The 230,686-nt window shown below is 51.6% G+C and carries 211 protein-coding genes and 4 tRNA genes (2 of these 215 running past the window's edge); 92 read left to right on the forward strand and 123 right to left on the reverse strand.

Annotated elements, in window-relative coordinates; all coding sequences use genetic code 11:
* The 3 genes from BLP53_RS10070 to BLP53_RS10080 form a co-directional block, all read right to left on the reverse strand.
* A protein-coding gene (locus BLP53_RS10070; protein ID WP_176755264.1) for a YeeE/YedE family protein crosses the window boundary here: on the reverse strand, nt 1-5 show its 5' portion. It extends 421 nt beyond the left edge of the window; only the first 5 of its 426 coding nucleotides appear in the window; the start codon lies at nt 3-5; its stop codon lies beyond the left edge, outside the window.
* 55 nt (nt 6-60) lie between these two features.
* A complete protein-coding gene (locus BLP53_RS10075) occupies nt 61-282 on the reverse strand; it encodes a hypothetical protein (protein WP_091472048.1) in 222 nt (73 codons plus the stop codon).
* A gap of 260 nt (nt 283-542) precedes the next feature.
* On the reverse strand, nt 543-2,126 hold the full coding sequence (locus tag BLP53_RS10080) for a Na+/H+ antiporter (RefSeq protein ID WP_091472049.1): 1,584 nt from the start codon (nt 2,124-2,126) through the stop codon (nt 543-545).
* A gap of 189 nt (nt 2,127-2,315) precedes the next feature.
* On the opposite strand from BLP53_RS10080, the gene BLP53_RS10085 reads away from it, so the two are divergent.
* Together BLP53_RS10085 and BLP53_RS10090 are read left to right on the forward strand one after the other, a co-directional pair.
* Entirely contained in the window at nt 2,316-2,555 is a 240-nt protein-coding gene (locus BLP53_RS10085; RefSeq protein ID WP_091472050.1) for a YbdD/YjiX family protein, read from the forward strand.
* Nucleotides 2,556-2,572: 17 nt separating this feature from the next.
* On the forward strand, nt 2,573-2,842 hold the full coding sequence (locus BLP53_RS10090; RefSeq protein ID WP_091472051.1) for a KTSC domain-containing protein: 270 nt from the start codon (nt 2,573-2,575) through the stop codon (nt 2,840-2,842).
* A gap of 70 nt (nt 2,843-2,912) precedes the next feature.
* Here BLP53_RS10090 and BLP53_RS10095 read toward each other — a convergent pair whose 3' ends face one another.
* A complete protein-coding gene (locus BLP53_RS10095) occupies nt 2,913-4,379 on the reverse strand; it encodes an iron-containing redox enzyme family protein (protein ID WP_245652790.1) in 1,467 nt (488 codons plus the stop codon).
* A gap of 187 nt (nt 4,380-4,566) precedes the next feature.
* On the opposite strand from BLP53_RS10095, the gene BLP53_RS10100 reads away from it, so the two are divergent.
* A complete protein-coding gene (locus BLP53_RS10100) occupies nt 4,567-5,544 on the forward strand; it encodes a N5-glutamine methyltransferase family protein (protein ID WP_091472052.1) in 978 nt (325 codons plus the stop codon).
* A 35-nt stretch (nt 5,545-5,579) separates the two neighbouring features.
* Here BLP53_RS10100 and BLP53_RS10105 read toward each other — a convergent pair whose 3' ends face one another.
* Both BLP53_RS10105 and BLP53_RS10110 read right to left on the reverse strand, forming a co-directional pair.
* Nucleotides 5,580-6,104: a M48 family metallopeptidase gene (locus tag BLP53_RS10105; protein WP_091472053.1), complete on the reverse strand. Its 525-nt coding sequence runs from the start codon at nt 6,102-6,104 to the stop codon at nt 5,580-5,582.
* A 9-nt stretch (nt 6,105-6,113) separates the two neighbouring features.
* On the reverse strand, nt 6,114-8,030 hold the full coding sequence (locus BLP53_RS10110) for a putative bifunctional diguanylate cyclase/phosphodiesterase (RefSeq protein ID WP_091472054.1): 1,917 nt from the start codon (nt 8,028-8,030) through the stop codon (nt 6,114-6,116).
* 337 nt (nt 8,031-8,367) lie between these two features.
* Between BLP53_RS10110 and BLP53_RS10115 the strand changes: the two genes are divergently transcribed.
* On the forward strand, nt 8,368-8,547 hold the full coding sequence (locus tag BLP53_RS10115; protein WP_091472055.1) for a hypothetical protein: 180 nt from the start codon (nt 8,368-8,370) through the stop codon (nt 8,545-8,547).
* Nucleotides 8,548-8,617: 70 nt separating this feature from the next.
* Here BLP53_RS10115 and BLP53_RS10120 read toward each other — a convergent pair whose 3' ends face one another.
* Both BLP53_RS10120 and BLP53_RS10125 read right to left on the reverse strand, forming a co-directional pair.
* Nucleotides 8,618-8,809, reverse strand: a complete 192-nt coding sequence (locus BLP53_RS10120) for a hypothetical protein (RefSeq protein ID WP_143001367.1) — start codon at nt 8,807-8,809, stop codon at nt 8,618-8,620.
* Nucleotides 8,810-8,856: 47 nt separating this feature from the next.
* Nucleotides 8,857-9,225, reverse strand: a complete 369-nt coding sequence (locus BLP53_RS10125) for a hypothetical protein (RefSeq protein ID WP_091472057.1) — start codon at nt 9,223-9,225, stop codon at nt 8,857-8,859.
* Between the two features lie 325 nt (nt 9,226-9,550).
* Between BLP53_RS10125 and BLP53_RS10130 the strand changes: the two genes are divergently transcribed.
* The 11 genes from BLP53_RS10130 to BLP53_RS10180 all read left to right on the forward strand — a co-directional run bounded on the left by BLP53_RS10130 (nt 9,551) and on the right by BLP53_RS10180 (nt 22,224).
* Nucleotides 9,551-10,321 (forward strand): GntR family transcriptional regulator, encoded by a 771-nt coding sequence (locus BLP53_RS10130; RefSeq protein WP_091472058.1) that lies wholly within the window; start codon nt 9,551-9,553, stop codon nt 10,319-10,321.
* A 58-nt stretch (nt 10,322-10,379) separates the two neighbouring features.
* Nucleotides 10,380-12,137 carry a fumarate reductase/succinate dehydrogenase flavoprotein subunit gene (locus tag BLP53_RS10135; RefSeq protein WP_091472059.1) on the forward strand — a complete coding sequence of 586 codons (1,758 nt, stop codon included), beginning with the start codon at nt 10,380-10,382 and terminating at the stop codon, nt 12,135-12,137.
* A 28-nt stretch (nt 12,138-12,165) separates the two neighbouring features.
* The gene (locus BLP53_RS10140) at nt 12,166-12,381 is read left to right on the forward strand and encodes a 4Fe-4S dicluster domain-containing protein (protein ID WP_245652791.1); all 216 of its coding nucleotides are present in this window, start codon (nt 12,166-12,168) and stop codon (nt 12,379-12,381) included.
* 96 nt (nt 12,382-12,477) lie between these two features.
* Nucleotides 12,478-13,872, forward strand: a complete 1,395-nt coding sequence (locus BLP53_RS10145) for an ABC transporter substrate-binding protein (protein ID WP_091472061.1) — start codon at nt 12,478-12,480, stop codon at nt 13,870-13,872.
* Between the two features lie 38 nt (nt 13,873-13,910).
* Nucleotides 13,911-14,762 (forward strand): ABC transporter permease, encoded by an 852-nt coding sequence (locus tag BLP53_RS10150; protein WP_091472062.1) that lies wholly within the window; start codon nt 13,911-13,913, stop codon nt 14,760-14,762.
* A complete protein-coding gene (locus tag BLP53_RS10155; RefSeq protein ID WP_091472063.1) occupies nt 14,759-15,613 on the forward strand; it encodes an ABC transporter ATP-binding protein in 855 nt (284 codons plus the stop codon). Before BLP53_RS10150 ends, BLP53_RS10155 begins: the two co-directional genes overlap by 4 nt.
* Nucleotides 15,614-15,626: 13 nt before the next feature.
* On the forward strand, nt 15,627-16,595 hold the full coding sequence (locus BLP53_RS10160) for a HEAT repeat domain-containing protein (protein WP_091472064.1): 969 nt from the start codon (nt 15,627-15,629) through the stop codon (nt 16,593-16,595).
* Nucleotides 16,592-16,891: a DUF971 domain-containing protein gene (locus BLP53_RS10165; protein WP_091472065.1), complete on the forward strand. Its 300-nt coding sequence runs from the start codon at nt 16,592-16,594 to the stop codon at nt 16,889-16,891. The genes BLP53_RS10160 and BLP53_RS10165 overlap by 4 nt, the downstream gene beginning before the upstream one ends.
* Nucleotides 16,892-16,903: 12 nt before the next feature.
* Entirely contained in the window at nt 16,904-18,166 is a 1,263-nt protein-coding gene (locus BLP53_RS10170) for an OprD family outer membrane porin (RefSeq protein ID WP_091472066.1), read from the forward strand.
* 243 nt (nt 18,167-18,409) lie between these two features.
* Nucleotides 18,410-18,646 (forward strand): DUF2789 domain-containing protein, encoded by a 237-nt coding sequence (locus BLP53_RS10175; RefSeq protein ID WP_091472067.1) that lies wholly within the window; start codon nt 18,410-18,412, stop codon nt 18,644-18,646.
* A gap of 227 nt (nt 18,647-18,873) precedes the next feature.
* Nucleotides 18,874-22,224: a bifunctional diguanylate cyclase/phosphodiesterase gene (locus tag BLP53_RS10180; RefSeq protein ID WP_218119038.1), complete on the forward strand. Its 3,351-nt coding sequence runs from the start codon at nt 18,874-18,876 to the stop codon at nt 22,222-22,224.
* A gap of 74 nt (nt 22,225-22,298) precedes the next feature.
* Here the strand turns inward: BLP53_RS10180 and BLP53_RS10185 are convergent, their stop codons facing one another.
* From BLP53_RS10185 to BLP53_RS10195, 4 genes are all read right to left on the reverse strand, one after another.
* Nucleotides 22,299-22,502 (reverse strand): hypothetical protein, encoded by a 204-nt coding sequence (locus BLP53_RS10185; RefSeq protein WP_091472068.1) that lies wholly within the window; start codon nt 22,500-22,502, stop codon nt 22,299-22,301.
* 29 nt (nt 22,503-22,531) lie between these two features.
* On the reverse strand, nt 22,532-22,690 hold the full coding sequence (locus BLP53_RS13670; RefSeq protein WP_176755265.1) for a hypothetical protein: 159 nt from the start codon (nt 22,688-22,690) through the stop codon (nt 22,532-22,534).
* 293 nt (nt 22,691-22,983) lie between these two features.
* Nucleotides 22,984-23,514, reverse strand: a complete 531-nt coding sequence (locus BLP53_RS10190; RefSeq protein WP_091472069.1) for a cytochrome b — start codon at nt 23,512-23,514, stop codon at nt 22,984-22,986.
* Between the two features lie 47 nt (nt 23,515-23,561).
* The gene (locus tag BLP53_RS10195; RefSeq protein ID WP_091472070.1) at nt 23,562-23,972 is read right to left on the reverse strand and encodes a hypothetical protein; all 411 of its coding nucleotides are present in this window, start codon (nt 23,970-23,972) and stop codon (nt 23,562-23,564) included.
* 435 nt (nt 23,973-24,407) lie between these two features.
* Between BLP53_RS10195 and BLP53_RS10200 the strand changes: the two genes are divergently transcribed.
* Nucleotides 24,408-24,881 (forward strand): DUF4142 domain-containing protein, encoded by a 474-nt coding sequence (locus BLP53_RS10200; protein WP_245652793.1) that lies wholly within the window; start codon nt 24,408-24,410, stop codon nt 24,879-24,881.
* Nucleotides 24,882-25,005: 124 nt separating this feature from the next.
* Here BLP53_RS10200 and BLP53_RS10205 read toward each other — a convergent pair whose 3' ends face one another.
* Nucleotides 25,006-26,253 carry an NRAMP family divalent metal transporter gene (locus BLP53_RS10205; RefSeq protein ID WP_091472072.1) on the reverse strand — a complete coding sequence of 416 codons (1,248 nt, stop codon included), beginning with the start codon at nt 26,251-26,253 and terminating at the stop codon, nt 25,006-25,008.
* Between the two features lie 395 nt (nt 26,254-26,648).
* Here BLP53_RS10205 and BLP53_RS10210 point away from each other — a divergent pair, with 395 nt between their 5' ends.
* The gene (locus BLP53_RS10210; RefSeq protein WP_091472073.1) at nt 26,649-26,804 is read left to right on the forward strand and encodes a DUF3309 domain-containing protein; all 156 of its coding nucleotides are present in this window, start codon (nt 26,649-26,651) and stop codon (nt 26,802-26,804) included.
* Nucleotides 26,805-26,867: 63 nt separating this feature from the next.
* Here the strand turns inward: BLP53_RS10210 and BLP53_RS13675 are convergent, their stop codons facing one another.
* Nucleotides 26,868-27,032, reverse strand: a complete 165-nt coding sequence (locus BLP53_RS13675; protein ID WP_176755266.1) for a hypothetical protein — start codon at nt 27,030-27,032, stop codon at nt 26,868-26,870.
* A 187-nt stretch (nt 27,033-27,219) separates the two neighbouring features.
* Between BLP53_RS13675 and BLP53_RS10215 the strand changes: the two genes are divergently transcribed.
* The 4 genes from BLP53_RS10215 to BLP53_RS10230 all read left to right on the forward strand — a co-directional run bounded on the left by BLP53_RS10215 (nt 27,220) and on the right by BLP53_RS10230 (nt 30,145).
* On the forward strand, nt 27,220-27,426 hold the full coding sequence (locus tag BLP53_RS10215; RefSeq protein WP_245652795.1) for a hypothetical protein: 207 nt from the start codon (nt 27,220-27,222) through the stop codon (nt 27,424-27,426).
* Nucleotides 27,427-27,719: 293 nt separating this feature from the next.
* Complete coding sequence (locus BLP53_RS10220) at nt 27,720-28,436, forward strand: SDR family oxidoreductase (protein WP_091472074.1); 717 nt, start codon at nt 27,720-27,722, stop codon at nt 28,434-28,436.
* Between the two features lie 57 nt (nt 28,437-28,493).
* Nucleotides 28,494-29,654: a YbfB/YjiJ family MFS transporter gene (locus tag BLP53_RS10225; protein ID WP_091472075.1), complete on the forward strand. Its 1,161-nt coding sequence runs from the start codon at nt 28,494-28,496 to the stop codon at nt 29,652-29,654.
* A gap of 44 nt (nt 29,655-29,698) precedes the next feature.
* Entirely contained in the window at nt 29,699-30,145 is a 447-nt protein-coding gene (locus BLP53_RS10230; protein ID WP_091472076.1) for a winged helix-turn-helix transcriptional regulator, read from the forward strand.
* 7 nt (nt 30,146-30,152) lie between these two features.
* Here BLP53_RS10230 and BLP53_RS10235 read toward each other — a convergent pair whose 3' ends face one another.
* Nucleotides 30,153-30,743, reverse strand: a complete 591-nt coding sequence (locus tag BLP53_RS10235) for an LOG family protein (RefSeq protein ID WP_091472359.1) — start codon at nt 30,741-30,743, stop codon at nt 30,153-30,155.
* Nucleotides 30,744-30,938: 195 nt separating this feature from the next.
* Here BLP53_RS10235 and pdxR (BLP53_RS10240) point away from each other — a divergent pair, with 195 nt between their 5' ends.
* From pdxR (BLP53_RS10240) to BLP53_RS10255, 4 genes are all read left to right on the forward strand, one after another.
* The gene (gene pdxR, locus BLP53_RS10240; protein WP_091472077.1) at nt 30,939-32,363 is read left to right on the forward strand and encodes a MocR-like pyridoxine biosynthesis transcription factor PdxR; all 1,425 of its coding nucleotides are present in this window, start codon (nt 30,939-30,941) and stop codon (nt 32,361-32,363) included.
* Nucleotides 32,364-32,504: 141 nt separating this feature from the next.
* Nucleotides 32,505-32,966, forward strand: a complete 462-nt coding sequence (locus tag BLP53_RS10245) for a carboxymuconolactone decarboxylase family protein (protein ID WP_091472078.1) — start codon at nt 32,505-32,507, stop codon at nt 32,964-32,966.
* Nucleotides 32,967-32,991: 25 nt separating this feature from the next.
* A complete protein-coding gene (locus BLP53_RS10250) occupies nt 32,992-33,303 on the forward strand; it encodes a DMT family transporter (protein ID WP_091472079.1) in 312 nt (103 codons plus the stop codon).
* A gap of 27 nt (nt 33,304-33,330) precedes the next feature.
* Nucleotides 33,331-33,729, forward strand: a complete 399-nt coding sequence (locus BLP53_RS10255) for a cupin domain-containing protein (RefSeq protein ID WP_176755267.1) — start codon at nt 33,331-33,333, stop codon at nt 33,727-33,729.
* A 132-nt stretch (nt 33,730-33,861) separates the two neighbouring features.
* Here BLP53_RS10255 and BLP53_RS10260 read toward each other — a convergent pair whose 3' ends face one another.
* On the reverse strand, nt 33,862-34,209 hold the full coding sequence (locus BLP53_RS10260; RefSeq protein WP_091472081.1) for a hypothetical protein: 348 nt from the start codon (nt 34,207-34,209) through the stop codon (nt 33,862-33,864).
* 314 nt (nt 34,210-34,523) lie between these two features.
* Between BLP53_RS10260 and BLP53_RS10265 the strand changes: the two genes are divergently transcribed.
* Together BLP53_RS10265 and BLP53_RS10270 are read left to right on the forward strand one after the other, a co-directional pair.
* Nucleotides 34,524-35,258 carry a tetratricopeptide repeat protein gene (locus BLP53_RS10265; protein WP_091472082.1) on the forward strand — a complete coding sequence of 245 codons (735 nt, stop codon included), beginning with the start codon at nt 34,524-34,526 and terminating at the stop codon, nt 35,256-35,258.
* Nucleotides 35,259-35,282: 24 nt separating this feature from the next.
* A complete protein-coding gene (locus BLP53_RS10270) occupies nt 35,283-37,505 on the forward strand; it encodes a RelA/SpoT family protein (RefSeq protein WP_091472083.1) in 2,223 nt (740 codons plus the stop codon).
* Between the two features lie 86 nt (nt 37,506-37,591).
* Here BLP53_RS10270 and ada read toward each other — a convergent pair whose 3' ends face one another.
* Nucleotides 37,592-38,671 (reverse strand): bifunctional DNA-binding transcriptional regulator/O6-methylguanine-DNA methyltransferase Ada, encoded by a 1,080-nt coding sequence (gene ada, locus BLP53_RS10275; RefSeq protein ID WP_091472084.1) that lies wholly within the window; start codon nt 38,669-38,671, stop codon nt 37,592-37,594.
* A 278-nt stretch (nt 38,672-38,949) separates the two neighbouring features.
* Here ada and BLP53_RS10280 point away from each other — a divergent pair, with 278 nt between their 5' ends.
* From BLP53_RS10280 to BLP53_RS10295, 4 genes are read left to right on the forward strand one after another with little or no spacing between them, the layout of a single operon-like run.
* Nucleotides 38,950-40,296: a site-specific DNA-methyltransferase gene (locus tag BLP53_RS10280; protein ID WP_091472085.1), complete on the forward strand. Its 1,347-nt coding sequence runs from the start codon at nt 38,950-38,952 to the stop codon at nt 40,294-40,296.
* Between the two features lie 32 nt (nt 40,297-40,328).
* The gene (locus BLP53_RS10285; protein WP_091472086.1) at nt 40,329-42,305 is read left to right on the forward strand and encodes an AAA family ATPase; all 1,977 of its coding nucleotides are present in this window, start codon (nt 40,329-40,331) and stop codon (nt 42,303-42,305) included.
* Nucleotides 42,305-42,907 (forward strand): hypothetical protein, encoded by a 603-nt coding sequence (locus BLP53_RS10290; RefSeq protein ID WP_091472087.1) that lies wholly within the window; start codon nt 42,305-42,307, stop codon nt 42,905-42,907. Before BLP53_RS10285 ends, BLP53_RS10290 begins: the two co-directional genes overlap by 1 nt.
* Nucleotides 42,908-42,918: 11 nt before the next feature.
* Nucleotides 42,919-43,974, forward strand: coding sequence for a hypothetical protein (locus BLP53_RS10295; protein ID WP_091472088.1), 1,056 nt, complete (start codon nt 42,919-42,921; stop codon nt 43,972-43,974).
* On the opposite strand, the gene BLP53_RS13930 is transcribed toward BLP53_RS10295, so the two are convergent.
* The 3 genes from BLP53_RS13930 to BLP53_RS10310 form a co-directional block, all read right to left on the reverse strand.
* Nucleotides 43,938-44,339 (reverse strand): HNH endonuclease signature motif containing protein, encoded by a 402-nt coding sequence (locus BLP53_RS13930; protein ID WP_091472089.1) that lies wholly within the window; start codon nt 44,337-44,339, stop codon nt 43,938-43,940. The genes BLP53_RS10295 and BLP53_RS13930 overlap by 37 nt on opposite strands.
* Nucleotides 44,340-44,384: 45 nt before the next feature.
* Nucleotides 44,385-45,074 (reverse strand): TSCPD domain-containing protein, encoded by a 690-nt coding sequence (locus BLP53_RS10305; protein WP_091472090.1) that lies wholly within the window; start codon nt 45,072-45,074, stop codon nt 44,385-44,387.
* Nucleotides 45,075-45,267: 193 nt separating this feature from the next.
* Nucleotides 45,268-47,433, reverse strand: a complete 2,166-nt coding sequence (locus BLP53_RS10310; protein WP_091472091.1) for an adenosylcobalamin-dependent ribonucleoside-diphosphate reductase — start codon at nt 47,431-47,433, stop codon at nt 45,268-45,270.
* Nucleotides 47,434-47,808: 375 nt separating this feature from the next.
* Here BLP53_RS10310 and waaA point away from each other — a divergent pair, with 375 nt between their 5' ends.
* Nucleotides 47,809-49,083: a lipid IV(A) 3-deoxy-D-manno-octulosonic acid transferase gene (gene waaA / locus BLP53_RS10315; RefSeq protein ID WP_091472092.1), complete on the forward strand. Its 1,275-nt coding sequence runs from the start codon at nt 47,809-47,811 to the stop codon at nt 49,081-49,083.
* 753 nt (nt 49,084-49,836) lie between these two features.
* Here the strand turns inward: waaA and metH are convergent.
* A complete protein-coding gene (metH, locus tag BLP53_RS10320) occupies nt 49,837-53,625 on the reverse strand; it encodes a methionine synthase (protein ID WP_091472093.1) in 3,789 nt (1,262 codons plus the stop codon).
* Nucleotides 53,626-53,787: 162 nt separating this feature from the next.
* Here metH and BLP53_RS10325 point away from each other — a divergent pair, with 162 nt between their 5' ends.
* The 6 genes from BLP53_RS10325 to BLP53_RS10350 all read left to right on the forward strand — a co-directional run bounded on the left by BLP53_RS10325 (nt 53,788) and on the right by BLP53_RS10350 (nt 61,500).
* Complete coding sequence (locus BLP53_RS10325; RefSeq protein ID WP_091472094.1) at nt 53,788-54,174, forward strand: CidA/LrgA family protein; 387 nt, start codon at nt 53,788-53,790, stop codon at nt 54,172-54,174.
* Nucleotides 54,167-54,907, forward strand: a complete 741-nt coding sequence (locus BLP53_RS10330) for an LrgB family protein (RefSeq protein ID WP_091472095.1) — start codon at nt 54,167-54,169, stop codon at nt 54,905-54,907. Before BLP53_RS10325 ends, BLP53_RS10330 begins: the two co-directional genes overlap by 8 nt.
* Nucleotides 54,908-55,125: 218 nt before the next feature.
* Nucleotides 55,126-55,461 (forward strand): hypothetical protein, encoded by a 336-nt coding sequence (locus BLP53_RS10335; protein ID WP_245652796.1) that lies wholly within the window; start codon nt 55,126-55,128, stop codon nt 55,459-55,461.
* A gap of 250 nt (nt 55,462-55,711) precedes the next feature.
* A complete protein-coding gene (locus BLP53_RS10340) occupies nt 55,712-56,812 on the forward strand; it encodes an efflux RND transporter periplasmic adaptor subunit (RefSeq protein WP_091472097.1) in 1,101 nt (366 codons plus the stop codon).
* 19 nt (nt 56,813-56,831) lie between these two features.
* The gene (locus BLP53_RS10345) at nt 56,832-60,020 is read left to right on the forward strand and encodes an efflux RND transporter permease subunit (RefSeq protein ID WP_091472098.1); all 3,189 of its coding nucleotides are present in this window, start codon (nt 56,832-56,834) and stop codon (nt 60,018-60,020) included.
* Nucleotides 60,010-61,500, forward strand: a complete 1,491-nt coding sequence (locus tag BLP53_RS10350) for a TolC family protein (RefSeq protein ID WP_091472099.1) — start codon at nt 60,010-60,012, stop codon at nt 61,498-61,500. The genes BLP53_RS10345 and BLP53_RS10350 overlap by 11 nt, the downstream gene beginning before the upstream one ends.
* Before the next feature lie 63 nt (nt 61,501-61,563).
* On the opposite strand, the gene BLP53_RS10355 is transcribed toward BLP53_RS10350, so the two are convergent.
* Nucleotides 61,564-61,920, reverse strand: coding sequence for a DUF4186 domain-containing protein (locus BLP53_RS10355; protein ID WP_091472100.1), 357 nt, complete (start codon nt 61,918-61,920; stop codon nt 61,564-61,566).
* Nucleotides 61,921-61,935: 15 nt separating this feature from the next.
* Nucleotides 61,936-63,168: an MFS transporter gene (locus tag BLP53_RS10360; protein WP_091472360.1), complete on the reverse strand. Its 1,233-nt coding sequence runs from the start codon at nt 63,166-63,168 to the stop codon at nt 61,936-61,938.
* Nucleotides 63,169-63,483: 315 nt separating this feature from the next.
* On the opposite strand from BLP53_RS10360, the gene alkB reads away from it, so the two are divergent.
* The 10 genes from alkB (at nt 63,484) to tmpT (ending at nt 72,398) form a co-directional block, all read left to right on the forward strand.
* Complete coding sequence (gene alkB, locus BLP53_RS10365; RefSeq protein ID WP_091472101.1) at nt 63,484-64,122, forward strand: DNA oxidative demethylase AlkB; 639 nt, start codon at nt 63,484-63,486, stop codon at nt 64,120-64,122.
* A 194-nt stretch (nt 64,123-64,316) separates the two neighbouring features.
* On the forward strand, nt 64,317-64,643 hold the full coding sequence (gene hpf, locus BLP53_RS10370) for a ribosome hibernation-promoting factor, HPF/YfiA family (RefSeq protein ID WP_091472361.1): 327 nt from the start codon (nt 64,317-64,319) through the stop codon (nt 64,641-64,643).
* A gap of 141 nt (nt 64,644-64,784) precedes the next feature.
* Nucleotides 64,785-65,735 (forward strand): HPr(Ser) kinase/phosphatase, encoded by a 951-nt coding sequence (gene hprK / locus BLP53_RS10375; protein ID WP_091472102.1) that lies wholly within the window; start codon nt 64,785-64,787, stop codon nt 65,733-65,735.
* Nucleotides 65,735-66,610, forward strand: a complete 876-nt coding sequence (gene rapZ / locus BLP53_RS10380) for an RNase adapter RapZ (RefSeq protein ID WP_091472103.1) — start codon at nt 65,735-65,737, stop codon at nt 66,608-66,610. The genes hprK and rapZ overlap by 1 nt, the downstream gene beginning before the upstream one ends.
* Before the next feature lie 39 nt (nt 66,611-66,649).
* On the forward strand, nt 66,650-67,060 hold the full coding sequence (locus BLP53_RS10385; protein ID WP_091472104.1) for a PTS sugar transporter subunit IIA: 411 nt from the start codon (nt 66,650-66,652) through the stop codon (nt 67,058-67,060).
* A gap of 10 nt (nt 67,061-67,070) precedes the next feature.
* Entirely contained in the window at nt 67,071-67,340 is a 270-nt protein-coding gene (locus BLP53_RS10390; RefSeq protein WP_091472105.1) for an HPr family phosphocarrier protein, read from the forward strand.
* On the forward strand, nt 67,341-69,092 hold the full coding sequence (gene ptsP, locus BLP53_RS10395; RefSeq protein ID WP_091472106.1) for a phosphoenolpyruvate--protein phosphotransferase: 1,752 nt from the start codon (nt 67,341-67,343) through the stop codon (nt 69,090-69,092).
* A 138-nt stretch (nt 69,093-69,230) separates the two neighbouring features.
* Nucleotides 69,231-71,279, forward strand: a complete 2,049-nt coding sequence (locus tag BLP53_RS10400) for a M3 family metallopeptidase (RefSeq protein ID WP_091472107.1) — start codon at nt 69,231-69,233, stop codon at nt 71,277-71,279.
* 88 nt (nt 71,280-71,367) lie between these two features.
* The gene (locus BLP53_RS10405; RefSeq protein WP_091472108.1) at nt 71,368-71,670 is read left to right on the forward strand and encodes a hypothetical protein; all 303 of its coding nucleotides are present in this window, start codon (nt 71,368-71,370) and stop codon (nt 71,668-71,670) included.
* 86 nt (nt 71,671-71,756) lie between these two features.
* Nucleotides 71,757-72,398: a thiopurine S-methyltransferase gene (gene tmpT, locus BLP53_RS10410; protein ID WP_091472109.1), complete on the forward strand. Its 642-nt coding sequence runs from the start codon at nt 71,757-71,759 to the stop codon at nt 72,396-72,398.
* Here the strand turns inward: tmpT and BLP53_RS10415 are convergent.
* The 3 genes from BLP53_RS10415 to BLP53_RS10425 all read right to left on the reverse strand — a co-directional run bounded on the left by BLP53_RS10415 (nt 72,382) and on the right by BLP53_RS10425 (nt 74,521).
* Nucleotides 72,382-73,050: an HAD family hydrolase gene (locus tag BLP53_RS10415; RefSeq protein ID WP_091472110.1), complete on the reverse strand. Its 669-nt coding sequence runs from the start codon at nt 73,048-73,050 to the stop codon at nt 72,382-72,384. The genes tmpT and BLP53_RS10415 overlap by 17 nt on opposite strands.
* A gap of 148 nt (nt 73,051-73,198) precedes the next feature.
* Entirely contained in the window at nt 73,199-74,041 is an 843-nt protein-coding gene (locus tag BLP53_RS10420; RefSeq protein ID WP_091472111.1) for an SPFH domain-containing protein, read from the reverse strand.
* A 42-nt stretch (nt 74,042-74,083) separates the two neighbouring features.
* A complete protein-coding gene (locus BLP53_RS10425; RefSeq protein WP_091472112.1) occupies nt 74,084-74,521 on the reverse strand; it encodes an NfeD family protein in 438 nt (145 codons plus the stop codon).
* Nucleotides 74,522-74,694: 173 nt separating this feature from the next.
* Here BLP53_RS10425 and BLP53_RS10430 point away from each other — a divergent pair, with 173 nt between their 5' ends.
* On the forward strand, nt 74,695-77,592 hold the full coding sequence (locus BLP53_RS10430) for a valine--tRNA ligase (RefSeq protein ID WP_091472113.1): 2,898 nt from the start codon (nt 74,695-74,697) through the stop codon (nt 77,590-77,592).
* A gap of 27 nt (nt 77,593-77,619) precedes the next feature.
* Here BLP53_RS10430 and BLP53_RS10435 read toward each other — a convergent pair whose 3' ends face one another.
* Nucleotides 77,620-78,654 carry a zinc ribbon domain-containing protein gene (locus BLP53_RS10435; RefSeq protein ID WP_091472114.1) on the reverse strand — a complete coding sequence of 345 codons (1,035 nt, stop codon included), beginning with the start codon at nt 78,652-78,654 and terminating at the stop codon, nt 77,620-77,622.
* 132 nt (nt 78,655-78,786) lie between these two features.
* Here BLP53_RS10435 and BLP53_RS10440 point away from each other — a divergent pair, with 132 nt between their 5' ends.
* Nucleotides 78,787-79,002, forward strand: a complete 216-nt coding sequence (locus BLP53_RS10440; protein WP_091472115.1) for a (2Fe-2S)-binding protein — start codon at nt 78,787-78,789, stop codon at nt 79,000-79,002.
* Here the strand turns inward: BLP53_RS10440 and BLP53_RS10445 are convergent.
* From BLP53_RS10445 to BLP53_RS10505, 13 genes are all read right to left on the reverse strand, one after another.
* A complete protein-coding gene (locus BLP53_RS10445; protein WP_091472116.1) occupies nt 78,999-79,745 on the reverse strand; it encodes a HesA/MoeB/ThiF family protein in 747 nt (248 codons plus the stop codon). The two genes, BLP53_RS10440 and BLP53_RS10445, sit on opposite strands and share 4 nt — an antisense overlap.
* Before the next feature lie 15 nt (nt 79,746-79,760).
* Nucleotides 79,761-80,495: a type II secretion system protein gene (locus BLP53_RS10450; protein WP_245652798.1), complete on the reverse strand. Its 735-nt coding sequence runs from the start codon at nt 80,493-80,495 to the stop codon at nt 79,761-79,763.
* The gene (locus tag BLP53_RS10455) at nt 80,492-81,685 is read right to left on the reverse strand and encodes a hypothetical protein (protein ID WP_091472117.1); all 1,194 of its coding nucleotides are present in this window, start codon (nt 81,683-81,685) and stop codon (nt 80,492-80,494) included. The genes BLP53_RS10450 and BLP53_RS10455 overlap by 4 nt, the downstream gene beginning before the upstream one ends.
* Entirely contained in the window at nt 81,682-82,293 is a 612-nt protein-coding gene (locus BLP53_RS10460; RefSeq protein WP_143001368.1) for a hypothetical protein, read from the reverse strand. The genes BLP53_RS10455 and BLP53_RS10460 overlap by 4 nt, the downstream gene beginning before the upstream one ends.
* Entirely contained in the window at nt 82,290-83,771 is a 1,482-nt protein-coding gene (locus tag BLP53_RS10465) for a hypothetical protein (protein ID WP_091472119.1), read from the reverse strand. Before BLP53_RS10465 ends, BLP53_RS10460 begins: the two co-directional genes overlap by 4 nt.
* Before the next feature lie 3 nt (nt 83,772-83,774).
* Entirely contained in the window at nt 83,775-84,974 is a 1,200-nt protein-coding gene (locus BLP53_RS10470) for a type II secretion system F family protein (protein ID WP_091472120.1), read from the reverse strand.
* Nucleotides 84,971-86,686, reverse strand: a complete 1,716-nt coding sequence (locus BLP53_RS10475) for a GspE/PulE family protein (protein WP_245652800.1) — start codon at nt 86,684-86,686, stop codon at nt 84,971-84,973. The genes BLP53_RS10470 and BLP53_RS10475 overlap by 4 nt, the downstream gene beginning before the upstream one ends.
* A gap of 8 nt (nt 86,687-86,694) precedes the next feature.
* Nucleotides 86,695-87,393 (reverse strand): tetratricopeptide repeat protein, encoded by a 699-nt coding sequence (locus BLP53_RS10480; RefSeq protein ID WP_091472122.1) that lies wholly within the window; start codon nt 87,391-87,393, stop codon nt 86,695-86,697.
* Complete coding sequence (locus BLP53_RS10485) at nt 87,390-89,309, reverse strand: type II secretion system protein GspD (protein WP_091472123.1); 1,920 nt, start codon at nt 89,307-89,309, stop codon at nt 87,390-87,392. The genes BLP53_RS10480 and BLP53_RS10485 overlap by 4 nt, the downstream gene beginning before the upstream one ends.
* A gap of 129 nt (nt 89,310-89,438) precedes the next feature.
* A complete protein-coding gene (locus tag BLP53_RS10490; RefSeq protein ID WP_245652802.1) occupies nt 89,439-90,491 on the reverse strand; it encodes a GGDEF domain-containing protein in 1,053 nt (350 codons plus the stop codon).
* Nucleotides 90,492-90,562: 71 nt separating this feature from the next.
* A tRNA-His gene (locus BLP53_RS10495) sits at nt 90,563-90,638 on the reverse strand.
* Between the two features lie 15 nt (nt 90,639-90,653).
* Nucleotides 90,654-90,730, reverse strand: a tRNA-Arg gene (locus BLP53_RS10500).
* Between the two features lie 39 nt (nt 90,731-90,769).
* Nucleotides 90,770-90,846, reverse strand: a tRNA-Pro gene (locus tag BLP53_RS10505).
* Nucleotides 90,847-90,930: 84 nt separating this feature from the next.
* Between BLP53_RS10505 and folD the strand changes: the two genes are divergently transcribed.
* Entirely contained in the window at nt 90,931-91,788 is an 858-nt protein-coding gene (folD, locus tag BLP53_RS10510) for a bifunctional methylenetetrahydrofolate dehydrogenase/methenyltetrahydrofolate cyclohydrolase FolD (RefSeq protein ID WP_091472124.1), read from the forward strand.
* Between the two features lie 138 nt (nt 91,789-91,926).
* Nucleotides 91,927-92,349 carry an RNA polymerase-binding protein DksA gene (dksA, locus tag BLP53_RS10515; RefSeq protein ID WP_091472125.1) on the forward strand — a complete coding sequence of 141 codons (423 nt, stop codon included), beginning with the start codon at nt 91,927-91,929 and terminating at the stop codon, nt 92,347-92,349.
* 123 nt (nt 92,350-92,472) lie between these two features.
* Here dksA and BLP53_RS10520 read toward each other — a convergent pair whose 3' ends face one another.
* Nucleotides 92,473-93,450 (reverse strand): Eco57I restriction-modification methylase domain-containing protein, encoded by a 978-nt coding sequence (locus BLP53_RS10520; RefSeq protein ID WP_091472126.1) that lies wholly within the window; start codon nt 93,448-93,450, stop codon nt 92,473-92,475.
* 66 nt (nt 93,451-93,516) lie between these two features.
* On the reverse strand, nt 93,517-94,170 hold the full coding sequence (locus BLP53_RS10525; RefSeq protein WP_091472127.1) for a DNA methyltransferase: 654 nt from the start codon (nt 94,168-94,170) through the stop codon (nt 93,517-93,519).
* Nucleotides 94,171-94,268: 98 nt separating this feature from the next.
* Between BLP53_RS10525 and BLP53_RS10530 the strand changes: the two genes are divergently transcribed.
* Nucleotides 94,269-94,661 (forward strand): DNA-binding protein, encoded by a 393-nt coding sequence (locus BLP53_RS10530; RefSeq protein ID WP_091472364.1) that lies wholly within the window; start codon nt 94,269-94,271, stop codon nt 94,659-94,661.
* Between the two features lie 11 nt (nt 94,662-94,672).
* Here the strand turns inward: BLP53_RS10530 and BLP53_RS10535 are convergent, their stop codons facing one another.
* From BLP53_RS10535 to BLP53_RS10570, 8 genes are all read right to left on the reverse strand, one after another.
* A complete protein-coding gene (locus BLP53_RS10535) occupies nt 94,673-95,797 on the reverse strand; it encodes a deoxyguanosinetriphosphate triphosphohydrolase (protein WP_091472128.1) in 1,125 nt (374 codons plus the stop codon).
* A gap of 11 nt (nt 95,798-95,808) precedes the next feature.
* Nucleotides 95,809-96,888 carry a 3-dehydroquinate synthase gene (gene aroB / locus BLP53_RS10540; RefSeq protein ID WP_091472129.1) on the reverse strand — a complete coding sequence of 360 codons (1,080 nt, stop codon included), beginning with the start codon at nt 96,886-96,888 and terminating at the stop codon, nt 95,809-95,811.
* Nucleotides 96,876-97,418, reverse strand: coding sequence for a shikimate kinase (locus BLP53_RS10545; protein WP_091472365.1), 543 nt, complete (start codon nt 97,416-97,418; stop codon nt 96,876-96,878). The genes aroB and BLP53_RS10545 overlap by 13 nt, the downstream gene beginning before the upstream one ends.
* A gap of 73 nt (nt 97,419-97,491) precedes the next feature.
* Entirely contained in the window at nt 97,492-99,729 is a 2,238-nt protein-coding gene (locus tag BLP53_RS10550; RefSeq protein ID WP_091472130.1) for a type IV pilus secretin PilQ, read from the reverse strand.
* On the reverse strand, nt 99,726-100,256 hold the full coding sequence (locus BLP53_RS10555; protein ID WP_091472131.1) for a pilus assembly protein PilP: 531 nt from the start codon (nt 100,254-100,256) through the stop codon (nt 99,726-99,728). The genes BLP53_RS10550 and BLP53_RS10555 overlap by 4 nt, the downstream gene beginning before the upstream one ends.
* Nucleotides 100,253-100,903, reverse strand: a complete 651-nt coding sequence (locus tag BLP53_RS10560; protein ID WP_091472132.1) for a type IV pilus inner membrane component PilO — start codon at nt 100,901-100,903, stop codon at nt 100,253-100,255. The genes BLP53_RS10555 and BLP53_RS10560 overlap by 4 nt, the downstream gene beginning before the upstream one ends.
* A gap of 8 nt (nt 100,904-100,911) precedes the next feature.
* Nucleotides 100,912-101,511: a PilN domain-containing protein gene (locus BLP53_RS10565; RefSeq protein WP_091472133.1), complete on the reverse strand. Its 600-nt coding sequence runs from the start codon at nt 101,509-101,511 to the stop codon at nt 100,912-100,914.
* Nucleotides 101,508-102,581, reverse strand: coding sequence for a pilus assembly protein PilM (locus BLP53_RS10570; RefSeq protein ID WP_091472134.1), 1,074 nt, complete (start codon nt 102,579-102,581; stop codon nt 101,508-101,510). Before BLP53_RS10570 ends, BLP53_RS10565 begins: the two co-directional genes overlap by 4 nt.
* A gap of 209 nt (nt 102,582-102,790) precedes the next feature.
* Here BLP53_RS10570 and BLP53_RS10575 point away from each other — a divergent pair, with 209 nt between their 5' ends.
* On the forward strand, nt 102,791-105,217 hold the full coding sequence (locus BLP53_RS10575; RefSeq protein WP_091472135.1) for a penicillin-binding protein 1A: 2,427 nt from the start codon (nt 102,791-102,793) through the stop codon (nt 105,215-105,217).
* 18 nt (nt 105,218-105,235) lie between these two features.
* Nucleotides 105,236-105,880: a hypothetical protein gene (locus tag BLP53_RS10580; RefSeq protein ID WP_091472136.1), complete on the forward strand. Its 645-nt coding sequence runs from the start codon at nt 105,236-105,238 to the stop codon at nt 105,878-105,880.
* 160 nt (nt 105,881-106,040) lie between these two features.
* On the opposite strand, the gene BLP53_RS10585 is transcribed toward BLP53_RS10580, so the two are convergent.
* From BLP53_RS10585 to BLP53_RS10595, 3 genes are read right to left on the reverse strand one after another with little or no spacing between them, the layout of a single operon-like run.
* Entirely contained in the window at nt 106,041-107,432 is a 1,392-nt protein-coding gene (locus BLP53_RS10585; RefSeq protein ID WP_091472137.1) for an ammonium transporter, read from the reverse strand.
* Between the two features lie 15 nt (nt 107,433-107,447).
* Complete coding sequence (gene glnK / locus BLP53_RS10590) at nt 107,448-107,786, reverse strand: P-II family nitrogen regulator (RefSeq protein ID WP_091472138.1); 339 nt, start codon at nt 107,784-107,786, stop codon at nt 107,448-107,450.
* Between the two features lie 55 nt (nt 107,787-107,841).
* Entirely contained in the window at nt 107,842-108,768 is a 927-nt protein-coding gene (locus BLP53_RS10595; protein WP_091472139.1) for a TorF family putative porin, read from the reverse strand.
* Between the two features lie 257 nt (nt 108,769-109,025).
* Between BLP53_RS10595 and BLP53_RS10600 the strand changes: the two genes are divergently transcribed.
* The 3 genes from BLP53_RS10600 to BLP53_RS10610 are packed head-to-tail and all read left to right on the forward strand — an operon-like array spanning nt 109,026 to nt 111,331.
* On the forward strand, nt 109,026-109,280 hold the full coding sequence (locus BLP53_RS10600; protein WP_091472140.1) for an accessory factor UbiK family protein: 255 nt from the start codon (nt 109,026-109,028) through the stop codon (nt 109,278-109,280).
* A gap of 35 nt (nt 109,281-109,315) precedes the next feature.
* Nucleotides 109,316-110,815: a YifB family Mg chelatase-like AAA ATPase gene (locus BLP53_RS10605; protein ID WP_091472141.1), complete on the forward strand. Its 1,500-nt coding sequence runs from the start codon at nt 109,316-109,318 to the stop codon at nt 110,813-110,815.
* Nucleotides 110,816-110,827: 12 nt separating this feature from the next.
* Nucleotides 110,828-111,331, forward strand: coding sequence for a DUF1993 domain-containing protein (locus tag BLP53_RS10610; protein WP_091472142.1), 504 nt, complete (start codon nt 110,828-110,830; stop codon nt 111,329-111,331).
* On the opposite strand, the gene BLP53_RS10615 is transcribed toward BLP53_RS10610, so the two are convergent.
* Nucleotides 111,332-111,739 carry a hypothetical protein gene (locus BLP53_RS10615; protein ID WP_091472143.1) on the reverse strand — a complete coding sequence of 136 codons (408 nt, stop codon included), beginning with the start codon at nt 111,737-111,739 and terminating at the stop codon, nt 111,332-111,334.
* 223 nt (nt 111,740-111,962) lie between these two features.
* Here BLP53_RS10615 and BLP53_RS13680 point away from each other — a divergent pair, with 223 nt between their 5' ends.
* Entirely contained in the window at nt 111,963-112,118 is a 156-nt protein-coding gene (locus tag BLP53_RS13680; protein WP_176755268.1) for a hypothetical protein, read from the forward strand.
* A gap of 317 nt (nt 112,119-112,435) precedes the next feature.
* Here BLP53_RS13680 and BLP53_RS10620 read toward each other — a convergent pair whose 3' ends face one another.
* The 6 genes from BLP53_RS10620 to BLP53_RS10645 are packed head-to-tail and all read right to left on the reverse strand — an operon-like array spanning nt 112,436 to nt 119,659.
* Nucleotides 112,436-116,485 carry a pilus assembly protein gene (locus BLP53_RS10620; protein WP_091472144.1) on the reverse strand — a complete coding sequence of 1,350 codons (4,050 nt, stop codon included), beginning with the start codon at nt 116,483-116,485 and terminating at the stop codon, nt 112,436-112,438.
* Nucleotides 116,486-116,496: 11 nt separating this feature from the next.
* Nucleotides 116,497-117,165, reverse strand: a complete 669-nt coding sequence (locus tag BLP53_RS10625) for a hypothetical protein (RefSeq protein ID WP_245652804.1) — start codon at nt 117,163-117,165, stop codon at nt 116,497-116,499.
* A 13-nt stretch (nt 117,166-117,178) separates the two neighbouring features.
* Complete coding sequence (locus BLP53_RS10630; protein ID WP_091472146.1) at nt 117,179-118,333, reverse strand: PilW family protein; 1,155 nt, start codon at nt 118,331-118,333, stop codon at nt 117,179-117,181.
* On the reverse strand, nt 118,330-118,740 hold the full coding sequence (locus BLP53_RS10635) for a type IV pilus modification PilV family protein (RefSeq protein WP_091472147.1): 411 nt from the start codon (nt 118,738-118,740) through the stop codon (nt 118,330-118,332). Before BLP53_RS10635 ends, BLP53_RS10630 begins: the two co-directional genes overlap by 4 nt.
* Nucleotides 118,734-119,282, reverse strand: a complete 549-nt coding sequence (locus BLP53_RS10640) for a GspH/FimT family pseudopilin (protein ID WP_245652806.1) — start codon at nt 119,280-119,282, stop codon at nt 118,734-118,736. Before BLP53_RS10640 ends, BLP53_RS10635 begins: the two co-directional genes overlap by 7 nt.
* A complete protein-coding gene (locus tag BLP53_RS10645) occupies nt 119,249-119,659 on the reverse strand; it encodes a type IV pilin protein (RefSeq protein ID WP_091472148.1) in 411 nt (136 codons plus the stop codon). Before BLP53_RS10645 ends, BLP53_RS10640 begins: the two co-directional genes overlap by 34 nt.
* A gap of 29 nt (nt 119,660-119,688) precedes the next feature.
* Here BLP53_RS10645 and lptM point away from each other — a divergent pair, with 29 nt between their 5' ends.
* Both lptM and lysA read left to right on the forward strand, forming a co-directional pair.
* Nucleotides 119,689-119,964 (forward strand): LPS translocon maturation chaperone LptM, encoded by a 276-nt coding sequence (gene lptM, locus BLP53_RS10650; protein WP_143001369.1) that lies wholly within the window; start codon nt 119,689-119,691, stop codon nt 119,962-119,964.
* Nucleotides 119,961-121,205, forward strand: coding sequence for a diaminopimelate decarboxylase (lysA, locus tag BLP53_RS10655; RefSeq protein WP_176755269.1), 1,245 nt, complete (start codon nt 119,961-119,963; stop codon nt 121,203-121,205). The genes lptM and lysA overlap by 4 nt, the downstream gene beginning before the upstream one ends.
* Nucleotides 121,206-121,397: 192 nt before the next feature.
* On the opposite strand, the gene purU is transcribed toward lysA, so the two are convergent.
* On the reverse strand, nt 121,398-122,252 hold the full coding sequence (gene purU / locus BLP53_RS10660) for a formyltetrahydrofolate deformylase (protein WP_091472367.1): 855 nt from the start codon (nt 122,250-122,252) through the stop codon (nt 121,398-121,400).
* Between the two features lie 131 nt (nt 122,253-122,383).
* Between purU and ispH the strand changes: the two genes are divergently transcribed.
* The gene (gene ispH, locus BLP53_RS10665) at nt 122,384-123,355 is read left to right on the forward strand and encodes a 4-hydroxy-3-methylbut-2-enyl diphosphate reductase (protein WP_091472151.1); all 972 of its coding nucleotides are present in this window, start codon (nt 122,384-122,386) and stop codon (nt 123,353-123,355) included.
* A gap of 359 nt (nt 123,356-123,714) precedes the next feature.
* Here the strand turns inward: ispH and BLP53_RS10670 are convergent, their stop codons facing one another.
* The 3 genes from BLP53_RS10670 to BLP53_RS10680 are packed head-to-tail and all read right to left on the reverse strand — an operon-like array spanning nt 123,715 to nt 129,262.
* Complete coding sequence (locus BLP53_RS10670) at nt 123,715-126,798, reverse strand: efflux RND transporter permease subunit (protein ID WP_091472152.1); 3,084 nt, start codon at nt 126,796-126,798, stop codon at nt 123,715-123,717.
* 32 nt (nt 126,799-126,830) lie between these two features.
* Nucleotides 126,831-127,970 carry an efflux RND transporter periplasmic adaptor subunit gene (locus tag BLP53_RS10675; RefSeq protein ID WP_176755270.1) on the reverse strand — a complete coding sequence of 380 codons (1,140 nt, stop codon included), beginning with the start codon at nt 127,968-127,970 and terminating at the stop codon, nt 126,831-126,833.
* An 8-nt stretch (nt 127,971-127,978) separates the two neighbouring features.
* On the reverse strand, nt 127,979-129,262 hold the full coding sequence (locus BLP53_RS10680) for a TolC family protein (protein WP_245652808.1): 1,284 nt from the start codon (nt 129,260-129,262) through the stop codon (nt 127,979-127,981).
* 184 nt (nt 129,263-129,446) lie between these two features.
* Here BLP53_RS10680 and nudB point away from each other — a divergent pair, with 184 nt between their 5' ends.
* The 3 genes from nudB to BLP53_RS10695 all read left to right on the forward strand — a co-directional run bounded on the left by nudB (nt 129,447) and on the right by BLP53_RS10695 (nt 131,505).
* Complete coding sequence (gene nudB, locus BLP53_RS10685) at nt 129,447-129,902, forward strand: dihydroneopterin triphosphate diphosphatase (RefSeq protein WP_091472369.1); 456 nt, start codon at nt 129,447-129,449, stop codon at nt 129,900-129,902.
* A 77-nt stretch (nt 129,903-129,979) separates the two neighbouring features.
* Nucleotides 129,980-131,077, forward strand: a complete 1,098-nt coding sequence (nadA, locus tag BLP53_RS10690) for a quinolinate synthase NadA (RefSeq protein WP_091472154.1) — start codon at nt 129,980-129,982, stop codon at nt 131,075-131,077.
* Entirely contained in the window at nt 131,077-131,505 is a 429-nt protein-coding gene (locus tag BLP53_RS10695; protein ID WP_091472155.1) for an HIT family protein, read from the forward strand. Before nadA ends, BLP53_RS10695 begins: the two co-directional genes overlap by 1 nt.
* 69 nt (nt 131,506-131,574) lie before the next feature.
* Here BLP53_RS10695 and BLP53_RS10700 read toward each other — a convergent pair whose 3' ends face one another.
* The 3 genes from BLP53_RS10700 to BLP53_RS10710 all read right to left on the reverse strand — a co-directional run bounded on the left by BLP53_RS10700 (nt 131,575) and on the right by BLP53_RS10710 (nt 135,124).
* Nucleotides 131,575-132,819, reverse strand: coding sequence for an AmpG family muropeptide MFS transporter (locus BLP53_RS10700; RefSeq protein WP_091472156.1), 1,245 nt, complete (start codon nt 132,817-132,819; stop codon nt 131,575-131,577).
* A 102-nt stretch (nt 132,820-132,921) separates the two neighbouring features.
* Nucleotides 132,922-133,242, reverse strand: a complete 321-nt coding sequence (locus BLP53_RS10705; RefSeq protein ID WP_091472157.1) for a c-type cytochrome — start codon at nt 133,240-133,242, stop codon at nt 132,922-132,924.
* Between the two features lie 13 nt (nt 133,243-133,255).
* The gene (locus BLP53_RS10710) at nt 133,256-135,124 is read right to left on the reverse strand and encodes a methanol/ethanol family PQQ-dependent dehydrogenase (RefSeq protein ID WP_091472158.1); all 1,869 of its coding nucleotides are present in this window, start codon (nt 135,122-135,124) and stop codon (nt 133,256-133,258) included.
* 268 nt (nt 135,125-135,392) lie between these two features.
* On the opposite strand from BLP53_RS10710, the gene BLP53_RS10715 reads away from it, so the two are divergent.
* Nucleotides 135,393-137,300: a sigma-54-dependent Fis family transcriptional regulator gene (locus BLP53_RS10715; protein ID WP_245652810.1), complete on the forward strand. Its 1,908-nt coding sequence runs from the start codon at nt 135,393-135,395 to the stop codon at nt 137,298-137,300.
* Here the strand turns inward: BLP53_RS10715 and metW are convergent.
* The 6 genes from metW to BLP53_RS10750 all read right to left on the reverse strand — a co-directional run bounded on the left by metW (nt 137,297) and on the right by BLP53_RS10750 (nt 142,947).
* Nucleotides 137,297-137,902, reverse strand: coding sequence for a methionine biosynthesis protein MetW (metW, locus tag BLP53_RS10720; protein WP_091472371.1), 606 nt, complete (start codon nt 137,900-137,902; stop codon nt 137,297-137,299). The two genes, BLP53_RS10715 and metW, sit on opposite strands and share 4 nt — an antisense overlap.
* Nucleotides 137,902-139,026, reverse strand: coding sequence for a homoserine O-succinyltransferase MetX (metX, locus tag BLP53_RS10725; protein ID WP_091472159.1), 1,125 nt, complete (start codon nt 139,024-139,026; stop codon nt 137,902-137,904). Before metX ends, metW begins: the two co-directional genes overlap by 1 nt.
* Before the next feature lie 64 nt (nt 139,027-139,090).
* A complete protein-coding gene (locus tag BLP53_RS10730; protein WP_091472160.1) occupies nt 139,091-139,879 on the reverse strand; it encodes a TIGR01458 family HAD-type hydrolase in 789 nt (262 codons plus the stop codon).
* 45 nt (nt 139,880-139,924) lie between these two features.
* On the reverse strand, nt 139,925-140,782 hold the full coding sequence (gene prmC, locus BLP53_RS10735; RefSeq protein ID WP_091472161.1) for a peptide chain release factor N(5)-glutamine methyltransferase: 858 nt from the start codon (nt 140,780-140,782) through the stop codon (nt 139,925-139,927).
* A gap of 2 nt (nt 140,783-140,784) precedes the next feature.
* A complete protein-coding gene (locus BLP53_RS10740; RefSeq protein WP_091472162.1) occupies nt 140,785-141,633 on the reverse strand; it encodes a DNA alkylation repair protein in 849 nt (282 codons plus the stop codon).
* 540 nt (nt 141,634-142,173) lie between these two features.
* Nucleotides 142,174-142,947: an exodeoxyribonuclease III gene (locus BLP53_RS10750; protein ID WP_091472163.1), complete on the reverse strand. Its 774-nt coding sequence runs from the start codon at nt 142,945-142,947 to the stop codon at nt 142,174-142,176.
* 26 nt (nt 142,948-142,973) lie between these two features.
* Between BLP53_RS10750 and pyrE the strand changes: the two genes are divergently transcribed.
* Entirely contained in the window at nt 142,974-143,621 is a 648-nt protein-coding gene (gene pyrE / locus BLP53_RS10755) for an orotate phosphoribosyltransferase (RefSeq protein WP_176755271.1), read from the forward strand.
* 43 nt (nt 143,622-143,664) lie between these two features.
* On the opposite strand, the gene BLP53_RS10760 is transcribed toward pyrE, so the two are convergent.
* The 13 genes from BLP53_RS10760 to BLP53_RS10820 all read right to left on the reverse strand — a co-directional run bounded on the left by BLP53_RS10760 (nt 143,665) and on the right by BLP53_RS10820 (nt 165,883).
* Nucleotides 143,665-144,054: a YidB family protein gene (locus BLP53_RS10760; RefSeq protein ID WP_091472165.1), complete on the reverse strand. Its 390-nt coding sequence runs from the start codon at nt 144,052-144,054 to the stop codon at nt 143,665-143,667.
* Between the two features lie 567 nt (nt 144,055-144,621).
* Complete coding sequence (locus BLP53_RS10765; RefSeq protein ID WP_091472166.1) at nt 144,622-145,767, reverse strand: pseudouridine synthase; 1,146 nt, start codon at nt 145,765-145,767, stop codon at nt 144,622-144,624.
* Between the two features lie 45 nt (nt 145,768-145,812).
* On the reverse strand, nt 145,813-147,066 hold the full coding sequence (locus BLP53_RS10770) for a transglycosylase domain-containing protein (RefSeq protein WP_091472167.1): 1,254 nt from the start codon (nt 147,064-147,066) through the stop codon (nt 145,813-145,815).
* A 12-nt stretch (nt 147,067-147,078) separates the two neighbouring features.
* Nucleotides 147,079-147,393 (reverse strand): (2Fe-2S) ferredoxin domain-containing protein, encoded by a 315-nt coding sequence (locus BLP53_RS10775; protein WP_091472168.1) that lies wholly within the window; start codon nt 147,391-147,393, stop codon nt 147,079-147,081.
* A gap of 40 nt (nt 147,394-147,433) precedes the next feature.
* Nucleotides 147,434-148,375, reverse strand: coding sequence for an energy transducer TonB (locus BLP53_RS10780; RefSeq protein WP_091472169.1), 942 nt, complete (start codon nt 148,373-148,375; stop codon nt 147,434-147,436).
* Between the two features lie 15 nt (nt 148,376-148,390).
* Nucleotides 148,391-149,761, reverse strand: coding sequence for a UDP-N-acetylmuramate:L-alanyl-gamma-D-glutamyl-meso-diaminopimelate ligase (mpl, locus tag BLP53_RS10785; RefSeq protein ID WP_091472170.1), 1,371 nt, complete (start codon nt 149,759-149,761; stop codon nt 148,391-148,393).
* A gap of 71 nt (nt 149,762-149,832) precedes the next feature.
* Nucleotides 149,833-150,459 carry a thiamine phosphate synthase gene (gene thiE / locus BLP53_RS10790; RefSeq protein WP_091472171.1) on the reverse strand — a complete coding sequence of 209 codons (627 nt, stop codon included), beginning with the start codon at nt 150,457-150,459 and terminating at the stop codon, nt 149,833-149,835.
* The gene (gene thiD / locus BLP53_RS10795) at nt 150,443-151,306 is read right to left on the reverse strand and encodes a bifunctional hydroxymethylpyrimidine kinase/phosphomethylpyrimidine kinase (protein WP_091472172.1); all 864 of its coding nucleotides are present in this window, start codon (nt 151,304-151,306) and stop codon (nt 150,443-150,445) included. The genes thiE and thiD overlap by 17 nt, the downstream gene beginning before the upstream one ends.
* 11 nt (nt 151,307-151,317) lie before the next feature.
* Nucleotides 151,318-151,391, reverse strand: a tRNA-Gly gene (locus BLP53_RS10800).
* Nucleotides 151,392-151,581: 190 nt separating this feature from the next.
* A complete protein-coding gene (locus tag BLP53_RS10805; RefSeq protein WP_091472173.1) occupies nt 151,582-152,409 on the reverse strand; it encodes a mechanosensitive ion channel family protein in 828 nt (275 codons plus the stop codon).
* A 364-nt stretch (nt 152,410-152,773) separates the two neighbouring features.
* On the reverse strand, nt 152,774-161,509 hold the full coding sequence (locus tag BLP53_RS13685; RefSeq protein ID WP_176755273.1) for an ESPR-type extended signal peptide-containing protein: 8,736 nt from the start codon (nt 161,507-161,509) through the stop codon (nt 152,774-152,776).
* Between the two features lie 165 nt (nt 161,510-161,674).
* Entirely contained in the window at nt 161,675-163,327 is a 1,653-nt protein-coding gene (locus BLP53_RS10815) for a ShlB/FhaC/HecB family hemolysin secretion/activation protein (protein ID WP_218119039.1), read from the reverse strand.
* Between the two features lie 282 nt (nt 163,328-163,609).
* Complete coding sequence (locus BLP53_RS10820) at nt 163,610-165,883, reverse strand: primosomal protein N' (RefSeq protein WP_091472176.1); 2,274 nt, start codon at nt 165,881-165,883, stop codon at nt 163,610-163,612.
* A 59-nt stretch (nt 165,884-165,942) separates the two neighbouring features.
* Here BLP53_RS10820 and argS point away from each other — a divergent pair, with 59 nt between their 5' ends.
* The 3 genes from argS (at nt 165,943) to BLP53_RS10835 (ending at nt 169,006) form a co-directional block, all read left to right on the forward strand.
* On the forward strand, nt 165,943-167,601 hold the full coding sequence (argS, locus tag BLP53_RS10825; RefSeq protein ID WP_091472177.1) for an arginine--tRNA ligase: 1,659 nt from the start codon (nt 165,943-165,945) through the stop codon (nt 167,599-167,601).
* Between the two features lie 33 nt (nt 167,602-167,634).
* Entirely contained in the window at nt 167,635-168,225 is a 591-nt protein-coding gene (locus BLP53_RS10830; protein ID WP_091472178.1) for an SPOR domain-containing protein, read from the forward strand.
* 136 nt (nt 168,226-168,361) lie between these two features.
* Complete coding sequence (locus BLP53_RS10835; protein ID WP_091472179.1) at nt 168,362-169,006, forward strand: thiol:disulfide interchange protein DsbA/DsbL; 645 nt, start codon at nt 168,362-168,364, stop codon at nt 169,004-169,006.
* Nucleotides 169,007-169,055: 49 nt separating this feature from the next.
* Here BLP53_RS10835 and BLP53_RS10840 read toward each other — a convergent pair whose 3' ends face one another.
* Both BLP53_RS10840 and BLP53_RS10845 read right to left on the reverse strand, forming a co-directional pair.
* A complete protein-coding gene (locus BLP53_RS10840) occupies nt 169,056-170,747 on the reverse strand; it encodes a potassium channel family protein (protein ID WP_091472180.1) in 1,692 nt (563 codons plus the stop codon).
* Between the two features lie 28 nt (nt 170,748-170,775).
* Nucleotides 170,776-171,150, reverse strand: coding sequence for a DUF6394 family protein (locus BLP53_RS10845; protein ID WP_091472181.1), 375 nt, complete (start codon nt 171,148-171,150; stop codon nt 170,776-170,778).
* A gap of 61 nt (nt 171,151-171,211) precedes the next feature.
* On the opposite strand from BLP53_RS10845, the gene BLP53_RS10850 reads away from it, so the two are divergent.
* Entirely contained in the window at nt 171,212-172,015 is an 804-nt protein-coding gene (locus BLP53_RS10850; protein WP_091472182.1) for an SDR family oxidoreductase, read from the forward strand.
* 19 nt (nt 172,016-172,034) lie between these two features.
* Here the strand turns inward: BLP53_RS10850 and BLP53_RS10855 are convergent, their stop codons facing one another.
* Nucleotides 172,035-172,370, reverse strand: coding sequence for a YegP family protein (locus BLP53_RS10855; RefSeq protein ID WP_091472183.1), 336 nt, complete (start codon nt 172,368-172,370; stop codon nt 172,035-172,037).
* A gap of 361 nt (nt 172,371-172,731) precedes the next feature.
* On the opposite strand from BLP53_RS10855, the gene BLP53_RS10860 reads away from it, so the two are divergent.
* From BLP53_RS10860 to BLP53_RS10870, 3 genes are read left to right on the forward strand one after another with little or no spacing between them, the layout of a single operon-like run.
* A complete protein-coding gene (locus BLP53_RS10860) occupies nt 172,732-174,846 on the forward strand; it encodes an AAA family ATPase (RefSeq protein ID WP_091472184.1) in 2,115 nt (704 codons plus the stop codon).
* A 4-nt stretch (nt 174,847-174,850) separates the two neighbouring features.
* Entirely contained in the window at nt 174,851-175,708 is an 858-nt protein-coding gene (locus BLP53_RS10865) for a hypothetical protein (RefSeq protein WP_091472185.1), read from the forward strand.
* On the forward strand, nt 175,705-176,754 hold the full coding sequence (locus BLP53_RS10870; protein WP_091472186.1) for a hypothetical protein: 1,050 nt from the start codon (nt 175,705-175,707) through the stop codon (nt 176,752-176,754). Before BLP53_RS10865 ends, BLP53_RS10870 begins: the two co-directional genes overlap by 4 nt.
* On the opposite strand, the gene BLP53_RS10875 is transcribed toward BLP53_RS10870, so the two are convergent.
* The 5 genes from BLP53_RS10875 to BLP53_RS10895 form a co-directional block, all read right to left on the reverse strand.
* Complete coding sequence (locus BLP53_RS10875) at nt 176,751-178,043, reverse strand: hypothetical protein (RefSeq protein WP_091472187.1); 1,293 nt, start codon at nt 178,041-178,043, stop codon at nt 176,751-176,753. The two genes, BLP53_RS10870 and BLP53_RS10875, sit on opposite strands and share 4 nt — an antisense overlap.
* A 16-nt stretch (nt 178,044-178,059) precedes the next feature.
* Nucleotides 178,060-178,278 (reverse strand): DUF6471 domain-containing protein, encoded by a 219-nt coding sequence (locus tag BLP53_RS13935; protein ID WP_091472188.1) that lies wholly within the window; start codon nt 178,276-178,278, stop codon nt 178,060-178,062.
* Between the two features lie 270 nt (nt 178,279-178,548).
* Nucleotides 178,549-180,213: an energy-dependent translational throttle protein EttA gene (gene ettA / locus BLP53_RS10885; protein WP_091472189.1), complete on the reverse strand. Its 1,665-nt coding sequence runs from the start codon at nt 180,211-180,213 to the stop codon at nt 178,549-178,551.
* 135 nt (nt 180,214-180,348) lie between these two features.
* On the reverse strand, nt 180,349-180,828 hold the full coding sequence (locus tag BLP53_RS10890) for an Hsp20 family protein (protein WP_091472190.1): 480 nt from the start codon (nt 180,826-180,828) through the stop codon (nt 180,349-180,351).
* A gap of 122 nt (nt 180,829-180,950) precedes the next feature.
* Complete coding sequence (locus BLP53_RS10895; protein WP_091472191.1) at nt 180,951-182,171, reverse strand: EAL and HDOD domain-containing protein; 1,221 nt, start codon at nt 182,169-182,171, stop codon at nt 180,951-180,953.
* A 219-nt stretch (nt 182,172-182,390) separates the two neighbouring features.
* On the opposite strand from BLP53_RS10895, the gene BLP53_RS10900 reads away from it, so the two are divergent.
* On the forward strand, nt 182,391-183,584 hold the full coding sequence (locus tag BLP53_RS10900; RefSeq protein ID WP_176755275.1) for an MFS transporter: 1,194 nt from the start codon (nt 182,391-182,393) through the stop codon (nt 183,582-183,584).
* Between the two features lie 48 nt (nt 183,585-183,632).
* Here BLP53_RS10900 and BLP53_RS10905 read toward each other — a convergent pair whose 3' ends face one another.
* The gene (locus tag BLP53_RS10905) at nt 183,633-184,274 is read right to left on the reverse strand and encodes an HD domain-containing protein (RefSeq protein WP_091472193.1); all 642 of its coding nucleotides are present in this window, start codon (nt 184,272-184,274) and stop codon (nt 183,633-183,635) included.
* Between the two features lie 121 nt (nt 184,275-184,395).
* On the opposite strand from BLP53_RS10905, the gene BLP53_RS10910 reads away from it, so the two are divergent.
* Complete coding sequence (locus tag BLP53_RS10910; protein ID WP_091472194.1) at nt 184,396-185,361, forward strand: GlxA family transcriptional regulator; 966 nt, start codon at nt 184,396-184,398, stop codon at nt 185,359-185,361.
* 7 nt (nt 185,362-185,368) lie between these two features.
* On the opposite strand, the gene BLP53_RS10915 is transcribed toward BLP53_RS10910, so the two are convergent.
* The 16 genes from BLP53_RS10915 to mnmG all read right to left on the reverse strand — a co-directional run bounded on the left by BLP53_RS10915 (nt 185,369) and on the right by mnmG (nt 200,734).
* Nucleotides 185,369-185,692 (reverse strand): FlxA-like family protein, encoded by a 324-nt coding sequence (locus BLP53_RS10915; RefSeq protein WP_091472195.1) that lies wholly within the window; start codon nt 185,690-185,692, stop codon nt 185,369-185,371.
* A 256-nt stretch (nt 185,693-185,948) separates the two neighbouring features.
* Nucleotides 185,949-187,784 carry a glutamine--fructose-6-phosphate transaminase (isomerizing) gene (glmS, locus tag BLP53_RS10920; RefSeq protein ID WP_091472196.1) on the reverse strand — a complete coding sequence of 612 codons (1,836 nt, stop codon included), beginning with the start codon at nt 187,782-187,784 and terminating at the stop codon, nt 185,949-185,951.
* A 4-nt stretch (nt 187,785-187,788) separates the two neighbouring features.
* The gene (gene glmU, locus BLP53_RS10925; protein ID WP_091472197.1) at nt 187,789-189,159 is read right to left on the reverse strand and encodes a bifunctional UDP-N-acetylglucosamine diphosphorylase/glucosamine-1-phosphate N-acetyltransferase GlmU; all 1,371 of its coding nucleotides are present in this window, start codon (nt 189,157-189,159) and stop codon (nt 187,789-187,791) included.
* A gap of 97 nt (nt 189,160-189,256) precedes the next feature.
* Complete coding sequence (locus tag BLP53_RS10930; RefSeq protein WP_091472198.1) at nt 189,257-189,682, reverse strand: F0F1 ATP synthase subunit epsilon; 426 nt, start codon at nt 189,680-189,682, stop codon at nt 189,257-189,259.
* A gap of 67 nt (nt 189,683-189,749) precedes the next feature.
* Nucleotides 189,750-191,186: a F0F1 ATP synthase subunit beta gene (gene atpD / locus BLP53_RS10935; protein WP_091472199.1), complete on the reverse strand. Its 1,437-nt coding sequence runs from the start codon at nt 191,184-191,186 to the stop codon at nt 189,750-189,752.
* A gap of 64 nt (nt 191,187-191,250) precedes the next feature.
* On the reverse strand, nt 191,251-192,120 hold the full coding sequence (gene atpG / locus BLP53_RS10940; RefSeq protein ID WP_091472200.1) for a F0F1 ATP synthase subunit gamma: 870 nt from the start codon (nt 192,118-192,120) through the stop codon (nt 191,251-191,253).
* Between the two features lie 29 nt (nt 192,121-192,149).
* Nucleotides 192,150-193,691, reverse strand: coding sequence for a F0F1 ATP synthase subunit alpha (gene atpA, locus BLP53_RS10945; RefSeq protein ID WP_091472201.1), 1,542 nt, complete (start codon nt 193,689-193,691; stop codon nt 192,150-192,152).
* 16 nt (nt 193,692-193,707) lie between these two features.
* Nucleotides 193,708-194,244 carry a F0F1 ATP synthase subunit delta gene (locus BLP53_RS10950; RefSeq protein ID WP_091472202.1) on the reverse strand — a complete coding sequence of 179 codons (537 nt, stop codon included), beginning with the start codon at nt 194,242-194,244 and terminating at the stop codon, nt 193,708-193,710.
* Between the two features lie 9 nt (nt 194,245-194,253).
* Complete coding sequence (locus BLP53_RS10955) at nt 194,254-194,724, reverse strand: F0F1 ATP synthase subunit B (protein WP_091472203.1); 471 nt, start codon at nt 194,722-194,724, stop codon at nt 194,254-194,256.
* A gap of 65 nt (nt 194,725-194,789) precedes the next feature.
* Nucleotides 194,790-195,056 (reverse strand): F0F1 ATP synthase subunit C, encoded by a 267-nt coding sequence (gene atpE, locus BLP53_RS10960; protein ID WP_091472204.1) that lies wholly within the window; start codon nt 195,054-195,056, stop codon nt 194,790-194,792.
* Between the two features lie 55 nt (nt 195,057-195,111).
* Nucleotides 195,112-195,936, reverse strand: coding sequence for a F0F1 ATP synthase subunit A (gene atpB / locus BLP53_RS10965; RefSeq protein WP_091472205.1), 825 nt, complete (start codon nt 195,934-195,936; stop codon nt 195,112-195,114).
* A 29-nt stretch (nt 195,937-195,965) separates the two neighbouring features.
* The gene (locus tag BLP53_RS10970) at nt 195,966-196,382 is read right to left on the reverse strand and encodes an ATP synthase subunit I (RefSeq protein ID WP_342670215.1); all 417 of its coding nucleotides are present in this window, start codon (nt 196,380-196,382) and stop codon (nt 195,966-195,968) included.
* A gap of 136 nt (nt 196,383-196,518) precedes the next feature.
* Nucleotides 196,519-197,367, reverse strand: a complete 849-nt coding sequence (locus tag BLP53_RS10975) for a ParB/RepB/Spo0J family partition protein (protein WP_091472206.1) — start codon at nt 197,365-197,367, stop codon at nt 196,519-196,521.
* A 48-nt stretch (nt 197,368-197,415) separates the two neighbouring features.
* Nucleotides 197,416-198,174 (reverse strand): ParA family protein, encoded by a 759-nt coding sequence (locus tag BLP53_RS10980; protein WP_091472207.1) that lies wholly within the window; start codon nt 198,172-198,174, stop codon nt 197,416-197,418.
* Nucleotides 198,174-198,800: a 16S rRNA (guanine(527)-N(7))-methyltransferase RsmG gene (gene rsmG, locus BLP53_RS10985; protein ID WP_091472208.1), complete on the reverse strand. Its 627-nt coding sequence runs from the start codon at nt 198,798-198,800 to the stop codon at nt 198,174-198,176. The genes BLP53_RS10980 and rsmG overlap by 1 nt, the downstream gene beginning before the upstream one ends.
* Nucleotides 198,797-200,734, reverse strand: coding sequence for a tRNA uridine-5-carboxymethylaminomethyl(34) synthesis enzyme MnmG (mnmG, locus tag BLP53_RS10990; protein WP_176755290.1), 1,938 nt, complete (start codon nt 200,732-200,734; stop codon nt 198,797-198,799). The genes rsmG and mnmG overlap by 4 nt, the downstream gene beginning before the upstream one ends.
* A 209-nt stretch (nt 200,735-200,943) precedes the next feature.
* On the opposite strand from mnmG, the gene cycA reads away from it, so the two are divergent.
* On the forward strand, nt 200,944-201,378 hold the full coding sequence (gene cycA, locus BLP53_RS10995; protein ID WP_091472210.1) for a cytochrome c'': 435 nt from the start codon (nt 200,944-200,946) through the stop codon (nt 201,376-201,378).
* A gap of 3 nt (nt 201,379-201,381) precedes the next feature.
* Entirely contained in the window at nt 201,382-201,969 is a 588-nt protein-coding gene (locus tag BLP53_RS11000) for a cytochrome b/b6 domain-containing protein (RefSeq protein ID WP_091472211.1), read from the forward strand.
* A 9-nt stretch (nt 201,970-201,978) separates the two neighbouring features.
* Here BLP53_RS11000 and mnmE read toward each other — a convergent pair whose 3' ends face one another.
* From mnmE to rpmH, 5 genes are read right to left on the reverse strand one after another with little or no spacing between them, the layout of a single operon-like run.
* Complete coding sequence (mnmE, locus tag BLP53_RS11005; RefSeq protein WP_091472212.1) at nt 201,979-203,367, reverse strand: tRNA uridine-5-carboxymethylaminomethyl(34) synthesis GTPase MnmE; 1,389 nt, start codon at nt 203,365-203,367, stop codon at nt 201,979-201,981.
* Nucleotides 203,330-204,934, reverse strand: a complete 1,605-nt coding sequence (gene yidC / locus BLP53_RS11010; RefSeq protein WP_091472213.1) for a membrane protein insertase YidC — start codon at nt 204,932-204,934, stop codon at nt 203,330-203,332. The genes mnmE and yidC overlap by 38 nt, the downstream gene beginning before the upstream one ends.
* A gap of 19 nt (nt 204,935-204,953) precedes the next feature.
* The gene (gene yidD / locus BLP53_RS11015) at nt 204,954-205,163 is read right to left on the reverse strand and encodes a membrane protein insertion efficiency factor YidD (protein ID WP_091472214.1); all 210 of its coding nucleotides are present in this window, start codon (nt 205,161-205,163) and stop codon (nt 204,954-204,956) included.
* Between the two features lie 7 nt (nt 205,164-205,170).
* Nucleotides 205,171-205,515 (reverse strand): ribonuclease P protein component, encoded by a 345-nt coding sequence (gene rnpA, locus BLP53_RS11020; RefSeq protein ID WP_091472215.1) that lies wholly within the window; start codon nt 205,513-205,515, stop codon nt 205,171-205,173.
* 30 nt (nt 205,516-205,545) lie between these two features.
* Complete coding sequence (gene rpmH, locus BLP53_RS11025) at nt 205,546-205,680, reverse strand: 50S ribosomal protein L34 (RefSeq protein ID WP_018987191.1); 135 nt, start codon at nt 205,678-205,680, stop codon at nt 205,546-205,548.
* Nucleotides 205,681-206,019: 339 nt separating this feature from the next.
* Between rpmH and dnaA the strand changes: the two genes are divergently transcribed.
* The 5 genes from dnaA to BLP53_RS13940 all read left to right on the forward strand — a co-directional run bounded on the left by dnaA (nt 206,020) and on the right by BLP53_RS13940 (nt 211,754).
* Nucleotides 206,020-207,438, forward strand: coding sequence for a chromosomal replication initiator protein DnaA (gene dnaA / locus BLP53_RS11030; protein ID WP_091472216.1), 1,419 nt, complete (start codon nt 206,020-206,022; stop codon nt 207,436-207,438).
* Nucleotides 207,439-207,691: 253 nt separating this feature from the next.
* Complete coding sequence (gene dnaN / locus BLP53_RS11035; protein WP_091472217.1) at nt 207,692-208,795, forward strand: DNA polymerase III subunit beta; 1,104 nt, start codon at nt 207,692-207,694, stop codon at nt 208,793-208,795.
* Nucleotides 208,796-208,866: 71 nt separating this feature from the next.
* Nucleotides 208,867-211,272, forward strand: coding sequence for a DNA topoisomerase (ATP-hydrolyzing) subunit B (gyrB, locus tag BLP53_RS11040; RefSeq protein ID WP_091472218.1), 2,406 nt, complete (start codon nt 208,867-208,869; stop codon nt 211,270-211,272).
* A gap of 74 nt (nt 211,273-211,346) precedes the next feature.
* Nucleotides 211,347-211,556 (forward strand): hypothetical protein, encoded by a 210-nt coding sequence (locus tag BLP53_RS11045; RefSeq protein ID WP_091472219.1) that lies wholly within the window; start codon nt 211,347-211,349, stop codon nt 211,554-211,556.
* A gap of 63 nt (nt 211,557-211,619) precedes the next feature.
* A complete protein-coding gene (locus BLP53_RS13940) occupies nt 211,620-211,754 on the forward strand; it encodes a hypothetical protein (RefSeq protein WP_483819047.1) in 135 nt (44 codons plus the stop codon).
* A 1-nt stretch (nt 211,755) separates the two neighbouring features.
* On the opposite strand, the gene BLP53_RS11055 is transcribed toward BLP53_RS13940, so the two are convergent.
* From BLP53_RS11055 to BLP53_RS11065, 3 genes are read right to left on the reverse strand one after another with little or no spacing between them, the layout of a single operon-like run.
* Nucleotides 211,756-212,523, reverse strand: a complete 768-nt coding sequence (locus BLP53_RS11055) for an alpha/beta hydrolase (protein ID WP_091472221.1) — start codon at nt 212,521-212,523, stop codon at nt 211,756-211,758.
* A 3-nt stretch (nt 212,524-212,526) separates the two neighbouring features.
* Entirely contained in the window at nt 212,527-213,162 is a 636-nt protein-coding gene (locus BLP53_RS11060; RefSeq protein WP_091472222.1) for a glutathione binding-like protein, read from the reverse strand.
* A 17-nt stretch (nt 213,163-213,179) separates the two neighbouring features.
* A complete protein-coding gene (locus BLP53_RS11065; RefSeq protein WP_091472223.1) occupies nt 213,180-213,929 on the reverse strand; it encodes a glucose 1-dehydrogenase in 750 nt (249 codons plus the stop codon).
* A 137-nt stretch (nt 213,930-214,066) separates the two neighbouring features.
* Between BLP53_RS11065 and BLP53_RS11070 the strand changes: the two genes are divergently transcribed.
* Nucleotides 214,067-214,981: a LysR family transcriptional regulator gene (locus BLP53_RS11070; protein WP_091472224.1), complete on the forward strand. Its 915-nt coding sequence runs from the start codon at nt 214,067-214,069 to the stop codon at nt 214,979-214,981.
* 29 nt (nt 214,982-215,010) lie between these two features.
* On the forward strand, nt 215,011-215,457 hold the full coding sequence (locus BLP53_RS11075) for a YiiD C-terminal domain-containing protein (RefSeq protein ID WP_091472225.1): 447 nt from the start codon (nt 215,011-215,013) through the stop codon (nt 215,455-215,457).
* A 9-nt stretch (nt 215,458-215,466) separates the two neighbouring features.
* Here the strand turns inward: BLP53_RS11075 and fabF are convergent, their stop codons facing one another.
* Entirely contained in the window at nt 215,467-216,735 is a 1,269-nt protein-coding gene (fabF, locus tag BLP53_RS11080) for a beta-ketoacyl-ACP synthase II (protein WP_091472226.1), read from the reverse strand.
* Nucleotides 216,736-216,842: 107 nt separating this feature from the next.
* On the opposite strand from fabF, the gene BLP53_RS11085 reads away from it, so the two are divergent.
* The 7 genes from BLP53_RS11085 to BLP53_RS11115 all read left to right on the forward strand — a co-directional run bounded on the left by BLP53_RS11085 (nt 216,843) and on the right by BLP53_RS11115 (nt 226,329).
* Nucleotides 216,843-217,292 (forward strand): winged helix-turn-helix transcriptional regulator, encoded by a 450-nt coding sequence (locus tag BLP53_RS11085; RefSeq protein WP_091472227.1) that lies wholly within the window; start codon nt 216,843-216,845, stop codon nt 217,290-217,292.
* Between the two features lie 176 nt (nt 217,293-217,468).
* Nucleotides 217,469-219,022 (forward strand): type I restriction-modification system subunit M, encoded by a 1,554-nt coding sequence (locus BLP53_RS11090; RefSeq protein ID WP_091472228.1) that lies wholly within the window; start codon nt 217,469-217,471, stop codon nt 219,020-219,022.
* A 111-nt stretch (nt 219,023-219,133) separates the two neighbouring features.
* On the forward strand, nt 219,134-219,757 hold the full coding sequence (gene rhuM / locus BLP53_RS11095; protein ID WP_218119040.1) for a RhuM family protein: 624 nt from the start codon (nt 219,134-219,136) through the stop codon (nt 219,755-219,757).
* A gap of 48 nt (nt 219,758-219,805) precedes the next feature.
* Nucleotides 219,806-221,008 (forward strand): restriction endonuclease subunit S, encoded by a 1,203-nt coding sequence (locus BLP53_RS11100; protein WP_091472229.1) that lies wholly within the window; start codon nt 219,806-219,808, stop codon nt 221,006-221,008.
* Entirely contained in the window at nt 221,005-222,663 is a 1,659-nt protein-coding gene (locus tag BLP53_RS11105; protein ID WP_091472230.1) for an RNA-binding domain-containing protein, read from the forward strand. The genes BLP53_RS11100 and BLP53_RS11105 overlap by 4 nt, the downstream gene beginning before the upstream one ends.
* 204 nt (nt 222,664-222,867) lie before the next feature.
* On the forward strand, nt 222,868-226,002 hold the full coding sequence (locus BLP53_RS11110) for a type I restriction endonuclease subunit R (RefSeq protein WP_091472231.1): 3,135 nt from the start codon (nt 222,868-222,870) through the stop codon (nt 226,000-226,002).
* A 15-nt stretch (nt 226,003-226,017) separates the two neighbouring features.
* Nucleotides 226,018-226,329, forward strand: coding sequence for a thioredoxin family protein (locus BLP53_RS11115; RefSeq protein ID WP_091472232.1), 312 nt, complete (start codon nt 226,018-226,020; stop codon nt 226,327-226,329).
* Between the two features lie 83 nt (nt 226,330-226,412).
* Here BLP53_RS11115 and BLP53_RS11120 read toward each other — a convergent pair whose 3' ends face one another.
* The 3 genes from BLP53_RS11120 to pdxR (BLP53_RS11130) form a co-directional block, all read right to left on the reverse strand.
* Entirely contained in the window at nt 226,413-226,775 is a 363-nt protein-coding gene (locus tag BLP53_RS11120; RefSeq protein WP_143001370.1) for a hypothetical protein, read from the reverse strand.
* A 149-nt stretch (nt 226,776-226,924) separates the two neighbouring features.
* On the reverse strand, nt 226,925-229,012 hold the full coding sequence (locus BLP53_RS11125) for a sensor domain-containing protein (protein WP_091472234.1): 2,088 nt from the start codon (nt 229,010-229,012) through the stop codon (nt 226,925-226,927).
* Between the two features lie 222 nt (nt 229,013-229,234).
* Nucleotides 229,235-230,686: the 3' portion of a MocR-like pyridoxine biosynthesis transcription factor PdxR gene (gene pdxR / locus BLP53_RS11130; protein WP_091472235.1), read on the reverse strand. Its footprint extends 12 nt past the window's final position; 1,452 of the gene's 1,464 nt are visible here — the last part of the coding sequence; its start codon lies off the right edge, out of view; it ends in the stop codon at nt 229,235-229,237.

The raw sequence follows: 230,686 nt of genomic DNA on the forward strand, positions 1-230,686 counted from the left end.
GTCATGCGTACTCAACAAGCATTAAAAGTGAAAGTTTAGCAATCCAGGGCCAGGCCAGTATCAATCCACCTCATCAGCGGTATCCTCATGCGGGATGGGCGAGTGGCGGTTGCATTCAAAACCTGCTTTTTCCAACGCCACGCGATAATCACACGTAGGCAAATGCCCTTCCAGGCGGCCATTGATTGTAGTCGTTTCCAGTTTGCAAAATGCGCAACGGTAGCGATGCGCCTGCCCTTCAATATGCTCTTGCGGATAATCAATATAGAAAAGTCTTCTCATAATCGCTCCTAACCTGGCCTACGGTAAATCTATGCTACGCCGGTGAACGTGTACAGGCAAGATGGGCACTTCGGATTGTTTTGCGCCGGAAGCAGAAATGGAACCGGGGCTACACATGGGTAACGAGAACAACCCGCATGGGCCGCACGCATTTTAATCAGCTGGGAATTGGTGATATTAATCAAGCAATTAACGCATTCACCCACAGACCATCAGGAACGTTATCCACAAAAAATGTGGACATCTTGGCATGTGGGTCACTAAGCGCGGTTATGCAGGGCTGCAATTTCCTGGAAATCCAGGTCACGCTCCATGATGCGCAGCAGGTCGTCATGAATCTGGCCGGACCGGTGCAGCCTGAGCAATTCCTGCCGCCCGGCAGCCACCGCCGCCAGCACCACGTTAAAATGGGCTTGGCGCGAATTCGCAGGCAAACTGCCGGCGTCTTTCATAGTGTCAGACAAATTGGCGCGGTAGCCATACTGTTCCAGCAGGCGCGGATGGATGACATTACCGCGCTCATCATGCGCCAGCCGGTTGACCACTGCATATTGCGCCGCTTCCAGCCTGGCCCAGGTCTGCGCCTCATTCAGGTAAGCATGCTCGTGCGCCGTCGGTTTTAATTTCATCACGCGGATAATCCAGCCTATGGTAGTGCCCTGGAATAACACAGTCACCAGGATCACGGCGAACGCGCACAACAGCATGAGGTCACGCCCCGGCACCTGGGCCGGCACGGCCAGTGCTGCCGCCAGCGTCACCACGCCACGCATGCCGGCCCAGCTTTTCACAAAGGACTCCCGCCAACTGGTTGGCTGCCGACGTATATGCGTTTTGCTTTTAGAAGCCTGCGCGATCGCATCCACCGCAAACACCCAGGCAAAGCGGGAGGCGATCACCACGGCCAGGACCAGCAATACTTCGATGCTGTAATCGGCCAGCGACTTGTCGGCGTGGGCAATCCGTTCCCATACCCCGCGCAGCGACAAGCCGATCAGGATAAATACCAGCGACTCAAACATGAAGATCATGATGTCCCAGAACGCACTGCCACGCCTGCGCGCCGTGGCAGTCATGATTTCATGCTGGTACCAGCCCAGCATCATGCCGTAAGTCACCGTCGCAATCACACCCGAGACACCCAGGTGCTCGCCAACTACATAACAAATCCATCCCGGCAAGGCCGATGCCAGGATCATGAGTGAAGTATCGTGCAGGTAGCGCAAGGTTTTAAACACCAGGTAGCCGAATGCCGCACCCAGCAATATCCCACCCAGGCTGAGGAAGACAAAGTCACCCAGGGCGGATTGCAGCGAGAACGCGCCCGTCAGTATCACCGCAATCGAAAACTTGTATAACACCAGGCCGGTCGCATCATTGAGCAGGCTTTCGCCTTCAAGCAACACCATCAGCTTGCGCGGCAAGGCAACGCGCTGCAATACCGCCTTGGCCGCAATGGCGTCCGGGGGCGACACAATCGCCCCCAGTGCAAAACAGGCCGCCCAGGGCAAGGCCGGGCTTAAGGTATGCAAGGCCACACCCACCACCAGCGTGGTAAACAGGACCGCACCTATCGCCAGCAGCAGGATGCCGGTCAGGTGGCGCCTGAACTCATGCCACACGGTGAAATAGGCCCCGTGCATCAGCAAAGGAGGCAGAAACACCACCAGCACCAGTGCAGGGTCAATTTCAAAGGCCGGTAATCCCGGCATAAACGCAATCACCGCACCGCCCATCAGCTGCGCTACCGCTGGCGGCAAACGGAGCTTTTTCGCCGCCAGTTCCAGGGCGATAATCGCGACCAGGAAGAAGAGAATCAGGTTGAAATAGAATTCGTTTGTCATAAAAACCTACCAGGCTGAACAGACAGCTTACCGGACATAGTATATGCCAGCTCCGCCGCCTGTCACATAAAGACAGGCAGCAGGCGGATCCGGCCTGACACGCATTGCCTGCCGCCTGGTAAAAATGCCCTGTCAAAGAACCATTCCATCCCCTACAATATCAAACTCTGCGTAAACAAAGGAGCGCTCATGTTTAAACTGAAAAAATGGTGGTGGACACAATGGCAGAAATTGCTGGGCGCTGACCGTGCCTATGCCAGGTACCTGGCCCATTTCGAGCGCTACCAGACAGAGGTGGTGGATCCCGAGTTGCAGCAGTCATTGCAGTTGAAACCCATGAGCAAAGAGGAGTTTGTGCAGGCCTGGCAGAAAAAAACGCTCAAGCCTACTGGCAAATCCTGTGGCTGCAAGTCTGGCGGTTGCTGTTAATACATCGCGAACGCATCATGGACATGCTCAAAACCAGCTCTGGCAAATTACGCGCCATTGGTTATGATGCCAGGTCCCGCACATTACGGGTGGAACTGGACGATGGCACTGTGCTGGAATACGCCAATATAAGCGAAAGCATATGGCGCAACCTTAAAAGCTCAGGCGTCCAGTGGAGCTATTACCGCGACAATATCGAAGAAGAGTTTACGGCCAGGCGCGTATCGGCCCAATCTTCATCCGGCAGTCTCCCAGACAAGAACCCGCTGGATGATTTATTTGGTTGATCTCCCCCAAAAGCTGCCTTCCCATAAAAAGTCGCCTTACCATGCGGCATTTTCAATGTCATCCGCACGGCTAAAAGGGTGAATCGAGATAAGATTTGAAATAGCGGGTGGCACATAAGCCCAGCGGTGTGTGGTGTTTGCCAGGCGATAACCAGCCAGCCAGAAACTCCATCAGCGCCTGGCCGTCGTCCATGCTGTGTACATGGCACTCAAATGATACCTGGTCCTGGTTAAAGTCATGACTGACTGGCAACCGAGCGATGCGGCCGCCTGTACGCAAGTCATAGACATTGTCATGCGGGTTATTTTTCCCAGCCTCCCTGGCCAGCCCCTGCTTTTCCACCATGCGCCATGGCCGGCCCAAGCGGCCAAGCATAGGCATGTTTTCCAGTGCGTCACCGGCAATCCAGTCGTACAGAACCTGCTGTTCATAAGCCGTAAACACGCCGAACATGGGGGCTTTCTCCCCGGCAAATGTTTTCCAGAACGGGCTTTCTTCGGGGGCATGATGCCGCTTGATCCAGCCGGTTTTCTCCATTGCATGTAAAAAGGGAACCATCTGGTCGCTATCCGCCAGCCACGCATTAATGGATTTACCCGCGATCTCGCAACGATTGGCGTGCATGAAACGGCCTATGGTCGCCTTGGCCTGCAGAATGCGCACCACCTCTTGCTGTAAATCAAACTGCCGGATAATCTCCAGCGTGCTCAACCCCGCATCGTTCAATTTCACGCCAGCCAGGACGCGCGCCATATACTGCCGGCTATCCCCGAACAAGGGCATCGCCTCTGCCACGGCCTCGACAGCGGCATGCGCATGCCCGGTTTGTGCATTATCTATGGTGGTGTGCAAAGTGAAATAATAAGGGTCGATATTGAGCTCTTTCAACTCATAAGCCGTGATGAGCAGGTGCAGCGGCAACTGCTCGTAACCAAGATTAAAGCCAATGACCTCCGGCAAATGCGTCTCGGTATTGGCCGCCAGCGCGAGTTGAACCGCACCCTGGGTAAAAAATTGATCGTCCAGGGTTTTCCAGTCATCACAGCCATTCACCCGGAGCAACTTGCGGTATAGCGCCACATGATTCATGGCCTCCGCGCCGTCGCCCAATTCTTCGAGGTAAATCCGGATCAGGGAAGCCAGCCTGGTATCCTGCCAGTGGCGCGTGACCCCGTACAGCCAGGCCCCATCCACCATTTTGGTCGGAGCGACGGCTCTTAGAAAATACAAGGCATGTGCTTTGCTGTGGAAATACCGGCGTGGGCCACCCGCCTGCCTGGACGCCAGGTATTGCTGGTATTGGCGGCCCACGGTTTCATTATGGGCTGCGAGCCAGCTGTTCAACTGTCCCGCCTGCGTCGGCATGGAGGTGGAATGGCCACGGGTGGCTTGCAGTTGTGCAGCAAGGAAGCCGGCACAAGGGCCTCCGGCGCGCTTGATATGCGCAGCTTCCAGCAGGGAAAAATACATCGCTTTTGAGGAACCATGCGGTGTCGTTTCCCGCGACTTCCTGAGTGCTTTATACAGGCCTGCCATCGTCTTGCATCTCCAGTTTATCCATGTCATAAGGTACGCAGATACGGGCAAACTCCCTATCGGACAATCAAGGAGCTGCATGTAGGAATACGCTTATAAAAGGATGCTGGCAGTTCTGTTAAGCTATCAGGATACCCGGCTCCAACCAGGCGAGCCCATCAACCCCTCATGACCAAAGGATGAAATTGTGGAAAAACACCTCCCTGCGTCATTAGAAAAATTACTGCGGGCTTTGCGTGACCGTGAGTATCGCTTTGTCACGACCACCCCCGCCACTCACCAGTTGGTTAACCAGCGGGCGGGCAATGCCTGGGCCAGGCATCTGCGGGATGTATTTGGCTGGAACCGGCCGTTTATGCCGGAAACCGTCGATGCAGCATTGTTCGCGCTGATGCAGGAAGCTGGTATTCTGCGCCCGCTAGCCCAGGGCTGGCAGTCACTGGTCAGGGTATCCAGCCTGCAGGATAAACTGTTCCTGCATTCGGGCTTTCCGACCGATACCGCTGACGCCGTGTTTTTCGGGCCGGATACCTACCGCTTTATCAACGCACTGTATAGTAGCCTGTCATCGTTGCCGGGCAAAGTACAGCGCTGCGTGGATATCGGCACCGGTACCGGTGCCGGGGCGATTTTCCTGGCAGAAGCCCTGCCTTATGCAGAAAGCATAGGCGTAGACATCAATCCGCAGGCCTTGTCTTTTGCCGCCATCAACGCACAAGCCAACGACCTGCCCACTGCCCGCTTTCAGTACAGCGACCTACTGCATGACCTGCCAGGCGAGTTTGACCTGATTGTTGCCAATCCGCCTTACCTGGTCGATCCTTCAGCACGCGCCTACCGCCATGGCAAAGGCCCGCTCGGTGCCCAGCTATCCCTGGATATTGTGGAATCTGCACTTACACGCCTGGCACCGGGTGGCAGCCTGATGCTCTACACCGGCGTGGCAATCATGGAGGGTCACGACCCTTTTTTAGAAGCGGTCAAACACAAAACCGCCCCCGCCGGATGTACCTATCAGTACACCGAACTGGAGCCGGACATTTTCGGGGAGGAACTGATAACGCCAGCCTACGCCAATGCAGACAGGATCGCCGCAGTCTGGCTAGTGGTGAACCGCCCCACCGTGGCAGGTGATACTTTGCTGCAGTTAATCAGCAAGCCATGATGCATGTAAGCAATGGCTCACTGACAATCACGGAATTACGTGAGTAATCCCACCTGCGTTTTATTCAAAATGAGCGATAGCAAATACAAACGGCAATCAAATTCATATTGCATATAGTCAGGTTCCATATGCAGGCATAGCTGGTAAAACGCTTTGTCGTGATCACGTTCTTTGAGGTGTGCCAGTTCATGTACCACAATCATGGTGAGAAACTCGGCCGGGGTGGTTTTAAAAAAGGAGGAAATGCGGATTTCTTTTTTTGCTTTGAGCTTGCCGCCCTGCACGCGCGAGATGGCCGTATTCAGGCCCAGCGTCTGCCGCTCTATGGTCAGCTGGCTGTCAAAATATACTTTATCCAGCAACGGCGCATTTTTCAAATAACGTTGCCTCAACCCATTGCAGAAATCATACAGTGCTTTATCGCTCTGGATGGTATTGGGCTGCGGATAGCGCTGCCTGAAATACTGGCCTAACTGGCCCTGGGCATGCAGTTGCGCCACTTGCGCCTGCACATGGGCCGGATAGCCAGGCAGGTATTGTTGAATCAGTGGTAATGACATGCCGTTATTCTAACCGAGCGTATCCGGCGTTAAGGTACGCGCCGCCAGATAGCTTTCAATATGCTCCTGCGCCATCGGCCTGGAATAGAAATAGCCCTGGATCAGCTGGCAACCCAGCGCTTGCAGGAACCGGACCTGGCTTTCGGTTTCTGCTCCTTCGGCCACACATTCAATCTGCATGCCCTGGCACAGGGCCAGGATAGACCGCACAATGGTCTGGCTGATGGTATTGGTTTCAATGTCCCTGATAAAGCTGCGGTCTATCTTCAGTTTATCCAGCGGCAGATTCTGCACATGGCTCAGGCTGGAATACCCGGTACCAAAATCATCCAGTGCGACTCTGGCACCGGCCTGGCGCAGCAAGCTGATATTATCCCTGGCGGTGGCAAAGTCCTGCAACAATGCGGTTTCGGTAATTTCAAAAATAAAGCGTGCCGGCTGGAGGCCGCTTGCTGCCATCATGCCTATCAACTCTTCAATCACCCCTTTATTGGTCACATCGTAGGCAGACAAATTGAACGATAACCGGATATGCGCCGGCCAGTCGGCCATCGTCACCATCGCCCTTTTAAACATCAGCCGCGTGATCTCCGACACCATGCCCAGGCTTTCTGCGGCACTGATAAACACATCCGGTGCGACAATGCCCAGGCTTGGGCTGTTCCAGCGGGCCAGGCTCTCAAATGAACTGGTCTCACCGTTATGCACATACACAATCGGCTGGAACACGGGGAACAGTTCGGCCTCAAGATCCGCCGCGCGTAACGCCTGGTCGATCTTGCTTAAATGCAGCCGTGCCTGTTCCAGTTGCTGCGAGTAAATTTCCATGCTGCCGCGCCCGGTGCGTTTAGCGTGATACAGCGCAAAATCGGCATGCTCATATAAATCCTGCGCCGTTTCCCCGCTGTTCGAATACTCGCAAGCGCCAATTGAGGCTTTGATGGTCATCGGGATGCCATCCACCTGCATGGGCTGGGCGATGACGTGCACGACCTCTTTGCCAAGCTGCGTCAACATGGCCTGTTGCATATCGGCGGTGAGCTGAAAGGCAAACTCATCGCCCCCCAGGCGGTAAAACTGCACATCAGCCACGCGGAGGCGGGACAGGCGCAGGCCGATCTCCACCAGGACCAGATCCCCCACATGATGACCATAAGCATCATTCACCGGTTTGAAGTTATCCAGGTCGACAATGCCCACCGCCACCCGTTCAGTTGCCTGGGCAGCATGGGCCAGGCGCTGCTCCACATGCGTGAAAAACTGGCGGCGGTTAGGCAGGCACGTCAAGGTATCCTGGTGTGCCAGCCGCTGGTTTTCTGCCGACAAGGCGTGCGTGGCATAGGTCGCATGGACCCATTGGTCAAACACATGATTGCTCGTCCGTATTGCCAGCAACACGCCGATTTCAAACACCAGTATCAACGCGGTCAGCACATACGGATGTTCAAGGGGCTCGAGAAAAATGCAACTGATGGTGGCCGCAAGTAACAAAAAATTGTAAATGTACGTCGCAATGCCGAGCTTGCTTAAAATAAAGACAAAACATAGCCCATACAGCAGGGTGTCAATGATCAGGAAATAATGGCCAAAGGTGCCGGTATGGTGAAATAGATACAGGGTTCTCAGCAGCGTCACGATACCGGCAAGCACCAGTAACACGGAGGATGCCCTCAGCCGCCAGCGTATTTGAGCCATACTGGGCTGGTCATGGCGACGGCGGAACCAGTAAAGGAAAATCAATGCCCCCAGCAGTATGCGGATGGCAGGCAGCCCCACCGATGCCGTCCAGTCCACTTCCCCCATTAGCGCAATCACTTGCATCGCCGTGGCACTCAGTGCAGTGAAAATCAAGATGGGTATTTCACCTGACAGACTGCGATATCTTGCCCGCAAGATCTCCGGGCTGGTGGTATTGAGAACTGGCATGTGTTAGGTCAATGAGGGTTTGCCAAATATTAAGCAGCGCTAATTTAATTTAATCTTCGGGAAATAGATAGATTTTTTGCTTAATTCTCCCTTTACTTTGTTTAAAAAAGCAAGCGTTACACCCATTGTGAATCAGGTAGCCGGTATTTCCGGGCCAGAGCCAACCTTTGCTACACGCCACTAAACAGGCCTTGGCTGCGTTTTTCCTGCCAATTGAAGAGGAGGGCTACTGCAAACTTTACCGGGGATCAGGGTTCCAATAGCAAAAGCCTTGATATAGGCTAAACACAGGCGCCAGATGCCTGTTAAAGTTAAACATACCCAAGGAGGAAAAATCATGGCCCAAGCATTAAAAGATGCCAAACTGGAAGCGCACCTGGAGGCGGTTGAAAAACACAAGGCGTTGCTGGAAAAACTGCATTTGAACGGTAATGCCCACCTCGACGAAGTGAACAATTCACTGGAGCAGCTCGCCATGACCCTGGAGGAATACCTAAAAATTATTGGTATTCCCTAAGGCTGGCAATAACTGACGCTGGCTTTCCGGCGTTAGCCGGCCTCATCGCTCGCAGACAAGGCTGCCGGCTTCAAACATCATTACGGCTGTTCAACTCATCTGCCGCTAGCTGGCCATGCTGTATTTCCGGGCCAAGTTCTGCCTCTTCAGTCTGGGGAGAGGGCTTTTTCCTGCGCGCAGCACCCCCTGGTTTTAATGACTGTTTATCCTGCTCAGGCTTGGCAGGCAGTACGTTTGCGTCGCGATTGGCTTTTTCTGGCATCGTCATCTCCTTCAAGATCAAGGCATGCCCCACTACGTGATGAAACATTACGCGAATGAGAGCTCATGCCAGATGGTTTGGTCGCCGCCACGTGACGGCTCATCAAACCCATTCTGGTAAGACTTTACCACGTCATCGCCCTCCACCAGTATCACCTCAAACCGGCTGATAGCAGGCAGCGCATTGAACGGGCCGGAAGGAGCAAAAGACCGGTAATGCAGGCACAGCGAGAGATTGGGGGCGATTGTCAGGTCAAACCGTTGTGCATATGAAAATGACGTGGACACATCGGTCTGCGTAAACCCGAACGCCAGCGTATCCCGGCTGACGTTGGACCAGTCCAGTTCCCTGCATGCCTGGTCTATCGAAAAACTCAATACTTCAAAAATCTGTTCTGCAAACGCATTTGGTGCCATCTGTACTCAACCTGTTCATTACACATTCCGCCTGGGCCACTATCTCGTGTGGTGACTCAGAAACTGGCGCCCAGTTTAGGTCGACTGCGCCCGATTCCATACTGGGGAAAATCCGATTTTGTTGTCAGATAAATCTGGCAACCCGGTTTAAATAAAAACCCCCAGTGCCTTTCAGTGAGCGTATGGCGCCTGGCCTTATGCGCACAAACTGTCGCCATCCATATAACAAATAAGAATATTGATATAGAAATATATTCTTTAATTTTTTCAGGTGTTGTCATTATGATTCCCGGCATAACCTGTTATGACAGGTCAACGGAGCCTTATGGATACAGTATTCAAACCAGTAGAGTTGCCTTTGCCGCTCTATGCGCAGATCAAGGAAACACTGCGCGAACGCATTCTGAATGGCAGCTACAAAGTGCATGCACAACTGCCCTCTGAAAGCGAGATCAGCACCCAGTTCAAGGTGAGCCGCATTACGGTGCGGCAAGCCCTGAACGATCTGCAGAAAGAAGGGCTGATTTTTAAAATCCCCGGCAAGGGAACGTTTGTTGCCAAACCCAAGGCCTTCCAGCAATTGACACAACTGGAAGGCTTTGCCGAGGCCATGCTGCCCATGGGCTACGAAATTTACAACAAGGTGATCAGCCACAAGTTCATTCCGGCCAGTCCGACGGTGGCAGAAAAACTGGGGTTGGCCGTGGGCCAGACGGTTACCGAAATCAAACGGGTACGCTTCCTGAACCGGGAGCCGGTATCAGTGGAAATCACTTACCTGCCGGAAGCCATTGGCGAAAAATTACGCAAGGCAGACTTGGCCTCGCGCGATATTTTCCTGGTCATGGAGAACGATTACGGCATTGCGCTGGGGCATGCCGACTTGCAGATTGATGCCATGCTGGCTGACCCGCAACTGGCCCTGCACCTGGCTATACCGGAAGGCACCGCGCTGTTGCGGCTGGAACGCCTGACCCATACCGCGGATGGCCAGCCGCTGGATTTCGAATATCTGTATTTCCGCGGTGATGCTTTCCAGTACCGCTTGCGGATTGCCAGACATCCCGGCGAACCAGCCGGGCATCTGGAAAATTAATACGCTGAGAATTAACACGCTGACACTACTTTCAAGCATCAGCAAACACAGGATAACTATGCAAACACAGACACAAACGGTTGATGTACTGGTGATTGGCGGTGGCACCGCCGGCCCCATGGCAGCGGTCAAGGCCAAAGAAGCCAATCCCGCACTGAAAGTTTTATTGCTGGAGAAAGCAAACGTCAAGCGCAGTGGCGCTATCTCCATGGGCATGGATGGCCTGAATAATGCCATCGTGCCCGGCCATGCCACACCCGAGCAATACGTGAAAGAAATCACTATTGCCAATGATGGCATCGTCAACCAGAAAACAGTGATGGCCTATGCGGAGAACAGCTTTGCCATGATTGAAGAGCTGGACCGCTGGGGCGTCAAGTTCGAGAAAGATGAGACCGGTGATTACGCCATGCGCAAAGTGCACCACATGGGCACCTATGTATTACCCATGCCGGAAGGCCACGACATCAAGAAGGTGCTGTACCGCCGCCTGAAACGCGCCCGCATTGAGATCACCAACCGCCTAGTGGCCACCCGCCTGCTGCTGGCAGAGGACGGCAGCATCGCTGGCGCCATGGCATTTGATTGCCGTAGCGGTGATTTCCATATCATCCGCGCCAAGGCGGTGATCCTGGCAACCGGTGCCGCCGGCCGCCTGGGCTTGCCCTCTTCCGGTTATCTGTTCGGCACCTACGAAAACCCGACCAATGCCGGTGACGGTTACAGTATGGCCTATCATGCCGGTGCAGAACTGAGCGGTATCGAATGCTTCCAGATCAACCCCTTGATCAAGGATTATAACGGCCCGGCCTGCGCCTACGTGACCGGCCCGCTGGGTGGTTACACCGCCAACAACAAAGGCGAACGCTTCATTGAGTGCGACTACTGGAGCGGCCAGATGATGATGGAGTTCTACCGCGAACTGGAAGGTGGCAACGGCCCGGTGTTCCTCAAGCTGGATCACCTGGCAGAAGAGACCATCCAGAATATCGAAACCATCCTGCACTCGAATGAGCGGCCCAGCCGTGGCCGCTTCCATGAGGGCCGTGGTACCGATTACCGCGAACAGATGGTGGAAATGCATATTTCCGAAATCGGCCTGTGCAGCGGTCATTCTGCTTCCGGCGTCTGGGTCAACGAATTTGCTGAAACCACGGTAAAAGGCCTGTATGCCGCCGGTGACCTGGCCTGCGTGCCGCATAACTACATGCTGGGTGCGTTTGTCTACGGAAAAATTGCCGGTGAAAGTGCCGCCGCTTATTGTGCGCAGGCACCATTGGCAGAGGTGGATGAAATACAAATAGCCACCGAACGTGAACGCGTATGGGCGCCGCTCTCGCGCCCGGATGGCTTACCGCCATTGCAGGTCGAGTACAAATTGCGCCGCATGGTCAATGACTACCTGCAACCGCCGAAAGTGACCCGCAAAATGGAGATCGGCCTGCAGCGCTTCGAGGAAATCAGGCACGACCTGGACCGCTTATCCGCCAGCAACCCGCATGAGCTCATGCGCGCACTCGAAGTACATGCCATCCGCGATTGTGCGGAAATGGCAGCCCGTGCCTCCCTCTACCGCACGGAAAGCCGCTGGGGCCTGTATCACAACCGGGTGGATTACCCCGCCCGCAATGACGAAGACTGGTTCGTGCATGTACAGCTGAAAAAGCTCAATGGCGAAATGCATTGCTTCAAGCGCCCCATTGAGCCATACATCATCGAGCTGGATGAACAGGAAAAAACCGCATATCAGAAACTCCGCATCAGCAAGGATGCGCTTAGTAACGCCAGGGAACAAGACACCCTGACCTCAGTTTGAAAGGTAAACCATGCCCCAGGCTTCCACCATGACCAGCGTTCCCGTCCGGGTCAATGAAGATTTATGCATTGCCGAGAAAGGCTGCACCGTCTGCGTCGATGTCTGCCCGCTGGACGTGCTGGCGATTGATATCGTCAAAGGCAAGGCATTCATGAAATTTGACGAGTGCTGGTACTGCATGCCTTGCGAGAAAGATTGCCCGACCGGTGCGGTCACCGTCGATATCCCTTATTTACTCAGGTAGCAAACGACCAAATTTTATTAACTTGACTGATTCCCCGGCAATGACCATACGAATGGAGTGTGCTAATGCGAATTGAATAACCTTCTGGAGATTGCAATGAACATGCAGAAAACACTGGCAGGAATGCTGGTTTCCCTTTTACTCACGCCGGTGGCATTTGCCGAAACCATCAGGGTCGCCATCGGCACCCAGGATACCACCATCAATTGCGCCACGGGCGGCGCCCTGATCCGCGAACTCAAGCTGCTGGAAAAGTACCTGCCGCATGACGGCAAATACAAAAACGTGCGCTACGATATCCAGTGGAAGAACTTCACCTCCGGCGCCCCGCTGACCAATGAAATGGTTGCCGGCAAGCTGGACTTTGGTGCCATGGCAGATTTCCCGGGGTCATTTAATGGCGCGGCCTTCCAGAAAGCCGGCAAGCAAAGCCTGTTTATCAGCGTGCTTTCCGGCAGCATCCAGGGTAGCGGCAATGGCATTGTCGTACCGACACAATCCCGCATCACCTCCATCTCTGAGCTCAAAGGCAAAACCATTTCAGTGCCTTTTGCCTCCACTTCGCATGGCATGCTGCTACGCGCCATCAAGCAACAGGGCTGGGATCCGGAAAAAGACGTCAATATCATCACCCAGGCACCGGAAATTGCCGGTTCTGCACTGAAAGCCAACAAGATTGAAGCGCATGCGGATTTTGTACCGTTTGCCGAGCTGTTCCCTTTCAGGGGCATTGCCAGGAAAATCTATGATGGCTCACAGGCCAATGCACCTACCATGCACGGCAGCTTGGTCGATGCTGCCTATGCCCGCAAATACCCTGAAATCGTCAAGGCCTTCCTGAAGGCCTCGCTGGAAGCTGACAGGCTGATTGCCGCCGAGCCGGAAAAATACAGCGAGTTAATCGCCAAGGTCACTGGCATCAATGCCGAAGTGATTTACCTGTTCCATGGGCCGCTGGGGTTGCAGACACGTGACTTCTCCTGGAAACCGGAATACCGGCAGGCAGTGAAGACATCCATCGAAACACTGAAATATATCAAGCACGAACAAATTGACCTGGATGTTGAGCATTTCGTCGATGACCAGTATATCCGCGCCGCATTTAAAGAGTCAGGACGTGACTATGAGGCGCAACTCAAGAACTATGCCCAGCTACCGCTGGTTGCTAAAGACACATTAACCGGCAAACCAGTCACCGATGCGAAACAGGTGGCACAAATATGGGTGGCAGGCGAAGCGCATGTCCGGCATTACGCCTCCCCCGTTTCCGCACTGACAGACCTGAAAGCCCTGGAAAAAGCCGGCAAAACGGTGCGCGTAACCTATGTGCAAGACAGCCAGAGCGGCATCAAGCTGCTGGCGCATGATGCCTGGTTTGTACAGAACAAGACCGGCATTTACAGCTTTCTCCTGAAGCGCTCGGCTGAAGAGTGGGCCCAGACCCACGACGGCAAGGTACTGGATTTTGCGGCAGCCAGATCCGCCATCTAAGCGCATACATCCGTCACCTCAACCTTAGGAACATCCGCATGGATAACAGTCTCTCTTCCACGTCCATTCACGCCGGGCATACGCCGGCAACGGGCCTCATACTCCCCTGGAAAACGTTCGCCCGCGTGCTGACCAGGGCAGCCTCGCTGGCAGTGTGCCTGGTCGCCTGGCATTACCTGGCCACTGCGCACGTAGACCTTGGCGTGGTGACCTTCCAGAACGTGCCATCCCCGGCGCAAGTACTCACTGCCGCCTGGGAGCTGCTGCAATCAGGCAAACTGGTTTCCCACCTGGCGGCCAGCCTCCTGCGCGTACTCGGCGGTTTTGCCGCAGCCGCCGTGGTGGGCGTGGCACTGGGGCTGCTGCTGGGGCGCTCCAGGTTTGCAGAAGATGTATTACTGCCACCGCTGGAAGTGCTGCGCCCCATTCCCGCCGTGGCCTGGATTCCGCTGGCCATCCTGATGTTCGCGTCATCGGAAGTGTCCATGGTATTTATTACCTTCACCGGGGCCCTGTTTCCCATCCTGCTGAATACCATCCATGGCGTCGAAGCCGTGGATCCGCGCCTGGTGGCCTCGGCCCGCAGCCTGGGCAGCAAAAGAATATCGCTGTTCACCGAAGTGATCCTGCCAGCAGCGGCACCCAGTATTTTCACCGGGCTGGCCATTGGCATGGGCACCGCCTGGTTTTGCCTGGTGACGGCTGAAATGATTGCCGGCCAATATGGCATCGGCTATTACACCTGGGCGTCTTACACCGTGCAGAACTACCCGGACATCGTGGTCGGCATGCTATTGATCGGCCTGCTCGGCATGTCCAGCAGTGTATTGATCCGCAAACTGGGCAAGTGGCTGATGCCCTGGGATATCAGTGAAAGAAAATCATCATGACGCACGCATTGAAACACGCGAAGCAGGGCAATATCGATATTCGCAACCTCTCCATCCACCTGCAACAGGGCAAACAGATGTTTGAAGCGCTGCACAACGTGACATTATCCGTGTCACCGGGCGAATTTGTCTGCCTGCTGGGGCCTTCCGGTTGTGGCAAATCCACCCTGCTTGGCACCCTGGCCGGTCATTTGCAGCCGACCAGAGGCAGCATCACCGTGGATGGGCAGACGCTTAACGGCCCGCATCCGGAGCGCGGCCTGGTGTTCCAGCAACACACCCTGTTTCCGTGGAAAAAAGTCATTGATAACGTCGCCTTCGGCCTGAAGATGAAAGGCGTGCCCAAACAGCAAAGGCAAGACAAGGCGCGTGAGTTACTAGCGCTGGTCGGGCTGGCCGGGTTTGAGCAGCACTATCCCGCCCAGTTGTCGGGTGGCATGCAGCAGCGCGTCGAGATCGCGCGCGTGCTGATCAACGATCCGCGCGTCATGCTGATGGATGAGCCATTCGGCGCCCTGGATGCCCAGACCCGCATGATGATGCAGCAATTATTGCTGGATGTCTGGGACAGGGTGAACACTACCATCCTGTTTATTACCCACGACATCGATGAAGCCCTGTTCCTGGCGGACCGCATCATCGTCATGAGCCCGCGCCCAGGCCGCATCATCGAGGAAATCAGGCTGGATTTTGACCGCCCGCGCCAGGCCGACCTGATTACCTCAGACCATTTCATGCAACTGAAGCGGCATTGCCTGGACCTGTTACACCCGCAGGATTCAGCCTTCCCGCTGCGCCGGCTGAGCCCGCTGGGTGCGAGCCCTTTAAAACAATCAGAACTGACTTCTTAGGAAACACACCACCATGACCACCGATTTTTTTGACGATCCGGAACTGGCAGACATCCGGCAGCGATTGCAATCGACAGACAGCACCATCCGCCGCATCGCCATTATCGACCTGGCAGACTTGCCCGGCGATGAGCATGTGCCGCTGATTGCCGCCGCGCTACAGGACCCCGCTGCCGATGTCCGCCTGGAAGCTGCCAGGGCACTGGAAGCCTTTGAAACCACCGAGAGCATTACCGGCCTGGTGCAGGCATTGCAGGATACGGATGCCCAAGTGCGCGAAGCGGCGGCCCATAGCTTGCATGACTTGAAACTGCAGGCCTCCGCCCGCCTGATCCTGCCGCAGCTGGAAACCGCCACACCGTTTACCCGCGTGGCGCTGTTCCGCGCCCTGCGTGAATTGCGGGTGCCGGAGAGTTTCAGCTACGCGCTGGCGGCTTTAAAAGATGCCAGTCCTGCCGTCAGGCGTGAAGCGGTGGCGGTGGTCGGCTACCTGAAGAATGCCACCGCCCTGCCGCTGTTATCCGAACTGGCCCAGCACGACAGTGAACCGGAAGTCCGCCGCGCCGCGATTGGCGCGATTGGTTTCGCCGACAGCAATACCGTGCTGGATGCCTTGCTGGCTGGCCTGCAAGATCCGGAATGGCAAGTGAGGGAAGAGGCGGCCACCACGCTAGGCAAACTGAAACTGGCGGATGCCATCCATCCCCTGATTGAAACCATGCAGGATGATTACTGGCAAGTCCGCATCCGCGCCGCACGCGCCCTGGGCCGGTTGCGTGAGCCCGTGGCATTGCCTGTGCTGGTCGAGGCACTGGCACATGTGATCAGCAACCTGCGCAAAGAAGCCGCGCTTGCACTGGGCGAAATCGCTGTCGTCGAGGCGCTGCCAGCGCTGGAAGCCATACAGAATGATGCGGACCCGGAAGTACGGAAATCCGCCCGCCTGGCCATCTCGCAAATCCAGGCGGCACAAGCGGCATGAATAGCATTGAAACCATGACGCTGACCACCGAAGGTGCGCTCCATATTGTGTGGCACACCCATGACCAGCAGACATTGCCTGCCGCGTTTTTACGCAGCCAGTGCCAGTGCGCCCCGTGCAAGGCACATCGCCTCAAGGGGCTGCCACCGGCACCCGTTTCCCCGGATATCCGCATTACGCATATGCAACCCATCGGCATTTATGGGGTGCAGCTGACTTTTGATGACGGTCACGACCGCGGCATCTATCCGTGGGTTTATCTCTCCGAATTGGGGCAGCAAGCTGCCCTCCAGTAAACAGGAATCCTTATGTTACCCAAAAACACGATTTACAGTACCGGACTGGTTTTGTTGACGATGGCCAGGCTCGCCTACGCTGGCGACGAACTGTCAGGCTTGTTCACCGACGCAAAACTGTCAGGCACATTGCGCGCCTACCAGTTTACCCGGGCATTTGAAAATAATGCCACAAGCGATACACATGCCTTTGCGCTGGGCGGCAAACTCAAGGCCGAAACCGGTGATTTCCACGGTTTCAGTGCCGGCCTGGGCTACTACTTTGCCAATGACCTTAACCTGAGCAATCACGATGACAATAACAGCCACCTCACCACCATCTTGATGGGAGAGGGGCACACGCTCAGCACCGTAGGCGAAGCCTACCTGCAATATAAAAACGACTTGCTGCTGCTGAAAGCAGGCCGCCAGACCATGGACACGCCCTGGATCAACGCCGGCGATGCCACCCTGATTCCCAATCTCTACCAGGGCTACACCGCGGCCATCACGCCTTATGAAGGCCTGAAAATCGAAGCTGACCGCATCCTGGCATTCAAGCACAGGACCACCTCCGGTTTTGACAGGGATACGGTATTGGCCACGCCCAACAGCAAACCTGCCGTCACCGAAGATACCGATGGCGCCATTGCCCTGGGCGTGAGTTACAAAAATGCCAGCGTCAGCGCCAAAGCCTGGTTATACCGGTTTTATGACTATGCCAACCTGGGTTACCTGCAAGCGGGTTATACCTTTCCGGCCCTCCGTTCCGTGCAGCCGTTTGCAGAAGTCCAGTACATGAAGGAAACCGATAGCGGCGCAGCCTTGGCTGGCGCTGTTGATAGCCAGGCTTACGGTGCAAAAATCGGACTCTTATTACCGGACAAGCTGGGCAGTGTCTTTATTGCCTACAACAAAGTCCCTCACAACAACGAGGCCGGCGTCACCAACGGCAACCTGGTCTCGCCCTATACCCAGGGCTATGTGACCGACCCCTTGTACACCTCAGGGCTGAACTATGGCCTGGTCACTGCCCGCGCGGCCGGTGAAGCCTGGCAGCTGGGAATGAAGCTGAGCCTGTGCAACCAGAAACTGGATATTATCCCTGCGTTTACCAGCTTCCATACCGAACCCTATGCGGCCAATATACAAACCTACCTGGTGGATGTGGCCTATCATTTCAGCGACAAACTGAACGGGCTGACGTTAAGAAACCGGTTGGGTGTCAATCACGGTAATCCGCAATGGGGTGACTACACCATCGATAACCGGGTGATGGTCAGCTATGCCTTCTAGCTAGCCGGAGATGGGGGGGTTATAGCGCAAAAGCCGCCATTGGCGGCTTTTGCCACGCTAGCCAGCGCGCTCAATCACCAACCTGCTCACAATACATCATTGAAAACCACATGCCCGGCATCGCAGACTGAGTGGTAACATGCATTTGTCTGTAGCGCCTGCGACCAAGACTCGACCGGGTAGGTGAAGGCGATGAATAAATCGCAGCGCTGCTTTGCAATAACGACATGAGGAGTCAGTATCATGGAAGCTTCAACACACACACTGAACAATTTATTCGCCCAACTCGGCTTACCAGCCAGTGATGAAGAAATCGAAAACTTCATTAAAACCCATAGTCACCTGGCGGGCACTATTTCACTGGCTGACGCGCCGTACTGGACACCAGCGCAAGCCGCATTTTTACGGGAAGAGATTCTGAAAGATGCTGATTGGGCAGAAGTGATAGACCAGCTTAATGCGCGGTTGCATAAAAAATAAATAAAAAGCCCGATCGCTCTACAACCAGGCGCTTTTGTATTACATGCAGATCCCGGCTTACCCTGTTTTTTATCCCGGATCTGACGCTCTTACCAAAAGATAAGCGCATAATGTCACAGCAACACTCCATTCGCAGATTTCATTCCAGCTGTTTAACGAATAACACAATAAATACCTTCAACCTGTCATTTGAGGACAGGCTGGAGGTATAAAAAGGGGCATGCGTGATGAATGCTGATTCTGGCAAGCACAGTTATCGGGATATGTTATTGAAACATTATCGCAGCGTGACGCACGCCAGGCCTGTTGCAGACACGGACCTTTCCCCTTCCTTTACTAGGTCCCTCATCGCGAATGTCGTCGGCCTGGTCGTCATCCTTGGATTTGTATTATTGGTCATCCTCACCTGGCATGGTGTAACGACGACGAATAAGGCCGCCCGGCAAGAGGTCACAAACGCCCTCACGCAAGCCACCGCCAGATTGAATACCTTACTGCTTGCTGCAGAAATGACAGCAAGCTCAGCCGAGCGGGTGGCACAATCGTTATCGGTGAATGCCGCGACCTTGCAGCCCATCCTTGAGAACTCATTAGCGGCGTTTGAACAACGCCCGGAGCTAAGTTACCTGGGCCTGGTGCTATCTGCCAGCGGAGAGTACGTCAACATTGAGCGCACAGCCAAAGGCGATATTTTTCTCTGGGCGTTTCCTCCTGCCAATAGCGCTCCGCTCGTGCAAACCTTCAAGCTGGAGCGAAAAGGGTTTAGTCCCCAGCAGTCATTACCCACTCATGGTTACGATCCGCGTACCCGGCCATTCTACAAAGCCGCACTCAGCGCTACCGCTGAAGGCGCATGGATTCCCGCCTACCAATGGGTAGAACATGCAGGCAATGAAAAGCCGTTATGGGGCCTGAGTTACGTCAGGGCGTTGAGAGACGAGGCTGGCCAAGTGATCGGTGTACTTGATGCGGACTTTGACCTGCCCGCCTTAAATCGCTACTTGAAGTCGATTTCTGCAGAAAACAAAACACGCTTATATGTCATCGAAATGGGCGCTACACCACGCATGATAGGTGGCCCTGATATTGAGCGTGCGCCGCATGCGCTCCCGCCAGAATTTTCCGCCCTCACCACCTTTGCCGGGAATGCATATGTCACCAAAATGTCCTTGCATGGAGAAAAGCAATGGGTGGCCGCCCGCCACCTTCAATTAAAAGGCGGCCACTCCTGGATTGTGGTTTCCTCCAAAATCACGCCCGTGATTGAATCCTCATTGCAACGGCAACTGCTGCAAGTGCTGGGCATGGGCGCTGCAATCGCCATCGCACTGGTGCTGGCTTCCCTGAGGCTAGCCTATCGTTTTGGCAGGCCGCTGGAAGAATTAGAGCTCCAATTAATCAATAACGGGCAAACCTCGCAAGAAACAACCTCTTCAACATCGGTGGCATGTAAAGGTTTCCGCGAGACGCAAAAATTAAAACTGGCCCTGGAAAACATGGCCGATGCCATGCACCAGCAGGTATTGGCGCAAGAGCAACAGCTCGCCTCCGCCAAGCTGAAGAGCGCTATTTTCGACTTTACCTCCACCATCCTTTTCAGTCTTGACCAGCATTTGAATGTCATTGAATGGAACAAGGCAGCCGAAAAATTATTTGGCATCAAGCGAGAGGAGGTTTTCGGCAAATGGATAGGCGATATCGTGAAAACGCCTGATGCATTGATGGACTGGCCTGAGGTGATCAGCGCAGCGCGTACCGGTGTGTATCGGTTTATGGGGGTGAAAGGCCTATTTGATGCAGAACTGAGAGTCATGCATTTTCAGCAGGATGGGCAGGAAATTTATACCTTCATTCTTAATGACGTCACCGAAAGCAGGCATCTGGAACAGAAGCTGAGACGGGATCTGGATTATGCGGATGCCGTGCTCAGCAGTTTGCCCGGTGTGTTTTATCACTATGATGAAAGCTTGCACCTGGTGCGATGGAACAACAACTTTGAGCAAACCAGTGGTTACTCTCAAAGCGAACTCGCTGGTGCTGACCCTATGATGTTTTTCGCAGAAGAAGATCAATCCCTGGTGAAGAGCCGTATTGCCGAAGTGATGGAAAAAGGGGTGTCTTCGGTGGAAGTGGATTATCTGCTGAAAGATGGCAGCCGCATCCCCTACTACTTTACCGGCGTGCGTTTTGAACATGCGGGCAACCTGGGATTCGTCGGCGTAGGCACAGACCTTACCGAACGCAAGCAGGCCGAACAGCGCATTCGCTTCCTGGCTTTGAACGACGCACTCACTGGCCTGGCAAACCGTAACCAGATTGAAGAAAACATCCAGCAATTAATTTCCCTGCCGCATCAGGGTGAAAACCATTTCGCACTGCTGTATATCGATTTGGACCGCTTTAAAATTGTGAATGGCGGCTATGGTCATTTATTCGGCAATGCGGTACTCCAGGCTGCGGGCCAGCAACTGGTCAGCCTGGTCCAGGCGACTGATGTCGTTGCACGTCTTGGTGGCGATGAGTTTCTGCTATTGATATACGACATCCACCACCCTTCAGAAGCGGCCGGCGTTGCGGCCAGCATCATCGAAAAATTCAACTCGCCCATCCAGGTACAAGGCCAGGATATTCATTTATCCATCAACATCGGGATCAGTGTTTACCCGATGGACGGTAAAACGGAAAATAGCCTGATTGATAATGCCGAGATCGCCATGTACAAAGCCAAAGAACTCGGCAATAACGCTTTCCAGCTTTTCAGTCCCGATATGGGGCAACAAACCCAACATAGAGTCGATCTCGAAATCAGGCTGCGTAGCGCGATCGCTGAAGAGCAACTGTACCTGGTCTACCAGCCCAAGGTGAATTTAACCAGTGGTGAAATTACGGGTTGCGAAGCGCTGATTCGCTGGAAACATCCGGAATTCGGCATGGTCTCCCCCATGCAATTCATTCCAATCGCAGAAGATTCCGGCCTGATTATCGCTATTGGCGATTGGGTGTTACGCACCGCCTGCCTGCAAGGCCGGGCCTGGATAGACGCAGGCTTGCCGCCCATATGCATCGCGGTGAATATTTCGGTGCGCCAATTTCTGCAACAGGACTTAGTGGCGTGGGTGGCGCGCACACTGCAAGCAACAGGATTGCCGCCAGAATACCTGGAACTGGAACTCACTGAAAGCCTGATCGCCCAGGATATCGAGCGCGTCACGCAAACCACGCTTCAGCTTAAAGAAATCGGTGTAAAACTCTCTATCGATGATTTTGGCACAGGCTACTCCAGCTTGAGCTACCTCAGGAGCTTTCATGTAGATACCTTAAAAATCGATCAATCATTTGTGCGCAACATGCTCACCGAGACAGAAAATGCCACCATTGTGCTGGCAGTCATTGCATTAGCGCACAGCTTGAAATTCAAAGTGATTGCGGAAGGGGTAGAAACCGAACAGCACTGCAAATACCTGCAAATGCATGATTGCGATGAGATTCAAGGGTATTATTTCAGTAAGCCTATCGCAGCCACAGAATTCGCCTCGCTCTTGCAAAGCGGGCAGAAATTAAATATTCCTGGTTCCTAAAGATTAAAAATCTTTGAAGCACTTTTACGTGAAGAGATTGACCCGCCGAAGGTCATTAATAAGTTAACACTCATTTATTTTTGGGTGAACTTCTCATCCTCAAGCATTTTGCCTGGCTCCACATCCGGTTGATTATTCCGGTCAATTTCAGGATTTTTGGCCAACTCCCCCAAGTTGCCTTTAACCGCTTTTTGCTGGGTGGTCTCTTTGTCCACACTCTTTACTACAGTAGATTTTTCTTCGATGCCTTCTGCAGGCACGGCTGAATCCAGTGACATAATCATCTCCAGTTTTTAAGTGATATCCGCTAAAGCTCTTCAGGCGGAATATAGTTTACGGGACCGCCGGTGGGATTTTCTACCGTTTCATCATCAGGCTCTACATCCGGATCAAGTACGGTCTCGTCATCGGGATCCACGCCAATATCCAGGTCAGCAGCGGGAATATGGCCTGGATCGCTAGCCATCTCTATCTCCTTTTTTAACCAGGCAGAAATGATAATTTACAGCTGCCTCAACCTTTATCAGCCAAACGCTGATTATGTTGTGGGAGTTTCAATAAAGGACTGTAAAGACGGTGGCCCATGCAGGCACCACCGCCATGTTGATCATCAAGTACGGAAACCTGTCTCACTTCCAGTCTTGATATCAACGACTACAGGTTAACCGGGAACCAAAAACAGGGTTATCGGATGCCCACTGTATTTGCGGTAGGAATTTTCAGACCGGGAATTAAAAAAGCCGCTATACGCGGCTTTCATTAATGGTCATCCACCAGGCCGAATATCTGATGGTAGATGGCCGCCGTAATATGGACAGCAAATAAGGGATAGATCATCACGGAAATCAGATAGTGAAATCCCTCGACAGCTTTATGGAAGGAGCCAGCTTTCTCAAATAACGGCGGAAATTCAAGCAGATCGAAAAAATGCAACGGTTCGCCACTGCTCAGCAATATCAATACACCCAAAATACATTGCGTAATAAGGATGACGTATATTGAGCGGTGCAGGGAAATCGCCATCAGCTTCTGCCATGTTTTGATACTGTAAGAGCGAACAGGGTTAGGATTCAGGTTCCGCCATGTCAGCCTGGCAAGCATCAATATCAGAAAAATCATGCCCATGGAAGAATGCCGGATGACCAATGCCAGCTTGTCAGGCCCGGGATCTTTATCTGAAAACTGGCTGGCGATCACGATCAGCGTCAGCAGCATGGCCACACTGGTCCAATGCAGTATCCTGGCGATCAAGCCATATTGCGTATTGGAGTTTTTAAGATCAATACTCATCGCTGCCCCCTGAAATGCCATTGCTTTATCGTGGAGATAAATTCCGCTTACTTGAGGGAATATCTGAGTAGTTTTATGGCCGCCATCCCAAAACCAAAAGTGGTTAATGACAATGTGGTGTACAGAAATAACATATAAGGCAGCGAGTGAATTTTAGGTGAAATCGCCAACACTAAAAAAGCCGTCGGATTACCGATTGAACCCAGTGCCATTGGCCAGATGACAAACTTGGGCAGCCTGATTTTTGATGCATAGAAGCCCAACAACAACATGGTCATCATCAGGTAATCCAAATGCCCGGAGAGAAGGTTTTCAGTGCTGGCAAATATATTGAGCATGTAAGGAATTTTCAGGCCCCTGGTCATCACCAGGCACCATGCAAGCACCAAACCCAACAGTAATGTAATACAGGCTGTTCTCAGTAAAATGACATTACCGGCGTGTTTATCTTCATTCATTTTTATTTCCCCTTTTAACCTTTGCTTTAATTAATCGCAGCTTTATTAAACCTGATCTGAAACTACCCGTCATAGGTCTTCCCTCTAGGTAGACAGGTCTGTTCATTTGCAGTTTATTATTATTTTTTGGGTATTGCAATGGAGGAAGGGAAATCTAGCGGATTTTGAAGAGCATCGCTCGCCCCCTGTTTGGATATGCAGCCAAACGCCGCTATGCCTCTGGCGATAGGTGCGCCCGCATGGCGTACAATCCATGCAGGAAATGCATTCGCCTGAAGGAGAAAAATTTTTCATCCGACAGCATAATCAGATAACGCCCGATACTGGATCGCGCGCCCTCTCCCCTACATTGGGTATTTGCCAAGGCAGAGGAGACCAGAAATGAGACGCTTAAACCGTTTGCTTGTAGGGACAGCTATATTGGGGCTTATCTGTATGAATATTCCCGCGCATGCCAGGGATATTTCCATGTCGGACAAGCGTTTCCTGAAAAACGCAGCGGAGGCAGGCAATTTCGAGATTGAGGGCAGCAAGTTGGCACTCGCCAAATCCAAAGATGCCGATATCTTGCGTTTCGCCAGGATGATGACGGATGATCATGCGCAGGCCGCCTTGAAGCTAAAGGATCTGGCAACCAGGCGCGGTGTGGAGTTGCCCACGGAGCCCAGCCTGGTACAACAGGCCAAATTGAAATATCTGGAAATGAGGGAAGGTGTCAAATTTGATAAAAGCTACGCCACCCATATTGGGGTATCCGCACACGAGCAAGCCGTGAAACTATTCGAAGATGCCGCCGAGGATGCCACAGATGCCGATATTAAAAAGTTTGCGGCTGATACCTTGCCGGTATTGAAAAAGCATTTGGAAGAAGCCAAAAGAATAGATATAAGAGTTAACCAAGATGACTAAAGCAGGACAAAAGCCGGCGAAATCAGCTTCCCGGCTTTTGTGTTGCACCTCACGCCTGTTTCAGGATGCGTGACATAGCCTGTTGCTACATGCCGTTCCAAACATGGCGGTTTCCCTCAAGCCATTAAATCAGCGTATATGCCATCATTACCACAGCGGCACTCATGGCGCACGTACATGTCCAGCCGGTGAGATTGAGTACCCTACCTATTTTGAGGTTGCCAACGACTTTTCGATTATTCACCATGAACATCATTAATATCATGATGGGAACCGCTAATACGCCATTGATCACTGCACTCCAGTAAAGCGCTTTAATGGGGTTGATAGGCGTAAAACACAGGCCGGCACCGACGAGGGTCGAAATGCCGACAATGGCATAGAAGCGTTTGGCTTTACCGGGCGCGAGTTCCAGGCTGCAGTCCCAATCAAATGCGCCTGACATGGCGTAAGCAGCAGATCCAGCCAGGACTGGAATCGCGAGCAGGCCGGTCCCGATAATACCCAGGCTGAAGAGCAGGAAGGCAAACTCCCCGGCGATAGGTTTCAGTGCTTTCGCCGCATCTGCAGAAGTTTCTATATTGGTGAGGCCATGCGTATGCAGGGTCACCGCTGCCGTCAACATGATGCAGAACGCGACAAAATTGGAAAATCCCATACCGATGGCGGTATCCAGCCTGATTCTTTCCATATTGCTGGAAATCTGTTGAGGCGCTTTTGTTAATGGCCGGGCGGAAGGGTGCTGCCGTATTTCTTCTACTTCCTGCGAGGCTTGCCAGAAGAAAAGATAAGGGCTGATGGTCGTACCAAAAATAGCGACCAGCGTCGTAATATAAGCGTTGTCCCAATGAATATCAGGGACAAGAATTTGATGCACCATCGCCTGGAAGGGGATTTTCACCAAAAACAGGGTAGCCACATAGGCCAGCAGCACTAGCGTCAGCCACTTGAGCACCCGTACATATTGCTGGTAGGGAATCAATATCTGCAGCGCTAACGATAGCAGGCCGAAAAAAACCGCATATATCAGGCCATTGCCGCCGAATATCAGTTTAAGGGCATCCCCCATCGCGGCCAGGTCTGCGCCAATGTTAATCACGTTGGCGACCAGCAACAGGTAAATCATGCAGTATAAGAGGGCGCGAGGGTAATGCTCCCGCATATTGCCAGCCAGCCCCCTGCCACTTGCCCGTCCAATAATGGCACTGATCATCTGAATAGCGAGCATCAGCGGGTAGGTCAACAGGATAGACCAGAGCATATGCATGCCAAATTGCGCACCGGCCTGTGAATAAGTCGCTATGCCGCTAGGATCATCATCCGCAGCCCCCGTAATTAAACCTGGCCCCAGTTTTTTTAGAAATCTATTCATTATTGACCGGCTGCGCTCCCTATCCTGTAAGCAAATATGAATGCAGTGCCAGTGTAGGATGGGTCTTGCAACCTCCCTAGGCGCAAACCTCTGATTCTACTGTCGGATGAATCCGGCAAGGGGCGGTGTGAATGTTCCGGACTTTGCCATTCCATTCCGCAGTAGATGAATGGGTTTTTCTAGCCCGCAATCAGCCAGTACCTGTCAGGAGACCTACAGCGGGCTCGAGCGTAACTATTGGAGCCTTTTTACGTTCTGTCCGATGATTCCTACGTTAAATTCAGCTGCAACGGGATGGAGCACATAGGAGGAAATCAGCATGATGAAGCCTCGACTTTATTGCACCCTGTGGTGCAATTTCTCACAGTGGCTGGTTGGTTTTTTAGGAGAGTGTCATGCTGCATACGATTCTAATCGTCATCTTGATTTTAGCCCTAATCGGCGCGTTGCCCACCTGGCCTCACAGTGCCAGATGGGGATATTATCCAAGTGGCGGGCTTGGCCTGGTATTACTGATTGTGATCATTTTAATGCTTACCGGTGGGGCATAAGGCTTACTTTCCGCCTTCTGCCCGCTCAAGCCTCATTTTTCAGAGGGAGCATACCCTCCCTCTTCAATTTTGTTTCACCCGCTCATTCTCTTCTTTGGCGGGATTGATGATGTCCGTATCTATTGTATCCGGGTTATTAATAATCTCGGGATTGGTAAGTGTTGATCCAATATGATCCGGATTATTAATGATTTCCGGATTGATGATTGCTTCCGATTGGGTAGACATGGCAAGCTCCTGTTGAGTGGCATCTATGAACGATTGAATGAAGTTCTATACGACTACCCAGGCAAGGATATAGCGAAACCTGTTTCCTCATTATCAGTTAATGACTGAAAGCAGCGTCAGAATTTCTGCTCCATGAATGGTCCCGCCTCGTTGTTGACGGGTGAGGTGAAATATCATGAAGTGGCTTATGGCGACCCGAACAAACCACTTGCCGAACTACCTCAGGGCATTGGCAGAAACCTACGCCAAAGAGCACCACCTATTCCGTGAAAAAGATGCCCGCCTGGACCCCGGCTACCTCTCGTTACACCAGCTTGCCGACCACCTGCCCGCCAGCGCTACTTACCAACAAGCGGTACAAGCTTCGGCGCATGATGCCGCGCAACGGGTTTGACTTAATTAACCAAGAAGAGACCTGGATGAACATAACTAGGTATCTCTCGTGAATAGAGAGCCTGACCCTATCGATTCCGGTAGTGCCACCTTGTATTGATACGCTGGGATTCCATTTTCCAGGAAGTCATATCTGAATAAGGAACCTATCGTTACAAATAGTAACTTGCATTATGAGAGTTAATATGTAACTATCATAATGCAAGTTACTTATGCAGCCTCAAGTATTAAGTATAAATTTTGAATGTGCTTAGAGTAACTCCGCTTATTTATTAATTACGAAAGGTTGTAACCATGGATTTGAAATCAAAAGTTATTTTAGTTACTGGCGCCAATCGTGGCATTGGAGCCGAGTTGGTTCGCTCATTTCTGAAGCACGATGTAGAAAAAGTTTACGCAACCGCTCGTAATATCTCATCACTGCCAAACTTTAATGATTCGAGAGTTGTGCCGCTGAAGCTGGATATAACAAGCAAGGAGGATGTTGCCGCAGCTGTAAATCTAGTCGTTCAACTAGACATACTGGTTAATAACGCTGGCGTGATGACATATAGCAATGTGATTACATCATCCATAGAACAATTAACCGAAGATATGGATGTAAATTATTATGGCACGCTCAGGGTTAGCCAGGCTTTCACCCCCTTGATCGAAAAGAGAGGCGGGGGAGCGATCGTTAATTTGAATAGCATTGTAAGCTATGCCCCGCCTCTAGCCATTACAGGTTACTCCGCTTCTAAAGCGGCCCTCTTCTCAGCAACACAAGCGCAACGCGCGATATTGAAAACTAAAAATATCGAAGTCATCGGTGTTTACCCCGGCCCTATCGACACGGATCTTGCTAAAGACTTGCCACTTGATAAAGCTTCCGTCATTGATACGGCGGAGAATATTGTGAATGGGATTATCGAAGGCAAAGAAGATATTTACCCTGATCCAACCTCCTCACAACTAGCGCAACTCTGGGGATCCAACCCTAAAGCGCTGGAAAATTTTTTCGCAAATATGTAATTAATGATGCATTTGCCACCGGCATGAGCCCGGTGGCTCCATCAGGAATGCAAAACCATGAATACACAAGCTCTCACTAGCAGCCTCTCAAAAACTCAAGTCATCTTTTCAGGAATTGCTGCAGTTATTTTGACAGTTGGGGTCGCGAGATTTTCCTACACCCCCCTTTTACCTTTAATGATCAAAGAAGCCGGGCTTAGCAGCTTCGCTGGCGGGTTATTAGCAACATTGAACTATGTTGGCTATTTACTGGGAGCCATTTTCGTTACCCGAATGAAAAGTAGTGGGTTCAAATTTAATACTTATAGAGTTCTATTGGTGACTGCATTGCTGTCCACATTGGCAATGGCCTGGACACAGAACCTGTTTGTTTGGGGAATCCTGAGGGTCATTGCCGGTATTTCCAGTGTTGCAGGAATGCTTTTGGCGGCAGGACTGGTATTTGATTGGCTACGTAAAAATGGATTCACGCCTGAGCTGGGCCTGCATTTCTCGGGATTGGGGCTTGGCATTGTATTGACGGGGATTGCTACCTTCTTGATGAAAGGTCACTTTACATGGGACGAGCAATGGGAAATATTCACCTTCATCGGTGTGTTATTCTTTATTCCAGCCTGGTGCTGGATGCCCAGTCCATCTGAGTCGATGCTAACTAAGCAGGAGTCTATTTCGCCTTCCCGGAAATGGATGGCGAGCGTTATTTTTGCCTACTTTTGTGCTGGCTTTGGGTATGTCATCAGTGCCACATTCATCGTAGCCATTCTTGAATCAATTCCAGGCTTAACCGGCAAAGGATCAATTATCTGGATACTTATAGGTCTGGCCGGGATTCCTGCAACTTTTGTTTGGGATAAAATCTCACGAACTATTGGTGACACAAAAGCACTCATATTCAGCTACGGATTACAGGTAATCTCGATCTTGATTCCTGCCATAACTGACGCACTGGTCCCAAATATCTTTGCGGCATTAATATTTGGAGTCACTGTTTCAGGCATTGTAAGTATGATGCTTTCAATAGTAGGTCGTCGTTTTCCGGGCAACTCATCGGCAGCGATGGCAAAGCTCACCGTGAGTTATGGTGTTTCCCAGATCATCGCACCTACGATAGCCGGTATGATGGCAATTTCTGGTGGATACAGGAATTCCCTTTGGTTGGCCGGTATCATGATGCTGGTGGGGCTGATAAGTTTGACTCAATTAAGCAAAGCAGATTGATACTGAATGATTCGATTTAAAATTTATTTGTTATTGGAATTCTCATGAAAAATAAGAGCTTGGGAAATATGATTTGTCCCATCGCCAGAAGTCTTGAGTATGTAGGCGAATGGTGGAATATTCTGATATTGCGGGATGCCATGCATGGCATTTCCAAATTTGATGATTTCCAGGATAACTTAGGAATTGCAGCCAGCACCCTCACCAGACGATTGAATGGAATGGTGGATGCCGGTTTATTGGAAAAACGCCAGTATTGTGAAAAGCCTCCCAGATACGAATATGTCATCACTCAAAAGGGATTGGACTTCAGACCAGTATTACTCACTATCATGCAGTGGGGTAATAAATACTATGCGGATGATGCCAGGAAAATTCTTTTGATGGACACTCAAACTGGCAAACCAGTCGACCTCATGTTGTTGGATAGAGTGACACATGAAGAAATCAATCCGGAGAGGCACCAGACCAGCTACAACCACTCGCGTTGAGCCAGTGCTACCTGGCTTCAATCCATTTGGGAACTTCAATTTTCTTGAATTCCCGCAGTTTGATGAGCAATCCGGATGGCGATGTAGCCACTGAAATAGACTGTTTGTGAGCAGAGGGAAGAAAACCTGAATCAATCATGTGATCAATGAAGTCTAGAAAGCTGGAAAAGAAACCATTGACGTTCAGCAAGCCCACAGGCTTATCGATTTCCTCTAGCTGATTCATGCTCCAAACTTCCATCAGCTCCTCGATGGTTCCTATGCCTCCCGGCAATATAATAAAAGCATCTGCCAATCGGATCATCCTCTCTTTCCGCGCTCTCAGATCTGCAGTGATTTCATGTTGGGTTAAAGAGGGGTGCGACTGACCAATCTGGTGTAAATATTCCGTGACGATGCCATGCACTATCCCACCATGCTCTAAAGCTGCATTGGCTACCACACCCATTAATCCTTTAGTGGTGCCTCCATAAACGATGGTGATTTTCTCTTTTGCCAACGTTGAACTCAACATTTTTGCTGCAAGCTCATATTCACCTGAGGCTCCAAAGTTGGATCCGCAAAAAACTGCCACCGATCTAATCACACGTTCTGTCATGATCCAAAATGATTTCCGGAAAATAAATGCAAAAATCTTATACTCAATCAGGTACTCCCAACAGAACCATAACAGGACTCTTGCACTGACCCATGTTATGGAATTCGGCATCTGGCTCACAGGGATTGCACAGTTGCCCGTAGTGAGTGATGATGGGATATCAGCATCTTCAATTTTGACAAATGGAAATAGGCCATGTCAGCAAAAGATAAAGCGCTATTCACTTTAAATAGTGCATCTTCGGCTCCTTATTATCGACAAATTTATGAGCGGATCCGTCATGCGATTACCAATGGAACACTAAAACCAGGAGACCGGATTCCTTCAGAGCGAGCCTTGACCAAGGAGCTGGGATTAGCCAGAGGGACCGTTAAATCAGCCTACTCCCTCCTGGCCGCTGAAGGGTACACACAATCGTTAGGGCAAGGCGGGACTGTGGTCGCGTCAAACCTGAATATCAAAAAGAGCCCGCCCGGCAAAACCAATCGCGCAAATAAAGACCACCCAAACAGTTTCAGGCCGGATTCAATCCTGCCCTTTCAAATGGGGCTGCCGGCACTGGATGCCTTTCCCAGAAAGATATGGGCGCGCCTGACTGCCAAATGTGCACGGTCCATGCAGCTATCTGACATGGCTCACCCGTCAATATATGGTTTACCGGCATTGAGGAACGAGATATCTGCCTACCTTCAAGTCTCGCGCGGAATCCACTGTTCGCCTTCCCAGGTATTTTTAACTACAGGGTATCGAAACTCGGTTGAGCTCATCGCGCATGCATTCCTGAAGCCGCAGGATCAAGTGCTTATCGAAGATCCCGGATATCCACCGACCAAGGAGCTCTTGAACAAGCTCGGCATGAATGTGGTCCCTGTAGCAGTAGATCAGGAAGGGATCAATGTTGAGGTCGGCATTTCCGCTGTACCGCATGCCCGGGCAATCGTGGTGACTCCTGGTCATCAAAGCCCCCTGGGTGTGAGCCTGTCTTTAGCCCGCCGGTTGAATTTGATTGACTGGGCGTCCCGGAATAAAACATGGATCATCGAAGACGATTACGATAGTGAATATAGATATATCAGCCGCCCTTTGCCGGCTTTGAAAAACCTGGATCATTCTGAACGGGTGATTTACTCTGGCACTTTCAGCAAAGTACTGTTTCCGGGTTTAAGGCTCGCCTATGTAGTGATTCCAGAACCCGAAGTGGAAAACTTCGAAAAAGTGATGCAAACCTTCGCAGGCGGCTGCCCGCAATTAACTCAGGAGATAGTGGCCGCCTTTATGAAAGAAGGTCATTTTGCCCGCCATATCCAGCGCATGCGAAAGCTCTATGCAGACAGAAGAGCTTTAACTATCGACGGGCTGAACAAATCACTGAGCGAATGGATGAGCATTGACTCGCAGCCTGGCGGCATGCACCTGATTCTTAGATTAAACCATCAGGAGCCCGGTACCGAACTTGTAAAACTTATGCGAGAAAAAGGCTTATTCGCAGAAGCTTTATCTGACTGGACAGTGGATGGCGGCCAACTTTCCACCATCCTGATCAATTTCACTAATATCCACTCGCAGAATCAGGCAGCTGAGTACGGAAAGACCATTCTTGATCTGTTAAAGCTTTATTGAGCCCCAGGTATTCCTAGCCTGGAAAATATCATAGCGCTGCAAAAACTTGGATCACTCCATAAGTCAAAATATGGGCCTTCTTATGTGACCCAAGAAAGTCCAATATGGCATTCTCAATTCAACAATGATTAAGGATCTGTAATGACTTCTCGTCTCGATTATGCCAAAGCTTCTCCAGATGGTTACAAGGCGTTTGGAGGCGTCTATGCCGCTTTACTTAAAAGCAGCCTACCAAAGAGTTTTATCGACCTGATCTACTTACGAATCTCCCAGATCAATGGCTGCGCCTATTGCATAGACATGCACTCCAGAGAGCTGCTTGGCTCCGGCCTGTCGATAGACAAACTGGTACTGGTTCCAGTGTGGCATGACGCAGGCGCCGTATTTACTGAGCGTGAAAAAATTGCTTTGGCGTGGGCAGAAACAGTGACCCTCATCCATGAGGCTGGAGTATCTGATGAACAATATCAGGCCGCCCTTCAGGAGTTTGGTGAGAAAGACCTTAGCGATCTCACCTATGCAATTGGCCTGATGAATGCATTTAATCGTTTAGGCATTACCTTTAAAGTCACCCCGGCTGCCGCCCGGCTGGCTTCTGCTTAATGGTTATTTCCTGGAGGCTTTAAAAATGACCTGGGCATTACTCAGTCTTGCAGGTGTGCTGGAAGTCGCATTTGCTTTATGCATGAAATGGTCCGACGGGTTCACCAAGCCTGTTCCTGCTGTTTTGACAGTAGTGACAGGTTTTTCCAGCCTCGTTCTGTTGTCATTTTCCCTTCGTACCCTGCCAGTTGGAACGGCCTATGCCGTTTGGACTGGCATAGGTGCCGCTGGCACAGCGATCCTCGGTATTGCACTCATGGGTGACTCGGCTACGCCCTTGAGATTGCTGTGCATTTTCCTGATTTTTTCCGGGGTGATAGGTTTGCGTTTTGTTTAAGCTATGCGACATTTTAAAAGGAAAGATATGAATAAACTGGTCAGAATTGCATCATTGATATTAAGCCTGTGCCTGTCTTTCGAAGCGACTGCGCAAGAGCTTACAAAATTATCCAAAGTGGTTTCAGGCATGCCAACTGGCGAGCATCAGGAAATAAGGGTTATCACGGCCACCCTCAAACCAGGCGCAAAAACCAACTACCACACGCACCCGTTTCCAGTGACGTTGTATGTATTAAAAGGCGCGTTTACATTGGAACTGGATGGCCAAAAACCGTTAACCGTGCGTGCCGGTGAAGTCATTGTCGAACCTCCCAATGTCGGGATGACAGGCTATAACTTAAGTCAATCAGAGGACATGAATGTAGTTACTTTTTATGTGAGCGATCCAAAAGCCAATTTTCTTGATCCAGTTCATCATCAATAAGTTTTTCCGGCTTATGTGTGCCTGGTTGAATAACATCAGATTAAAGACTGGGCCAATATTGTTAGTGCCCCTACCAACTGGCCTGACCCGACTGATAGGGCAAGCCCCTTAAAATCCGGGAAGGTAGCTGGCTTATATGCCCGCATCAGGATTGCTGATGCTATTCCGGTCGCGTACACCGGATTCTATTTCTTCGCGAATCACTTCGTCTGGCTCGGGTTCAGCATCAGAATCAGGAATCTCAGGCTCCGGCTCAGATTCGGGAGCCACTTGCCCTTCTCCATCGTCATCTTCAGGGTTCAAACCGGGTGCATTGATCAGTTCAGGATCAATCGTATCAGGGCTGGCCGGATCCGCTTCAAAATCATCTGAGTATTCTTCCGGCTGTGGCTCGGGTGTTTCAACTACATTCGTAGTGGACGGATCCAAACTACTTTTCAGGGAATTATTTGCGCTTTCTATCTCGGGATTTTGGCTCATGTTGAATCTCCAAACTTGCTCTGCCAGGGAAAATGAGTGGGCGTTAATGAGATTCAACTGTAAAACTAAAAGCGGAGACCTATAAGTGAGAAAGGACTGATTTACTTGTAGGTATGTAATGTAGGAGCTGCAGCCTTACCCAGACCAATATCAACTTTAATACAGACCAGTGGGAGCAAAAAAACGGTACGGCAGTCTGAAACCAAGAGATAAATAATCGGGGTCAGAGTAATCTACTGAAAATAATCAGCCAATTTTCTTTGATTCCAGTTAGTCTTGAACCTACCCATTCACCCAACGCGCAAGGAACACCCATGACACAAACAGGCAAAAATATTTTGGCGAGGTTGTTACCTGGAATGGTGCTGTTCGTGCTGTTAACTGCCAGTCTGACGCAGGCACATACCCTGGAAGAAGCCAAACAAAAGCTATCGCAAAAAGACTATGCGGGCGCTCATGCGATTTATTTATCACTCGCCAATCAAAACGATGCCAAAGCCTGCTACAACCTGGGCCTGATGTACCATGATGGAGATGGCGTGACTCAAAACATGGACGAAGCGGTCAAGTGGTACACCAAGTCGGCAGACCTAGGTTACAGAGAGGCGCAGTACATGCTAGGCTCACTGGTGTTTCAGCGCCAGATTCAAAGCATCAGCTACCCGCAAGCGGTGGCCTTTTATGAGCAGGCGGCCAAACAAGGGCATGTGAAATCGCAGCTTAATTTGGGCATGTTGTATTTGAGGGGCGAAGTGATTGAACAAGATATGCCCGCCGCAGTGCAATGGTTAAGCCTGGCCGCCAGCAACAACAATAGCGAAGCCCAAGGCTATATGGCCGAGCTTTACCAACAAGGCGCAGGAGTTGAACAAGATACCGTCAAAGCGGCAATGTGGTTGATGCTGGCGACACAAAACGAAGACAAGCACTTTTTGACTCGACACACCAAAATGCTGAGTTATCTTTCAGCACAAATGACAGATGAGCAAAAAGCCTCTGCAACCCAATTAGCTGCACAGTGTAAAAGTAAACAACTGCAAGGTTGTTGAACAGGATTGATGCAATAATGCCCCATGGTTTCTATTCATAGTCCCAAATCTGCTTTACTCGCCTCAAATGAGGGCGATGTTTCTACATGGCTTGAAGCTGCATCGAAGCGATTCTCGCCTTCCGAAGTTGAGCTAATCAGCCGCGCCTATGAGTTGGCAGTGCCGCTCTATTCTGGGCACTCAGCACTGACTGGCGCACCACTGCTGTTACACGCACTAGGTGCGGCGACTATCCTGATTGACATGAACATGGATGTCGAAACAATCGCTGCCACACTATTGTATGCAGTGCCTGAATATCTCGACGATTGGCGGGCAACGCTGGAAACCCGGTTGGGCGCCAATATTGCGAGCCTGGTGGAAGGCATTTCACGCATGGAACAAATCCAGGAACTCAGCGAGACCGATAGCGTTCATGGCACGGACCGAAAAAACGAATCCCACACGCAACAAATAGAAAGTTTGCGCAAAATGCTACTGGCCATGGCACAGGACATTCGTGTGGTGTTGATAAAACTGGCTGAACGTACGCAAACCCTGCGCCATTTGTCTGGGGCTAGCCCGAGTCTGCAGAAACAGATTGCACAGGAAAGCCAGAACATCTTTGCGCCACTAGCCAACCGCCTTGGCGTGTGGCAAATCAAGTGGGAGCTGGAAGACCTCTCTCTGCGCTATCTGGAACCTCAGGTCTACAAGGAAATCGCAAAAAAGCTGGATGAGCGCCGCGTCGACAGGGAACAATATATTATTGACGTCGTGGCAGAACTCCAGAAAGAGTTGATTAAAGCGGACATCAAAGGCGAGGTCGCTGGGCGTCCCAAGCACATTTACAGCATCATCAAGAAGATGAAAAGCAAGCATCTGGATTTTACCCAGCTCTATGATGTGCGTGCTGTGCGAGTGCTGGTTGACGATATCAAGGACTGCTATGCAGTACTCGGGCTCATCCACAACCTATGGCAGCCTATCCCCGGTGAATTTGACGACTATATCGCACGCCCCAAGAGCAACAATTACCGTTCGCTACATACCGCTGTCAGTGGGCCGCGTGGCTTGGCACTTGAGGTTCAGATCCGCACTTTCGAAATGCATCAGCATTCTGAATTGGGCGTCGCGGCACATTGGCGCTACAAGGAGGGAGGAAAATCCGACGCCAAATTTGACGAAAAGATTGCCTGGCTACGCCAGATCCTGGCATGGAAGGATGATGTCTCCGAGAGTGGCGACCTTATGGAACAATTCAAGAGTGAACTGTTTCGGGATCGCGTATATGTGCTTACGCCGCTTGGTAAAGTCATCGACTTGCCAAAAGGGTCTACCCCGATCGATTTTGCTTATACGCTACACACCGATCTAGGGCACCGTACGCGTGGCGCCAAAATTAATGGCAGCATCGTTCCGCTCAATACCAAACTACAGAATGGCCAGCGCGTAGAAATCCTGACTTCAAAACATGGTTCGCCTAGCCGTGACTGGTTAAATGCTTCACTTGGTTATCTGCAAAACCCGAGCGCCCGCGCCAAGGTGAGGCAATGGTTTAAACTCCAGCATTTTGATGAACATGTTGCCCAGGGTCGGGTGAAGCTGGATCGTGAGCTACATCGGGCCGGCATCGGTGCCATCAATCATGAAAAGATCGCACAGAAACTGCACTTCCAGAAACTTGAAGACTTTCTGGCCGCCATTGGGCGTGGGGATGTCACTGAACATCAAATCTCGCTTGCCATCCAGGAAGATGCTGCGCCCAAGACAGAAGCCGCAGCAATAACACGCCCTCCCAGACGAAACACAGCGATGCAATCCCAGGCGGATATCGTGATTGAGGGTGTTGGCAACTTGCAGACGGGTATTGCCAAATGCTGCAAGCCATTACCGCCGGATGCTATTGTTGGCTACCTGACGCGCGGTCATGGAGTGACTATCCATCGCAGCACATGTGGCTTCATCGGACGTTTACCAGAGGAGCGGCGCGACCGTGTACTGGGTGCGCAGTGGGGAAGCCATGAGAATTTCAGCGCAAATGTTGATATTGAAGTGGAGGCCCATGATCGCCAAGGCTTGCTCCGGGATATTAGTGATCTATTTGCACGGGAAAAGATTAATGCTATCAAGGCGAACACCATCAGCAGGCACAATCTGGCGCTGATGCAGTTTTCGATTGAGGTGACAAACCTTGAGAAACTCAGCCACCTGCTGACGCTGATTCAACAGGTGCCGAGCGTCATTTCGGCACAGAGACGGGACTAGTGACTTCCCACACCATTGTAGACACCGTTATCGTGAATTAAACTGAAGGCCATCAGAGTCAGTTCTAAAATGGCAGCAAACCATCATCAAGTCACTGCCTCTTTTTCCAGCAAGGCTTTCTTGCGTTCTATGCCCCAGCGGTAGCCAGAGAGTGAGCCATCCTGCCGGATCACCCGATGGCAGGGAATCGCCACGGCGATGGTGTTGGCAGCACACGCACTCGCCACCGCACGCACCGCTTTTGGCATGCCGATTTTATTGGCGATATCGGTATAAGTAACTGTCTCACCAGCCGGGATTTCTCGCAGTGCTTGCCACACTCGTTGCTGAAAAGCCGTGCCTTGCACATCAAGCGGCAAATCCAAGCCAAGCTTGGGCGCTTCAATAAAGCCTACGACTTTCGCTACCAAGGCTTCAAACACTGCATCACCGCCAATCAGGTGAGAGCGCGGGAAGCGGTCTTGCAACTCACGCAACAACACTTCCGGGTCGCTGCCTATCGCAATCGCGCACACGCCTTTATCGCTGCTTGCCACCAGAATGCTGCCCAGTGAACATTCCGCCAGCGCAAAATGAATCTCGGTATTCGCGCCGCCTTTCACATACTCCAACGGCTTCATGCCCAGCGTTTTGGTGGAGGACGCATAAAAGCGGCTATTAGAGCCATAACCCGCCTCATAAATCGCATCCGTCACCTTCATTTTGCCATCCAGCTTTTGGCGCAAGGTCTGGTTGCGATGTGCCGATGCATACCCTTTTGGCGTTAAGCCGGTGATCACTTTGAAAATCCGGTGAAAATGAAATGTACTTAATTTTGCATGTTCTGCCAGCTCGGCAAGCGTTGGGATAGTCTCAGACTCTTCAATCAATCGGCAAGCTTTAGCCACCATCGCAGCGTTCGCCTCCAGCAATGAGGCCTGATTAGGTTTGCAACGTTTGCAGGCACGAAACCCGGCAGCTTCTGCGGCTTCAGTGGTCAGGTGAAAGGCTACATTTTCAGGACGTGCCGGGCGAGCACCGCACGATGGTCGGCAATAAACACCTGTGGTTTTAACTGAGTAATAGAACTGACCATCTGCCTGTGCATCTCTCGCTAGCACTTGCTGCCAGCGCGGGTCATTTAGTGTTCTCTCTGCTGCTGTATCTTTCGTTTTTGAACTCAACATATCTTGATCTCCATGTGATAAGTGAAAGATACAAGATCATTTAATTCAAAAAACTCCCACTCTTGCTTTTGAATTCTATTCCATACCACTTCACAATAAAATCGAGCCCAACCCTGTGAATCTAGATATTTTTGCATCAATTACTACCAAAGAAACACACAAAATTAAATTTCATGCCTTACATAGGCTATCAATTTCATTGTCAACTTATCTCGAGATGCTAATATACAAACAATTTTTATTAAAATTAGTGTGTTTACTCAGGGAGTAAAAAAACAATGAGAAACCACCCGGAGGAATATCTTACTGTCTTAAAAAAGCACTTCTCAAAAGTGCCGTCGATGGTATGTCCTGAATCAAAACTTTCTTCTACTTTAGCCTCTATCGAGCAAGAGGATGACTCCTTACGTACAACGAATCAAAATGGCAAATTTACTGCCTTCCAAAGATGGTTTACGTTTAAAGAAGCGTTCGCACCATCCTTTGTCATTGGCGCAATTGAGCGTTTGGGCTATTGGCCTACTCACATAATTGACCCATTTGGTGGCATGGGGACGACAGCAATTACTGCTCAACTGCTTGATATTAATGTTACTACTATAGAAATTAACCCTTTTAGCGCAGACCTGATTTCGGCCAAAGCAACCCCAATCCCTTTAGAAGCACTCAATCAAATATCTACTGACTTTTATGAGAGGCTAGCCAAAACTCCAGAAAATCTGAATTTGTTAGCTCATCTTCCGCCTACCTTTGTGGAGGGCGCACAAAAGGATCGTTGGATTTTTTCTGAAAATGTAGCTAAGCGTATTAGCCAATATTTAGGTGTCATTACCGATTATAAAGATCCGGATATCAAAAGATTACTGAAAGTAATACTCGGATCAACTTTAATTCCTTCTAGTAACGTTTATATCAACGGAAAAGGACGTAGATATCGCAGAAACTGGAAAGAGAACCAACCAACTACCCAAGTCTTAGATGACCTTTTTAAAAAACAACTAGAAATCGTTCTTGAAGATAATCGGATATTTCAGCATAGGCCGAATGGCATTGTGTCCGTCCATAACGACGATTCCAGAGTGGTGCTATCTGGACTTAACGAAACTACGGATTTGATCGTTTTTTCACCGCCCTATCCAAACTCATTCGACTATACAGATATCTACAACGTTGAGTTATGGGTACTGGGATACTTAAAAAATGCTAGCGACAACTCAACTTTGCGAAAACAAACTCTGAGATCTCATGTACAAGCAAAACGTCCTTTTGATCAGCCTAAAAACACTAGTGAAATTTTAAATAAAACATATAGCGATCTGAAAACTGTACGTGTAGATCTTTGGAATAAAAATATACCGGAAATGGTTACTGCATATTTTAAAGACTTAGAAGATATATTACTGCATAGCTATCGCCTTTTAAAACCAAAAGGGAAAGTGATCATGGTCGTAGGGGACTCAAAATATTCAAATGTCCTTATAGATGTAGCAGGGATACTAATCGAGATTGCTAGAGCTTTAGGTTACAAAGAAGTTAGTAAACAAGAAGTGCGAAAAATGAGAACTAGTGCGCAACAGGGCGGTACGCACCAACTTGGTGAGTGGATTATTGAACTCACGAAATAATTTATTAATTAACGGCCAATGAGGGTAATACAGTGACTGCATCTGTTCAAAAATTAAAACTACCACGGCTAGAATTAATTCAACTTAATCGCTTCTCTCTTTACACAGCAAATCCAAACGCAGAACTAACTTGCAAAGACGGTGTACTTTGCTTGGTTGGGGCAAACGGGATTGGAAAATCTACACTTTTGTCAGCAATCAATTTCTGCCTCACTGGTATGGTTTCCGATCCAGCCAGAACATTCAAATCAATGGATGAGTATTACAACTATACACGGACCTTTTCTGGCAATTACTTCAGAGGCCGTATTCTTGGCTCTGATGAAGGTGAGGCTGAAATCACTTTAGTTTTTAATTTAGGTGATTATAGGTATGAAATCTGCCGTGGAATGTTTGAACCTGATGAGCTACGTCGATTGACGATAAAGGAATATCACCGTGATTTAGCCGTTTTAGAAACCGATGGTTTATCCCGTAGCGAGCGTAATAGAGCCTATATTGAATATTTTGTAAGGCACAGTAATGTCTCAACATTCGAGGAATTTGCTTTCCTACAGCACTTTGTTTTTAGTTTCGACGAGCAGCGCAAAACACTATTCTGGAATCAAGCCATTATGGAAAGAGTTTTATACAGAACATTCGGTATTGAACCTGATATGGCGAAACAGGCAGATCTTCTCCGGAGAGAAATTGAAAAAAGAGCCTCGGATGTTAGAAACCGCCAATGGGAAGCTACTCGACTTCGCAGAAGAATTAACGAAATTCAATCTAAAGTGCAGTCCGTACCTGGAGCACAAGAAACATATGACTCTCTAATTACAACTCATGAACTTCTAAGTGAGCAATTTGATGAAGAGACTAAACTATTAAATGAAATAGAGGCATCAGTTAAGGATGCAAATCTCAAGCTTGCTGAACATTCGATGAAAGAAACTGCTTTACGTGATGAATATGCATTATTTTTTGAGCGTAGCTTCAATCACCGACCCTCAATTGCAGAGCATCCATTAATCATACAAACCATACATGATAAAGCATGCGGTCTTTGCGGTAATCAAGAGGCTTATGCGATAGATACAGTTCTACGCAAATCTAAAGAAAAAATCTGCCCAATATGTGATTCAGAGGTAAATCCAGAGCCTCAAACTGCAGAAGATATAAAGCGCTTAGAAGATATTGATAGGAGCTTATCTCAAATCAAGCAAGCAATAAGAGATGTATTGCATTTAATAAAAGGTTTAAATGAAGAAGAGTCTAAGCTGAGACAAAAATGGGTGTCTACAAAAACACAACTTGATGAATTTAATCAAAAAAACAATACAACATTGGATGCTTTAAGAAGAGTACTTAACGAAGGCGGCCTTTCAACTTCGCTAACTATATATGCAGAACAATTAGCATCGCTAGAGAAAGAAAAAAACGATGCGTATTCTCAAAGAGAAGTACTGAGAAATCAACTTCAAACGATTCAAAAAAGTTTAGAAAAAAGCTATGTGGATGTTGAGAAAGATTTCGTTAAAAAGTTTGCAGATCTTGCACATCAGTTTCTTGGAATGCCTTTAACCGTTCAATTAGACGCAAACAATTCTGATGGCCCTAAACTTATTGTATCCGTCAGGGGTTCTACTCGTCGCGAACAACAACAACTTTCAGAAAGTCAGCGATTTTTCTTAGACATCGCGTTACGCATGGCGTTAACCCAGCATATGTCAGATCCAAGCTCATTAGGTGGTATGTTTATCGATACACCAGAAGGATCACTAGATATCGCATATGAAAAGAGAGCCGGAGACATGTTGGCTATGTTTGCCAAGTCAGGCCATCAAATCTTTATGACTGCAAATTTAAATAGCTCACAACTATTACTAGCCCTAGCAAGAAGTTGTGGAAGACAAAATATGCAATTATGCAGAATGACAGACTGGGCAGAACTTACTACCGTTCAGCAAGAGGAGGAAAGTTTATTTAATGAAGCATATGCAGTAATTGAACAAGCCATGGATGCATAATGAAAATTAGAATAAATCCTGTTGCAGCATTTGACACACTCTTTATTGCAAACCAATTACAAAAGAAAAATGGAAGTTTTAGTATTCCGGAATTACATATTTTTGGATATTTAGCATGTTTGCTTTGGCTATATCGTGAACAACCTATAGCAGACTGGGAATATAACTTCGTTGGTACTGAGTTAGGCGCCCCCTTTAGTCAAGACATGGATACTGCTGCGAATGATTTTTTAGAGGTTAGTTTGTTTTATCGTTCACATGAAAGATTACAGATAACAGACTTAGGAATTCAAAAGTTAATAAATTACGAAAAATTTACTTTGAATAAGAAACGTACAGAATATCTATATGCGGCCTGCTCCAGTACATTAGCATTGTCTGTAGGCATGGTATGCACAGCATTGTCAAATGAGCCTGAGCTTAAACGTTCAAATGCAACTCCAGCCAGCCGCTTATTACTTGAGGAGTTAGCCAGATCCCAACTTTATGATCAATTTAGTATATTACATACTGCTTTCTATGGACGCAGTGACGACCTAAGGCTGCCAGCAGTCACTTGGTTGTCCGCGCTGTACAGTTCAAGTATGTCCGAATTAGCTTAGATTGAAATTGAATGAAAAGCCTGCCTGAATTAATTACAGAATTCTGTCAAAATTCTCATGTGCCTATGGCAGAGAGCGAGTTTGGAAATGCGGGGGTAGATGCCATATTTAGAATAATGGAGGTAGCAAAGAACCTTTATAAGCATCTAGAACCAGAGCGTATAAAAGGTGCCGTTATCATTTTCAAAAAAGTCGCATCACAGAACAACTCAACGTTAAACCAAAGTCCCGAACGCCCACTTGATTTAAGTAATTTAGCTAACCAAACAATTACCGATCTTATTTTAGAGATAGGAGCTGATGAGCAACTATACAGGCGACTACACAATACTCATACATTACAAGATATGGCATCTGACGCTGTTGTATATCACAACAGAAATGGCACAGAAGAATTTTTAGCTGGTAAGCAATCCAAACAAGTTTCTCGGTTAGATCTGGCATCAAAAAGCCAGTTTGCTGTCCCCACATTTTCTAGCTTGCGAGAAGCACTTCAAAAATACGAAACTGAAAATATTCGTGAGTCCACTTGTTACATTTTTAGAGAGTCTTGGCACGACAATGAACGTATTTTCTTTAAAGCGAAACCCGAATCAAAAATGAGAAATTCTTTAACGCAGTTTCTTCGGAACCGCCTTGCTGGAGATTTTGATGTTTGGCCAGAACAAGTTGTAGATGAAAGTCATCCGGTCGACATACGAGTACAACCCAAATTTACGAACAATCGATTAATGTTGATTGAAATAAAATGGTTGGGGATTTCAGTCGCTGAAGATGGTCACATTACTGCCCGCCATTACGAACCTAGAGCTCAAGAGGGCGCCTCTCAGCTAGCAAACTATTTAGACAGCCAAAGACAATCAGCACCAAGTCATATCGTACAAGGTTATTATGTAATCATCGATGGGAGAAGGGCTAATCTTCGTGAAGGAACTACTTCGATATCGAGAGCTGATGGTATGTACTTTGAAACTCAAGAAATCACCTTTAATCCAGCACCACATGAAACTCGATCTGATTACGATATACCCTACCGAATGTTTGCGATACCTGTTTGTTCTGATTGAAATTTTGAGCTTTTACTAAAGTTGCATTGATAGCATAGCGGCTGAATATTTGTAATATTGTTATTACCCCCCGCTACGATAGGAACTATATGATCTTTCGTCCAAGGGTTTTTGTATCGTTTATTGGGTCTCAAGGGTATATTTTCCCAAAGTCTATTACAATTGGGACATGCGAAGTAACTCTTAAGTTTATTAAGCCACTGAGTTCTAGTATGTTCCCCTCCATTTGCAAGTCGCCTAGCCTGATAGATCCTACTTCTATTTTTTTGGCAAGATCTACAATAAAAACTGATCCTATTAGTTGAAGATGAAGTCCAGCTTCCAAACTCATTTGAGCCACATTTTTTACATGTTTTATTATTCATACTAATTTAATTGCAATAAAAAAGCTCGCATCCGCGAGCTTTTCTCTATCCACATTTACTATCACCGCAGTTCAAGCAAGTCATGCATCCATCCATGAGAATGCTTGCTTTGGTATTACACTTTTTGCAAAGCTGTGCACCCTTTGGGAAGCCTTCGTCGTTTGATTCTTCACCTGACTTGGCGTGTTTTTCTAGGTATTCCGCTTTTTTCTCTTCAACCAGTTTTTGCTGGTGTTCGTCTAAACCTGGCTTCTTCAGCATACCGATTTCTTGCAGGTGCTTTTCTACCACTTCACCAATTTCGGCCACCAGGCTAGGCACAAACTTGCCGCCTTTTTTGAAGTAGCCGCCTGAAGGTTCAAACACGCTTTTCAGTTCTTCCACCAGGAAAGTGACATCACCACCTTTGCGGAACACGGCGGACATGACGCGGGTCAGCGCGACTATCCACTGGAAGTGCTCCATGTTTTTGGAGTTGATGAAGATTTCGAATGGACGGCGATGCTCTTGTGGCGTGCCTTCGTACATGATGACGTCGTTGATGGTGATGTAGAGGGCGTGCTCGGTCACCGGCGTTTTGATTTTGTAGGTGTTGCCCACCAGCATATCCGGGCGGCTCAATGGTTCGCCCATTTGGAAAATGTTAGTAGGCGCTGGAGCGGCCTCGGCTGCTTTTTTGTCTTCATCGGTCACCAGTTTGTAGGCGGTGATTTTTTTGTCGATTTTGATTGCCATGTTGTTCTCCCTATTGGAGTGCTCAATTTTTCAATAAATTCAATCTGCTAACTTAACTCAAATTTTAGATGGTTGCCGTTGCGAGCGAAGCCAGTGCCAGGCGAAAAGCGGTTTTAAACCGGAGTGTACAAATAGTACATGAGGATTTAAAACTGCTTTTTAACGCCGCAATGGCGAGCGCAGCAGGCAAACACTAAAATTTTCCGTAATAGCCTTCTTTAAACGCGTCAAAGAGATTGGCCGCCGTATGAATCTCTCCATCGTACTCAATCTCTTCATTACCTTTGGCTTCGATTTCGGTGCCATCTTCCAGCGTAAATTTATACGTGGTGCTTTCCAAGTCTTTCTCGGTCACCAATACGCCCTGGAATGCTTCAGGGTTGAAACGGAAAGTCGTACAACCTTTTAAACCTTTGTCATACGCGTAAAGATAGATGTTTTTGAAATCCTCAAAGTCGTAATCAGTTGGCACATTAATGGTTTTGGAGATGGAGCTATCAATCCATTTTTGCGCCGCGGCCTGGATATCGACGTGCGCTTTGGCCATGATGGTGGATGAATCGAGGAAGTAATCCGGCAATTGCTCTTCCGGTTTGTCGCTGAACGGCATGGCGTTAGCATTCACCAGTTCACGGTAAGCCAGCAGCTCGTAGCTGAATACATCGACTTTCTCTTTGGATTTTTTGCCTTCACGGATCACGTTACGTGCATAGTGGTGGGCAAAGCTGGGCTCAATACCGTTGCTGGCGTTGTTAGCCAGTGACAGAGAAATCGTACCGGTTGGCGCGATGGAACTATGATGGGTAAAGCGCACACCTTTGGTAGCGATCTGGTTACGCAGGCCTTCAGGGAATTGCTGCATGTAGCGGCTGTATTTACCCAGCAATACTTTGCCAGCCAGTTTCTGGCCAACCTTGATACCATCAGCGGCCATTTCCGGGCGCACACGCAGCATATCGGCAGTCACTTCAAATTTCTCGTCCATAATCGGTGCCGGGCCTTTTTCTTCAGCCAGTTGCACACCAACTTCCCAGCCGACTTCAGCCATGATGCGGGTGACTTCTTCCGTGAACTTCACGGAATCTTCTTCACCGTATTTCATTTTTAGCATGGTTAAAGTTGAACCCAGGCCGAGGTAACCCATGCCGTGGCGGCGTTTACGGGCAATTTCCTGACGTTGTTGTTCTAGTGGCAAACCATTAATCTCCACCACGTTATCCAGCATGCGAGTGAACACACCAACCACTTCACGGTATTCGTCCCAGTCGAAATGTGCGTCGTCAGTAAATGGCTGGCGCACGAACTTGGTCAGATTAACGGAACCCAGCAGGCAAGCGCCATAAGGTGGCAATGGTTGTTCGCCACATGGGTTGGTGGCGCGGATATTTTCGCAGAACCAGTTGTTGTTCATTTCGTTGACTCTGTCGATCAGGATAAACCCCGGCTCGGCAAAATCGTAGGTGGAAGACATAATCACGTCCCACAGACGGCGCGCCTTGATGGTTTTGTAGATACGGCAAGCGACCTTGCCGGCTTCCGGGCCATCGACCTTGGTCAGGTATTTGTGCTTGACCGGCCAGTCACGCCATACCACTTGTGACTCGTCGTTGACGTTCAGGCCATCGATAATGGCTTCTTTCTCGGTGACCGGGAAAGCCAGGCGCCATTCGGCATCGGCTTTTACCGCTTCCATAAATTCTTTGGTGATCAGGCAGCTCAGGTTGAACTGGCGCAAACGGCCGTTTTCGCGTTTGGCCTTGATAAAGTCAGTCACGTCGGGATGCGAAATATCAAACGTCGCCATTTGCGCACCACGGCGGCCACCGGCTGAAGACACGGTGAAACACATTTTGTCGTAGATATCCATAAACGACAGTGGGCCGGAAGTGTAGGCACCGGCACCGGCGACAAACGCGCCTTTTGGACGCAGGGTAGAGAACTCGTAACCGATACCGCAACCGGCTTTCAGCGTCAGGCCAGCTTCGTGCACTTTGCCCAGGATGTCATCCATGCTGTCTGAGATAACGCCAGACACGGTACAGTTAATGGTAGAAGTCGCCGGTTTGTGTTCTAGCGCACCGGCGTTGGAGGTAATGCGACCGGCAGGGATGGCACCGCGGCGTAACGCCCACAGGAATTTTTCGTGCCATTCGGCTTTTTTCTCTTCGGTAGTTTCGACATCCGCCAAGGCACGCGCGACTCGGCTATAGGAGTCGTCCATGTCCTGGTCTACATGTTCACCCGTCTTGGTTTTCAGGCGATATTTCTTGTCCCAGATATCCAGTGAGACGGATTGCACAGGGATTTCCATAGCAGCTCCTTCTGACAAGACTTTTTTCTGTTCAACGGCTTTTAGCATTGAGTTCTCCCACACTGGTCATTCTTATTAGTTTGATAACAGGCATGCCGCCAATCAACAGGGCTGGCGGCGGATGTCGCGGCAACGACAGGCTGGTGGGGATGGCAGGATTTACCTGCTGGCATGCACCGCTGTACGGCTTGGGCATCGCCACCGACCAAACACAATATCTTGTGTTATTGACGATAATCTATGCCTATATTTTGTTGACGTCAACCCATTTTTTGCGCTTTTTTTTCGGCCGGAAGCTTGCATTTTTTTCAGTGTATAAACAATGCGGGTTGCGACATAGGTGAGTCATCACTTACCTGTTTTGGCGCGGTTCTCATCACTACGCCGCAGAATTTATACGGGCAAATATGCGAGAATAGCGCCATGCCAACATTCATATATACCCTGCTGATGACACTGGTAGCGCTGTTGCTACCCCTCAAGCTGTTATGGCGCGGCCTCAAGCAACCTGAATACCGCCAGCATGTCGGTGAGCGCTACGGCTTTTACAACCAAAAAACCAGTGCCCCTGTGATCTGGGTGCACTGCGTGTCGGTCGGCGAAACGCGCGCCACGCAACCATTGATCCATGCCCTGCTCCAGCATTATCCGCAACACCAGATACTGATGACACACGGCACCCCCACCGGACGCGAAACCGGTCAGCAACTGTTTCGCCAGGAAATTGCCAGTGGCCGCGTACTGCAAGCGTATCTGCCTGTAGATACGCCAGGGGCAGCCAAACGCTTTCTCGTGCATTTCAAGCCAGTATTAGGTTTGTTAATGGAAACCGAATTATGGTTCCACCTGATTAACCAGGCCAGGCAGAGAAATATCCCGGTGGCTTTGCTCAGTGCGCGCCTGTCGGGAAAATCGGCCCGCGGTTATGCCAGGCTTGGCAGCCTCACCCGCCATGGCCTGCAACAACTGGCGCTGGTCGCCGCACAAACGATTGCGGATGCTGAAAGGTTACAAGCATTAGGTGCTAAACAACCAATGATTTGTGGCAACCTCAAGTTCGACGTCAACCCACCAGCGGACAGTGCTGAAAAAGGCCATCAGCTACGCAAACTGTTAGGTGAAAATCGCACGGTATTCATGGCTGCCAGTACAAGGGAAGGCGAAGAGTTACTGATTCTGGATGCAATGAAAGACAGTGACGTACTTCTGCTATTGGTGCCGCGCCATCCGCAACGGTTTGCCGAAGTGGAAAACCTGCTAAAAGCGCGCGGCTTGCGTTATGTATTGCGTAGCGAACTCACGCAACCCATTCATGAGGATGTCCAAGTGGTGCTCGGCAACAGCATGGGGGAAATGTATACCTATTATGCGGCCAGTGACTTTGCAGTGATGGGCGGCAGCCTGCAACCTCTGGGCGGACAAAACCTGATTGAAGCAGCGACCATGGGTGTACCGACGATATTGGGGCCGAATATGTTTAATTTCGCGCAAGTGACCAAAGAAGCGGTCGCGGCGAATGCGGCAGTGCAAATGGCAGATGTAGCTGAGCTGAAAGACACGATTGCGGCCTTAGCGGCGGATAAGGTGAAGGTTCGCGTGATGTCAGAAGCGGCTAAGGGATTTACGGTGCATCATAGGGGAACTACGGAACGGTTGATGGCAGCGATAGCGCCACTATTAAATAAAGTAATTCTTTAGTGGGGTAGCAGTGGGGCATTTCAATACATGCTCATGGATGTGATAGCGTATTTCGCCATTAGGCGAGTTACTTTTCTTTGCTTGCCCAAAGATAAAGTAACCAAAAGAAAGGTCACCCCAACTTCCGCTTTTATCCTGTGTTGCTCGTCAAAATAAGCGCTCGCAGAACTCATCCTAGCGGCCTGCCCAACCCGCAGGCCACCGCGGAATTCAAACAGCCGCTCGCTTCATCTTATTTTGCCTGCGCTACTCGGCGCGAAAAATGGGGACCCCGGAAACCCAATGAGCGCCACCATTAATGCTCTTAACAAAAGAATTTAGTTTCTGAACCATTCACACTTCATGGATGTGAGTTTGGCGAGAACAATCCCATTCCATCACGCTGAGTAGCGGAAACAAAGTAAGAAATAAGGGAGCGACTGTCTGAGCTCCGCAGCAGCTTGCGACATGCGCAAGCTGCTAGGGCGAGTTTCGTGACCGCTTGCTTTGTTGAGCAACGCAAGGAAGCCGAAGGCCGTGATGGCTGGGTGCCCTCCTCTTTGGTTACTTTCTGTGGGGCAAGCAACAGAAAGTAACTCGCCCAAAGGCGAAACCAATCGTCACAATCACCCGCTACGCAACTATCTAAAGAATTACCTTCTAAGATCAATAAAACAAAAAAGGCGCACCTCTCAGCACGCCCTTTCCACTTTACCTTATTAAGCTGGGGGGAATCACCCCCCCGTCCGCAAAATGCGACTTTGCAATCACCCTTTATCCCAAATTTGGTGCTAACCACCGCTCCAACCAGGCCTTATCCACATTTCTGCGTTTCGCCATGTCCTCCAACTGGTCATTACCGATCTTATCCACACTGAAATACCTGGATTCAGGATGCGCCAGGTAGAAGCCACTTACTGCTGCTGCCGGTAACATGGCATAACTATCGGTCAATTGCATGTCGATTTCTTCCGCCTGCAACAGCCTGAACATATCGGCTTTCACCGTATGATCCGGGCAGGCCGGATAGCCCGGTGCCGGGCGGATGCCTTTATATTGCTCTTTAATTAACGCTTCACTGCTTAACACTTCATCTGCGGCATAACCCCACAAATCCTTGCGCACGCGCTCATGCATGTATTCGGCAAATGCTTCTGCCAGGCGGTCAGCCAGTGACTTGAACATAATGGCGTTGTAGTCATCATGATTTTTGACGTAGTCAGCCAGACGCTTTTCCATGCCCAACCCACCAGTGACAGCGAACAGGCCGATATAATCATCGATACCTTTGGGTGCAATAAAGTCAGCCATACACTGGTTGGGGCGTGCCACACCATCAATCACCGGTTTCTGCGTCTGCTGGCGCATGCCATACCAAGTCATGGCGACCTGGCTGCGGGATTCGTCGGTATAGATTTCAATATCGTCGCCATTGACCTGATTGGCGGGGAATAGCGCAATTACGCCGTTGGCGGTGAGCCAGCGGCCATCAATGATGCGCTTGAGCATGACTTTCGCTTCTTCAAACACTTTGGTCGCGGCCTCGCCCACCACTTCATCGGTGAGGATGGCCGGGTAAAAACCGGCCAGGTCCCAGGTCTGGAAGAACGGGCCCCAGTCTATGTACTGCGCAATCAGCGCCAGGTCGATGTTCTTGAACACGCGGCGGCCGATGAATTTAGGTTTGACCGGCGCCTTGTCACCCGTGAAATCCAGCCTGGCAGCATTGGCACGTGCATCAGCCAGGCTCAGCATGGGCACGCCTTTTTTATTGGCGTGCTGGCGTCTGGCCTTGTCGTAATCGGCCTGGATTTCTGCCAGGTAGGCACCGCGCGTTTCCGGTGTCAGCAGGTTCTGCATCACGCTGACCGAACGCGAGGCATCCGGTACGTAAATCACCGGGCCTTCATAATTAGGTGCGATTTTCACGGCGGTGTGCGCACGCGAAGTCGTTGCGCCACCAATCAGTAACGGCGTCTGGTTTTCGACAAAATGCGGATCACGCTGCATCTCTTTGGCCACATAAGCCATTTCTTCCAGTGACGGCGTGATCAGGCCACTCAGGCCGATGATATCGGCATTTTCGCGCTTGGCCATTTCCAGGATTTCCGCCGCAGGCACCATCACGCCCATATTCACCACTTCAAAGTTGTTGCACTGCAACACTACCGAAACGATATTTTTGCCGATATCGTGCACATCCCCTTTCACGGTCGCAATCACCACCTTGCCCTTGGGTTTGGCGATGATGCCGGTACGGCGCTCTTCGGCTGCTTTCTCTTCTTCGATAAACGGGATCAGGTGCGCCACGGCAGATTTCATCACGCGCGCGGATTTCACCACTTGCGGCAGGAACATCTTGCCCTGGCCGAACAGGTCACCGACCACGTTCATGCCATCCATGAGCGGGCCTTCAATGACATGGATAGGGCGACCGCCGCTGTTCATGACTTCCAGGCGCACTTCTTCCGTGTCAGCCACAATAAAGTCGGTAATGCCATGCACCAGCGCATATTCCAGGCGTTTGGTGGCAGGCACCGGATTCTCCGGGGTACCGCGCCAGGCCAGCGTGGCTTCCTGCTTTTTTCCACCTGCCACCAGCGTGCCGGCGATCTCGATCATACGCTCGGTCGCGGCCAGCGGATTGTCAGGGTCTACCACGCGGTTCAGCACCACATCTTCGACGCGTTCGCGCAACTCGGCCGGGATATCGTCATAGACACCGACCATACCGGCGTTGACGATGCCCATGGTCATGCCAGCCTGGATGGCGTGGTACAGGAAGACGGTATGGATGGCTTCACGCGCCGGCTCATTGCCGCGGAAGCTGAAACTCACGTTAGATACACCGCCGGAAATACGTGCATAAGGCAGGTTCTGCTTGATCCAGCGTGTGGCTTCGATAAAGTCCACCGCGTAGTTGTTGTGCTCTTCGATACCGGTCGCGATGGCGAAAATATTCGGGTCGAAGATAATGTCTTCCGGCGGGAAACCGCTGTCGACCAGCAAGTCGTACGCGCGTTTGCAAATTTGGGTTTTCCGCGCAAAGGTATCGGCCTGGCCGGCTTCATCAAACGCCATCACCACCACGGCTGCGCCATAGCGCTGGCACAACTTGGCCTGGCGCAGGAACTCGGTTTCGCCTTCTTTCATCGAAATCGAGTTGACGATGGCTTTGCCCTGCACGCATTTCAGTCCTGCTTCGATGACTGCCCATTTCGACGAGTCAATCATGACGGGGACGCGCGCAATATCCGGCTCGGATGCGACCAGGTTGAGGAAATGTGTCATGGCCTTGACCGCATCCAGCATGCCTTCATCCATGTTGATGTCGATGACCTGCGCGCCGTTTTCCACCTGCTGGCGCGCCACGCTGAGTGCTTCCTCGTACTGCTCGTTGATAATCATGCGCGCAAATGCTTTGGAGCCCGTGACGTTGGTACGCTCACCGACATTCACATACAGTGAGTGTTCATCAATGATAAACGGCTCCAGGCCTGACAGTTTGGTGGTGACCGGCAAGCTCGGCACCTGACGCGGCGGCAGATCCTTAATCGCGTTGTAAATGGCGTTGATATGATCGGGTGTCGTACCACAGCAACCACCGGCGATATTGATAAAGCCGCTTTCGGCAAATTCTTTTACCAGACTGGAAGTGACATCTGGCGTTTCATCAAAGCCGGTATCCGACATAGGGTTAGGCAGGCCGGCGTTAGGGTAAATACAGACAAAGGTATCTGCCACCTTGCTCAGTTCTTCGGCATACGGGCGCATCAGGGTGGCGCCCAACGCACAGTTCAGGCCTACCGTCAGCGGTTTGACGTGGCGCACCGAATGCCAGAATGCGGTCACGGTCTGGCCGGACAGGATACGGCCTGAGGCATCAGTCACCGTGCCGGAGATCATGATGGGCCAGGTTTTGCCCTGTTCGTCAAAGAAGGTTTCAATCGCAAACAAGGCGGCTTTACAGTTCAGCGTATCGAAAATGGTTTCCACCATCAGGATATCGGCACCCCCTTCCACCAGGCCGCGTACCTGTTCCAGGTAGGCAGCCACCAACTGGTCAAAACTGACGTTACGCGCTGCAGGATCGTTCACATCCGGCGAGATGGAGGCAGTTTTGGGCGTGGGGCCCAAGGCACCGGCAACAAAGCGTGGTTTGTCCGGCGTGCTGTATTTGACGCAGGCGGCTTTGGCTAATTTTGCCGCCTCGACGTTCATTTCATAGACCAGGTGTGCCATGTGGTAATCATCCTGCGCAACACTGGTGGCACCAAAAGTATTGGTTTCGATAATGTCAGCCCCGGCGGCCAGGTATTTTTCGTGGATTTCCTGGATCACCTGCGGTTGCGTCAGCGTCAGCAACTCGTTGTTGCCTTTGACAAACAACTCGCGCTCACCGGGTGGGCCCTGGAAATCCTTGAAGCGCGCACCACGGTAATCTGCCTCGGTCAGCTTGTATTGCTGGATCATGGTCCCCATCGCTCCATCCAGGATCAGGATGCGTTGGGACAAGGCTTCGCGCAGCCATTGTTCAGTAGGGGAGACCGGCAGTTGTGTCATGCGTATAGACTCTAGACCAAAAGCCTTATTTTATCACAACGCCTATCGGGCCCTGCGTTCAGCAACCCCGGAAAACTATCCATGGAAAAACAGGTAGGCGATTCAAAAAAATGCCATTAAGATGGCACGCACAATTGATGACTACGTCACACAGGAACGTGCATGATTTCAGGACTGGTTCAACTCTTTTTATGGCAAGGCCTGGGCGAACTGCTCAGCAAGTTCATCCTGCCCGGCATCCCGGGGCCGGTGCTGGGCCTGTTACTGTTACTAGGATTTCTGGCTTTTAAAGGCCAGGTCGATACAGACCTCGCAGCAGTGGCAGATGGTTTCCGCCAGCACCTGGGGCTGCTGTTCGTACCGGCCTCCGTCGGCGTGCTGTTGTTCCTGCCAGAATTGCAGACGCATGCACTGGCCGTGGGAACAGCCCTGCTGGTCAGCGTGGTGCTGACCATTGCCGTGACCGCGATTGTGTTGAAAGTGTTCTGGTATTTTTCACTCAAGCGCAATAAAGGCACCGCCATGCAGAGAGAGCAGCGTCATGAGTAAGCGCTTACCGATTTCCGACATCTGGGTCTACCTGTCCGGTGACCCGCTGTTCGCCCTGATTATCACACTGGCCACCTACCAGCTGGGTTACCTGTTATATGTGCGCGCCAACCGGCATCCGCTGGTGAACCCGGTTGCCATTTCGGTCATCCTGACCTGTATCACGATTGATGTGCTGGACATGCCTTATGAAAAGTATTTTGAAGGCGCGCAGTTTGTACACTTTTTGCTGGGTACGGCCACGGTGGCGCTGGCAGTGCCCATCTACACCGGGTTTAAGCGCATGCAGGGCAAAATCCTGCATATCTGGGTCGCCCTGACCGCCGGCAGCACGGTGTCTATTGTCAGCGCGGTAGCCATCGCCAAACTGATGGGCGCCTCCGATAACATAGTGGGCAGCATGTATACCAAATCGGTCACCACGCCAATTGCCATGGGCATTGCCGAGCGACTGAATGTGTCCCCCACCCTGACCGCCGTGTTTACCGTCATTACCGGCATGCTGGGCGCGATCCTCGCCCCTTATATCCTGAACACCATCAAGGTACAGCAATGGTGGATACGCGGCACCGCGATTGGCGTGGGTGCACACGGCCTTGGCATTACGCGTGCCTTCAGTGTCAACGAGGAGGCCGGCATTTATGCCAGCATGGCGATGGGCCTCAATGGCGTGATCAGTGCCATCGCCTTGCCCGTAGTGCTGAGTTATTTACGACCACACTTGGGCTTTTAAACGCACTCCCCTGGTGCACCACGACACCCAAGCTGACAACCAGCTTACAAACGGCCATTTTGTAAGATCTACGTCAGATTACGTATTGCCATTTGCTTTGGAACAGGGTTTAATGCAACCCTGACTAAAAAGCCATTTCCGATGAGCCGCCTCCCTGCGAGGGATTGGCCGCTAAGTATTAAAAGAAATCCTGCTGCCTCGACTGAATGTATAACTATTTGAATACTGTCGCACTAAAGCCCAGACTGTGGATCGCCACGGTATTGCTGTTCGTGCTCAGTGTTGCATTTGTTGCACAATTCTTTGACAAGGTCAGTTATTTCGATAATGCCGCGCCGGTCAGGTTCATCAAAGTCAGCGAATCTTCATCCGAGGATGCTGAGTCTCCATCTTCTGCCTCCCCCGAGCCCATTGCGCTCCCTGTCAGTTACGCCATTGTTTGTGCCATTACATTCGCCCTGGTGGTGCTTCCACGCCGCCATCTAACCGCGTTACGCCCGGTACTTATCTACCACCTGCCCTCACGGGCACCCCCTCCCAGCCTGCCGGTGTAAGCCACAGGCATGTCGTTAAGGCGATGCCCGTCGTATCGCCAGCATTCTGCCATTCCAGCCCACACGGCAGTTTTACCCAGTTGTTAACCCCTGCCCGCAAAGCTGACTCAGTCTGCTGACAGGTTTGCATACGCATGTAACCTGTCGTCGCTACCAACAGCCGTCCCTGCTACGTGCATGCGTGTTGTACACCGTCCGGCAACGTTTCATTTTTTCAATCCCGCGATGAGCATACTCTATGAGCACAACTATGGATCACACAACATTCACATTCAAAAAACATTTAATTGCACTGGGCCTGCTTGGCAGCCTGCTCAGTGCCTGCCACCACGAAGAAGCCCCCAAGGAAGCGCCGCCCAAGCTGGAAGTCACTTCGCCCTTGCGCAAGGACACCAGTATTACCAATGAATATGTCTGCCAGATTCACGCCATCCAGCATATTGAACTGCGCGCCCTGGAGCGGGGCTACCTGCAGAATATCTTTGTCGACGAAGGCCAACTGGTGAAGCAGGGACAACCCATGTTCAAGATCATGCCGAATGTCTACCAGGTTGACCTGCTGAAAGCGGAAGCGGAAGCCAAAACCGTGCAGATTGAATTCGAGAACACCCGTTCGCTGGCTGAAAAAAACATCGTGTCGCAGAATGAACTGGCCCTGGCCAAAGCCAAGCTGGACAAGGCCAATGCCGAAGTCAGGCTGGCCCAGACCCATTTGAGCTTTACCGACATCAAGGCGCCGTTCACCGGCATCATGGACCATCTGGCCGTGCGTAAAGGCAGCCTGATGGACGAAGGTGACCTGCTGACCACCCTGTCGGACACCAGCAGGATGTGGGTGTACTTCAATGTGCCGGAAGCCGAGTACCTGGACTTCAAGATGCATCAGAAAAATGAAAAAGGCGTCCCGGTGAAACTGCGCATGGCCAATGGGCAGGTATTTGACCAGGCCGGCATCATAGAAACCATAGAAGGTGACTTTGACAACAAAACCGGCAACATTGAGTTCCGGGCTGGCTTCAACAACCCTGACAAAGTGCTGCGCCATGGCGAAACCGGCAACATCCTGATGAGCGTGCCTTATCCGAATGCCATGCTGATTCCGCAGAAAGCCACGTTTGAAGTGCTGGACAAAACCTATGTCTACGTGGTCACCAAAGCCAACAAGCTGGAACAACGCCTGATTACGGTAGCAGCCGAGCAACCGCACGTCTTTATCGTCAAGTCCGGCCTGAAAGACGATGACCGTATCCTGATCGAAGGCCTGCGCAGGGTGCAGAACGGGCAAACCATTGCGGTGAACTACCAGGCACCGGCACAGGTGTTTTCCCACTTAGACCTGTACGCAGAATAGTCCAGAAAGCGAATCCAACATGTTAAGTATTTTTATTAAACGACCGGTCATGGCGATAGTGCTATCGCTATTGATCGTCTTTCTAGGCTTTCTTTCCATCCGCTCGCTGCCGACTTCGCAGTTTCCGGATATTGCACCACCACGCGTCATTGTGACGCTGGCCTATCCGGGCGCCAGTGCGGACGTGCTGGTGCAATCCTCGCTGATTACCATTGAACGCGCCATCAACGGTGTGCCTGGCATGAAATACATCGTGTCTGATGCCACCAGTGCCGGTGAAGCCACCATCCAGATCATTTTTGCGCTGGGTATAGACCCCAACCAGGCGATGATTAACGTCAAGACCAGGATTGACCAGGTCATGAGCCGCTTGCCGGAATTGGTACAACTGGAAGGCGTGGTGGTCGAGCGTGTGCAGCCCAGCATGCTGATGTACATCAACCTGTTCAGCAAGGATAAGGACGCAGACGAGAAGTTTTTGTACAACTACGCCAACGTCAACGTCATTCCTGAAATCCAGCGCGTCAACGGTATTGCCAGCGCCAAGATCCTGGGTAGCCGCCAGTATGCGATGCGTGTCTGGCTGAATCCGGACCGCATGCGCGCTTACAAGGTGTCGGTTGAAGACGTCATGAAAGCGATCAGCGAGCAGAGCATTATCGGCCGCCCTGGCCGCCTGGGCCAAAGTTCGGGTATTGCCGCGCAATCAAAAGAGTATGTGCTGGTGTACAAGGGCCGTTACAACAAGCCTGAAGAATATGGTGACATCATTATCCGTGCCGATGCCGAAGGCGAAGTGCTGAAACTGAAAGACCTGGCCAAGATTGAACTGGGCAGTGAGTTCTTTGATATTTACTCCAACAAGGACGGCTTCCCGTCTTCCGCGATCGTGCTCAAGCAGAACTACGGCAGTAACGCCAGTGAGGTGATTGAGAACGTTAAAAAGAAAATGGAAGAACTCAAGCCTAACTTCCCTGCCGGCATGGAATACGAAATCGACTATGACGTGTCCAAGTTCCTGGATGCTTCCATCGAAAAAGTATTGCATACGCTGTTTGAAGCGTTTGTGCTGGTTGCACTGGTGGTGTATGTGTTCCTCGGTGACTGGCGCTCTACCCTGATCCCTATCCTGGCGGTGCCGGTCTCGCTGGTCGGTGCGTTTTTCTGCATGCAAATATTTGGCGTCACCATCAACCTGATCACGCTGTTCGCGCTGGTACTGGCGATTGGTATCGTGGTCGATAACGCGATTGTGGTGGTGGAAGCGGTACACGCCAAGTTTGAAGAAGATGAACACATCACCCCCTATCGCGCCACCAGGAAAGTGCTGGGCGAAATTGGCGGGGCGATTGTCGCTATCACGCTGGTGATGACGGCGGTGTTTGTGCCGGTGGCGTTCATGACCGGCCCTGTCGGTGTGTTTTACCGCCAGTTCTCCATCACCATGGCGTCGTCCATTGTGATTTCCGGCGTTGTAGCGCTGTCACTGACACCGGTATTGTGCGCCATCCTGCTGAAAAACCAGCACGGCCAGCCTAAACGCAGAACCCCTATCAGCTGGTTGCTGGATAAATTCAACCGCTGGTTTGACCGCCTGACCGGGTATTACACCAGGTTACTGGGCAAAATTGTTACCGTGCGTACGATTTCAGTCCTAGCGCTGGCCGCTTTTGCCTTCGGCGTATTTGTGGTCAACAAAACCCTGCCGGCCGGCTTTATTCCCGGTGAAGACCAGGGGCAGATTTACGCCATTATCCAGACACCGCCAGGCTCTACGCTGGAAACCACCAACCAGGTGGCCCGCCGGCTGCAAAAAGAAGCCGAAAAAGTGGAAGGCGTTGAATCCGTTTCTGCCCTGGCCGGTTATGAAATCCTGACCGAAGGCCGCGGCTCGAATGCCGGTACCTGCCTGATCAACCTGAAAGACTGGTCCAAGCGTCATCAATCCGTACACCAGATCATCGGAGAGCTGGAAGAAAAAACCAAGGACTTCGGTGCGGTGATCGAGTACTTTGAACCGCCTGCGGTACCGGGTTACGGTGCGGCCTCCGGCCTGGCCCTGCGCCTGCTGGATAAAACCAATGGCACTGACTACCATGCCTTTGACAAAATCAACCAGGAGTTCATGGCAGCCCTGGGCAAACGCAAGGAGCTGACCGGCCTGTTCACCTTCTATGCGGCCAACTACCCGCAATATGAACTGGAGATCGACAACAAGGCCGCCATGCAGAAAGGCGTCTCCATTGGTAAAGCCATGGATAACCTGAATATCCTGATCGGTAGTACTTACGAGCAGGGCTTTATCCGTTTCAACAACTTCTTCAAGGTCTATACGCAGGCCAGCCCTGAATTCAGGCGTTATCCCAGCGATATCCTGAATTACTACGTGAAAAACGAAGAAGGTGAAATGGTGCCTTACTCCGCCTTCATGAAACTGAAGAAAATGCAGGGCCCGAACGAGATTACGCGTTACAACCTGTATAACTCAGCCACCATCCGTGCCATGCCGGCTCCTGGCTACACCAGTGATGATGCCATCAAGGCGGTGAAAGAAGTGGCCAAGACCACCCTGCCACACGGCTATGACATCGGCTGGGAAGGCCTGTCGTTCGACGAAGCGCAACGTGGTAACGAAGCCGTGGTGATTTTCGCCGTGGTGCTGATCTTCGTTTACATGGTGCTCGCGGCGCAATACGAAAGTTTTGTGTTGCCACTGGCGGTGATCCTGTCATTGCCTGCCGGCGTGTTCGGTACGTTCTTCCTGCTGAAATCACTGGGCCTGGCGAATGATATTTACGCCCAGGTCGGCCTGGTCATGCTGGTCGGCCTGCTGGGCAAGAACGCGGTGCTGATTGTGGAGTTTGCGGTGCAGAAACACAATCAGGGTATGTCTATCCGTGATGCGGCGATTGAAGGCGCCAGGGCACGGTTCAGGCCTATCCTGATGACCTCGTTCGCATTCCTGGCCGGTCTGATTCCGCTGGTCATGGCAACCGGCGCCGGCGCCGTCGGTAACCGCACCATTGGTACCTCGGCGTTCGGTGGCATGTTATTCGGTACCGTGTTCGGCGTGTTGCTGATCCCCGGCCTCTACTACCTGTTCGCAAAAATGACAGACGGTAAAGCCCTGATCAGAAACGAGGAACAGGATCCTCTGACTGAAATTTATCACTATAGCAATGGCCTGGAAGATGATGATGACGCATAACTTTAACTTACGTAAAACCACGGCCTGGCTGATGGCCGGCAGTACCGCAATGCTATTGCAATCCTGCGCGATTCCGTTCATCAGCACCAAACAGGCCGACACCACCTTGCCTGCGCATTTCCAGGGTAGCCAGGAAAATACCGAACCTGCCGGCAATAGCGCAGATATCAACTGGAAAGACTTCTTTGCAGACCAGCACCTGACCGCGCTGATTGATATCGCGGTGGCCAATAACAAGGAAGTCAACATGATGGCGCAACGCATCAGCGTAGCCCAGAATGAAATCCAGGCCCGTAAAGGGGAATACATGCCGTTTGTCGGCATCGGTGCCAGCGCCGACAAGGAGAAAGTCGGCGAATACACCCGTAACGGCGCCGTGGAAGAAGCGCTGGATGTCAAGGAAGGCAAATCCTTCCCAAAATTTGTGGGCAACTACCAGTTTGGCCTGGTGGCCTCCTGGGAGCTGGACGTGTGGAAAAAACTGCGCAACGCGACCAAGGTCGCGGTGATGGAGTACATGGCCAGCATTGAAGGCAAGAACTTCCTGGTGACCAACCTGGTGGCGGAAGTGGCCAACTCCTACTATGAACTGGTCGCGCTGGACAATGAGCTGGCAACACTGAATGAAAACATCAATATCCAGCAGAACGCCCTCGGCGTGGTGAAAGAGTTGCAGCAGTATGCCCGCGCCAACTCGCTGGCCGTGAAGCGGTTTGACGCCGAGGTGAAAAAGAACCAGAGCCGCCAGTTCGTGTTGAAACAGCAGATTGTCGAGACGGAAAACCGCATCAATTACCTGCTGGGTAGAACCTCCCAGCCGATTGAGCGTTCATCCGCCCACTTTATGACAATGCAGCCCAAAGCCATGCAGGCCGGCCTGCCTTCCGAGTTACTGGCCAACCGGCCCGATATCCGCCGGGCCGAACTGGAGTTGTCTGCCGCCAAGCTCAATATCGATGTGGCCAAAGCCAACTTCTATCCGTCATTCTCCATTCATGCCGGCCTAGGTTTCCAGGCATTTGATCCCAAATACCTGCTCTCGATGCCGGAATCCATCATGGCCTCGCTGGGTGGCGACCTGGTCGCCCCGCTGGTGAACCGTAATGCGATTGAAGCACAATACAAAAGTGCCAGCGCAACGCAAATCGAAGCGGCGTATGAGTATGAGCAGAAAATCATCAATGCCTATATGGAAGTGGCCAACCAGGTCTCCAATATCGACAACCTGGACAAGAATTACCAGTTGAAGAACACCCAGGTGGAGTCACTGACACAATCGATTGATGTCGCCAACCAGCTGTTCAAGGCGGCGCGTGCCGACTATATGGAAGTGTTGCTGACCCAGCGTGACGCACTGGATGCCAAAATGGAGCTGATTGAAACCAAGCAGCAACAGGTTTCTGCCGTGGTGAATCTCTACCGCGCCCTGGGCGGCGGCTGGAAGACGGCGGACGCGACGGACGTAAGCCAGCAGAAGTAATCCATAGCAGGGGTTCCTCTGGCGGGAGAAGGTCTGGACGACTTCTCCCGTTTTTATTGCCGGTTAATCCTGCACGCGCTGCCTTAGCCAGCGCTCCAGCACCACCACAACATACGCCTGCTCTTCCAGCGTGAGCGCCCTGCCCGCCGGGATACGATGCCATTTAAACAGGCAACCGCGGCAACAGGTCGCTGTGGCATGCTGCGCCACAAACACCGGATGCCCGCGCATGGGGGTCTGCTGGCCATCGTTGGCAATCACGGCCGGCGCCAGACGGCCGGCAATAAATGCTTCCGCATGCTCAAGGATGATTGCCAGGCCTCTCTGCTGCAGGTAAAGACTGTCTTTGTGGTTAAGATGGAAACTGGCGCGGAACCTGGAACGTTGCAGGGCTTGAAACAACTGGTCCAGATCGCGCATGGCAGGAGAGGAGCGCTAATGTAACTGCGACAGATGCAACTCGCGCAGTTTGGGTGCCTTGACAGCCGTCACGCCGACCACGGTCATCGTCATCAGGCCGCCAAAAATCACGGAAGGCACCAGGCCCATCAGCCTGGCAGCCAGGCCGGATTCAAACGCCCCCAGCTCATTGGATGAACCGATGAAAATACCATTAATGGCGGAGACACGTCCGCGCATATTGTCAGGCGTCGCCAGTTGCAGAATGGTTTGCCGCAATATCACCGACACACCGTCCATCATGCCGGAAACCGCCAGGATCGCGATAGCCAGCCAGTACGAACGGCACAGGCCGAAAGCAATCATGCACAGGCCGAAGCCGCCCACTGCCAGCAGCAGCCAGCGGCCGCTATGCTGGTGAATCGGGTGTCTTGCCAGGAAAATGCCGGTCACGATGGCACCGATGGCCGGTGCAGCGCGTAACACGCCCAGGCCTTCCGGCCCCATGTGGTATACGTCATGCACAAACGCCGGCAACAGCGCGACCGCCCCGCCAAACAGCACGGCAAACATATCCAGCAACTGAGCACCCAGCACCACCTGCGTGCGCAATACAAAACGCAGGCCTTCGCCTATGCTGGCAAACACGTGCATGGGCGCATGGCTGCGGTGTTCCTTCACGCGTAGCATCAGTGCCGCGATGGCGGCTCCCAGGGCCAGCACGGCAGAAATTTCATACGCCACATATTTATTGGCAAAACCGACCAGCAAACCACCGATGGCTGGCCCGATAATCAGGCCGGCCTGGAATAGCGAGCTGCCGAAACCGGCCGCCTTGGCTACCGAGGCGCGCGGAATAATCAGGGCAAACAGGGTGTTATAACTGGGTGAGATCAATGCACGGGCAAAACCGGTCAGGGCGACCGTGCCGTAAATCCACATGGCGGTATTGGCAGGCTGGTATTGCGTGATCACAACCATCATGCTGGCATTCAGGGCCAGAAATAGGCCGGCCAATGTTGCAAACCCGCGCCGTGAAAAGTAGTGATCCACCGCATGACCGAGAAACAGGGCACTGCTCATATAAGGAATGACTTCCGCCAGGCCGATCAGGCCGAGCGACAGCGGGTCGTGCGTTAATTCATAAATATGCCAGCCGATGGCCACCATCATCATCTGGTAGGACAGCACCATCTGGATACGGAAAGCGAGCAGTTTTGGAAAGGCATAGCCCTGATGGGCCAACATCTGACGAACGGATAAGGACATGCTGCTATTATACGCCATCGCTTTCTGCCGGCCTTCATTTACAGCGCGCCAGATTGCTCTACAATACAGCAGCGGGTGCAGGGAATCAGGCAGTAGGCAATTATGCTGATGAGCCGTCGTTGACCTCGTGCGACTCTGCCGATATAGATGGGGCGCACCCGCCATGCTGCCTGATCGAACAAGCGGACTTTCTGGCATGTACTATGCCATGCCGGTGCAGAAAAACTTGCGGCGCAAAGCACTGTCCATCCAGAATCAAGGCTTGTAAATAACCCACGCCTCCAAGGAATATTTTCCTGGTAATTTTCTATCGTGATGGACTTATTTTCCGAACAACCACCCGACTATGTGCCTCTCGCAGACGGTGCTTGCTGGCTACCCGGCTTTGCCCTGCCGGTGATGGACGAACTCTGGTCATGTGTAGCACAGCATTTACGCATCTATCCACCACAACAAATGCAGACGCCAATGGGCTATTTAATGTCAGTGACAACCAGCAGCATGGGTGACTGGGGCTGGGTCAGCAGTGCGAATGGGTATGGGTACAGCGCCGTGAACCCGGCGACACAGCAGGCATGGCCACCCATACCGCCGGTCATATTGCACCTGGCGTCAGCCGCAGCATTGAAAGCCGGCTATGCCGGTTTTGTGCCTGACAGTTGCCTGATGAATATTTACCAGGCGGGCAATAAAATGGGATTACACCAGGACAAAGACGAGAAAGACACTTCACAGCCTATCGTGTCGGTTTCCCTAGGCATTCCAGCCACATTCCTGTTTGGCGGCAGCAAACGCAGTGACAAAACACAGAAAATACCACTGCATCATGGGGATGTCGTCGTGTGGGGTGGTCACAGCCGTCGCTTTTATCACGGTGTTGCCCAAGTCAAACCTGCAATCCATCCGCTGACTGGCCAGCAGCGCATCAACCTCACCTTGAGGAAAGCGCGCTAGCCGCCGCATGACTGGCAGAATGCCAATGTTTCCCGGGCTGGGAAAAGCATGCAATTTACTGATCAGGATCAAGAACGCCGTCCACTTCCCGGTTGCATCTGTTTTGCAAAAGAGTAAACTGGACTTGTCCTATCCACCCAATTGATAAGGCAATTGCGTACAGGATGGGACTTTTTCTGAAAAAGGAGTTTGTCATGAATTTACAACTTACAGGACATCATTTAGAAATCACTCCGGCATTGCGCGACTATGTCTTATCCAAGTTTTCGCGCATTAGCAATCACTTCGACCATGTGATTGATGTCAAAGTCACCATGTCTGTTGAAAAGCTGGCCCAAAAGGTTGAAGCCACGCTACATGTTCCAGGGAACGACCTGCACGCGACCTGCACCGACGAAAACATGTATAGCGCCATCGACATGCTTACTGACAAACTTGACCGTCAAATCGTGAAACACAAGGAAAAACAGGGCGACCACCATAAATCCGGCGGCGCAGTAAAACATCAGCTTAGCGCCTGACCTTGGCTTCACATTCTCTACCCGCCCGGGTAGAGAATTCAACCTGATCCCCTTCCCGCTTTTACCTGTTTTCACCCCGCACCCGCTTATTCAGTTGTAGAATAACAGCCGACTCTTTGTTGCAACTGGCTCAGGACCTTCATGGCACAAATTTCAGTGGCCGATTTGTACAAGCAGATTCGCGGAAAACTCAAATTGAAATGGGTGGCAGGCGAATCCGGCGGCAAAAAAATCCTTAATTCCGGCACCGTGACCAAACCTTCCCTGGCATTGGTCGGGCATTTGAATTTTGTGCATCCCAACCGCGTGCAGGTGCTGGGTTGTGCCGAAATGGATTACCTCAGGAGCATGAGCATCCTGGCGCTGCAACAGGCGGTCAGCAGTTTATTTTCCACCGACCTGGCCATGGTCGTGGTGGCAAACGGCGAAAAAGTCCCACCCGCCATGCTGGAAGCCGCCCAGCAAAACGAGACCCCATTGTTCACTACGCCCATGATCAGCCCGCAACTAATGGAGCTGCTGAGCCACTACCTGGCGGTAGCGACCGCAGAAACCACCAGCCTGCACGGCGTGTTTATGGAGGTGCAAGGGTTTGGCGTGCTGATCACCGGCAGCGCCGCCATCGGTAAAAGCGAGCTGGCGCTGGAACTGATTTCACGCGGACACAGGCTGGTCGCCGATGATATCGTCGATTTCTATCGCACCTCCCCCGAACGCATAGAAGGCCGCTGTCCGGAGTTGCTACAGGACTTCCTGGAAGTACGCGGGTTGGGCATACTGAATATTCGCGCACTCTATGGCGATAATGCGGTCAAACCAACCAAGCCGCTGGATATGATGATACAGCTGGAACTGGCCAATGAAATGAAACCGCAGGATCTTGACCGGCTGAGTGCCAACCGTCAGACTGAACGCGTGCTGGACGTGGAAGTCAGCAAAGTGATTATCCCGATCGCCGCCGGCCGCAACATTGCCGTGCTGGTCGAAGCCGCCGTACGCAACCATATGTTATTGCTGCGCGGCGTCAATGCCACCAAGCAGCTGACCAAGCGACAAAAGCAGATCATGCTGAGAGAAAGCAAATTAAGCTAATGCAACTGGTGATTGTGACAGGGTTGTCCGGCTCGGGTAAAACCATCGCACTGCGCGTGTTTGAGGACAGTGGCTACTATTGCATTGATAACCTGCCGGCCACCTTGCTGCCGCACATCCAGAACCATGTGGCGGACCGCGATGCTGCCAAAGTGGCCGTCAGCATAGATAGCCGCAGCATTGCCATTGAATCCCTGCCCGATATCCTACAGACGCTGAAAGCGCAGGGCATCCACGTGCAGTTGCTGTACCTGGATGCCAGCCTGGAAACACTGGTGAAACGCTTTTCGGAAACCCGGCGCAAACACCCGCTCAGCACGCCGCACCAGGCGCTGGCCGAAAGCATCAAGCACGAGCGTGACCTGCTCTCCGGCCTGAGTGACCTGGGCCACCATGTCGATACCAGCAACCTGTCCTCTAACGCGCTGCGCAACCATACCCGTGACTGGATGTGGCAGATTGAACAAAGCTACCAGGAAGTGCGCCCACATAACCTGGTGCTGTCATTTATCTCGTTTGGCTTTAAACACGGCCTGCCGCTGGATGCCGACTTTGTGTTCGATGTGCGCAGCCTGCCCAATCCGCACTACGATCCCATCCTGCGCCCTTATAATGGCAAGCAGGTGGAGATACAGCAATTCCTGCAAAATGAACCCATGGTGCTTGAAATGCAGCGTGACATTCAGCACTATATAGAAAAATGGCTACCCAGCTTTTATCACGATCATCGCAGTTATGTCACAGTCGCCATCGGCTGCACAGGGGGGCAACATCGTTCCGTCTACCTGGTGGAACAATTGGGGGCATATTTTAAACAGCAGCATCAGGTCATGCTGAGGCATCGTGAACTGCAGGATGCTCCTGCCGCGCCCTGAAAACAGCCCCTGAGAATAACGGACTCTGAAAGTAGAATTATGATTGGTGTTTTGATTATTGCGCATGGCAGCCTGGGCCAAAGCCTGATTGACTGTGCGACGCATGTCATGGGCAACCGCCCGGGCCAACTGGATTACCTGGAAATATCCAACAGTGACGATCCTTCACTGATGCTGCCGAAAGCACAGGCGCTGGTAGAACATCTGGATAGCGGGCAAGGCGTGCTGGTGCTGTCGGATATTTACGGTGCCACACCATGCAATATCGTGACCCGCCTGCTAGCCCCGGATGAAATCGAAGGTGTTGCCGGTGTCAACCTGCCCATGCTGGTGCGGGTGCTCAACTACCGCCACGAAGGCCTGCATGCCTGCATTGATAAAGCTTTAAGCGGCGGCCGCGAAGGCGTCGTCCACTTTACCAAAACGACTTGTCACCACGCACAACAATAACTTTATTCCTATGGCCAAAATCTCCCTCGAAATTATCAACAAACTCGGCTTGCACGCGCGTGCCTCTACCAAACTGACCCAGACTGCCAGCCAGTTCAGGAGCGATGTCTGGGTGGAAAAAAACGGGCGCCGCGTCAATGCCAAGAGCATTATGGGCGTCATGATGCTGGCGGCGGCCAAAGGCAGCATCATTGACATCGAAGCCAATGGGGCGGATGAAGACCAGGCCATTGCCGCGTTACAGGCACTGGTGAATAACTATTTCGGCGAGGGCGAGTAATTGGCCAGTTTCAGTGTGCATGGCGTCGGTGTGTCCAGTGGCATTGCCATTGGCCATGCCCACCTGATTTCCCATGCCTTGCTGGAAGTCGTGCATTTTAAAATTGATAGCAAGGCTATCCCGGCAGAAATCGCGCGTTTTGACCGTGCCATCACCCTGGTCAAGCAAGACCTGGCACAACTGAAAGACCAGCTGCCAGCCAATGCCCCGGCGGAACTGAGTGCCTTTATTAACACGCATCTGGCAATGCTCAGTGATAAAACCCTGTCCGAAGCACCCAAGGCCATCATCCAGAACGAGCAATGCAATGCCGAATGGGCACTCAAACAGCAAATGGATGATATTGTTGCCCAGTTTGAAGCGATTGAAGACGCCTATTTGCGGGAGCGCAAGCACGATGTGGTGCAAGTCGTCGAGCGCGTCATCAAGGTATTGCTGGGCCACCACCAACGGGGCCCTGGCGAGAAAAAACAGCAGGTCAGGCAAGAGCGCGCCATGATCCTGGTGGCGCATGATATTTCACCGGCCGATGCCATCCAGTTCAAGCACCACCAGTTTGCCGCGTTTATTACCGATGTCGGCGGCATCACTTCACACACTGCCATCCTGGCGCGTAGCCTGAATGTGCCTTCGATTGTCGCCCTGCAACGCGCGCGCGACCTCATCAATGACGGCGAGCTGATGATTGTCGATGGCACGCAGGGCGTGGTCATCGTAAATCCCGGCCCTGAAGTGCTGTCCGAGTACCAGCTCAAGCAGAACCAGTGGCAACTGGCCCAGCAGAAACTGCAACGCATCAAGACCACCAAGGCGGTCACCGTCGATGGCATCAGCATAGACCTGCTGGCGAATATTGAAGTACCGGAAGACGTGGTCAGCGCCAAGGCGGCCGGTGCAGTAGGTGTGGGCCTGTACCGGACTGAATTCCTGTTTATGAACCGCAAGGAAATGCCGGGCGAGCAGGAACAGTTTGAAGCCTACCGGCATGTGGCCGAAGCCATGAAAGGTTACCCGGTCACCATACGTACCCTGGATATCGGTGCCGACAAACAGCTGAACCCGGATGAAATTGTCACCGCCACCAACCCGGCACTGGGGTTGCGTGCCGTGCGTTATTGCCTGGCCGAACCACATATTTTCCACACCCAGTTCCGCGCCCTGCTGCGCGCCTCGCATTACGGCAACGTCAAGATTCTGATTCCCATGCTGTCGTCATTGTCTGAGCTGCGTCAGTCCAAACTGCTTTTGCAGCGAGCCAAAGACTCATTACGGCTGGAGAATATTCCGTTTGATGACCAGATCATGCTGGGCGGCATGGTTGAAATTCCGGCAGCGGCCATCAACGCCGAAGCATTTGCACAGGAGCTGGACTTCCTGTCGATAGGCACCAATGACCTGATTCAATACACGCTGGCGATTGACCGGGCGGATGATGCGGTCGCACACTTGTACAATCCCTTGCATCCGGCAGTATTGCGGCTGATCCAGCTCACGATACAGGGCGCGGAAAAACATGGCAAACCAGTCTCCGTCTGCGGTGAAATGGCGGGGGATACCAGGCTAACGCGCCTGCTGGTGGGCCTGGGCATGCGCCAGCTCTCCATGCATCCATCCCAGATCCTGAGCGTGAAATCCCAGATCCTGCAATGTGAAGAAAGCCTGCTGGTAAAACAGGCAAAAAAAATCCTGTCGCTGACAGACCTGGAAAAAATCGAACCGCTGGTCAAAAAGTTCAATGGCGAGCTGGCTTAAATCAACGCCTGCTACGGCAGCAGGCCCTTGATTTAACAAAACTCATCACCATCATCAATATATACAATTATCCAGGCGTGACCATTTGGCGAATAATCGCCATCACACCGAATAAGCACCCTATTAAAGGACATTGTCGTGAGCACCAATCCATTATGCAGTTTTACCGGCCTGCCCAGGTTTAATGAAATCAAGCCAGAGCACATCTCACCCGCTGTAGACAGCCTGTTGGCAGAAGGCCGTACGCTGGCCGAACAACTGGCCACCGCCAGTACAGTGCCGAGCTGGCAGAATTTTGTGCAGCCGATGGAAGATTTCTCGGAAAAACTGTCCCGCAGCTGGGGACCGGTTGGCCATATGAACGCGGTAGTGAATACGCCGGAACTGCGTGAAGCCTATAACGACAATCTGGCGAAACTGACCGATTTTTATAGCGACTTGTCACAGGATGAGCGTTTGTACAATAAATACAAGGCCATCCAGGCCAGTTCGGAATACGCTTCCTTAAGCCCGGCACAGAAAAAGATCATAGAAAACGAAGTGCGTGGTTTCAAGCTGGGGGGTGCCGAATTGCCGCCAGCAGAAAAAGCCCGCTTCAAGGAAATTGCCGAGCAGCTATCCAGGCTGGGCAGCAAGTTTGAAGAAAATATCCTGGATAGCACCAATGATTTCAAGCATATGGTGGCAGATGCGGCCGAACTCACCGGCCTGCCGGAAGATGCCTTGCAGGCAGCGGCCGAAGCCGCTAAAGCCGATGGCCAAACCGGCTACCTGTTCACCCTGCATTTCCCGTCTTATATGCCGGTCATGCAGTATTGCGACAACCGCGCCCTGCGTGAAACGATTTACCGCGCCTATGCCACCCGCGCCTCAGAATTCAGCAAGCCCGGTGAAGACGGAAAACCCAAGTGGGACAACACCCAGTTGATTGCCGACCTGCTCAAGCTGAAACAGGAAGAAGCGCAATTACTGGGTTTCAATAACTACGCAGAATTATCACTGGCGACCAAAATGGCCGAGTCGCCCAAGCAGGTGATTGAGTTCCTGGACACCCTGGCCAAACGCGCCAAACCTTACGCCGAGAAGGATATGGCGGAGCTGAAAGCCTATGCAGCCAAACTGGGGTTCAGTGATATGCAAGCCTGGGATGTCGCCTATGTCAGCGAAAAACTGCGCCAGGAAAAATATGCGTTTTCCGACCAGGAAGTGAAACAGTATTTCCCGGAAAACAAGGTGCTGGCTGGCCTGTTCAAAGTGGTGGAAACCATTTTCGGCGTGCAGGTACGCAAAGTGGATGCGCCAACCTGGCACAAGGACGCGAGTTTTTATGAAATCAGCAACAAGCAACAACAGCCGGTTGCCTATTTCTACCTGGACTTGTATGCCCGCAATGGCAAACGCGGCGGTGCCTGGATGGATGAATGCATTACGCGCCGCAAGACTGCGAACGGCATTGAACTGCCGGTGGCCTACCTGACCTGCAATTTCTCCGCCCCGCTTGGCGACAAACCAGCGCTCTTCACGCACGACGAAGTCATCACACTGTTCCATGAGTTTGGTCACGGTTTGCACCATATGCTGACCCAGGTCGAGGAATACAGCGTATCCGGCATCAAGGGCGTGGAGTGGGATGCGGTCGAACTGCCCAGCCAGTTTATGGAAAACTTCTGCTGGGAATGGGACGTATTGCGCCATATGACGGCGCACGTAGACACGGGCGAACAATTGCCACGTGCACTGTTCGATAAAATGGTCGCGGCCAAAAACTTCCAGGCCGGTATGCAGACCGTGCGCCAGATCGAGTTTTCATTGTTCGATATGCGCCTGCATAGCAGTTTTGACCCGGCAGGCAGGCAAACCGCGCTGGATGTGCTGGAGCAGGTGCGCGATGAAGTGGCAGTATTACGTCCACCAGCATGGAACCGCTTCCCCAACAGTTTCAGCCATATCTTTGCCGGGGGCTATGCCGCAGGCTATTACAGCTACAAATGGGCCGAAGTGTTATCGGCTGACGCGTATAGCCTGTTCGAAGAACTGGGTGTCTTGTCCGAAGTGGCTGGCAGCCGCTTCAAGGATGAAGTGCTGGCCCAGGGCGGCGCCCGCCCGGCGATGGAATCTTTTGTCGCTTTCAGGGGGCGTGAACCGAGTATGGACGCACTATTACGACACAACGGCATGGCCAGCTAATTTAAAACCAGCGCCAGGGAATATTGTTTCCTTGGCTTTTTTGTTGCGTTCACTTAATCTGTCGGTACTGGTATTGCAAGGATCAAACATGCCCCGTTTATATGCACTGATATTACTTGGCCTGCTGGTTTCGTCCGCGCATGCCGCCAGGGAAGAGGCCGATGATATTCAAGCCAAAACGCCAGAGGGTGATGAGGTCGTACTGCACGCCAACGGATACTGGGAATTCAAGGACGCCCAAAAAGCGGCGGCGGCCAACATCAAAGTAGAGCAATTTGAACGCAGCAACAGTTGCCCGCTGGGAATGCGCCCCAGCTTCCTGGGCATTGGCCGCTGTATTGCTTATGACGATCCGCTGCTCAAACGCGGCTCGTTAAAACCCCGTTCATAGCGGCAACCGCGTACACACACGCCCAGTCTTTCTTGGTGTTTTTCTTGCACTGCTTCATTATTCTGGCCCACGATTAGCGACCCAGCATGCAACATGACTTCTGGCACAACCGCTGGCAAACCCAGCAGATTGGTTTTCACTTAAGCGAGGTGAATCCACTGCTACTTGATTATTTCGCAACCCTGTCACTTACCGCCGGGCAACGTGTATTCATCCCGCTCTGTGGCAAAACACTGGATATCCATTGGCTGCTTGCACAAAACTTCCAGGTTGTGGGCGCAGAGTTAAGCCAGTTGGCTGTTGATGCCCTGTTTGCAGAGTTAGGCCTGGTGCCTGACATCATTCAGGCCGGGGAGCTGCGGCATTACCAGGCGGCCAATATTGATATCTTTCAAGGGGATTTATTCGCCCTGGACCAGGCGACCTTAGGCAAGGTAGATGCCATTTATGACCGTGCGGCACTGATTGCCCTGCCGCCAGAGATACGCAATCGTTACAGCCGGCATCTGGCCAAAATCACCGCCACCGCTCCGCAATTATTGATCAGCTTTCATTATGACCAATCGCTGGTTCAGGGGCCGCCCTTCAACGTAAATGCCAGCGAATTAACAGCCCTGTACGGCGGGAACTACAGGATTACCCTGCTGGCGGAGAATAATTTGCCCACTGGTTTAAAAAGGCAATACCCGGCGCAGGAAAAAGTCTGGCTGCTCACTCCGCTTGAATAGCACAGCCCGCCAGGGCTTCGTGGTGATCCAGCCAGTGTTGCAAACTCTCCACCACCTGGTGGGCATGACCGCGTACCAGCTCGCTAGGCTGGCGCAAATCCGGTACCACCACCACGCGCAGGCCTGCGGCAATCGCCGCCTGCGCGCCCAACTCACTGTCTTCAAAGGCAATACACTCATCTGCCGGCAATCCCAGCTTCTGCAAGGCCAGCAGGTAAATATCCGGATGCGGTTTACCGCGCGTGACTTCCTGCCCGCTGGTAACATGGCTGAAATAATCCAGCACACCGGTATGCGTCAGCCTGTGGGTGATATGCGGCATTGGCGATGAAGAAGCCACACTGCATATAATGCCTTGCGCCTGGTAAAACTGTAGCAGCGCCTGCGCGCCAGATTTCAGCGGGAAGACATGGTTGCAGGCGTCCAGATAGGCATTCAGCCCCTGCATCACCTGCTGGAAATTTTCTTCACTGCCCAGTTGCTGCGTCATCAGGCGAGTGGAATCCGCCCAGATGCGCCCGACCAGCTCCACATATTCGGCCTGGGTATAGGTAATACCGATACTGGCGGCCGCTTGAATGCAGCCCTGCATAATCACGCGTTCGGAATCGATCAGCAGACCGTCCATATCAAAAATTGCCGCTTTAATCACCTGGGAACATCCAACAGAAAACGTTATTTTATCGCGATTGCCTGGCCAGCATGGCCAGAAAAATCATCGCAGAAACAAAATACAGCGAGGAGAAAAGGGTAGAGAATGACGGGAACAGACCAGTTCCCGCCAGGCATACTACGAATGGTTATTTGCCGCCACCCACCAGGTTTTTGACCGCGCTGACCACATCACCCGGCAGCACCACAATTTTGCTGTTGTTTGAACTGCTCATTTTTTGCAGTGACTGGATATAGCGGTCGCCCAGCAGGAAAGTGGCTGAAGTATTGTTTTCCTTCACTGCTTCGGCAATCATTTTAATCGCTTCTGCCGAGGCCTTTGCCGCCACCATTTGTGCTTCCGCATCTTTACGGGCGGCTTCCAGGCGTGCTTCGGCGTTCAGGATCAGCGACTGTTTCTCGCCTTCGGCCCGCGTAACTACGGCCACACGCTCGCGCTCGGCACTGGCCTGTTGCTCCATCGCATGTTGCATATTGTCCGAAGGTTTGATGTCCTGGATTTCCACACTTTTCACGGTCAGGCCCCAGTCCAGGGCTTCATCGGCAATCGCCTCTTTCAATTCGGCCTTGATGCGATCACGCGAAGTCAGTGCATGATTCAAGTCCATTCCGCCAATAATCGAGCGCAAATTGGTCTGCACCATATTGCGCATCGCCTCCCGGAAGTTTTCGATGCCATACACCGCACGCTCGATATTGGAGACCTTGATAAAGGCCACCGCATTCGCCAAGATCACCGCGTTGTCCCGGGTAATGACTTCCTGCTCGGGAATATCCAGGATAATATCCTTGGTGGTCACCTTATAACTGACCGAGCTCAGCACCGGGTTAATCACATGCAGGCCAGGCACCAGAATACCGGCAAACTTGCCCAGGCGCTCCACCACCCACTCCTCGCCTTGGGGCACGATACGTACGCCTTTGACAATGGCGATAATCGCCAGTATCAATAAAATGATGCTGATTTCCATAACAACTCCTTCTCTACTGTGATCTTTAGCTTTCCAGCCTGTTTAAAGCGGCGCCACGCGCACACTGTTTCCTTCCACGGCGATGATGCGGGCCGCCTGGCCTGCTGCAATCTCGACATCTGCCACTGCGGACCATTCTTTACTGCCCATCACGCCCTGGCTGAACCGGATACGCCCCGGTTGTGCCGGGCTGACGGCTACAATGATTGTCCCCTGGCGGCCGATTTCTTCCCCTTGTGCCTGCCCTACGCGCGGCGCGGGCCTCACTTTTTCACGTTTGCGCCAGAGGGCGACGGCCAATACACAGCAAATAGCATACATGACGATTTGTGCGGCATGACTGAAAGCCGGCAACAACCATGCCAGCAGCGCCATTGCTAACGCCGCCATGCCCGGCCATAGCAGGTACGAAGTGCCGGACACCATTTCCAGGCACAACAAAACCAGGCCGAGGCCACACCAAACCCATATGATATCCATCCGACCTCCCCTGCATTCCATGCATGCAAAATTGATTTCGATTTAATTCATCTTTCCAGCACTGCCTGGCATATTAACACTTCTGCCGGATGCAGATACGAACACTGCATGTCATTGAGATAAAGCCAGTGGCCCCGTCAAAGCACAGACCGGCGTATGGTAAAATCACGCGCATGACTACTTCTACCCCACATTCCCATACAGCGCGTGAACTCGCCAAATCGTTTGACCCGAAAACCATAGAAAACCACTGGTATGCCTTCTGGGAAGGCAAAGGGTTTTATGCCGCCGGCCTGAACCCCGGAGTCAAAGACAACTTCTGTATTTTACTGCCGCCACCCAATGTCACCGGCACCCTGCATATGGGCCACGGTTTCAACCAGACCATTATGGATGCACTGACCCGCTATCACCGCATGCGCGGTGACAATACCTTGTGGCAACCGGGCACCGACCACGCGGGGATTGCCACACAGATTGTGGTGGAGCGCCAGCTGGATGCACAAGGCATCAGCCGTCATGACTTAGGCCGCGAAAAATTCCTGGAAAAAGTGTGGGAGTGGAAAGAATACTCCGGTGGCACCATCACCCAGCAGATGCGCCGCCTGGGCACCTCGCCCGACTGGAGCCGTGAGCGTTTCACCATGGATACCGGCCTGAACAAGGTTGTGACCGAGACTTTTGTCCGCCTGTATAACGAAGGCCTGATTTACCGCGGCAAACGCCTGGTGAACTGGGATGTGAAACTGGGCACCGCCGTGTCTGACCTGGAAGTGGTACAGGAAGAAGAAGACGGTTCCATGTGGCATATCAACTATCCACTCTCGGATGGCTCTGGCCAGCTGACTGTCGCAACGACACGTCCTGAAACGATGCTGGGCGACGTGGCCGTGATGGTGCACCCGGAAGATGAACGTTATGCACACCTGATTGGCAAGCATGTTTCCTTGCCTTTGTGCAACCGCGAAATTCCGGTGATTGCTGACGAATATGTGGACAAGGAATTCGGCACCGGCGTGGTGAAAGTGACGCCTGCACATGACTTTAACGACAATATGGTCGGCCAGCGCCAGAATCTGGACAAGATTGTGATCCTGAACCTGCAGGGTTTTGTACCAGAAACAGCCGAAGTCTATGCGGCTGATGGCAGCACCAAAGCAGCAATTGCATTACCAACAAACTTGGCAGGTTTGGAACGGTTTGCTGCGCGTAAACAAGTGGTTGCAGACCTGGAAGCTGGCGGTTTCCTGATAAAAGTCGAAAAACACAAATTGAAAGTACCGCGTGGTGACCGTACCAATGTGGTGATTGAACCCATGTTGACCGACCAGTGGTTTGTGGCGATGAGCAAACCGGGCGAAAATGGCAAGAGCATCACCGAACAAGCACTGGAAGTCGTGGCTGAAGGCCAGATCAAGTTTTACCCGGAAAACTGGGTCAATACCTATAACCAGTGGCTGAACAATATCCAGGACTGGTGTATTTCACGCCAGTTATGGTGGGGCCACCAGATTCCGGCCTGGTATGGCGAGCAAGGCCAGGTATATGTCGCGCATGACGAGGCAGAAGCGAAAGCAATGGCTGCCAAAGATGGCTATACCGGTGCGCTGACCCGTGACAATGACGTGCTGGATACCTGGTATTCCTCTGCGTTATGGCCGTTCTCCACCTTGGACTGGACGGGCGACGAAGCAATTGATGCACAGAACCAGGCCTTGCAGCAATATTTACCATCTTCTGTGTTGGTGACCGGTTTCGACATCATCTTTTTCTGGGTCGCCCGCATGGTCATGATGACCAAGCACATTACCGGTAAAATCCCGTTCAAGCATGTGTATGTACACGGCCTGATCCGTGATGCCGAAGGCCAGAAAATGTCAAAGTCCAAAGGCAACGTGCTGGACCCGATAGACCTGATTGACGGCATTGACCTGGAATCACTGGTGAAGAAACGTACCACCGGCTTGATGAATCCCAAAGACGCGGAAAAAATCGAGAAACGCACGCGCAAGGAATTCCCGGAAGGTATTGCGGCGTACGGTACCGATGCACTCCGCTTCACCTTTGCCAGCCTGGCTTCACCGGGACGCGATATCAAATTCGACCTGCAACGCTGCGAAGGTTACCGCAACTTCTGCAACAAGCTGTGGAATGCCACGCGCTTTGTACTTATGAATACGGAAGGCCAGGACAACGGCTTTGGCGCGGAGAGCTGCGAGGATGGCGGCCGCAAATTCAGCCAGGCAGACCGCTGGATTGTCAGCCTGCTGCAACGCACCGAGGCCGAAGTGGAACGGGCGTTTAACGACTACCGTTTTGACCTCGCTGCCAAAGCCATTTATGAGTTTGTCTGGGATCAGTATTGCGACTGGTACCTTGAAATCGCCAAAGTGCAATTACAAAATGGTGACGAAGCCGAGCAACGTGCGACCCGCCGTACTTTGCTGCGCGTGCTGGAAACCATTTTGCGCCTGGCGCACCCGATCATTCCGTTTATCACGGAAGAAATCTGGCAAACCATTGCCCCGATGACAGAACTGAAAGACAAGTCACGCGGCACCGAAAGTATTATGCTGCAGGCGTATCCAAAGGCTGACCTGGAGCGTATCGACGCCCAGGCTGAAGCCTGGGTAGCCACATTGAAAACAGCGGTTGAAGCCTGCCGTAGCCTGCGTGGTGAGATGGGCATTTCGCCCGCCGCCAAAGTGCCACTGATTGCCGCAGGCGACGCAGGGCAGCTGACTGCGTTTGCGCCTTACCTCAAGTCGCTGGCCAAGCTGGAAAATGTGGACATCGTTGCCGAATTGCCGGAGGCGGACGCTCCTGTCATGCTGGCTGGCGATTTCAGGCTGATGCTCAAGGTGGAAATTGATGTTGCGGCCGAAAAAGAGCGCCTGGGCAAGGAAATCGCCCGCTTGGAAGGCGAAATTGCAAAGGCTAATGGCAAGCTGGGTAACGAAAGTTTTGTGGCCCGTGCACCGGCTGCGGTGGTCGAGCAGGAAAAAGCCCGCCTGGCTGATTTCAGCGCCAGCCTGGAGAAGTTACAGGCTCAGCTGAACAAGCTTAAATAACGCGATGCCTATCACTGTCGCCTGCTATCAGGCGACAGTGCCACACTTGTGGCAGAACTTGGCAAACGCGTTTTTTCTCGCGTTGCAACCAGCGCAATAATTGTGCAGGCAAATACCGCAATGCATGCAAAAGTCATTTTGCTCGTTTTTGAGATCCACCGGACGCTCACAGCCGGGGCAAATATTTTTGCCTAATCTTTCCAGTGCAGTGTCATATTTAAGCTCTTCCCGACGTTGAAATTCAGGTTGTGATTCTGCCAGTTTCTGCTGCTCAAGATAGTGCTGTAATGCAATGATGGCGTACCTGCCGCCCACAACCGTCAACACGATGCCCACCAGGTAGCGCACATAGCCGCCATAGTCGGGCAGGTAAGGCACCAGCTCGACAAAAAATGCCATCACGGCAAAGATAATAAACCCCCAGACAAACGGCCAGTACTGTGATTTGCGCTTCCTGGCAAACAGCCAGGCGGCCAGCGCCAGTAAAGGCAAGGTCAGTAGCAAGCGGTATAAAAACACCCGCGTCTCTTGTTGCTGGTATGCGGTATCCAGCTGTTTGCGGGCGGCCTCTTCGAGCACAGTCACTTGCTGCCGCAATGCTACTTCACGTTGTGAAGCATCGGTTTGTTTCTGCTGCAGGGTTTCTACCGCTTTTTCAGCTGAGCGCTCCCGTACCTTGAGGGTATCCAGGGTTTGGGTACGACTGACCAGTTCATCATCCTGCGCCACCAGTTTGGTCACATCGCGTGTGGCCACCCAGTTATCGAAGGTATTGCGGGCGGCATGGTAATCCCTTTGCCGTGTCGTCAGTTGCAGGCTGGCTTGCTCCAACTGGTCATCCAGTGCCTGGCGCTGTTTGGCCAGCGCCTTGAGTTCTGTGCGCAAGGGGTCAATGCGGGCATGGTTCACAAAATGTTCTATGGTGTAATCGGTTTCGACCCGCGGCAGGTCACCGATGATGCTTTTACCCAGCCCGGTTAAAAACCAGGCAAAGATAATCGCCACTGCCCACAGGGCACGGTTAAACCACTTTTCGGATAAGCGAACGCCTTTATTACTCATCAGCAGCCCTTTCTCGGAGATGTAGGGATGCTAACGGGCTTTCGCTGTCACAGCAATAGCCGGATGACCGTGCGGCGCTGGCACAAGTCAGTCATCTGCCATTAAAATGCAGTTTTAAAGGATAGCGTACGGATGCCTGGAACTGACGAAGAAAACCCGAATGAAGTCCTGTGCAGTTGCAGCGGCACCACGCGCGGATTGATTATTGACCTGGTCAGGCAGGGCAAGGACCTGGAGGGCATTTCGCGCTATTCAGGCGCACTGAGCGGTTGTGGTGGTTGCGAATGGGATATTGCCGAGCTGGTCAAGGCCTTGCAGGCGGAGCATGCAGGCGAGACCAAGCCTTAATGGCCACACACCGTGCATGAAGGGTCTTTTTTCAGGCGTATCGTGCGCCATTCAGCCGACAAGGCATTCAGTAATAACAGCCGGCCCTGCATGGTCTGGCCGATATTCAGTAACAGCTTGATCGCCTCACCCGCCTGTGCGGTTCCTATCATGCCAACCAGCGGCGCAAACACGCCATTATCGGCACAGCGCAACTCCTGGTCATCCCCCACATCAGGATACAGGCAGTGATAGCATGGGGATCCCGCATGCCGGAAATCGAAAACACTGAGCTGACCTTCAAACCGGATGGCGGCCCCCGACACCAGCGGCGTTTTGTGATCAAAACATAGCTGGTTCAACAGATAGCGGGTGGCAAAATTATCCGAGCAATCAATCACTACATCGGCAGTTGCAACGCGCTCGGCAAGTGCCTCCGCATTGAGGCGGGCGGTTTCAACGTTTACGCTGATCTCAGGGTTCAATCCGGCAATGGTGGCCTGTGCCGACAAGGCCTTGTTCTGCCCAACGGCGGCTGTGGTATGAATAATCTGCCGTTGCAGGTTGGTTAAATCCACCACGTCAAAATCACAAATAGTCAGCGTACCGACCCCTGCCGCGGCCAGGTACATGGCCACCGGTGCTCCCAGGCCACCCGCGCCAATGATCAGCGCATGGCTTTGGGTGAGCTTTTCCTGCCCTGCGTACTCAATCTGCGGCAACATGATGTGCCGGCTGTAACGTAACAATAAATCGTCTTGCATCAGAATTCCGTTCGTTCAAGGCAACCGTTGCGCCTGTACCATTTGCTGTATCAGTACTTTGGATGACAGCATCACCAGCCGGTCATCAAATACGGCGTTGCCTGTTTGCTGCTGTGTCTTGTCCACAAACAACAGGTCACCGTCTGCATTTTCCTGTTCGTCAGGATGGAGCGGGGCAGCCATCGCATGGGTCAGCCCGCCAGAGACGGATTGTATGCCACCCAGCCCGTTTTCGCCATGTGAAAGCACAATCGCCGCCGGGCGGCTGGTGATGCTGGTCGCAGCACCACTCTCGCCAGTCACCTGGATATTACTCGCCCCCTCGGCCGCAGCCACCGAAAACCATTGCGCATGGTGGGTAAACGTCGCGTCTGCACGATAACGGAAATAGCGCCCCCAGGCATCCGTGGCCACCAGCCCCAATTGCGCCCAGGGCAGCACGCCTTCATCACTGGCGCAGCGCTGGCTGGACAATACATTCTCCCAGCCATCCGGCGGGCTGTCTGTATCCGGGCAGGGTAAGTAATGATGTATCAGCGCATGGCCGAGTAAGGCCTGTTGCGCAAGCTGCAATCGCTGCTCTGTCTGCTGATATTTCTGCATGCTGTGCTGCACACGTAGTGGCGTCATTAACCAGCCCATCATCAAACTCAGGATTACGAGTGCAATGGCCAGTTCCAGCAAGCTGAAGCCTTGTGCATGGATATGCGCCATTCGTTTCCCGGCATCAATCACCCGGCCAGGCATCATGGCAGGCCCAGCCGCTCAAGACTGTCATTGCTGGAGATCGTCAGTGCATTGATGTCTGGCACTTGCAATGCTTGCAGCGTGGCGGCTTCCAGGTAAGCGGTCAATGCGCTTTTATGGATAGCCGTTTCCCGCCATTGCCCAGGTAATTTTTCTCCAGCCATCACCAGTAGCACTTGCGTTGGTGATGGCTGGTAGAACACCTGCTCACGCCAGCCGTTCTGCTGGAACCAGTGATGCCTGGCATCTCCATCCAGCATATGCTGTTCCGCTAGCGGCCAATGTGCCGATACATCCAGAGGTAACCGTCCCAAACCGGCAACAGAAGCCGGCAAACACTGGCCGCCGTTCAGGGATTGGGAGCCCAGGCAACTGTCATCGGTCACCGCCGCTGCGGCAGGCAAAGCGGGGCAGGGGCTAGCCGTACAGCGTATCACGCGTTTCAATTCGGCCAGCACCTGTTGCTGCATCTGCCTGTGCATCATGGTGGCCGTCACTGGCCATACCACATCATTAAACTGCCCGGAAGGCGCCGCCATGACGAAGCCGCTGGCCGAGTTTTCCAATGGATTGGCATTGTCACTGAGTCCATCACTATCAAGATAATGTTTGGCTACCGTTACACCTGCATCATTGCGTTGTTGCTGCCAGCCATCTACACGCAGCAACGGTTGCATAGGGGCAATAATCACGGCAACGACACCATTGCCCTGGCTGGCATCCCAGGTCATCCCTTCTGTAGAGGTGACACTCCAGGTTCCGGGCGTATCCATATTGAGTGGCAACAAGCGCGGATTGTTTTTATACCGCTCGGAAACGGCATACCACAAGCGTTCTCCGCTACCATCGCGCAGGTCACCAATACCCAGCGTTTTCCATGGCAGCCGCCCCAGCCGGGATGATGCACTGCAGCTGGATTCCGCCTCCCCGTCGTTATTGCGGTCCGGGCAGGGTAAATCTCCCGGTCGCGGGCAATTCATGTCACATTGTGTGGTTCCCAATGGCTGATTGGCGTAGGCCAGCAGCGCCTGCTGTGCCAGCGCAAGCGAGGCCAGTGTTTTTTGCATGGCTGATTGCCTGGAATAATGCAACGATGCAGAGAACACCAGTCCACCCAGCCCCATCAGCAACAGTAAAATCACCCACACGATGATACCGTGCTGACCACTCGCCAGATATAGATGTTTGCTCATGCCGGCTGATTGGGTATCAAATTGGGAAAGTCAAACCAATACAGCTCGCACGCCGCCATAATGGCCTCTGCCGTATCTGTCACCGACCAGTGACAGTCTCGTACCAGCATCCTGCCGGCATAAGATCGTTGTAGCTGTTGCAGCCAATCCAGGACATCAGCCTCGTTGGTCACCGACCAGCGTAATGTCACGGGGGTTACTGTCATCTCCAGCCCAGCCGGTATATCCCTTGGCCAGAACTGGGCGCATTGCTGGCCTGCACATGTAACGAAAGGCTGAATTTCATATTGCATGTGCGGCAAATGCCATTGCTGCTGCAAGGCATTCCAGGTGCCTATCCATTGCCCGGGATGAGCTGGCTGAACCATGCCTTGATCTTGCCAGCGCAGATGATGGGATTGGTAAACCGCCACGTCCTGCTGGTAATGTGCATACTGTGAAGCTTTTTGTTGCAGCAACACCAGTTGCTGCGCCAGTTGGATGCGCAGGTCATTTATCCCAGCCTGCCTGGAAAAATAAGAACCCAGCACCGCCAGCCCAAGCATACTTACCAGCGCCCATATTGCCAGGTAACCGCGCAAGGCCAGCCAGTAGTCGCGAGGCATCATGTTGCATTCCCGCGCTGGTGCAACCGTATTTCAAGTTGCTGCTGGTCAGCAATTTCCCGCATGGGACGCGTATCTCCACGCAATACCGGCTTGTCAGCGGTGCTTGATGCACTTGTTTCGATCAGTCCGGATATGTCCGGATGCAAACGTAATCTTTCCAGCAATTCTCGCCAGTCCTGGCTGGCACTTACAGGCGCATGGCTCCCCTCTCTGGCAAACGTGAGTGAAACCTGCTCTGACCAATGACGATCTGCCTGCCCGTTCCTGCCGGTAGCCGGTTCATATTGCCAGGCCAGCTTCTGCAATTGCCAACTGTCCAGCTCCGGCATGGTCTGCTGTAATATCTGCAATAACCGGTCAGGCAACCGCACGGATGCCTCAAGTGCCTGGATCGCCAGGACCTGCGCGTGCAACTGCGGCAATGCGGCTTCGCTGACCTCAAGGACAGGCATCGCCGCCTGCCAGCGCAGTACGCTTGCTTGTGCGGCTTGAACATCCAGCTGCGCATGCTGTAACTGTCGATGGGCACTCCAGGCAGCCATGGCAAACAAACAGGTCATCACCGCACAGGCGTTACGGATCATGCGTTTTGCCCGTGCAATACGGTCACGCATTAAAACTTCAACTGGCGCAAAGTTTGGCAACTGGCGGGTATTGAGGATGACTTGCACAGCCGCCCAGTCCATAACGCCAAGAGATTCCGGGATCTCTTCATCAGGGTGCCGAGCCAGATCCTTATAAGCAATACTTGCTGGCTGAATTGCCGGTGGCCAGGGTTGTTGTGCCAAGTCATCCATGGAGTCCTCGCCACTTAAATACAGCAAATGTAATGACTCACTCTCTTGTAACCAATGCTGGCTCATTAAGTAAAAACGTGTCTGGATCACTTCATCCGCAATACGTGCGGCAAGGGAGGCTGCTGCCGGTAGTACCAGCAACCGGCTAAAAAGCAGCCTGGCCTGATACAGATAACAGAGGCGGACCTGCTGTTTATCCACCCAAACACAAAGACAGTGCGTTTTACCTGGTAGCCAGCAAGGTAGGCAAAGCGACTGGGTATAAATACCCTGCACCCGCATTCCTTGCTGCTGCAATCCCTGCAACCAGCGCTGCAAAGTCGGGTAATGCATTGCAGAAAACAGGTAGCGATCTTCCCGGCGTACCCCTTGCACCCTGTCTATGTAATGTACGGTATGCAGCGCCTGTGCCAAGGGCCAGGCAGCCAGCCTGCGCTCAAGCAGCTGCTTTCTGGCTGCCCCGCGAACAGGTGGCAGCACTTCGACATGGTAGTGCTCATCGGTGATATCGGCCAGGAAAGCCACCGTCGCTGCCGGAAACTGTGTTATCCAGTGCAATAACGGTAACTGATTCTCCTCGCTGGCAGTAAATGTTCGCCCTTCCAGGTACTGCGCCCCTGAAAAACGCAGTACCTGCCATTGCGCAACACTGATCAGGACAATCAACCGTTGCTGGGCCATGGCTCAATACCGCAGGGTCGAAAAACTGTCATAGACGGGCAGTATCACGGCGGCCATCAAAAACAATAGCATCAGGCCCAGTACCATGGTCAACACAGGCTCCAGCAAGCGCAGCAGCCATTGCGTTTGCGCCTGCACCTCACGGTCATAGAAAGAGGCCAATTGGGACAATACCTTGTCCAGCGCACCTGTCGCCTCGCCTATACGCACCATGCGCACCATCAGCGGAGGAAAGCGGCCAGTGGCGGTAAAACTGGCAGACAAGCTTTCCCCGGCCTGTACACGCTCATGCACTTGCGCCAATACCTTTGCCATCAACCGGTTATGCAATAATGGCTGGCACCATACCAGCGCCTGTAACAAGGGAATACCGGTTTGGTACATGAGCCCCAGGAAACGGCATAACCTGGCCAACACTAGTTGCCGCAGCAGATGTCCAATCACCGGCATTTGCAGTAACACGCGATCCCAGGTGAAGGCACAGGCAGTCGAGTACTTAATCGCCAACCGTACACCCGCCACCAGCAACATGAGAAAAATGACCAGCAGGCCACCATAAGCCATCGCCCAATCCGATAACCACAGTAATAAGCTGGTTGACCATGGCAATGCCTGGCCCAGGCTGTTGAGAAAACCCACCATTTGTGGCACCAGGAAAGTCAGCATCACCCCTGCAGCCACGCAGACCATGAGGCATAACAACGCAGGATAGGCGAGTCCCCGCCGGGTTTGCGCGACCAGGTCAGCTTGCCATTGCAGTGTCCGTGCGAGGTGCCCGAAGACTTCAGGTAATTGCCCTGTCTGTTCGCCAGCTGCGACCAGATGGCAGATAAGCGGTGGGAAAACCCGGGGCTGGGCCTGCAATGCCTGCGAAAGTAATTGTCCCCCTTGCAGTGCCTGCTGCAATGCCCCCAGCGCGTCTGCCATGCGTGGCTGTCCGCCCTGGGCAGCCAATTCCTCCAGAGTCTGCAGCAATGGCACGCCAGCCTGTAGCAGCTGTTCCATCTGCACGCAGAACAAAATCAGTGTCTGTGCCGTCACGCGTGCTTGCAGTGCGAAAGGAGCCGCTCCTGTTTTGGCAGTCAGCAGCTCAAGCCCCGACTGATGCAAACGGGCTATCAATGCCTGTTCATTCGCGGCATGCAATATGCCACGCTGCTGGCGGCCATAGGGATCAATTGCCGTGTACCGATAGCTGGTCATGACGCCACTCCTGCAGCATAAGCACTGAGATCGACAACCCGGCGCAACTCCTGCAAGCTGGTTTCTCCTGAGCAGACACGTTGTAACCCTTCTTCTGCCAGGGTGGTATAGCCGTATGCCCGTGCCTGCTGCTGCAACGCCAGCGTGGTCGGATTTTGTGCCAGCATCGCATCGAGTTCAGGCTGCATCACCAGGATTTCCATAATCACCAGCCGACCACGATAACCACTCATGCGGCATTGCCTGCACCCACCGGCCTGATAGAGCTGAATGGATCCAGCCGGCCCCGAAACCGGTAGTGATTCCAGGAGTGCCTGTATTTCCATATCCGGCAGTACCGGTACTTTGCAATGCGGGCATAACCGCCGTAACAGGCGCTGTGCAATCACGCCCACCAGGCTGCCTCTCATCACTTGCCGGCTGACACCTAAATCCTCCAGTCGTGCAAATGCAGCAATCGCATTGTTGGTATGCAGCGTGGTCATCACCAGGTGGCCGGTCATGGCCGCGCGCATGGCCATGGCGGCAGTGGGTTCATCACGCACTTCACCCACCAGGATAATGTCAGGGTCCTGCCGCAAGATGGCGCGGATGCCGCTGACAAAATCTACTTTGTTTGCTTCATTGACCGAGGTCTGGCGCATCAGCATATAGGGATATTCCACCGGGTCTTCCAGTGTCATGATGTTCACATGCTGATGATTGAGATGACCAAGCAGGGAGTAAAGCGTGGTTGTTTTGCCACTACCGGTGGGGCCGGTTAATACCAGCAATCCTTCCGGTTTTTCCAGCAGGGTTTGCAGTAATTGCAACTGCGGTTGACGCAGGCCCATGGCATCCAGGGCAATAATCGCTTTATCCCTGTCCAGCACACGCAACACGATGTTTTCACCATGCAGCGTAGGATGGCTGGACACCCTGAAATCAATCTGGCTGCCACATAAAAACAGGTTGACCCGCCCATCCTGGGGGATCCGTTGCTCGGCAATATCCATCCCGGCCAGAATCTTGAGGCGCACGCACATGGCTGGCCAGTAACGATCATGCAGGCAGCGGATCTGCCACAAGACACCGTCAATGCGGTAACGGATGCGGAGAAAGGCCTGCTCTGGTTCAAAATGGATATCAGAAGCACCTTGCTTGACCGCATCAACCAGTATCGCATTCACCAGCCGGATCACCGGCCGTGTATCCTGCCGGGAAGCACTGGCTGCCTGTGGCAACGATGCCTGTTCGATTTCATGCAAAATTTCGTCCAGCGACAAATTGTGGCCGTAGAATTTGTCCAGTGCCTGTTCAATATGTGCTTCGGTGGCCAATACCGGTTTGAGCTGTGTCGAGCTGCCCAATAAATAACGTAACTGGTCGAGCACCGTGACACGGTTCATGTCAGCCATCGCCACCCGCATCACCTGTTTGTCAGGTGATATATCCAGGGGAATTAAACGGTGCTGTTTGGCAAACGCTTCCGGCACCATGGCCAATACTTCGTGATCAGGAATCACCTGCCGCAAGTCAATACTCTCGTGCGCATGATGCTGCGCCAGTATATCCCTCACCATGGCATCCGTGACAAAGTGCAACCGGACCAGTTGCTGCCCAAGAGACAAACCACTTTCGCGCTGTTCAATCATGGCGATATCCAGCTGATCAGCCGTAATCATGCCTTTGGCCAGCATCCACTCTCCCAGTTGAAGATTCTCGGCGCTCATCAACTTTCTTACTCCACTTCACTCAGTAGCAATGTTTCGTCGTGACAGGTGTAATCCGGAATGACCTGCCTGAGCCGCTCCAGATATGCCTGCTCACTATCAATGTCTCCCAGTTTTTTAGAGAGCAGCAGCATGCCTGCCAATGCTTCGACCCGATGGGGATCCTGCCCTAGAATATCCAGGAGCCATTGCCGGGCCAGCTCAAATTTCCCGGTTTGCAAATAGCGGTTTGCGTTAGCGAGTGCATGTAATGCCATCGTTTCAGCCATCGTCGAGGACTGCACTTCCAGCTGCCAGCGCGGTAAAGGCCTGACAGGAAGGTTGTCCGGTGCTGAGGTCCGCACCGGACGTTCACTCACGGCCACAAGCTGCAGGGGCTCAGCCGCTGGTGGGCTGGTCAAAACAAAAAGGCTGTCATTGTGAGCCTGTACTTGCTCCGTCACTGGCAACGGTAGTGGCAAGGAAGGAATCACTGCCAGCCGCTGCGGTGGCTGACTGGAGATAGGGGATGCCGGACTTACCGGCATGATGATTGGCTGCACAGCGACAAACGTCATGCCGGCAATGCCTGCCCACAACAGTACATGTAATCCTCTTTCTGTCTGCCACGCCAAGCGGTGCACCAGTGCGCCCTGGTATGCCGCCCGGTACGTCCGGCGGCGCTGGACGCGATTAGCAAACCTACGCATCACTGGCAAAAAATTCATGATGGTTCACCCACGCCGATATCCACCTCATCCGCCGGCAATGATTCCGGCAACAAAGGCTGGAAAGGCTGCAAATCACCGGACTTGACGTCAGCCAGGCCAATGACGGTTGGCCTTAAAAACACCACCAGTTCTGTTTTCTTCGCTGCCTGGTTCTTGCCGGTGAACGCATACCCGATGACAGGGATGCTTGCCAACCCCGGCACCCTGTCCGTGAAGTCACGCTGGTCTTCCTGCATCAGCCCGCCCAGTATCGCCACATTACCGCTCGCGATATTCAGCACCGACTCCATTTCGCGCACCTGTATTTCCGGGATGCTGCTCACAATACGTGTACTACCACTGCCCAATTGGGGGTTAGGGTCTTCGATATATCTCAATACTTTGGAGACGGTTGGACGGACATTCAGATTGACCCTTTTCTGGCCATTGATTTGTGCGGTCACCGCCATTACCAGCCCTACCGGTACCGTATTGGCAGTGGTTGTCACCGCTTGCAGGTTGGCGCCATTAGTGCTGCTGCTTTGCGATATCTGCGACTGGATAGTGAAATATACCAGGTTATCGACCACCTTCAGAATCGCAGTCTGGTTATTCAGTACCATCAATTTCGGGCTGGAAAGTACCCGCGTCTTGCCAAACTGCTCCAGCAGCGTAACACTGGCACTCAGGTTGCCCAGGTGGCTCAATGGGTTGAAATACCCGAACATCATGGCCACGCTGCCATTATTCTGGCCCAGTGCGTTTTTGCTGTTATTGCTTTCCCAGCGCCCGCTACTGGCGTTGAAGTGGGCGGCCTCATTGCCCAGGGACTGGGCAAATGTCCAGCCGCGCTGCTGGGCGGCATTCGACAAGCGGCTCCAGTCTATGCCCATCTGGAAGCTCTTGCTTAACTCGACTTCCACAATCGTTGCTTCAATCAGCACTTGCCTGGCCGCGACCTGCATGACGGACTCCAGGTAAGCCTTGATCTGCGCATGCTGGCTTTGCGACGCCCGTATGGTTAGAATCCCTGCTTCAGGATTGGCAATCAGACGTGAAGCCCGCCAGCGCATCTGTGCCTGTTGCACTTTTTCCGGCTTCACTATTAAATCCGGGGGAGGCGTGTTTTTAGCTTCGGCACTCTGCAAAGAGGTATCAGGCGCAGTTAGCTGGCCAGATGGCAAGCCGGTGGTGTCTGCAGAGGATGGCAGGCTGTCCATGATTTCGTCACGCGCACGCATGGCTTTATCGGTTTCTTCCAGCAACAGCTGCAGGTTCTGCACCACACTTTCCCACAGATGGTAACGTGATTGCGTAGCAACGGCCGTCCTGGAACTGTTGCTATTGCCTCCAGACATTGCAGGTTGCGCTACGCTGCCAATATGGTTTTGGCCAGCGCCGGCTGCAGCCATGCCGGTACTGTTGATTTCACTGGCAACGCCAATAAAGCCGCTGGTATCGCGGCTCATATTGACGTAGTTCAACCGGTAACTGCGGATGACCGGCATATCCGGCGCAATCAGCCACACACCGTTGCGCCATTCGTAATACATATCCACCTGTTTTGCGAGGCGGGCCAGAATGGCAGGGACAGACTGCTGGATGGCATGCACAGAGACGTTTCCCCTTAATGCCGGATGAATGTCCATATTCAGCTGGCTTTCCCTGGCCAAGGCTTGCAATACCTCTTGCACCGGCGCATCCTGCACCATGAGGTTTACCAATAAAGTAGGCGCAGCAGACTTTAAAGGAGGGCTTAATACGGCGGCGACTTCAACGTCAGAGGTTTCCACTTCCGGATAAGGTGACGCTGGCACCACTGCTGGTTTGAGTACCGGCAGGTGGAGGGCGGAATGGCGGGCTTCATCTTCAACCGCCGGCCTGAAACAGGCGGTCAGCCATACGCATGCGAACAGCATGGCAACGAATCGCATCTATTCCCCCTGATAAAATTGTCTATTATTTACATATATTAAATATAATTAACAGACAATGTCAAACAGGGAAAAGAAAGAAAAGGAAAAAACCCGTTGAAAGACGGCGGTAACAGAACCGCTAACAACCTAAAACAGTTCGATTTCGCCTTCGATCATGCTGTCCTGCAGATGGCCGCCTTCCACCAGCTCTTCATAGCTGCAAATACGGTCTCTGCCATGCTCCTTGGCGTAATACAAGGCTTCATCAGCGCGTTCCAGCACAGTATTAGGCAGCACATTCAGCGCCATGCGCGCGAAACCTACGCTCATGGTAATCCGGCCAACCTGCGGGAAGATATAAGCATTTAAAATGGTTCTGAATCGCTCCAGCAAGTCCACGATGTCACTTTCATCGGCGCATGAAAATACGCCGACAAACTCTTCACCGCCAAAACGGAACAGTAAATCACCATCCCTGAACGTTTCCCGCATGAGATGAGAAAACAGCAGCAATACTTCGTCACCGATTAAATGCCCATAGGTGTCGTTGACCTTTTTGAAGAAGTCGATATCGAAAATCGCCAGGAAATGATGCAGGGGAAATTTGAACTCTGGCCTGTAATCATTGAGCAGGATTTTGCTGACGCACTCATCAAAGGTTTTACGGTTAAGCAAACCGGTCAAGGCATCACGCTCGTTCTCAATAATCAGGTTGGCATAGTGGTGGAACATTTCCAGGCACTGCTCAATCAGGCCTACGGCTTCGCTGGTCAATGCTTCATGCTGGATAAGCAGGATGGCGTGCTTATGCGTAACACTTTGCTGCAAAGGAAAAACATGCAGTTTGCCGCCATCGGTTTCCAGGCACTCGTAATGGCGGGATTCCTTATCCATATAAGGTAGCAGCATCGCATAAATTTCCGGCGCCCAGCCTTCAAGCTCCGGACTTTGGTGGCTTTCTTCAAACGTATTAATTGCCGAGACCAATTGCCGCCGGGATAACACTTGCATTCTGACAGGCTGGTGCTGCGCGGCAAAAATATTCAACCAGTGCTGCAACAGCGATAGCAAGGCCGGATCGAGCGCAAGACTCTCCCTGATCCTGGTCAGATCGGTAAGGCTCTGCATAAACTTGCTCAGATTCAAATGAATGGTCATGTGTTCGGCATCAATGTTATCCGGACACTTTAGCAAAGCCATTGCCAGAACCTATTGGCAAAAAGAGCCAATATCTTCAACTAATTTTGGATTTTAATAACAGGAAAATGGAATGGGGTGGCTAATCGGGCTCGAACCGACGACAACCGGAATCACAATCCGGGGCTCTACCAACTGAGCTATAGCCACCACTGGGGAAAATTTTGGCCTGCCCGACAGGAATCGAACCTGTAACCCCCAGCTTAGAAGGCTGGTGCTCTATCCAGTTGAGCTACGAGCAGATAGGTAGTTACATGCCGATCAGGCAATCCAGGGAAAACTGGTCGGCGTGGAGAGATTCGAACTCCCGACATCCTGCTCCCAAAGCAGGCGCGCTACCAGACTACGCTACACGCCGAAGCCAGAAATATAACCGATTTCACGAATTTGTGTCAATGTCGATGTGATAAAATTATCATTTTTAACGATTACTCTTTTGCTCATGAGCGCACACATTATTGATGGCAAGCAAATTGCCAATCAACTGCTGGATGAAATTCGCATCAACATTGAACAACGCCTGACGACAGGCAAACGCGCCCCGCGCCTGGCGGTAATCTTAGTAGGGGATGACCCCGCTTCAGCGATCTATGTGAGAAACAAACAGATCGCCTGCGAAAAAGTAGGCATCGTTTCCGAAGCCTACAAACTTCCTTCCAGCCTGACGCAAAATGAGTTACTCGACTTAATCAGGAAACTGAACCAAGACCCTGCTACAGACGGGATCCTGGTGCAATCGCCGTTACCGCATCATATTGATGAATCGGCCATCTTGGCCCTGATTGACCCGAACAAAGACGTAGACGGCTTCCATCCTTATAACATTGGCCGCCTGGCAGTACGCCAGCCGCTGTTACGCTCCTGCACCCCTTATGGCGTGATTAAAATGCTGCAAGCCAGCGGTATCAACCTTAAAGGGCTGGATGCCGTGGTCGTCGGCGTTTCCAACCATGTTGGCAGGCCTATGGGCTTAGAGCTGTTGCTGGCCGGTTGCACGGTCACCAGTTGTCACCGCCACACAAAAAGCCTCGCAGAGCACGTGCAGCGCGCTGACCTTGTTGTCGCAGCCGCCGGCAGAGCTGGCCTGGTAAAAGGCGAATGGATTAAGCCAGGTGCGATTGTGGTGGATATTGGCATCAACCGCTTGCCTGATGGCAAACTTGCGGGGGATGTTGAATTTGAAGTAGCGAAACAGCGGGCCGCCTACATTACCCCGGTTCCAGGTGGTGTGGGGCCCATGACAGTCGCGACCTTGATGGAAAACACGCTCAAAGCATTAGCGCTGAGGGAACCGGCATAAACACATCATTCCGTATCGCCAAATTGCTTTGCAAGCCCGGAAAATCGGTGTACACTCGCGCGATTGTTGATTAACGTAATGCAATAAACGCGCCTCTGAGGCAAGTAATATCAAGCAGTTTCGTCTTTTGGAACCATCATGGCAGATACAGTTAACAAATCCTTCACCCCTTACCAGCCAGCGGCTGGCGAGGAGTACATGAACAAAAAACAGCAGGACCATTTCCGCAGTATTCTGAATAACTGGAAAGCAGAGTTGAGTCATGATATCGACCGTACAGTCCATACCATGCAGGATGAAGTCACCAGCTTTGCCGACCCGAATGACCGCGCCAGCCAGGAATCCGACATGGCGCTGGAATTGCGCAACCGTGACCGTGAACGCAAGCTGATTAAAAAAATCGACGAAACCCTGCGTAATATCGACAGTGGCGATTATGGTTACTGCGAAGGTTGTGGCATTGAAATCGGCCTGAAGCGCCTGGAAGCCCGCCCGACCGCCACCTTATGCATAGACTGCAAGACACTGGATGAAATGCGCGAAAAACAGGTTGCCAAATAAACTTCGCTGGCAATGACCAGACAATAAGACAGGCCGTAGTCATCTACGGCCTGTCTTATTTAAGCGGCACTTCAATTCACTCTCCGCCCCTCCTACATATGTTCATACCCAGCTGAACCTAAACTAGGCAGTCGCCAGAATTTTAGAATCTATATAAGCCCATTCATCAGCGGTAAGCGACCACATATCCACGAGTAATTCATCTGTATATATGGTCTGATATTTCCCCAGATCAGGAATAAAACTGAAGTTTCTGCGTGTAATGTTTTGTGAGATGACATGCTGCAACAACAGGAATCTTACTGTTTTTGTGAATAGATAACGCTTGAAATTGATGACCTCCTGTTCGGTATCAAACGCGCAGGCAACCAGCCAGGTTTCCGAACAACACTCGCCCGGCCTGGCAATCCGCGTACTTTCTGTCGAGTAAAACCTGATGGGTTTCGAGAAATCCGTCTGGCCAGCAATGGGTGCAAATGCGATGAGCAGCTTCCACTTGTGCAATAAGCCGTCAGGATCAGAAATATCCTGGGCATTGACATGCAACAACCCCATCCTTTGCGTAAACCAGCACGGAATACCTGTATGCGTAGGAATATAGGTGCTTGCAATGCCAAACGGCTGCCTTCGGGATATACGCTGGCTTAAGGCCAGTAATCCTGTGGAGGCGTTAGCGACTTTATGAATAATAGAGATGGCCCGGGCGTTCCTGACAAAGACAGAAAATTCATCCAGCGCCCGCAATGATATGTGATAGACGCCTTGGCTTGCATTGATGACTTTACATAGTCCGTTGTAATCTTTTTCCCATAGAAAATAGCAAATACCGCCAGCCACATCCACGTCTGGAAACACCTCCGCCGAGTGTTCAAAATCAACCAGTACCTTCATGCGCTTATCAGCCAGCATGTGCGCCCGGAATTGCCCCAGCCCCTTACCACCCGAATACCATCTCGCCGGGATAATCATCAGCAAGCAAGATGGTTGCAATTGCCTGGCCTGGTCGACAAACCGGTGATAAATAGGCGTTGCGCTTGAACCAGCCCCACCTCCGTCACTCAACTGGTAGGGTGGATTGCCAATAATCACATCAAATCTCATGGGCTTTCCAACATGCCCTGGTGAGCATTGCAACGCCGGCGTTTACCGTTTTGTCATGATGCATGCCTATTCCTGCGTCGCCAGTGCAAACAAACAGATGGGCATGTATTCCTTCACGGGTTCACGCAAACATGTTTCTTCACCTGAACCTGAAAATAAAAGTAACGAGTGTGAATCTGCACGATTTATCAAATGCGCAAATTTAAAATCGCGACGCCTGATCAAGCCGTCATTGATGACGGACCACTCGCTGAACACAATCGGCTCCGTCGGTTCTGCCACCGTTGTCAGCGTCAGCGCATCACCTTGCAGGATATTACGCCGCAAAATAAAACGAATGGTCTCCCGGCAGGCCTGCTTGCACCTGGCTTCGTAAAGTTGGGTATATTGCTGGTCAAACAATAAAAACAGGCGTTGCTGACAAGCCAGGACGTTATCCGCCAATAACTCAATGCCATAAACAGAGCCAATAGCAATGGCCGCATACCGCTCATATTCCAGTTGAGTTTTGGCGTATTTCGCTTTCACCACGGCCAGCTTGCGCGCCACAATCTCTACCAGGAAATTACCTGTCCCGCAGGCCGGCTCTAAAAAACGAGACTCAATACGTTCGGTTTCATGCCGAACCAGGTCCAGCATGGCATTCACTTCGCGTGGATGGGTATACACTTCGCCGTGATCGGCAACACGCTGCCTGGAAACAACTTGAGGAATCACCATACTATAGAGTTACAAATTAACGTAACTAATAGTTTAGTTTATAACGTAACTATTTAACAGTTTACGTAACTGAAAGTTCAGTGATTTACCGTAACTGGATGAATAGAAAACTGGAATTCTCAAAACGGTTAAGTACGGCATTGCTGCAAGCTGGCTATAAGGCTGAAGCAGCAGTGCTGGAACGTGAGTTCAACCTGCGTCATTATGGCAAGCCGATGACCTTGCATGGCGTCAACAAATGGCTGAAAGGTGAATCCATCCCGCCCTATGAAAAAATCATTACGCTGGCAGAATGGCTGGGAGTCCCACCCGATGAATTAATGTTCGGGCTGGGGATCAAGCAAAAGGTGGAGCAGGAAAGAAAACGCTGGGATGAAGAAATCGGATATCAGGAGCGCGAGTTATTTGAAGCTTTTCTGGCGCTGCCTGCCGCACAAAAGAAAGTCGTCCGCGAGGTAATCCTGGCGTTTAAAAAAGCGCACAGTCAATAGCCCTGCGGTAATTACCAGCTTTCTTCTACCGCAAACAGGCGCCGATGCTCACGAATCGCGTAGCGGTCGGTCATGCCAGCAATATAGTCTGCCACGGCACGAGCCTGATCCTGCCTGGCCGCTTGCTGGTGCTCGTCCGGCAACAGGCTGGGCGATTGCATAAAGGCAGTAAACAATTCTTCGATAATGCGCCCGGCTTTTGCACTCATGCGGTTCACTTTGTAATGCCGGTATAAATGCTTGAGTAAAAACTGCTTTAACTCAAGGTTTTTGTCGGCAATCGCTTTGCTGAACCCAACCAGGTAAACAGGTGACTTGCGCACATCATCAATGCTGACCGGATTCAGCCTGGCAATCGCCTGCTGGCTTTGCTCGCACAAATCCACCACCAGCACATTAATCATGCGGCGTATGGTTTCATGGATGAGGCGCTTTTCTTCAATTTCGCCGTACAGACGCTTCACTTCGGCCATGTTCTCGGCGAACAGCTGAATGCCGGATAGCTGCTGGATGGTGATCAGGCCGGAACGCAGGCCATCATCCACGTCGTGATTGTTATAGGCAATTTCATCGGCAAAATTGGTGATTTGCGCTTCCAGACTGGGTGATTCCTTGCGCAGGAAGCGCTCACCGACATCACCCAATCGTTCGGCATTCTTGCGGGAACAATGCTTGAGGATGCCTTCCCGTACTTCAAAACTCAGGTTCAGCCCGTCAAAACTGGCGTAACGGTTTTCCAGCACATCGACCACGCGTAGCGACTGCAAATTATGCTCAAAACCGCCATAGTCACGCATGCAGTGGTTGAGCGCATCCTGCCCGGCATGACCAAATGGGGTATGTCCCAGATCATGCGCCAGCGCAATCGCTTCGGCCAGGTCTTCATGCAGCCCCAGGGTACGCGCAATACCACGTGTCAGTTGCGCCACTTCGATACTGTGCGTGAGGCGGGTGCGGAACAGATCCCCCTCATGGTTTACAAACACCTGCGTTTTGTATTCCAGGCGGCGGAACGCGGTTGAGTGGATAATACGGTCGCGGTCGCGCTGGAAAACATTGCGTGTAGGCGACTCCGGTTCCACGACCTTGCGGCCACGCGTTTGTTCGGGGTGGGCAGCAAAGCGGGCTAAGGTCATGGCTGATTCCGTTAGGCCGCCAGTGACAGCGTTTGCTTTAACTTGTCCGCATCATAGTCGGCCGTGATCACCGCTTTGCCTATGGCTTGCTGCAAAATCAGGCGAATACGGCCATCCGCCACTTTTTTATCCAGTTGCATCAGGCGCAGGTATTCCTCTGCGCCCAAATCCGGCGCCTCAATTGGTAATTTGGCCGCCTGCATAATGATTTTGATACGCTGTACCTGCGCCGCATCCAGCCAGCCCATGCGTTGGGATAAATCCGCCGCCATCACCGTGCCTGTCGCCACCGCTTCGCCATGCAGCCAGACGCCATAACCCATGGCGTTTTCGATGGCATGGCCAAAAGTGTGGCCCAGGTTCAGCAAAGCGCGTTCGCCCTGTTCGTGTTCATCCGCCGCGACGACCTCTGCCTTATTCTGGCAGGAGCGGTAAATCGCATAGCTGGTCACCGCGGTATCCAGCGCCATCAGTGCCGGCATATTGGTTTCCAGCCAGTCAAAGAAGTCCGCATCGCGAATCAGGCCATATTTGATGACTTCGGCAACACCCGCCGACAACTCGCGCTGCGGCAAGGTTTTCAGCGTATCAATATCGGCCAGCACCAGTTTGGGCTGGTAGAAGGCGCCTATCATGTTTTTGCCCAGCGGGTGATTGATGCCGGTCTTGCCGCCGACACTGGAATCCACCTGTGACAGCAATGTCGTAGGCACCTGGATAAATGGCACACCACGCAGATAAGTCGCAGCCGCATAGCCGGTCAGATCGCCAATCACGCCGCCGCCGAGCGCGATCAGCGTGGTATTACGCTCACAGCGGTTTTGCAGCAGATGATCGTAAATGGTCTGCAAGGTTGCGTTGTTTTTATAGGCCTCGCCATCCGGCAGGATGATTTCTATCACGCTGACGCCCGCATCACGCAAGGGTTGGGCAAGGGCCTGCATATACAGCGGCGCCACGGTGGTATTGCTGACGATGGCGACTTGTTTGCGCTTGAGGTACGGCAGTATCAGATCAGCCTGGCCAAGCAGGCCATTGCCGATATGGATGGGATAACTACGGTCAGCCAGGCTGACGGTCAGGGTTTGCATGAGGACTCCAGCGCATTCAGTGCGGTTTCGATTTTATGGATAATCACGGCCACCGGCTGGTGGCCGGTATCCACGATTAAATCAGCGGTTTCGGTATAGAGTGGATTGCGGGCATGAAACAATTGTTCCAATCTGGCTTTGATATCCACGTTTTGCAATAAGGGGCGGTTTTTATCGTTACGGGTACGCAAATACAACTCGTTGACATTGGCCCGCAGGTAAATCACATAGCCATGTTTTCTCAGGATCTTGCGATTTTCCGGCGCAATGATGGCGCCACCGCCGGTCGCCAGCACAATGTTATCCTGCTGTGCCAGCTCATCCAGGGTAGAGGTTTCACGCTTGCGAAACCCTTCCTCGCCTTCCAGCTCAAAAATGGTCGGGATTTTCACGCCGGTCCGCTGCTCGATTACATGATCGGTGTCATAGAAAGTTTTCCCCAGGTTTTTGGCAATCAATTTGCCCACTGTGGTTTTCCCGGCACCCATCAAACCGATCAAAAAAATATTCTTTGGTATACGTTCACCCATAAAAATGCCCAACCGATACAGTTGGGCATTTTAAGGCAAAGCCTGCCTGCTGTCAGTAACAGCAGGATGAGTACTAATTCAGCGCCAGGGTTTCATCCATGACTTTAGGCGTGATGAAAATCAGCAGCTCGGTTTTATCTTCCTGCTTGGTATTGCGTTTAAAGGCGTATCCCACCACCGGTAAGTCGCCGAAGAATGGTACTTTATCCGTGCCCTTGCGCGAGACCTGTTCATAAATACCGCCAAGCACCACGGTTTCACCGTTGCCCACCAGCACTTGTGTCTGTACATTCTGTGTATTGATAGCCACGCCGCCAGACGTCTCTTCACCTTTGGTATCTTTACGCACATCCAGGTCCATAATGATCTTCTGGTCAGGCGTAATTTGCGGCGTTACCTCCAGGCTCAACTCGGCTTTTTTGAAACTCACGGCGGTCGCGCCGCTACTGGTCGCGGTCTGGTAGGGAATTTCCACGCCCTGCGCAATACGTGCTTTTTGCTGGTTGGCGGTGGTCACCCGCGGACTGGAAATGACTTTACCGCGTGAATCTGCTTCCAGTGCGGACAGCTCCAGGTTCAGCAGCATGTTCGCAGATAATTTCAGCAAACTCAGCGCAATACCGCCATACGCATTGGTCACTGGCAGGTTAGACATTAAATCCGGCTGGCCATCAGAGCTGGTCAGTGTACTGCCACCCGTGCTGGCAGTCTGGATACTACCGTTATGCGTGCCCTGGGTGGCAACACCGGTGGATGAAATTTCCGTGAACCGGTTACCCAGCGAGCCACTCACGGTCAGGTTGGTATTGCTGCCGGGCGTGCCTGTCTGCGTAATGCCAAACCGTGCGCCCAGCGCTTTGGAGAATGTGTTGGAAGCAATCACCATGCGTGATTCAATCATCACCTGCTTCACCGCCACATCGACTTTGTTGATAATGGTCTGGATTTCTTCCAGTTTGCGCGGCGTATCCTGTACAAAAATGGTATTGGTGCGCGCATCAAATGTGACACTGCCACGTGGTGACAGAATACGGTTCAGGCGACCTGAGGCTGACCCCATGGAGCCGCCCATGGAAGCACCCGACATCGAGGAGCCTCCGGCCGTACTGGTCCCGCCACCCAGCAGCATATTCCTGAAATCCGCCGCTTTCTGGTACTTCAGGGAAAACACTTCCGTGCGCAGGCTTTCCAGTGTTTCGCGCTCGGCCTCTGCCGTCAGTTGCGCTTTTTCCTTGGCCGCAAATTCCTCGGCAGGTGCTACTGAAATAACACTGCCGTTCACGCGCATATCCAGCCCCTTGCTTTGCATAATCACATCCAGCGCCTGATCCCAGGGCACATCTTTCAGGCCTATGGTCACGCTGCCCGCAACTGAATCACTGACCACGATATTTTTACCAGTGAAGTCAGCAATCACTTTCAATACATCCCTGACATCAACACGCTGGAAATTCAGGGAGAGTTTTTCGCCTGCGTAGCCTTGCTTGGAGCCCTGGATCAGTTTATTCGGATCCTTTACCAATGGGCGGATATCGACGACCAGTTTACGGTCGGTCTGGTAAGCCGACTGCTCCCAGTCACCCTGCGGCTCAATCACCAGTTGTGCCTGGTGGTTATGGTTCAGCGCATCCACATACATCACCGGCGTATTGAAGTTGATGACATTCAGGCGGCGTTGCAACGATTCCGGCAGGTCAGTATTCGTAAAATCCACTACCACGGTTTTGCCTGCATTGCGTACATTGACACCCACATGGCTGTCGGACAACTCCACCAGAATACGCCCTTCGCCATTCTTGCCACGCACAAAATCAATGTTGCGGATGCGGTGTGCTGCCTCGACCGCGGGCTCCGAGAAGCGCTTGGCCGCGGCGACAGGGGCTGCCGGTTCGCTACCTTCCTGCGCCAGCGCAATCATCAAGGTTTGTGCCTGTAGCTGCAATTGATGTTGTACGGGTTTGGTCAGGTTCAACACCAGCCGGCTACGGTCACTGGCCTGTGCCACCTGGATGGATTTCAGTGCACCCTGGTTGACGGCAATGACACTCTTGCCCGTTGCATTGCTGGTGCGAGGAATATCGAACACAATGCGTGGCGGGTTAGACAGCGTAAAACTGGCCGGGGCCGCAGGCAACGGTTGTGTCATTTTCAATTGTACATTCAACCGGCCACCCGGCAACGTGGTCACATCCACAGCCTGCAACTGGTTGGTGGCAGCGGGCATTTCTGCCGCGCCTGCCCAGCATTGCACAGCCATCGCCATTGAAAATAATGCTACCCTGGCAGCAAAAAAGGTCAGTTTTTTCATCATTGATGTTCCTGCAATTCCAATGTCGTCATCTGCTCGGACCACTCACCCGTAATCGGGTCCTGAATGGTTTCCTTGATTTTTAATTCATATTTCGCGGTTTGCCGGTTTTCTGCCAGCGCGGTGATCTGTCCCAGCTTTTCGCCCATGTAATTCCCCGGCTTCACCTGGTAGACCAGGCTATCCGGCGTCTGGATGGTGGCAAATACCTTATTCTGTTTACTCATCACCCCGACAAAGCTGAGGCTTTCCAACGGATAGGCTTCCAGTGGCTCTTTGTGGCGGTTGAGGTCTGGCTGGAAAGTGTTTTGCACCGTCGCCTTGCGCGGGACGAACGGGTCGTGCAAGGTGCCATCGGTGTTGTACTGCCTGGGCGAAAACCCTTGCACCTGCGGCAGGGGTTCAATCGGCGGCACGGCAGTCTGGCTGGTCTCGTCCATAAACTGCGTCAAATCATCCTGCTGCGCGCTGCCACAGGCTGCCAGCAACAGCGCCAAACATATCGTGACCGGGTGCTTGAATCGCATCATTTCTTCTTACCTGCCTTGGCATTTTCCTGTGCTTTGCGCGCCGCGACTTCTTCGGCATCCAGGTAGCGATAGGTTTTCGCGACCGCTTCCATCACCAGCAAATCTTTATGCGGCTGCTTCTCTTCTTTGGCCATGGGCTGGATCTGCAAGTTATGCAAGGTCACAATGCGTGACAGTTTGGCCACTTCAGTCACAAAGGCACCCAGTTGGTGGTAATGTCCCAACACCTTGATATTGATGGGTTTTTCGGCGTAAAAATCGGCAAACACTTCCGGTTGCGGCACAAAGCCCTCAAACGACAAACCCTGGCTTAAACCAGCCTGGTTAATATCGGTCAGCAAACCATCCATTTCGGATTTATCCGGCAATTGCTTGAGCAAGGTACCGAAGGTGTGCTGAATCTCGGTCACCTGTTGCTCATAGGCTTTCTTCTTGATCGCCTGGATTTTTTTAACCAGGTATTCATCACGCAAGCCCTGCTCTTTTTCCTTTTCCAGGTGCAGCGCTTTTAAATTGGGATTCAACAGCAGCATATAGCCCACCACCAGCAACACCACCGCCAGCATGCCCAGCAATACCACTTTCACCGGCAGTGGCAAGTTGCCGGCATTTTTTAAATCAATATTGTTAAAATCGGAAAGTTGCATGGCGCGAATTATCCTTTTGGCGAGGCTGGGCTCTGCTTGCCCTTGTCCTGGTTCTCCACCGCAGGCTCCTGCTTGAGCGAAACCTTGAGGACAAACTCGTACTGTTTCTGTTCCTGCTGATTGCTGGTCGCCCGAATTTCAACCAGGTTGGGGCTATGCATGAAAGAGGATTCGCTCAAGTTGTGCACCAGTGTTGCAATCCTGGCGTTGGTGTCAGCCGCGCCTTTGATTTCGATTTCATCGCCCAGCTGCTTGATACTTTTCAGGGTCACACCTTCCGGTAGTTGCCGGGCCAGCTCATCCAGAATCTGCACCGCCTGGTTACGGTCGCTTTGCAGGCCTTCCACAATTTGTTTACGCTCGAGCACATGCTGGATCTGCTCTTTCAGGCTGCCGATCACGGCAATTTCCTCGTCCAGGCGAACCATTTCATCCTGCAGGCGCTGATTGCGCGCTTGCTGCGCTTCGATCTGTGCCTTGATATAGCTCCAGCTCACGAACAATATCGCTGCCACCGCAATGGCGACCAGCGAAGCCATCAGGCCAAATTCGCGCTGGCGCTCGGCACGGCGAAGCTGGCGATGCGGTAACAGGTTGACCTTAATCATGCCTCTACTCCGCGCAATGCCAGGCCACAGGCAATCATCAGTGCCGGCGCATCGGTCTCCAGCTGGGAAGCCTTGATTTTATTCACCAGCGACATGCCCTGGAACGGGTTAGCCACCAGCGTATGGATGCCGGTTTTTTCCGCAATCAGGGCAGCCAGCCCGTCGGTGGCGGCTACCCCGCCAGCCAGTAACACATGATCCACTTTGTTGTATTGGGTGGAGCTGATAAAGAAAGATACGGCACGCGCCGCTTCACTCGCCAGGTTCTGCAGAAATGGCTGCAAGACTTCCTGCTCATACGACTCAGGCAGGCCTCCCTGGCGCTTGGCAATCTCGCTTTCTTCGGGGGAAAGCCCGAACCGGCGCTGGATTTCCTGCGATAACATGGCTCCACCAAAAGCCTGTTCGCGCGCATAAATGGAGTGCGTGCCGACCATCACGTTAATATGGGTGACATAGGCCCCAATATCGAGAATCATGGTGACCGTTTTTTTGCTGTGGTCGGGTAATTGCCGGAGGATCTGGCGGTAAGCCGTTTCCGTGGCATACGCATCCACATCCACAATGCTCACTTTCAAGCCTGCCTCTTCCGCCACCGCGACCCGGTCATCAATTTTTTCTTTTTTGGCCGCGACAATCAGCACTTCGACCTCGTCGTCTGCCTTACCGATGGGCCCCAGCACCTGGAAATCCAGGTTCATTTCATCCAGCGGGAAGGGAATATACTGGTGTGCTTCGGATTCAACTTGCAGTTCCATATCCTCATCGCGCATGCCGGCCGGCATGATAACGCGCTTTGAAATCACGGCTGATGCAGGCAAGGCCAGCACCACCTGCCGTGCGCGTGACCCCAGCAATCGCCAGGTCGAACGCATGGTGTCTGCCACCTGGGCCAGGTCGCTGATGTTGCCATCGCTGATCACCCCTTTGGGCAAAGCGACGCTGGCATAGCCATCCAGCCGGAACTGGTGCTTGCCAATCGCCGAAAGCTCCACCATTTTGATAGCGGTTGCACTGACATCCACCCCGATAAAACTGGTTTTTTTTCGTTGTAAAAAGCCCAGATTCAACTGACTTTCCCTTTAGAGTTATTTAAATTCTCGCAAAGGCATGCATCAACCGTGCCAACCCTTGTATTTTTAACTGCAAAACCCGTCTTCCTGCCTGGTTTGCAGCCAGACAGACGCTGATTATTTGCATGATTCCACAATTAACTGCCGATGAATCAGCAAAAAAAGATTACAATTCAGGGGTAATTCTCACGATGGCAACACGAGTCATGAATTCAAAACACTGGTTACAGTCTCTTCTTTTTGTTTCCCTTATCGGCAGTTTGATCGTTGCAGCACTCCTGGTGCTGGTGATCAGTATCCTGTATCCCTCGCTGCCTTCACTGGAAGCGTTAACGGATTACCGCCCGAAATTACCCTTGCGGATTTATGATGCGGAAAGCAACCTGATTGGCGAGTTCGGTCAGGAGCGCCGTGCTTTCGTGCCGATTGAGCAGATCCCCAAGGTGATGAAAGACGCCATCCTGGCCATTGAGGACCGGCGCTTTTACCAGCACCACGGTATCGATACCACCGGTATCCTGCGTGCCATCCGCAACAACGTGACCGGGCGCGGCCATGAAGGCGCCAGTACCATCACCATGCAGGTGGCCAAGAACTTCTTCAGCGGCCCTAATGCGCCGCGTAATATCTGGACCAAGATCAAAGAGGCCATGCTGGCGATCAAGATCGAGAACGCCATCAGCAAGGATAAAATCCTTGAGCTCTACCTGAACCAGATTTACCTGGGTGAACGTGCGTATGGCTTTGCAGCGGCCTCCAGAACCTATTTTGATAAAGACCTGCGGCAGATCAACCTGGCAGAAGCCGCTATCCTGGCCGGCCTGCCCAAAGCCCCCAGCAAATACGACCCGTACTTGCATCCGGACTACGCAGTCACCCGCCAGCATGAAGTGCTGCGCGACATGCATCGCTACGGCATGATTTCGCAAAGCGAATTCCAGGAAGCCATGCAAACACCCCTGAAATTCCAGTCTTCCAAACGCATGGTACAGGCGCTGGGTGCTGAATATGTGGCTGAAATTGTGCGGACCACCCTCTACAAACGCTATGGCGAACAAGTGTATAGCAGCGGCCTCAAGGTCTATACCACCATACACAAACAGCACCAGGAAGCGGCGAATACGGCCATGATCCAGGGCATTATCAATTTCGAGCTGCGGCATGGGTTCCGCGGGCCGGAAAAAGTGATTTCCTTGCCAGCGGGTCAGGTAACGCCTGACGCCGCGCGTGATTTACTGCGTGATTTTGTCACTTACAACCAGTTTGTGCCCGCTTTGGTCACCAAGGTGGAACCCAATCTGCTCACTTTGGTCACCAGCCGTGGCACGGTGCTCAAATTACAGGACAAGGCGCTGTTACTGGTGAAAAACCATATGCCACCGGCCAAGCGTACATCCACCACGCTGACTCCCGGCGCAGTGATCCGTGTATACCAGCAACATGACCAATGGATGGTGGTCCAGTTACCGCAGGTCGAGAGCGGATTTATCGCACTTAACCCGGAAACCGGCCAGGTCAATGCGTTGATTGGCGGGTTCAGTTTCCTGCGTAACAAATATAACCATGTGACCCAGGGGCATCGCCAGCCAGGCTCAAGCTTCAAGCCATTCATTTATTCTGCTGCACTGGAAAAAGGCTATTCACCAGCCAGTGTGTTTGAAGATGCGCCTCTCAGTTTTTCCTCAAGCGATACCGGCAGTAACAGCAACTGGGCGCCGCGCAACTATGATGAGAAATATGCAGGCCCCATGCGTTTGCGTGAAGCGCTGGCACAATCCAAAAACACCATTTCCATCCGCTTGATGAACGCCATTGGCGCGCGTTATGCCCAGGACTACCTGCGCAAGTTCGGTTTTGATCCCAAGGATCACCCGGCCTACCTCTCCACGGCGCTGGGTGCAGGCTCAACCACTTCCTGGCAGTTGGCGGCGGCCTATGCAAGCTTTGCCAACAGTGGTTACCGCGTCTACCCCTATCTGATTGAGAAAATTGTAGACAGCCGCGGCAAGGTCATCATGGCCGCAGAGCCGGGCAAGCACATCTCCAAGGAGCGCGTGATTGACCAGCGCAACGCCTTTATCATCACCACCATGCTGCAGGATGTGGTGCGTGACGGGACAGCCCGCGCTGCACTGTCACTGCGCCGCCCGGATATCGCCGGTAAAACCGGTACCACCAACGACCAGTTTGACGCCTGGTTTGCCGGCTACTACCCGAAAGAAGTCGCCGTGGCCTGGATGGGCTATGATAATCCGCATAACCTGGGACGCGGGGAAACCGGTGGCCGTGCCGCCTTGCCAATCTGGATCAAATATATGCAGGAAACGCTGAAAGGCGTACCGGTTTATCAGTACAAAGTGCCAGATGGCGTGCTACAACTGAAAGTGGACGCTTACACTGGTGCCCAGATTCAGGAAGATGATGAAGGCATTTACGAGTACTTCTATGAAGAGCATTTGCCGGAGTCCAAACCTGAAAACCTGCCCGGTTTGTTTGACCCGAGCGAACAACCGCCCGAGCAGGATGAGCCTTCCTTCCTGGAGCGTTTGATCGGGGACCATGCAGCCAACGGCAATGAGGACAAGAAACAGCTTCCGGCTAACCCGGCAGCAAAACTATTAAGCCCAAATTAATCGCGTGTGTAAAACGGTATGTTTGACGATTTTTCGAGTGACCTGCGCCAAGAAATAGCGCAATCGGCCGCCCGCCTGATGTTTGAAGAGGGCATTAGTGACTATGCGCGCGCCAAGCGCAAAGCTGTCAAATTACTGGGTATCCAGCAGGATGCGCCCTTGCCCACCAATGCCGAGATTGATATGGCCTTGCGTGAATACCACGCCCTGTATGCCGACGAAACCGATGCCGCACACCTGCTGGACCTGCGCCAGGCAGCCTTGCATACCATGCAGTTATTAAAAAAATTCAACCCGCACCTGACGGGTTCTGTCATGGATGGCACCGCAGGCCCTTATGCCGACACCGAAATACATGTGTTTGCCGAAAGCGCCAAGGAGCTGGAAATATTTTTGCTCAACCAGAATATTCCTTACCATGCGGATGAGCAGCAGTACCGTATGTCAGACCGCCCTGGCAAGCAAAAACATGAACTGGTACGCAAGCGTGTGCCTGTGGTACGGGTGGAAACGCGTTTTGGCACACAGCGCATCAGTATTTTTGAGGCTGATGATATTCGTGCGGCTCCACGCAAAAGCGGGGAAAAGGCTGGCATACACCGCATGGGCCTGCCGCAACTCAGCGAACTGTTAAGCGCGCAACAATCCCCAGGGCAGGAATAGACCCGCTCTTCATTTACTGCATGCTGTCCCCGGTAATGCTTATCACACTCTCCTCGCAGCATTTTTACGAGCTGCCACTGATTCATCATTCGGTCCCATAATCCCGGCGGGCAATAAAAAACGGCTCAGAAGAGCCGTTTTTTATCATGCACTGAAGTGTTTACATGGTATAAGCACGTTCGCCATGCTCTGTCGTATCCAGGCCTTCGCGCTCGTATTCTTCACTCACACGCAGGCCGATCACGGCATCTACAATTTTGTACAGAATCACACTTACGATACCGGTCCAGATCAGTGTCACCACCACAGCGATGATTTGTACGGTCACCTGGTCACCCATGGACACCCCTTCGGCGTATCCAACACCACCCAGGCCGGGCGACATCAGGATACCGGTGCCGACTGCGCCCCAGATACCCGCCAGGCCGTGTACACCAAAGACATCCAGGGAATCATCATAGCCCAGTGCCGCTTTCAGTTTGGTCACACCCCACAGGCTGACCAAGCTGGCAGTGAAGCCAAGGATGATGGAGCCCATCGGGCCGATGAAGCCACAAGCCGGGGTAATTGCCACCAGGCCGGCGACTGCACCAGATGCCGCACCCAGCATACTGGGCTTGCCGCGGAACAACCATTCAGCAAAGATCCAGCCCAGCACAGCTGCCGCAGTGGCCAGTTGTGTGTTAACCAGCACCATGCCAGCGGTAGCATCAGCCGCCAGTTCGCTGCCTACGTTGAAACCGAACCAGCCCACCCACAGCAGGGCAGCACCGACCATCGTCATGACCAGGTTATGCGGAGGCATGGCCTCTTTACCGTAACCGATACGCTTGCCCAGCATGATCGCGCCAATCAGCGCTGCCACACCGGCATTGATATGCACAACGGTACCACCGGCGAAGTCTTTGGCACCCAGTTCTGCCAGGTAGCCGCCACCCCATACCATATGGGCGATTGGGATATAAGCAAACGTGACCCATAGCGCGGTGAACAGCAGCACGGCGGAGAACTTCATACGCTCGGCAAACCCACCGACAATCAGGGCAGGTGTCAGTGCAGCAAAGATCATCTGGAATGTCAGGAAGACATATTCAGGAATGGTGCCAGACAGGCTTTCAGTCGTAATGCCGGAAAGAAATGCCTTGCTCAAGCCACCGATAATCATATTGCCTTCGCTGAATGCCAGGCTGTAGCCATAGGCCGCCCACAATACGGAGATAAGTGAGAACACGACAAACACTTGCATCAATACTGACAGCATGTTTTTCTGACGGACCAGGCCACCGTAGAACAATGCCAGGCCAGGAATCGTCATCAAGATCACCAGCACAGTGGCGATAATCATAAATGCAGTGTTGCCTACATCCAGAGTCGCAGGTGCTTCAGCGGCGGCAGCTTCTGCCGGTGCCGCTTCGGCAGCCGGTGCAGCCTCGGGTGCGGCAGTTTGTTCAATTGTCACAGTTTCCGTCACAGTCTCTTCAGCATACGTGACAGGCGTGGCAGCCAACCCCATCAGGGCAACCAGCGATAATACAGAAAGAATTTTCTTCATGACTGAAGCCCTCTCTTATAATGCATCCGGGCCGGTTTCGCCGGTACGGATACGGTAAACTTGTTCCAGATCGAAGACAAATACTTTGCCATCACCGATTTTGCCCGTTGCAGCCGCTTTCTCAATCGCGTCCACGACCTGATCCAGCATGTCGTCACTGATGGCGACTTCCAGCTTCACTTTAGGCAGGAAATCTACGACGTATTCTGCCCCGCGATATAACTCGGTATGCCCCTTCTGGCGACCAAACCCCTTCACTTCCGTGACCGTGATCCCTTGCACCCCGATGTTGGACAAGGCTTCACGCACCTCATCAAGCTTGAATGGCTTGATTATTGCGGATACAAATTTCATTTGTTTCTCCTGTTATCAAGTCTGGCAGGCCCCATGCCTGCCAGATTATCCCTTGTTAGAAAGTACGTGTCAGTGTAAATACTGCACGACCATCATTCAGGTTCTTAGTCTCCGGGCTACCGTTAAAACTGGTACCGCCATAGCCTTTATCACCCCAGTACCGGCTGTTATTTGCGCCCACCCAGTACAAGCCCGCCGTCCAGCCTTCTGCTGAACCGATCTTGAATGCCTTGCTTAACCCGATCTTGTAATCCGTGTAATCAGGATTGGTTGCGCCGGAAATACTGCTGCTTGGCGCCGCACCGCCGCCAATGGCACTGAAGTCTGCCGCCGGATCCAGCTTGCCGTTCACATTCAGATGACCCACGTGGCCTACCAGCATCAACTCCCACCATGGCAGTGGATAAGCCATGTTCAATTCCACGTAAGTCGTCCCTTTGGTCCCACCATCCCAGCCAGTATCTTTCTCCGCACCGAACCAATCCGTCAATGTATAAGACAGCTTGGCACTGAAGTAGCTATAAGATATACCTATGTTCGCTTCGGTGGTGTTCCATTTGCCGCCTTTCGGGGTTTGGCGCAAGCCTGCAGGATCACCATAGGCATTGTATTTTTTCCATGAACCGCCCGGGTACAGATAGCTAATCAGGCCCGCTGTCCAGCCCAGGCCATCCACTGCGGAAATCGTACCATTGTAACCGCCATATACATCGATTTCCCCCGTCGCATCCGGGAAAGTATTCGGCGTGACGTTGGAGCCCCAGGTGCCAACATAAAAGCCGCTGTCATGAGTAATATCGATACCCCCTTGTACAGCCGGCTTATGCCAGTTTTGGGAGATACCACGTGCATAGTAATCGGAAACCACCCCAACGTTAGCGGTCGCTGCCCATGCAGATTTTGCTTCTTCCTCAGCGGCATAAGAAGCCTGTGCAAAAGACAAAGCACTTAATACGGCTGTAAGTAAAATAGATTGACGCATGAATAAGCCCTCTCTCTTTAAAGTCTTTAATCGAATTGTTGTAAATAAGCCTGTAACAACACTTCTCTCTAAGCAATCCATGTGCCAACCAACATAATTATTTATAATCAATTAGTTATAATTAAAATATAAATAATTGATTAAAATAAATTATTTAACTATTTGATTTTAATAAATTAAAACAGATTTTCAATTTTCAAATAATGCCATTATCGTTGCTATCCATGCTAGAATCCCGCCCAAAGGAGCGTATCAATATGCTATTTTCCAACGAAAAAGTGAATGAATTGTCTTTTAAAATCAAACAACTAATAGAATCCAGCCCTATTTCGGAGCTTGAAACCAATTTGCGTGCACTGATTCAGGGCGCGCTCACCAAAATGGAACTGGTTTCGCGTGAAGAATTCGATATTCAGTCGGCATTACTGGCACGCACCCAGCAACAATTGCGTGCCCTGGAAGAAAAAATCAGCGCGCTGGAACAGGCGCAGGCAACAGAAAGTAAAAAATAATTTACAATTGTTAGCATTCCACACGGGAGTGCAACATGAGTCTGGCAGTTTTGTATAGTCGTGCGCTGAGCGGCATGGAAGCGCCGGAAGTGGTAGTAGAAGTCCACCTGGCAAACGGATTGCCCAGTTTTACCATTGTCGGATTGCCGGAAACCGAGGTCAAAGAAAGCAAGGACAGGGTACGGGCCGCGATACAAACCGCCCAGTTCGAATTCCCGGCACGCCGGATTACGGTTAACCTTGCCCCGGCCGATTTGCCCAAAGAAGGTGGTCGCTATGATTTACCCATTGCGCTCGGCATTCTGGCCGCTTCGGGCCAACTGCCCAAGAAACACCTGGCCGATTATGTGATCGCCGGTGAGCTGGCGCTGACCGGCGCTTTGCGCCCGGTACGTGGTGCACTGGCCATGGCTTACCAGCTGCATCAAGCCCCTCATACCACCCAGGCGACCATCCTGCCCCGGGAAAGCGCCTGTGAAGCCAGCCTGGTGGAAGGTTCGGTCGTCTACGCCGCCGACAGCTTACTGGCGGTATGCGCACATCTATCCGGCAAGCAGGCACTGCCACAGCAAACCACCCTGTGGCATAACGCGCCCGCACCTTTACCGGATTATCAGGAAGTCAAAGGTCAATTACACGCCAAACGCGCCCTGGAATTGGCTGCCGCCGGGCAACACAGCCTGCTGATGAGCGGGCCGCCCGGCACGGGTAAAAGCATGCTGGCACATCGCTTTATCAGCATCCTGCCCGACATGACGACGCAGGAAGCCCTGGAAAGCGCAGCGATATTGTCATTAAACGGCCAGTTTCCCGCCGCCAGCTGGAAACAGCGCCCGCTGCGTGCGCCTCATCATACTTCGTCCGCTGTCGCTTTAGTCGGCGGCGGCAGTGTCCCCAGGCCTGGTGAAATCAGCCTCGCCCATCATGGCGTGTTATTCCTGGATGAACTACCCGAATTTGACCGCAAAGTCCTGGAAGTATTACGGGAGCCGCTGGAGAGCGGCAACATCACCATTTCACGCGCCGCCCGGCAAGCCACGTTTCCGGCACAGTTCCAGTTACTGGCCGCCATGAATCCCTGCCCGTGTGGTTATTACGGCCACTATCAGCAGCGCTGCCGTTGCACACCCGACCAGGTCGCCCGTTATAAAAACAAACTATCCGGCCCCTTGCTGGATCGCATAGACATGAATATTGATGTACCGGCACTCAAACCGGAAGAACTCAGCCAGCGCCAGGCGGGAGAATCCAGTGCCGCGATACGCGAGCGCGTGGTGCAGGCAAGGGAGCGGCAAATGCAGCGGCAGGGCAAACCGAACGCCGCGCTAGGGCCACTGGAAATAGAAATCCATTGCCCGCTGACTGAAAAGAGCAGCCACTTGCTACAGGCGGCCATGCAAAAATTTGCCTTATCGGCACGCAGTTATCACCGCATCCTCAAACTTGCCCGCACGATTGCCGATCTGGCAGGCAGCCCAGCCATCAGTGATGCCCATATCGCGGAAGCGTTACAATATCGCCGTTATGAACACTGAGGTATTTTGACCATGCATTTATATGACATTAGCATTGCCCCGCTTTTGCGCAACCTGGATAACCTGAAGCACATCTTGCAGCAAGGTGAAGCCTATGCGGAGCAAAAGAAAGTGGCCCCGGAAGTCCTGCTGAACAGCCGGCTGGCGGTGGATATGTATCCGCTGTCCAGGCAGGTACAACTGGTCAGCGATATGAGCAAAGGCGTGGGTGCACGGCTGGCAGGGGTGGAGATGCCACAATACGAAGATAATGAAACCAGCTTTGACATGCTGTATGCGCGCATTGATAAAACGGTCGATTTTTTATCACACATCCAGCCGGCACAACTGGAAGGCGCAGAGAGCAAGGAAGTGGTGCTGACCATACGCAAAGTGGACCTGACCTTCACCGGCCTGGATTACCTGCAGAAATGGGCGATGCCAAATGTCTATTTCCACACCACCACCGCCTATAACATCCTGCGTCATTCAGGCGTGCCCTTGGGTAAAACCGATTACCTAGGACAAAAGCGCTGATTACCGGGGTCGCTGCCAGTAACTGATGCCACTGGTTTCGCCTTTCAACATTGCCTGCCTGCGCAAGGCTTCATAAGCTTCCCCTTCTGATATATGCCGTGCCAGCGCAACCTGGCGCGCTTGCGTACTGGCCTGCGCCTTCCAGGCAGGGTTTTCCCGATAGCCCCGGTCTTGCATGCAGCGCTCCAGCACATGAGATTGCCGGGCTATTTTCTCCTGCTGCTGGAAGGGCAAGGACTCCGGTAATGCGGCCGCTGCCTTGCCCGCGATTAAATCACACTGGTTAATGGTTTTGACCAATGTCCCTGGTGCGGCAGGCGCGTCTTCCGATAGGTTCTGCCAGTACAGCATGCCCACGCCTGTGAGCAGCAACACACCCAGCACGCTCCCGATATGGACTAGCCGCATATATTTTCCCTGTTTTTATGGAACACCCATTGTGCACCCGTTCCAGACGTTACCGCAAATTCACTTTCGTCATTCTCTTCATTAAACCGTCATATAAATCCGTTAGCATTCAATGTATTAGGATGAAAGTCTGATAATCCATGCGCTTATTTGCAACAGGGTGCTTCAGAATTAATCCGGCATGACGTTAACTGATTTATAGACCGCAAACAAAGGAAAAATCATGATCGAATGGCAGCAAGAACCCCTGGCATATACTGCCGGCATTCCTGAACTGATGACCGCACAGGATATTATGTACCTGGCCGAAGATATCGCAGCAGATAGCAATATTCTGGCAATCTACAAACCCGCTGAGCTATCTCTCGAAGTCGTTTGAAAATAATCAGTGGTTAACAGCCTGGTTAATCGCTACATTTTGCTGGCATCTCCGGCATAAACCATCTCTATTTCCTGCAAATGGCAGCCTGACCCGCCATGCCCCCAGCGGCATATAGACATGCCCTGCATGATTCCTTAGAATGAACTTTCCTTATCCACCATCACGAAGGAGGCAGGTATGTTTTTAGGAGCGATCGGAATCTATGCGCTGATTGGTGTTGTTGCCGTGATTTGCATCGTTTTGTATGCGTTCGCAAAAAAGGTGAAATAACGGAGTCAATACAAAAAAGCCCCTCGATGGGGCTTTTTTATTGGTTACTGAATCAGTTCATGCCAGCTTTGCTTGGTGCCATAACTGCCATTACTTTTTTGCTTGAAGATCGTCCCGGTCTTGCCTGTACCGGAAAGCCCGAACACCTGGTCATCCAGACTCAACTGCTGCGGGGTCGGATCATTACTGCCGGTCACCACCACATGCGGGATGCCATTGCCGTCATACACAATATTAAAACCCACGGCCGGTGTCAGCATGCGCTCCGAAACGATGCCGCTTGGTAATAGCGAACCGCCTTTTTTATAATCAAAATAATTGAACCAGCCATAACCGGCACCGCTGCAGGCCTGGCTGGTCGGCACCAGTGTTGGCATCAGCAGCACACCGTTCAGCAATAAAGGATCCAGATTCACGCGCTCACCCGCCGGGAAATCCAGAAACCAGCCAAAGCCATTATCAAAATTCACATTGGCAGGAGAGGTGACTTTACGGTCACCAGTCAGGTCTTGCTGCACCAACTGATTACGTCCTATCGCAGTAGACTGGCCATTATCTTTAAAAACATACACTGAGTTTTGCGGGGCATTGGTCAAGTCAGCAAGTTCCAGAAATTTACCGGTCCCTATCATCACTACCTTGTTATTATCCACTTTACCCAATTCAGGCTGGGTGGTAATTTTTTGTGGACTGCCTCCTCCATCAAACGTGGCAATCCTTGTGACCGCACCGGTATTAATATCAAACCGCCAGACATTCCCGTTTAAATCGCCACCATAAACATTCAATGCCATATTACTTTCAAACATCTGATCTGCGTATGCCGCGATTTTCGCTAATCCGCTTGGAGCACCCGGCTCACCTGACCCGGTGGAAAGTGCCGTTCTGACCTGCATGCCAGTATTTGCATCCAGTACATACAAATAACCACCCCCATCCCCTGCCGGACTGTTATTCACATAACTGCCATCATTGAGCTTGCGCGCATAGGTACCATTGTTATAGCCGGAAGTCACCAGGACGACCCAGCGACCATCCTGCATTTTGGTCACCACAGGATTGCCGAAGCTATAGCCAAGATTGCCGTTCAACCCAGCACCAGCATAAAACTCCCACAACAAGGTTGGCGCAGTCGGGTCAGTCACATCAAGCGCAAAATAGCCCCGCCCGCCACCATTCAGGCCAGAAACCAGGATGGTGCGCCAGACGGCACTGCTACCACTACAACCCGAGACGCAGATATCACTGATGACAGGGCTGCCATTGACATAGTTGGTGTGGTAATTCGCACCATATTCCTTATCGGCCAGGTTGGCCAGGTTGGCAATCACAGGTGTCGGAATAAATGCCCACAACTCCTCACCTGTCGTTGCATTAAACGCATGTAACATACCGTCATTGGCGCCTACATATATGGCCGGCAGACGGCTTTCCATCGAGGTTTTGTAAGCTTTGTAATTCGCGTCCAGGTATCCCGCATTTGAGACTTTAAAATAGGCCGGACGCGACTGCGAAATATCCCCCAGCGTGGCCTGCCGCTCGCGGAACAAGCGGTTTTCATTCACCGTATTCAGGCTGGAATCTTCATAGGTTTTCCTGCCACGCAAATAATCCACCAGCTTGCCCACCTTGTTGGCATCAGTGATTTTAGGATCTGTAGCAGGCAAGCCCTGCATCTGGCTCAATGCTGCATAGCCATCGGCAAGCGCATCGCGGTGCCGGGCGGGTAAATTATCTGCAGTAAAAGGCACCAGCGCATTATTCAGGTTAAAGTAAATCTTGCGACCATTGACATTGGCTGCCTGTGTCTGCAGGCGCCCGGTACAACTGTTGGCAATTTCCACATAACACGACGTCGGTTCACTCAATCCTAATGCTTCGCCCAGATTACCTTTGGCGCTGCTGCAATCCTCGTCAGTGGAATTCACGGTCTTGCAGTAAAACTTGCCATCTGCGCTATATTGCGTCGCCGGGGATGAGCAGGCCTCAGCCGCGACATTCTCTATACACCAGACAGCCGTTGCTGAGGTATCCAATGTTTTGACATCTACCGTACGTGCCTCCAGGTTGCCCGTCCACTTCACGGTCTGATAACTAGCCACATATTGGAAGTTATCCCCATTGGTGGGTGCCAGGCTGCTGGCAGCAGCAGCGGCACTCGCGCCTTGCACGGACTTGATTTCGGACAGGCCTTTTGCCAGTGACTCCCGCAACAACTTGGGATTGCTGGCACTGTAATACGTGCCACCAGCGTTTACAGCTGCATGCCATAAGTCATCAATACGGGTACCATCTTCAGCCTTGATGGGGTCTGGCCAGTTTTTCTGCATGGGACTGGAATTGAGGTCCTTATAATCCCCGGCAACCTGGCTCTTATAGTCATCGGTATACACCAGCGTACCGTCTATACCCAGACCCAGCGTCATGGTCACCATATTCTGTTTCGGATAGTCGCTGGCCGTTCCGCAAACGGAAGAGCCCAGGCCACCATTGCAATTTGACAATGCACTATCCCGGATATCGGTGTCATAAAAATATTTAGCCGTATCCGCCAACGTATTGGATTTTTTACTGCTATCCAGTTGAGGAGGGGAGGTATCCGTGCCGTCCATGTCACCAATCGCAGCACCGTTGATACGGGTGGGATTACTGGTATCGTTCCAGTAGCCATCCGTCGTTAACAGTGCAAAGTTGGATTGGCAGGCGTACTGCATCGGATCATCATTACCCAGTGTTTTTTTACCGGCAAAATGCCGCCCCACACTCGATAATGCAGTACGTAGCGGCGTGCCGCCACTGGCAGAGACCGCAAACAGTTTTTTATACCAGGCTTGTTTCTGGTCGTTGTCGAAAGGGGCGATGGTCAGGTAGTTGGAACCCGGGCTGTTAATGGTCACCAACCCGACCCGGTAACGGGAATCCAATGCCTTGAATGCCTGGCTGGCTGCCGTTTTCATGGACTGCATGCGGGTGCGGTAATAAGCCCACCAATTGGCATAATTGGTCATTTCTTCGTTATAGGTACAGATGGTCGAACTGGCACAATCTGTTCTGTCCACGCCTTTCACGATTTTCCCCGGTGCCGTATAAATATCATCGGTACTGACAATTTGCTTGTACACCAGGCTACCGGGAATATCGTTAGTCGTATCCGTTGTCAGTTGCGCGGTGTAAGTTCCACCCGTCATGGTGACCTGAATCGGTGTTGAAGGGTCAACCGGCTCGCCGGCAGGCGTCACGATCGTGAGCACACTGCCACTTTGGCTGACTGTATTACCGCTCAGATTGCAATTACCACGTAAGGAGCCCTGGCAAATGTAAAGGGAACCGCTCAGCAACACGGCTAAACCACTGCTGCTATTCGAAGAAGCAGCTTGTGCCAGAATCTCAATATTATTGATTTTGATACTCTGCACAGAAACATTGCTGAAACTGCTGCCGGTCTTGGTCAGCGTCAATTTGTAGGTCGACATTGGCCGACGCAAATTGGTATACGTATTGCCATCATTCACGGTAGCGCTGGCGTTACGGATTTTCTGGCAACGCATGGAAGCCGTTGTCAGCTGGCGGCGGGTGGCCGCCTGGCTGGTATTACACCAGCGGATGTCAGCGGGATAAGGATAATCGGTTGTCTCTGTTTTTGAAATCACACAACTGGTCAGGCCCGGTGTAGAGCAAAACTCTCCAGGCACAAACGCATAGTAGAACGCCTTGGTCCTGAGGTCTGTCTTGCCATTTTTAATGGCGCCTGACTCATTTACCTCATTTGCCACGGCGTTGAATGTGGTCTGGTTCGCCATACTCACGCCCTGATAAGTGAGTGGCGGACTATATTGCACTTCCGGGTCATAATATTGGGTGTTGTAATCGGCGTTACTGAATAGCCAGTCCGAAGATGAATCCGCCCAGTCAGGCGCATAATCCCAGGCCATACTGCCAGAATTATCCAGTACAAACATCAGGTTAGGCTTCACATCCGAACTACCCGAGGTCTGTAATGGCATGGTTGCCAGATCCAGGAATTCGGCCTGCAACACGCCGGGCAACAATAATCCAAGACAGGTCAACAGGCGCATCCAGTAGGTGTGTGTCATGGTTCCGGCCTTTAGTTGGAAATAAAGGATTGCATAAACGTTAAGGTGTTTTTTGGCCCGGCAATGCGGATCGTGACCCGGTATAACGGGGAGTCCGAGCTGGAAATACAGCGTTTGAATAGTTCAAGATTAGTGACGTTATGCGAGCAGTTTTCGCCATTATTGGGTGAGCTGGCCATCATGCAGCGCGAGGCATCGCTTTTCGCCGTGCCGGCATTAATTTCCGCCTCGCTGTAGTTGCACATGCGTTCAACCACATAGCGGATTTCGTTACCCTGCCTGTCGCTGCCATTGCGGATTTCATCATTGCCATCGGTCTGGCTGGGCGCCAGGCTGCTGTTGCTATCACTCCACGCCATGGTCGTTAAGGTGTTGCCATCGCAGACCAGAGCATCAGGCTGGGTATCAAACCGGCTGCAATTGGCATAATAGCCAACCTGCGGGTTATGTTTAATGCTGTCGGCCAGAGCCACTTTCTTGGCAATATTTTCAGCGATGCCTTCCAGGGCCACATTGGAGGCGGTCCCGGCAGACTGCCTGAATACCATATTGCCGGACAACAAGGCATTGGTATCGACACTGCGGATTAACGCAACGGCCGCAATTGACATCACCGCCAGGGCCAGTAAGGCAAAAAACAATACCAGCCCGCGTTGCAGGCGGGTGGACGTGCCTTTCATAGGTGATATCAGCTTATAGCGCATCGCGGTTCCAGAGGATATTCCTGAGCGGGATTGTGACTTCAAACGTGCGGTAGCGGTAACGCTGCCAGTCAGCAATATGGCTTAAATTGACATTGGCAGGCGTGGCATCCTCTCTCCAGATACATACTTTGCTGACGCCTGTTGCGGTACCTGTGCATGGCTGGCTGACAATATTCTTCTGCAGGTTGCCATCCCTGGCGACCACCGCCACGCGGATGGCCCGGATGCGGTTCCTGTCCTGCAAACTCATGGCCGGCCCAAAGTCTCCGGTGGCATCGGTCCACAGGTCGACGCGATTCAAATACGCGGCGGCAGTGGTTGCAGTAGAAGCTGCATCCAGGGTGGTGGCCACCCCATACTGTGCCTGCAATGCCACGATATCGCTGGCAACCGGTATGGCAGCGCTGTTGGGGAAAGGCGTTGCGCTGGAAATTCCACCTGTCCTGGTGAGTTCAGCAGCGGCATTCACTGTGTATTCATACTGGTTCCATGCACCCAGGCATGAAAAACGCACCCAGTCCGCCCCGTTCAGGTCGGTCACCGGGCTGGCAGTGGGTACCGTATTCAGTTCAGCCAGGGCGTTGATGGTACGGTCAGGGTTGAGTTTTTGCAGCCGCGCCATGCTGCAGTTCGGGCTGGCGGGTGTTTGGTGGAACAGCACGATATCATTTTCCTGACAGCCAATCAGGCGTCCATCCAGCGAAGGCGCAGACATCAGCCCGGTCGCACGCATCGATGCCCCGCCGCCGGCAGGATTACCGTAACGGATGCGCACGATATCCTGGCCGGTGTCGCCATCGACAATCACTACCGGTGACAGGTTGATCAGCACGCCTGCCTGATTAATGGAGGTATCGATGGGACAGAGTAATGGCGAAGGGTCCGCACTGTTATACAGAGGCAAGCCGTACCCCGCATTTTGTGCATCGCGCTGGATGTAATACAAGGCAAGCACACCGCTGGACTGGGCATCTGCGCCGCCGGCAATCATGCGTTTACGCGCTTCAAAACTACTGAATACATTGCTGATCGCCAGCGTTGCCACCAGGCCAATCAGGATGCCGACCAACAACTCGATCAGGCTCATACCGGCCTGGCGATGTTTGCTGCGTCGTGGGGGCATGTAAGGGAATGTATGCATCATGGCATCACATCAAACAGATAACTGGAAGCACTCACCTGGTGCGGGTTACCACCCGGCACCTGCCAGCCGACCGTGACCGTAATCATGCTGTTGGTGATGGCAGAAAAGGTCAAGCTGCCATTCGGCAACTGCGCTTGAATGCGGCTACGATCCACCTGACTGACATAGGTAGCGGCATCGCTGCCAGAGGCCATCATATTGGCCAGCTGCGTCTGCGCAATCAGTTGCGCTTCGGCACGGTAACGATTGTCACTGCTGTTTTTGAGCATCGCCGTCTGTAACCCGATCAGCGCCAGCACGCCCATGCTGAAAATCACGACCGCCACCATGGATTCAATCAATACCGAACCACGCTGTGCTACGGGATGGCGGAGGGTAGCTTGCCTTTTCTGCACTCTGCCTAGCATGTCCTGGCATCCCCCGCGGTGGTGACGGCAGGATCGCATACGCGCGCATAGCCGCCTGCGGCCAGTAAAATGCGCAACTGCCTGCGCTCCTGTTCATTTACCTGGGCATTACTCACATCCACGCGTGAGAGCCCGGCATCCGTCGCCGGGTCACGCGTGCCAAAACCGGTAAATACTGCCGTGTAGTAGTCAGCCGTCACGGCAATATTGCCGGAAGCGCCTTCTGACGCACTTTTCTGGCTGATAAGCGCCGGACAGCTGGTGGTCTCTGTTTCGCAGCCAAATTGCCAGGCACTGCTGGTGGCCAGGGTGAACTTGATTTTGGCATTGCGTTTAATGGCTTCCATGCGTGCCTGCTGCAAGCCATTGTGGATAGATTCCGCCACAGTTCGGATCTGGGCATTGCCAATCGCGGTCTGGAAGGCAGGAACCGCCAGCATGGATACCGCCATTAACACCACGACGGTCACCACCAGCTCAACCAGTGTAAAGCCGCGCTGAGTCACGGTCAGCAACTTCCCGAAGAGGAGGTCAGCCAGCAACTACTGCCCACCGTGCCATCATATTTCGAGGTTTTGGCATTGTCCTGGTTGACGGTAAATTCAAAGTTATCCATATTCTGCGCGGCTCTCCCGCTCGCTTTCAGGGTATAAGTAGTCGCCGTCTGGTTATCGACTGAATAATCGAAAAACCTGGCATCCGCAGGCTGGCAAGTAAAGCCGGCATAGGTGAAATTATCCTGGTAGAACTGTTCTGCCTGCACGCGGCAATTGGCCAGGTTGGCAGGTGCTTCTACCGCGTTGCCGCTTTTGATGTAATCCTGGTAGGCCGGCATGGCAATACTTGCCAGTATGCCCATGATGGCGACCACCACCATCACTTCAATCAGGCTGAACCCTTGTTGCGCTGAGCGTTGCATATTCACACCTCTTTTATGGTGCCTTTATCATGCAAATGGATGCAGGGAATGTCCAGCACCAACCGACCAATGGCGACCCCTGGCCGACGAATGGTCAGGCCACCCGGCATGAAGTGGCTGGCGGTTTAATGCTAAAATGCCGGTCTACTGATATCGGATGGTGGATTATGCTTTCCCTCTGGACACGATTCCTGGCGCTTGGCCTGCTGCTCGCACAATTGACTGCATGTGGCCTGAAGGGGGATTTATATATTCCCGAACGTCAATATCCTCAACAACCTCAACAAAAAACCTCTGCATCGTGACTGCTTTTAATCTACAGAATGGTTTGCTGCATGCCGAAAATGTAGCGCTGCGTACTATCGCACAAACGCACCAGACCCCCACCTACGTGTATTCCAAAGCGGCACTGACGCAGACATTTGCGCGTTTCCAGTCCGGCTTGCTGGGGCACGACCACCTGATATGTTTTGCCGTCAAAGCCAACCCCAGCCTAGCCATCCTCAATCTGTTTGCACGCCTGGGTGCGGGGTTTGATATTGTGTCCGGCGGCGAGCTGGCACGCGTCATTGCCGCTGGTGGTGACCCGAAAAAAGTGGTGTTTTCCGGCGTGGGTAAATCGCATGCCGAAATCCGTGCGGCGCTGGAAGCCGGCATTTTCTGCTTCAATGTCGAGTCCGCCAACGAATTGCAGCGTATCCAGCAAGTCGCCGCAGAGATGGGCAAGACAGCGCCGGTTTCCCTGCGCGTCAACCCGAATGTCGACGCCAAAACACACCCGTATATTTCCACCGGCCTGAAAAACAACAAGTTTGGCGTGGCGTTTGAAGACGCGCTGGATTTATACAAACAGGCCGCCCAAATGCCGAATATTGCCGTGCATGGCATTGACTGCCATATCGGCTCGCAGATTACCGAGCTATCGCCGTTTCAGGATGCGCTGGACAAAGTGCTGGGCCTGGTTGACGCGCTGGCTGCGGAAAACATTCATATCCAGCATATTGATGTGGGTGGCGGCGTGGGCATTACTTATGATGATGAAACGCCCCCTGATTTCGGTACGTATACCGCCGCGATCATGCAAAAACTGTCAGGCCGCGGCGTCAAGGTCTTGTTTGAACCCGGCCGCGCACTGGTAGGCAATGCCGGTGTGTTACTGACTAAAGTGGAATACCTGAAACCAGGTGAAACCAAAAATTTTGCCATTGTCGATGCCGCCATGAATGACTTGATGCGTCCGGCGCTGTATGACGCCTATCACAACATCACCACCATTGCACCATCCACCGCGGCAACACAAACCTATGAAGTGGTCGGGCCAGTGTGTGAAAGTGGCGATTTCCTGGGGCATGACCGTGCCCTGGCGATAGAGGAAGGCGATTACCTGGCAATTCACTCCGCCGGTGCTTATGGCATGAGTATGGCCAGCAACTACAACACGCGCGCACGTGCGGCCGAGGTGCTGGTCGATGGAGATCAGGCACATGTGATTCGTGAGCGTGAGCAGATTACCGACCTGTTTAAACTGGAGCGCACGCTGCCATAAAGCAATATTATCCGCCGATAAACGCAGATGCACGCCGATAAAACGGCTTTTTACGACAGAAACGCGGAGAAATCTCAGACAGTTCAGGAAACGAACCGAGTTATCCGCTCACCTGGAGTCAGACTTGCTTGCCCTGATCGGCGTTTATCGGCGGATAATTAAGAATTTAGTTTTTATTTGCCCACCAACACCCTAATCAAAAATCACCGTCTTGTTCGCATAGAGCAGAATCCGGTGCTCAATATGCCAGCGCACCGCTTTTGACAGCACCACGCGCTCCAGGTCACGCCCCTTCTGGATCAGGTCTTCCACTTGGTCGCGATGCGAAATGCGTGCAATATCCTGCTCGATAATCGGCCCTTCATCCAGCACTTCAGTCACATAATGGCTGGTCGCGCCTATCAGTTTCACGCCGCGTTCAAAGGCGCGGTGATAAGGACGCGCACCGATAAAGGCCGGCAGGAAAGAATGGTGGATATTGATGATTTTCTGTGGGTAACGTGCGACAAAATCGGGGGAAAGAATCTGCATGTAGCGCGCCAGCACAATCAGATCAATCCCATACTGGTCGAACAGTGCAAACTGCTGCGCTTCCACCTGGGCTTTACTGTCCTTGGTCACCGGCAGGTAATGGAAATCGATGCCATAGAATACAGCCAGTTTTTCGGTATCGCGGTGATTGCTGATAATCAGTGGGATATCACAGGCCAGTTCACCGCTATGATGCCTGTGCAACAAATCTACCAGGCAGTGGTCATATTGCGAAACCATCAGTGCCATGCGTGTTTTCTGCTCGGAAAGCCTCAGTTGCCAGGTCATGCCGAAGCGTTGTGCAATCGGGCCGAATGCCTGATCGAAGCCCGCTACAGGCACACTGAAATTGCTGAGGTCCCATTCTACCCGCATTAAAAACAGATTATTTTCCGCATCCTGATGCTGGTCTGCGTGTAAAATATTGGCATTGTGTTCGTACAAAAATTGCGCAATCGCCGCCACAATCCCTTTGGTATCCGGGCAGGTAATCAGCAAGGTAGCAGTGTTTTTCATAACAATCGACGTCATAGCTAGCGACAAAACGCCGATTATACCTGATGCCCGACTGCCCTTGTGATTGACCACAGGTTTAACAGCAGGCACACGCACAGCAAATGCAACAGCTGCCATTACGGAATTGATTTATGCAAACCAGGACTACACCCGAGATCGTACTCGCCAACCCGCGCGGATTCTGCGCCGGGGTTGACCGCGCCATTATCATCGTCGAACAGGCGCTGGAAAAATTCGGCGCCCCTATCTACGTGCGCAACGAAGTCGTGCACAATAAATTCGTGGTCGGGCAGTTACGCGCAAAAGGCGCGATTTTCGTCGACGAACTGGAAAAGATTCCGGCAGGCAATATTGTCATTTTCAGTGCGCATGGCGTCTCCAAAGCAGTACGCGCGGAGGCAGAGGCCCGCGGACTGACCGCCTATGATGCCACTTGCCCACTGGTGACCAAGGTGCATATCGAAGTAGCCAAGATGCGCAAAGATGGCCTGGAAATCATTATGATAGGCCACAAAGGCCATCCTGAAGTGGAAGGCACCATGGGTCAATCAGAAGCGGGCGGCATGTACTTGGTGGAAACGCCGGAAGATGTGGCAGCCCTGCAAGTCGCCGATCCTGACAAACTAGCTTATGTAACCCAGACCACGCTGTCGGTGGACGATGCCACACAAGTCATCAATGCGCTGAGAGCACGCTTCCCAAGCATTAAAGCCCCAAAAAGCGATGATATTTGCTATGCCACGCAAAACCGCCAGGATGCAGTCAAAATCATGGCCAAAGATTGCGACCTGGTGATTATCGTCGGCTCACCCAACAGCTCCAACTCCAACCGTCTGCGTGAAGTAGCCAAAAATCAGGGCGTGGAAGCCTATATGGTGGATAACGCCAGCCTGCTGGACCCGGCATGGCTGGCAAACAAACAGAAAATCGGCATCTCCGCCGGCGCCTCTGCGCCTGAAGTATTGGTACAGGAAGTCATTGCAGCATTAAAAAACATGGGGGCTGCCCAGGTGGAAGAGCTGCAAGGCGTCGTGGAAAACGTGGTATTCCAGTTACCCAAGAACCTGGCGAATGCGGAGAAACGTCCGCAAAACCAACCCTGATCAAGCGCAACGGACATAGCGCCTTGCCCGCGCGCTATCCGTTACCGTATCCACATCCATAGCGACAGCCAAAAAAATCCCAGGCGCCAAGGCCTGGGTGCAAGCAATATTCTCCGGTAAGGAGAATCGGGGAAGATTACCCGTTGTTACCTACCAACAACAATTAGAGATCGCAAGAACCGCCTCATGCATCAAGCAATCAGGGGGTCACCGATTATTTAGCATCAACCGTGCCAACCCTTCGCTTCCTTCAACCCGTTCATTTACAAAGGGTTCTGCCAGCCCTTAGAGGCAAGCGGGTGAAAAATGGCTGTTTTCAACCACCACTGTGGTTTTTAAAAACCAGGCCGAGCGTTAGCTTAAGCACGACGACGGCGCTCGTCGGTAAACCAGGGAAATAAAAGCGGCAATAGCAACAGCGTAAACAGGGTGGCGGTGACCAGCCCGCCCACAATCACCACCGCAAAAGGCCGCTGTGTTTCAGAGCCGATACCATGCGATAAAGCCGCCGGCATCAACCCCAACCCGGCCATCAGGGCTGTCATCAGGATAGGGCGTAGCCTGGCGACTGCACCCTCCACAATGGCTTCACCGAGCTGCTTGCCTTCGCGCAGCAGATGCTTCATTTGCTCGACCATGATCACGCCGTTCTGCACGGAAATCCCGGCCAATGCGATAAACCCGACCGCCGCCGACACAGAAAGGTGCAAGCCCGCCAAGGCCAGCCCGCCAAGGCCGCCCACTAGCGCAAACGGGATCATCAGCAATACCAGCAAGGCATTCTTGACCGATTTGAATGCCCAGAACAGCAGTACAAAAATCAGCAATACCGACAACGGTACAATCACCATCAGGCGCTTCATGGCCCGCTGCTGGTTTTCAAACTGCCCACCCCAGGTCATGGTATAACCAGGCGGCAACTTCACCTGCTGTTTAACCTTTTGCATCGCGTCCTGCACAAAACTGCCCTGGTCCCGGTCCGTGATATTGGCCTTGATGGAGACAATGCGTGCTCCGGCCTCACGGCTGACGCGTGATGCGCCCTGCTTGATGGTGACATCGGCCACTTCGCTGAGTGGAATGCTGCCATTGCCATTTGGCAACGCAATCGGCAGGTCATCAATATCATCCACAGAATCGCGGTACGTTCTTTCCAGGCGCAATGTCACATCAAAATGGCGGTCACCATCGTAAAAAGTGTTGGCCGCATTACCCGCCATCGCGGTTTGCACGGTACTGTTCACATCCTCCACCATCAGGCCATAGCGCGCCAATTGCCTTCGATTCAAGGTGATATCCAGTTCGGAGTTACCGGAAATCCGCACGGCGGCCACGTCAGTCGCGCCTTTCACGGTATTCATGACAGTGACAACCTCGGCTGCCTTCTGCTCAAGAATGGACAAATCCGGGCCGAAAATCTTAATGGCGATTTCACCTTTCACCCCTGAAAGCGCTTCTTCCACACTATCCTGAATCACCTGCGAAAAGTTGGTCGGCACGCCCGGAATTTCATGAATCCGGCGTGACATATCCTTGATCAGGCTTTCCTTGTCCGGAAAGTGCCACGCGTTGTGCGGCTTGAGATCCGCCAGGATTTCCATATGGTAAGGACCTTTGGGGTCTGTGCCGTCATCCGGCCGCCCGACGTGCGAGACGACCAGCCTGACTTCCTGGTAGCTGTTGAGGATTTGCCTGATATGCCGCTCGACTTCCTTGGTTTTTTCCAGGCTGGCCGAAGGCGGTAAATCCACGGTCAGCCAGATATTGCCTTCATCCAGCTTGGGCAGGAATTCAGAGCCGAGCATGGGAGCCGAGATCACGGATACGGCCAGGATCGCCACTGAAACCAGCACCACCAGTTTTCTGGAGTGGTTGCTCCTGAGCAGGATTTTCCTGTAGGCCAGCTGGATACGGTGCATCCATTCGCTATGTTTTTCCGCCATGTCCTCACGTTTCATGGTGTAGGAAAGCAAGGCCGGCACCAGTGTCAGCGTCAGCAGGATAGCGCCAAGCAGGGCAAAACTCAGGGTAAACGCCATCGGTGAAAAGATTTTGCCTTCCACGCGCTGGAAGGTGAAAATCGGCAGAAAAGCGGTAATGATGATGGCCTTGGAAAACAGGATAGGGTGGCCCATGTCAATTGCGGTACTTTTCAGCGTCTGCATACGCCAGGCCAATCCGGATTGGGCGTCAGTTTCCGCCAGCGCCAGCCGCACCATCAACGCTTCCACCAGCACCACCGCACTGTCGATGATGATGCCGAAGTCCACTGCACCGAGCGAGATCAGGTTGGCAGATACGCCACGCACATCCATGATAATAAATGCGAACAGCAGTGATAACGGAATCACTGACGCCACAATCAGGGCCGCGCGCCAGTTACGCAGGAAAACCACCAGGATGGCCACCACCAGCAAGGCACCCACCACCAGGTTTTCCGATACGGTATGCACGGTATGGTCCACCAATCCGGTACGGTCATAGAACGGCACCACTTTCACGCCAGCTGGCAGGGTCTGGTTAACCTGTGCGACCTTTTCCCGCAAGGCTTCAATGACTTTGGCCGCGTTCTGGCCCTTGGTCATGAGGATGATGCCTTCAATAATGTCGTCCTGCTGGTTAAACGACACGATGCCAGAGCGTGGCCGCTCACCGACTTCCACCTGGCCCAGGTCGCCCACCAGAATCGGTTTGCCATCGCGGGTATCCACCACAGACTGGGCGATGTCATCCACACTGCGATACAAACCAATACCACGCACCACCAGCGATTCATCGCCACGATGCATCAACCCGCCGCCAACATTGCCGCTGTTATTACCCACGGCCCGGTTGACCTGATCGATACTGATGGCGAATTTTTTCAGCAAATGCGGATCCAGCCTGACCTGGTACTCCTTCACCGCCCCGCCAAAACTGGTGATATCGGCCACCCCGGGCACCATGCGTAACTGCGGAATGATTTTCCAGTCTTGCAGGGCACGTACTTCACGCTGCGGCATGTCCTTGGGCGCTTCCACCAGGTAGCGGTAAATTTCACCAACCGCCGTGGTCAGCGGTGCCAGTGTCGGTTGCAGGCTGCTTGGCAAACTCACGCCTTGCAGCCGCTCCAGCACTTGCTGCCGCGCGAAATAATCTTCGGTATGCTCGGAAAATGTCAGCGTGACCACCGACAGTCCGGTAATGGACACCGAACGGATTTGCGCCAACCCGGGCACACCGCTCATGCCATGCTCAATCGGCAACGAGACCACCCGCTCCACCTCTTCAGGCGCCATGCCGGGTGACTGCGTCACAATCACCACGTGCACATCTTCCACATCAGGGAAAGATTCTATCGGCAGGTTCTGCACCGCAGCCCAGCCGAATATCATCAATACCACCGCACCAATCAGCAAAAATACGCGCTGCTGCAAAGAAAAAGTGATTAACCCTTTTAACATCTTCGGCTCTCGATTATCTGGGAAATGGCGGGTTATGGATTCACTGACAGTTCCGAGTTGAGCAGGATGGCACCGCCCGTGACGACTCGCTCACCGGCTTTCAGGCCAGCCTGTACCGTGGCGTACTCCCTGCGCTGCACATCCAGCGTGACTTTGCGCTTTTTAAAATGCAGGGGACGTTCTTCAACAAACACATAGCTGAATAAACCCTCCGTAATCAGCGCGCTATTGGGCAGGCGGATCACCTTATGCTGACTGTTATCCAGCGGCGTAATACGTGCGTACATTTCCGGCTTGAGTTTGCCTTTGCTCTCGACCACACAGCGCACCGGGATACGGCGTGTGGCCGGGTCCACCATCACACCTATGGTTTTCACTTCGCCATTAAAAATCTCATCCGGGTACGCATCTACCTGCACCGTCACTTTCTGGCCTTGAGAGATGCGGCTTAACTCACGTTCTGGCAAATCAATACTGGCCCACAGATTGACCGCATCGGTAATGATAAACAGGGGATCAGCCGCATCCGGCCTGACCTCACTGCCCGGATTGATTTTGCGGTCAACCACCACGCCGCTGATAGGTGCGCGCAAGGAATACAAGTCATTGGCGTGGGTGGAGACACCCAGGTTTTTCAACCGTGCTGAAGCCCGGTCAGATTCGGCACGCGCAGATGCCCAGTCGGCCTGCGAAGTTTCTACTTCTTTTTTTGCCAGCACGCCGCCTTCCATCAGCATGCGGTTACGGTCCAGTACCTGCTGCGTGCGCTGCAGATCCACTTGCGCCTTGCGGGCATCGGCCACCGCGCCGCCCACATCCGGGGAATCCATCACCAGCAAGGGTTGGCCTGCCTTGACCTGGTCGCCCACTTGCGCCTTGATTGTCACAGCCCGGCCAGCGACCGGTGAAAACACGCGGGCGGTGCGGTTTTCATCAAAAATGATCTTGCCGTTCAATGGCTCGGTGACCGGCACCGGAATCTCGCTCACCGCTTCGATTTTCAGGCTGGCCATCTGCGGCGAGCTGGCCGTCAGGACAATTTCATCCATTGCTTTTGGCGTTGCCGCAGCCAGCAATGGCGCAGGCAGCCACAGGCTCGCCAGGAGCGCTAGACAAACGGCGCGGGCAGTCACCGGCGCATCAAGGGAAACAGGGAAGTTGTGTGTATGCATTTTTATAATCATGGGATATTAAAGGTCTGGCGGGTGGCAGCCTGCCAGGCAAGCAGGGATTTGGCATAATCGGCCTTGACGCCAGCGGCCTCCAATTGCAGGGCACGCAGAATCCGGGTGGCATCCAGCAAATCCATCACGCTCATGGCGCCATGCTGATAGGCAAAATCGGCCGCATCCGCCGCGGTTTGTGCTTCTGTCAGTATCCCCTGGTCAAAGCGGCGATTCTTATCAATCGCAGCATCCAGGTCAGCTTTGGCCCGCCGCATTTCCGCCAGGGCGGCAGCGCTGACCTGCGCTTTCGCTTCTGTCGCGCTCTGGTAGTCCACTTCAGCCCGGGCGGCTTCGCCTTCATACTGGTAATTGGTAAACAGGGGGATGCTGACCGTCGCACCGACTGTATCGGGCGCAGAGCCAGGCTCCTGCCCGGGGAAATGCTGGTAAGCCAAGGCCCAGGTCACATCCCTGGTTTTTAACGATTCGGCCAGTTTCCTGGCCTGCTGCGCCTGTGTCATGCGCACTTCGGCGGCCTGCACATCAGACCGCTGTGCCAGCCAGTCATCCGCTTCACGGGCAGCAGATTGCGTTCCCGGCGCGGGCCAGGGATCCGCCACATAGAGTTTGGCTGCGTCCTGGTCTTTACCAAGCAAATACGCCAGGGAGGCTTGCGCTTTTTGCAACACGGCCTCTGCCTGGCGCAAATCATTTTTGGCACGCAAGGCATCCACGCGTATCCTGGCCACATCGGCCGAGGCCACATCACCTGCCTTTAGCCGCAACTCGGCAGCCTGCAGGGTTTTCTCATACAACCCGACATTGGCTTGCTGAATCTGCACCGTCTCTTGTGCCAGTTTGAGGTCGTAATAAGCCGTGCCCATTGCCAGCCCCTGCTGGCGATAGGTATCTTTCAAATCAAATTCAGATGCCCTGGCCGCATTTTCAGCCACCGATGCACGCAACTCACGCTTGTTGCCGCGTTCAAATAACTGGCTGACCTGTACCGTATTGTTATAGGTTTTGTCCCAGAAACCGTTTGCCCCACTCTGGTTGGGATTGCCCTGGCCACGGTTAAGGTTGTAACTGGAGAAACTGTAGGAGAACACCGGATTTGGCCGCTGGCCGGCAATAATGGTATCGGCTTCTGCCGCCTGCACCGAGCGTTTGGCCGCCAGCAATTCGCGGCTATACCCGGCAAACAGCTGTTCCGCCTGCTGCAGGGTCAGATGATCAAGCGGGATATTTTGCACCTCGACAGGAACAGCATCTTCTGCCTGCAATGGTCGTATCCACACCGCTATTGCTACACAGCAAACGCACCCCAATTGACGCCACACCATGCAGTAGGATTCCCTTAAAATATGCAAATTTTTTCGCCATGATAATACTCAGCCGTGCTTACAACAATCTTTCACTCAATAAGCTTTTATGACATTTTCATTGATGGACAATAGCGGCCACTTTATAGACAATATCCGCATGACTCAGCCATACAAAACCCCTGTCTCCGCCCTCGTGTTGATTCACACGCCCGATTTGCAGGTGCTGCTGCTGGAACGTGCGGATAAAGCCGGTTACTGGCAATCGGTGACGGGCAGCCTGGAGGCGGGTGAAACCCCGACTGATGCGGCCATCCGCGAAGTGAAAGAAGAAACCGGGCTGGAAGCACTGGCTTATGACTTGCAGGACTGGCACGCCAGCAATACCTATGAAATCTACCCGCACTGGCGCCATCGCTATGCGCCTGGCATCACGGAAAATACCGAGCATTTGTTTGGCCTTTGCCTGCCGGCAGCGCTGCCGGTGACGTTGGCGCCAGATGAACACATCAACTATGAATGGCTAGACTGGCGCGAAGCCGCAAAAAAAGTATTCAGCTGGACCAATGTGGATGCCTTGAAAAAACTGGGGGAACACCACCATCTAATACTATGAGTTTATTGGGATAAATCCTGATAGGCGGTAAAATACCATTTTTGTGAAAGCCGGGCTGGGCCCGATGTCTGGAAAGCATGCAAACTGCCACCATCCAATTCGAGAAATTTCAAGCCGCACAAGACGACGACTGCCAGGCGCGCATTCTGGCTGCCCGTCAAAAACTCGGCAAACGCCTGGTCATCCTGGGTCACCACTACCAGCATGAAAGCGTGTACCGCCATGCGGATTATTCCGGTGACTCCCTAAAACTGTCCAAATACTGTGACAGCCTGGATGCCGAATACATCGTCTTCCTCGGTGTACATTTCATGGCCGAAGTGGCAGATATCCTGAGCCGGCCGGACCAGATCGTGGTACTGCCTGACCTGGCTGCCGGTTGTTCCATGGCTGATATGGCCAACCTGGCCAAAGTCGAACGCAGTTACCGCGAACTGAGCAAAGTGCTGAATTTTGACGAAACCATCACGCCCGTTACCTACATCAACTCCGCGGCCGACCTGAAAGCCTTTTGCGGTGAACATGGCGGCATCGTCTGCACCAGTACCAATGCATCGAAAATCCTCGAATGGGGGTTTAGCCAGCGCGAAAAAATCCTGTTCTTCCCCGACCAGCACCTGGGTCGCTGGAGTGGTTACAAAATGGGCATCCCGCTTGAGCAGATGCCGGTATGGGACCCGGACCTGCCTATGGGCGGCCTGACCGAACAGCAGATCAAAGATGCCAAAATCCTGCTCTGGAAAGGCCATTGCTCGGTGCACCAGATGTTCCGCAAACAGAATATCGACCAGTTCCGCGCCCAGCACCCGGATGGCAAAGTCATTTCGCACCCGGAAACGGCATTTGAAGTCTGCATCAATTCAGATTATGTCGGTTCCACCGAATATATCCTGCGCACCGTGAGTGAGGCGGAACCCGGTACCAAGTGGCTGGTCGGCACCGAGCTGAACCTGGTCACCCGCCTGGCGGAGGAAATGAAACCGCAAAACAAACTGGTGCAGTTTATGAGCCATGTGGTGTGTGAATGTTCTACCATGGCGCGTATCGATCCGCAGCACCTGGCCTGGTGCCTGGAAAACCTGGCCGAAGGCAATGTGGTCAACCAGATCAAAGTGCCCGAACACGAAGCCAAACTGGCCAAACTGACACTGGACAGAATGCTGGCGGTCTCCTGATGGCAGTTTGCGCGCTGTGCGCACCATCTGCGCAAGATATCCTGTGGCAAGATGATTTCTGCCGGGTAGTACTGCTCAACGATGCGGATTACCCGGCCTATTGCCGCGTGGAGTTACTGGCACATATCAAAGAAATGACTGACCTGCCCCCGCAGGATCGTGCGCGTACCATGAAAGTGGTGTTTGCCGTGGAAGCAGCGATGCGTGAAGTGATCCAGCCGGACAAAATCAACCTCGCCAGCCTGGGCAATAAAACGCCGCATATGCACTGGCATATCTTGCCCAGATTCGAGAGTGACAGGCATTTCCCCAATAGTCATTGGGGAGAGGCAGTGCGGGATTCCGGCGCGCAACCCCTCAATACAGAAGTGAGAGAGAGGCTGCAAAAAGTGGTCATTGAGCGCGTGGAATGCGCACTTAAAAACTAAGCCGCCTCACTGGGTGAATCACCTTTTCTGCCCCTGGGCGAAAAAGCGCATGTCGCGAGCAGCCAGCCACTAACGCTCCCGCCACGGCGCTACCCTGAACAGTAACAGCATGCCCGGAATCGCCAGCAGGGCGCATACATAAAAAAACTGTTCCCAGCCCAGGGTTTCTACCATGCCCCCCGTCAATGCATTAAATACCGAGCGTGGCACCGCCGACAGGCTGGTAAACAGGGCCAATTGTGTCGCGGTATAAGCCGGATTAGTTTCGCATGCCATATAGGCAACATAGGCGGCGGTACCCAAGCCGACGCCAAAGGCTTCGAAGCCGATCACGAATGCCAGCATGCTGCGCTCAACAGCGCCAATGCCTGCAAATGGCCCGCTGTGTGCCAGCCAGGCAAAACCCAAAACCGACAGAGCTTGTACCACACCAAATACCCATAATCCGCGATTAATGCCGAGCTTGAGCATCCACAGGCCACCGACAAAGGCCCCAATAATTTGCATGACCAGGCCACTGCCCTTGGCGATGGCGCCGATATCGGTTTTGCTGAAGCCCATGTCGATGTAAAACGGCGTAGCGAGCGCGGTGGCCATGCTGTCACCCAGTTTATAGAGCAGGATAAACAGCAATACCCACAATGCATGTTGCCAGCCACTGCGCTGCATGAACTCTTTGAACGGCTCTACCACTGAAGCAAATAGTGTTTTCGGTACGCTGACAATCACTGGCTCCTGTGACCACAAGGTAAAACCGATGCCCGGCAACATAAACAGGCCGACAACCAGGAACACTTGCGACCAGGGCAGGTGATCGGCCAGGATCAGCGCCAGCGAGCCAGGCACCAGGCCGGCAATGCGGTAGGCGTTGACGTGGATGCTATTGCCCAGGCCCAGCTCTTCATCACTTAAAATCTCGCGCCGGTAAGCATCAATGACAATGTCCTGGCTGGCAGAAAATAGCGCGACCAATGTAGCCAACAGCGCAATCGTGGTGATATCGAACTGCGGCTGGAACATACCCAGGCCAATGATGCTCGCCAGCAGGGCCAGTTGCGTGACAAATATCCAGCTGCGGCGGCGGCCCAGCGTCTGCAGCAGCGTATAGCGGTCCATTAACGGTGCCCATAGAAACTTCCAGGTATAGGGCAATTGCATAAAGGCAAACGCGGCGATGGTTTTGAGGTTAAGGCCTTCGCTGCGTAGCCAGGCGGGCAATAGTTGCAGCAACAGATAAAGAGGTAAGCCGGAGCTGAAGCCTAGCGCCACACACATCAGCATGCGGCGAGTGAACAGGGTTTGTGCAATGGTCATGGCGGCATTGTAAACGCTTTTACCTGATCGCTAGTCCCGGGGCAAAAAAAAGCCAACCCTTGCGGGTTGGCCACACTCGGAGATCAATGGTAAAACAAATAGTTAGAGGCTTAACACCCACTGGACGATGGTCTTGATATCTTCGTCCTTCACTTGCGGGCTGTTAGGCGGCATAGGCATATCGCCCCACACACCACCGCCACCGGTTTTCACTTTCTGCACCAGCCTGGCTTCAGCCGTTTTGTCGCCTTTGTACTTGGCAGCAACTTCCTTGTAGGCCGGGCCGACCACTTTTTTGTCTACGCCGTGGCACAGCAGGCAGCCACTTTTCTGGGCCAATGCCTCGGCGCCATTGCCAGCAATCGCTGAAGCCGTGGCCGCCAGTAATGCGGTGGCCAGCAAGGTTTTATTGAATAATTGCATTGGGTTTCCCTCCCTATAAACTGAATACGTTCATGGCACCGCCACCAGGGGCGGCATTGTATTTGGTCAGCTCTTTGTAGCCTCCTGCTGCGCCCAGGCCATCGGTATCATTGGTCAGGCCCAGGTTCATGGCCACGCCAGCCCAGCCCCCAATGCCGGACAACACGCCTACGTATTGCCTGCCTTTGTGGCCGTAAGTGATCATGTTGCCGACCACGCCGGAACCCACCTGGAACCGCCATAATTCTTTGCCGGTTTTGGCATCCACGGCTTTGGCCCAGCGATCCAGCGTGCCGTAAAACACCAGGTCAGATGCCGTGACCAATGCGCCGCCCCAGGCCGAGAATCTCTCTTTGTTGTACCAGCGGGCTTTGCCTTTGAGGCCATCCCAGGCCATAAAGCCGCCCATCACACCATCCGGGCCGGCGAACATGGTCAGGGTGGCACCTACCCATGGCTGGCCTGCCACGTATTTGGACTCCACGGGCTCATAGGTCATGCAGACGTGGTTCAGCGGGACGTAGAAGGTTTTATTCTTCGGTGAATAAGCCGCTGGTTGCTCGTCTTTCACACCCAGGGCAGACGGGCAAACACCTTTGGCGTTGTAATCCTGGTGGGTGGAGTACTTGGGATCCTTGACCGGGATGCCGGTTTTCAGGTCAATCTTGCTTGCCCAGTTGACGAACGGGTGCATTTTCTCGGCCACCAGTAAGGTGCCATTGGTGCGGTCAAAAGTATAGCCAAAGCCGTTACGGTCAAAATGCGAGGCCAGTTGCTTGCCATTGGCTTCCCACAGGATGATTTCGTTCATGCCGTCGTAATCCCACTCGTCATGCGGCGTCATCTGGTAACCCCAGCGTGCCATGCCGGTGTCGAGGTCGCGCGCAAAAATCGTCATCGACCACTTGTTGTCGCCAGGACGCACGTCCGGGTTCCAGGTACCCGGGTTGCCGGTGCCGTAATACATCAGGTTCAGTGCCGGGTCGTAGGAGTACCAGCCCCAGGTCGGGCCGCCGCCATTCTGCCAGCCATCTTTCTGCTGTTGTGGTTTCAGCCAGGTACGCACCCCCAGGTTAGCTTCAGGGTATTTCAATTGCGATTTATCCAGCGGCTTGAAAGAACCGCCTTCCCGGTTGCCACCATTGACATCCTCATACACGGACAGGGCGCTGTAATGCGGATTTTCCTTGTTGAAATCCTGGCCGATCAGCATTTCGCTATCCGGGCCGGTGCTATAGGCTTTCCACGCCAGGCTGCCATCTTTGATGTTGTAGGCAGAGATGTGGCAACGCACGCCGAACTCACCGCCGGAACAGCCCGTCACCACTTTGTCTTTAAATACATGCGGTACATTGGTATTGGCAGAGCCGGTTCTCGGGTCATTGACTTGCACATCCCACAATCTGGCACCGGTTTTTGCATCCAGGGCAACCAGTACACCATTATTCTGTTGCAGGAAAATCTTGCCGTCACCGTAACCCAGGCCTTTATTCACGTTGTCACAGCACAATACGGATTGCACATCCGGATTCTGTTTGGGGAAATAGGACCACAGGATTTTCTGGTTGTCGTCCAGATCCAGCGCATACACATTGTTCGGGAATGCAGTATGGATATACATGATATTGCCAATCACCAGCGGCGCGCCTTCGTGGCCGCGATTGACACCGGTAGCGAAAGTCCAGGCCAGTTTCAGCTTCTTGACGTTGCTTTTGTTGATTTGTGACAGGCGGCTATAGCCCTGGTTGGCGTAGTCTTTACGTGCCATGGGCCACTGGTTGTCGTCCTTCATCATTGCGTCCAGCTCGGCATTGGCCCATGCGCCGGCACTGAGGCTGCCGAGTAGCATTGTGCTGATCGCAAGCTTGATACGTTGTTGCATAAATAACCTCCAAAATGGTTGCGGTGAAGCTGGAATATGTGGTGTTACAAGCGGTCAGCAAAGACTGCGTTTGTGACGGCCTGCCTAAGATTGCAATGCACGTGCCAATCCGTAACAGTATTTTGGAAGAAATAAAAAATAGATTAGAATCAATCGCTTAATGAAGTATGAAAACGGGCATGACAATCTGCCGGCGGGCGTGAACTGTTCATGGCTGTGTCATACTGGTACAGTTGTTCAATACGATGTGACAGGTGTTCGGTTTTAAATGCCCAATAAATACTCCCCCTCTGCTTCCCAAATAGCGCAGCCTGGCGTGCGTGATGACCAGCGTGCCATTGCCGAGGCGATTGCGCGCTCCTGGCGACGTTGCATGGTCAAAGGGGTGGATGAGCAGGCGCCGGTCGCAGATCAAATCATTACCGCACAAGAACTGGCACAGCGCCTGGAAAAGAACCGCTTGCTGCTGACGCATGCCGAACCGGAGATGACGACACTCAGCGAGCAAATTGCCCATACGCGCAGCCTGGTGATTCTGACCGATAACGAAGGCGTTATTTTGCGCACCATGGGCGAAGGCGTGGATGAAAACGAAATCCGTGCTTCATTACTGCCGGGGGCCTCCTGGAGCGAAGAGCACCGCGGCACCAATGCGATTGGTACGGCCCTGGTGGAGCGTTTGCCCATCAGCGTGCAAGGGGCCGAGCACTTCATGGCTTATCACCATTCGCTGAGCTGCTCCGCCGTGCCTATTTTTGCAGCCAATAACCACCTGGTGGCGACGCTGGATGTGTCCAATGATTTGAATGCCCCGCAGCAACATACGCTGGCACTGGTGAAAATGGCGGCACAAATGGTGGAAAACCGTTTGTTTCATGCCACGGCAGAGGGTGAAATCGGCGTGCATTTCCATGTGCGGCCAGAGTTTATCGGCACCTTGTGGGAGGGCGTGGCCCTGTTTGATGCACAAGGCCGGTTGCAGGCAATTAACCGTAGCGGCCAGTTCCAGTTTGGCCTGCCGCTGGACCAGGATGTGCTCTCTGCCCGACAAGTGCAATTTGAAGATATTTTTGATGAACCCTGGCTGGCGTTCAAGCAGCGCGGCCTGGCCGCAGAAGTGTTGTTTCCCCTGCGCTTGCGCAATGGTGCACGCCTGTTTGCCCGTGCATCCAGCATGCAGGCGCCTGGCCTGGCCAGAAAACCGGTACGGCCTGCGCCGCGTGAGTCCGCCGCCAGCCTGGAGTTGCTGGATAGTGGTGACCCGCAATTGAAATCCGCCATCAGCCAGGTGAAGCAGGTGCTTAACCGTGATATCCCGCTATTGATCCTGGGCGAAACCGGCGCCGGTAAAGAATTATTTTCACGGGCCATCCACGATGCCAGCCTGCGCAGGGACAAGCCATTTATTGCGGTGAATTGTGCCGCGCTGCCCGAAGGATTGATTGAGGCTGAATTGTTTGGCTATGAAGAAGGCGCTTACACCGGCGCCAGGCGCAAAGGCAATATCGGCAAGATCCAGCAGGCCGATGGCGGCACCCTGTTCCTGGACGAAATCGGCGATATGCCGTTGTCATTGCAGGCAAGGTTGCTGCGCGTGTTGCAGGAGCGCAGCGTGACACCATTGGGTTCCAGCAGGTCGATTCCGGTGAATTTCATGCTGCTCAGCGCCACCAACCAGAAGCTCAAGGATAAAGTGGCCGCGGGAGAATTCCGCAGTGACCTCTATTACCGCATCAATGGCCTGGCCGTGCAGCTGCCGGCCTTGCGCCAGCGCCAGGATATGGCCCGCCTGATCCAGATGATTTTGCAGATTGAACAGGCGCCGCAAGCCGCGTTAAGCGAGGAGGTCATGGCCGTGTTTGCGGCGCATCCGTGGCCAGGCAATGTACGCCAGTTGCATAATGTGTTACGCACAGCAATTGCCCTGGCTGATGGCGGCGTGATTGAGCGCCAGCATTTGACGCATGATTTCCTCGACGAACTGGCTTCCGCTGAAACAGAACCACAGGTTTTGCCAGTGTCTTTGCCAGGGGTTTCCAGCCTGAAAGTGCAATCAGAAGCCGCTATCCGCCAGGCCATGCTGCAACATGGCGGTAATATCTCTGCCGTGGCGCGTCAATTAGGTATGAGCCGCAATACGCTATATCGGCGCCTGCAAGCACTCAACCTAAGCTAGTTCGCGCTTTTGAGGCGGTACATGGCCAGGTTACCCATCAGGTTGGGTAGCACGTGCACGTCCTGGCCGCCGGTGATGACCTTGCGTTCAATCACCTGGATGTGATGATCGCGGCAGAACTGGTCAAAGTCATGGATGGTGCACAGGTGCACATTAGGCGTATCAAACCATTGGTAAGGCAGGCTTTTGGATACCGGCATGCTGCCCAGCGTGATTTGCAGGCGGTTGCGCCAGTAGCCAAAGTTGGGAAAAGTCACAATGGCTTCGCGGCCCACACGCAGCATTTCCCTGACGATGGTTTCCGTATTGTGCATGGCTTGCAAAGTTTGCGACAGGATCACGGTATCAAATGACTGGTCTTCAAAGCCTGACAGGCCTTCTTCCAGGTTCATCTGGATCACGTCTACACCGTTCTTAAGCGCTTCCAGCCAATTGGCATCGTCTTTTTCAATGCCGTAGCCGGTAGTTTTCAGGGTGTCATGCAGATAGGTCAGCAGGCCACCGTCGCCACAACCCAGATCCAGCACTTTGCTATCTGTACGCACCCAGTTTGTAATTAATGCAAAATCTGGACGAATATTTGCAATTTCTGTATTCATCATCATTTGATTTGCTCCAGATAGGCACGCATTACATTGTGGTAATGCGGATCAGGCATCAGGAAGGCATCATGGCCGTGGGCAGAAGTCACTTCGGCATATTTGACCGGTAAGGCGTTATCCAGCAACGCTTGTACGATTTCGCGTGAACGCGCCGGTGAGAAGCGCCAGTCAGTGGTGAAGGAAATCACCATGAATTTGGCTTTGGCGCGGCTGAGTGCCTGGCTCAGGTTGCCATCATAAGCTTTGGCCGGGTCAAAATAATCCAGCGCACGGGTCATGCGCAAGTAGGTGTTGGCATCAAATTCGCCAGCAAACTTGTCTCCCTGGTAACGCAGGTAGGATTCCATTTCGAACTCGACGTCAAAGCCGTATTTGAGTTCGCCGTGGCGCAACTTGCGGCCGAACTTCTCGCCCATCGCATCATCGGACAAATAGGTGATATGGCCCAGCATGCGTGCAATGCGCAAGCCGCGGCGTGGCAATGTGCCGTGATTATAGTAATCGCCGTCAAAAAATTCAGGGTCGGTGATAATCGCCTGGCGGGCCACTTCATTAAAGGCGATGTTTTGCGCTGTCAGATTAGGTGCAGAGGCAATCACAAAAGCATGGCGCACGCGGTCAGGGTAAGCAATGCTCCATTGCAGGGCCTGCATACCACCCAGGCTGCCACCAATCACGGCGGCCAGTTGCTCGACGCCCAGGTAATCCAGTAGGCGTGCCTGCGATTCCACCCAGTCTTCCACTGTCACTACCGGGAAGGTGGCACTGTAAGGCCGGTCAGTCAATGGGTTCACACTGGAAGGCCCGCTGCTGCCATGACAGCCGCCCAGGTTGTTGAGGCCAATCACGAAGAACTTATTGGTATCCAGCGGTTTGCCAGGGCCGATCAGGTTATCCCACCAGCCGGGATATTTGTCTTCGGGCGTATGGCGGCCGGCAACATGGTGGTTGCCGGACAACGCATGACAGATCAGTACCGCGTTGGACTTGCTGGCATTCAGTTCGCCATAGGTTTCATAGGCGAGATGGTATTGCGGCAACACGGCACCGCTTTGCAGGGTGAGCGGCTCGGTAAAATGCGCAGTTTGCGCTTTGACGATCCCGACAGAGTTCGATTCAGACATGGCGTGATTATACTATGGGGCATGCTGAAACGGCATACAGCGCTATCCCTTGCCTCCCGGAGGCTCAACGAGACTGGCATCCCAGCCAGCCAGACAACTCCCTGACCGAGTCGAGCACGGCGTCCGGCTCCACGGCAGAAAGCCGGGCATACGTCTCGCGGTACTTGCCGGTTTTCACCAGCACACCGTGCAGGCCGGCGTCCTGGGCACCACCGACATCGGCATCAATATCATCACCCACCATCACGACTTCTTCAGGCTTCAACTGCAAGGCATCCACGGCCAGGTTGAAGAAATGGCGCGAAGGTTTTCCCATCAGCATGGCGCGCGTATTGCTGGCGTATTCCAGCCCGGTAATAAACGCACCTATATCCATTTGCAATCCGGCTTCGGTCTGCCAGAAACGGTTCTTGTGGATGGCGATCAATTGTGCGCCATTCACCAGGCAATGAAACACTTCATTCAGTAACGCATACGTCCAGCCATCGCCGATATCGCCAATCACCACCACATTGGCAGCGGTATCCGATTGGGCAAAGCCGGCAAAGTCCTGCTTCACGTCTTCCGCCAGTAATAATTTGCAGACAGGATTGTGCAGCGTTTTTAAATACTGGATGGTCGCCTGTGGTGCACTCATCACCTCTTCCTGCACCGGATTGAAGCCAAAGTCATGCAGTTTCTGCTGTAACGAGGCTAAAGACAGGGTGCTGGTGTTGGTGACAAAGCGCACGGCAATCCCGGCTTTGCGTAGCTGGGCAACAGCAGCCAGTGCGCCGGGAATCAGCTGCTTACCGATATACAGGACGCCATCCAGGTCAAACAGCACGGCTTTGATATGAGAACGGGAGGTCATAAGGTGCTTTTTTCCAGGATACATTTGCTTCTGCTCAAGCAAGAATCATACTGGTTTGCTGCCGTCCCATTGTCCTAACGTAACCCTGGGATTGCCGCCCAAATCCTGGCGTGTTTCGACGGCCTGGAAACCGTGCATGGCCAGGCGTTGTTGCACGGCCTCCGCCTGGTTATAGCCATGCTCCAGCATCAGCCAGCCCTTGGTATGCAAATAAGTAGGGGCGCTGGCAATGATGCGGTCAATATCCTGCAAGCCATCAGCGCCTGAAGCCAGTGCAGAATATGGTTCGAAACGTAAATCACCCTGCGCCAGATGCGGGTCGCTGTCCTCAATATATGGCGGGTTGCTTACAATCAGGTCAAATGTCTGGCCAGCCAAAGCCTCAAACCAGTCGCTATGCACGCACCGAACGCTGCCTAGCTGCAAAGACTGCGCATTTTCCCGCGCAACAGCAAGCGCTTTGACGGAGGCATCAACAGCAGTTACCTGTGCCTGCGGCGCATGCTGCGCCATCGCCAGGGCAATCGCCCCGGTGCCGGTACCTAAATCCAGCACCCGCATCGCCCCGCTGATTTTTTGCAGCGCAGCCTCTACCAGCGTTTCGGTATCCGGGCGCGGAATCAACGTATCTGGCGTGACTTTCAGCCTGAGGCCAAAAAACTCGCGGTACCCCAGCATATAAGCGACAGGCTCACCTTGCAGGCGGCGTTGCACCAGCTGGTTAAACACCTGTGCATGTTGTGCCGTGACTTCGTCACTGCCATGCGCAATCAGCCAGGCACGGTTGATCGCCAGCACATGCATCAGTAATAGCTGCGCTTCGCTACGGGCTTCGCCTGGCGGCAGCACTTGCGCCAGTTGCTGGCGGGCGGTCATTAATAGTTGTTGCAATGTCAATGGCATGCTTATTTACCGCCGGCTGCTTTGCGCAAGGCAATGGCTGTGGCGTTGCCTTGTTTGGCGGGGTGACGCAGGGCATGGCGGATCACCCATTGCAGGTCTTTATCAGCATGAGTGAGCCAGCGCTCACACAAGCTGAAAGCCAGGGCAGGATGGTCTTTGGCAATATCGCCCACGTGATTTGCCACACTGCGACGCACATACAGGCTGGGGTCGTTTTTTAACGCTTCCAGAATCGGTAATGCAGGTGTGGGGTCGAGAACCAGTTGCGGAATCCGGGCACCCCACGGCAGGCGTGGGCGGCAGCCTTCCGAACACAAACGGCGCACATGCGGGTCAGGGTCAGCCAGCCATTGCATGAGCTGGTTCAAGGTGCGGTCAAAGTCATGCACCAGAAACGGGCGGATGGAAAACTCGGCGGTAAAGCGGCGCGTTAATTCATATTGTGCCCGCATGGCGACCTCAAACGGATCTTCGCCTGCATTATGCTGCGCATCGCGGCCATAATCAGCAATAAACCGCGTATGCGGCAGGTAGAAAAACACGCTTAATCCCAGGCGTTCAGTATGTATATTCGGCGGCGTCAGCGTATTGAGCAGGATAGCGGTTGCCTCGGAGAATTTGGCAGGCAGGGTTGCTTTCAATGCTGCGGCAATATGCGCAGAGCGCTCCATAAACGTCAGTGGGGCAATATTAGTGAGTGCTAACTGCCTGAATGCGGACGCATCAAAACTGCCATGTACCAGCGCGATATTGTGCGCAAGGCAATCCACAGCTTCGCTATCCAGCAGGAACTTGATCGGATTATCTTTCTGGATACTGCGCGGAGCATCCGGGAGGCGAAATGAGGTCATTGCAACTAGATAGGGTTAGCGAGGAATGATAGCTGGCTATCATAACATTTGGCCGTGTGAATATAGCGTTTCATCGTTGGAAGTGATTGTGGTTTTATGCAGCGTTTTGTTTCGCCTCCAGGCGAGTCACTTTCTGGTGCTTGCCCCTTCATAAAGCAACCAAAGAGGAGGGCACCCACCATCACTGGCATTGCCTGTCTGAGCTCCGCAACAAGCCACGCTCTGTGGGGCTTGTCAGGGCGAGTTTCAATGGACATCCACGTTGACGAGCAACGCAGGAAACAAGCGAAAGTTGGGGTGTCCTGTTCTTTGCCTTCTTTCTTAGGGACAAGCATAAGAAAGAACGGTCGCCGCAAAGGCGAAATAAATGCCTAATCAATCCAGCAAGGTAATCAATAGCGACTGTACCCTTCGCAAGCGAAGAAAAACAACTTACTAAAAAAGCAATAAGCCATTCCTCAAATCTTCTTGCGCCCGCCCTAACTTAGCCTCCCTGACCAGTAAATTCACCCGCCAGCCCGGCGGTGGGTGGCACAGTGGTCAGTCCGCGTAATCCACGGTCAACGGCGCATGGTCGCTAAACCGCTCCGCCTTATACACGCTGGCCGCAATCACTTTTGCGCCTAATGCTGGTGTCGCCAGCTGGTAATCAATCCGCCACCCCACATTCTTGGCCCATGCCTGCCCGCGGTTGCTCCACCAGGTATAGCATTCGTCCGTGGTCTCGGGGTATAAACCACGGTAGGTATCCACCCAGCCCATACGCCCTAGCACATCCGTCATCCAGGCGCGCTCTTCCGGCAAAAAGCCCGAGTTCTTGCGGTTACCTTTAAAATTCTTGAGGTCTATCTCCTGGTGCGCAATATTCCAGTCACCGCAAATCACGACCTCGCGGCCAGAAGCGAGCAGTTGCTCCAGATGCGGCAGGAATAAATCCATGACCTGGAATTTGAATTGCTGGCGCTCTTCACCGCTGGAGCCGCTAGGCAGGTATAAAGACACCACACTCAGGTTGCCGTACTGGCACTCCAGGTAGCGGCCTTCGGCATCAATATGCGCATGTCCCAACCCGACAATGACCTTATCCGCCGGTTGTTTGCTGTAGATGCCCACGCCGCTGTAGCCTTTTTTCTCGGCATAGTGAAAATAGCCGTGGTAGCCGGGCGGTTGCAACATCTCGGCTTGCATATCGCCTGCTTGCGCTTTGAGCTCCTGCAAACAGACAATATCACCGCCACTATTGGCCAGCCATGGCAAAAAGCCTTTGTTACAGGCTGACCGTATGCCATTGAGGTTCAAGGTTATAATACGCATTGTTTAAATACTTTCTGCTTTTAAAAATGACTGCCAACGCACTGAGTGCCGATTTTATTGCTTTCTCCATCCAGAAACAGGTGTTGCGCTTTGGCGAATTTAAAACCAAAGCGGGCCGCCTGAGCCCTTATTTTTTCAATGCCGGCCTGTTTGATGATGGCGAAAGCATGCTCAAACTGGGCGAATTTTACGCCAACAGCATTCTACAGTCTGGTTTGCAATTCGACATGCTGTTTGGCCCGGCTTATAAAGGCATTCCGCTGGTCACAGCCATCAGCATTGCGTTTGCGCGCATGGGCAAGAATTACCCTTATGCTTATAACCGCAAGGAAGCCAAAGACCACGGTGAAGGCGGCACACTGGTCGGTGCACCGCTCACAGGACGTGTGCTGATTATTGACGACGTGATCTCGGCAGGCACCTCTATCCGCGAGTCCGTCGAACTGATCCGCAACGCAGGTGCAACCCCTTGTGCAGTCAGTATCGCATTGGATCGCCAGGAAAAGGGGCTGGGTGAATTATCTGCAGTACAAGAAGTGGAGCAAACCAACCGGATGCCGGTGGTCAGCATTGCCAAGCTGGCCGACCTGTTTGCCTATTTGCAGGATAACGAGAAACTGGCGCAATATTTCCCGGCGATTGAAGCATACCGCACCCAGTATTGCGTACGTTAAAGGATGCAAGTGCATAAATAAAGCGGGCAAATGCCCACTTTATTTATTTCAGCATGCCCATTAACCGGGACATGATGAGTGCCGGGTTATTTTCTACCACACCATTTGGCGTCAGTTGATTCACCACCTCCGGTAAATGTTCGGCAATTTTGCCGCTCAGCTCGTCTGTGGTCATATTCAACTTTCCCGCTATCCCGGCCAGCACGGAGCTACCCAGGGCGGTCCCGATTTGCTGCGCATTCACATTCAGGTTTGCGCCCGTTCCCACCCAGGAATCGACCTGTGCAGTCAAACCGCCATTCTGCAGGGTTTGTAAAATACCAGGCAAACCGCCGTATTGCTGAAACAGTTCCATAGCCAGTTTTGCCAAAGGGCCTGTATCCCCCATCACTTTATTCATCATGGCGCCAGCGACGCTATCGAATAATCCCATTACAACACTCCCTGTTATCAACTAAATTTCTTTAAACTCAAAGCGATTACTCTTGTTCAAATTTCAACCGCTATTTATCTTAATCAATATTCTTTTTCGCCTCTCGGCGAGTGACTTACTGGTGCTTGCCTCACCAAACTCACATCATAGAAGTTTGGGTGGTTCAAAAACTAAATTCTTTGATTCAATCCGCAAGCGGTTGCACTAGATGGGTGTTCGAGGACCCCATCTACCGTGCCGAGCAACGCAGGATTGACGGGAGCTTTCGGCCATCGCTTGTTTGGGCTCCGCAACAAGCCACGTTCCGTGTGGCTTGCTTGTCAGGGCGAATTCCGATGGACGCCCGGCAAACCGAGTAGCGCAGGGAACAAGCGGAAGTTGGGGTGTCCTGTTCTTTGCATTCTTTCTTATGGACAAGCATAAGAAAGAATGGTCGCCGTAAAGGCGAAACAAACGCCTAATCAATGCGCGAGGTAATCAATAGCGACTGCAGCCTGGGCAAGCGAAGAAAAGAATCGCGACATAAACCTACCCAGCGCCTCAAATTTCTAAATAACACTCATCTCATTAAAACCGCTCATGTGCCGCCAAATACCGCCATTGCCCCGGCGGTAACTTACCCAACGCAATCTGCCCAATCCGAATCCGTTTCAACCCCACCACTTTCAACCCCACCAGCTCACACATCCGGCGGATCTGCCGTTTACGGCCCTCGCGCAATACAAAGCGCAACTGATCCTCATTCTGCCAGGAAACCTTGGCCGGTTTCAGTTGCACACCGTCCAGGCTCAAACCATGGTTCAACTTGGCCAGGCCATTCGCACTCAATTCCCCTTCAACCCGCACCAGGTATTCTTTTTCCGTACTGGAATCCTCGCCGATCAGATGGCGGGCTATCCGGCCATCCTGCGTCAGCACCAGCAAACCGGTGGAATCAATATCCAGGCGACCGGCAGGTGCCAGGCCGTGCAAAAACCCTCTATGAAATGTTTTTTGGGTAGGGTCTTCTGTCCACTGGTTTTCCGGTTTAATCAGCACTACAGCCGGTTCATAGCCATCTTCCGCTTGGCCGCTGACGTAACCTATCGGTTTATGCAGCAAAATAGTGACATTCTCGGCCTGATACTCTTTGGCATAAGTGCTGATCACAATGTCGGCATCCGGGTTTATACGCGTACCCAGAGTTTCCACGATATCGCCATTGACCTTAACCCAGCCATTCACGATCCAGTCATCGGCTTCACGGCGTGAGCACAGGCCGCGGTCGGCCATTACTTTGGACAGGCGTGGCTGCAAATCACTATCCGCCGCCAGCTGTGCTGGCCTGCTGGCAGATCTGGTAGTTGCTTTTGCAGCAAACGGTCTATCCTGATCACGCGGTCTTTCATTACGGGTTGATCTGGCAGCAAATGCGCGATCACCTCCATATGCCGGTTTACCAGCGGACTGCCGCGTGTTTTTATCTTTAAAGGATTTTTCCTGGCGCGGTGCACGTGGTTGCGTACCTTCGTCCTGCCGGCCACCCGCGCGCGGCTCTTTCCTGGCACCTGCATCTTGCCTCCGTGATTCTTTCGCCGGTGCCTCTCTGGACTGTTGCGCTTTGATCACGGGTGCTTTGCTGCGATCGCGCAGCTCCGGGGATAATGGACGGACCGGTTTCTGGCGTTTCTGGTCAGCGGCGGCAGGAGATTTATTGAGTTTGAGCGTAGACAAAACAGTCGTCTCACTAATGAAAGATAAACAAGGTGCTATTGTAAGTTATTTGGCTGCCGGCGCACGAAAATTCAGGCTGCCCGGCTGTTTGCGCGCACTTTCCGGCATATAGCGCAGAATGGATTCAGCCCGCTCCAGTTGCGGCTGCTGTGCCATAAACTGCTGCTTCCAGGCCCGGTGCGGATTACGGATAATCCCTGCCAGCCAGGCCGCCTGTAGCGGATTGAGTTGTGCCGGTTGCCTGTCAAAATAATAAGTGGAGGCTGCGTACGCGCCGCACAGGCCTGGTCCCCAGTCGACCGTATTCAGGTACAGGTCAAGAATTTGTGTTTTATCCAGCGTGCCTTCCAGTTGCACCGCGTACAGCAATTCTTCGATTTTACGTTGCCAGGTACGAGCGCCATTGGTAAACATATACTTGACCACCTGCTGGGTCAGCGTGCTGCCACCCACGGCTTTCTCTGCACTTTCCTTGCCCAGCAATTGCTGCATCTGCGCCAGCACATAACCGGGATGATGGCGGAACTCCGCATCTTCGGCGATGATGACGGCCATGGGCAGCCAGCGTCCCATTTTGTCATGCGGGATCCATTGCATTTTTTCCGGATGTTTCCGCTCATCCAGCAGCGGGCAATCATAACGCAACACCGGTGTCGTCACGGTACTTAAATCCAGGCCGTGCACCGCCAGTTGTGCCAGTTGCGGCTGTGCACTCCAGCTTTGCCGTGGCCAGCGCAAGGTGCCGGTGGCGGAAAGCACGCCAGTCACCTGGGCCTGTGCGATTGTTGTGGAATGGCTGCGCAACGGCTCCAGCAAACTGGCGAGCGGCGTGGTAGGCAATGCCCATTGCAAGCGCAATGAGCGCATAGTCACGGTGCCATCGAAATAGATTTTGAACGGTTTGTGCGCGGCATCCGCCAGTAAATAGCCTTTCAGTTGCTGACCGTCCAGCTTGAGCCAAAGCTCTACCGAAGCCAGTACCACCGGCTGGTCACTGATGGATTTGGCCTGCAAGGCGCAGTTTTTGCAATGCACGCGCAACCCATCTGCGTCATACAGGCGTATTTCACCCTGGTGCAGGCTGAAACCTTTGTGATCCAGCCACCAGCGGCCGGCAGGGGAGGTGGCCAGCATGAGGATAGGGACCACCCTGACCTGTATGCCGCTGCCGACCGGCAGGCTGACGCGCCAGGCAGTCCGGTCAAAAGGCTGCCAGATCCAGCCCAGTACGCTGCAGACTGCCAGCAATATGACGGCCAGCAGTGTAATCAGCAGACGTTTAGCCCATAATCGCAGCATGCAGGTGGCGCCTTAAACCAGCAAACGCTCCACGATTTTTCCCTGCATCAGGTGGCTGTCGATAATGTCATCAATATCGCTTTCATCGATAAAGGTGTACCACACGGCATCGGGGTAAACCACCATGACCGGGCCGGCAGCGCAGCGATCCAGGCAACCGGCCCGGTTCACGCGCACTTTGCCGGCACCTGCCAGGCCCTGTTTCTTGACCTGTTTTTTCATATAGTCAAACGCCGCTTCCGCGCCTTTGTTCATGCAGCAGTCTTCCCCGGGTGCACGCTGGTTCAGGCAGAAAAAGACATGATACTGAAAATAGCTCTGGCTCATAAATGGCTTTCTAACAAAAGGTCATACCGGATGGGACGCGTTATTCGGTGGAAAGTTGGTCTTCCCTGCTGAATGTCCAGGTCCGGGTAATACTTAATACATCGGTGTCCTGCCGGATATCGTCAGGAAAGGCCGGGAACGGTGCCGCCAGCTGCACAATGCGGCGGGCAGATTCATCCAGCAACTTATGCCCTGAACTCTGCTGCACATGGATACTTTCTATGCTGCCATCAGCCCGGATGGATACAGTCAGTTGCAACTGGCCATACAGCTTTTGCGTACGGGCCGTTTGCGGATAATTCAGGTTGCCCACATGCTCAATTTTCTGCCGCCATTGTTCCACATAACTGGCAAAACGGTATTCACGGGTACGCGCGCCGATAAACTGGCGCTTGGGGCGCGTTTCATACGCTTCCTGCTGCTTGGCAATCAAGGCTTCCAGCTTGACCATTTCCTGCATGGCCACCTTGTCCTGCGGCGTTTGCGCTGGCTGTTTGGCTGCTTGAGGCACTGCTTTCCTGGTCACGGCCGGTGTTTGCGCCACCGGTGTTTGCAAGGTGGTGACGGACTGGCTGGCTTTCAACTGCGTCATGAGTGCCTGCGCTTCCTGCTCCAGTTGTGCCACGCGCTGCTGATGGCGTAACAACTCGGCTTCCTGCGGACTGGCCGGCATGACCGGCTGCAAGCTGGCTTCCGCTGCCTGAGGGTTTGCTGCCGGCCTATTCTGCACGCTGGGTAGCGGGCTTTTCATTTGGCGCTTTTCGTCAGTATTGCCACCCCGGTCCAGGTTCGCCTGTGCCAGTGCATCGGCCTTGCTCGGGACCTGCCGGGTTTTGCTATTGACCAGCATCACATTCAGGGACGGGATCTGGTCTTTAAACGCTTTGAGTTCAGGTTGGAAATGCAGCGTCAGGACAACGATATGCACCAGTAGCGAAAACCATAAAGCCCACACCAGCGGCGAACGTTCACGGAAACGCATGGGGCATCCGCCTGTTTATGCCTGCAATGCCTGCAACAGTTTCTGGTGCACGCCACCAAAGCCGCCGTTACTCATGACCAGTACATGGTCACCAGGTTTGGCAAGTTGCGTAACGGCCTGCACCAGTCCGGACAAATCTTCGAACGTTTGCGCTTTGCTCTGCATCGGTGCCAGCGCGTCAGCGGCATTCCAACCTAGTTGATTGGCATAGCAGAACACCGCATCAGCCTCGCGCAGGCTGTCCGGCAAAGCATCTTTCATCACGCCCAGCTTCATGGTGTTGGAACGTGGCTCCAGTACCGCCAGGATACGCGCATTACCCACTTTGGCGCGCAATCCAGCCACCGTAGTCGCGATTGCAGTCGGGTGATGGGCAAAATCATCATACACCGTGATGCCATTCACCACGCCTTTGATTTCCATACGGCGCTTGACGTTCTTGAACTCACTCAAAGCCTCAATCGCAATGCATGGCGCCACACCGACATGGCGCGCAGCGGCAATCACCGCCAGCGCATTATTGCGGTTGTGCTCGCCCAGCAATTCCCAGCTGACATTACCCTGGCGTTCGCCGTTGAAAAACACATCGAAGCGGCCTTGTGCATCCACATTCCGCACCTGCCAGCCACTGGCACTGTCTATGCGCTCAAGACCGCTCCAGCAGCCACGTGCCAGCACGCGATCCAGGCTTTCCTGCTGGTTCGCAACCACCAGGCCTTGTTGCGGCACGGTGCGCACCAGGTGGTGGAACTGTTTTTCAATCGCGGGCAAATCTTCAAAAATATCGGCATGGTCAAACTCCAGGTTGTTCAATACCGCGGTGCGTGGCCGGTAATGCACAAACTTGGAACGCTTGTCGAAGAACGCTGTGTCATATTCATCGGCTTCAATCACAAAAAAAGGCGAAACGGATTTGCTATCCTGTTTAGGTGCTTGCGGCAAACGGGCGGAAACCCCGAAGTTTTCCGGCACGCCTCCAATCAGGAAACCCGGCGCCAGGCCAGCATATTCCAGCACCCAGGCCAGCATGGAAGCCGTGGTGGTCTTGCCATGCGTCCCGGCCACCGCCAGTACCCATTTGCCTTGCAACACATGCTCCGCCAGCCATTGCGGGCCGGAAATATAAGGCAGGCCGCGATTGAGAATTTCTTCCATCAGCGGATTGCCGCGCGTCACCACATTACCGATCACATAGATATCAGGATTCAGGGCCGTCTGGGCCGGGTCAAAGCCTTCAATCAATTCTATGCCTTGCGCTTCCAGCTGTGTACTCATGGGCGGGTAGACATTGGCATCACAGCCAGTGACATGATGCCCGGCAGCTTTGGCCAGCACCGCGATGCCGCCCATGAACGTACCGCAAATACCAAGGATATGAATATGCATAGAATCTACCGAATCAATTTAATGAGGGTATTTTACCAAACAACCTTTGGCAAAACGGCAGCCGCCTGCATTCAATTTTCTGCAAACAGGGGCTGGTACTGGCGGCAGCGTGCGGCAATATCAGCCGCCTGGAAAATATCACTGATCACTGCCAGGGCATCTGCACCAGCAGCAATTAACGGCGGCGCGTTATCTAACGTAATGCCACCGATACCAACTACAGGTACGGCAAGCAATTGCCTGGCCTGTGTGAATAAATCTGCCGTGGCACGTAGGGCATGTGGTTTGGTCGGGGAAGGGTAGCAGGCACCAAATGCCACATAATCCGCACCGGCAGTCTGTGCCTGTTCAGCCAGCTCAAACCGGTTATAGCACGAAGCGCCTATGATTTTGCCAGCACCCAGCACATCCCTGGCGGCGGCAATCGCGTGATCGTCCTGCCCGACATGCACACCATCGGCATCCAGAGCAGCAGCCAATGGCACATGGTCATTAATCAGTAAAGGGATATTTGCGCGGCGGCAAAGGTTTAGCAGCGCAGATGCCTGCTCCAGCCGCAAGGCCTCACTGGCTGTTTTATGCCGGTATTGCACAATGGAAACACCGCCTTGCAATGCCTGTTGTACCTGGGAACACAGCAGATCTGTGTCACCACAATCCGGCGTGACTAGGTAAAGCCCGCTAATGCTGTAATTCACTGGCCTTTTCCTGCCCCTCGGATTCGCGTGCCCAGAAGAAACGGTCGGGAATAAACTGGCCCATGCCGGGACGGAATGCGTGACGCAAGGTTTGCCAGGTGAATTCCTGCGCTTCATGCACGGCTTCTTCCATGCTCAGGCCATGCGCCAGGCAGGCAGTAATCGCACTGGTCAGCGTACAGCCGGAACCGTGGTAGCTGCCAGCCAAACGTTCCCAGTGATAATCCTTGATCAAGCCAGGCGTGCCGCCAATAATCTGCATGCCATACAGGCTGTTGACGACATCATGCGAGCGCTCATGCGTACCTGTAATCATCACGTATTCACTACCCATCTCGATCAGGCGCAACGCACATTCTTCCAGCGAGCTGTGTTTGACTTCGTCGCCTTCGTCATAATAGGCCAGGCGTCGCGCCTCCAGGCTGTTAGGCGTAATCAGCGTCGCCTGCGGGAACAGCAATTCGCACATCGCTGCCTGCATTTCCTCATTGGAAAGCTCATCCCCACGGCCTGAAGCCAGGATAGGGTCGATAATCAATGGTACATCCGGATAATCAGCCACGATCTCGGCAATCACCGCCACATTCTCCACACTGCCAAGCAGGCCAAGCTTGAATGCACTGACGGACACATCTTCCAGGATAGTGCGTGCCTGGTCGTTGATTGAATCTGCATCCAGCGGCATCACACTTTCCACGCCCACGGTATCCTGCACCGTAACCCCGGTAATCACCGACAGCGGATAACAGCCAATGCTGGACAGCGCCATGATATCTGCCTGCACGCCCGCTCCGCTACTGGGGTCTGTGGCAGCAAAAGTAAGAACGGTGGGAGGAGTATTGGCCATGAAAATTCCTTTGGAGCGGCTGACGGGAATCGAACCCGCGTATCAAGCTTGGGAAGCTGGCGTTCTACCATTGAACTACAGCCGCTAAAACCCGCATTTTACTGTATTTTGGGTGAGGCTGGATGACTATGCTGGAAAGTGGTGTGGAAATACCCTATGGCACCTGTCGTACACATGAAATTATCTCCCACTCTTTTTGCTCAATTGCAACCTTAGCTGCTTCGGCAAAGAATCATCTGGTTATTGCGCAGAAGCTCCCCAGATAGACACATGATTCACTTTGCACTCTCGCTATTCAGTAACCGAACTTCGTGCTGCGGAAACGGAATCACTATATCGGACTGGCGGAAGCTTTCAATGATAGCTTTATTGATCTCGCCGCCAGCCAGATTGTAATCCGGTACATTCACCCATGGTTTCACCAGGATATTGATGGATGAAGAGGCGAGCACGCCGACTTTTATAACGGCTTCCGGCTCTTTTAACACGCGCTGGTTACTGTTGAGTATGGCTTGAATGACGTTCAGGGCTTTATCCAGATCGGTGTCGTAAGAAACGCGGACTTCAAGATCAAGCTGGCGGATTTTGCCGTAGTTATGCAGTATCTCGCCGACAATCTTGCGGTTCGGGATGACGACATGCGATCTGTCGGCATGGCTCAGCACACTGGTAAAGAGGCTGATATTTTCGACGACGCCTTCTTCGCTGACTATGGAAATATATTCGCCAACCTTGAACGGTTTGGTAAAGATAATAGTGAGGCCGGCAACCACATTGCCTAGCACCCCTTGCATGGCGAGTGCGATACCTGCACCGGCAACCCCCAGACCGGCAAGTAACGGTAACAGCTGTACGCCCAGATTCTGCAAAGCCATGATGACGAACAGGCCTTGTACCAGTATTCTCAGTATTCTCACCAATAGCTGTTCTACCGGTGGCTCGAGATGAAAGCCTTTGATGTTGGCTCCAAGGATGCGACCTGCCCAGCGGGCGACATAGAAGCCTGCAATGATGATGAGGACAGCTACGATGAGTTTGGGCCCAAACTGGAATGCAATTTCTATGATTGCACTTTTGATCTGATCTGCGCTCTGGATATCCATGCAAGTTCTTTCATAAACAAAAATTCAAGGACTGATTAGCATGCGTAAAGCACATGCACAATTATATACGCAAGTAACAGGCAGATTTCAACCCTGTTCCAGCGCATCCACATCCACTGTCCAGCGAATTCTCGCCTGCAAGGAATGCTGCCAGATCCAGGCCACGGCAGCAGTGACACGGCACCTGGCCTCTGCTGTCTTTGCACCCCTGGCCCTATTTCTCTTGATATTCAGTAGCCGTTGCCTCTAGCTAACACGCCCCCTTGCTGGGTGTATTGGGGACTTTCACCAACTGAGTGGGTGTACCATGCCGGCCGCATCAAAAAAAGCCGGGCATGTGCCCGGCCTTAATTAATTGCTGAAATTATCGGCAATCATCCGTTACATCGTTAATCACGGTTGTTTTACTGAACTGGTTAACCGACTCAGAAGCAGGGCAGTCCGCACTATTGTTACCTGCCGCAGTGGCACTGCTGACCGTGTTACTACCGCCATTCGGGTTATAGCCCAGGGTTTCACCGAAACTGAATGCACTCGCACCCCTGGCATCAGTCAACGCTGCGGTAATGGTACCGATACCCAGCCCAACTGTACCACCCTGGGGCAGAGGGCTCAAAGTGTAACCATAGACAGGTTTACCGTTCTCATCCAGCGCCGAAAGGTTAGGGCCCTGACCGCCAAATACAGCAGTAATGTTTTTACCTGTACCTACCGCTGGCGTGTCATATGAGTAGGTGGCGCCGTTTGCATCCATAGTAAACGTGTCACCATTGATACCACCGCTCGCTGTCCATACCAGTGTTTGCGGATTGGTCACGCTGGTATTGCCATCCACTACTTTGGTAGTGCTGCCACCCAGAGTCAGATCAATTGTGCCAGGGGTATAGGTATAAAGCAGACCACTTCCTGAACCCATGACTGGGGATGAGAATCTATACCCATATTGCCTGAAGTCGTAGTCTAATGTTTCCTCTCCGCTATCAAGTACAGGGTTCTGGGAAAGGATAAACCAGTTGGCAGTAGAATTGCCGACTGCATTAATAGCGCCCAACCCGGTCACGGTCAATTGGTTGGTCACTAACAAGGCACCGATACCGGCACCATCGTAGTTAAGCGCACCATCCAGTGTCAGCTTATCAGCCGCTGCCAGGAGAGTCCCGACATTGGCATTACCTAGCGTCAGGTCATTCTTGTCAGAAATTGCCACCAAACCGGCTTTCACAATTTCAACTCTGTTAAAGTCGTTCTGGCTATTAATATCAATATGCCCATTTGCATCTATGCTGGGGATACCGTTGATAGCAAAGAAGCCACCATTGCCAGTATCCACCACGACTTTGTCATGTCCAGCGCCTGCCACTACAGTTTTTGCAAATGTGATGTCGCCATCAGCCGTCGTTATCATATTGATGACTGGCGCCGCCAATGTCACGTCATCGTTGTAAGTCTGGTCACCGGTGGTTTTCATTTCTCCAGCGTTGATCACAGTGCTACCTGCTGCGTCTGTGGTCAGGCTTGCCAATGCAGCATCAGAGCCGACATTACCGTTGAAGGTTGTTGTACCGTTGGTATTGACTGTCAGGCTGTTGGTTTGCCCATTGACAGAATCAACCTGACCGTTGAAGGTGACCTCACCGCCATTAACCAGGCCGCCAGGTACGGAAGGTGAGCCAGAAGCATCAATGGTTGTATCAGCAGCCAGCAGCGTGTTACCAGTAATGGTCACATTACCGCCGTTGCCCTGGAAGCCCAAGGCACCATTAGCGCCACCTGTCGTGGTGATGTTATGAATAGTCACGGTGTTATTAGCTGCTGTTGTCAGCGCTACATTGCCGCCATTGCCACCAGGACCTATACCGAATATAGCATTAGCACCTTTGCTTTCAATCGCACCCACTGCAATGTTGCCAGTCGTACTGGTCACCGTGACATCGCCACCATTAAAGCCATTAGCTGTCACTGTACCCAGTGTGATATCACCTGATGCATCAGCAGTCACGTTACCGCCAATAACACCGCTGCTGTTGATATTGCCAGTGTTAATGGTTGCACCATTGAGCTGGATATCGCCACCGCCACTTTGCAGCGTTGCCGTTTGCAATGCATTGCCTGCATTCAGCGTGAGGTTACCACCGCCAAAAACAAGGTTGCGATTGCTGGTAATCGCAGCATTTGCTGTGATGTTATTTGTGGCATTCACTGTCAGATTACGCGCATCTGCCACATCAACAGTGCTGTCAAATTTAACGTCATGGCCTGAAGTCAGTGTTGCACTTCTGGAAACGGTCACAGCATCGTTGTAAGTCTGGTCACCAGAAGTTTTCACAGCCGTGGTGTTAATCACGGTGGTGCCAGCGGCATCTGTCGTCAGGCTAGCCAGTTCATGTGTACCGCCCACAACACCATTAAAGGTGGTGGTGCCATTGGCATCAACAGTCAGTGCTTTATCTCCACTTGCTGCCGAGTTCACGGTTTTGTTAAAGGTCACATTGCCTGTGTTACCAATACCAGCAGTCAATGTGGTGTTCTCGCCAACCACCACATCATCGTTGTAAGTCTGGTTTTTGGCAGTTTTCACAACATCGGTATTGATCACGGTACGGCCTGCTGCATCAGTGGTCAGGCTGCCCAACTGGCCGTTGGCCGCATTACCGACCTGACCGTTGAATGTCGTAGCACCATCTGCATTTACAGTCAGCGTATTATTTTCATTCGCTGTCGAATCAACGGTTTTGTCAAATGTGACATTACCGGTAGTGTTACCTACACCAGCTGTCAGTGCAGTGTTTGTCGCAACTTCTACTGCATCACCGTAGTGCTGGTCACCGTTTGTTCTGACTGAAGCGGTATTGATCACAGTGCGACCTGCAGCATCTGTGGTCAGGCTTGCCAATGTACCGCCATTAGCAGTTCCAACGTCACCGTTGAAAGCAGTGGTGCCATTGGTATCCACGGTCAGGCTCTTGGCACCATTTTTGGAGTTAACCCGTCCGTTGAAAGTCACATCACCGCCGTTAGCAAGACTGCCAGGGATGGAACCAGAAGCATCAACCACAACGTTATCTGCTAATAGGGTGTTGCCGTTGATGGTCACATCACCACCTTGACCCTGGGAGCCTAAGAAGCCGTTGTTACCACCGGTTGTGGTGATATTGTGGATAGTCACAGTCTTGTTAGAGGCAATCGCTGATAGTGTTACGTTACCGCCATTGCCACCATTACCTAAACCTAATATAGCATTAGCACCTTTGCTTTCAATCTCACCAACTGTGATGTTGCCAGCAGTGCTGGTTACAGCCACGTCACCGCCGTTGTTACCGTTAGCAGTCACTGTGCCCAGTGCAATATCGCCTGATGCATTAGCAGTTACGTTACCGCCATTTTCCAAGGTGCCACTGCTGTTGATGTTATCAGTGTTGATGGTTTTACCACTGAGTTTGATATCGCCACCGCCGCTTTGCAGATTTTTTGTCTGCACCGCATTGCCTGCATTAAGCGTGAGGTTACCTCCCAAGACCAGACGGTTGCTGGTGATGTCATCTTTTGAAGTGATATTGTTACCAGCATTCACTGTCAGGCTGTTAGCATCTGTCACATTGACTGTTTTGTCGAATGTCACGTCATGGCCTGAAGTCAGCGTTGCGCTTCTTGAAACAGTCACGGCATCGTGATAAGTCTGGTCGCCCGTCGTATTCACAACAGTGGTGTTAATCACGGTATTACCATCAGCATCCGTGACCAGGCTTGCCAGCTTACCTGAGTTACCCACCTGACCATTGAAAGTGGTCGTACCATTGGCATCAACAGCCAGTGAGTGATTTCCGTTTACTGAGTTAACGGTTTTATCAAACTTCACATTGGTTGCGGTCAATGTAGTGTCGGTGCCAATCTCAACATCGTCGTTATAGGTCTGGCTACCCGTTGTTTGAACGCTGGAAGCACCAATCACTGTTTTGCCAGCCGCGTCTGTTGTCAGGCTTGACAGTTTTGCGGTGTTACCAACGTTGCCTTTGAAAGCCGTTGTCCCATTGGTGTTCACTGCCAGACTCTTGGCACCATTCACTGTGCCGTCGAAAGTCACATCACCACCGTTAGAGCCAGAAGCACTGATCACAGTGTTATCCGCCAGCAGCGTGTCACCAGTGATCGTCACATCACCACCTTGGCCCTGTGCGCCCAAGAGGCCGCCGTTACCACCGGTTGTAGTGATGTTATGGATAGTGACCTGATTAGCTGTCAATTTCACTTCACCGCCATTGCCGCCAGTAGTAAATAAGCCGGTAGCATTCGCCCCCTTGCTTTCAATCGCGCCAACTGTGATGTCAGCTGCATTGCTGGTCACGGTCACAGCACCACCATTTTTTGCAGAGTTTGCACCAGCGTTGGCAGTCACATTACCCAATGCAATATTGCCCTCTGCATTGGCAGTTACATTACCTCCAGCTTCTGCCGAGTTACCGCTACTGTTGATATCTTTAGCTGCAATGGATTGACCACTCAGGTCGATATTGCCACCGCCACTTTGCAGGCTTTGCAAGTCCAGTGAGCCAGCACCACTACTATCATGATCTGCATGCAGTGTGATATCGCCACCTGTATTTGAGGCACGGTTGCTGGTGATATTAGCTTGTGCAGTAATGTTATTGTCAGCATTCACTGCCAGGTTTTTACTATCATCTACACTCACCGCTTTTGCAAATGTCACATCATTGCCCGATGTTAACGTTGCATTCTGTTTAACAGTCACGGCATCGTTGTAGGTCTGGTTACCAGTGGTTTTCACAGCCGTGGTGTTAATCACGGTGTTACCCGCTGCATCTGTGGTCAGGCTTGCCAGCTCACGCTGACCACCAACATTGCCACCAAAAGTGGTGCTGCCGGTTGCGTTAACAATCAGTGATTTATTCAGACTTGCATCCTGTGCTTGAGCTGTGGTCGATGAACCCGCACCAGCAGCCAGCGTCACGTTTTGCGCCAACTGAACCTTGTCACCATATAGCTGATCGCCATTAGTGATAATCCGTCCGGTATTAATGACTGTATTACCGGTTTTATCTGTGGTCAGGTTACCAAGTGCCTGATTTCCACCGACTTCACCGTTGAATGTCGTAGTCCCTGATGCGTTAACGGTCAAATCACTATGCGTGCTGGAATCAACCGTGCTATTAAATGTTACATCCCCGGCAGCCGGTGGATTCGCAGCAATAAATGAATCCACGGTATCCAGGAAAGTGACATCACTACCTGACGTTCCAGTTGCAGAAGCCGCTTGAGTGCCACTGCCTGAAGTTAGCGTGACATTCGCGCCGACAATCACCATATCATTGTAAGTTTGCGCAACTGTCGTTGTCACATTGGCATTCAACGCAGTGCTACCTGGCGCATCTGTCGTGAGACTTGAAAGTTTTTGAGTGCCACCTACAGCACCGCCAAATGTAGTCACTCCATTGGTATTCACAGCCAGGCTGTTATTTTCTGTACCTTCAGAATCAACTTTACCATTGAACTTAACATTACCGCCCGCTGCGGAACCCGCACCAGAAGCATTAATCGTTGTATTGTCAGCCAGTACGGTATTACCGTTCAAGGTAACGTTACCGCCAGAACCATCGATTACACCAGAAGTATCAATATTGCCGATAGTGATCGTCTCACTGGCTTTTGAGGTAATCGTGACGGCGCCACCATTGCCACCATGTTCGCCACTGGCTGCAGTCGTTTGTTGTGTTGGCGTCGAGCTGCCAGCCAGGCCAGACGGACCGGTTGCGCCTTGTAATCCATTAGAGGCAAGGGTTGGATTAGGCTGAGCACTAACCGTACCTGAGCCTCCATTACTTCCGCTATTTCCATTATCATCACCGCCTAAGCCGCGAGCACCACCTGCACCGCCAGCACCACGATTTGCATTAGTGCTTGCAGCGCCACCTTTGCCGCCGTTACCGCCGTTACCGCCATCGTCATGGCCTGCACCACCGGCGCCACCATTACCGCCGTTACCAGCAGCACTGTTAACTAAACCAGCACCGCCAGCACCACCGTTACCGCCATTACCACCGTTGTCATCTACACCTCGACCACCGGCGCCACCATTACCGCCGTTACCGCCGACAACACCAGCACCGCCTTGGCCGCCGTTACCGCCGTCACCACCATCGTCATCACCTTGGCCACCGATGCCACCGTTACCGCCAGCGCCACCCGCACTACCTGCTACACCGTTGCCGCCAGCACCACCGTTGCCGCCATTGCCACCGTTGCTGTCATTGCCACCGTTGCCATCTTTTCCTCTGCCGCCAGCACCGCCAACACCACCAGCACCGCCACCATATCCTAAGCCGCCGATACCGCCAGCGCCACCGTTACCACCATCATCTTCACCAGTGCCACCGGCCCCGCCAGCACCACCAGCACCGCCAGCGCCTTGTTTACCACCGGCACCACCGACGCCACCCAGGCCTGCTAAACCGGCTGCGCCAGATTGTCCAGAAACGCCACCGGCACCCACTTGACCACCCGTGGTATTAATAGTGCCAACCTTGACGCTACCGTTGCTCGCCATAATGAGGACTGTACCGCCATTGCCGCCGTTACCGCCTACACCACCGGCGCCGCCCATTCCGGCATTACCGCCCTGGCCGCCTGTACCGCCAGCACCACCGTCACCGCCGACGCCGCCTACACCACCATTACCACCCTTGCCGCCGTTGCCGCCATCAGAATCATTATCCGACGATCCATTGCCACCGTTACCGCCATTACCACCCTGACCACCAGTGCCGCCCTGGCCACCTACACCGCCAACACCACCTTGACCACCCTGGCCACCGTTGCCCCCAACACCACCTATACCACCTGTACCGCCCTGCCCACCTTTAGCTTCAATATTGCCTAATGCAATACTGCCATTAGTGCTGGATACAGAGATTTGGCCACCATTACCGCCCGTGCCGCCCGCGACACCTTGACCGCCCTGGCCACCGTTACCACCCGTGCCGCCCTGGCCACCTACACCGCCAGCACCACCAGCTAGCCCGTTACCTCCATCCGTACCATTACGACCATCGCGGGTGCTGCCATTGCTGCCGGTGCCGTTTGCGCCATTGCCGCCATTACTACCGTTCTGACCTGCTGCACCTGCCACGCCTGCTGAACCGACTGAACCTGTTGTGCCTGTTGAACCTGTCGTTCCAGCTGCGCCAGTGGCACCGGTCGCACCGGTAGCACCATTAGCAAGCAGGTCTGTATTTGCTAAAGCCACATTTTGTTTTGCACTGATAGTAATTGCACCGGCAGACTCACCACCCTCGTTACCACTGCTGTTGATCTGGTAATGACCGGCACCATTTTGAATCGTGTTACCGCTTAAAGTGATATCACCACCGCCACTGGTCAGGTTAGCGGCAAGAGCCAATGTCCCTGCACCGCTATTGTCACTGTCTGCCTGAATGGTGATATTGCCGCCGCTGGAAGTACGATTGGTTGTGATATTGTTATTAACCGTAATGTCATTGCGAGCTTGCAAGGTAATGCTCTTATCACTATCCATAGTGATAGCGGCGCTCACAGTAATATTGTTTGTCGCCTGCAATGTCGTATTGCTGGATTTAATCAAATTAGTATTGACGCTGCCACTACCAGCGTCGTTGTAGTTAATATTGCCACCTGAACCAGTAGTGCCAATAGTAATGTTAGCTGGGTCTAACAATACATCACCACCCACACCGTTGGCTGCGCTGGTATCAACCCGGCCATTGAAATACAGGTCTTCCTTACCGGAAACCTCTACAAAACCGCCGTTACCACCTTGCTGGCCGCCTTGCGCTGAAATATCACCATAGAATTGTGTAGTGTCGTTTGACCAGACAATCACTTTACCTGCATCGCCATTGTCAGTTGCATCGGCCTTGATAGAAGCACCATCCGCCACAAAAGTAGTACGTGCGTTGTAAACATTGGCATTGTTACCCTGGTAATCACCACCCACCAGGACTTCGCCACCACCGGTAGACCCGGAAGCATCAAGGCTGGCTGTACCCAGCAAGGAAACTTGCTCGCCTGTCACCTGGATACTGCCACCTTTGGTATCCACACCTTTGGCAACCAGTTGGCCTGAAACAGTCACAGTTGAACCAGCGCCACCTTCCAGACGGATCACGCCATCGCGCTCTACCAGGCTGTTGGCTTCGATCACGCCACTCATGTTGATAGCAGCACTACGAGCATTGGTGGCCAGTTGCACAAAGCCGCCATTGGCAGAAATCGTGCCTGCCTGGTTGATGGCGGCATTCACGGCATCGCCACTTAAGCGGGCTTTCACCAGGCCGTTGCCGTAAAAATCTAATGTAGCGCTCTGGCTGGCACCGAGCACCACGCTGCCGTTGTTGGCAGTGATGGTGCCGGTGTTTTCAATCTGGTTGGCCAGCAGGACAACATAGCCTTCGTTACCGGCCTTGATTACACCCTGGTTGATAATGGAACCATTGCTATTGGCAGGAGAGGTAAAGTTGAATTTGTTGTTCAGGTAATCGCTGGTGCTGATATTGTGGGTGCTGACCACTAAACTACCGACATCTACGTGTGAACCCTGGCCGAACAGTACGCCGTTAGGGTTGACCAGGAACAGTTTGCCGGTGGCGTTCAACTGGCCGAAAATCTGGGAGGAGTCGTTACCAACCACGCGGTACAACGCACTACCACCGCCTGGTTGCAGCACGTTGACGGTTTCACCTTTGTCGATGCTGAATTTCAACCAGTTGATGACCGACTGCAGGCTTTGCTGGTTAACCGTCATGGTGGCGCCGTTCACGGTGATGGTGTTGTTACCGTATATAATTTGCGCACCTGTCGGATTCGCCTGTACCTGCCCGGCCAGTAGTAATTGCAGGGACGCCAGGATTGCCAGCTTGACTTTGGTGGTCGTTTTAAACGAGAGATTGAGTAAGGAATTATCTACTTCCTGCTGCGCGTGATCCACGGCTTCGGACCGGGCTGCGGATGAGGATTTGCCATGGGCTGCGGTGAATTCCGCGACGGCCACCCAGGCCTCATTGACTTTACTCCATACCAGACGATAGACGTGATTTAACGATGCGCTTTTCATATTCTTCTCCCAGAAAGTAATAGCATCCCCCAACATTGGACGGATGCTATTCAACTAACTTCTCAATTTGTCCGCGCTTAATATGCCATGCGGACTTTTTTTTGTAATTAGCCTGAACGGGTCAGGCTGTTTTTATTGGTTTTATTTTTTGTTGTTTTTTAGTGTTTAGAAATCTTTTTTCAGCTGCCCCCACAATGTATAGGCAGTGTCTGTAGGCGCACCTTCCACGGCACGGTCCTGGATGGAATAAGTCGTGCTTAACACCCATTGTTTGACCATGGTGAAATCCACACCGACACCATAATGCCTGGAGAGCACATGATTATCCGAACTCAGCGGATCATGGTTGATTTTGCCATTACCGAAATCATAGAAAGCATAAGGTGTCACTGCCTGCAATACCTTCAAGCTTGGGTTGCTGACAATAAAGTCTTTTTTCACTTCGGTGCCAACCATCCAGCCTTCGTTCGCCAGACTGGGCAGGTAAGCAAACTGGCGCCACCTGTTGACGGCACCAATGCCCATTTTCTCTGCAATATCCAGGTTCTGGTTGGCGGCCTGGTAATCTGCGCGCAGTGCCCAGTTGATACCATTTTCAAAAATCTGGTTACGGTTGGCAATCAGGTTTACGCGCATGAAGTCGCCTTGTGTACCCAGTCCGCCAAGTGAAGTCCTGTCCACCAGCTCAGCGAGGCTGTCTTTAAAACTGACATGGCCACCAGTGGCTGACAGGCCGAGCTGGTACATGACATCGCCGCCAGCCGTAATCCACTCGCCGGACACACCCAGTTCCACTTCGGCAATATCCCTGCGGTTATTAACAGAGAACAGGCCGATCTCGTCTTTCAATTCCTTGTAGATGCCGCCCAAACGCAGGTTCACACCTTTCCGGCTGTCGCGGTACATGGAACGATCCAGATAGGCTGTGAAGTACTGTGAGTTACCCTTGGCATCAATATCCTTGAACTGGCCGTTCAGGGAGTATTCCACCAGGCTGTAACCCAATGACAGCACATTGGCAGGGCTGAAAACCGGAGTGGCATAGCCAATATTGAAGGCTTTGAGGTCTTCATTCCTGGAAATGCGGCCACCGAAGGTCAGCTGGTCACCACGCCCGGCCAGGTTATTCACTGCTACACCGGCAAACGCGGTTTCACGGCCTGTGTACGGGTTACCATAAGTGTTGATACCGGCATAACCGATCACTTTGTTTTCAGGTTCGACAGAAATAGTGGCATCACTGGTGCCCGGCTCTGCACCCGGCGACAAAATAGACGTTGCGCGCACACCTGGCAGAGCATTGATCAGGATCACATTTCTGACCAGGCTTTGTTCAGTAATCACATCACCGCTAGCAATGCCGTTATGGCTTAAATCACTCATGAAGGACTGGTTGATGCCTTCACCAGCTTCGACTTTCAGCTCCCCCAACTTCCCCTCAATCACCTGGATATTGATGACAGTGCTTTGGTCGGACTGCTTGACCAGGTCTTGCGCTGGCAACACTACCTGCGCCAGGAAGTAGCCATTGTTACGATAGAACTGCTTGACCTTTGTGACCGCTTCGTTCAGTTCGGCAAAACTCACTTCACGCCCGATATACCCGGTGAGCAATCCACTCAGTGTTTCGGTAGAAAACTGCTCATTGCCACTGAACTCAAATGCCTTGACGACGACTTTCACGTTGCTGTCAGCGTTAGTTTCCGACTCCGGCAGGGTCTCCTGTGGCAAGGCAGGGGTCACTTCCAGCGGCGGCAGCTGTGGTCGCGGAATATTGACGCTACCAGCGTCTGTTGGCACCACCGGCGCCGCATGCACGTGCGTCACATATGAGAAAAGAATCAAAGCCTGGGAAACAGCGAGCCTGAGAGGATATTTATTTATCTTTGTAGTTTTCATAATTGATTGATTTCAATGGTTTTATATATTGATTCTTGTAATGCTGCAATCATAGCGCAGCGCATGCAATTGTCTAGTTAAACCCGCTTGAACCGCACGTAAAAATATATATGTGGATTTAAAGCAACAAACCCATCCGCCCAAGGGAGTTTTAAATGGGGTTGTGGCGGGTTCACGCCAAGCAAAACCGGTATTTTACGGCTAACCCTGCTCCAGCGCATCAACATCCACAGTCCAGCGGATTTTTGCCTGCAAGGGATGTTGCCAGGCCCAGTCAACGGCGGCATGCAGCAATTGTTGCAGGGCACCGCGCTGATGGCTTTGCAGCATGACATAGCCGCGCTCCATGCGATTGAGCCTGGCGAGACCCGGCCGCACCGGGTCGTAAATAACGGGCTGGTCAGTAAAGGTCGCCACATGCTGCCGGATAAATTCGCGTCCGGCCTCTGCCAGTTCAGTTAAAAATTGCTTCACCAGCGCATAGTCCGGCGCCTCAGCTTTAATGATGGCGATATAGGTAGCGGGCGGGAACTGCAAGGCGATGCGTTCCTGCAACAGGCTGTCGGCAAATTCGGCATAATTCTGCGCCTGCAGGGCCGCAAACAGGGCATGCTGGGGAAACGCGGTCTGTATCAGTACTTCCCCCGGTTTATCGCCACGGCCAGCGCGGCCCGCCACCTGCATGAGCTGGGCGAACAGGCGTTCGCTGGCGCGATAATCCGGGCTGTACAGGGCGCTGTCGGTATCCAGCACGCCGACCAGGGTCAGGTTGGGGAAATCATGGCCTTTGGCCAGCATCTGCGTGCCAACCAGGATATCCACCTTGCCGTCATGTACGGCTGACAATAATTCGGTCAGCGCATCCTTGGCCTGGATGGTATCGCGGTCCACCCGCGCTACCCGCGCCTGCGGGAATAGTTGTTGCAGGGTTTCTTCAATGCGCTGCGTGGCCTGGCCAACCGGACGCAGGTCGGGATTGCCACAACTCGGGCATTGCACGGGGATTCTCTGCTCCGCTCCGCAATGATGGCAGCGCAATACGCGTTGCCGCAGATGCAGCACCATCCTGGCAGAACAGCGCTGGCAATCTGCCAACCACTGGCAGGCGGAGCAGTGCAGCACTGGCGCATAACCGCGCCGGTTAATAAACAGCAGGCTTTGCTCGCCACGTTGCAGGCGCTGGGTAATCGCCTGCTTTAATTGCGGCGTCAAGCCTGCTTCTGCTGGCGAATGCGTGGTATCTATGCAGAAAATGCGCGGCAATCTGGCCTGGGCGGCAGCACGCTGTGTCAGTGTCAGCAGGCGATAGCCCGGCTTTCTGCCGGCTTGCCCAGCCGCCGGCTGCCCGCTGGCGTTATACCAGCTTTCCAGCGAAGGCGTGGCACTGCCCAGCACCACCGGGATCCCGCATTGCTTGGCGCGCACCAGCGCCACATCGCGCGCATGGTAACGCATGCCATCCTGCTGCTTGTAGGAACTGTCGTGCTCTTCGTCCAGAATCATCAGTTTCAGGTGCGGCATGGGCGTGAACACACTCAGGCGCGTGCCGATCACAATACGTGCTGCGCCAGTCTGTGCCGCCTGCCAGTTTTGCAAGCGCTCACTCTCGCTTAAATGACTATGCAGCGTCACCAGCGGAAACTGGCTGAGGCGGCTGCGAAAACGGCCTTCCAGTTGCGGGGTCAGGTTGATTTCCGGCACCATGATCAGTACCTGCGCTTGTGGTTCGGACAGCACCGTTTGCAGCAAGCGGATATAGACTTCGGTTTTACCGGAGCCGGTGACGCCAAACAGCAGCCAGGGCTGGAACTGGCGTAACGTACCGAGAATGGCCGCGACGGCGCTTGCCTGCTCTTCATTCAGCACCGGCTCATGTTCCGAAGCTGCCAGGGAAGGGCGCGTGGCCACCACTTCGCGCCGCGTGACTAAGCCGCTGTCCAGCAAAGGTTGCATGGCTTTGCGCCAGGTGGCAGATGCTTCGCCCAGCAGGGCTTCGCTACATTCTTCATGCTGTTGCAACAGCGTTATGAGCCGCGCCAGCACTTGCTGACGCTTACCGACAAAATCATCCGGTACAGGCTGCGCCAAGCGGTAAAGCCAGGTTTTGCGTGAAACCGCTGGCTTGATTTGCCGCAAGCGCAACGGCAGACTGGACAGCACGGTCTGGCCAAACGGGTAATGGTAATAGTCAGCACAGAAGCGTAGCAGTTTGAACGTGGCAGCATCCAACGGCACATCGTCAAACACTTGCAACACGGCTTTCAGCTTTTGTATCGGTATATCCGTCTCGCTGAGCAGTGCCATCACAATGCCCACCAGCTGCCGTCCGGCAAACGGTACCACCACCCGGTTACCCTCACGGATTGGCAGCCCCGGATTCAGGTAATCAAACTGGCGATCCAGCGGCACATCGAGGACCACGCGCACAATAGCAGCAGCGGAATCGACTGTAGGAGCGGGCGCTTCGGGATACATGGGTGAAAATGGCTAATTAGGTTAAAATGGCGGTTTGACTATTCAGCAGCATTTTAACCTTGAAACAAACGATCACAGAACTGATTCTGCAAGCGGTGCAACCGCTGGTGGACGACACCTCCGGCCTGAATATTATTCTTGAGCGGCCCAAGTCGGCCGAACACGGTGACTTTGCCAGCAATATCGCCATGCAACTGGCCAAACCCCTCAGACAGAATCCACGTGCGATTGCACAGGCCATTATTGATGGGCTACCTGCCAACACCTTACTGAGCAAGGTGGAGATTGCTGGCGCCGGTTTCATCAATTTCTTCCTGTCGGCGGATAGCAAGCAGGGCGTTGTCAAAGAGATTTTTGGGGCAGGTGCAGCATTTGGCCGCAATACTTCCGGCCAGCAGCAAAAAGTGCAGGTGGAGTTCGTGTCCGCCAACCCGACCGGCCCGCTGCATGTCGGTCATGGCCGCGGCGCAGCCGTGGGCGATTGCCTGTGCCGCCTGCTGGAAGCCAATGGTTGGAAGGTGACGCGCGAGTTTTATTACAACGATGCCGGCGCGCAGATTGATAACCTGACCAAATCCGTGCATGCACGTGCGCAAGGCATCACGCCTGAAGATGCACGCTTCCCCGAAGACGGTTATCGTGGCGAATATATTGCCGAGATTGCCCAGGCTTACCTGGCCAAAGAGACGGTGACAGCCGACGATATGGCCGTGACTGCCAGCGGCGATATCAATGATGCCGAATCCATCCGTAAATTTGCAGTAGCTTATCTGCGTCATGAGCAGGACCTTGATTTGCAGGCTTTCCAGATCAAGTTTGACGTATTTTCGCTGGAAAGTGCCCTGTACACCGAAGGCAAAGTGGAAAATACGGTACAGGCTCTGATTGCCAGCGGCCATACTTACGAGCAGGATGATGCCTTGTGGTTGCGTACCACCGATTTCGGCGATGACAAAGACCGCGTCATGCGCAAAAAAGAGGGTGGCTACACCTATTTTGTGCCGGATGTCGCCTATCATCGCGAAAAATGGAACCGCGGTTTCACACGCGTGATTAACGAACAGGGCGCCGACCACCACAGCACCATCACCCGGGTACGCGCCGGTTTGCAGGCGCTGGATGCCGGCATTCCGCAAGGCTGGCCAGAGTACGTGCTGCACCAGATGGTAACCGTGATGCGCGGCGGCGAAGAAGTCAAATTGTCCAAGCGTGCCGGCAGCTACGTTACCTTGCGCGACCTGATTGAAGAGGTCGGCTGTGATGCCACCCGCTATTTCCTGGCCGCCCGCAGCCCGGATTCGCAGCTGGTGTTCGATATTGACCTGGCGCGTGCGCAGACCAATGACAACCCGGTTTACTATATCCAGTACGCCCATGCGCGGATTTGCAGTGTGCTGAACCAATGGGGCGGTGACAGTGCCAGCCTGGCAGGCGCGGATTTATCTCCGCTGCAAAGTGCGGCAGAAACCGCGCTGATGCAGGCACTCAGCCAGTACCCGGAAGTGGTGGCCACTGCCTGCCAGGCATCGGCACCGCACATGGTCGCCAACTACCTTAAAGAACTAGCCAGTGCCCTGCATAGTTATTACAATGACACCAAGTTTTTGGTGGATGAGTCACAGCTCAAGCTGGCTCGCCTGGCATTGATTACGGCCACGCGTACGGTATTGCGTAACGGCCTGGGCCTGCTGGGCGTCAGCGCCCCGGAAAAAATGTAAGTTCCTTTTGAAACAAAACGGTTAAACACACTCATGAGTCGCGACTACAAACCCGCCCAGGCCAAAGCTAAAACAAAAAACAGTGGCAGTACCTTTTTCAATGGCTTGCTGGTGGGTCTTTTCCTCGGCGTCGCCATGACGGTGGCCCTGATCATCTATATCAAAGGCGACCACAGCCCCTTCTCCAGCGCCTTCAAAAAAGATGAAGGCCAGCAGGAGATCCCGATTAAAAGTACGGTGACCGAAGAAGAAATCAAACCCGGTAGTGCCGCCATCGAAGACCCGAACAAGTTTGATTTCTACACCATCCTGCCGGATACCGAGAGCAAAATCAGCGAGCAGCAGATCAGGAAAAACACGCCCATCAAACAGGAAAGCTATTTTATCCAGGTGGGTGCGTTTGCCAGGGAAGATGATGCCAATAACCTGAAAACCCGGCTGGCGCTAGTCGGGTTTGAAGCCTTTGTGCAAACGGCCGACATCCCCAACAAAGGCACCATGCACCGGGTGCGCATGGGCCCGCTGAATGACCCGGCCAAGATCAGCAAACTGAGCCATGAACTGGAAAGCAATGGCTTCCAGGCCAGCCTGATCAAGGTCAATATCGAGTCCTCCACCCATTAACGGATGGCACGCGATGGCACCGGATTCGATTGATTTGGATTTGATTACACGGGACTGTCATCGCTTTGACGCCTTCGCCCGTTAAACCATCACTTTTCTACCCAACCATTTTCCATTAAACAAGGAAACCAATTTTATGAAGAACATGTTGTTGAGTTTGATGCTGTGGGCAGGTTTGGCCTCTGGCGCTGCCTGGGCGGATACGCCGCAATTGGGCACACAATTTGAGCAGGTCGCACAACAGATCACCACCGACCAGCCAGCCAAAATCGAAGTAATGGAAATTTTCTGGTACGGCTGCCCGCATTGCTACCACATGGAACAACCGCTGGACGCCTGGGTGAAAAAATTACCGTCCGATGTCTATTTCAAACGCGTGCCTGGCCTGCCTAACCCAAGCTGGGCGCCAATGGCCAAGGCCTATTACGCCATGCAGGAACTCGGTGTGCTGGATAAACTGCATAGCAAGTTATTTGATGCCATCCACAAAAGCAAAACCCTGAATCCGGCCGACGAAGCCGGTGCGATTGACTGGGTGACCCAACAAGGCGGCCTGGACAAAATCAAGGTGGAAAAAGCCTTTAAATCTTTTGCCACCAATATGCAATTGAACAAAGCCATGCAGATTTTCCGCGCTTCCGGTGCCACCGGCGTACCGGCACTGGTAATCGATGGCAAGTATATTACCGGTAGTTCCATGGCTGGTGGCAATGAAGCAGCCCTGCAAACCGCGGATTACATTATCCAGAATATCCGTAAAGAGAAGGCCGCCAAAAAATAAAGCATTAAGCTGGCCAGCAAAAAGCCCTGTTCACACAGGGCTTTTTTATTTAGCTGCGCAACCAGCGACCTATCCACGTTTCCGGCATTTCGCTACCAGTGACCAGGTAGTGCAGGGTTTTAATATCATGCATGACATAACGCTGGATAGACTTTGCCTGATCCATGCCGCAACACAGGATTTTGTCACCAATCTGCAAAGGCGTGGACAACTCGGGCAACAGCAATTTCTGCTCACCCCGCATCAGCATCAACGGTACCACCGGCATTTCAAAACGCTGCTGGCCGGAGGGACTTAAGGTCAGGTGCTTGATGGTTGGCTGCAGGCCTTGCTCCATCAAGGCACACACCGCAAACGCCATCTCTCCTGCAATGGTCAGGTCCCAAGTATCCGGCACGTGCTCGCCCAGCTTGGAGACCAGTTGCGCAATCACCGCATTGGCCCAGGCATTGGTCTGGTGCCTGGCAGTCGCCAGGAACTCCGCCAGCATGGGCGAGACCATATAGGACAAACAGGTATGCGCAATCACATCGCTGGGCTGCATGGTGATGTCGGCATTAAAGTGCTGGAACAGCGGATCATTGTGACGCTTGTTCTTGCGGATAATCACAAACAGTTCCGGATTGGCCTCCAGCGCCGTCATCACAATCGACAGGTTGTTAATATCGTTATCGGTACCGGCCACAATGCCCACGGCTTTATCCACACCGGCCTGCTGCAGGATATGCGACTCCACGCCACTACCGACAATACAGTGATTGCATTGCGTGCCAACCGGGTCGGCCTCGATAATGGTCACATTCATGGCGCCGCTTTGCAGGCTGTTCACCACCGATTTGCCAAAGCGGCCAAAACCACAGGCAATCCAGTTGCCACTGGGAATCGCCGCCGGTGCGGCAATCGCATCACCAGGCGCGCGCGTCAGCCACTCATGTAACAGGTAAGTGCCAAGCGCATTCAACCGCATGGCCAGGTGCTCACCAAAAATCTTGTAAGGGTTAATGATATGGTCGGTGCCGAAAGACGCCATATTGGCCGCCACCACATCATTTTCCACGCGTGCCAGCACCGGCAGTTCCGGGGTCATCAGTTTGATCGCCACCGAAATTGCCAGGTTGGCATGGTCATCATCGGTCAGTGCCGCCACACCGCGGCACATCGGGTTTTTAATACCAGCGTAGAGCAGCACTTCAGAGAGCTGGGCATCCGCGCATAAATGCGGAATATAAAACTGGTAATCGGTCATTTCCAGCTCGTTGACGCGATCCGGCGAAATCTCCAGCACCACCACCCGCAACTCGTTTTTATCCAGCGCCCGCACCAGCTCACTGCCGGTTTCGCCATAACCGCAAATCAGGTAAAACGGCTCCATCAGGTTGCAGACATCGCGCTGGAATTTGGCGGTTTTAATCGCCTGCTTGAGCGAGGTCTCCTGGAACAGCGCAATAATCGCCCCGATGGCATAAAACCAGGCAATCACGGTCAGGTAAATCGACAACGTCATCCAGAGGCGCTGGTGAGCAGTAAACGGATAGGGGATCTCACCGAAACCGATGGTGGTCGCGGTATAGCTCAGTATATAAAACGCATCGAAAAAACCCAGGTGATAAGGCCGGCCATGATCATCAATACCGGTAATCAGCACAAAACCGATCAGGGCAATGGCATAGCTGATAATCACCAGCAGCAACGGCGCGCGCATGCGCCGCAGGATAAGGAAAATAATTTGATTGAGACTCATCGCTGTCCCTGCAGACGCGGAGGAGGGATTAACGACGCAACGTCACCGTTTCGTAGATCAGCAGGATCACCGAGGTGATATTGGCCAGGAAAGCACCGCCCGATAGCGACACAATCCCGACGATCACTTCCGGCTGCATGCCTTTATCCCCGGCCGCAGTCCAGATAATCGCTGCTGCAATCAATTGCAAATCCGCCACCAGGCTGGTCGCCAGGTGAATGGCGCCAATCTGCGTGCGATCACCAAACTTCAATACCGTCGCAATCAGGTTAACCACAATCGCGATATACAACTCATAATGCAAATGATGCTGGGGATTATCAATCTGGCCGACAAAAAAGCCGAAATTGAGCGTCATCGCCAGGATAATAAAAAAGCCAAAGATTACTTTTTCCAAGTTCATCCGTGTTTCCTCTTATCGTTTTATGGCATTCTAACCCAATCACTTTTATTTCGTACTGTTTATGCAAGCATCCAACACATCCCTACGCATCGTCATCACCGGCGCCAGCAGCGGCATAGGCCAGGCCCTGGCACTTGCCTATGCCCGCCAATATGGTGCGCGCTGCACACTGGCACTGATCGCGCGCAACCAGTCTGCGCTAGCCACACTACAGCAACAAGTCACCGCATTAAACAGCCAGGCCTACAGTTACGTGGCTGATGTGCGCGATGCGGCGCGCATACAAGCGATTGCGAAAGACTTTTTAACCCAGGCAGGCACACCCAATATTGTGATCGCCAATGCCGGTGTCAGTCGCGGCACCCTGACGGAATATCAACAAGATATTCCCGCCTTCCAGGCCGTGTTTGATACCAATGTCATGGGCCTGGTACACACCTTTCAGCCTTTTATTGCCGCCATGAAAACTGCCGCAGGCCGAGGCGAACCTGCACAACTGGTCGGCATTGCCAGCGTCGCCGGTATTCGTGGCTTGCCCGGTGCCGGCGCCTACAGCGCCAGCAAAGCTGCTGCCATCACCTACCTGGAAAGCCTGCGGGTGGAAATGCAGCTTTACGGCATCAGTGTCACGACCATTGCACCAGGCTATATCCGCACCCCAATGACGAATATCAATACTTACCCGATGCCGTTTTTAATGGATGTGGACGTATTTGCCAGTAAAGCACTCAAAGCAATTCACCAGCACAAACGCTACACCGTCATCCCCTGGCAAATGGGCATCATCGCCAGGTTTATGCGCCTGCTACCCGCCTGTGTGTGGGATTTCATCATGAAAAAAGCCCCGCACAAGGCGAGGCTTTAATCACTGGTATTTCAATAACCTAGGTTAAATCTTTAATCGTTTCAGTAGAACCATTGGTTTTCACCGAAGCAATGCCGTTATCACGCCCAGCTTCTGCAGAATACATCTGGCTGGTACCAATCACTTGGCTATTGGCCGCCAGCAAATTGAAATAAGGGCGGCCATCTTTCGCTGTCAACTTCTGGTAGCGGTCATCCGACCCACTGTTTTTTTGGACAGAAGCAATGCCGTTCTGAGCCGCTGCCTTGGTGGTGTATTGCTCGCTCCTGAGAATCTGTTCCCCATTACCTGCCTTCAATGCAAAACTGAATTGACCGTTTGCATCACTTTTTGTCAGTTCAAACCAACCTGCCATCGCTCTCTCCCTATTCACATTAAAAAATTTATGATTTATTAAACCATCAGGAACAGATAGAGAACTATCGAAGAGGCAGAAATTTTACATAACTTTATAACTACATCGCTCGCAATACTTTACATTTACCTTTCCTGATGAGATTACGAACTGGATTATATTGCCGATAGAGTTAAAACAAGGGGTTGGAGAGCATCACTTGTTTCATCCAGCAGAGTTTATAGATTTATGATGGCTCAACCTTTTAGGATTGACCGAGAACCTTAAATGATAAAAACTGTAGTTTAAAGGCATTAATTGCTGCTATTTAGCCATTTTGGGTAAAAATTGCCACTGATAGATAATTTTAAAGATAACAAAAATGATTAACTTTCCGGTAATTCGTTCAGTTCAAATTCAGAATTATGGCCTCTATCGAGGGGAGAGGAATGATGGAAACCTTTCTAGAGAAATGCTTTCTGGCGTAAACCTGATAGTCGGGGTTAATGGTATTGGTAAAACTACGTTTTTAACAATGTTGCTTAGAACGCTAACTGGATTAAAAGACATTGAATCAGGTGGCGACCTAGGACGAGGGGCACGGAAGCCAAGTAGTGCTGATAAACAATATTTTGCTAGACGCGTTAGAGACAATGCCGCCGATGCCACTGTACGGGCTGAAGTATTATTTGGAACTCAAGTAATAGTCATTGAGCGGCACCTTAAGAATCTCTCAATTAAGTCACTCAAGGTTAATGGCATAGAGCTCCGTGGTGATAGTGCCGATCATTTTGAAACCCTATATGAACGAGCGGTGATAGAAGCCTCGGGGTTACCAACTTTCTATGATTTCTTACTTATTCTGAGATTTGTTTGTTTTTTTCTTGAAGACAGGCAGCCGCTTATTTGGGATAAGAATGCTCAGTATGAGGTTTTGAGAGCGCTATTTGGTGAGAGAACTGTCGATCCAACTGCCTACTTCACTGCCTATAACAAGATGACGTCGTTAGACAGTGAGCTCCGCAATCATCGAGCTGCTCTAACCCGAATGCAAGCCCGTTTGGATAAAGCGACCGCGGCAAAAGCAGCGGAGCCTGTTCTTTCTCAAAGACTACAAGAGCTTGTTGGACTCAGTGGCGAGTTGGCTGAGTCCTTGGATACGTTGGAACAGCAAAGTTCTGAAGCCAGAAAAGCAGCCTATGATGCGCGCCAAAAACTGGAGGCAGCTAAGTTTGATTTGCAGATGAGACGAACGGAGCTTGCAGGTTTACAAAAGGCCTTTTTAGCTGGCTTGTTTCAAACTGCAGAAGATGATGTTGCTCATAGAGTCTTACAAACCCTAATGCATGGAAAATGCACAGTATGTGGCTCATCTGAGCCAGAGACGATAGCAACTCTTCGGCAAAATGCTGAAAAAGGACTGTGTCCAGTTTGCCAAACGCCGCATGATTTACATGAGCATTCTAGCGAATCTGCCACGTCGATTACATCTGACATTCACGCAATAGAGCTACGCATCGGGCGCCTAACAGGGGAAATTAGTGCTTTAGAACACGAGACTCAAGTATTAGCCAGAAGCTTTCATGATTTATCCAGGAGAGCTTCAGATGCACGCTTGCAACTACATACGATAAATAGCGAAAGAGCTGAACTATCACGGCAACTTGGTGAAGACAAGGACACTCCTCAGATCAATGATGAGTTGAGACGCTTGCGTGAGTTGGGTGAGGAAATGGCTAGCGAGCGGAAAACACAAGAATTAATTGTGAAAGAATTCCTGGAGCAAATGGAACAGAAGGTGAATGCTCGCTGGGAAAGCATAGCTGAACGTTTTAGAACTTACATCTCAGGCTTCATGGCCGAAACATGCTCCCTTACCTACAAAGTCGATGAACGTACTCTTTTTGAGGGACAAACCGATGTACGCGTGGGCTTCCCGCTCTTCTCTGTGAGATTAACTTCAGGGGTATTTGAAAATGAAAACGAGGCCCCTTCCAGAAATTCCATCACCGAAGTTTCCGAATCTCAAAAAGAATTTATTGATTTAGCTTTCCGTATGTCAATCATTGCTGAAATTGCAAATGATGCTCCATCCATGTTTGTTGTCGAAACACCAGAAGCAAGCTTGGATAGTGTATTTGTTCCCCGCGCAGGAGCAATGATTAGACGCTTTCTTTATCAAGATGGAAAATCTAGATCGCTGATTGCTAGCGTTAATTTGAATAGAGAGGCAATGATTCCTGCTCTTTTTGGGGTGCCATCTGAATTTGAAGTTAATCAGTTCTCAGAACGCAAAGACTGGCAGGCCCTTAAGTTGGCATTAAGCCAATCAACACCATTTTCTGAACGCGAGAAACACATTGTTAACTTGCTAGCTTTAGGTGTTGGCAATGCTGCATTAAAAAAACATACACAAGAATATGGACATGAATATCAACATGCACTGAAGCCATCTTGGGAGCAAAGCGCTTTAGATAGTTTGGCTCGTCTAGGGTAAGAACATGGACGCTCGTGCATCGTTTAAAAAACTCTGGTTGCTGGCAATATTGCAGGCAGTAAGAGCCGCAGGTATCGGAGCTGCATCTAGCGCTTTTGTACATCGACTTGTGTATTTCACTACTGCTTTGGCTGTTGTGTCTCGTCAAGAACCTGAGGTTGCTTGTGTTATTAAACGAGACGTCGGGCCATATTTTCCAGATTATGCGTGGGAGCTTGAACGCCTAGTAGGTATGGGATTAGTCACTACTAGAAAGCAATTCAACGATATAGCAGATCTCGATACGCACACGTTATATAAAATCTCCTCAGAAGGTCTTGAACTACTTGGTAATGTCACGGCTTCGGTCACTTCCCTCAAAGAAATCATTCATCACGTTGGATTCTGCATTAGAGAATTAGCTTTTTCAGGCGTGTTACAGGATCAAGGCTCGTGGGAGGCGGATGCTAATCAAAAGTCCCGCACACAGGCAACTGGTGAGCTTATTGATTATGGAGAAATTCAGCCGTCTTCAAGAGTTAACTTTTCAGCAATAGAAGCGGCCCAATTATTAGGGATATCTATTGAGGCTTTTGCATCACCCATAGAAGCTAGTGAAACATTAAGAAGAGGAATATCTTGGGATCAACGTGAAAGCAACGCTGAACCATTAACTAGCTTGAAAAATGAATATGTTCCAGGTCTATGCATAGCGGACTTGTTACCTCTCCATGGTCCTTCCTTATTTGCTCGTAATCTGGGTATAAGGCGTGGACTCTACACAGTCCAGCATCCCGAATTAAAGTCACATGATAGCGGCTCAGGGTTTGTGCCCCCGGATGTTGGTTGGGCTAATGAAGAGTTAGAGGGAATCCTGACATGATGGCAGATCAAAATAATCTCCCCAAGCTTTCACTAACCACAAGTGCGAGCCATAGTCCGTTTTCTAGCAGTGTAGCGTTCAGCGAGATAGCCGAGTTTGTACATAGCTGTCTTCCTGACGCTGAAGTACAAAAAACATGGGGAACACTATTTGTTGTCAGTAATGATCTTGATGAACTTTCATCCACGCTCGGTTTAACTGTTCATAGTCATCTGCTGATGGATGATTCTATTGCTTACAACGACATAGATCAAAGAGTCATTTTTGTGGCAAGTGGCGGCCCTGCTGCCATCATATTGGATCCCTCACCGACGCTTAGCGACGCTATGAAATTGATTACGGGGTATGGATATGGCAATGCGCCGGCAGTTTTAGTCCACACCTCTCGAACCCCCAGAATATATCGCTTTTTTGAGCAAGGGATTGTGCAGCCAACAAATGCATTCACTACGCCAGTGGGCGGTGCATTTGGTCAGTTAGTACTGGAAAATCTTCCTGCTGCTCTGGACTGGGTCGAAGAGAATTCAATTTGTCCTGCTTGGAATATTGATGAGCTATGGCAAATACCAGATAAGTTTGTTCCTCAGCAAAATGCAGAACGTCGAGTTCAAAATCTATTAAGAAATGGCCTGGCTGTAGTTTTAGGAAAGGCTGTAGTCTTGGAAGAAACTAGCAATGCCTCTGGACGAGCTGATGTGGTTATTCTTCCTTCAAATCCTAAATTCAAAGTTAACTATATAGAATTAAAGGTAGTTAAGACCTACCACTCAGTGAAGGATATAAAACTAGATGTACCAAACAAAATTGGAGACACGAAAAACAGAAGGTGGGCCTTATCTGCCATTCGCCAGGCCGCTGCGTATCGTGGCAAGAATCCCAATGCAGATGCACACGCAAGAATTTACGATATGAGGAAAGAGCGACTTAACATCATCCCTGATGAACAAACTAAAGAGGCTGCTCACAAGCGAAACGTGACTATCAAGGCTCGTGTCTTATATCCAACGACTGAAGGGATTCAGGAAGAAACAGCTGCTGTAAGTTAATTCTTGGATAAAAGAACGAGCGACTCAGCCAACTTGAGATTCCCCCCTTGTTGAGCACTTGATCGCATGGAGCGCACCCGCTTAGTAGACTCAACCTTAAACCCTAGGCTAGGCGCCAATTCAGATAGCACTTTAGCTACTCCAATGTGGATGTCACGATACTGAGAGTCTCCGACTACCATTCCCACGTAATTCCCACTATTTAAACGATCACGCATAAGCTCAAGAATATCTGCAAGGTCTGAGAAATAGTCTCTTACCATTTCAGGAATTCGGCTATCCCAAAGTTCACCTCGAGCCTTAACTAATTTCTTATATACAGATTGAAAGTGCTTTGATGGAAGTTCACGTGCTGGGCGAGATGCCGTTACTTGCACATGAGACCGTAAAGTACTTTTTCTTAAAGCAAGATTTTCTTGGGCGGAGGTGAGATACCCAAGCATCCACAACTCGATGTTATATACATCGGTATAGTCGAAGGAGTTAGGGTATGGAGGGGAGAACAGACAAAAATCGAACCCCAATTCAACAGTTTTAAGCTGTTGTCGACAATCACCTCTATATAGAGAGTAATCGGCTATCGGTCGACAAAGAGCAATTGCTAAATCCTCTGCAATGCATACACAAGCGCTGTGGAATGACGAAAAAACCCCTGGGGTGATACGCGTTTGCCATCCACGACGATAACGTCGCCCCTTCCCATTTACGTAGCAATTTGACGTATCGACCAAAATGGATGCAAGAGCCACTCGCAAAATCCGCTGATATTCAGGCATTGCCACTCCTTCAATCGCTTGCCTCAATGCCAAAATTTCGCGCGCGGTTTTTTTGGAATATATATACCTTCCTTTCACCCCCGGCTCAATAAAGCTAGGAGGTAAAACATATTCATCTTCTAAAGCTTTTGTGCACGAATTTTTTGCCTGCTTTTCAACCTCATCCTTTACTAACATGAAATAGTCGAGGTCTATAGGGCAAAGTTTCGATTCAATCAGATCTGCAAGAAAAGGATTAACCTCAATGATCGACGGAGGAACTCCAAGGAACTGGCAAGTAACGGCTGTCGTTCCGGAGCCCCCAAATGGATCCAAAACTGCTTTTGGTTTATAGGGCAGCTCTTCAATAACTTCTTTTACAAAAGACGGGGCAAACGCTTCCTTAAACTTGAACCAACGCTGAAAGCCAAGCTCATGAGTGCCTTGGTTGGTAGTTGGTGCTGGCGACTCCCAACTTGATACCCAGCGACTGAATGCTATGTTATCAGCGAGTGTTGAAATTTCCAGATCCATCTATACCCCCTATATATCAATGCTTTTTTTGTGAGTCATTTCGCGCACTCAAAATTTCAAGGCATTGCAAAAAAAATGCATGGGAAAAGCCTCCCCGATTTACCTTCTTCGTAAACGCATGAGGGGTCATTTGCACTCCCACTTCTGCAAGAAGCTTCACCACCTGGCTATAAGTAAGGCCATGTCGGGTGATCTCCGCTTTCAGATCATTTGCAGCTTCTTTATCCCAGTTCACTTTATTAAAACATTCCCATTTGTGGGTATATTTAACCCCATATTAGTCCATTTGTTAGATGGCGTCTACTTTAATGCCCTAATATAAAGTGAGTTCATTTCATTTTCAGAATGGAAGTCATGAGATTGATCGGCCTGATTTATGGAGCAATAAAAAACCCTCCATTAGGAGGGTTTAAATGAAGGCTAGGAATGTTCCTGATGGGCAAGAGGACATTTAGAACAATGCGACCTCATAGGATGCTTTGGGCATCAGGTTGCTAATAGCAGTTTAGCGTGCAATGGGCTTGTAGCGAATGCGTTTGGGTTTCGCGCCTTCTTCGCCCAGCCGTTTTTTCTTGTCAGCTTCGTATTCCTGGTAGTTACCGTTAAAGAATGTCCATTGCGAATCGCCTTCTGCGGCCAGGATATGGGTGGCGATACGGTCGAGGAACCAGCGGTCATGGGAGGTCACCAGCACACAGCCGGCGAATTCCAGCAAGGCGTCTTCGAGTGCGCGCAGGGTTTCCACGTCGAGGTCGTTTGAGGGTTCATCCAGCAGCAGGACGTTGGCACCGGAGATCAGGGTTTTGGCCAGATGCAAACGGCCACGTTCACCGCCGGAAAGCTGACCGACGATTTTCTGCTGGTCGCCGCCCTTGAAGTTGAAGCGGCCGATATAAGCACGGCTAGGCATTTCGAATTTGCCTACACTCAGCACATCCAGACCACCGGAAATGGCTTCGAAGACGGTTTTATCGTTATCCAGGCCTTCACGGCTCTGGTCAACTGCGGCCAGTTTCACAGTAGGGCCGGTGATGATTTCGCCGCTGTCTGGCTGCTCCGTGCCTTGCAGCATGCGGAACAGGGTGGATTTACCGGCACCGTTGGGGCCGATCACGCCGACGATCGCACCTGGCGGGATGCTGAATGACAGGTTATCAATCAGCAGGCGGTCACCAAAGCCTTTGGAGACGTTGTTGAATTCAATGACCTGGTTGCCCAGACGCTCGCCTGGCGGAATAAAGATTTCCTGGGTTTCGTTACGGCGCTGGTATTCAACGCTGGACATTTCCTCGTAACGGGCCAAACGCGCCTTGCTCTTGGACTGGCGTGCCTTGGCACCCTGACGCACCCATTCCAGTTCCTGCTTCATAGCTTTACGGTGGGCGTCTTCCTGTTTCTGTTCCTGTGCCAAACGGTCTTCTTTCTGTTCCAGCCAGCTGGAATAGTTGCCTTTCCACGGGATGCCTTCGCCACGGTCCAGTTCCAGGATCCATTCGGCCGCATTATCAAGGAAGTAACGGTCATGTGTCACGGCCACCACGGTACCGGGGAAACGCACCAGGAACTGCTCCAGCCAATCCACAGACTCTGCATCCAGGTGATTGGTCGGTTCGTCCAGCAATAACATATCCGGTTTGGACAGCAGCAGTTTGCAGAGTGCAACACGGCGCTTTTCACCACCGGACAGGGGGCCGATTTTGGCATCCCACGGCGGCAGGCGGAGTGCATCAGCGGCAATTTCCAGTTGCTGTTCAACATCACTACCGCTGGCGGCCAGGATATTCTCGTATTTGGCTTGCTCTTCGGCCAGCTTGTCAAAATCAGCATCAGGTTCAGCATAAGCGGCGTAGATTTCTTCCAGCTTCTGCTTGGCTTCCATGATGGCACCCAGGCCGGCTTCGACTTCCTGACGCACGGTTTTTTCCGCATCTAGCTCCGGCTCTTGTGGCAGATAACCGATAGAGATATTCGGCTGCCACTGCACTTCGCCTTCGAACTCCTTGTCGGCACCAGCCATGATACGCAATACGGTGGATTTACCAGAGCCGTTCAAGCCCAGCAGGCCGATCTTGGCACCGGGGAAGAATGACAGGGAAATATTTTTGATGATCTGCCGTTTGGGCGGCACGATTTTGCTCACACGGAGCATGGACATTACGTATTGCGCCATGAAACTCTCTGCTGTTGTGGATGTGAAAAGCGTATTTTAATACGCATCACGTTGATGCGTACGATTAAACACCAGATGTTGGTAACAACAGAAATGAAAAAGGGCCCAAATGGCCCTTTTTTACCGATGGGCTGGTTAAGCGGCTTTCTGCTCAACCGTTTTCTGCTCAACCAAGGTAGGTACGACTGTTTGTACTTGCGTGCCGATTTCGATTTTGCGTGGTTTGAGGGCTTCGGGCACTTCACGCACCAGCGCAATGGTCAACAAGCCGTTTTCCAGGTTGGCACCGGTCACTTTGACATGGTCAGCCAGCTGGAATTTGTGTTCGAAATCGCGAGTGGCAATACCTCGGTGCAGGAAAGTTGTTTCCTGCTCTTTTTTCGTTTTGCGGCCAGTGACGCGCAAGGTCTGGTGTTCGGTTTCAATTTCCAGTTCGTTTTGCTGGAAACCGGCGACGGCCATCACGATTTTGTAGGCGTTTTCGTCCACCAGTTCAATGTTATAGGGTGGGTAGCTGATTTCGTTTTCGCTACGCTGGCCTTCGTTAAGCATTTTTGCCAACCGGTCAAAGCCAATAGCGGTTCTGTAGAAGGGGGTGAAGTCATAAGTACGCATACGTTTATCCTTTTCAAAATTAAGCGATTAACATGATTCACAGACCTCAAACTGCAAGCATCTGTGATTTCAATATGGGAACACGCTTTATTTTTTCAAGTGGATAAAACAGCGGCCTCTGTTTAAACGCCCAAGGCTTCGGTCCAGGCCAGGGCCTCCATATGGCACTGGTTTACCTTGTCCGGATTCAGGTGCAGCAAGTCGGCCAGTTGCAGGATCTGGTCACTATTGGCATCTTCACAGGCTTCGGTCAGTTTGAGGAAAGGCCCAAAAATACCTTCGCGTTTGGTGAGCGCTTCCATGATGGATTCCGGCAATTGCAGTTTTTCCAGCACATCTTCCATCGGCAGTTTCAGCATCACATCCAGCAGGGAAAACACACCGACCACAAACAGGTTATCGCGGTTATTTTTGTCAAAGAAAGGTTCGCCCAGCAACTCGGTCAGGCGCCCGCGCGTGATAGAGGTCTTCATCAGGGCAGGGGAAGTGCTGTTATTGCCTGCCGTGACCATGAGCAAGGTGAGCCAGCGGTATAACTGGTTACGGCCAAGAATGGTCAACGCATGCCCGATGGACTGCACTTCGCAGGATAGGCCGAAGCCGACCGAATTAATATAGCGCAATAATTTATAGCTGAGCGTGGTGTCACGTTTGAAGCCGTTTTCTATGGTTTTGTTGTCCGCTTCCTGGCTGACCAGGTTCAGCAAGTGCAACACGCCTTCAAAGCTGGGGTTGATAACTTTGGCATTCAGGTTTTCGGGCCTGGCGTAAAAATAACCCTGAAACTGCTGATAGCCGATTTCCTGCAGGCTGGTGAATTGTGCATTCTGCTCGACTCTTTCCGCAATCAGTGTGCAAGCGGGCGTCTGGTATTTTTTCAGCCAGGCCTGGGCGGTAGCCATATCAACCTCGCGCATATCCAGCTTGATATAGTCAGCCAGCGGCAGCAGGGCTTCCAGTTGCGGATAACGTTGCGGGTTATCCAGCGCCAGGCGGAATTTGTTTGCCTTGAGTGCCTGGCAACGCGCGAGAATCTCCGGCGTCACTTCCATCTGGCGCACCAGCTCCAGCACGGTTTTTTCGGCTGGCATCAACGCCAGGAAATCACTGTTGAGCATAATGTGATCGACATTGATAAACGCCAACTGCTGACCCAGCAGCCAGCTCTCATGCATTTCATCAATGGTGGTGGAGAGGATCCTGGCGCAAGTCTGGATATCTTCTGCGAACGGCGCATGATCGCCATGGCGGTCATTCTTGAAGAAGAATTCGTAGCCTATGATTTCCTGTTTACCGTTAACAACAGGCTGCCGCCCGATAATGCTGTGCTGTGGAGAGGTCATGACTGCTTCCGCCAATGTTCAAGTTTCATTTTTAGTATTTTACCGACCAGCACCATCATAAAGCCTGGACATGAAAATCAATAGTGAAAGCAATCAGCATAATCAAGGATTGTTTCCTGATTTGGATATATGCCAGCCATTTACCCGCGCGCTCCCAAGCTTTCAGCATCATCCCTTATAATACGCATCCGTGTTTCATTTGTCAGTTTGGAAGTTGTATTGCCAGCAGTTAAAAACAAAGACGGGCTGTCGCACGAACATGGCAACCTGCAAATGTGGGGATCTGTCGCCACCATCGCCATCGGTAGCTTTGCCTATGTCACAGCTGAATTTATTCCGGTAGGAGTACTGCCCGCCATCGCCAGCAGTTTCAGTATCACTACCGGCGACGCCGGCCTGATGCTGACCATGCCCGGCCTGTTAGCCGCACTGGGTGCGCCATGTGTATTATTGCTGGCAGGCAATTTGAACCGCCGCATCGCCGTGCTGGCATTATGTTCGCTGCTGGTGATTGCCTGTGGCATTTCCGCAGTGGCCACCCAATATGCCTGGATGCTGTTTTCCCGCTGTTTATTCGGCTTTGGCCTGGGCGGCTTCTGGTCGCTGGCCATCGCACTGGCACCGTCGCTGGTGCCTAAGGAAATGGTGACAAAAGCCACCGCCGCCATTTTTGCCGGGTTCAGCGTGGCGCTGATTGTGGGTGTGCCCATCGGGACATTTGTGGCGGAAGTCTGGAACTGGCGCGCAACGTTTGTGGTGGTCGGGTTAATGGGTTTGCTCACCGTGATCGCGCAATACTTTTTCCTGCCCTCATTACCGGCAAAATCCAGGTTGAGTGTGGCGGATATCGTCGCTTTCTGCCGTCCGTCCAGCGCCAGAATCAGTATCCTGCTGATTGTGCTCGCCTTTATCGGCCATTTTGCGACCTATACCTTTGTCGCCCCACTATTACATCACGCCGGTGTTAATGGTGAAGGTATCACATTGGTCCTGCTGGGTTTTGGCCTGATTTGCTTTTTCGCCAACCTGATCATCGCCAGGATATTACCGAACCAACTGTATCGCCTGCTGATCGCCAACATGCTGACCGCGGCCATTGCCTTGCTGTCTTTCCTGCTGTTTGCCGATTTTGCCACACCGGTCGTTCTTGCCATTGCCGCATGGGCGTTTGCCTGGGGGTCATTACCCCTATGCCTGACCGCCTTCCACCGCAAAGTACCCACCCCCAATGAAGAGGCTTCCTCAGTGGTGTTTGTGGTGACGGCACAGGTAGCGATTGCTGCCGGTTCCGGCTTTGGCGGCAGTATCGTCGATCACTGGGGTTTGCTGGCTGTCTTTGTGGTCGGTGGTTGTATTTACCTGGCTGCGATAGGCTTTGTGGTAGGGCAAGGCAAGCAGAAGGTAGAGGCGTAGCTTTTCACCCTTATTCTCGGCAAACACATATGGCCTACACATCGGACTTCATTCTTTCCAGGCTGAACATCTGATCACATTGCAGAAATTACCCTTGTGAAAGTGCGGTTCCTTGTCAGCAATAACATCAGCTTTCACATTACCGAATGTCGTCTGAGGCTTATGTTTAATCCCCTCATAAAACGCTTGAATGATCGCCTCTTTGAACTGCGTCCCTCTCGGGTATGCCTGAACAACTGCTTCACGGACCGCATCACTGTATTGCGTATAAGTAAGTCCTAACACATCCATTTCGACACCCGCAGTCACTAATGCAATCAGTGGATCCATGTGCTCAGGAATGCCCGGCGTCGTATGCAGCGCAATGCCTGTCCAGACTTTATCAATATCCTGTTGATGAATACCATGTTGCAGCAGAAAATCTCTGGCGGCATTGGCACCATCAACCTCAAAACGTAAATTACTACTACTATGTTGGATTGTCAGCCCCATATCGTGGAACATGCAACCGCAATACAACAGCTCGGCATCAAATTTCAACCCACGCTGCTGGCCAGCCAGTGCGGCAAAGTAATAGACACGGCTTGAATGATTGAATAGTAATTCTGATTCTGTGTCCCGCACGACCTGTGAGATTTCGCGTGCCAGCTGACTGTCTGGAATACTGACTCCCTCAATAATAAGTGACATGATGAGCTCCGGTTAAAAGGAACTCCATTGTATTGATATGCCATCATGGCCTCAATTGACTTTTTACGTTATTTAGTGCCATTATGCTTATCATCTACCCTCCACTGGATTGAGATCAGAGATGACGAAATTAATTGGCATGCTGGCTTTACCAGGAGTACAGCTATTAGACGTCGCAGGCCCATTGGACGTATTTGCACAAGCGAATCATGAAGCAAGGAAAACCGTCTATACCCTGCAAGTGCTGTCGATCAGCAAAGATCCAGTGACCAGCTCATCAGGTATTAAAATCCATACTGATCAAGTGATTCCCCACGCAGACTGCAAATTTGACACGTTATTGCTGGCAGGGGGGCCAAATGCAAAAGATATCCATTTAACTTCAGCCATTATTGCGTGGATTATTGATGCAAGCAGGCATAGTCGGAGATATGGTTCGGTATGCACAGGTGCTTTTCATTTAGCGTCCACTGGCCTACTTGAAGGTCGCCACATTACCACGCACTGGGCTGCTGCCGATGACCTTGTAGCACGCTATCCTGGCATTCGTATAGATAAAGACGCCATGTATATCAAGGATGGCAAATTAAGAACTGCTGCAGGTGTGACTGCCGGCATGGATATGGCCCTGGCATTGGTCGAAGAAGACTTAGGCCGTGATATTGCCCTCAGGGTTTCTGAACAGTTGGTAATGTATTTTAAGCGGCCAGGCGGGCAGTTACAGTTCAGCAGAAAGACAGAAAATTTACCTGCTGTCAGATCGGTCATTCAAGAACTGCAAAGATGGGTATCCGCCAACCCCTCCATCAATCACTCTGTTGAAAATATGGCTAAGCATACCGGCATGAGTAAACGACATTTTTCCAGGGTATTTTTGGAAGAGATTGGCATGACACCTGCGGAATGGGTGGAAATTACCCGGGTAGAGGCGGCCAAGCATTTACTGCAAAATGGCCATGACACGCCTAAATCTGTCGCCTTCAAATGTGGATTTGCAAATGCAGACACCTTAAGAAGAAGCTTTAAGAAACATGTCGGACTGACACCCGCAGAGTTTAAACGCCACTACCCTTTATCCGCAGAATAAATAATTGCTAAACGAAAATATCAATCTGAGCCGGAGGTTTGTCATTGTGCATAGAAGTATTTTGTACTGGCTTTGCTTGTTGACTACTGTTTTTTGTAGCCGCCTGTTGAATTAAGTACTCCAGTCTATCCTGAGTGATCTGGATTTTCATTTGGATACTTTTTGCACGTGCCATTGTTTTTTCTGAAGGATTATTTAAAACATCCTTCAACTCTTGCGTTAGCTCTGCCAGCTTTTGTTTCAGGCCAGCGATAGTGCTGTCATTACCTGGAGATTGTGGTCCATGCCCATCGATTGGAAGAGAACCACCATGAACAGAAATTGAAGCCATATGTCGTCATCCTTTTTATAATAATTTATAAAATATGACTCTTTATCTGTATATTCAGACGTTTCTTGAGGTCTTATGACACGCCAAAAGAGGACAAACTCCGTCAGTTGGATTTAAATGCCGGAGAAAGAAAGATTTTCTACTTTATAGAATACGCTTTAGCAGCGACGGCTGATAAATATCAGGAAATTCAGGGTTAGCCAGGATAAACAAAAGACTAACCCTTAGTTTGACAAAAGAAACTAAGAATTGCGTGTTATTCCACCGTCACGCTCTTAGCCAGGTTACGCGGTTTATCAACGTCTGTACCTTTAAGCAGGGCAGCATGGTAAGCCAGTAGCTGTACCGGAATCACATGCAATACCGGGGACAATACACCGACATGGCGCGGGGTGCGGATGACATGCACGCCTTCGGATGCATTAAAGTGGCTGTCAGCATCGGCAAACACAAATAACTCGCCACCGCGGGCTTTGACTTCCTGCATATTGGATTTCACTTTCTCCAGCAGGGCGTCATTTGGTGCAATCACCACCACCGGCATATTGCTGTCCACCAGCGCCAGCGGGCCATGTTTCAATTCACCGGCCGGATAGGCCTCGGCATGGATATAGGAAATCTCCTTGAGCTTGAGTGCGCCTTCCATGGCAATCGGGAAATGTATACCACGCCCAAGGAACAGGGCATGTTCCTTATCACCGAAGCGGGCAGCCCATTCGCGGATTTGTGGTTCCAGGTTAAGCGCAATCTGTACGCTGCTGGTGAGTTGGCGTAAATCTGTGAGATAAGCCTGTTCCTGCGTGTCTGCCAACAAGCCACGTTCTTTTGCGAGAGTGACCGAAAGCACGAACAGCGCGATCAATTGCGTGGTGAAGGCTTTAGTACTGGCAACACCGATTTCTGCGCCGGCACGGGTATAGAACACCAGCGAAGATGCACGTGGAATCGCGCTTTCCTGCACGTTACAAATCGCCAGGCTATGCGGGTGGCCCAGCTTCTGCGCATGTTTGAGCGCTTCCATGGTGTCCAGTGTTTCGCCGGATTGCGAGATGGTGACTACTAATTGTTTGGGATTAGGTACGGATTCACGGTAGCGGTATTCGCTGGCAATTTCGACCGAGGTTGGAATTCTGGCAATGCTTTCCAGCCAGTATTTGGCGGTCAGGCCAGCATAGTAGCTGGTACCAGCTGCCAGGATCAGTACACTGTCTATCTCCTTGAGGATCGCTGCTGCCTGCGTACCGAACAGTTCGGTCCTGAAGGCACCATCATCAATCAGCGCTTCAATAGTGTCGCTGATCGCACGTGGCTGCTCGTGGATTTCCTTCTGCATAAAGTGACTGTAAGGACCCAACTCCAGCGAGGCCAGAGATACATCACTCATATGCACTTTGCGTTGCACGATTTCACCTTGCTGGTCATAAATGACTACCGCATCGGTTTGCAAAGTCGCGACATCGCCATCTTCCAGGTAAATCACTTTGCGCGTGGCAGATAACACGGCAGAAACGTCTGACGCCACAAAATTTTCGCCTTCACCCAGGCCGATCAGCAAAGGACAACCCAGCCGTGCAACCACCATCTGCTGTGGGTTATCCAGGGCAATCACGCTGATGGCGTAGGCACCGGTCAGTTCGGCAATCGCCTGTTTCACGGCGACCAGTAAATCCCGGCTTTGCTGATAATAGTAATGCACCAAGTGAGCAATCACTTCGGTATCGGTTTGCGAATAAAACTGGTAACCCAGCGTTTTCAGGCGATCGCGTTGCTCGTCGTGGTTTTCGATAATGCCGTTGTGCACCACCGCGATATGGGCATCCGTTTGTGAGGGCGATACATGCGGGTGCGCATTCTGCTCGGTGACACCGCCATGCGTGGCCCAGCGCGTATGGCCAATGCCGATCTGGCTGTGCATGCCTTGCGCTTTGAGTTGCAGTTCGGCGACCCGGCCGACTGCACGTGCGCGCTCTATGCTTTGGTTAAGAATCGCAATCCCGGCCGAGTCGTAACCACGATATTCCAGCCGGCTTAAGCCTTCAATCAGGAGAGGGACGATATTTCTGTTTGAAACCGCACCGACAATGCCACACATACGCTTATTTTTTCACCTTTTGCGGACGTTTCCATCCCTGAATTGACCGTTGTTCACGCGCACGGCAGAGCGTCAAACTCTCTGGCGGCACATCTTTGGTAATGGTTGAGCCTGCCGCAATGGTGGCCCCTTTGCCCACTGTGACCGGTGCAACCAGTTGTGTATCCGAACCGACAAAGACATCATCCTCGATAATGGTTTTATGTTTGTTCACACCGTCATAATTACAAGTGATGGTGCCCGCACCGATATTCACATTGGCACCGATGCTGGCATCACCGACATAGGTCAAATGATTAACCTTGCTGCCCAGTCCAACCGTGGCATTCTTGATCTCAACAAAATTGCCGACATGCGTTTCTGCAGCCAACTGCGTGCCTGGACGCAAACGCGCAAACGGGCCGATTTTGCTGTCAGGACCAATCTTGGCATCATCAATATGCGTAAATGCTGCCAGACGTGTGCCTTTGGCAATCACCGCATTCTTAATCACACAATGAGGGCCAATCTGTACCTCGTCCTCCAGCGTCACGTCGCCTTCAAACACACAGTTCACATCAATCGATACATCGCGGCCGCAGTTCAGTGTGCCACGGATATCAATGCGCTGCGCATCAAGCAAAGTCACACCCTGGATCATCAGCGTTGTTGCCTGGCGCAGCTGGTACTCACGCTCTATCTGTTGCAAGTCCAGCTTGGAGTTAATGCCTGTCACTGACCAGACATCAGCAACCACATGTGGCAACACCGCAAGACCTTCATGGACGGAGAGGGCGATGATATCGGTTAAATAATATTCCTGTTGCGCATTCTGGTTGCTGATCTTGCCCAGCCAGGATTTGAGCTGTGCATTCGGCATCGCCATAATACCGGTATTGACTTCCTGTATGGCACGTTGCGCTGCACTGGCATCTTTATGCTCGACAATCGCGACCACTTCATTCGCCTCATTGCGCACGATTCGGCCATAACCAGCCGCGTCATCCTTGATAAAGGTCTGTACGACCAGATGCTGGTCAGCCTGTGCCAGCATCTGCCTGCACACCTCTACATCCACCAGGGGTACATCGCCCAGCAGGATCAGGGTTTTTCCCTGTGCCGGTAAATGGGGCAAGGCTTGTTGCACGGCATGACCGGTGCCGAGTTGATCCGCCTGCAACACCCAGTGTAAATCGTCACCAGGGGTTTGTTGTTGCACTTGTTCGCCACCAAAGCCATACACCACAATGATCTTTTGCGGATTGAGCTGGCGCGCAGCATCAACCACATGCTGCAGAATCGGCTTGCCACCTACAGCATGCAACACTTTGGGCAGGTCGGAGCGCATGCGGGTGCCTTTACCCGCCGCCAGGATAATGATGTTCAATGCATTCATTCCGCTATTTTAGCTTAGAAACAAACCAGGCGGCACGTTCGCCCGGAAACAAAAAAGGCGGCTCTAGAGCCGCCTGCCGCCTTATTTTGTGTGTTGCCTAGTGCACGGATTTGCGCAATTTCTGGATTGCCTGGATCTGTGCCACAGCTTCCGCCAGTTCTGCCTGGGCCGCTGCATAGTCAATCTCGGCAGAACGGTTTCTCAGCGCTTCTTCAGCCGCTTCTTTTGCAGCAATGGCTTTCGCTTCATCCAGATCCTGGCCACGAATCGCTGTATCAGCCAGTACGGTAATGATGCCAGGCTGTACTTCCAGCATGCCGCCGGAAATAAAAATCACAGTTTCATCTTTACCTTCAGATTGCTGGATACGCAACGCACCTGGCTTGATGGTCGTAATCATCGGAGCGTGGTTAGGATAAATACCCACTTCACCACCACCCGCTGGTGCGACAACGAATTCAGCTTCACCGGAGAAGATGGATTCTTCGGCGCTCACTACATCGATATGCACTGTATTTGCCATAATGTTCTCTTTTCTATATCACTGAAAGAAACAAGCAGATGATCACCACCTGCTTGTATCGCATGCATTAGTTCAGTGTTTTAGCTTTCTCAACAGCTTCTTCGATACCACCAACCATGTAGAACGCTTGTTCTGGCAGGTGATCGTACTCACCAGCAACAATGGCCTTAAAGCCTTTGATGGTTTCTTTCAGTGGAACGTATTTACCTGGTGCACCAGTAAATACTTCAGCCACGTGGAAAGGTTGTGACAAGAAACGTTGGATTTTACGTGCACGGCCTACAGACAGTTTGTCTTCTGGAGACAATTCATCCATACCCAGAATCGCGATAATGTCGCGCAATTCTTTGTAGCGTTGCAGCGTAGATTGTACGGAACGTGCAACAGAGTAGTGCTCTTCACCCACGATTTGTGGATCCAGCTGGCGTGATGTTGAATCCAGTGGGTCAACCGCAGGGTAGATACCCAGGGAAGCGATGTCACGTGACAACACAACTGTTGAGTCCAAATGCTGGAAAGTTGTCGCTGGCGATGGGTCAGTCAAGTCATCCGCTGGTACGTAAACCGCTTGGATAGAAGTAATGGAACCCACTTTAGTAGAAGTAATACGCTCTTGCAGACGGCCCATTTCATCAGCCAGGGTAGGTTGGTAACCCACAGCTGAAGGCATACGACCCAGCAACGCTGATACTTCAGTACCGGCCAGTGTGTAACGGTAGATGTTATCCACGAAGAACAACACGTCACGGCCTTCGTCACGGAATTTTTCCGCCATGGTCAAACCGGACAACGCTACGCGCAGACGGTTGCCTGGAGGTTCGTTCATCTGACCGAACACCATCGCTACTTTGGACTCTTTCATATTGTCCAGTTTGATAACGCCGGCTTCTGCCATTTCATGGTAGAAGTCGTTACCTTCACGAGTACGCTCACCTACACCAGCAAATACGGACAAACCGGAGTGTTGTTTAGCGATGTTGTTAATCAGTTCCAGCATGTTAACGGTCTTACCTACACCCGCACCGCCGAACAGACCAACTTTACCACCCTTGGCAAACGGGCAAACCAGGTCAATCACCTTGATGCCTGTTTCCAACAGGTCAACAGAAGGGGAGAGCTCTTCGAATGCTGGTGCTTTCTGGTGAATAGAACGGAATTCTTGAGAATCGATAGGACCGACTTCGTCGATTGGGCGACCCAATACGTCCATAATACGGCCCAATGTGCCTTCACCTACTGGTACGGAAATCGCGCCACCAGTATTTTTAAATGCTGTACCACGTGCCAGACCGTCTGATGAGCCCATCGCAATCGTACGCACGATGCCATCACCCAGCTGTTGCTGCACTTCCAGTGTCAAACCGGCTTCTGCATTTGAGTTTTTGTCATCAATGATCAATGCATCGAATACTTTAGGCATTTGATCGCGTGGGAATTCCACGTCAACCACAGCGCCAATACACTGCACTACTTTACCTGTTACTGCTTGAGTTGCCTTTGCCATTTTCTTTTCCTAACTGTATGAGTCAGATCTAATTGAATTCTTTCACTATGCTTTAAAGCATGCCTTAGGATGAAACCGCTGCTGCGCCGCCGACGATTTCTGAAATCTCTTTGGTAATCGCAGCCTGACGGGCTTTGTTGTATACCAGTTTCAGTTCGCCGATCACGCTCTTCGCGTTGTCGGAAGCAGACTTCATCGCCACCATACGTGCAGATTGCTCTGACGCCATGTTTTCGGCCACTGCGTTGTAAATCAGTGACTCGATATAACGCGTCATCAACTCATCTACCACTGGTTTAGCTTCTGGCTCATAGATGTAATCCCAATGGCCGTTAGGGCTGCCCAGTTGCTCGCCAGACAATGGCAGCAGTTGCTGCATGGTCGGCTCTTGCTTCATGGTATTGATGAACTTGGTATAGCAGATGTAAAGCTGATCAATTTCACCGGCAATGTACGCATCCAGCATCACTTTGATGCTACCGATCAGTTTTTCCAGATGCGGTGTATCGCCCAGACCTGTGATGTGAGATTTCACCTGTGCGCCAATACGGTTCATAAAGCCATAGCCTTTATTACCGATCGCGCTGACGCTGATGCCTTTGCCTTCAGCTTCCCAGGCTTTCATCTGGTTCAGGGACAAACGCAATACGTTGGTATTCAAACCACCGCACAGGCCTTTGTCAGAACTGACCACAATCAGGCCAACATTTTTCACCACATCACGTTTGATCAGAAACGGATGACGATACTCAGATTGTGCAAAGGAGAGGTGAGCCGCCACGTTGCGGATTTTTTCCGCATACGGACGGGAAGCACGCATTCTGTCCTGCGCTTTACGCATTTTAGAAGCGGCTACCATCTCCATCGCCTTGGTGATCTTGCGTGTATTTTCTACACTCTTGATCTTGGTTCTAATCTCTTTACTACCTGCCATATTAGGTTCCTAAGTCGAAGTGTCAGAGATTAATAAGCGTTGGTTGCTTTGAAATCTTGAATCGCAGCTTCCAATGCTTTCTCGTTATCGCCACTCAGATCTTTACTGGATTCGATTGCGTCCATGATGTTCTTGTACTTGGAGTTCAGGAAACCATGCAATGCATTTTCAAATGCCAATACTTTGTTGGTTGGTACGTCGTCAAAGTAACCTTTGTTCGCTGCAAACAAGCTCACGCCCATAGTCGCTACGCTCAGAGGCGCATATTGTGCCTGTTTCATCAGCTCGGTAAACATACGACCGCGGTCCAGTTGTTTACGGGTTGCTTCGTCCAGATCGGAAGCGAACTGCGCAAACGCAGCCAATTCACGATATTGCGCCAAAGCCAGACGTACACCACCGCCCAATTTCTTGATGATCTTGGTTTGTGCAGCACCACCCACGCGGGAGACTGAAATACCGGCGTTGATCGCTGGACGTACACCTGCGTTGAACAAGTCTGTTTCCAGGAAGATCTGACCATCGGTAATGGAAATTACGTTGGTTGGAACGAATGCTGACACGTCACCAGCCTGTGTTTCAATCACTGGCAAGGCAGTCAATGAACCTGTTTTACCTTTAACTTTGCCGTCTGTGAATTTCTCAACATACTCTTCGTTCACGCGCGCAGCACGCTCCAGCAAACGTGAGTGAATGTAGAACACGTCACCTGGGTAGGCTTCACGGCCTGGTGGGCGGCGCAGCAGCAGGGAGATTTGACGGTAAGCAACCGCTTGCTTGGACAAGTCATCGTAAACGATCAATGCATCTTCACCGCGGTCACGGAAGTATTCACCCATGGTGCAACCGGCATATGGTGCCAGGAATTGCAGGGCTGCGGAGTCAGAAGCTGAAGCAGCAACCACGATGGTGTAAGCCATCGCGCCGTGCTCTTCCAGTTTACGTACCACGTTGGCAATGGTAGAAGCTTTCTGACCAATCGCAACGTAGATACAGGTCATGTTCTGACCTTTTTGGTTGATGATGGCATCAACGGCAACGGCTGTTTTACCAGTCTGACGGTCACCAATGATCAATTCACGTTGGCCACGACCAACCGGGACCATGGAGTCGATAGACTTCAGGCCAGTTTGAACTGGTTGTGACACAGATTTACGTGCAATCACGCCTGGCGCAATTTTTTCAATCTTGTCGGTCAGTTTGGTTTTAACTGGACCTTTACCATCGATAGGTTGACCCAGTGAGTTCACTACACGGCCAATCAGTTCCGGGCCTACCGGCACTTCCAGAATACGACCGGTACATTTACATACGTCGCCTTCGGTGATGTGCTCATAATCACCCAGCACCACGGCACCCACGGAGTCACGCTCCAGGTTCAATGCCAGACCAAATGTGTTGCCTGGAAACTCAATCATCTCGCCGGCCATGACATTGGACAGGCCGTGAATACGCACAATGCCGTCCGTCACGGAAATCACGGTACCCTGGGTACGTGCTTCAGCGGTAGTAGAGAAGTTTTCCAAACGGCTCTTGATGAGCTCGCTAATCTCTGATGTTGATAACTGCATTTAAATCTCCTATGCCTTATGCTGTTAGCGTATAGGCTAAATTTTGTAACTGACCTTGGACAGACGCGTCGATGACGGTGTCGCCAACAATAATTTTGATGCCGCCGATGATTTCCGGATCTACGGAAACGCTTGCTTCAATTTTCTTGCCGAACTTGGCTTCCAGACGTTTGACCAAATCTTTAGACTGCGCAGCTGTCAGTTTCGCAGCAGCAATAATTTGAGCGTCCAGTGTGCCTTCATCTTGCGCTTTCAAAGCCTCAAAAGCTTCAGCAATGGCAGGCAATAAGGATAAACGGCCATACTCAACCAGAACCTTGATTAAATTTTGCCCATGATCGTTAAGATTGTCGCCACTTACCTTGAGGAATGCTGCTTCAATATCCGCTGCATTCAGTTTAGGGTTATCAATCAAAGTTTTCATTTGCGCATCTGCAGCAATTGCCGCAGCAAATGCCAGCATTTCAGACCATTTTGCCAGTGCCTTTTTCTCTTTGCCCAGTTTATAGGTGGCTACGGCATAAGGTCGTGCAATGGTTGAGAGTTCAGCCATGTTTTATCCTTATAGTTCCGCAGCAAGTTTAGACAACATATCGCTATGTGCTTTGGCGTCGATCTCTTTACGCAGGATTTTTTCTGCACCGGCCACAGCCAGTGTAGAGACTTGTGCGCGCAAACCTTCTTTAGCGCGGTTCACTTCCTGATCGATCTCGGCTTTTGCACCAGCAATGATGCGATCACCTTCAGCTTTGGCGTTTGCCTTGGCTTCATCGATGATTTGTGCAGCGCGTTTTTCAGCTTGCCCAATGATCTCACTTGCTTTTTGTTTTGCTTCGTTCAGTGTGCTCTCAGATTTCTTGGCAGCCACTTCCAAGGCACTTTTGCCTTCTTGTGCAGCAGCCAAACCGTCTGCGATTTCCTTCTGGCGTGTTTCAATCGCTTTTAACAGCGGTGGCCAAATGAATTTCACTGTGAACCAAATCAACACTGCAAATGCGATAGCTTGCGCGATGAGTGTGAAATTAATATTCATTTTTGATCCATCTTACTGGGTTGTTGAAAGGTTTAAGTCATTACTTAAACCCTACCGGACGTTAATTACTGAGAAACAACGCTCAACAATGGGTTTGCGAACGCAAACATCATGGCCAGACCAACACCGATAATGAAGGACGCGTCGATTAGACCCAGCAGCAGGAATACCTTACCTTGCAAAGCTGGAATCATTTCTGGTTGACGTGCAGCACCTTCCAGGAAACTTGCACACATAATACCAATACCGATACAGGCACCCGCAGCACCCAAACCGATGATCAAACCGATACCAATGCCTGTGTAGGCCTGAATCAATGCTAAAGCTTCCATTATGTATTACCCTCTCTAAAGAAATAAAAACAACTACAAACTTGAAAAATTAAAACTAGTGTGATTCATGCGCCATGGCCAGATACACCACGGTCAACATCATGAAAATAAACGCCTGCAAAGCCACAATCAGGATATGGAAGATAGACCAGCCGACACCCAGGATTGCCCCGAACACAGTACCGGCCAGGCCAGTGGCAGCCCACATACCCAACAGCAGGAAAATGATTTCACCGGCGTACATGTTGCCGAACAGTCGCAGTGAGTGTGAAAGCGGTTTGGAGATATATTCAATCAGGTTGAACAGGAAATTGGCAGGCCATACCAGCGGATTTGAACCAAACGGGGCACAGAACAATTCGTGAATCCAGCCACCCAGGCCTTTGGCTTTAATCGAGAAGAAAATCATCAGCAACCAGACTGCCAGTGCCAGCGCGAATGTGGTATTAATATCGGAAGTTGGGACGGCACGCCAGTGTTCGAACCCTAATGCATGAGTGATTTTTGCAAAAACATCAATCGGCAGGAAATCCATGGCGTTCATGGCAAATACCCACAGGAATACGGTGAGGGCAGTTGGTGCGATAAAGCTGTGGCGGTCACCGTGGAAAATATTTTTGACCTGGTCATCAATAAAACCGAACACCAACTCCACAAATGCCTGGCGCTTGTTAGGCACACCAGCGGTGGCACCACGTGCTATCCACCAGACAAAGCCCATGACAACCAGGCCCAGGATCACGGACATCGCCAGTGTGTCCACGTGCAAAGTCCAGAAACTGGTATCACCGACTGCGTGGGCGTTAAATCCCAAGTGATGCTGGATATAACTGGAAGGAGTCAGCGCGTGCTCGGCTTGTTGTGTGTGCTCGGTTGTCATAATCTCAAACTATTTTTTAATAATCTTGTCTACACGGGTGTTTGCGATTTCGCCAGGGCAGCCCCTGAGAACAGGGCAGTGGCGGCCAGTCCAGCGATCAGCGCAAACGGTACCAACGATTGATACAACTTGAACACCGCAAACAGAATCATTGCGACGATCAAGATTTTTACTGCTTCAGCCTTGAGCAGATTCAACAGCACCGCCGTTGCCTGCGTTTGGGACTGGCCTTTTTCTGCAATTTTTGCGGCAAACCAGGCGCCGACGATTACTGCGCCACCACCAAGCAGCGCTGAAATACCCGCAGGCATACCCGCCAGCGCGCCTGCAACCAGTGCCACAACCAGCATCGCAATCGCTTGCCAGCGCAACATATTGCGATACGTTTGTGTGGCAGATTGATTGGTTTCCAGTGCGGCCATGGGGTCAAATTGCAAAAAATTCAAGGCAAAATACTACAAAGACGCGAGATTTTGAAGTATTCACCCGGTGAAGTCAAGCACTGGCATTCACATAACTGCCTGAATGTGCGGGAGAAATCACGCACATAGATTAAATTTTGCTTTTTTCCGGAGCTTTCCCTTATTTACTCGTGAGTTTTGCTATCCAATCATCCAGCTGGTCTAAATTTGCATAGCTTAATTTCAATACACCAGAACCATTGGTTTTAGCACTGATATTCACGCCGGCACCCAGTTGCTCGCTCAACTGCGTTTGCAGTACAGCAATATCCGGCTGTACAGACTCCCTGTTCTTTTTCTTGCCGGTTGGCTCTTGTTGCATCAGACGCTCAACTTCACGCACAGACAAACCGTCCTGTACCACTTTATTCGCTAACAGAATTTGCTGTGCCGGCTCCACACCCACCAGTGCCCTGGCATGCCCCATATCAATCTGGTTATCCAGCAACATGTCTTGCACCATTGGGGTCAGTGTCAGCAGGCGCAGCAGATTGGAGACTGCCACGCGGGAACGGCCGACGGCGGCAGCGGCTTTTTCATGCGTCATATCAAACTCGTCAATCAGGCGCTTGATACCCATGGCTTCTTCCAGCGGATTTAAATTTTCGCGCTGGATGTTTTCAATCAGGGCCATCGCCAGCGCAGCTTCATCGGCAATTTCACGCACCAGCACCGGCACTTCGGTCAAACCGGCTTTTTGCGATGCCCGCCAGCGACGTTCACCGGCAATAATTTCAAATTTTCCTTCAGCAATTTCACGCACCAGTATTGGCTGCATAATCCCTTGTGCACTAATAGAGTCGGCCAGGGTCTGCAAGGCCTCTTCATTCATGTACGAGCGTGGCTGGTACTTGCCCGGCTGCAGCTGGCTTACGTGCAACGTGCGTAATGTATCTGACTCGGCTATCGCGTCTACATCACCTGATAACAATGCATCGAGTCCGCGTCCGAGTCCTTTGGGCTTAACCATACTGCTGATTCCTTGTAATGAATGTTTTAAAGTTGTGTTTGAAAACAGTTAGTTTTTCTGAATAATTTCCTGCGCAAGCTCCAGATAAGCCTGCGCCCCCTTGGACGCGCGGTCGTAGAGCAGCACCGGCATCCCATAGCTGGGTGCCTCAGCCAGACGCACATTGCGCGGAATAATGGTCTGATAAACCTTTTTACCGAAATGATTGACTAATTGCGCCGACACTTGCTGCGCCAACATATTGCGGTTATCGAACATGGTTCTCAACAGCCCCTCAATCTCCAGTACAGGATTCAAGTGAGCACGCACTTTCTTGATGGTATTGACCAGATCTGACAAGCCTTCCAGCGCATAGTATTCACATTGCATGGGGATCATCACCGAATGCGCAGCTGTCAACGCGTTGACCGTGACCAGGTTGAGCGAAGGCGGGCAGTCCAATAACACGAAATCATAGGCATCGCCCAGTTTTAAAATAGCGTTTTTCAAGCGTGTTTCACGCGCCATTTCATTGACCAGTTCCACCTCGGCTCCTGCCAGATCGCGATTGGAAGGTGCCACATCAAACTTAGCGGCTTCCGCATGGATAATCACGTCCTGCAGTGTTTTACTGTCAATCAATACTTGGTAAATGCTGCCTTTTAAATGGGTCTTATCAATGCCGCTACCGGTGCTGGCGTTGCCCTGTGGATCCAAATCAACCAACAGCACCCTCTTACCATGCTCGGCCAGGCTGGCGGCCAGGTTCACGCAGGTAGTGGTTTTGCCTACGCCACCTTTTTGGTTGGTGATTGCAATTATTTTCATTATGAATTCTCAAGCACAATTAAATGTCTTTCCGCTTGCAGTGTTGGCACCTGCAAAGGGATGATTTCCGCAGGGATTACCTGCGCCAGTTGCAACTCATGCTCTGGTACCACGCCTTTCATCGCCAGCCATCTCCCATGCGGCTTGATTAAATGCATGGTCAATCGCCGGAATAAAGCGATCTCTGAAAAAGCACGGGAAATCACCTGATCAAAAGGCGAGGGCGGCTGATACGCTTCCACACGTCCATGAATTACCTGGGCATTATTCACACCCAGCTCTGCTTTTACCTGGCGCATGAAAATGGCTTTTTTCTGTACGGTATCTATAGTGGTCACTTGCACATCCGGTCGCGTTATCGACACAATCAATCCCGGCAAACCGCCACCACTACCCACATCTAGCAAACTGCCAGATTGTATATAGGGCAACACACTCAAGCTATCCAATACATGTAGTGCCAGCATCTCCTGCGGGTCACGGATGGCGGTCAGGTTGTACACCTTGTTCCATTTTTGCATTAACGCCATATACGCCAGACATTGTGCCTGCATATCGGCAGTGACGACCGATTCCAGACCCAGCGCTTTAACGCCGGCCGCTAATTGTGATGCCAATTCTGTCATGCGGCTGCAATATCGCCAGACTGGCTTTGTTTTTTCTGCTTGCGCTTGAGGTAAACCAGCAACAAAGAAATGGTGGCTGGGGTAATACCCTGGATACGACTGGCCTGACCAATGGTCTCTGGTTGTTGTGCCAGTAGTTTTTGGCGTGCTTCTATACTTAAGCCATGCACATCATTGTAATCAATGAGATCGCCCAGCTTGATATGTTCGCTATTTTTCTGGCGCGCAATTTCTTCATTCTGCCGATCAATATAGCCCTGGTATTTGGCCGAAATTTCAACTTGCTCCAGCACGTCTTCAGCCAATATTTCCGGTGCTGGCACAATTTCCAGCAAGGACTGATATGTCACCTCCGGGCGGCGCAATAATTCGAACAGGGAATACTCATGCTCCAGCGCCTTACCAAAAACCGCTTGCTGTGTTTCACGTGAAACAATTTTGTTTTGACCATTCAGCTGTGCCTGACCATTGTCCGGCTGTAGGAAAGTGCGTTTCAACCTTGCTTGCTCACGCGCAACTGCTTCCTGTTTTTTGCAGAAGGCTTCCCAGCGAATATCATCTACCAATCCAAGATTGCGACCAATTTCAGTCAGACGCATATCGGCGTTATCTTCGCGCAATTGTAACCGGTATTCTGCACGGCTGGTAAACATGCGGTATGGCTCATTGACCCCTGTAGTAATCAGGTCATCCACCAGCACGCCAAGATAAGCCTGCTCACGGGAAGGGCACCAGCCATCTTTATCCTGTGCATACAAGGCTGCATTCGCCCCTGCAAGCAAACCTTGCGCAGCCGCTTCTTCATAGCCTGTCGTACCATTGATCTGGCCTGCGAAAAACAGCCCTTTGACAGCCTTGGTTTCCAGAGTCGATTTTAACCCACGAGGATCATAGTAGTCATATTCTATGGCATATCCGGGGCGCAGGATGTGCGCACTTTCTAAACCGCGGATCGAACGCACCAGCGCTAATTGAATATCAAATGGCAAACTGGTGGAAATACCGTTAGGGTAAATTTCATGTGTCGTCAGGCCTTCAGGCTCGAGGAAGACCTGATGCGATTCTTTATCGGCAAAGCGGTGAATCTTGTCTTCTACCGAAGGGCAATAGCGGGGACCCACCCCTTCGATGACACCAGTGTACATCGGTGAACGATCCAGGCCGCTACGAATAATGTCATGCGTTTGCTGATTGGTATGGGTGATCCAGCATGGCAATTGTTGCGGGTGCTGCGATATATTCCCTAAAAATGAGAATACGGGCACCGGCGTATCACCAGGCTGTTCAGTCATCACGCTGTAATCAATGGACCGTCCGTCAATCCGGGGCGGAGTGCCGGTTTTCAAGCGGCCGGCCGGGAGTCCAATTTCCCGCAATCTGGCCGCCAATGAAATAGCTGGCGGATCTCCCGCGCGCCCGGCGCTGTAATTCTGCAAACCAACATGCACCAGGCCACCCAAAAAGGTACCTGTCGTTAACACAACTGATTTTGAATAAAATTTCAGGCCGATTTGCGTCACTACACCTGCAGCACGCTCACCTTCCAGGATAATATCGTCCACCGCCTGCTGGAACAACCATAGATTTTCCTGGTTTTCCAGGCGACGGCGAATCGCTGCCTTATACAGAATACGATCAGCCTGTGCACGTGTGGCACGAACGGCCGGACCTTTGCTGGAGTTCAAAATGCGAAACTGTATGCCGCCTTCGTCCGTCGCGGCTGCCATGGCACCGCCCAGTGCATCCACCTCTTTTACCAGATGGCCTTTGCCGATGCCGCCAATAGAGGGATTGCAGGACATCTGCCCCAATGTTTCAATGTTGTGGCTCAGCAACAGCGTCTTGCGGCCCATACGTGCCGCCGCCAGCGCTGCCTCGGTACCCGCGTGGCCACCACCGACAACAATGACATCAAAGCGATCAGGAAAGTCCATCATAAAATATATTGAACTGTTTGATTTGAAAAGAGTTGTGATTTTAGCCTAAACTGACTCCATGGTCATTTAATTCCCTGCCTTGTTACACTTGTTGTGTGCTTTAATACAAATTAATTACGGTTTAATACAAATCAATTACAAGCAGGCCATATTTGCTTAACATAAAAACTATAAAATGCTTTTAAAACAACAAAGGAGCTCTTACCATGAAAATGAAAACAATGATGGCTGCATTCGGGGTATTATTTTCCGTACATGCACTGGCCGATGTCACCAACGCCGAGAAGCTGGTATACAAATACACCAATATCGCGCACTCTGCCAACCCAGCTTTTAAAGCGCCTTCTATCACTGACGGCAAAATTTTCTTTAACCGCAAATTTAAGACGCCTAGCGGTAAAGAAGCAGCATGTGCTTCCTGCCACACCAATAACCCAGCCAACGTCGGCAAGAACATTGTGACCAACAAGGAAATCCCACCGTTGGCGCCACGGGTTAACACCAAGCGCTTTACTGACCTGGATAAAGTGGAAGAGGAGTTCACCAAACACTGCAACGACATCTTGGGTGCTGATTGCGCAGCTTCAGAAAAAGCCAACTTTATTGCTTATCTGTTAACAGAAACCAAGCCTAGCAACTAATCCATGCTACGGTATGTCTGGGATCCTTTTATCAGGATCTTCCACTGGTCCCTGGTGGCGGCGTTCGGGTACGCATTTTATACCCACGCTTCCATGTGGGACCGACTGCATCATGCCTATGCGGGATATGTAGCCGGCACACTGATTGTCGCGCGTATCGTCTGGGGTATTATTTCAACAGGCTATGCCAACTTCCACAGTTTCCCGTTAAACCCGCTGTGGGCATTCAAGTATTTCTTTAAATTACTCAAGGGCACGGCAAGGCATTATATCGGCCACAATCCCGTCGGGTCACTGGCTATTTATGCCATGCTAGGCTTAGGCCTCATCGCCGTGGGTTCCGGCTGCATTGTCTACAATAATGGCTGGGGCTTTATTGATGATGAGATGAGCAGAGTCATTCATCATTACGTGACCTGGACCTGGTTAGGAGTAGTGGTAGTGCACGTATTGGGTGTGATTTTTGAAAGTTTTATTCATCATGACAACCTGATCTGGGCCATGATTACCGGCTGTAAACGCGTCTGCAGTATCGATGAACGCGTCAATCAGAGAAACACCCCTTTTCCGAGACCAAAAAAAGCCCGCTGATGCGGGTTTTTATTTGCCTATACAGAAGCGGCTGAAAATTTCCCCCAGCAGATCATCTGGCGTGAATTCCCCGGTAATGGATGACAATGCTTCCTGGGCACTACGCAACTCTTCAGCCACCAGTTCGGCGGCATGCATTTGCCTGGCTGCGCTGTCCAGATGTATTTCTACTTGTTCCAATGCCACTAGATGGCGTGCGCGGGCCATAAATACCCCTTCTCCACCAGGCTGATAACCTACAATTTCGAGTAAGGTTTTTTGTAGCAGGGGAATACCATCCCCTACCTTGGCCGATAAAAACACGTGTGTCTCATTTTCACGTTTTTCTATACGCGATGTTTCACGTGAAACATCAATCTTGTTATGTACCCAAATTTTTTGTACTTGTACTGGCAAGCGTTCCAAAATACTGTTTTCGAATGGCCCAATGCCATGTTGACTATCTACAAGCAGCAAAGCCACATGTGCGGTGTCAATGGCTTTCCAGGTTCTAGCGATGCCAACTTGCTCAACTGCATCTTCTGTTTCACGTAATCCGGCAGTATCAATAATGTGCAATGGCACACCTTCAATTTGAATCACGCTTTTAATCGTATCTCGTGTAGTACCAGCAATTGGCGTCACAATGGCTATATCTTCGCCAGACAAGGCATTTAACAAACTGGATTTACCCACATTAGGCTGACCAATCAAGACAACATTCATACCTTCACGTAGCAGGGAGCCCTGTTTGGCTTGTCTGAAAATAGTTTGTAAAGCTGATTGGTTCGATTGAAGTTTTTCCAGCACACGCCCTTGGCTAATAAAATCGATATCTTCTTCCGGGAAATCCAGACAAGCTTCCACATACATGCGCAAATCAATTAATTGCTGCAATAGTGTTTGAATAGCTTGAGAAAACTCACCAGATAAAGATCGTACTGCGCTGCGTGCAGCCTCGACGGTCGCCGCATTGATCAAGTCAGCAACAGCCTCAGCTTGCGCCAAGTCCAGCTTATCATTCAGAAAGGCGCGTTGGGTGAATTCGCCTGCGACCGCATGACGTGCGCCACATTCTATGCAACGCGCCAACAGAATTTGCATGAGTGCAGTACCGCCGTGAGCTTGCAACTCCAGTACATCTTCACCCGTATAGGAATGCGGGTTAGGGAAATAGATGGCGATACCGCGATCTATTAAACTGCCATCTGCCTGATAAAAAGGTAAATACGCGGCATTACGCGGGGCAGGGCAGTGCTTGAGGATTTGCTCAGCGATTTTAGCTGCCAAAGGGCCAGAAACCCGAACAACACCAATGCCGCCTGCCCCTGGAGCGGTGGCAATAGCGGCAATGGTGTCAGTTGTTATATCGCGTGGAAAGTTATTTTCCATGTCCCTTTTTGGCCAAAGCTTCAGCATGAATCATGCGATTAATCGCCCATTGCTGCCAAATGGAAAGAATATTGTTCACCAGCCAGTACAACACCAGGCCAGCCGGGAAGAAGAAGAAGAAAATACTGAATGCAACCGGCATGATCTTCATGACTTTCGCCTGGATAGGGTCAGTAGGTGGTGGATTCAGGAACGTCTGGATAATCATGGTGGCGCCCATCAGGATAGGCAGCACAAAATACGGATCGGTCGCAGACAAGTCATGAATCCAGCCAAAGAAAGGCGCATGACGCAATTGCACCGAACCCAGCAATACCCAGTACAGGGAAATAAATACTGGAATCTGCACCAGGATAGGCAAACAGCCACCCATAGGATTGATTTTCTCGGTACGGTACATCTCCATCATGGCTTGCTGCAGCTTTTGCTTGTCGTCACCAAATTTGTCTTTCAGTGCCTGCATGCGCGGCGCCATTTCACGCAAATGCGCCATATTGCGATAGCCGGAAGCCGACAATTTAAAGAAAGCCGCCTTGATCAGCACGGTCAGCAGGATGATGGCAATACCCCAGTTTTTCACCAGGTCATGAATATGGGTCAGCAACCACATCAAGGGCTTGGCAATCACGGTCAAAATACCATAATCCACCACGTATTCCAGGCCTGGTGCTGCTGCTTCCAGCGCACTCTGTTCCTGCGGGCCGCTGAACAAGCGGGCATCCACAGTTTTGCTTGTACCAGCGGCTATCTCACCCAGCGGCAAGATAGTCCCGATAGAAAAATCATGCTCGCTCAATTTAGTAGTGTAGAACTTACGCTCGGCATTGGATTGCGGAATCCAGGCACTGACAAAATAATGCTGTACCAGGCCAATCCAGCCATCTTTGGCATTGATGGACACATCTTTCTTGGCCATTTCGTCGAATTTGACCTTTTTGTATTTGTCTTCCGCCGTGTAATACGCACCGCCTGTAAAGGTAGGCATCATTTTCGAGCCCTGGTTAGACTGGTTGTCGTGAATGATCTGGTAATAAACGGAAGGCGAAATGGCTTTATCGCTATTGTTCTTAATCTCGTAACGCACATCAATCAGGTATTCGCCACGATGGAAGGTATACACCTTGTCCACGCTGACGCCGTTCGTTTCCGGCGCGGTCAAACGGACTTCCAGCGAATTTTCGCCGTCCTTTAGCGCATAGTTGGTCCCGGTAGCAGTAAACGTCTGGTAATGCGTTGGCAAACCGTCACCCTTGAGGCCGGTCTGCGCAACATACAACTTGTCGGCACTGGCATCACTCATTAGCTCATAAGGGCCGGCATTATCATCTGCCTGATGCTCCAGCAGGGACAACTGGCGCAGATCGCCGCCAACCGTATCAATCACCGCGGCATAACGATCAGTCTTAACCGAAATGCGAGATCCCTGGCCTAGGCTGAAACCACCATTTTCCAGCGGCTTGTCCGCCGGCGTACCCTGTGGCGCAACTGCTTGAGCCACAGGCGTTTCTGGTGCCTGCTTCTGTTGCCAGGCATCCCACAGCAACATAATGGAAAAAGAGAAAATAACGAACAGAATTAAACGGCGAGTATCCATAAGGTTTCGTTTTTAAAAGTCAAGGAAGAGGGTCCACGCCACCAGGATGCCACGGATGACACCGCCCGATACGACTGAGCGCCAGTCTGGAGCCTTTAAGCGCACCATAGCGCCGCAAAGCCTCAATGGCATAGTGGGAACAGGTAGGATGAAAACGGCACTGACGGCCCAGCCAGGGGCTTAATCCCCACTGGTAACACTTTATCAAGGTAATCAGCAATGTTTTCATCAGATAATCAGGACACGGTGGAGGTTTTTTTCAATTTTGCCAGCAATATGGCCAAATCCCGTTGCACTGCCTCGAAATCCGCCTGCTGGAAAGTTTTGCGCACTTGCAGTACCACATCATATCCGTAAGTGATGCTGCCGGGTTGATTTCTCAATAGTTCGCGCAACACGCGTTTCATATAATTGCGCCTGACGGCCAGTTTGGCGACTTTTTTCGATACCACCAAGCCGTATCTATGCCGGTCTTGCTGATTCGGTTTCACGTTGGCCAACAGCCATTCACCGTAAATCCGTTTCCTGAAACTAAAAACGGATGAGAATTCATCCGTTTTTTTAAGCTTGTACAATGTCATGCATTGACTTTAAGCAATGCACTACCTGGATTACAGGCCCAGGCGTTTACGACCTTTGGCGCGACGGGCAGCAATTACTGCACGGCCACCTTTGGTTTTCATGCGTACCAGAAAGCCATGGGTACGTGCGCGACGGGTTTTAGATGGTTGATAGGTACGTTTCATTATTTAGCTCCTGCCCCAACATGGGCAATTTAAAGTCTTGCAATATAAATCTGTGTCGGCCCCTGCATTGGCAGCAGAAATTCGCCGATTTCAAAAACCCTTAATTAAACATGAAATTCACAGAGTATGTCAATGATTTTTTTTATATTTTTATGACGGCGGGCTGTGGATAACTCCAGCCAAAACGTTTAGAATGTACTCAGTTGGTCACAGGCACACACGGCTCTGATCACCTCTCCTGCCACTCTTTCCTGGCAATTATAACGAATAAACGCAAACGTCTCCCATCGCAGCCTCAGGGAGAAGCTTTTTTTGCAGAAACTGAAACACACTGGAGCAATGGAAAACTTTTGGGCGCATTGTCTGCTCAAGTTCGAACAAGAACTTTCAGCACAACAATACAATACTTGGATTAAACCCCTGAAGGCACGCGTGAATAATCAGGCCGTGCAGATTGTCGCGCCTAACAAATTTGTCATGCAATGGGTAAAAAGCAAATTTTTTACCCGCATTGAAACCATTGCGCGTGAACTATCACCCAGCGCAGTCGTGGAACTGATTGTCGACAGTAGCGTACTGCAAACACCATTGCCAGACAGCCACTCCATAAACGGTCAAATCCCGGTTTCTGCGGTAGAAACCGCGCTTGCCAGCCAGCCAGTCAAGCGCATGGATAAACCAGCAGAGAAAAAAGTGCCAGTCAACCGTGCACCGGTCAAGCCTCTCAAAGCCGAGAAAAACAGCGGCCTCAATGACAGCTTTCTGTTTGATAACTATGTTACCGGTCGTGCCAACCAGTTAGCGCGTGCCGCTGCTATCCAGGTCGCCGGCAACCCAGGGCAGGCCTACAATCCGCTGTTTATCTACGGCGGGGTGGGGTTGGGCAAAACCCACTTGCTACAGGCGATCGGTAACGAGCTGAAAAAAACCAAACCAGAAGCCAATATCCGCTACCTGCATGCCGAACGTTATGTTTCAGACGTGGTAAAGGCCTACGAGAACAAGGCATTTGATGAATTCAAGCAGCAATATCATTCGCTGGATTTGCTGCTGATTGACGATATCCAGTTCTTCGCCAAGAAAACCCGCACACAGGAAGAGTTTTTCTATGCGTTTAATACACTGATCGAAGAAAAGAAACAGATCGTCATCACCTGTGATACCTATCCCAAGGAAATCGCGGATATGGATGAACGCCTGCGTACCCGATTCAGCTGGGGCCTGACCGTTGCGGTAGAGCCACCAGAGCTGGAAATGCGTGTTGCTATCTTGCGTAAAAAAGCCGAGACACTGAAAATCAACCTGCATGAAGACGTGGCTTTCTTTGTCGCCAAGCAGATCCGTTCCAGCGTCCGTGAACTGGAAGGCGCACTTAACCGTATCATCGCCATGGCCAACTTTACTGGCCACGCGATTGATGTGCACCTGGCCAAAGATGCCTTGCGTGACCTGATCGCGGTACGTGGCCGCCAGATCACCATAGAGAATATCCAGAAAACCGTCGCTGACTATTACAAAATTAAAGTCAGCGATATGTTCAGTAAAAAGCGTTCGCGCAATGTAGCCAGGCCACGCCAGGTCGCCATGTCGCTAGCACGTGAACTGACCAATCACAGTTTTCCGGAAATTGGCGAGGCTTTTGGCGGACGCCATCACACAACCGTGATGCATGCGTGTGAAGAAATTGAACAATTACGCTTGAATGACCAGACCCTGGCGCGGGATATCGGCCTGTTAACCCAGGTGATCCGTGATTAGAATAGAAAATGAAACAAAAGCTGTGGATAAGTTGCGAATGAGGTGTGTTTAAATATTGCGTATAGACAGGATAAAAACGGTTTACAATATCAGCCACAAATCATGCATGTTTAAACCGCAATTTATTCACAAGTTAAACGGGTAACAACTGATTGAATTTAAAAGGTTTTTTTAGTTACCCACAAAAAATCAGTACATTACTATTAGTCTTATCTTTTATATATTGAAATAAAGTTATTAATTAGGTCAGGCCATGCAAATCAAAATAAGCCGTGAAGTATTGCTTAAACCACTCAACAACGTCACTGGTATTGTTGAACGCAGACATACACTTCCTATTCTTTCCAACTTGCTGGTCAACATCAAACAGCAGGAAATGCATTTGACAGCTACCGATCTGGAAATGCAGATTTCACTCAAAGTGAACGGCGGGATAGAAGGTGAATTGAGCACGACAATTTCAGCCAAGAAATTACTGGATATCTGCCGCTCCTTGCCTGACAGCACCACGATAGAAATGAACAACCAGGATAACCGCATCACGTTAAAAGCAGGTAAGAGCAGATTTAACCTGCAAACTTTGCCGGCAGCGGATTATCCATTAATGAGTAAAGCCAGTGGCCAGAACATCAGTTTCAGCCTGGCACAGTCAGAATTGAAGCGCTTGCTCAAGCAGGTAGAATTCGCCATGGCGCAACAGGATATCCGTTACTACCTGAATGGCCTGCTGATGGAAGTACAGGGCAACCAGTTGCACGTGGTCGGTACCGATGGCCACCGCTTGAGTTATACCAATACCACGCTGAACCAGACATTTGAAAAAAACGAAGTTATCCTGCCACGTAAAACCGTGCTTGAACTGACCAAGCTGCTGGATGAGCAATCCGATTCACCTGTGGTGATTGATTTGCTGAATGGTCAAGTCAGTTTTGAATTTGGCGATATTCAACTTATCAGCAAAGTGATTGACGGTAAATTCCCCGATTACAACCGTGTGATCCCCACCGGTCACCAGAATACGTTTGAAGTGAACCGCCAGGAAATTCTGAGCGCACTGCAACGCGCCTCTATCCTTTCCAACGAAAAATACCGCAGTATTCGCATGGTCATCACCAATGGCCAGCTTAAACTGATCAGTACCAATACCGAGCAGGAAGAAGCCGAAGAAGAACTGGAAATTGATTACAGCAAGATGCCATTGGATATCGGTTTCAATGTCACTTACCTGATTGATGTGCTCAATAACCTCGGCGACGAAAACATCCAGTTTGCGTTTGCCGATGCCAACAGCAGTTGCCTGATTACCACAGCCAGCGATAGCAACTACAAATACGTCGTCATGCCAATGCGCATATAATGCCCAAATAAGTAACCCTGTTTCACGTGAAACAGGGCTTATCTTTTAATCTCACTAAAGAAGCTTTTGTTATGGCACAGCCACAAGAATATAACTCAGACAGTATCAAGATTTTGGAAGGTTTGGACGCGGTTCGTAAACGGCCAGGCATGTATATCGGTGACACGTCAGATGGTTCCGGCTTGCACCACATGGTATTCGAAGTCCTCGATAACGCGATTGATGAAGCGCTGGCAGGGCACTGTGACGATATTAAAGTCATTATCCATCCAGATAATTCCATCAGTATTTCTGATAATGGCCGTGGAATCCCGACCGATATCAAGGAAGACGACAAGCACGAGCCCAAGCGATCGGCTGCCGAAATCGTCATGACCGAACTGCACGCCGGCGGCAAGTTCGACCAGAACTCGTACAAAGTATCTGGCGGCCTGCATGGGGTGGGTGTCTCTGTGGTCAATGCGCTGTCTGACTGGTTGAGATTAAAGATTTACCGCAAGGGCCAGGTGCACCAGATGGAATTCCACAGAGGCGTGCCACAAGCGCCTTTGGCGGTTACTGGCACCACCGACAAAAAGGGTACAGAAGTGCACTTCCTGGCTTCTGTCGATACCTTTACCTTGGTGGAATATCACTTTGAAATCCTGGCCAAGCGTATCCGTGAATTGTCCTTCCTGAACAATGGCGTCAAAATCGAACTGATCGACCAGCGTACCGGCAAGTCTGAAAACTTTGCCTTCAGTGGTGGGGTAAAAGGGTTTGTCGAATATATGAACCGTAGCAAAAGCGTACTGCATCCGAAGGTGTTTTACGCTATCGGTGAAAAAGACGGTATGACGGTAGAAGTGGCCATGCAATGGAACGACAGTTATTCCGAGACCGTGCAATGTTTCACCAATAACATTCCGCAACGTGATGGCGGTACTCATTTGACTGGGCTACGTACTGCCATGACACGTACGTTGAACCAGTATATCGAGCAGAACGAATTCGCCAAAAAAGCCAAGGTAGAAACCACTGGCGACGATATGCGTGAAGGCATTACCTGCGTGCTATCAGTCAAAGTACCAGATCCCAAGTTCTCCTCTCAGACCAAAGATAAACTGGTGTCCAGTGAAGTACAACCTGTTGTGTCTGAAATTGTTGCTGCCAAACTGGCCGAATTTTTGGCTGAAAACCCAAATGATGCCAAAATCGTTTGCGGCAAGATTGTAGAAGCGGCGCGTGCGCGTGAAGCTGCCCGTAAGGCGCGTGAAATCACCCGTCGTAAAGGCGTGATGGATACCATGGGGTTGCCAGGAAAACTGGCGGACTGCCAGGAAAAAGACCCGGCGATGAGCGAACTCTACCTGGTCGAGGGTGACTCTGCGGGCGGTTCTGCCAAACAAGGGCGTGATCGTAAGTTTCAGGCCATTCTGCCGCTCAAAGGTAAAATCCTCAACGTGGAAAAAGCCCGCTTTGACAAGCTGCTGGGCTCCGCTGAAATTGCCACGCTGATTACCGCCATGGGTACCGGCATCGGCAAGGACGACTTCAACCTGGAAAAACTGCGCTACCACCGCATCATTATCATGACTGATGCCGACGTTGATGGTGCCCACATCCGTACACTGCTGCTGACTTTCTTCTATCGCCAGATGCCGGAACTAGTGGAACATGGTCATATCTACATCGCCCAGCCACCGCTGTACAAAGTTAAACAGGGTCGCGATGAGCGTTACCTGAAAGACGAGCACGAGCTGGACGAATATCTGCTCAATTCCGCCCTGCGCGATTCCGTGTTGCTGACCAAAGAAGGCGGCGAAGTGCTCAAGGATGACGCATTGAGCGGCATTGCCAAACAAATGGTGTTGACTGAGGCGGTGATCCGCCGCATTGCCAATCTGTACGATGAAAGCGTCCTGCGCGCCATCCAGGAACTGGGTGATATTGACCTGGGTACCGAAGCTGCTGCCAGGCAGGTAGCCGAAAAACTGCGCCCGATTTTAGGTGCTGTCGGTTCAGAAGTGATCGTTGCACAAGACAGCGAAACCAGCGCATACCGCCTGGAAGTGAACAAATACGTGCACGGTAACCTGCAAAGCTGCGTCATTGACGCCGAGTTTATCAACAGCGGCGATTACCGCCAGATCAACCGCACTTCCCACATGGTGAACAACCTGCTGGGTGAAGGTGCATTGATCAAACGGGGCGAAAAAGAGCAGAAAATCAGCACCTTTAAACAGGCGCTGGACTGGTTGCTGGGCGAAGCCAAGCATAACCTGAATATCCAGCGTTACAAAGGCCTGGGCGAGATGAACCCGGAGCAATTGTGGGAAACCACCATGGATCCAACTGTGCGCCGCCTGCTCAAAGTGCAAATTGAAGATGCCATCGGTGCCGATGAAATCTTCACGACACTGATGGGCGACAACGTGGAACCGCGCCGCGCGTTTATCGAAAGCAATGCGCTCAGTGTCAGTTCACTGGATGTTTAACGGAATCCGTTTTCACCTGAATTAAAAAAGCGCCCTCGGGCGCTTTTTTATTACTCACTTTAAAGCCCAAAGACATGCAAGACTCAAACCCGCGATTCAATCATGCCACGCTGGTCGGTTGTTGCGCCGTGCTGATGTGGAGCGTCACTGTAGGCTTATTCAGGAGTGTGGCTGAAATTTTTGGCTCGATAGCGGGTGCCGCCATGATTTTTAGCGTTGCCGGGTTATTTGCCAATAGAATTATCGGCGCGCCTAGGCTCAAAACGTTCCCCAGGTATGGGTAGGTGGTGGCCTATTCGTGCTGGAACTACAGCATTCAACACGGCAATTTGGCATTGCTGGCAACGATGTCGTATTTCACCCCGCTATTATCGGTGTTACTGACCAGCCTGTGGTTAGGTGTCGCACCAGGCGCCGGGTTTATGTACGGCGTGGGTTTGGTCACCTTGGGCTCATTACTCATTGGCCGGGCCAGCCAGTAGTTCATGGTGACGACCCGGTAAACTGCCTGATTAACTGGCAAAGCGTGTCAAAAGCTGGGTGCTGCTGGTTGCTCAAATTAAAAGCGCTATCTTGCAGTCTTTGTACTTGTACCGGTACGCCCGCGAGCAGCAGTTTCGTAGCATAGGTTTCGGCTTCATCCCTGAGCGGGTTGCTGTCACTGCTGATGATCATCGCGGGGACCAGTCCGCCCAGCCGACAGGAATTCACTGGTGACACATACGGGTGCAAGGCATTACTCGCCACCTGCGTATAATCTGCCCAGGCCCGGCGGCACGGGCTATCTGCCACGGCGGCCAGTGACTTTGAGGTTTGTAGCGCGTCCAGCATGGGGTTGATCAGTATTTGGCCCTGAAGCGTGTTGCGGCAATTCAGGCCACGGTCGCGGAACAACATGGACACTACCGCAGCCAGGTTACCGCCAGCTTGCTCCCCGCCAACAAATATCCTTTTGGCATCTGCACCTATTGTTTTTGCGTGCGCACACACCCACGCCAGCGCTTGGTAGGCGACCTCTATGGTGTCAGGAAACTGCATGGCAGGCGCCAAGGGATAAGCCACACACACCACTACCATGTATTCAGAGAGTGCATGGGCCAAGTCATATGCTGTTTCAATACTGCCACAGTTAAACAAGCCGCCATGAAAATAAATCAGGGCAGCTTGCCTGCTTTTGGCATCGCCTTTGCCAAACACCTGCAAAGTAATTGGTGCGGCACTGGCCGGATATTCAAAGCTTGTGGTCCACATGGTTTAAAGTGTGGGCACCGCCATGCCCAGTTTCACTGCAGGGCGTTCGCCTATGCGCTTCAGCCAGCGTTGCAGCGCCGGTTTAGTGTCAAACGAGCCTTTCAATGCCTCTTTGAAATAGACCGTGGCCGCTTGCACCCATGGGTAACAGGCGATATCGGCGATGGAGTATTCTTCACCTGCCAGGTAAGTATGGTTTGCTAACCGCTCCTCCATCACGCTGAATAACCTTTCAGCCTCTTCGGTAAAGCGTGCGATGGCTAATGGCGATTTTTCCTGGCTACGCACCGCGAAAAAACCGAGTTGGCCCAGCATGGGCCCCAGCGCACTGGTTTGCCAGTGCAACCACTCCAGGGCGTTATAGCGCGCCTGCCCATGCGGTGCCAGAAACTGGCCGTACTTTTCGGCCAGGTAGGTCAAAATAGCGCCACTCTCAAAAATCACGACCGGGTCACGATCTGGTTCGGTATTGATGATGGCCGGAATCTTGTTGTTAGGCGAAATCGCACTGAAATGTGCAGAAAACTGTTCCATCTTGCCCAGATCAACCGGGCTCACCGCATAGTCAAGTCCTAACTCCTCCAGCAGGATGGAGATTTTTCGACCATTTGGTGTGGCCCATGTGTATAAGTTGATCATTTGTTTGCTCTCTAAAATTAACGCAAGCCACCGCCCACCAGCAATTGCTCGCCAGTCAGCCAGTAAGAGTCTTCAGAGGCCAGGAAAGCCGCCACTGACGCAATATCACTCGGCTGGCCAGTGCGCCCCAGCGGCGTTTGTGCCACATAGCCACTCTCCATCTCTGAGCCAATCACGCCAGCGGTTTGTGTGCCCTCAGTGGCGACCAGGCCAGGGTTCAAGGCATTGACGCGAATTTTTCGTGGGCCCAGTTCTTTGGATAATGAGCCTGTGATGGCATCTACCGCGCCTTTAGTGGCGGTGTATACAGCCGCGCCGGGAGGCGTTAAACGGCTGACCACAGAACCAATGTTGATAATGCTGCCGCCTTCAGGCAAATATTTGACCGCGGCCTGGGTTGTCAGCAACAAGCCCAGCACGTTGATATTGAATTGTTTATGGAAGTGTTCAGGAGTGATTTCTTCAATGCTTCCGAATTCATAAATACCAGAGTTGTTCACCAAAATATCCAGCTTGCCAAAGTTACTAATCGCCGCCGCAATAATCGCCTGTGCATCGGCGGCTTCACTCACATTGCCACCCACGGCCACGGCCTTGCCACCCGCGGCTGTAATATCGGCCACCACTTTGTCTGCACCCGCCTTGCTGGACAAATAATTGACGACAACGGCTGCGCCATCACGTGCAAAACGTTTGGCGATTTCAGCACCGATGCCTTTAGATGCACCAGTCACCACGGCCACTTTACCTTCAAGTTTCTTGCTCATAAAAATCTCCTAATTAAAAAATAATGAAGTTGTTTAAATCTGGTGACCACTATAAATAAATAAAAAACACAGATAAATAACCTAAATATGCAATCACTGTGCTAATTTATTGGACAATCAGATTAAAAAGAGAATGTATGGACCGCTTTGACACCATGCTGGCGTTCACAAGGGTAGTAGAGTTGGAAAGTTTTACCAAAGCCGCCATGTCACTCAACTTGCCCAAAACCACCGTCTCGGCCCAGGTGCTGGCGCTGGAAAAACGATTGCGGGTTAAGCTGCTGCACCGCACTACCAGGCGCATCAGCGTCACCACCGATGGCGCCGCCTATTACGAACGCGCCATCAGGTTATTAAACGAGCTGGAAGAAACCGAAGCTGCCCTTAACCAGGCCACGGCCACTGCAAAAGGGCGCTTGCGGGTTGATGTGCCCACGCCCCTGGGCCGGCTGGTGATTATTCCGGCGCTGCCGGAATTTCTGAAACGTTATCCTGAAATCCAGCTCGAAATTGGCTGTGATGACAGGCCAATTGATTTGCTCGAAGAGGGTGTCGATTGCGTGATCCGTGTCGGGCATCCGCTGGATTCCAGCCTGGTAGCGCGGCGTGTAGGCACCATGCAATTCCTGCTGGTGGCTTCGCCAGCCTACCTGCAAACTTACGGCAACCCAGGTCATGCCGATGATCTGCAACGGCATCAGGCCGTGCACTTCTTTTCATCCAAAACCGGCAAAGTACGCAATTTCACGCTTGAGCATGAAGGTGTCACACAAGAGGTAGCCACCATACGCAAGCTGGCGATCAACAATGGCGATGCGATTGTCGCTGCTGCGCTCGCAGGTATAGGCATCTGCCAGTTGCCCACCTTTATGGTACAAAATTATCTGGGCAATGGGCAGTTGGAACAAGTGCTGAGTGACTATCCGGCGGGCAGCCTGCCACTGAATGCGTTATATCCGCAGAACCGGCATCTTTCTTCAAAAGTGCGTGCCTTTATCGAATGGGTTGCCGAGCTATTTGCCGAGTGCCGCTTGCTGCAGAATAGCGACTAATATTAAATAAGAAAGACCGAAAGGAAGATATGGCCCAACTGGAACAGAATTTTGAAAACACCTTGTTCAAGCTTATCCCCCAGACAAAAAATCTGGGCATGAAAATTGACAGGATTGAGGATCATCAGATTACGGTACACGGTGATTATGCCTTGAACAAAAACCATCTCGACATTGTGTTTGGTGGCAGCATTGCAGCGATTTCCATTACCACTGCCTGGTCACTGGTGCAGCATAAAGTAGAGCAGGCCGGGTTAAAAGGCAACCTGGTCATCAAGCGCCAGGAAATTGATTATTTATTACCAGTCAAAACCGATTTCGAATGCAAGGCCAATTTCCAGTCCGCTGATGACTGGGACAACTTTGTGAACACTTACCGCGACAAGGGCAGGGCGAAAATCATCGTCACTGCCCAAATTCTTAGCGAATCTAAAATCACCTCCAAATTTCAGGGTGTGTTTGTGTTGTACCAGTAATCTGCCAACTCATCTGGTGTAGCGTTTGATGATCACGCTGGCATTCACACCACCAAAACCAAAGCCGTTGCTGATCGCATAGTTAATCGGCATTGGCTGCGGTTGGGTTTTAACAAAATTCAGCCCTTCTGCCTGTGCATCGGTTTGCGCCAGGTTTAAGGTAAAAGGTGAAACCTGGTCGCGTACCGCCAATGCAGTAAAAATCGCTTCAATTCCACCCGCTGCACCTAGCAAATGCCCGGTAGAGGATTTGGTCGAGGCAATCGCTACCTGGTTGTCAGCGCCGAATACCGACTTAATCGCCGCAATCTCGCAGGCATCGCCCACCGGGGTAGAGGTGGCATGTGCATTCAGGTGTTGTATGTCAGCAGGTGAAATATCGGCCATCGCAATCGCCGCTTCCATCGCACGTTTGGCACCATCACCATCTTCCGGCCCAGCGGTAATATGGTAAGCATCGGCAGAAGTACCATAACCGACAATTTCAGCAATCGGTGTCGCACCACGTTCCAGCGCATGGCTGAGTTTTTCAATCACCAATACACCTGCGCCTTCGCCCATCACGAAGCCATCCCTTTGGCTATCAAACGGGCGCGAAGCCTGTTCCGGTTGTTCATTAAAACCGGATGAAAGTGCTTTGGCCGCAGCAAAACCGCCCAAACTCACCAAGTCGACGCACGCTTCAGCGCCGCCACAAATGGCAATATCCACTTCATTGGCGCGTATCATGCGCGCCGCATCACCAATCGCCTGCACGCCAGCCGCACAAGCAGTTACCGGTGCGCCCAATGGGCCTTTAAAACCATGGCGGATAGAAATATGCCCCGCAGCCAGATTCACCAAAAATGAAGGCACAGTAAAAGGCGATAGTCGTGAAACACCTTTGTTATCCGTGGTACGCACCGCATTCGCAATGGCCGGGAAGCCGCCAATACCAGAAGCAATCACTGTCGCCGTTCTGGCCTTGGCACGTTCACTATTGGGAAACCACTTCGCCTGCTTGATCGCTTCTTCCGCCGCTACCAATGCAAACTGGATAAACCTATCCATCTTTTTGATTTCCTTAGCAGGAATCACACCCTCGGCATCAAACCCGCCAGCAGCATCTTCAGCCTTATCCGGCACAATGCCAGCGATTTTGGTATTCAGGTAATCAGCGATACTTGCCGGCAGTTTTTTGATACCGGATTGCCCGGCCAGCAAACGTTGCCAGACCAGTTCGACACCACAACCCAAAGGAGAAACCATGCCCATACCAGTAATGACAATTCTTTCCATATCTTCCTCAAGCGTAACTATTTATACTGTCACTTTCGTAACCGAAGTCACTATAGTACAGTAACTTTCAAAATAAAAGTAACTGTAATCACATACATGGATCATTAATGAAAAACAAAAGCCTGGGCGATATGCCATGCCCAATTGCCAGAAGCCTGGAACACGTGGGGGAGTGGTGGAATATATTAATTCTGCGCGAAGCCATGCTGGGCGTTACTCGGTTTGATGACTTTCAAACCAGTTTAGGCATCGCCACAAGCACACTCACCAAACGCCTCAATGCGCTGGTAGAGTCAGGTTTGCTCGAAAAAAATATGTACTGTGAAAAACCGCCAAGGTATGAATATGTGATTACCCAAAAGGGGCTGGATTTCAGGCCAGTGTTGTTGACCATTATGCAGTGGGGGAATAAGTACTATGCTGAAGAAGGGCCTAATGTTTTGTTGATAGATACTGAGACTGGAAAGCCTGTGGAGTTGGGATTGGTGGATAAGAATACGCGGTTGGAGATTACACATATGCAACACAAAACCATAAAAATGATATTGAATAAATGAGGGGATGCTGACATTTAATCCATTCGTCGAGAAAACGATCTCTGAAATCTATCAAACATTAAAAACGGTTTGCAGGCGCTTTTTCAAGATAATACCTGATCCCAATCGTTCCCTTTATAATGCCAAGCAGCTTATGATCTAATGGCTCTAAGACATATTTGAATAGGACTCATCTAATGACAAGTGCACAACAACGTGCTGAATTACAACGCCAAATTTGGCAAATTGCGAATGAGGTTCGTGGTTCTGTCGATGGTTGGGATTTTAAGCAGTATGTATTAGGCACTTTGTTCTATCGATTTATTAGCGAAAACTTTGCCAGTTATATTGAGGGTGGCGATGAAAGCGTGAACTATGCTGAACTTGCAGATGATGTCATTACTCCAGAAATCAAAGATGATGCGATTAAAACCAAAGGCTATTTCATCTACCCCAGCCAATTGTTTGTAAATGTCGCCACTAAAGCCAGTAAGAACCACAATTTAAATACTGATCTAGCCAAAATCTTTTCCGCCATTGAAAGTTCTGCCAATGGCTATCCATCAGAGCTAGACATTAAAGGTTTGTTTGCAGATTTTGATACCACCAGCAATCGCTTAGGCAACTCTGTGCCTGAGAAAAACACCCGTTTAGCTGCTGTTCTAAAAGGCGTGGCGGGCCTAAACCTGGGTAGTTTTGAAGACAGCAAAATTGACCTCTTTGGTGATGCCTATGAATTCCTGATTTCCAATTACGCTGCGAATGCGGGAAAATCGGGCGGCGAGTTTTTTACGCCGCAAAATGTCTCCAAACTCATCGCACAATTAGCGATGCATAAGCAAGACACCGTCAATAAAATTTATGACCCAGCGGCGGGTTCTGGATCGCTGCTTCTGCAAGCAAAAAGACAATTTGATGATCACATCATTGAAGAGGGCTTTTTTGGCCAGGAGATCAACCACACCACTTATAACCTTGCGCGTATGAATATGTTTTTGCACAACATTAACTACGACAAGTTTCATATTGCGCTGGGTGATACTTTACGTAACCCCCAATTTGGTGATCAAAAACCGTTTGATGCCATTGTCTCCAACCCGCCTTATTCAGTTAACTGGATAGGCAGTGATGACCCTACCTTGATTAATGATGAGCGTTTTGCGCCTGCAGGTGTATTAGCGCCCAAATCCAAAGCTGACTTTGCTTTTGTGCTGCATGCGCTGAGTTACTTATCCAGCAAAGGCCGTGCGGCGATTGTATGCTTTCCAGGCATTTTTTACCGTGGCGGTGCCGAGCAAAAAATCCGCAAATATCTGGTAGACAACAACTATGTTGAAACCATTATTTCGCTCGCGCCTAACCTGTTTTACGGTACCTCAATTGCTGTGACTATCCTGGTGCTCTCAAAACACAAAACTGATACCAAAACCCAGTTTATTGATGCCAGTGCATTGTATAAAAAAGAGACCAACAACAATGTGCTCACGGTAGAAGGTGAAAACAACCACATTGAGCAAATCATGAAAGTGTTTGATAGCAAATCAGATATTGACCACTTTGCTCAGTCAGTGGATTACGAAAAAATTGTTGCTAACGAATACAACCTTTCAGTCAGCAGCTATGTAGAAGCCAAAGATACCCGTGAAGTGATTGATATCAACAAGCTGAATGCCGAGATTAGAACCACCGTGGCAAGAATAGACCAGCTACGCGCCAACATTGATGCCATTGTGGCGGAGATACACGGATGAGTTCTCAAGAAATTGAAAGGCTAGCGCATCATTTGCGCAAAGCGTGGCGGGTCGAAGCAATTATCCAACAGTCTGCTGGACATTTACCTTTCGGGCATAAGGTTACAAACCATGGCAAAAGATAAAACTACTTTGTCAGATATTTGCTCATCCGCCGCAGAATATCTGACCTTTATTGCTGCCAGTGGCGAGGGCGATGTGGAAGCAATTTATGCGGATGAAAACGTCTGGCTCAGCCAAAAAATGATGGGGCTTTTGTATGATGTAGAAACATACACCATCAACTATCATCTGCAAAAAGTATTTTCAGATAATGAGCTAGAAGAAAGTGCAGTTATTCGAAATTTTCGAATAACTGCCGGTGATGGTAAAAGTTATGACACCAAGCATTACAACCTCTCGGCCATCATCGCCGTCGGCTACAAGGTCAATTCTGAGCGTGCAGTACAATTTCGCAAGTGGGCAACAGGGATCATTAAAGAATTCACCATCAAAGCGTATGTGATGGACGACGAGCGTCTAAAAAACGACGGCACAATCCTAGGCAAACAATACTTTGAACAACAACTGGCGCGTATTCGTGAAATACGCTTAAGTGAGCGCAAGTTTTATCAAAAAATCACCGACATCTACGCCACCGCCATCAAACGTTTTTTTGCCACCGTGCAAAACAAAGTAATGCAAAATGAGCCCAATCATGGAACGACCTCAAGTGTTTGTGGTTACTTGGCCTAATGCCGAATTTGTGCAAGTGGCACTTGCAAAACTGCTGTGGAGCCGCAGATGAGTAATATTTTGGAGTTGCTTAAAGCCATTGAGGTGGAGTGGGGAGCATTGGGGCAGGTGGTTAAACCTCAACGTGGAAAACGGCTTGTTAAAAGCCAATTACAAGAATCTGGTAATTATGCTGTTTATCAAAATTGCATGACACCACTTGGTTATTATCACGAAAGCAACGTCAAATCTGACACGACTTTTATTATCAGCGCTGGTGCAGCAGGTGACATTGGTTACAGTGATGTAGATTTTTGGGCGGCAGATGATGTCTATTTTTTCTCAACACCAAAGCATATTAAAAGTAAGTTCTTATATTACTTTTTATTAACGCAACAGACCCAGATTTTAGCTCAGGTTCGTCGAGCGAGTATTCCGCGCTTGTCAAAAACAGTAGTTGAGAAAATACTAATTCCTATTCCCTGCCCAGATTCCCCAGAAAAATCGTTAGAAATCCAAACTGAAATTGTCCGAATTTTGGACAATTTCACGGAGCTCACAGCGGAGCTCACAGCGGAGCTCACAGCGGAGCTCACAGCGAGAAAAAAACAATATAACTACTATCGAGACCAGTTATTGAGTTTTGAAAATAGTGAGATTGAGTGGAAGCCCCTAGGACATGAGAGTGTTGGTGAGTTTATTCGCGGTGGAGGTTTGCAAAAGAAAGATTTTACAGACTCAGGTGTTGGCTGTATCCATTATGGTCAAATCTATACGTACTATGGTACTTATGCAGACAAGACTAAAACCTATATTTCACAAGCCTTTTTTGAGAAAGCGCGTAAAGCTAAATCTGGTGATTTAGTGATAGCTACAACAAGCGAAAACGATGAGGATGTATGTAAAGCGGTGGCTTGGCTTGGGACTGAGCAGATCGCAGTCAGTAGTGATGCTTGTATTTACAGACATAAGTTGAATCCAAAATACGTATCTTACTTTTTTCAAACAGAGCATTTTCAGAGGCAAAAAAGACCATTTATTACTGGCACGAAAGTTAGACGTGTTAATGCTGATGATTTGGCTAAAATTCTAATACCCGTTCCATCTCAAGAAGAGCAAGCCAGCATTGTCGATATTTTGGATAAGTTCGATGCCTTAACCAATTCACTCACAGAAGGCTTGCCGCGTGAAATTGTCTTGCGCCACCAACAATATGAGTATTACCGTGAGTTGCTTTTGAGCTTTCCCAAAGCTGAGGAGGTGTCAGTATGACCCCAGTAGAGTTAAATAATTTACTAGAGCAATTGATCGCCACTTGGGAAAACGAGGTGGTGGAGTTTAAGCAAGCAGGCAATGATTACGATACCGATAAAATCGGCGAGTATTTCTCTGCATTAAGCAATGAGGCAAACTTGCGTGGCATGGACCGCGCTTGGCTGGTGTTTGGTATTAATAACAAAACTCGTGGCGTGGTAGGCAGCGATTACCGCATGGAACCCGAACGGCTGAATGGTTTAAAAAATCAGATCGCTCAAGCCACTGAGCCAAGCATTAACATGCGTGAAATTCATGTGCTAAATCATCCAAATGGCCGCGTGGTTTTGTTTGAAATCCCTGCCGCGCCGCGCGGCATTCCCATTGCGTGGAAGGGGCACTACTATGCCCGCGCTGGTGAAAGTCGCACTTCATTGGGCTTGGATAAACTTGATGAAATGCGTCAGCAAACCTTGCAGCAAGACTGGTCTGCTCAAGTAATTGCAGGCGCATCACTCACAGATTTAGATGAGGAGGCGGTTAGACGGGCACGTGAGTCTTTTGCTCAAAAATATGCCAACAGATTTGCCGCTGATGAGGTGATGAATTGGCCGTTAACTGCATTTTTGGATCGCGCACGACTTACTCAAAACGGGCAAATTACGCGTACTGCGGTTTTGTTATTAGGTAAGGCTGAATCTGCTTATTTATTATTGCCACACCCAGCACAGCTGACTTGGAAATTGGAGGGGCAGGAGCGTGCTTATGAACATTTTGGGCCACCTTTTTTACTCAATACAACACGGCTTTATCAGCGTATTCGGAACATCCAGCTTCGTATTTTGCCGCAAGATGAACTGATTCCAGTTGAAGTTTCTAAGTACAACCAGCAAACAGTATTAGAGGCTTTACATAATTGTATTGCCCACCAAGATTACACAAGGAATGGCCGTGTGGTTGTGACTGAGCAACCCGATCAGTTGATTTTTGAAAATGAGGGTAGTTTCTTCGAAGGTCAACCAGATGAGTATATTGAAGGTGATAAAACGCCACGTCGCTATCGTAACCCATTCTTAACTCAGGCCATGGCCGAGTTGAATATGATTGATACCATGGGTTATGGCATTCATTTAATTTATCGCAGCCAAGTGCAGCGTTATTTTCCTTTGCCTGATTATGATCTTAGCCACCCTAGTGAGGTTAAGATGATATTGTATGGTGGTGTAGTTGACCCGGCCTACAGTCGTTTATTGATTCAAAAAACGGATTTGCCATTGGTAGATATATTGGCACTTGATCGCGTGCAGAAAAAATTTCCTATACCAGATGAAGCTGCAGCTCGATTGCGTAGATCAGGGTTAATTGAGGGGCGTAAACCAAACTTTCATGTATCTGCCATGGTTGCCAATGCTACTGCTAGTAAAGCGGATTACATACGCACACGTGCACAGGATGATGAGTTTTATGCGAAGCTGCTAACAGATTACTTGGCAAAGTTTGGTCGTGCAGATCGAACCGAGATTAATAAGTTGCTAATAGCTAAGTTGAGCGAGGCGCTGAGTGATCAGCAAAAACAAGACAAAATAGGAAATTTACTTACAAAATTAAGACGCAACAAACGTATTGTTAATATTGGTACGAGAAGTCAACCAGTGTGGAGGATTGCAGGCTAATTGTGGAAGTAACTTTGTTTAAACTGCATTAAGAAAATATATTAAACCTTTCTGCATATTAGTAAATTGATAGGTAATGCAGAAAGAATACAGAAAAGAAAATATTAAAAATATAATTAAAACAAAGGGTTATTATTTTCTGCAAAAATTAAATGACAAACTTTGCAGAAAGAGTGAAGAAAAGATTTCGTGGATTAACTAATTATGACCACATATACAACACCTATCGCAGAGTCCAATCATTTTATTGTTCTGGATAAATATACCAAGGCTATACAGGCCAATCAGTTTTATCAGAGCGAATACGATTTGGAGCGTGAGTTTATTGCTGACCTTGAAAATCAGGGTTATGAGTATCTGCGTGATTTAAGTACGCACGAGAAAATGCTGGCGAATATTCGTCTGCAGTTGCAAGCCTTGAACAATGTGCTATTTTTAGAGGGCGAGTGGTTGCGCTTTGTTGAGGTTTATTTAGATAAGCCTAGCGATAGCATTGTCGATAAAACCCGCAAAATTCACGATCACCACATTTATGATTTTGTGTTTGATGATGGGCGTATCCAGAACATTTACCTGTTGGATAAAAAGAATATTGCCCGTAACAAAGTGCAGGTGATTCGGCAGTTTGAGCAAAAGGGAACACATGCGAATCGCTATGATGTGACTGTGCTGGTGAATGGCTTGCCGCTGGTGCAAGTGGAGCTTAAAAAGCGCGGTGTGGCGATACGCGAGGCGTTTAACCAGGTACATCGCTACAGCAAAGAGAGCTTTAATACTGAAAATTCGCTGTTTAAGTATTTGCAGATTTTTATCATTTCAAACGGCACAGACAGCCGTTATTTTGCCAACACCACCAAGCGCGATAAAAACAGTTTTGACTTCACCATGAACTGGGCGAAGTCGGACAACCTGTTGATTAAAGACCTCAAAGACTTTACTGCCACGTTTTTTCAAAAGAACACTTTGCTTAATGTGTTGCTGACTTACTCGGTGTTTGATGTAAGCGACACTTTGCTAGTGATGCGCCCTTATCAAATTGCGGCGACCGAGCGCATCTTATGGAAAATTAATAGTGCTTACCAAACCAAACAGTGGAGCAACATTGATGGCGGCGGTTTTGTTTGGCATACCACAGGCTCAGGTAAAACGCTGACGAGTTTTAAAGCGGCACGTTTGGCAACGGAGTTGCCTTTCATCGACAAGGTGTTTTTTGTAGTGGACCGCAAAGACCTTGATTACCAAACCATGAAGGAGTATCAGCGCTTTTCACCAGATAGCGTGAATGGGTCAGACAGCACTGCGGGTTTAAAGCGTAATCTGGAAAAAGATGACAATAAAATCATCGTGACCACGATTCAGAAGCTTAACAACCTTATTAAAGGTGAAGGCGATTTGCCTATCTACAACCAGCAAGTGGTGTTTATTTTTGATGAGTGCCACCGTAGCCAGTTTGGTGAGGCACAAAAAAACCTGAGAAGGAAATTTAAAAAGTATTACCAGTTTGGGTTTACCGGTACGCCGATTTTCCCTGACAACGCTTTGGGGGCGGAAACCACTGCCAGCGTGTTTGGGCGAGAGTTGCATTCTTATGTCATTACCGATGCTATTCGCGATGAAAAAGTGCTGAAGTTTAAGGTGGATTACAACGACGTGCGCCCACAGTTTAAGGCGCTGGAGTCTGAACTGGATGAAGAAAGGCTCACGGCTGCTGAAAACAAGCAAAAGCTGTTGCATCCAGACCGCATTCGCGAGGTGTCAGAATATATTTTAAATAACTTCAGGCAAAAAACGCATCGCTTGAACGCCAATGGCAAAGGCTTTAACGCCATGTTTGCTGTAAGCAGTGTGGATGCGGCCAAGTTTTATTACGAGTCACTCAAAAAATTGCAAAGTGATAGCGCAAGACCTCTGAGAATTGCGACTATTTTTTCGTTTGCCGCCAATGAGGAGCAAGATGCCGTAGGTGATATTGCGGATGAAAGTTTTGATGTTTCTGCGATGAATAGCAGTGCAAAGGAGTTTTTAAGCGCAGCGATTGCTGATTACAACGCCATGTTTAAGACTAACTTTGGCGTGGATAGCAAAGAGTTTCAAAACTATTACCGTGACCTTGCGATGCGTGTCAAAGGTGAGGGTAGTAGCGGGGTTAAGCTGAAAGCAGAGGAAACTGTAGATTTGCTCATTGTGGTGGGTATGTTTTTAACCGGTTTTGATGCGCCTACTTTAAATACGCTGTTTGTGGATAAAAATCTGCGTTATCACGGATTAATGCAGGCTTATTCGCGCACTAATCGTATTTATGATGCTACCAAAACATTTGGCAATATCGTCACTTTTAGAGACTTGGAAAAAGCCACGATTGATGCAATTACCATGTTTGGCGACAACAATACCAAAAACGTGGTGTTGGAGAAGAGTTACAAAGAATACATGGAAGGTTTCACCGATGTGGTTACAGGTGAAGCACGGCGAGGCTATTTGGATGTGGTCGCTGAGTTACAACAGCGGTTTCCTAATCCCGATGAGATTGTTAAAGAAAAAGATAAAAAAGACTTTGCCAAATTATTTGGCGAATATTTACGTGCTGAAAATGTATTGCAAAACTATGATGAATTTGCAGGTTTAAAAGCACTACAAAGTTTAGATATCACTGACGCTGCAGCAGTAGAGGCATTTAAAGCCAAGCACTATTTGAGCGATGCCGAGTTAGCAGAGATGCAGACAATTAAAATGCCCGGCGAGCGAGTTATCCAGGATTATCGTTCAACCTATAACGATATTCGCGATTGGCTTCGCCGCGAAAAAGAAGCCAATGACCAAGACAAATCCACCATTGATTGGGATGATGTGGTGTTTGAAGTGGATTTACTCAAGTCGCAAGAAATTAATCTGGATTACATTCTGGAATTAATTTTTGAACACAATAAAAAGCGCAAAGATAAAGCCTCCTTGGTTGAGGAAGTCCGCCGTTTAATTAGAGCCAGCCTTGGTAACCGCGCCAAAGAAAGTTTGCTGGTAGACTTTATTAATCAAACAGACTTGGACAAGATACTAGATAAAACCAGCATTATTGAAGCCTTTTTCACCTATGCACAGGCGGAGCAGCAACGCGAGGCGGAAGCATTAATTAACGACGAAAATCTGAATACCGAAGCTGCTAAGCGTTATATCGCTGCATCGTTAAAACGCGAGTATGCGAGCGAGAATGGCACTGAACTCAATGAACTGCTTCCTAAAATGAGTCCACTGAACCCACAATATTTAACTAAAAAACAAAGTGTGTTCCAAAAAATTGCCGCTTTCGTTGAGAAGTTCAAAGGCGTGGGTGGCAAGGTTTGATCAGGTTAGATTCAGATGGAAAATCCAGAACCCACCCGAGAAGACGTCGATAACCTCACAGGTGCCACCCTGCTGGAGTTTGGTGCCAGTTGGTGCGCCTACTGCAAGGCAGCGCAACCTACCATTACGTCTGAACTGGCTCATTTCCCAAATCTCCGTCACATTAAAATTGAAGATGGTAAAGGCCGCAGGTTGGGCAGATCGTTTCAGGTGAAATTATGGCCTACGCTGATTTTTATGAGAGACGGCATCGAACTCAAACGCTTGGTCAGGGAAATTGACTCAGGTGAATTGAAGTTGGGATTACAGATGATTACAGAGACTTAGCCGCTTGACTAGAATGATAAGTTGGTGATCACTATCTATAGTAGTACCTTAAAATATAGAGGTGTGCATAAAAAACGAACCAGCTACCCAGCAATATCAATAGCCGTTTTATCAGGTGACTCCGCTGCCTTTTGCATCTGCTGCTTGATTTCCGCTTGCATTTGTTCCATGAGTTTCTGTTTGTCTTCCCCGCTCATGGCATCGAACTCTTCCTGGGAGATGCCGTGTTTTTTCAGCCAGAGGTACTGCATTTTTTCGGCATCGGACATCTTCATAAAGTTTTCCAGCTCCTGATAGGGGTCGCTCAGTTTAGGCTGCTTGGCGGATTCCGTGAGGTAGGTTTTGCTCGACGGAGTGTTGCTGGTTGTGGTGGAAGTTTCCTGGTCTGGGAGTGTCTTTTTGGTCGTGCCGGATTCAAGGCTGGACTGCGCGAGTTTACTTAGCATACCGATCTGGTTCAGATTCATAGCGGTTCACCGATAAATTGAATGGGCTGTCCGATGATAAGCGAGTGCAGGTTGGTTTAATGCGTTGAACTAAAAGGAGAATGCCCTTTATTTATATGGCTGATTGAATGTTCGGGTGCTAAAACGCACTATTGTTTAGGCGAAATGGATTTATTTTCCTGTAGGGCGGATGTCCATGCGGCTTGCAGGTCAATGTCATCAAACGGTTTGGGTTTGCTGAACAGATAGCCTTGTACCACCTTGCAGTCGTAACCGAGTAAATATTTGGCTTGGGCAGCGGTCTCCACGCCTTCCGCGACCAGTTCTTTATTCAGGCTTTTTGCCATGGAGATAATGGCCTGCACCAGCAAGCGGTGATCATTATTGCTGGCGATGCCTTGCACAAAGGATTGGTCAATTTTGATTTCACTCACTGGGAATTTGTTTAGATAACTGAGTGCGGAATAGCCGGTGCCGAAATCATCCAGGGAGATTCTGAAGCCCATTTTGTCCAGGTTTTTCAAAGTATTCCGGATATGGGCGCTGTCGTTCAGCAGCAGGCTTTCGGTAATTTCCAGGGTAATCCATGCCGGATTGCAGCCGGTTTTTTTAATCAGGCGCTTGATGGAGGCAAACAGGTTGTTGTGGATAAACTGGCGGCTGGACAGATTGATGGCAACGGTGATGGGGTGTTCGCGACCGCTATTCCATTGGACAGCATCTTTAAAGGCGGTTAGCAGGACCCATTCACCCATTTCGACGATGCATCCCGAGTCTTCCGCAATGCTGATAAACCGGTCAGGTGGAATCATTTCGCAATGATTGCGGTTCCATCGCAGGAGGGCCTCTACGCCCACAATCCGGTCTGCCTCCAGGTTAATCTGCGGCTGGTAATGCAGCAGAAATTCATCATTCTTTAGCGCCCTGCGCAATGAGCGTTCAATGTCGATACGTTCAATCGTGGTTTGCGATAAATCGGAGGAATAGAATTGGTAGTTGTTGCGGCCTTGCCTCTTGGCCTTGTACATGGCGATATCCGAATATTTCATAATATCGCTGACATCACTGCTATGGTCAGGGCACATCACGATGCCAATACTGGCCGAAATAAACAGTTCCGTGCCATGGATCAGCACCGGCTGCTTGATGGACTCAAGTACTTTCTTTGCGACGGTTACCGCATGTTTTGAATCTTGCACGCCGGCAAGTACGATGGCAAATTCGTCACCGCCCAGGCGGGCCACGGTATCCGTGGGGCGCACAGCGCATTCAATGCGCCTGGCCGTTTCGTGCAGCAGCAAGTCGCCTTCCGCGTGGCCGAGCAGATCATTGACGGCTTTAAAGCCATCCAGGTCAAGCATCAGAAACGCAAATGAAAACGCCGACTGGCGGGATTTCTTGATGCATTGCTCCAGTACGTCCAGCAATGAGATGCGGTTGTGCAGCTTGGTAATGGAGTCAAAATAAGCCAGGTGGTGGATGCGGTCCAGGTTTTCATAGGACTGCGTCACATCCTGCCCAACGGCGATCACGGTTTTGACTTCGTTGACGGCGTTAAATTCAGGCGTCAATACCGTGTGCATGATTTTGTGCTTGCCATGGCGGGTGGTCACCTTTAAGACGGCATGCTGATTCTCGCCGTGCAGGAACACCTCGCGGATGCTCTGCTCAAGGGCGATGGCCGAGGTGCCGCCAGGATATTCCGAGGGCGTTTTGCCCATCAGCTCACTGGCATCCACTTCATAAAAGGATGAATTGGCATGATTAAGAAAGATGCGCTTGCAGTCACGGTTGTACTTGGCGATACAGTTCGGCGAGTTTTCTACAATCGATCGGTATTCGTTTTCTTTCTGGATACTCTCGGTAATATCCCTCGCATACCCCAGGGAGCCGACTACCTGGCCGTCTACAGTCAGCGCAGATTTATAAGACTCTATCCAGTAATACTCGCCTTCCGCGTTCTTGATGGGGACAACGACCGGGCTCGGTGAGGTACTCAGCATGGCTTTTTTATCACCATCAACATATTCCTGGGCTAACTCGGCGGGGAAAAAATCAAAGTCTGTCTTGCCAATCAGTTCAGCACTGGAAGCAACCCCCACCATGTTGGCATAGGCCGTATTCGCTACCAGGATCCGGCTGTCAGCATCCTTAAGCCAGACCATAAAAGGGAAATTATCAATCAATGTCTGGATATACGGATTATTTTCAATACGCTGGTTTTTGGTATTTTTCATAACATGGATGAATATCTGGTAGTGATCTGCTTCTCTTTCCACAAAAATAAGCGGCACTCTGAATAATTAATTTCGGTAATATTTAATTTTTCTTAAATATCATTGCGCTAGTGTAACCAATCATTAAGTGGAAGCTATTATAAGTTCATTGATCGGATCTTGTTGGACCCGAGATTCCCCATTGTTATCCAGCGGATTTGTACCGATTTTCTGCCAGGCTATTTAATGGCCGGCAAAAGCCGCCTTTAACGCCAACACACCTTTTTCCAGCTCTACCGTGGTCAGGCTGCCAAATCCCAGGCGGATCGCATGCACGCTTTGCTGCGATTCTGAAAACAGCGTGCCGGGCAGAATGCGCACTTTATGTTTTAAGGCTTCTGTGGCGACTTTTTCTACATCGTAGCCTTCTCTCAAACGTAGCCAGATCGCCAACCCGCCATCTGGTGCGTCAAAAGTGACATATTCCTTGAGCTCTTTTTTAATCAGTGCAATCAGCAGGTTTCTGCGCTCGTTATAGACTTTGAAGGTTCGGCGGATATGGCGTTTGATTTCGCCGGAATGCATCAGTTCGGCCACGGCCAGTTCGGTGATCGAGTTGCCTTGCCGGTCTATCAGCATGACTTCTTTGGCACAGCGGTCTATCAGGCCGGGTGTCGCCACCAGGTAACCTACCCGCAAGCCGGGAGCGAGCACTTTGGAAAGTGAGCCGACATAGATGACGCGGCCGCCGTGGTTGGTACTGGCCAGTGGAAACACCGGGTGATGTGAGAAGTGGAACTCGTGGTCGTAATCATCCTCGACGATTGTAAAGTCATACTGTTCGGCCAGCATCAGCAGTTTTAACCGCCGTTCGGCGGTCATGATCACAGTGGTGGGAAACTGGTGGTGCGGCGTGACATAAATGGCGCGGATAGAGTATTGCTTGCACAGCTTTTCCAGCGCGACCACATCAATGCCATGCTTGTCCTGGCCCACGGTAAGGATATTGGCCCCACAGGACCTGAAAGCTTCTTTGGCGGCTGGGTAACTCAATTGTTCCACCACGATAAAATCATTGGGCCGTGTGAGTACGCGGGCCGCCAGGAAAATGCCCATTTGGCTACCACGTGCGATACAAATCTGGGCTATATCCACACTCAGGCCTCTTTCCATATTGAGCATGGTGGCAATTGATTGCCTGAGTGCCAGCGTGCCACGCGGGTCGCCGTAACCTAGCTGGTTGCCTTTGCTGGAACCGACCAGCGCATGGCGGAATGCGCGTGACAGGATATTGAACGGAATCAGCCGCGAATCGGGGATGCCATCATTAAAATCAATCACACCCGCTTCTGGCGACTGATAATTCAATAGGGGGTGCGTCGGCCCTTCCACCACATTGGCGGGTTGTTTGCTGGTTTTTGCGGTTTGCGGTTGTGCATTGAAGTTGGGCAGGTTGGCCGAGACAAACGAGCCACGCCTTTGCTCGGAGACCAGCCAGCCCTGGGCGATTAATTCATCATAGGCGAGGATGACTGTTTTGCGATTCACTTTGAGTTTTTCTGCCAGCTCTCGTGTACCCGGCATGGCGGTGGAGGGCGCCAGGCGGCCGCGCTGGATCTCTTCCATGATCTGCTGGGCGATTTGCAGGTAAACCGGCAGGCCGGAAGTGTCGATAATCGTTAGATTCAGGCTCCA

It is taken from the genome of Methylophilus rhizosphaerae, from assembly GCF_900100975.1.
Taxonomy (GTDB): Bacteria; Pseudomonadota; Gammaproteobacteria; order Burkholderiales; family Methylophilaceae; genus Methylophilus; species Methylophilus rhizosphaerae.

Bases quoted from the DNA above. Each gene is read 5' to 3' on its own strand.
- BLP53_RS10075 (WP_091472048.1), bottom strand. From the start codon at position 282: ATGAGAAGACTTTTCTATATTGATTATCCGCAAGAGCATATTGAAGGG.
- BLP53_RS10080 (WP_091472049.1), bottom strand. From the start codon at position 2,126: ATGACAAACGAATTCTATTTCAACCTGATTCTCTTCTTCCTGGTCGCG.
- BLP53_RS10085 (WP_091472050.1), top strand. From the start codon at position 2,316: ATGTTTAAACTGAAAAAATGGTGGTGGACACAATGGCAGAAATTGCTG.
- BLP53_RS10090 (WP_091472051.1), top strand. From the start codon at position 2,573: ATGGACATGCTCAAAACCAGCTCTGGCAAATTACGCGCCATTGGTTAT.
- BLP53_RS10095 (WP_245652790.1), bottom strand. From the start codon at position 4,379: ATGGCAGGCCTGTATAAAGCACTCAGGAAGTCGCGGGAAACGACACCG.
- BLP53_RS10105 (WP_091472053.1), bottom strand. From the start codon at position 6,104: ATGTCATTACCACTGATTCAACAATACCTGCCTGGCTATCCGGCCCAT.
- BLP53_RS10110 (WP_091472054.1), bottom strand. From the start codon at position 8,030: ATGCCAGTTCTCAATACCACCAGCCCGGAGATCTTGCGGGCAAGATAT.
- BLP53_RS10115 (WP_091472055.1), top strand. From the start codon at position 8,368: ATGGCCCAAGCATTAAAAGATGCCAAACTGGAAGCGCACCTGGAGGCG.
- BLP53_RS10120 (WP_143001367.1), bottom strand. From the start codon at position 8,809: ATGCCAGAAAAAGCCAATCGCGACGCAAACGTACTGCCTGCCAAGCCT.
- BLP53_RS10125 (WP_091472057.1), bottom strand. From the start codon at position 9,225: ATGGCACCAAATGCGTTTGCAGAACAGATTTTTGAAGTATTGAGTTTT.
- BLP53_RS10130 (WP_091472058.1), top strand. From the start codon at position 9,551: ATGGATACAGTATTCAAACCAGTAGAGTTGCCTTTGCCGCTCTATGCG.
- BLP53_RS10135 (WP_091472059.1), top strand. From the start codon at position 10,380: ATGCAAACACAGACACAAACGGTTGATGTACTGGTGATTGGCGGTGGC.
- BLP53_RS10140 (WP_245652791.1), top strand. From the start codon at position 12,166: ATGACCAGCGTTCCCGTCCGGGTCAATGAAGATTTATGCATTGCCGAG.
- BLP53_RS10145 (WP_091472061.1), top strand. From the start codon at position 12,478: ATGAACATGCAGAAAACACTGGCAGGAATGCTGGTTTCCCTTTTACTC.
- BLP53_RS10150 (WP_091472062.1), top strand. From the start codon at position 13,911: ATGGATAACAGTCTCTCTTCCACGTCCATTCACGCCGGGCATACGCCG.
- BLP53_RS10155 (WP_091472063.1), top strand. From the start codon at position 14,759: ATGACGCACGCATTGAAACACGCGAAGCAGGGCAATATCGATATTCGC.
- BLP53_RS10160 (WP_091472064.1), top strand. From the start codon at position 15,627: ATGACCACCGATTTTTTTGACGATCCGGAACTGGCAGACATCCGGCAG.
- BLP53_RS10165 (WP_091472065.1), top strand. From the start codon at position 16,592: ATGAATAGCATTGAAACCATGACGCTGACCACCGAAGGTGCGCTCCAT.
- BLP53_RS10170 (WP_091472066.1), top strand. From the start codon at position 16,904: ATGTTACCCAAAAACACGATTTACAGTACCGGACTGGTTTTGTTGACG.
- BLP53_RS10175 (WP_091472067.1), top strand. From the start codon at position 18,410: ATGGAAGCTTCAACACACACACTGAACAATTTATTCGCCCAACTCGGC.
- BLP53_RS10180 (WP_218119038.1), top strand. From the start codon at position 18,874: ATGAATGCTGATTCTGGCAAGCACAGTTATCGGGATATGTTATTGAAA.
- BLP53_RS10185 (WP_091472068.1), bottom strand. From the start codon at position 22,502: ATGTCACTGGATTCAGCCGTGCCTGCAGAAGGCATCGAAGAAAAATCT.
- BLP53_RS13670 (WP_176755265.1), bottom strand. From the start codon at position 22,690: ATGGCTAGCGATCCAGGCCATATTCCCGCTGCTGACCTGGATATTGGC.
- BLP53_RS10190 (WP_091472069.1), bottom strand. From the start codon at position 23,514: ATGAGTATTGATCTTAAAAACTCCAATACGCAATATGGCTTGATCGCC.
- BLP53_RS10195 (WP_091472070.1), bottom strand. From the start codon at position 23,972: ATGAATGAAGATAAACACGCCGGTAATGTCATTTTACTGAGAACAGCC.
- BLP53_RS10200 (WP_245652793.1), top strand. From the start codon at position 24,408: ATGAATATTCCCGCGCATGCCAGGGATATTTCCATGTCGGACAAGCGT.
- BLP53_RS10205 (WP_091472072.1), bottom strand. From the start codon at position 26,253: ATGAATAGATTTCTAAAAAAACTGGGGCCAGGTTTAATTACGGGGGCT.
- BLP53_RS10210 (WP_091472073.1), top strand. From the start codon at position 26,649: ATGCTGCATACGATTCTAATCGTCATCTTGATTTTAGCCCTAATCGGC.
- BLP53_RS13675 (WP_176755266.1), bottom strand. From the start codon at position 27,032: ATGTCTACCCAATCGGAAGCAATCATCAATCCGGAAATCATTAATAAT.
- BLP53_RS10215 (WP_245652795.1), top strand. From the start codon at position 27,220: ATGGCGACCCGAACAAACCACTTGCCGAACTACCTCAGGGCATTGGCA.
- BLP53_RS10220 (WP_091472074.1), top strand. From the start codon at position 27,720: ATGGATTTGAAATCAAAAGTTATTTTAGTTACTGGCGCCAATCGTGGC.
- BLP53_RS10225 (WP_091472075.1), top strand. From the start codon at position 28,494: ATGAATACACAAGCTCTCACTAGCAGCCTCTCAAAAACTCAAGTCATC.
- BLP53_RS10230 (WP_091472076.1), top strand. From the start codon at position 29,699: ATGAAAAATAAGAGCTTGGGAAATATGATTTGTCCCATCGCCAGAAGT.
- BLP53_RS10235 (WP_091472359.1), bottom strand. From the start codon at position 30,743: ATGACAGAACGTGTGATTAGATCGGTGGCAGTTTTTTGCGGATCCAAC.
- pdxR (WP_091472077.1), top strand. From the start codon at position 30,939: ATGTCAGCAAAAGATAAAGCGCTATTCACTTTAAATAGTGCATCTTCG.
- BLP53_RS10245 (WP_091472078.1), top strand. From the start codon at position 32,505: ATGACTTCTCGTCTCGATTATGCCAAAGCTTCTCCAGATGGTTACAAG.
- BLP53_RS10250 (WP_091472079.1), top strand. From the start codon at position 32,992: ATGACCTGGGCATTACTCAGTCTTGCAGGTGTGCTGGAAGTCGCATTT.
- BLP53_RS10255 (WP_176755267.1), top strand. From the start codon at position 33,331: ATGAATAAACTGGTCAGAATTGCATCATTGATATTAAGCCTGTGCCTG.
- BLP53_RS10260 (WP_091472081.1), bottom strand. From the start codon at position 34,209: ATGAGCCAAAATCCCGAGATAGAAAGCGCAAATAATTCCCTGAAAAGT.
- BLP53_RS10265 (WP_091472082.1), top strand. From the start codon at position 34,524: ATGACACAAACAGGCAAAAATATTTTGGCGAGGTTGTTACCTGGAATG.
- BLP53_RS10270 (WP_091472083.1), top strand. From the start codon at position 35,283: ATGGTTTCTATTCATAGTCCCAAATCTGCTTTACTCGCCTCAAATGAG.
- ada (WP_091472084.1), bottom strand. From the start codon at position 38,671: ATGTTGAGTTCAAAAACGAAAGATACAGCAGCAGAGAGAACACTAAAT.
- BLP53_RS10280 (WP_091472085.1), top strand. From the start codon at position 38,950: ATGAGAAACCACCCGGAGGAATATCTTACTGTCTTAAAAAAGCACTTC.
- BLP53_RS10290 (WP_091472087.1), top strand. From the start codon at position 42,305: ATGAAAATTAGAATAAATCCTGTTGCAGCATTTGACACACTCTTTATT.
- BLP53_RS10295 (WP_091472088.1), top strand. From the start codon at position 42,919: ATGAAAAGCCTGCCTGAATTAATTACAGAATTCTGTCAAAATTCTCAT.
- BLP53_RS13930 (WP_091472089.1), bottom strand. From the start codon at position 44,339: ATGAATAATAAAACATGTAAAAAATGTGGCTCAAATGAGTTTGGAAGC.
- BLP53_RS10305 (WP_091472090.1), bottom strand. From the start codon at position 45,074: ATGGCAATCAAAATCGACAAAAAAATCACCGCCTACAAACTGGTGACC.
- BLP53_RS10310 (WP_091472091.1), bottom strand. From the start codon at position 47,433: ATGCTAAAAGCCGTTGAACAGAAAAAAGTCTTGTCAGAAGGAGCTGCT.
- waaA (WP_091472092.1), top strand. From the start codon at position 47,809: ATGCCAACATTCATATATACCCTGCTGATGACACTGGTAGCGCTGTTG.
- metH (WP_091472093.1), bottom strand. From the start codon at position 53,625: ATGACACAACTGCCGGTCTCCCCTACTGAACAATGGCTGCGCGAAGCC.
- BLP53_RS10325 (WP_091472094.1), top strand. From the start codon at position 53,788: ATGATTTCAGGACTGGTTCAACTCTTTTTATGGCAAGGCCTGGGCGAA.
- BLP53_RS10330 (WP_091472095.1), top strand. From the start codon at position 54,167: ATGAGTAAGCGCTTACCGATTTCCGACATCTGGGTCTACCTGTCCGGT.
- BLP53_RS10340 (WP_091472097.1), top strand. From the start codon at position 55,712: ATGGATCACACAACATTCACATTCAAAAAACATTTAATTGCACTGGGC.
- BLP53_RS10345 (WP_091472098.1), top strand. From the start codon at position 56,832: ATGTTAAGTATTTTTATTAAACGACCGGTCATGGCGATAGTGCTATCG.
- BLP53_RS10350 (WP_091472099.1), top strand. From the start codon at position 60,010: ATGACGCATAACTTTAACTTACGTAAAACCACGGCCTGGCTGATGGCC.
- BLP53_RS10355 (WP_091472100.1), bottom strand. From the start codon at position 61,920: ATGCGCGATCTGGACCAGTTGTTTCAAGCCCTGCAACGTTCCAGGTTC.
- BLP53_RS10360 (WP_091472360.1), bottom strand. From the start codon at position 63,168: ATGTCCTTATCCGTTCGTCAGATGTTGGCCCATCAGGGCTATGCCTTT.
- alkB (WP_091472101.1), top strand. From the start codon at position 63,484: ATGGACTTATTTTCCGAACAACCACCCGACTATGTGCCTCTCGCAGAC.
- hpf (WP_091472361.1), top strand. From the start codon at position 64,317: ATGAATTTACAACTTACAGGACATCATTTAGAAATCACTCCGGCATTG.
- hprK (WP_091472102.1), top strand. From the start codon at position 64,785: ATGGCACAAATTTCAGTGGCCGATTTGTACAAGCAGATTCGCGGAAAA.
- rapZ (WP_091472103.1), top strand. From the start codon at position 65,735: ATGCAACTGGTGATTGTGACAGGGTTGTCCGGCTCGGGTAAAACCATC.
- BLP53_RS10385 (WP_091472104.1), top strand. From the start codon at position 66,650: ATGATTGGTGTTTTGATTATTGCGCATGGCAGCCTGGGCCAAAGCCTG.
- BLP53_RS10390 (WP_091472105.1), top strand. From the start codon at position 67,071: ATGGCCAAAATCTCCCTCGAAATTATCAACAAACTCGGCTTGCACGCG.
- BLP53_RS10405 (WP_091472108.1), top strand. From the start codon at position 71,368: ATGCCCCGTTTATATGCACTGATATTACTTGGCCTGCTGGTTTCGTCC.
- tmpT (WP_091472109.1), top strand. From the start codon at position 71,757: ATGCAACATGACTTCTGGCACAACCGCTGGCAAACCCAGCAGATTGGT.
- BLP53_RS10420 (WP_091472111.1), bottom strand. From the start codon at position 74,041: ATGGAAATCAGCATCATTTTATTGATACTGGCGATTATCGCCATTGTC.
- BLP53_RS10425 (WP_091472112.1), bottom strand. From the start codon at position 74,521: ATGGATATCATATGGGTTTGGTGTGGCCTCGGCCTGGTTTTGTTGTGC.
- BLP53_RS10430 (WP_091472113.1), top strand. From the start codon at position 74,695: ATGACTACTTCTACCCCACATTCCCATACAGCGCGTGAACTCGCCAAA.
- BLP53_RS10435 (WP_091472114.1), bottom strand. From the start codon at position 78,654: ATGAGTAATAAAGGCGTTCGCTTATCCGAAAAGTGGTTTAACCGTGCC.
- BLP53_RS10440 (WP_091472115.1), top strand. From the start codon at position 78,787: ATGCCTGGAACTGACGAAGAAAACCCGAATGAAGTCCTGTGCAGTTGC.
- BLP53_RS10445 (WP_091472116.1), bottom strand. From the start codon at position 79,745: ATGCAAGACGATTTATTGTTACGTTACAGCCGGCACATCATGTTGCCG.
- BLP53_RS10450 (WP_245652798.1), bottom strand. From the start codon at position 80,495: ATGATGCCTGGCCGGGTGATTGATGCCGGGAAACGAATGGCGCATATC.
- BLP53_RS10455 (WP_091472117.1), bottom strand. From the start codon at position 81,685: ATGAGCAAACATCTATATCTGGCGAGTGGTCAGCACGGTATCATCGTG.
- BLP53_RS10460 (WP_143001368.1), bottom strand. From the start codon at position 82,293: ATGATGCCTCGCGACTACTGGCTGGCCTTGCGCGGTTACCTGGCAATA.
- BLP53_RS10465 (WP_091472119.1), bottom strand. From the start codon at position 83,771: ATGGCCCAGCAACGGTTGATTGTCCTGATCAGTGTTGCGCAATGGCAG.
- BLP53_RS10470 (WP_091472120.1), bottom strand. From the start codon at position 84,974: ATGACCAGCTATCGGTACACGGCAATTGATCCCTATGGCCGCCAGCAG.
- BLP53_RS10475 (WP_245652800.1), bottom strand. From the start codon at position 86,686: ATGAGCGCCGAGAATCTTCAACTGGGAGAGTGGATGCTGGCCAAAGGC.
- BLP53_RS10480 (WP_091472122.1), bottom strand. From the start codon at position 87,393: ATGAATTTTTTGCCAGTGATGCGTAGGTTTGCTAATCGCGTCCAGCGC.
- BLP53_RS10485 (WP_091472123.1), bottom strand. From the start codon at position 89,309: ATGCGATTCGTTGCCATGCTGTTCGCATGCGTATGGCTGACCGCCTGT.
- BLP53_RS10490 (WP_245652802.1), bottom strand. From the start codon at position 90,491: ATGGCTTTGCTAAAGTGTCCGGATAACATTGATGCCGAACACATGACC.
- folD (WP_091472124.1), top strand. From the start codon at position 90,931: ATGAGCGCACACATTATTGATGGCAAGCAAATTGCCAATCAACTGCTG.
- dksA (WP_091472125.1), top strand. From the start codon at position 91,927: ATGGCAGATACAGTTAACAAATCCTTCACCCCTTACCAGCCAGCGGCT.
- BLP53_RS10520 (WP_091472126.1), bottom strand. From the start codon at position 93,450: ATGAGATTTGATGTGATTATTGGCAATCCACCCTACCAGTTGAGTGAC.
- BLP53_RS10525 (WP_091472127.1), bottom strand. From the start codon at position 94,170: ATGGTGATTCCTCAAGTTGTTTCCAGGCAGCGTGTTGCCGATCACGGC.
- BLP53_RS10530 (WP_091472364.1), top strand. From the start codon at position 94,269: ATGAATAGAAAACTGGAATTCTCAAAACGGTTAAGTACGGCATTGCTG.
- BLP53_RS10535 (WP_091472128.1), bottom strand. From the start codon at position 95,797: ATGACCTTAGCCCGCTTTGCTGCCCACCCCGAACAAACGCGTGGCCGC.
- aroB (WP_091472129.1), bottom strand. From the start codon at position 96,888: ATGCAAACCCTGACCGTCAGCCTGGCTGACCGTAGTTATCCCATCCAT.
- BLP53_RS10545 (WP_091472365.1), bottom strand. From the start codon at position 97,418: ATGGGTGAACGTATACCAAAGAATATTTTTTTGATCGGTTTGATGGGT.
- BLP53_RS10550 (WP_091472130.1), bottom strand. From the start codon at position 99,729: ATGATGAAAAAACTGACCTTTTTTGCTGCCAGGGTAGCATTATTTTCA.
- BLP53_RS10555 (WP_091472131.1), bottom strand. From the start codon at position 100,256: ATGATGCGATTCAAGCACCCGGTCACGATATGTTTGGCGCTGTTGCTG.
- BLP53_RS10560 (WP_091472132.1), bottom strand. From the start codon at position 100,903: ATGCAACTTTCCGATTTTAACAATATTGATTTAAAAAATGCCGGCAAC.
- BLP53_RS10565 (WP_091472133.1), bottom strand. From the start codon at position 101,511: ATGATTAAGGTCAACCTGTTACCGCATCGCCAGCTTCGCCGTGCCGAG.
- BLP53_RS10575 (WP_091472135.1), top strand. From the start codon at position 102,791: ATGAATTCAAAACACTGGTTACAGTCTCTTCTTTTTGTTTCCCTTATC.
- BLP53_RS10580 (WP_091472136.1), top strand. From the start codon at position 105,236: ATGTTTGACGATTTTTCGAGTGACCTGCGCCAAGAAATAGCGCAATCG.
- BLP53_RS10585 (WP_091472137.1), bottom strand. From the start codon at position 107,432: ATGAAGAAAATTCTTTCTGTATTATCGCTGGTTGCCCTGATGGGGTTG.
- glnK (WP_091472138.1), bottom strand. From the start codon at position 107,786: ATGAAATTTGTATCCGCAATAATCAAGCCATTCAAGCTTGATGAGGTG.
- BLP53_RS10595 (WP_091472139.1), bottom strand. From the start codon at position 108,768: ATGCGTCAATCTATTTTACTTACAGCCGTATTAAGTGCTTTGTCTTTT.
- BLP53_RS10600 (WP_091472140.1), top strand. From the start codon at position 109,026: ATGCTATTTTCCAACGAAAAAGTGAATGAATTGTCTTTTAAAATCAAA.
- BLP53_RS10605 (WP_091472141.1), top strand. From the start codon at position 109,316: ATGAGTCTGGCAGTTTTGTATAGTCGTGCGCTGAGCGGCATGGAAGCG.
- BLP53_RS10610 (WP_091472142.1), top strand. From the start codon at position 110,828: ATGCATTTATATGACATTAGCATTGCCCCGCTTTTGCGCAACCTGGAT.
- BLP53_RS10615 (WP_091472143.1), bottom strand. From the start codon at position 111,739: ATGCGGCTAGTCCATATCGGGAGCGTGCTGGGTGTGTTGCTGCTCACA.
- BLP53_RS13680 (WP_176755268.1), top strand. From the start codon at position 111,963: ATGATCGAATGGCAGCAAGAACCCCTGGCATATACTGCCGGCATTCCT.
- BLP53_RS10620 (WP_091472144.1), bottom strand. From the start codon at position 116,485: ATGACACACACCTACTGGATGCGCCTGTTGACCTGTCTTGGATTATTG.
- BLP53_RS10625 (WP_245652804.1), bottom strand. From the start codon at position 117,165: ATGAAAGGCACGTCCACCCGCCTGCAACGCGGGCTGGTATTGTTTTTT.
- BLP53_RS10630 (WP_091472146.1), bottom strand. From the start codon at position 118,333: ATGATGCATACATTCCCTTACATGCCCCCACGACGCAGCAAACATCGC.
- BLP53_RS10635 (WP_091472147.1), bottom strand. From the start codon at position 118,740: ATGCTAGGCAGAGTGCAGAAAAGGCAAGCTACCCTCCGCCATCCCGTA.
- BLP53_RS10645 (WP_091472148.1), bottom strand. From the start codon at position 119,659: ATGCAACGCTCAGCGCAACAAGGGTTCAGCCTGATTGAAGTGATGGTG.
- lptM (WP_143001369.1), top strand. From the start codon at position 119,689: ATGCAAATGGATGCAGGGAATGTCCAGCACCAACCGACCAATGGCGAC.
- purU (WP_091472367.1), bottom strand. From the start codon at position 122,252: ATGAAAAACACTGCTACCTTGCTGATTACCTGCCCGGATACCAAAGGG.
- ispH (WP_091472151.1), top strand. From the start codon at position 122,384: ATGCAAACCAGGACTACACCCGAGATCGTACTCGCCAACCCGCGCGGA.
- BLP53_RS10670 (WP_091472152.1), bottom strand. From the start codon at position 126,798: ATGTTAAAAGGGTTAATCACTTTTTCTTTGCAGCAGCGCGTATTTTTG.
- BLP53_RS10675 (WP_176755270.1), bottom strand. From the start codon at position 127,970: ATGCATACACACAACTTCCCTGTTTCCCTTGATGCGCCGGTGACTGCC.
- nudB (WP_091472369.1), top strand. From the start codon at position 129,447: ATGACTCAGCCATACAAAACCCCTGTCTCCGCCCTCGTGTTGATTCAC.
- nadA (WP_091472154.1), top strand. From the start codon at position 129,980: ATGCAAACTGCCACCATCCAATTCGAGAAATTTCAAGCCGCACAAGAC.
- BLP53_RS10695 (WP_091472155.1), top strand. From the start codon at position 131,077: ATGGCAGTTTGCGCGCTGTGCGCACCATCTGCGCAAGATATCCTGTGG.
- BLP53_RS10700 (WP_091472156.1), bottom strand. From the start codon at position 132,819: ATGACCATTGCACAAACCCTGTTCACTCGCCGCATGCTGATGTGTGTG.
- BLP53_RS10705 (WP_091472157.1), bottom strand. From the start codon at position 133,242: ATGCAATTATTCAATAAAACCTTGCTGGCCACCGCATTACTGGCGGCC.
- BLP53_RS10710 (WP_091472158.1), bottom strand. From the start codon at position 135,124: ATGCAACAACGTATCAAGCTTGCGATCAGCACAATGCTACTCGGCAGC.
- BLP53_RS10715 (WP_245652810.1), top strand. From the start codon at position 135,393: ATGCCCAATAAATACTCCCCCTCTGCTTCCCAAATAGCGCAGCCTGGC.
- metW (WP_091472371.1), bottom strand. From the start codon at position 137,902: ATGATGAATACAGAAATTGCAAATATTCGTCCAGATTTTGCATTAATT.
- metX (WP_091472159.1), bottom strand. From the start codon at position 139,026: ATGTCTGAATCGAACTCTGTCGGGATCGTCAAAGCGCAAACTGCGCAT.
- BLP53_RS10730 (WP_091472160.1), bottom strand. From the start codon at position 139,879: ATGACCTCCCGTTCTCATATCAAAGCCGTGCTGTTTGACCTGGATGGC.
- prmC (WP_091472161.1), bottom strand. From the start codon at position 140,782: ATGCCATTGACATTGCAACAACTATTAATGACCGCCCGCCAGCAACTG.
- BLP53_RS10740 (WP_091472162.1), bottom strand. From the start codon at position 141,633: ATGACCTCATTTCGCCTCCCGGATGCTCCGCGCAGTATCCAGAAAGAT.
- BLP53_RS10750 (WP_091472163.1), bottom strand. From the start codon at position 142,947: ATGCGTATTATAACCTTGAACCTCAATGGCATACGGTCAGCCTGTAAC.
- pyrE (WP_176755271.1), top strand. From the start codon at position 142,974: ATGACTGCCAACGCACTGAGTGCCGATTTTATTGCTTTCTCCATCCAG.
- BLP53_RS10760 (WP_091472165.1), bottom strand. From the start codon at position 144,054: ATGGGATTATTCGATAGCGTCGCTGGCGCCATGATGAATAAAGTGATG.
- BLP53_RS10770 (WP_091472167.1), bottom strand. From the start codon at position 147,066: ATGCTGCGATTATGGGCTAAACGTCTGCTGATTACACTGCTGGCCGTC.
- BLP53_RS10775 (WP_091472168.1), bottom strand. From the start codon at position 147,393: ATGAGCCAGAGCTATTTTCAGTATCATGTCTTTTTCTGCCTGAACCAG.
- BLP53_RS10780 (WP_091472169.1), bottom strand. From the start codon at position 148,375: ATGCGTTTCCGTGAACGTTCGCCGCTGGTGTGGGCTTTATGGTTTTCG.
- mpl (WP_091472170.1), bottom strand. From the start codon at position 149,761: ATGCATATTCATATCCTTGGTATTTGCGGTACGTTCATGGGCGGCATC.
- thiD (WP_091472172.1), bottom strand. From the start codon at position 151,306: ATGGCCAATACTCCTCCCACCGTTCTTACTTTTGCTGCCACAGACCCC.
- BLP53_RS10805 (WP_091472173.1), bottom strand. From the start codon at position 152,409: ATGGATATCCAGAGCGCAGATCAGATCAAAAGTGCAATCATAGAAATT.
- BLP53_RS13685 (WP_176755273.1), bottom strand. From the start codon at position 161,509: ATGAAAAGCGCATCGTTAAATCACGTCTATCGTCTGGTATGGAGTAAA.
- BLP53_RS10820 (WP_091472176.1), bottom strand. From the start codon at position 165,883: ATGTATCCCGAAGCGCCCGCTCCTACAGTCGATTCCGCTGCTGCTATT.
- BLP53_RS10830 (WP_091472178.1), top strand. From the start codon at position 167,635: ATGAGTCGCGACTACAAACCCGCCCAGGCCAAAGCTAAAACAAAAAAC.
- BLP53_RS10835 (WP_091472179.1), top strand. From the start codon at position 168,362: ATGAAGAACATGTTGTTGAGTTTGATGCTGTGGGCAGGTTTGGCCTCT.
- BLP53_RS10840 (WP_091472180.1), bottom strand. From the start codon at position 170,747: ATGAGTCTCAATCAAATTATTTTCCTTATCCTGCGGCGCATGCGCGCG.
- BLP53_RS10845 (WP_091472181.1), bottom strand. From the start codon at position 171,150: ATGAACTTGGAAAAAGTAATCTTTGGCTTTTTTATTATCCTGGCGATG.
- BLP53_RS10850 (WP_091472182.1), top strand. From the start codon at position 171,212: ATGCAAGCATCCAACACATCCCTACGCATCGTCATCACCGGCGCCAGC.
- BLP53_RS10855 (WP_091472183.1), bottom strand. From the start codon at position 172,370: ATGGCAGGTTGGTTTGAACTGACAAAAAGTGATGCAAACGGTCAATTC.
- BLP53_RS10860 (WP_091472184.1), top strand. From the start codon at position 172,732: ATGATTAACTTTCCGGTAATTCGTTCAGTTCAAATTCAGAATTATGGC.
- BLP53_RS10865 (WP_091472185.1), top strand. From the start codon at position 174,851: ATGGACGCTCGTGCATCGTTTAAAAAACTCTGGTTGCTGGCAATATTG.
- BLP53_RS10870 (WP_091472186.1), top strand. From the start codon at position 175,705: ATGATGGCAGATCAAAATAATCTCCCCAAGCTTTCACTAACCACAAGT.
- BLP53_RS10875 (WP_091472187.1), bottom strand. From the start codon at position 178,043: ATGGATCTGGAAATTTCAACACTCGCTGATAACATAGCATTCAGTCGC.
- ettA (WP_091472189.1), bottom strand. From the start codon at position 180,213: ATGGCGCAATACGTAATGTCCATGCTCCGTGTGAGCAAAATCGTGCCG.
- BLP53_RS10890 (WP_091472190.1), bottom strand. From the start codon at position 180,828: ATGCGTACTTATGACTTCACCCCCTTCTACAGAACCGCTATTGGCTTT.
- BLP53_RS10895 (WP_091472191.1), bottom strand. From the start codon at position 182,171: ATGACCTCTCCACAGCACAGCATTATCGGGCGGCAGCCTGTTGTTAAC.
- BLP53_RS10905 (WP_091472193.1), bottom strand. From the start codon at position 184,274: ATGTCACTTATTATTGAGGGAGTCAGTATTCCAGACAGTCAGCTGGCA.
- BLP53_RS10910 (WP_091472194.1), top strand. From the start codon at position 184,396: ATGACGAAATTAATTGGCATGCTGGCTTTACCAGGAGTACAGCTATTA.
- BLP53_RS10915 (WP_091472195.1), bottom strand. From the start codon at position 185,692: ATGGCTTCAATTTCTGTTCATGGTGGTTCTCTTCCAATCGATGGGCAT.
- glmS (WP_091472196.1), bottom strand. From the start codon at position 187,784: ATGTGTGGCATTGTCGGTGCGGTTTCAAACAGAAATATCGTCCCTCTC.
- glmU (WP_091472197.1), bottom strand. From the start codon at position 189,159: ATGAATGCATTGAACATCATTATCCTGGCGGCGGGTAAAGGCACCCGC.
- BLP53_RS10930 (WP_091472198.1), bottom strand. From the start codon at position 189,682: ATGGCAAATACAGTGCATATCGATGTAGTGAGCGCCGAAGAATCCATC.
- atpD (WP_091472199.1), bottom strand. From the start codon at position 191,186: ATGGCAAAGGCAACTCAAGCAGTAACAGGTAAAGTAGTGCAGTGTATT.
- atpG (WP_091472200.1), bottom strand. From the start codon at position 192,120: ATGGCAGGTAGTAAAGAGATTAGAACCAAGATCAAGAGTGTAGAAAAT.
- atpA (WP_091472201.1), bottom strand. From the start codon at position 193,691: ATGCAGTTATCAACATCAGAGATTAGCGAGCTCATCAAGAGCCGTTTG.
- BLP53_RS10950 (WP_091472202.1), bottom strand. From the start codon at position 194,244: ATGGCTGAACTCTCAACCATTGCACGACCTTATGCCGTAGCCACCTAT.
- BLP53_RS10955 (WP_091472203.1), bottom strand. From the start codon at position 194,724: ATGAATATTAATTTCACACTCATCGCGCAAGCTATCGCATTTGCAGTG.
- atpE (WP_091472204.1), bottom strand. From the start codon at position 195,056: ATGGAAGCTTTAGCATTGATTCAGGCCTACACAGGCATTGGTATCGGT.
- atpB (WP_091472205.1), bottom strand. From the start codon at position 195,936: ATGACAACCGAGCACACACAACAAGCCGAGCACGCGCTGACTCCTTCC.
- BLP53_RS10975 (WP_091472206.1), bottom strand. From the start codon at position 197,367: ATGGTTAAGCCCAAAGGACTCGGACGCGGACTCGATGCATTGTTATCA.
- BLP53_RS10980 (WP_091472207.1), bottom strand. From the start codon at position 198,174: ATGAAAATAATTGCAATCACCAACCAAAAAGGTGGCGTAGGCAAAACC.
- rsmG (WP_091472208.1), bottom strand. From the start codon at position 198,800: ATGACAGAATTGGCATCACAATTAGCGGCCGGCGTTAAAGCGCTGGGT.
- mnmG (WP_176755290.1), bottom strand. From the start codon at position 200,734: ATGGACTTTCCTGATCGCTTTGATGTCATTGTTGTCGGTGGTGGCCAC.
- cycA (WP_091472210.1), top strand. From the start codon at position 200,944: ATGAAAATGAAAACAATGATGGCTGCATTCGGGGTATTATTTTCCGTA.
- BLP53_RS11000 (WP_091472211.1), top strand. From the start codon at position 201,382: ATGCTACGGTATGTCTGGGATCCTTTTATCAGGATCTTCCACTGGTCC.
- mnmE (WP_091472212.1), bottom strand. From the start codon at position 203,367: ATGCTGAAGCTTTGGCCAAAAAGGGACATGGAAAATAACTTTCCACGC.
- yidC (WP_091472213.1), bottom strand. From the start codon at position 204,934: ATGGATACTCGCCGTTTAATTCTGTTCGTTATTTTCTCTTTTTCCATT.
- yidD (WP_091472214.1), bottom strand. From the start codon at position 205,163: ATGAAAACATTGCTGATTACCTTGATAAAGTGTTACCAGTGGGGATTA.
- rnpA (WP_091472215.1), bottom strand. From the start codon at position 205,515: ATGACATTGTACAAGCTTAAAAAAACGGATGAATTCTCATCCGTTTTT.
- rpmH (WP_018987191.1), bottom strand. From the start codon at position 205,680: ATGAAACGTACCTATCAACCATCTAAAACCCGTCGCGCACGTACCCAT.
- dnaA (WP_091472216.1), top strand. From the start codon at position 206,020: ATGGAAAACTTTTGGGCGCATTGTCTGCTCAAGTTCGAACAAGAACTT.
- dnaN (WP_091472217.1), top strand. From the start codon at position 207,692: ATGCAAATCAAAATAAGCCGTGAAGTATTGCTTAAACCACTCAACAAC.
- gyrB (WP_091472218.1), top strand. From the start codon at position 208,867: ATGGCACAGCCACAAGAATATAACTCAGACAGTATCAAGATTTTGGAA.
- BLP53_RS11045 (WP_091472219.1), top strand. From the start codon at position 211,347: ATGCAAGACTCAAACCCGCGATTCAATCATGCCACGCTGGTCGGTTGT.
- BLP53_RS13940 (WP_483819047.1), top strand. From the start codon at position 211,620: ATGTCGTATTTCACCCCGCTATTATCGGTGTTACTGACCAGCCTGTGG.
- BLP53_RS11055 (WP_091472221.1), bottom strand. From the start codon at position 212,523: ATGTGGACCACAAGCTTTGAATATCCGGCCAGTGCCGCACCAATTACT.
- BLP53_RS11060 (WP_091472222.1), bottom strand. From the start codon at position 213,162: ATGATCAACTTATACACATGGGCCACACCAAATGGTCGAAAAATCTCC.
- BLP53_RS11065 (WP_091472223.1), bottom strand. From the start codon at position 213,929: ATGAGCAAGAAACTTGAAGGTAAAGTGGCCGTGGTGACTGGTGCATCT.
- BLP53_RS11070 (WP_091472224.1), top strand. From the start codon at position 214,067: ATGGACCGCTTTGACACCATGCTGGCGTTCACAAGGGTAGTAGAGTTG.
- BLP53_RS11075 (WP_091472225.1), top strand. From the start codon at position 215,011: ATGGCCCAACTGGAACAGAATTTTGAAAACACCTTGTTCAAGCTTATC.
- fabF (WP_091472226.1), bottom strand. From the start codon at position 216,735: ATGGAAAGAATTGTCATTACTGGTATGGGCATGGTTTCTCCTTTGGGT.
- BLP53_RS11085 (WP_091472227.1), top strand. From the start codon at position 216,843: ATGAAAAACAAAAGCCTGGGCGATATGCCATGCCCAATTGCCAGAAGC.
- BLP53_RS11090 (WP_091472228.1), top strand. From the start codon at position 217,469: ATGACAAGTGCACAACAACGTGCTGAATTACAACGCCAAATTTGGCAA.
- rhuM (WP_218119040.1), top strand. From the start codon at position 219,134: ATGGCAAAAGATAAAACTACTTTGTCAGATATTTGCTCATCCGCCGCA.
- BLP53_RS11100 (WP_091472229.1), top strand. From the start codon at position 219,806: ATGAGTAATATTTTGGAGTTGCTTAAAGCCATTGAGGTGGAGTGGGGA.
- BLP53_RS11105 (WP_091472230.1), top strand. From the start codon at position 221,005: ATGACCCCAGTAGAGTTAAATAATTTACTAGAGCAATTGATCGCCACT.
- BLP53_RS11110 (WP_091472231.1), top strand. From the start codon at position 222,868: ATGACCACATATACAACACCTATCGCAGAGTCCAATCATTTTATTGTT.
- BLP53_RS11115 (WP_091472232.1), top strand. From the start codon at position 226,018: ATGGAAAATCCAGAACCCACCCGAGAAGACGTCGATAACCTCACAGGT.
- BLP53_RS11120 (WP_143001370.1), bottom strand. From the start codon at position 226,775: ATGCTAAGTAAACTCGCGCAGTCCAGCCTTGAATCCGGCACGACCAAA.
- BLP53_RS11125 (WP_091472234.1), bottom strand. From the start codon at position 229,012: ATGAAAAATACCAAAAACCAGCGTATTGAAAATAATCCGTATATCCAG.